This window comes from Couchioplanes azureus, assembly GCF_014648355.1.
Taxonomy (GTDB): Bacteria; Actinomycetota; Actinomycetes; order Mycobacteriales; family Micromonosporaceae; genus Actinoplanes; species Actinoplanes azureus.
In genome coordinates this window covers 1,371,273-1,547,714 of record NZ_BMQY01000001.1, presented here as the reverse complement: position 1 = coordinate 1,547,714, position 176,442 = coordinate 1,371,273, and the positions used below count along the sequence as shown (strand labels likewise).

Annotated in this window: 148 protein-coding genes, 4 tRNA genes and 3 pseudogenes (1 of these 155 cut by a window edge); 76 read left to right on the top strand and 79 right to left on the bottom strand. The window is 71.0% G+C overall.

Annotated features, from left to right (window positions below):
• Window position 1 precedes the first annotated feature (1 nt).
• Window positions 2-1,243, bottom strand: coding sequence for a phosphoribosylamine--glycine ligase (purD, locus tag IEY99_RS07090; protein ID WP_189200357.1), 1,242 nt, complete (start codon window positions 1,241-1,243; stop codon window positions 2-4).
• A gap of 228 nt (window positions 1,244-1,471) precedes the next feature.
• Here purD and IEY99_RS07085 point away from each other — a divergent pair, with 228 nt between their 5' ends.
• Window positions 1,472-2,764, top strand: coding sequence for an adenylosuccinate synthase (locus IEY99_RS07085; RefSeq protein ID WP_189200355.1), 1,293 nt, complete (start codon window positions 1,472-1,474; stop codon window positions 2,762-2,764).
• Window positions 2,765-2,767: 3 nt separating this feature from the next.
• Window positions 2,768-3,757 carry a diacylglycerol kinase family protein gene (locus tag IEY99_RS07080; protein WP_189200353.1) on the top strand — a complete coding sequence of 330 codons (990 nt, stop codon included), beginning with the start codon at window positions 2,768-2,770 and terminating at the stop codon, window positions 3,755-3,757.
• Window positions 3,758-5,030: 1,273 nt separating this feature from the next.
• On the opposite strand, the gene IEY99_RS35360 is transcribed toward IEY99_RS07080, so the two are convergent.
• Entirely contained in the window at window positions 5,031-5,276 is a 246-nt protein-coding gene (locus IEY99_RS35360) for a hypothetical protein (RefSeq protein ID WP_194505959.1), read from the bottom strand.
• Between the two features lie 195 nt (window positions 5,277-5,471).
• Here IEY99_RS35360 and IEY99_RS35355 point away from each other — a divergent pair.
• Window positions 5,472-6,401: pseudogene (locus IEY99_RS35355) on the top strand (MinD/ParA family ATP-binding protein); the annotation flags it as partial.
• 203 nt (window positions 6,402-6,604) lie between these two features.
• On the opposite strand, the gene IEY99_RS07065 reads toward IEY99_RS35355, so the two are convergent.
• A complete protein-coding gene (locus IEY99_RS07065) occupies window positions 6,605-7,027 on the bottom strand; it encodes a DUF3151 domain-containing protein (RefSeq protein ID WP_189200349.1) in 423 nt (140 codons plus the stop codon).
• Between the two features lie 100 nt (window positions 7,028-7,127).
• On the opposite strand from IEY99_RS07065, the gene IEY99_RS07060 reads away from it, so the two are divergent.
• The gene (locus IEY99_RS07060; protein ID WP_189200347.1) at window positions 7,128-8,318 is read left to right on the top strand and encodes an LOG family protein; all 1,191 of its coding nucleotides are present in this window, start codon (window positions 7,128-7,130) and stop codon (window positions 8,316-8,318) included.
• Here IEY99_RS07060 and IEY99_RS07055 read toward each other — a convergent pair.
• On the bottom strand, window positions 8,296-8,856 hold the full coding sequence (locus IEY99_RS07055) for an RNA ligase family protein (RefSeq protein WP_189200345.1): 561 nt from the start codon (window positions 8,854-8,856) through the stop codon (window positions 8,296-8,298). The two genes, IEY99_RS07060 and IEY99_RS07055, sit on opposite strands and share 23 nt — an antisense overlap.
• A gap of 82 nt (window positions 8,857-8,938) precedes the next feature.
• Between IEY99_RS07055 and IEY99_RS07050 the strand changes: the two genes are divergently transcribed.
• Window positions 8,939-9,139: a hypothetical protein gene (locus IEY99_RS07050; protein ID WP_189200343.1), complete on the top strand. Its 201-nt coding sequence runs from the start codon at window positions 8,939-8,941 to the stop codon at window positions 9,137-9,139.
• A 3-nt stretch (window positions 9,140-9,142) separates the two neighbouring features.
• On the opposite strand, the gene IEY99_RS07045 is transcribed toward IEY99_RS07050, so the two are convergent.
• Entirely contained in the window at window positions 9,143-9,673 is a 531-nt protein-coding gene (locus IEY99_RS07045; RefSeq protein WP_229798186.1) for a hypothetical protein, read from the bottom strand.
• Window positions 9,674-9,776: 103 nt separating this feature from the next.
• A complete protein-coding gene (gene fbaA / locus IEY99_RS07040) occupies window positions 9,777-10,925 on the bottom strand; it encodes a class II fructose-bisphosphate aldolase (RefSeq protein WP_268245096.1) in 1,149 nt (382 codons plus the stop codon).
• A gap of 35 nt (window positions 10,926-10,960) precedes the next feature.
• Between fbaA and IEY99_RS07035 the strand changes: the two genes are divergently transcribed.
• The 4 genes from IEY99_RS07035 to IEY99_RS07020 all read left to right on the top strand — a co-directional run bounded on the left by IEY99_RS07035 (window position 10,961) and on the right by IEY99_RS07020 (window position 16,101).
• A complete protein-coding gene (locus IEY99_RS07035) occupies window positions 10,961-11,152 on the top strand; it encodes a hypothetical protein (protein WP_189200339.1) in 192 nt (63 codons plus the stop codon).
• 66 nt (window positions 11,153-11,218) lie between these two features.
• Window positions 11,219-12,631, top strand: a complete 1,413-nt coding sequence (locus IEY99_RS07030) for a 3' terminal RNA ribose 2'-O-methyltransferase Hen1 (RefSeq protein ID WP_189200337.1) — start codon at window positions 11,219-11,221, stop codon at window positions 12,629-12,631.
• Window positions 12,628-15,105: a polynucleotide kinase-phosphatase gene (locus IEY99_RS07025; RefSeq protein WP_189200335.1), complete on the top strand. Its 2,478-nt coding sequence runs from the start codon at window positions 12,628-12,630 to the stop codon at window positions 15,103-15,105. The genes IEY99_RS07030 and IEY99_RS07025 overlap by 4 nt, the downstream gene beginning before the upstream one ends.
• Before the next feature lie 54 nt (window positions 15,106-15,159).
• Window positions 15,160-16,101: a DedA family protein gene (locus IEY99_RS07020; RefSeq protein WP_229798184.1), complete on the top strand. Its 942-nt coding sequence runs from the start codon at window positions 15,160-15,162 to the stop codon at window positions 16,099-16,101.
• A gap of 137 nt (window positions 16,102-16,238) precedes the next feature.
• On the opposite strand, the gene IEY99_RS07015 is transcribed toward IEY99_RS07020, so the two are convergent.
• The 4 genes from IEY99_RS07015 to IEY99_RS07000 form a co-directional block, all read right to left on the bottom strand.
• Window positions 16,239-16,910, bottom strand: coding sequence for a class II aldolase/adducin family protein (locus IEY99_RS07015; protein ID WP_229798268.1), 672 nt, complete (start codon window positions 16,908-16,910; stop codon window positions 16,239-16,241).
• Window positions 16,911-17,700: 790 nt separating this feature from the next.
• Window positions 17,701-18,078 (bottom strand): ArsR/SmtB family transcription factor, encoded by a 378-nt coding sequence (locus IEY99_RS07010; RefSeq protein WP_189200331.1) that lies wholly within the window; start codon window positions 18,076-18,078, stop codon window positions 17,701-17,703.
• Between the two features lie 1,195 nt (window positions 18,079-19,273).
• Window positions 19,274-20,485, bottom strand: a complete 1,212-nt coding sequence (locus IEY99_RS07005; protein ID WP_189200329.1) for a hypothetical protein — start codon at window positions 20,483-20,485, stop codon at window positions 19,274-19,276.
• A 91-nt stretch (window positions 20,486-20,576) separates the two neighbouring features.
• The gene (locus IEY99_RS07000) at window positions 20,577-21,758 is read right to left on the bottom strand and encodes a hypothetical protein (RefSeq protein WP_189200326.1); all 1,182 of its coding nucleotides are present in this window, start codon (window positions 21,756-21,758) and stop codon (window positions 20,577-20,579) included.
• A 350-nt stretch (window positions 21,759-22,108) separates the two neighbouring features.
• Between IEY99_RS07000 and IEY99_RS06995 the strand changes: the two genes are divergently transcribed.
• Complete coding sequence (locus IEY99_RS06995; RefSeq protein ID WP_189200324.1) at window positions 22,109-22,288, top strand: hypothetical protein; 180 nt, start codon at window positions 22,109-22,111, stop codon at window positions 22,286-22,288.
• A 48-nt stretch (window positions 22,289-22,336) separates the two neighbouring features.
• Here IEY99_RS06995 and clpB read toward each other — a convergent pair whose 3' ends face one another.
• Window positions 22,337-24,925 carry an ATP-dependent chaperone ClpB gene (gene clpB / locus IEY99_RS06990; RefSeq protein WP_189200322.1) on the bottom strand — a complete coding sequence of 863 codons (2,589 nt, stop codon included), beginning with the start codon at window positions 24,923-24,925 and terminating at the stop codon, window positions 22,337-22,339.
• Window positions 24,926-25,071: 146 nt separating this feature from the next.
• On the opposite strand from clpB, the gene IEY99_RS06985 reads away from it, so the two are divergent.
• The 3 genes from IEY99_RS06985 (at window position 25,072) to IEY99_RS06975 (ending at window position 27,448) form a co-directional block, all read left to right on the top strand.
• Window positions 25,072-25,569 (top strand): cation:proton antiporter regulatory subunit, encoded by a 498-nt coding sequence (locus IEY99_RS06985; protein WP_189200320.1) that lies wholly within the window; start codon window positions 25,072-25,074, stop codon window positions 25,567-25,569.
• A gap of 7 nt (window positions 25,570-25,576) precedes the next feature.
• A complete protein-coding gene (locus IEY99_RS06980; protein WP_189200318.1) occupies window positions 25,577-26,782 on the top strand; it encodes a cation:proton antiporter in 1,206 nt (401 codons plus the stop codon).
• 219 nt (window positions 26,783-27,001) lie between these two features.
• Entirely contained in the window at window positions 27,002-27,448 is a 447-nt protein-coding gene (locus IEY99_RS06975) for a hypothetical protein (RefSeq protein WP_189200316.1), read from the top strand.
• A gap of 88 nt (window positions 27,449-27,536) precedes the next feature.
• Here the strand turns inward: IEY99_RS06975 and IEY99_RS06970 are convergent, their stop codons facing one another.
• The 4 genes from IEY99_RS06970 to dnaK form a co-directional block, all read right to left on the bottom strand.
• Window positions 27,537-27,953 carry a heat shock protein transcriptional repressor HspR gene (locus IEY99_RS06970; protein WP_189200741.1) on the bottom strand — a complete coding sequence of 139 codons (417 nt, stop codon included), beginning with the start codon at window positions 27,951-27,953 and terminating at the stop codon, window positions 27,537-27,539.
• Between the two features lie 56 nt (window positions 27,954-28,009).
• The gene (dnaJ, locus tag IEY99_RS06965) at window positions 28,010-29,197 is read right to left on the bottom strand and encodes a molecular chaperone DnaJ (protein ID WP_189200314.1); all 1,188 of its coding nucleotides are present in this window, start codon (window positions 29,195-29,197) and stop codon (window positions 28,010-28,012) included.
• A gap of 115 nt (window positions 29,198-29,312) precedes the next feature.
• Window positions 29,313-29,939, bottom strand: coding sequence for a nucleotide exchange factor GrpE (gene grpE / locus IEY99_RS06960; protein ID WP_189200312.1), 627 nt, complete (start codon window positions 29,937-29,939; stop codon window positions 29,313-29,315).
• Window positions 29,936-31,819: a molecular chaperone DnaK gene (gene dnaK, locus IEY99_RS06955; protein WP_189200310.1), complete on the bottom strand. Its 1,884-nt coding sequence runs from the start codon at window positions 31,817-31,819 to the stop codon at window positions 29,936-29,938. Before dnaK ends, grpE begins: the two co-directional genes overlap by 4 nt.
• 646 nt (window positions 31,820-32,465) lie before the next feature.
• Between dnaK and IEY99_RS06950 the strand changes: the two genes are divergently transcribed.
• The 3 genes from IEY99_RS06950 to IEY99_RS06940 are packed head-to-tail and all read left to right on the top strand — an operon-like array spanning window position 32,466 to window position 37,059.
• A complete protein-coding gene (locus tag IEY99_RS06950; RefSeq protein WP_229798266.1) occupies window positions 32,466-34,103 on the top strand; it encodes a GTPase family protein in 1,638 nt (545 codons plus the stop codon).
• A complete protein-coding gene (locus IEY99_RS06945; RefSeq protein ID WP_189200308.1) occupies window positions 34,100-35,800 on the top strand; it encodes a GTPase in 1,701 nt (566 codons plus the stop codon). The genes IEY99_RS06950 and IEY99_RS06945 overlap by 4 nt, the downstream gene beginning before the upstream one ends.
• A gap of 35 nt (window positions 35,801-35,835) precedes the next feature.
• Window positions 35,836-37,059 (top strand): hypothetical protein, encoded by a 1,224-nt coding sequence (locus tag IEY99_RS06940; RefSeq protein WP_189200306.1) that lies wholly within the window; start codon window positions 35,836-35,838, stop codon window positions 37,057-37,059.
• Between the two features lies 1 nt (window position 37,060).
• On the opposite strand, the gene IEY99_RS06935 is transcribed toward IEY99_RS06940, so the two are convergent.
• A complete protein-coding gene (locus tag IEY99_RS06935; RefSeq protein ID WP_189200305.1) occupies window positions 37,061-38,488 on the bottom strand; it encodes a hypothetical protein in 1,428 nt (475 codons plus the stop codon).
• 412 nt (window positions 38,489-38,900) lie between these two features.
• Between IEY99_RS06935 and pdhA the strand changes: the two genes are divergently transcribed.
• The 7 genes from pdhA (at window position 38,901) to trhA (ending at window position 49,721) form a co-directional block, all read left to right on the top strand.
• Window positions 38,901-40,040: a pyruvate dehydrogenase (acetyl-transferring) E1 component subunit alpha gene (gene pdhA / locus IEY99_RS06930; protein ID WP_189200303.1), complete on the top strand. Its 1,140-nt coding sequence runs from the start codon at window positions 38,901-38,903 to the stop codon at window positions 40,038-40,040.
• Window positions 40,037-41,026, top strand: coding sequence for an alpha-ketoacid dehydrogenase subunit beta (locus IEY99_RS06925; RefSeq protein WP_189200738.1), 990 nt, complete (start codon window positions 40,037-40,039; stop codon window positions 41,024-41,026). Before pdhA ends, IEY99_RS06925 begins: the two co-directional genes overlap by 4 nt.
• A 5-nt stretch (window positions 41,027-41,031) precedes the next feature.
• Window positions 41,032-42,531, top strand: a complete 1,500-nt coding sequence (locus IEY99_RS06920; RefSeq protein WP_189200301.1) for a dihydrolipoamide acetyltransferase family protein — start codon at window positions 41,032-41,034, stop codon at window positions 42,529-42,531.
• Between the two features lie 163 nt (window positions 42,532-42,694).
• Window positions 42,695-42,832, top strand: a complete 138-nt coding sequence (locus IEY99_RS06915; protein ID WP_189200299.1) for a hypothetical protein — start codon at window positions 42,695-42,697, stop codon at window positions 42,830-42,832.
• A 624-nt stretch (window positions 42,833-43,456) separates the two neighbouring features.
• Window positions 43,457-47,107: an LppU/SCO3897 family protein gene (locus tag IEY99_RS06910; RefSeq protein WP_189200297.1), complete on the top strand. Its 3,651-nt coding sequence runs from the start codon at window positions 43,457-43,459 to the stop codon at window positions 47,105-47,107.
• A gap of 67 nt (window positions 47,108-47,174) precedes the next feature.
• Window positions 47,175-48,953 carry an NHL domain-containing thioredoxin family protein gene (locus IEY99_RS06905; protein WP_189200736.1) on the top strand — a complete coding sequence of 593 codons (1,779 nt, stop codon included), beginning with the start codon at window positions 47,175-47,177 and terminating at the stop codon, window positions 48,951-48,953.
• Between the two features lie 90 nt (window positions 48,954-49,043).
• Window positions 49,044-49,721 (top strand): PAQR family membrane homeostasis protein TrhA, encoded by a 678-nt coding sequence (gene trhA / locus IEY99_RS06900; protein WP_189200295.1) that lies wholly within the window; start codon window positions 49,044-49,046, stop codon window positions 49,719-49,721.
• A gap of 22 nt (window positions 49,722-49,743) precedes the next feature.
• Here trhA and IEY99_RS06895 read toward each other — a convergent pair whose 3' ends face one another.
• Window positions 49,744-50,025 (bottom strand): DUF6458 family protein, encoded by a 282-nt coding sequence (locus IEY99_RS06895; protein WP_189200293.1) that lies wholly within the window; start codon window positions 50,023-50,025, stop codon window positions 49,744-49,746.
• Window positions 50,026-50,126: 101 nt separating this feature from the next.
• On the opposite strand from IEY99_RS06895, the gene IEY99_RS06890 reads away from it, so the two are divergent.
• A complete protein-coding gene (locus IEY99_RS06890) occupies window positions 50,127-50,639 on the top strand; it encodes a SixA phosphatase family protein (protein ID WP_189200290.1) in 513 nt (170 codons plus the stop codon).
• A 91-nt stretch (window positions 50,640-50,730) separates the two neighbouring features.
• On the opposite strand, the gene IEY99_RS06885 is transcribed toward IEY99_RS06890, so the two are convergent.
• Complete coding sequence (locus IEY99_RS06885) at window positions 50,731-52,587, bottom strand: acyl-CoA dehydrogenase (RefSeq protein ID WP_189200288.1); 1,857 nt, start codon at window positions 52,585-52,587, stop codon at window positions 50,731-50,733.
• Between the two features lie 292 nt (window positions 52,588-52,879).
• Between IEY99_RS06885 and IEY99_RS06880 the strand changes: the two genes are divergently transcribed.
• Window positions 52,880-53,182: a hypothetical protein gene (locus tag IEY99_RS06880; protein ID WP_189200286.1), complete on the top strand. Its 303-nt coding sequence runs from the start codon at window positions 52,880-52,882 to the stop codon at window positions 53,180-53,182.
• Between the two features lie 14 nt (window positions 53,183-53,196).
• Here the strand turns inward: IEY99_RS06880 and IEY99_RS06875 are convergent, their stop codons facing one another.
• Window positions 53,197-54,324 (bottom strand): PP2C family protein-serine/threonine phosphatase, encoded by a 1,128-nt coding sequence (locus tag IEY99_RS06875; protein ID WP_189200284.1) that lies wholly within the window; start codon window positions 54,322-54,324, stop codon window positions 53,197-53,199.
• 101 nt (window positions 54,325-54,425) lie between these two features.
• On the opposite strand from IEY99_RS06875, the gene IEY99_RS06870 reads away from it, so the two are divergent.
• Window positions 54,426-54,992 (top strand): phosphoribosyltransferase, encoded by a 567-nt coding sequence (locus IEY99_RS06870; protein WP_189200282.1) that lies wholly within the window; start codon window positions 54,426-54,428, stop codon window positions 54,990-54,992.
• A 48-nt stretch (window positions 54,993-55,040) separates the two neighbouring features.
• Window positions 55,041-55,346 carry an SCO4225 family membrane protein gene (locus tag IEY99_RS06865; RefSeq protein ID WP_189200281.1) on the top strand — a complete coding sequence of 102 codons (306 nt, stop codon included), beginning with the start codon at window positions 55,041-55,043 and terminating at the stop codon, window positions 55,344-55,346.
• A gap of 133 nt (window positions 55,347-55,479) precedes the next feature.
• Here IEY99_RS06865 and IEY99_RS06860 read toward each other — a convergent pair whose 3' ends face one another.
• From IEY99_RS06860 to dcd, 3 genes are read right to left on the bottom strand one after another with little or no spacing between them, the layout of a single operon-like run.
• A complete protein-coding gene (locus tag IEY99_RS06860) occupies window positions 55,480-55,644 on the bottom strand; it encodes a hypothetical protein (protein WP_189200279.1) in 165 nt (54 codons plus the stop codon).
• Window positions 55,645-55,700: 56 nt separating this feature from the next.
• Window positions 55,701-55,988, bottom strand: a complete 288-nt coding sequence (locus IEY99_RS06855; protein ID WP_189200277.1) for a YciI family protein — start codon at window positions 55,986-55,988, stop codon at window positions 55,701-55,703.
• A gap of 17 nt (window positions 55,989-56,005) precedes the next feature.
• Window positions 56,006-56,584, bottom strand: a complete 579-nt coding sequence (dcd, locus tag IEY99_RS06850) for a dCTP deaminase (protein WP_189200276.1) — start codon at window positions 56,582-56,584, stop codon at window positions 56,006-56,008.
• A gap of 75 nt (window positions 56,585-56,659) precedes the next feature.
• Between dcd and IEY99_RS06845 the strand changes: the two are divergent.
• The 10 genes and pseudogenes from IEY99_RS06845 to IEY99_RS06800 all read left to right on the top strand — a co-directional run.
• Window positions 56,660-57,208 (top strand): annotated as a pseudogene (locus tag IEY99_RS06845) (pyridoxamine 5'-phosphate oxidase family protein); the annotation flags it as partial.
• Window positions 57,209-57,739: 531 nt separating this feature from the next.
• A tRNA-Gly gene (locus tag IEY99_RS06840) sits at window positions 57,740-57,813 on the top strand.
• 85 nt (window positions 57,814-57,898) lie between these two features.
• Window positions 57,899-58,177 (top strand): annotated as a pseudogene (locus tag IEY99_RS35235) (transposase); the annotation flags it as partial.
• Window positions 58,178-58,691: 514 nt separating this feature from the next.
• Window positions 58,692-59,381: a hypothetical protein gene (locus IEY99_RS34050; RefSeq protein ID WP_229798182.1), complete on the top strand. Its 690-nt coding sequence runs from the start codon at window positions 58,692-58,694 to the stop codon at window positions 59,379-59,381.
• Window positions 59,382-59,410: 29 nt separating this feature from the next.
• Window positions 59,411-59,875 carry a peptidase inhibitor family I36 protein gene (locus IEY99_RS06825; protein WP_189200270.1) on the top strand — a complete coding sequence of 155 codons (465 nt, stop codon included), beginning with the start codon at window positions 59,411-59,413 and terminating at the stop codon, window positions 59,873-59,875.
• Window positions 59,876-60,140: 265 nt separating this feature from the next.
• Entirely contained in the window at window positions 60,141-62,543 is a 2,403-nt protein-coding gene (locus tag IEY99_RS06820) for a response regulator (RefSeq protein ID WP_189200268.1), read from the top strand.
• 306 nt (window positions 62,544-62,849) lie between these two features.
• Window positions 62,850-64,010, top strand: a complete 1,161-nt coding sequence (locus IEY99_RS06815) for a glutathione-independent formaldehyde dehydrogenase (protein ID WP_189200266.1) — start codon at window positions 62,850-62,852, stop codon at window positions 64,008-64,010.
• 9 nt (window positions 64,011-64,019) lie between these two features.
• A complete protein-coding gene (locus tag IEY99_RS06810; protein ID WP_189200734.1) occupies window positions 64,020-64,520 on the top strand; it encodes an inositol monophosphatase family protein in 501 nt (166 codons plus the stop codon).
• A gap of 242 nt (window positions 64,521-64,762) precedes the next feature.
• Entirely contained in the window at window positions 64,763-65,158 is a 396-nt protein-coding gene (locus IEY99_RS06805) for a VOC family protein (protein ID WP_189200264.1), read from the top strand.
• 735 nt (window positions 65,159-65,893) lie between these two features.
• Window positions 65,894-67,186, top strand: coding sequence for a polysaccharide deacetylase family protein (locus tag IEY99_RS06800; RefSeq protein WP_229798178.1), 1,293 nt, complete (start codon window positions 65,894-65,896; stop codon window positions 67,184-67,186).
• 76 nt (window positions 67,187-67,262) lie between these two features.
• On the opposite strand, the gene IEY99_RS06795 is transcribed toward IEY99_RS06800, so the two are convergent.
• Window positions 67,263-68,288 carry an aldo/keto reductase gene (locus tag IEY99_RS06795; protein WP_189200261.1) on the bottom strand — a complete coding sequence of 342 codons (1,026 nt, stop codon included), beginning with the start codon at window positions 68,286-68,288 and terminating at the stop codon, window positions 67,263-67,265.
• A 239-nt stretch (window positions 68,289-68,527) separates the two neighbouring features.
• Here IEY99_RS06795 and IEY99_RS06790 point away from each other — a divergent pair, with 239 nt between their 5' ends.
• Complete coding sequence (locus tag IEY99_RS06790) at window positions 68,528-69,265, top strand: hypothetical protein (protein ID WP_189200259.1); 738 nt, start codon at window positions 68,528-68,530, stop codon at window positions 69,263-69,265.
• A 62-nt stretch (window positions 69,266-69,327) separates the two neighbouring features.
• On the opposite strand, the gene IEY99_RS06785 is transcribed toward IEY99_RS06790, so the two are convergent.
• The 5 genes from IEY99_RS06785 to IEY99_RS06765 form a co-directional block, all read right to left on the bottom strand.
• On the bottom strand, window positions 69,328-70,188 hold the full coding sequence (locus IEY99_RS06785; protein ID WP_189200257.1) for a LamG-like jellyroll fold domain-containing protein: 861 nt from the start codon (window positions 70,186-70,188) through the stop codon (window positions 69,328-69,330).
• A 118-nt stretch (window positions 70,189-70,306) separates the two neighbouring features.
• The gene (locus IEY99_RS06780; RefSeq protein ID WP_189200255.1) at window positions 70,307-71,332 is read right to left on the bottom strand and encodes a CNNM domain-containing protein; all 1,026 of its coding nucleotides are present in this window, start codon (window positions 71,330-71,332) and stop codon (window positions 70,307-70,309) included.
• The gene (locus tag IEY99_RS06775; RefSeq protein WP_189200253.1) at window positions 71,325-72,659 is read right to left on the bottom strand and encodes a hemolysin family protein; all 1,335 of its coding nucleotides are present in this window, start codon (window positions 72,657-72,659) and stop codon (window positions 71,325-71,327) included. The genes IEY99_RS06780 and IEY99_RS06775 overlap by 8 nt, the downstream gene beginning before the upstream one ends.
• A gap of 143 nt (window positions 72,660-72,802) precedes the next feature.
• Window positions 72,803-74,944, bottom strand: coding sequence for a (Fe-S)-binding protein (locus IEY99_RS06770; RefSeq protein ID WP_189200251.1), 2,142 nt, complete (start codon window positions 74,942-74,944; stop codon window positions 72,803-72,805).
• 195 nt (window positions 74,945-75,139) lie between these two features.
• Entirely contained in the window at window positions 75,140-75,403 is a 264-nt protein-coding gene (locus IEY99_RS06765; RefSeq protein WP_189200249.1) for a cell division protein CrgA, read from the bottom strand.
• A 168-nt stretch (window positions 75,404-75,571) separates the two neighbouring features.
• Here IEY99_RS06765 and IEY99_RS06760 point away from each other — a divergent pair, with 168 nt between their 5' ends.
• From IEY99_RS06760 to IEY99_RS06745, 4 genes are read left to right on the top strand one after another with little or no spacing between them, the layout of a single operon-like run.
• Entirely contained in the window at window positions 75,572-76,381 is an 810-nt protein-coding gene (locus IEY99_RS06760; RefSeq protein WP_189200247.1) for a DUF881 domain-containing protein, read from the top strand.
• Entirely contained in the window at window positions 76,381-77,724 is a 1,344-nt protein-coding gene (locus IEY99_RS06755; RefSeq protein WP_229798263.1) for a class E sortase, read from the top strand. The genes IEY99_RS06760 and IEY99_RS06755 overlap by 1 nt, the downstream gene beginning before the upstream one ends.
• Before the next feature lie 9 nt (window positions 77,725-77,733).
• The gene (locus IEY99_RS06750) at window positions 77,734-77,994 is read left to right on the top strand and encodes a hypothetical protein (RefSeq protein WP_189200245.1); all 261 of its coding nucleotides are present in this window, start codon (window positions 77,734-77,736) and stop codon (window positions 77,992-77,994) included.
• 8 nt (window positions 77,995-78,002) lie between these two features.
• The gene (locus IEY99_RS06745) at window positions 78,003-78,653 is read left to right on the top strand and encodes an aminodeoxychorismate/anthranilate synthase component II (protein WP_189200243.1); all 651 of its coding nucleotides are present in this window, start codon (window positions 78,003-78,005) and stop codon (window positions 78,651-78,653) included.
• Window positions 78,654-78,708: 55 nt separating this feature from the next.
• Here IEY99_RS06745 and pknB read toward each other — a convergent pair whose 3' ends face one another.
• From pknB to IEY99_RS06710, 7 genes are all read right to left on the bottom strand, one after another.
• Window positions 78,709-80,511, bottom strand: coding sequence for a Stk1 family PASTA domain-containing Ser/Thr kinase (gene pknB / locus IEY99_RS06740; RefSeq protein ID WP_189200241.1), 1,803 nt, complete (start codon window positions 80,509-80,511; stop codon window positions 78,709-78,711).
• The gene (locus IEY99_RS06735; protein WP_189200239.1) at window positions 80,508-81,896 is read right to left on the bottom strand and encodes a serine/threonine-protein kinase; all 1,389 of its coding nucleotides are present in this window, start codon (window positions 81,894-81,896) and stop codon (window positions 80,508-80,510) included. Before IEY99_RS06735 ends, pknB begins: the two co-directional genes overlap by 4 nt.
• A 1-nt stretch (window position 81,897) precedes the next feature.
• Window positions 81,898-83,400 carry a peptidoglycan D,D-transpeptidase FtsI family protein gene (locus IEY99_RS06730; RefSeq protein ID WP_189200237.1) on the bottom strand — a complete coding sequence of 501 codons (1,503 nt, stop codon included), beginning with the start codon at window positions 83,398-83,400 and terminating at the stop codon, window positions 81,898-81,900.
• Window positions 83,397-84,854 (bottom strand): FtsW/RodA/SpoVE family cell cycle protein, encoded by a 1,458-nt coding sequence (locus IEY99_RS06725; RefSeq protein ID WP_189200236.1) that lies wholly within the window; start codon window positions 84,852-84,854, stop codon window positions 83,397-83,399. Before IEY99_RS06725 ends, IEY99_RS06730 begins: the two co-directional genes overlap by 4 nt.
• 81 nt (window positions 84,855-84,935) lie before the next feature.
• Window positions 84,936-86,360, bottom strand: coding sequence for a PP2C family protein-serine/threonine phosphatase (locus tag IEY99_RS06720; protein ID WP_189200235.1), 1,425 nt, complete (start codon window positions 86,358-86,360; stop codon window positions 84,936-84,938).
• Window positions 86,357-86,839: an FHA domain-containing protein FhaB/FipA gene (locus IEY99_RS06715; RefSeq protein WP_071804040.1), complete on the bottom strand. Its 483-nt coding sequence runs from the start codon at window positions 86,837-86,839 to the stop codon at window positions 86,357-86,359. The genes IEY99_RS06720 and IEY99_RS06715 overlap by 4 nt, the downstream gene beginning before the upstream one ends.
• A 5-nt stretch (window positions 86,840-86,844) precedes the next feature.
• A complete protein-coding gene (locus IEY99_RS06710) occupies window positions 86,845-87,624 on the bottom strand; it encodes an FHA domain-containing protein (protein WP_189200730.1) in 780 nt (259 codons plus the stop codon).
• A gap of 168 nt (window positions 87,625-87,792) precedes the next feature.
• Between IEY99_RS06710 and IEY99_RS06705 the strand changes: the two genes are divergently transcribed.
• The 4 genes from IEY99_RS06705 (at window position 87,793) to IEY99_RS06690 (ending at window position 91,152) form a co-directional block, all read left to right on the top strand.
• Window positions 87,793-87,875 (top strand) — tRNA-Leu (locus tag IEY99_RS06705).
• A gap of 431 nt (window positions 87,876-88,306) precedes the next feature.
• Window positions 88,307-89,380: an NAD-dependent epimerase/dehydratase family protein gene (locus IEY99_RS06700; RefSeq protein WP_189200233.1), complete on the top strand. Its 1,074-nt coding sequence runs from the start codon at window positions 88,307-88,309 to the stop codon at window positions 89,378-89,380.
• Window positions 89,377-90,183, top strand: a complete 807-nt coding sequence (locus tag IEY99_RS06695; protein ID WP_189200728.1) for a WecB/TagA/CpsF family glycosyltransferase — start codon at window positions 89,377-89,379, stop codon at window positions 90,181-90,183. Before IEY99_RS06700 ends, IEY99_RS06695 begins: the two co-directional genes overlap by 4 nt.
• A 297-nt stretch (window positions 90,184-90,480) precedes the next feature.
• Window positions 90,481-91,152 carry a hypothetical protein gene (locus IEY99_RS06690; protein ID WP_189200231.1) on the top strand — a complete coding sequence of 224 codons (672 nt, stop codon included), beginning with the start codon at window positions 90,481-90,483 and terminating at the stop codon, window positions 91,150-91,152.
• A gap of 15 nt (window positions 91,153-91,167) precedes the next feature.
• On the opposite strand, the gene IEY99_RS06685 is transcribed toward IEY99_RS06690, so the two are convergent.
• The 3 genes from IEY99_RS06685 to IEY99_RS06675 all read right to left on the bottom strand — a co-directional run bounded on the left by IEY99_RS06685 (window position 91,168) and on the right by IEY99_RS06675 (window position 93,107).
• A complete protein-coding gene (locus IEY99_RS06685) occupies window positions 91,168-91,620 on the bottom strand; it encodes a hypothetical protein (protein WP_189200229.1) in 453 nt (150 codons plus the stop codon).
• A 417-nt stretch (window positions 91,621-92,037) separates the two neighbouring features.
• Window positions 92,038-92,262, bottom strand: coding sequence for a DUF397 domain-containing protein (locus tag IEY99_RS06680; RefSeq protein ID WP_071804030.1), 225 nt, complete (start codon window positions 92,260-92,262; stop codon window positions 92,038-92,040).
• Window positions 92,226-93,107, bottom strand: coding sequence for a helix-turn-helix domain-containing protein (locus IEY99_RS06675; protein WP_189200227.1), 882 nt, complete (start codon window positions 93,105-93,107; stop codon window positions 92,226-92,228). Before IEY99_RS06675 ends, IEY99_RS06680 begins: the two co-directional genes overlap by 37 nt.
• A gap of 434 nt (window positions 93,108-93,541) precedes the next feature.
• Between IEY99_RS06675 and IEY99_RS06670 the strand changes: the two genes are divergently transcribed.
• Window positions 93,542-93,841, top strand: a complete 300-nt coding sequence (locus tag IEY99_RS06670; RefSeq protein WP_189200225.1) for a hypothetical protein — start codon at window positions 93,542-93,544, stop codon at window positions 93,839-93,841.
• A 33-nt stretch (window positions 93,842-93,874) separates the two neighbouring features.
• Here the strand turns inward: IEY99_RS06670 and IEY99_RS06665 are convergent, their stop codons facing one another.
• Window positions 93,875-94,627, bottom strand: coding sequence for a PASTA domain-containing protein (locus IEY99_RS06665; RefSeq protein ID WP_189200223.1), 753 nt, complete (start codon window positions 94,625-94,627; stop codon window positions 93,875-93,877).
• A gap of 250 nt (window positions 94,628-94,877) precedes the next feature.
• Here IEY99_RS06665 and IEY99_RS06660 point away from each other — a divergent pair, with 250 nt between their 5' ends.
• The gene (locus IEY99_RS06660) at window positions 94,878-96,524 is read left to right on the top strand and encodes a Hansenula MRAKII killer toxin-resistant protein 1 (protein WP_189200221.1); all 1,647 of its coding nucleotides are present in this window, start codon (window positions 94,878-94,880) and stop codon (window positions 96,522-96,524) included.
• 110 nt (window positions 96,525-96,634) lie between these two features.
• Here the strand turns inward: IEY99_RS06660 and IEY99_RS06655 are convergent, their stop codons facing one another.
• Together IEY99_RS06655 and IEY99_RS06650 are read right to left on the bottom strand one after the other, a co-directional pair.
• The gene (locus IEY99_RS06655) at window positions 96,635-98,206 is read right to left on the bottom strand and encodes a glutamate-cysteine ligase family protein (protein WP_308427016.1); all 1,572 of its coding nucleotides are present in this window, start codon (window positions 98,204-98,206) and stop codon (window positions 96,635-96,637) included.
• Window positions 98,207-98,775: 569 nt separating this feature from the next.
• A complete protein-coding gene (locus tag IEY99_RS06650; RefSeq protein ID WP_189200219.1) occupies window positions 98,776-99,357 on the bottom strand; it encodes a YceI family protein in 582 nt (193 codons plus the stop codon).
• A 99-nt stretch (window positions 99,358-99,456) separates the two neighbouring features.
• Between IEY99_RS06650 and IEY99_RS06645 the strand changes: the two genes are divergently transcribed.
• Window positions 99,457-99,951 (top strand): MarR family winged helix-turn-helix transcriptional regulator, encoded by a 495-nt coding sequence (locus IEY99_RS06645; protein ID WP_189200217.1) that lies wholly within the window; start codon window positions 99,457-99,459, stop codon window positions 99,949-99,951.
• Window positions 99,952-100,341: 390 nt separating this feature from the next.
• On the opposite strand, the gene IEY99_RS06640 is transcribed toward IEY99_RS06645, so the two are convergent.
• The 10 genes from IEY99_RS06640 to IEY99_RS06595 form a co-directional block, all read right to left on the bottom strand.
• Window positions 100,342-102,822 (bottom strand): ATP-binding protein, encoded by a 2,481-nt coding sequence (locus tag IEY99_RS06640; RefSeq protein ID WP_189200215.1) that lies wholly within the window; start codon window positions 102,820-102,822, stop codon window positions 100,342-100,344.
• Window positions 102,823-102,946: 124 nt separating this feature from the next.
• The gene (locus tag IEY99_RS06635; protein WP_189200213.1) at window positions 102,947-104,104 is read right to left on the bottom strand and encodes an acyl-CoA dehydrogenase family protein; all 1,158 of its coding nucleotides are present in this window, start codon (window positions 104,102-104,104) and stop codon (window positions 102,947-102,949) included.
• A gap of 25 nt (window positions 104,105-104,129) precedes the next feature.
• Window positions 104,130-105,656: an acyl-CoA carboxylase subunit beta gene (locus tag IEY99_RS06630; protein WP_189200211.1), complete on the bottom strand. Its 1,527-nt coding sequence runs from the start codon at window positions 105,654-105,656 to the stop codon at window positions 104,130-104,132.
• 248 nt (window positions 105,657-105,904) lie between these two features.
• Entirely contained in the window at window positions 105,905-107,071 is a 1,167-nt protein-coding gene (locus tag IEY99_RS06625) for a chaplin family protein (protein WP_189200209.1), read from the bottom strand.
• A 261-nt stretch (window positions 107,072-107,332) separates the two neighbouring features.
• Window positions 107,333-108,328: a hypothetical protein gene (locus IEY99_RS06620; protein ID WP_189200207.1), complete on the bottom strand. Its 996-nt coding sequence runs from the start codon at window positions 108,326-108,328 to the stop codon at window positions 107,333-107,335.
• Between the two features lie 208 nt (window positions 108,329-108,536).
• Complete coding sequence (locus tag IEY99_RS06615) at window positions 108,537-109,418, bottom strand: hydroxymethylglutaryl-CoA lyase (RefSeq protein ID WP_189200206.1); 882 nt, start codon at window positions 109,416-109,418, stop codon at window positions 108,537-108,539.
• Window positions 109,419-109,446: 28 nt separating this feature from the next.
• Window positions 109,447-110,784: an acetyl-CoA carboxylase biotin carboxylase subunit gene (locus tag IEY99_RS06610; RefSeq protein WP_189200204.1), complete on the bottom strand. Its 1,338-nt coding sequence runs from the start codon at window positions 110,782-110,784 to the stop codon at window positions 109,447-109,449.
• A gap of 344 nt (window positions 110,785-111,128) precedes the next feature.
• Window positions 111,129-111,731, bottom strand: a complete 603-nt coding sequence (locus IEY99_RS06605; RefSeq protein ID WP_189200202.1) for a TetR/AcrR family transcriptional regulator — start codon at window positions 111,729-111,731, stop codon at window positions 111,129-111,131.
• A 708-nt stretch (window positions 111,732-112,439) separates the two neighbouring features.
• Window positions 112,440-113,339 (bottom strand): sulfurtransferase, encoded by a 900-nt coding sequence (locus tag IEY99_RS06600; protein WP_189200200.1) that lies wholly within the window; start codon window positions 113,337-113,339, stop codon window positions 112,440-112,442.
• Window positions 113,340-113,344: 5 nt separating this feature from the next.
• Window positions 113,345-114,118 (bottom strand): SGNH/GDSL hydrolase family protein, encoded by a 774-nt coding sequence (locus tag IEY99_RS06595; RefSeq protein ID WP_189200198.1) that lies wholly within the window; start codon window positions 114,116-114,118, stop codon window positions 113,345-113,347.
• Window positions 114,119-114,260: 142 nt separating this feature from the next.
• Between IEY99_RS06595 and IEY99_RS06590 the strand changes: the two genes are divergently transcribed.
• From IEY99_RS06590 to IEY99_RS06575, 4 genes are all read left to right on the top strand, one after another.
• Window positions 114,261-115,988, top strand: a complete 1,728-nt coding sequence (locus tag IEY99_RS06590; RefSeq protein ID WP_189200196.1) for a proline--tRNA ligase — start codon at window positions 114,261-114,263, stop codon at window positions 115,986-115,988.
• Window positions 115,989-116,316: 328 nt separating this feature from the next.
• A complete protein-coding gene (locus tag IEY99_RS06585) occupies window positions 116,317-116,709 on the top strand; it encodes a CBS domain-containing protein (RefSeq protein ID WP_189200194.1) in 393 nt (130 codons plus the stop codon).
• 490 nt (window positions 116,710-117,199) lie between these two features.
• Window positions 117,200-117,628 (top strand): SufE family protein, encoded by a 429-nt coding sequence (locus tag IEY99_RS06580; RefSeq protein WP_373293292.1) that lies wholly within the window; start codon window positions 117,200-117,202, stop codon window positions 117,626-117,628.
• Window positions 117,625-118,266, top strand: a complete 642-nt coding sequence (locus IEY99_RS06575; protein ID WP_189200190.1) for a DsbA family oxidoreductase — start codon at window positions 117,625-117,627, stop codon at window positions 118,264-118,266. The genes IEY99_RS06580 and IEY99_RS06575 overlap by 4 nt, the downstream gene beginning before the upstream one ends.
• A gap of 41 nt (window positions 118,267-118,307) precedes the next feature.
• Here IEY99_RS06575 and IEY99_RS06570 read toward each other — a convergent pair whose 3' ends face one another.
• Window positions 118,308-118,799, bottom strand: a complete 492-nt coding sequence (locus tag IEY99_RS06570) for a GNAT family N-acetyltransferase (protein WP_189200188.1) — start codon at window positions 118,797-118,799, stop codon at window positions 118,308-118,310.
• 185 nt (window positions 118,800-118,984) lie between these two features.
• Entirely contained in the window at window positions 118,985-119,533 is a 549-nt protein-coding gene (locus tag IEY99_RS06565) for a YbaK/EbsC family protein (RefSeq protein WP_189200724.1), read from the bottom strand.
• A gap of 241 nt (window positions 119,534-119,774) precedes the next feature.
• Here IEY99_RS06565 and IEY99_RS06560 point away from each other — a divergent pair, with 241 nt between their 5' ends.
• Complete coding sequence (locus tag IEY99_RS06560) at window positions 119,775-120,197, top strand: hypothetical protein (protein ID WP_189200186.1); 423 nt, start codon at window positions 119,775-119,777, stop codon at window positions 120,195-120,197.
• 336 nt (window positions 120,198-120,533) lie between these two features.
• On the opposite strand, the gene IEY99_RS06555 is transcribed toward IEY99_RS06560, so the two are convergent.
• Window positions 120,534-120,932 (bottom strand): NUDIX domain-containing protein, encoded by a 399-nt coding sequence (locus tag IEY99_RS06555; RefSeq protein ID WP_189200184.1) that lies wholly within the window; start codon window positions 120,930-120,932, stop codon window positions 120,534-120,536.
• Window positions 120,933-121,058: 126 nt separating this feature from the next.
• Between IEY99_RS06555 and IEY99_RS34045 the strand changes: the two genes are divergently transcribed.
• From IEY99_RS34045 to IEY99_RS06525, 5 genes are all read left to right on the top strand, one after another.
• Window positions 121,059-122,216: a sulfotransferase domain-containing protein gene (locus tag IEY99_RS34045; RefSeq protein WP_229798176.1), complete on the top strand. Its 1,158-nt coding sequence runs from the start codon at window positions 121,059-121,061 to the stop codon at window positions 122,214-122,216.
• A gap of 622 nt (window positions 122,217-122,838) precedes the next feature.
• Window positions 122,839-123,225, top strand: a complete 387-nt coding sequence (locus IEY99_RS06540; RefSeq protein WP_189200182.1) for a hypothetical protein — start codon at window positions 122,839-122,841, stop codon at window positions 123,223-123,225.
• A gap of 296 nt (window positions 123,226-123,521) precedes the next feature.
• Window positions 123,522-123,683: a hypothetical protein gene (locus IEY99_RS06535; protein ID WP_189200180.1), complete on the top strand. Its 162-nt coding sequence runs from the start codon at window positions 123,522-123,524 to the stop codon at window positions 123,681-123,683.
• A gap of 140 nt (window positions 123,684-123,823) precedes the next feature.
• A complete protein-coding gene (locus IEY99_RS06530) occupies window positions 123,824-124,069 on the top strand; it encodes a hypothetical protein (protein WP_189200178.1) in 246 nt (81 codons plus the stop codon).
• Window positions 124,070-124,322: 253 nt separating this feature from the next.
• A complete protein-coding gene (locus tag IEY99_RS06525) occupies window positions 124,323-125,105 on the top strand; it encodes a tyrosine-type recombinase/integrase (RefSeq protein ID WP_229798174.1) in 783 nt (260 codons plus the stop codon).
• A 67-nt stretch (window positions 125,106-125,172) separates the two neighbouring features.
• Here the strand turns inward: IEY99_RS06525 and IEY99_RS06520 are convergent.
• The 6 genes from IEY99_RS06520 to gyrB all read right to left on the bottom strand — a co-directional run bounded on the left by IEY99_RS06520 (window position 125,173) and on the right by gyrB (window position 131,663).
• Window positions 125,173-125,245 (bottom strand) — tRNA-Ala (locus tag IEY99_RS06520).
• 14 nt (window positions 125,246-125,259) lie between these two features.
• Window positions 125,260-125,388, bottom strand: coding sequence for a DLW-39 family protein (locus IEY99_RS34040; protein ID WP_211277715.1), 129 nt, complete (start codon window positions 125,386-125,388; stop codon window positions 125,260-125,262).
• Window positions 125,389-125,428: 40 nt separating this feature from the next.
• Window positions 125,429-125,502 (bottom strand) — tRNA-Ile (locus IEY99_RS06515).
• Window positions 125,503-126,131: 629 nt separating this feature from the next.
• Window positions 126,132-127,058, bottom strand: coding sequence for a DUF3566 domain-containing protein (locus tag IEY99_RS06510; RefSeq protein ID WP_189200176.1), 927 nt, complete (start codon window positions 127,056-127,058; stop codon window positions 126,132-126,134).
• Between the two features lie 3 nt (window positions 127,059-127,061).
• Complete coding sequence (gyrA, locus tag IEY99_RS06505; protein ID WP_189200174.1) at window positions 127,062-129,572, bottom strand: DNA gyrase subunit A; 2,511 nt, start codon at window positions 129,570-129,572, stop codon at window positions 127,062-127,064.
• 138 nt (window positions 129,573-129,710) lie between these two features.
• Entirely contained in the window at window positions 129,711-131,663 is a 1,953-nt protein-coding gene (gene gyrB, locus IEY99_RS06500; RefSeq protein ID WP_189200172.1) for a DNA topoisomerase (ATP-hydrolyzing) subunit B, read from the bottom strand.
• Window positions 131,664-132,231: 568 nt separating this feature from the next.
• Here gyrB and IEY99_RS06495 point away from each other — a divergent pair.
• Window positions 132,232-132,798, top strand: a complete 567-nt coding sequence (locus IEY99_RS06495; protein ID WP_189200170.1) for a hypothetical protein — start codon at window positions 132,232-132,234, stop codon at window positions 132,796-132,798.
• A gap of 58 nt (window positions 132,799-132,856) precedes the next feature.
• On the opposite strand, the gene IEY99_RS06490 is transcribed toward IEY99_RS06495, so the two are convergent.
• The 5 genes from IEY99_RS06490 to dnaA all read right to left on the bottom strand — a co-directional run bounded on the left by IEY99_RS06490 (window position 132,857) and on the right by dnaA (window position 139,760).
• Window positions 132,857-133,414, bottom strand: a complete 558-nt coding sequence (locus tag IEY99_RS06490) for a DciA family protein (RefSeq protein WP_189200167.1) — start codon at window positions 133,412-133,414, stop codon at window positions 132,857-132,859.
• Window positions 133,407-134,534, bottom strand: a complete 1,128-nt coding sequence (gene recF, locus IEY99_RS06485; protein WP_189200165.1) for a DNA replication/repair protein RecF — start codon at window positions 134,532-134,534, stop codon at window positions 133,407-133,409. Before recF ends, IEY99_RS06490 begins: the two co-directional genes overlap by 8 nt.
• A 3-nt stretch (window positions 134,535-134,537) precedes the next feature.
• Window positions 134,538-135,410: a phosphogluconate dehydrogenase (NAD(+)-dependent, decarboxylating) gene (gnd, locus tag IEY99_RS06480; protein WP_189200164.1), complete on the bottom strand. Its 873-nt coding sequence runs from the start codon at window positions 135,408-135,410 to the stop codon at window positions 134,538-134,540.
• Window positions 135,411-135,444: 34 nt separating this feature from the next.
• Window positions 135,445-136,578: a DNA polymerase III subunit beta gene (gene dnaN, locus IEY99_RS06475; protein WP_189200162.1), complete on the bottom strand. Its 1,134-nt coding sequence runs from the start codon at window positions 136,576-136,578 to the stop codon at window positions 135,445-135,447.
• A gap of 1,349 nt (window positions 136,579-137,927) precedes the next feature.
• The gene (gene dnaA / locus IEY99_RS06470; RefSeq protein ID WP_189200160.1) at window positions 137,928-139,760 is read right to left on the bottom strand and encodes a chromosomal replication initiator protein DnaA; all 1,833 of its coding nucleotides are present in this window, start codon (window positions 139,758-139,760) and stop codon (window positions 137,928-137,930) included.
• A 588-nt stretch (window positions 139,761-140,348) separates the two neighbouring features.
• Here dnaA and rpmH point away from each other — a divergent pair.
• The 10 genes from rpmH (at window position 140,349) to IEY99_RS34035 (ending at window position 151,399) form a co-directional block, all read left to right on the top strand.
• On the top strand, window positions 140,349-140,486 hold the full coding sequence (gene rpmH / locus IEY99_RS06465) for a 50S ribosomal protein L34 (RefSeq protein ID WP_071803970.1): 138 nt from the start codon (window positions 140,349-140,351) through the stop codon (window positions 140,484-140,486).
• Between the two features lie 33 nt (window positions 140,487-140,519).
• Complete coding sequence (gene rnpA, locus IEY99_RS06460; RefSeq protein WP_189200158.1) at window positions 140,520-140,876, top strand: ribonuclease P protein component; 357 nt, start codon at window positions 140,520-140,522, stop codon at window positions 140,874-140,876.
• Entirely contained in the window at window positions 140,873-141,133 is a 261-nt protein-coding gene (gene yidD / locus IEY99_RS06455) for a membrane protein insertion efficiency factor YidD (protein ID WP_189200157.1), read from the top strand. Before rnpA ends, yidD begins: the two co-directional genes overlap by 4 nt.
• A complete protein-coding gene (gene yidC, locus IEY99_RS06450) occupies window positions 141,130-142,152 on the top strand; it encodes a membrane protein insertase YidC (protein WP_189200155.1) in 1,023 nt (340 codons plus the stop codon). Before yidD ends, yidC begins: the two co-directional genes overlap by 4 nt.
• Window positions 142,153-142,321: 169 nt before the next feature.
• Window positions 142,322-142,882: a Jag family protein gene (locus IEY99_RS06445; RefSeq protein WP_189200153.1), complete on the top strand. Its 561-nt coding sequence runs from the start codon at window positions 142,322-142,324 to the stop codon at window positions 142,880-142,882.
• 9 nt (window positions 142,883-142,891) lie between these two features.
• The gene (gene rsmG, locus IEY99_RS06440; protein ID WP_229798173.1) at window positions 142,892-143,824 is read left to right on the top strand and encodes a 16S rRNA (guanine(527)-N(7))-methyltransferase RsmG; all 933 of its coding nucleotides are present in this window, start codon (window positions 142,892-142,894) and stop codon (window positions 143,822-143,824) included.
• A 1,467-nt stretch (window positions 143,825-145,291) separates the two neighbouring features.
• Complete coding sequence (locus tag IEY99_RS06435; protein WP_308427015.1) at window positions 145,292-146,422, top strand: ParA family protein; 1,131 nt, start codon at window positions 145,292-145,294, stop codon at window positions 146,420-146,422.
• Window positions 146,419-147,474, top strand: a complete 1,056-nt coding sequence (locus IEY99_RS06430) for a ParB/RepB/Spo0J family partition protein (protein WP_189200151.1) — start codon at window positions 146,419-146,421, stop codon at window positions 147,472-147,474. Before IEY99_RS06435 ends, IEY99_RS06430 begins: the two co-directional genes overlap by 4 nt.
• 1,762 nt (window positions 147,475-149,236) lie before the next feature.
• Window positions 149,237-149,422: a hypothetical protein gene (locus tag IEY99_RS06425; protein ID WP_189200149.1), complete on the top strand. Its 186-nt coding sequence runs from the start codon at window positions 149,237-149,239 to the stop codon at window positions 149,420-149,422.
• 927 nt (window positions 149,423-150,349) lie between these two features.
• Window positions 150,350-151,399, top strand: a complete 1,050-nt coding sequence (locus tag IEY99_RS34035) for a hypothetical protein (RefSeq protein WP_229798259.1) — start codon at window positions 150,350-150,352, stop codon at window positions 151,397-151,399.
• A 410-nt stretch (window positions 151,400-151,809) separates the two neighbouring features.
• Here the strand turns inward: IEY99_RS34035 and IEY99_RS06415 are convergent, their stop codons facing one another.
• Both IEY99_RS06415 and IEY99_RS06410 read right to left on the bottom strand, forming a co-directional pair.
• Entirely contained in the window at window positions 151,810-152,772 is a 963-nt protein-coding gene (locus tag IEY99_RS06415; protein WP_189200147.1) for a D-alanine--D-alanine ligase family protein, read from the bottom strand.
• 8 nt (window positions 152,773-152,780) lie between these two features.
• Window positions 152,781-154,082, bottom strand: a complete 1,302-nt coding sequence (locus IEY99_RS06410; protein ID WP_189200145.1) for an aminotransferase-like domain-containing protein — start codon at window positions 154,080-154,082, stop codon at window positions 152,781-152,783.
• A gap of 167 nt (window positions 154,083-154,249) precedes the next feature.
• On the opposite strand from IEY99_RS06410, the gene IEY99_RS06405 reads away from it, so the two are divergent.
• Window positions 154,250-154,915, top strand: coding sequence for a GNAT family N-acetyltransferase (locus tag IEY99_RS06405; protein ID WP_071810095.1), 666 nt, complete (start codon window positions 154,250-154,252; stop codon window positions 154,913-154,915).
• Here IEY99_RS06405 and IEY99_RS06400 read toward each other — a convergent pair.
• The 8 genes from IEY99_RS06400 to IEY99_RS06365 all read right to left on the bottom strand — a co-directional run bounded on the left by IEY99_RS06400 (window position 154,912) and on the right by IEY99_RS06365 (window position 164,439).
• Entirely contained in the window at window positions 154,912-156,066 is a 1,155-nt protein-coding gene (locus tag IEY99_RS06400; RefSeq protein WP_189200143.1) for an N-acetylmuramoyl-L-alanine amidase, read from the bottom strand. The two genes, IEY99_RS06405 and IEY99_RS06400, sit on opposite strands and share 4 nt — an antisense overlap.
• Window positions 156,067-156,224: 158 nt before the next feature.
• Window positions 156,225-156,548 carry a thioredoxin gene (gene trxA, locus IEY99_RS06395; protein WP_189200141.1) on the bottom strand — a complete coding sequence of 108 codons (324 nt, stop codon included), beginning with the start codon at window positions 156,546-156,548 and terminating at the stop codon, window positions 156,225-156,227.
• A 29-nt stretch (window positions 156,549-156,577) separates the two neighbouring features.
• The gene (gene trxB, locus IEY99_RS06390; RefSeq protein WP_189200139.1) at window positions 156,578-157,537 is read right to left on the bottom strand and encodes a thioredoxin-disulfide reductase; all 960 of its coding nucleotides are present in this window, start codon (window positions 157,535-157,537) and stop codon (window positions 156,578-156,580) included.
• 142 nt (window positions 157,538-157,679) lie between these two features.
• Window positions 157,680-158,879, bottom strand: coding sequence for an RsmA family anti-sigma factor (locus tag IEY99_RS06385; protein ID WP_189200137.1), 1,200 nt, complete (start codon window positions 158,877-158,879; stop codon window positions 157,680-157,682).
• A complete protein-coding gene (gene sigM, locus IEY99_RS06380) occupies window positions 158,876-159,673 on the bottom strand; it encodes an RNA polymerase sigma factor SigM (RefSeq protein WP_189200135.1) in 798 nt (265 codons plus the stop codon). The genes IEY99_RS06385 and sigM overlap by 4 nt, the downstream gene beginning before the upstream one ends.
• Before the next feature lie 140 nt (window positions 159,674-159,813).
• Window positions 159,814-161,364, bottom strand: coding sequence for a protein kinase family protein (locus IEY99_RS06375; RefSeq protein WP_229798172.1), 1,551 nt, complete (start codon window positions 161,362-161,364; stop codon window positions 159,814-159,816).
• 179 nt (window positions 161,365-161,543) lie between these two features.
• Window positions 161,544-163,469, bottom strand: coding sequence for a murein biosynthesis integral membrane protein MurJ (murJ, locus tag IEY99_RS06370; RefSeq protein WP_189200134.1), 1,926 nt, complete (start codon window positions 163,467-163,469; stop codon window positions 161,544-161,546).
• A 70-nt stretch (window positions 163,470-163,539) separates the two neighbouring features.
• Window positions 163,540-164,439, bottom strand: coding sequence for a hypothetical protein (locus IEY99_RS06365; RefSeq protein ID WP_189200132.1), 900 nt, complete (start codon window positions 164,437-164,439; stop codon window positions 163,540-163,542).
• Window positions 164,440-164,488: 49 nt separating this feature from the next.
• Between IEY99_RS06365 and IEY99_RS06360 the strand changes: the two genes are divergently transcribed.
• Entirely contained in the window at window positions 164,489-165,919 is a 1,431-nt protein-coding gene (locus tag IEY99_RS06360; RefSeq protein ID WP_189200130.1) for a CCA tRNA nucleotidyltransferase, read from the top strand.
• Between the two features lie 6 nt (window positions 165,920-165,925).
• Here IEY99_RS06360 and IEY99_RS06355 read toward each other — a convergent pair whose 3' ends face one another.
• Window positions 165,926-166,828, bottom strand: a complete 903-nt coding sequence (locus IEY99_RS06355; protein WP_189200128.1) for an Ig-like domain-containing protein — start codon at window positions 166,826-166,828, stop codon at window positions 165,926-165,928.
• Between the two features lie 7 nt (window positions 166,829-166,835).
• Here IEY99_RS06355 and IEY99_RS06350 point away from each other — a divergent pair, with 7 nt between their 5' ends.
• The gene (locus IEY99_RS06350; protein ID WP_373293306.1) at window positions 166,836-167,336 is read left to right on the top strand and encodes a methylated-DNA--[protein]-cysteine S-methyltransferase; all 501 of its coding nucleotides are present in this window, start codon (window positions 166,836-166,838) and stop codon (window positions 167,334-167,336) included.
• A gap of 43 nt (window positions 167,337-167,379) precedes the next feature.
• Here the strand turns inward: IEY99_RS06350 and IEY99_RS06345 are convergent, their stop codons facing one another.
• Together IEY99_RS06345 and IEY99_RS06340 are read right to left on the bottom strand one after the other, a co-directional pair.
• A complete protein-coding gene (locus IEY99_RS06345; protein WP_189200710.1) occupies window positions 167,380-168,459 on the bottom strand; it encodes an inositol-3-phosphate synthase in 1,080 nt (359 codons plus the stop codon).
• 20 nt (window positions 168,460-168,479) lie between these two features.
• Window positions 168,480-169,088: a PadR family transcriptional regulator gene (locus tag IEY99_RS06340; protein WP_189200126.1), complete on the bottom strand. Its 609-nt coding sequence runs from the start codon at window positions 169,086-169,088 to the stop codon at window positions 168,480-168,482.
• 156 nt (window positions 169,089-169,244) lie between these two features.
• Here IEY99_RS06340 and IEY99_RS06335 point away from each other — a divergent pair, with 156 nt between their 5' ends.
• From IEY99_RS06335 to IEY99_RS06325, 3 genes are all read left to right on the top strand, one after another.
• Complete coding sequence (locus tag IEY99_RS06335; RefSeq protein ID WP_189200124.1) at window positions 169,245-169,712, top strand: DUF5318 domain-containing protein; 468 nt, start codon at window positions 169,245-169,247, stop codon at window positions 169,710-169,712.
• Window positions 169,713-169,901: 189 nt separating this feature from the next.
• Window positions 169,902-172,646: a transglycosylase domain-containing protein gene (locus IEY99_RS06330; protein WP_189200122.1), complete on the top strand. Its 2,745-nt coding sequence runs from the start codon at window positions 169,902-169,904 to the stop codon at window positions 172,644-172,646.
• A gap of 178 nt (window positions 172,647-172,824) precedes the next feature.
• The gene (locus tag IEY99_RS06325) at window positions 172,825-174,306 is read left to right on the top strand and encodes a glycosyltransferase family 87 protein (protein ID WP_189200120.1); all 1,482 of its coding nucleotides are present in this window, start codon (window positions 172,825-172,827) and stop codon (window positions 174,304-174,306) included.
• Window positions 174,307-174,336: 30 nt separating this feature from the next.
• Here the strand turns inward: IEY99_RS06325 and IEY99_RS34025 are convergent, their stop codons facing one another.
• A protein-coding gene (locus IEY99_RS34025; protein ID WP_229798170.1) for a hypothetical protein crosses the window boundary here: on the bottom strand, window positions 174,337-176,442 show its 3' portion. 873 nt of this gene lie beyond the right edge of the window; 2,106 of the gene's 2,979 nt are visible here — the last part of the coding sequence; its start codon lies beyond the right edge, outside the window — the gene reads right to left on this strand; the stop codon is at window positions 174,337-174,339.

The following is a 176,442-nucleotide window of genomic DNA, read 5'->3' as shown; positions in this document are numbered from 1 at the left end:
TTCACACCTTGATGCGGCCTTCCACCGCGGCGAGCGCGATGTCGGTCCGGTGGTGGGAGCCCTCGAGCGCGATGCCGTCCACCAGCTCGTAGGCCGCCGCGCGGGCCGCAGCCAGGTCGGCGCCCGTCGCCGTCGCGCTGAGGACCCGGCCGCCCGACGACACCAGAGCGCCGTCCTCCCGGCGGGCCGTGCCCGCGTGGATCACACCGGGGCGCTCCCCGCCCTCGATCACGTCGCCGGTGCGCGGCGTGCCCGGATAGTTGTGGCCGGCCACGACGACCGTCACCGCGGCACCCTCGTGCCAGCGCAGCGCCGGGAAGCCGGCCAGAGTGCCGGTCGCCGCAGCGTGCAGCAGCTCACCCAGCGGCGACGCCAGCAACGCCAGCACCACCTGGGTCTCCGGGTCGCCGAAGCGCGCGTTGAACTCGATGACCTTCGGGCCCTTGCTCGTCAGCGCCAGCCCCACGTAGAGCAGGCCGGTGAACGGCGTGCCGCGCTTGCGCATCTCGGCGAGCGTCGGGGTCACCGTCTCGGCCATCACCCGCTCGACCAGGTCGGCCGGGGCCCAGGGCAGCGGTGCATATGCCCCCATGCCGCCCGTGTTGGGCCCGGTGTCGCCGTCGCCCACCCGCTTGAAGTCCTGCGCGGGCATCAGCGGCACCGCCGCCGTCCCGTCGGTGACCACGAACAGCGAGACCTCGGGCCCGTCCAGGAACTCTTCGATGACCACCCGGCCGCAGTCCCGCGCGTGCTGCCGCGCCGCGTCGAGCGAGTCGGTGACCACGACGCCCTTGCCGGCGGCGAGCCCGTCGTTCTTCACCACATAGGGCGGACCCAACTCCGCGAGCGCGGCGTCGACCTCCTCGGCGGTGACGCAGGTGGAGGAGCGCCCGGTCGGCACCCCGGCCGCGGTCATGACGTCCTTGGCGAACGCCTTCGAGCCCTCCAGCCGGGCCGCGGCCGCGCTCGGGCCGAAGCAGGCGACGCCCTTGGCCCGCACGGCGTCGGCCACGCCGGCGACCAGCGGCGCCTCCGGGCCGATCACGACCAGGTCGGCGGCGATCTCGACGGCAAGCTCGGCGACCGCCACCGGATCGGTAGCCACGACGTCACGCACTGTTGCCACCGAGGCGATGCCCGGGTTGCCCGGGGCCGCGACGAGCTGCTCCACCGAGGGGTCGGCGGCCAGGCCGACGGCGAGGGCGTGCTCGCGCCCGCCGGATCCGATCAGAAGTACACGCACGCCGCAGATCCTACGGGCCGCCGTGGATCACCCTCGCGGTCGTCCACGGCTCCACAATGCACGCGCTGCAACGTGCCCCTAACCCCCTGTGGATAACTTCTCCAGGCTGTGGATAACCGGCCCGACCTGTGGACAACCCGCCCGCGATGCGCGGCGGGGTCGCGTAAACTTCGGCAGTACCCGGGCCTCTCCGTGTACGACGTGTTTCAACGGGAAGGCGTCAGTCAAGTGCCGGTGATCGTGTTGGTCGGCGCCCAGTGGGGCGACGAGGGCAAGGGCAAGGCGACGGACCTGCTGGGCGACCGGCTGGACTACGTGGTCAAGTTCAACGGCGGCAACAACGCGGGGCACACCGTGGTGATCAAGGGCGAGAAGTACGCCCTGCACCTGCTCCCCAGCGGCATCCTCACTCCGGACGTGATCCCGGTGATCGGCAACGGCGTGGTGGTCGACCTTGCCGTGCTCTTCCAGGAGATCGACGGGCTCGAGGCGCGCGGCATCGACACGTCCCGGCTGCGGATCAGCGCCAACGCCCACGTCATCGCGTCGTACAACCGGTCCCTCGACAAGGTCAGCGAGCGTTTCCTCGGCGCGCGGCGGATCGGCACGACCGGACGCGGCATCGGCCCGACCTACGCCGACAAGATGAACCGGCTGGGCGTGCGCATCCAGGACCTCTTCGACGAGTCGATCCTGCGGCAGAAGGTCGAGGCGGCCCTGTCGTTCAAGAACCAGGTGCTGTCGAAGATCTACAACCGCAGCGCCATCAAGCCGGAGGAGGTCATCGCCGAGCTGCTGTCGTACACCGAGCGGCTGCGGCCGATGGTCGGTGACACCGCGCTGGAGCTTTCCCAGGCCCTCGACGCCGGCAAGGTCGTGCTCTGCGAGGCGGGCCAGGCGACGCTGCTCGACGTCGACCACGGGACGTACCCGTTCGTGACCAGCTCCAACGCCACGGCCGGCGGCGCCTGCACGGGTTCCGGCATTCCGCCCACCCGGGTGGACCGGGTCGTCGCGGTGCTCAAGGCCTTCACCAGCCGGGTCGGCGAGGGCCCGTTCCCCACCGAGCTCCACGACGCGACCGGCGACTATCTGCGTGACGTCGGCCACGAGTACGGCACCACCACCGGGCGGCCGCGCCGGATCGGCTGGCTCGACCTGGTGATGGGCCGGTATGCGCAACGCATCAACGGCGTCACGGACTTCGTGCTGACCAAGTTGGACAATTACGACGGACTGGACGAGATCCCGGTCTGTGTCGCGTACGACGTCAACGGCGTGCGCCACGACGAGATGCCGGTGAGCCAGTCCGACTTCCACCACGCCGTACCGATCTACGAGACCCTGCCGGGCTGGAAGAAGGACATCAGCGGCTGCCGCCACTTCGACGAGCTGCCGGAGAACGCCCAGCGTTTCGTGGAGTTCGTGGAGAGCCGGATCGGCGCGCGCATCTCCGTCGTCGGCGTCGGCCCGGGCCGCGAAGAGGTCATCGAGCGGCACTCGGTGCTGAGCGAGGCCTGACCCGTGTACGACGTGATCCTGCTCAGCCTGGCCGAGAACGGCGGCACCAGCGCCGGCGCCTGCGGTGCGGCCTGCGGCGGCTGCGGCTCGGCCGACCCGGGCACCGGCCCCGCCGGAGCGGGGTCGTGCGAGACCCCCCGGGTGCCGGTGCTCAAGTGCGCGGACGCGCTCACCGAGGCCGGGGCACGGGTCGAGATCGTCGTCGCCGCCTCGGATGCCGACATCGACGCCGTCATCTCGCGGTTCGACGCCGCGCCGCGGGCCGACGGCCTCGCCTGGCCGGATCCGGACAGCAAGGTCCGGCTCGTCGTCGCCGCGGCCACCGACGGCCAGCTCCGGGCCGTCGTGCGCCGGCTGGTCCGGCGGTACGCCCCGCCGCCCAGCAAGCGCCCCGGTGACCTGGCGGACAACCGTACGGTGCCGGACCTGCCGCCCGTGGCGATCCTGCCGCTCGACCCCCGCCACACCGGCGACCTGGCCGCCCAGCTGGGCCTTCCCCGGGAGCCCGCGGAGGTGGCGGCGGCGGTGCTCGGCGGCCGCGTGCGCCGCCTCGACCTGCTGCGCAACGACGGTGGATCGGTCACTGTGGACGGTGCCCTGGTCGGCGGGGTCGACGACGCAGGCCGGGCGGTCCCGTGGCGCGGGCGCGTGGAGGTCGACGACGCCGTCCTCACCGACGGCGGCGAGGGCGTCCTCGCGTGTGCGATCGGTAACGGTGGGGCCTACGCAGAGTTCGACGGCCTCCGGCTGCTCGCCGACGGAGACCCGACCGACGGCCGGGTCGAGGTCGCGGTAGCGGTCCCGGTTGTCGTCAAGAAGCGCTTCCGGAAGCCGAAGGTACGGGTCGAAGTGCGTCGCGCCCGGGGCCGGGCAGTCGCCGTCCTCCCCCGCGACGGCGAACTCCAGTTCCTCGACGACGGTGTGGCCGGAACCATGAGCCGCAAACGCTCGTGGTGGACCGAGCCCGGAGCCTGGGCAGTGTACGCGGCATGACCGTCTGTGCGAGTCTGGAATAGCACGCAGGTACGAAACCGCATTACGGAAGGACGCATCCGTGGAGGACGAGAACGCCGACCGCGTCTACGTCCCGGGCACGAACGGCTCACCGCCCGACCGGGACGTCGAGCCGTTCTGGCCGCCGGAGGAGCTGAGCGCCCCGGTGCACGGCGGCAAGCCGGTGCCGCACGAGGCGACGCCGGCTTTCCCGCTCCCGCCGGCCCAGCAATCGGCCTTCCCGCTCCCACCGGCCCGGCCTTTCCCCCCGCCGCCGGATTTCGCTCCGCCGTCAGCCCAGGCGCCGGCTTTCCCCCAGCCGCCGGCCCAGGCGCCGGATTTCGCTCCGCCGTCAGCCCACGCGCCGGATTTCCCTCCGCCGTCACCTCAGTTCTCGGCCCCGGCGACAGCCCCGGCACCGACTCCGGCCCAGCCCACGGCCCGGGCTACGGCTCCGGCGTCCGCTCCAACCTCGGCACCGACCTCCGCTCCAACCTCGGCACCGACCTCCGCTCCGACCTCGGCACCGGCGGGTGACCCGGGTATCTACCGGCCGTTGGATCGCGCCGTGCCTGTTCGTCCGGTTTCGCCGACCCTCCCGCCGGCACCTCCTATCGAGCCAAAAACGCTTGAGAACGGTGCAAACCAGGCCTCCACCGAGCAGGCTCACTCCGCCGACTCTCCGTGGGCCCATCCGCCGCAGCGCCCCTTCTCCCAGGCCATGCCGGGCACAACCGCTCCGGTGTCCGGAGCCGGCAATCCCTTGCCGGGAATGAACAAACCCGTGTCCGGGCCGAGCGCTCCCGTCTCCGGGCCGAGCGCTCCCGTCTCCGGGCCGAGCGCTCCCGTCTCCGGGCCGAGCGCTCCCGTCTCCGGGCCGAGCGCCCCCGTGTCCGGGCCGAGCACTCCCGTCTCCGGCCCGAGCACTCCTGTGTCGGGGCCGAGCGCTCCCGTGTCCGAGGAACGGATCTTCTACCCGACGACCTCGCCACGGCAGGGCGACGAAGACGGCAGCGACGGCGAGCCGAAGAGCACCGGAGCGGTGTACCGTCCCGGCCCGATCTCTCCCGAACCCCGGGCCGCCGTGGCGCCGCCGCGGATTCCTCACCAGCCCACGCCCTCGCATCTGGCGCCCGTGACCCCGGCGGTCCCCATGCCGCCGAGCTCCGCATCTCCCCGGCCAGGCGGCACTCCGCACGGCCAGCTCGGCATGCCTTACGGTCAGCCGGTCGACCACCCCGCCCAGCCCGGCCAACCGGGCGCCCAGCCCGGCCTACACCCCGGCCAGCCGGGCGCACAGCCAGCCCAGCCGGGCGCACACCCCGGCCAGCCCGGCCCACACCCGGGCCAGCCCGGCCCACACCCGGGCCAGCCGGGCGCACCGCTCGGCCAGCCCGTCGCACACCCCGGCCAGCCGGGTACACACCCCGGCCAGCCCGTCGCACACCCCGGCCAGCCGGGTACACACCCCGGCCAGCCCGTCGCACACCCCGGCCAGCCCGTCGCACACCCCGGCCAACCCGGCATGCAGCAGGGACGGCCGGAATCGTCGCAGCCCGGCTCGGGCGTGTCCTGGCCGGCCGAGGCGCAGCCGCCCATGCCCGGTCCCTATCCACCGGCCGTCGTGCCCCCGCAGCGTGGCGTCCCGCAGCAGCCCGGGCAGAATCCGCCGCCGGTGGATCCGTACCAGCAGCTGCCGTGGGTCTCCGACGGCACGCCGACCGCCGAGGAGTTCGCGCGGCGGCGGCTGGCGAAGCCGGCCGAGCCGGTGGCCACCATGGGTGCGCGCGCGATGTTGCAGAAGGGCACGATGGGCCTGGTCCGGCTCGCGCCCGGCAAGCGCGAGCAGGAATACAAGCAGGACGTCGAGATGGTCCGGCGCAACTTCGGCGGACTGCGGCAGGTCACCGTGGTCAATCCGAAGGGCGGCGCCGGCAAGACCGTCGCCGTGCTGCTGCTCGCGATGACCTTCGGGCAGAAGCGCGGCGGGTACGTGCTGGCCTGGGACAACAACGAGACCCAGGGCACGCTCGGCATGCGGGCACAGCAGGACTTCCACGCCCGTACGGTGCGCGACATGATGCGGGACCTGCACCTGTTCCGCGGGTCGCACGGGCGGGTCGGCGACCTGTCGCAGTATGTGCGGGCGCAGGGCGAGGGCATGTTCGACGTGCTGGCGTCCGACGAGTCAGCGACCGCGGGCGAGATGCTCACGGCCAGCGCGTTCGCCGAGATCCGGGAGATCGTCAGCCGGTTCTACAAGCTGATCTTCGTGGACACCGGGAACAACGTGCGCGCGCAGAACTGGCAGGCGGCCATGGACGCCACCGACCAGCTGGTGATCACGATGTCGGCCCGTAACGACTCCGCGGAGACCGCCGCGCGCATGCTCGACCATCTGGAGCAGAGCGGGCGGCAGCGGCTGGTGCGGCAGGCGGTGAGCGTGGTCACCATGCCGCCGACCCGCAAGGACATCGACCTGCCGGCGATCCAGCGGCACTTCGCCGCCCGGACGCGGGCCGTGCTGCTGGCGCCGTACGAAAAGCTGATCGACTCGGGTGAGCCGATCCGCTACGGGCAGTTGTCGAACGGCACCCGCGACTCGTGGCTGAAGATCGCCGCCGCGGTCGCGGAGGGCCTGTAACGGCCACCGCCCCGCGCCTGGACATCAAACGCGACCGCCCGAGCCAGCAAGGAAGGCGGCCGCCAAGACAGGGCACAAGGACAGGCGGCCGCCAAGAGCACGCCAGAGGATAGGCGGCCGCCAGGAGCCGCCAGAAGGACAGGCGGCCGCCCAAGAGCACGCCGCAAGGACAGGCGGCCGCCAGGGAAAGCGAGAAGAGGCGGTCAGGTGAGGGCGTCGGCGGCGGCCGGGTCGCTGTCGCGCAGGAACTGGGCGCACCGGGCGGCCTCGTCGGCCTCGCCGATCTCCGCCGCGGCCAGCGACAGGCTGTGCAGGCAACGCAGGAAGCCCTGGTTGGGCCCGTGCGCCCAGGGCACCGGACCGTGGCCCTTCCAGCCGCTGCGGCGCAGCGCGTCGAGGCCCCGGTGGTAGCCGGTACGGGCGTACGCGTACGCCGTCACGGGCTGCTTGTCGGCCAGCGCGCGGTGTGCCAGCGCCGCCCATCCCCCGCTGTACGCCGGGAACCGGGCCGCCACCTCCTTGTACGCCTCGTCGGTGCCGGTCTTCGCCGCCTCGGCCAGCGCCGCGTCGGCCGCCTCGTCCGCGGGCAGGTGCGTCGCCGGTGGCTCGGGAAGGAGATTCTGCATGCCCCTATTCAACCCGCACCGCCACACCTGATTCCCCGGACCCACCGACATCCGGACGGAACCGCCCTGGGGCGTTTCGCGCGGTGGATACCTTAGGGAGATGTTCGGGGATCCCACTCATCCGTTCGACGCCACCGAGTGCGAGGTGGAGTCGCGTGCCGAGCTCGAGGTGCATCTCGCCAAGCGGTCGCTGGCCGGGCTGATCGTGCTCGGGTTGCGGCTCGACCTCGACCCACCCGACCTCACCGACGTCGACGTGTCCGGCACGCTGTTCGTCGGGTGCAAGGTGGCGTCGGCCGAGGTGGAGGTCGACCTGATCCGGCGGGGCGCGCACCTGATCCCGCCGTTCGACGCCCGGCCGTACCCGACGCATCCGGCCCTGCTCTACACGCCGGAGGATCTCTCCTTCGGGTTCGCCCAGGACGGCTTCGCCGGGATGTTCGACACCCGGGTCTACCAGCACTTTCTCGATCACGGTGGGGCGGCGCCGGACCTGCGGGAGGCGATCTCGCAGCGGTTGCACGACGCCGGGATCGACAACGCGCTCGGCAAGGCGCTGGCCGCGTGGATCGGTGCGCACGGCACCCAGGGCGCGGTCGGCATCATGGGCGGGCACGCCGAGCCGCGCGGCTCCACGGCGTACCGGATGGCCGCGACCCTGTCCCATCGCCTGGCCGCGGCCGGCCGCCTGATCGTGACCGGCGGCGGGCCGGGCGTGATGGAGGCGGCCAACCTGGGCGCGTACTTCGCGACCCGCAGCGAGGCCGAGCTCTCCCTCGCGATCGACCGGCTCGCCCCCACCCCGGATTTCCGGGACCACGACCCGTACACCGCGGCCGCGCTCGCCGTGCGCGCCGAGTTCCCCGCGCCGGCCGCCGGTGCGGGCGATGTGGTCGGGCATCTCACACACGGCGGCCTGGCCCTGCCGACCTGGCTGTACGGCCACGAGCCGGCCAACCTCTTCGCGGGCCAGATCGGCAAGTACTTCTCCAACGCGGTCCGCGAGGACTCGATCCTGCGGCTGTCCCGCGGCGGGATCGTGTTCGCGCCGGGCTGGGCCGGCACCGTGCAGGAGGTGTTCCAGGCCGCGACGAAGACCTTCTACCGTACGGACGGCCCGTCCGGCGCCTTCGTCTTCCTCGGCGTGGCGCACTGGGCGGACCTGCCGGTGGAGGCCCTGCTCCGGCCCCTGCTGGCGCGGTCGCCGTACGGCGACCAGTCGCACCTGCTGGTGGTGACGGACTCCCTGGACGAGGCGATGGCGGCGCTCAGCGCTTCGCCCGCCGCTTGAGCGTCCGCGCGTAGTCCGGGAAGCGAGCCTTGGCGATCATCCCGCGGTCGGGGCTGCGCAGCACGATGCCCTCCGCGCCGCGGCCCGCCCTGTCGTCGAGCGGTACGCGGGTGTGCGGCAGCAGCTCGCGCAGGAAGGCTTCCGTCTTCTCGATGCCGGCCGGAAGCTCGGCGGCATCCGCGGTGAAGAGCCGGGGCGGGAGCTCGAGGCCGGCCTCCTCCGCGGCGGCGACCAGGGCGTCCTCGGCCAGGAACGGCTGCCCGCCCGCCTCCCGCCAGGCCGCGATGCGCTCGGCCGGCCAGCCCAGCGGCTCGGCGGGATCCGGCTGCACCAGCACGGCGAAGAGGCGCCAGCCCACCTTCGCCGGGTCGCTCGTGTACTGCTTCGCCGCGGCACCGATCTTGCCGCCGTACAGCTCGACGTAGAAGACCCGGATCTCGCCGGTCACCGGGGTGAGGCGTTCGGCGACGGATTTCAGCGCGGCGACGATGCCCTGCGCCGGGTTGGCGATGCGGTCGCCCCGGGCGCGGAGATCCATGCCTGGCAATGAAGCGTGGCGCCGCCACCAGCACAAAGCCTTTACCGGCCACGATGTGGCACCGGTGGGTCACACTGCGGCCATGGACATCTTCTGGATCTTCCTGGTGGTCGTGCTGGTGGTGGCCGTGGCGGCCAAGAGCTCGCGGCGGAGCGGGTCGCGGCGGTCCTCGGACGGCGGTTTCTGGGCCATGGGCAGCGACGGCGGCGGCTCGTGGGGTGACGGCGGCGGCAGCTGCGACAGCGGTGGCGGTGGCGGTGGCGGCGGAGGCGGCTGCGACTGACGGTCAGGCGACGCGGACCCGGCGCCAGCTGGCCACCGGAAGATCCATTTCGGGTACGCCCGTCAGCCCGTTCTCGTCCATCGCGTTGTAGACCGCGAGCCGCGCCCCCTCGAAGAGGAACTCGACCGCGTGCAGGACGCGGGGCCGCCACTCCGCGACGGTGGTGCGCTCGACGATGTTGACCTCGCGCAGGATCCGGCCCCGGGCCTGCCGCAGGGCCGCATGCGGATCGGCGCGCCAGTCGAGCTGGATGCCGGTCGCGTACCAGTCGATGGGGGCGCTCATGTCCACCTGGTCCCAGGTGATGGCGCACTCGTCGAACTTGCGGTGGGTGATCTCGACGTTGGTGCCGCCGAAGCCGAGGATGACCGGGCCGTCGGCGAACCAGCCGCGCGCGGACATGTCCCACATCAGCCAGCCGTGCAGCAGCTTGCGGCCGATCAGCTGCGCGAACCGTCCACGGTGGACGGCGGCGAGGGCACCGGCGTCGTAATGCCACTCCGGTTCGTACCCCTCGATGCCGAGCAAGATCACCGCCTCCGTGAGCCGAAGAGGACGATCGTACCCACGCCTCGGCGGGGCCTGGCAACACAGCGGTGGCCGGCCCCACGTACGGGGACCGGCCACCGGCGAGGTGTTACTTCGCGAGGGTGGTGCCCGTCGAGCGCAGGTGCTCGCACGCCTCGACGACGCGCTTGGCCAGGCCGTTCTCGGCCAGCTTTCCCCAGGCGCGCGGGTCGTACATCTTCTTGTTGCCGACCTCGCCGTCGACCTTGAGGACGCCCTCGTAGTTGCGGAACATGTGGTCGGCCACCGGGCGGGTGAACGCGTACTGCGTGTCGGTGTCGATGTTCATCTTCACCACGCCGTAGTCCAGGGCGCCGTGGATCTCCGAGAGCAGCGAGCCGGAGCCGCCGTGGAAGACCAGGTCGAATGGCTTCTCCTTGCCGTACTTGGCGCCGACCGCCTCCTGGATCTCCTTGAGGATCTCCGGGCGCAGCTTGACGTTGCCCGGCTTGTAGACGCCGTGCACGTTGCCGAAGGTCAGGGCCGTCATGTAGCGGCCCTTCTCGCCCAGGCCCAGGGCGGCGGCGGTGGCCAGGCCGTCCTCGACGGTGGAGTAGAGCTTGTCGTCGATCGCGGCCGAGACGCCGTCCTCCTCGCCGCCGACGACGCCGACCTCGATCTCGAGGATGATGTGAGCGTCGGCCGCCAGGCTCAGCAGCTCCTCGGCGATCTGCAGGTTCTCGTCGAGCGGCACCGCGGAGCCGTCCCACATGTGCGACTGGAAGAGCGGCGCCCGGCCGTTGGCGACGCGCTCCTTGCTGATGGCCAGCAGCGGGCGTACGTACCCGTCGAGCTTGTCCTTCGGGCAGTGGTCGGTGTGCAGCGCGATGTTGATCGGGTAGTTCTTGGCCACCTCGGTGGCGAACTCGGCGAGGGCGACCGCACCCGTGACCATGTTCTTCACCGTCGGGCCCGAGACGTACTCGGCGCCGCCGGTGGAGATCTGGATGATGCCGTCGCTGCCGGCCTCCGCGAAGCCCTGGAGGGCGGCGTTGAGGGTCTGCGAGGACGTGACGTTGATCGCGGGGTACGCGAACGCGCCGGCCTTGGCGCGGTCGAGCATCTCGGCGTAGACCTCAGGGGAAGCGATGGGCATCGGTGTGCGCTCCTTGATCTTGCAGACGGGAGAGGGCTCCAGCAGGCAGTATCGCGCAGCGGGGAGGGTGGAGGAAATCGCGTGCCGGTTTACGTACCGTGACGGCCGGGGACCGGGCACCATTGATGGTGCCCGCGACTGCGGAAAGGGAGTCGACCATGACGTACCCGAGTAACGAGCACGACCTGGAGACGCCGGAGGTGGACGCGGCCGAACAGGCCACCGAGGCGGCACCCGGCTGGCTCGACGCCGATCGAGACGACACGGAGGTGCCCACCGTGACCGAGGCGTCCGCCTGGGCCGCGAGTGAGGAGAACCGGATAGTCGAGCTGGAGGACGACTACCGCTGAGCCGGGCGGCGATCACGCCGCGCAAATCGGTCGCCCGGGCGGAACCGGCGCTGCGATCATCGGTCGGTGCTGCTCACCCTGACGACCACGCACCGGCCGGCGACCGACCTCGGTTACCTGCTGGTCAAGCACCCCGGCAAGGTGCACTCCTTCGACGTGCCCACCGGCACGGCGCACGTCCTGTTCCCGGACGCCGCCGACGACCGGTGCACGGCCGCACTCCTGCTCGACGTCGACCCCGAGCGGCTCAGCGCCGCTCGTGGCGGCCGGCGACAGCAGACGGCGCCGGAGTCGTTCACGCTCGGTCAGTACGTCAACGACCGTCCGTACGCCGCTTCCAGCCTGCTGGCGAGCGCGCTCGCGAAGGTCTTCCGCAGCGCCCTGCGCGGCGAGTCGAAGGACCGCCCGGAGCTCGTCGGCGTGCCTCTGCCGCTGGAGATCGACGTCCCCGTGTTGCGGGGCACGACCGAGCTGGCCACCCGCCTGTTCGCGCCGCTCGGCTGGGCCGTGACGGCGACGCCGGTCCCGCTCGAGCCCGAGCTCGGCGGCCACAGCCGCTACGTCGGCCTGCGGCTGGTCGGTGAGCTCACGGTCGCGGCCGCGCTCAACCATCTGTACGTGCTCCTGCCCGTCCTCGACGACGCCAAGCACTACTGGGTCGCGCCCGACGAGATCGACAAGCTGCTCCGGGCCGGGGAGGGCTGGCTGGCGGGGCATCCGGAGAAGGTGCTGATCGCCCGCCGCTACCTGGCGCACCGCCGGTCGCTGGCCGCGAGCGCGCTGGAGCGGCTCGACCACGACGACGCGGACACCGTCGACGCCCCCGAGGACACGGCCGCCGACGAGGACGCCGAGCTGCCGGTGGCCCGCCGGCAGTCGCTCGCCGAGCAGCGCCGGGACGCCGTCCTGGCCGCGCTCGCCGACGCCGGCGCGGCCCGCGTGCTCGACCTCGGCTGCGGCGGCGGCGCGCTGCTCGGCGCCCTGGTCAAGGACAAGCGCTACACCGAGATCGTCGGTACGGACGTCTCCGCGCGCGCCCTCGACCTGGCCCACCGCCGGCTGCGCCTGGACCGCGTCCCGGAGCGGCAGCGCGGCCGGGTCACCCTGTGGCAGTCGGCTCTCACCTATCGCGACGACCGGCTGAAGGGGTACGACGCCGCGGTGCTGATGGAGGTGATCGAGCACCTCGACCCGCCGCGGCTGCCCGCGCTGGAGGCGTCGGTCTTCGGCCACGCCCGGCCCGCCACGGTGGTCGTGACCACGCCGAACGCCGAGTACAACGTCCTCTACGAGGGCCTGAGCGGCATGCGGCACAGCGATCACCGCTTCGAGTGGACGCGCGCCGAGTTCGCCGGCTGGACGGCCCGCACGGCGAGCGCGCACGGCTACGAGGTCGCCCTGCACGGCGTCGGAGAGACCGACGAACGGTACGGCACCCCCACCCAGCTGGCGATCTTCACCCGGAAGGAGGCGGCATGACCGAGATCGACATCCCCGAGCTGGCGCTCGTGGCGCTCGTCGGCGTCTCCGGATCCGGCAAGTCCACCTTCGCCCGGCAGCACTTCGCGCCGACGCAGGTGCTCTCCTCGGACTTCTTCCGCGGCCTGGTCGCCGACGACGAGAACGACCAGTCGGCGTCCGCCGACGCGTTCGACGTGCTGCACTACGTGGCGGCCAAGCGGCTCAAGGCGGGCCGGCTCACCGTCGTGGACGCCACCAACCTCCAGCCGCACGCCCGGGCCGGGCTGGTCAAGGTGGCCCGGGAGCACGACGTACTGCCGGTCGCGGTGGTGCTGGACGTGCCGGAAGCGCTGGCGTGGGAGCGCACGCAGGCTCGCGAGGACCGTACCTTCGGCCGCCAGGTGCTCACCCGGATGCACCGTGACCTGCGCCGCTCCCTGGGCCAGCTGGCCCGCGAGGGCTTCCGCAAGGTGCACGTGCTGCGCGGCGCCGAGGAGATCGCGGCCGCCACGATCCGCTACGAGAAGCTGTTCAACGACAAGCGGGAGCTCACCGGCCCGTTCGACATCATCGGCGACGTGCACGGCTGCCGGGCCGAGCTGGACGCCCTGCTCACCACGCTCGGTTACGCGGTGACCCGCGACAACGCGGTGCATCCGGAGGGGCGTACGGCGGTCTTCGTCGGCGACCTGGTGGACCGCGGCCCGGACTCCCCGGGGGTCCTGCGCCTGGTGATGGGCATGGTCGAGGCCGGCACGGCGATCTGCGTGCCGGGCAACCACGAGCAGAAGCTCGCGCGCAAGCTCGACGGCCGCAACGTGCAGCTCACCCACGGCCTGCCGGAGACGCTGGCCCAGCTCGAGGCCGAGACCCCCGAGTTCGTGGCCAGGGTGCGTACCTTCATCGACGGCCTGGTCAGCCACTACGTGCTCGACGGCGGCAAGCTCGTCGTCGCGCACGCCGGCCTCAAGGAGGCCTACCACGGCCGCGCGTCCGGCCGGGTGCGCTCCTTCGCCCTGTACGGCGAGACGACCGGCGAGACCGACGAGTACGGCCTGCCGGTCCGCTACCCGTGGGCCCGCGACTACCGCGGCTCGGCGGCGGTCGTGTACGGCCACACCCCGACGCCCGAGCCGGAGTGGATCAACAACACGATCTGCCTCGACACCGGTTGCGTCTTCGGCGGCAAGCTCACCGCCCTGCGCTGGCCGTCCCGCGAGATCGTCTCGGTGCCGGCGGCGCGCGAGTACTACGCCCCGGCCCGGCCGCTGGTCGCCGAGCCCGCCCGCCCGGACGAGGGCCTGGACCTCGCGGACGTGACCGGCCGCCGGCACCTCGACTACGGGTACGGCCGGACCACCGTCGCCGCCGAGAACGCCGCCGCGGCGCTCGAGGTGATGAGCCGCTTCGCGCTGGCACCCGAGACGCTGGTGTGGCTGCCGCCGACGATGGCGCCCTGCTCCACCGCGACGGTGGAGGGTTACCTCGAACACCCGTCGACGGCGTTCGCCGATCTGCGGTCGGCCGGCGTCGGCACGGTGGTGTGCGAGGAGAAGCACATGGGCTCGCGGGCCGTCGTACGCATCTCGAAGGACGGATCGGGCGACGCGATCTGGACCCGCACCGGGCGGCCGTTCTTCGACGCCGGCCGCAACGAGGCGCTGCTGGCCCGGGTACGCGCCGCCGCGACCGGGGCGGGGCTGCTGGACGACGGCTGGCTGCTGCTCGACACGGAGCTGCTGCCGTGGTCGGCGAAGGCGGAGGGCCTGATCCGCGAGCGCTACGCCGGCGTGGGCGCGGCCGGCCGGACCGCACTGCCGGCGGCCCTGTCGGTGCTCGACCGGGTCGCCGCCCGGGGGCTCGACGTGAGCGCGCTGCGCGAGCGGATCGAGCTGCGAGCGGCGGAGATCGCCGGCTACTCGGCGGCCTACCGGGCGTACGTGCGGCCTGTCGACGGTCTGACCGGAGTCACCCTCGCGCCCTTCGCGGTCCTGGCGGGTCCCGGTGTCAGCCACAAGGACAAGGACCACGGGTGGCACCTGGGCATCGCGGACCAGCTGGTCGCGGCGGATCCGGAGCTGTTCACGCCGACCCGCCGGATGGTGGTGGACCTCGGCGATCCGGAGGCGGAACGGGCGGCGACCGACTGGTGGCTCGCGCTGACCGCGGCCGGCGGCGAGGGCATGGTCGTCAAGCCGTACGCCGGGCTGGGCGCGACCGACGCCCGGGGACGCCTGGTGCAGCCCGGGGTGAAATGCCGCGGAAGGGAGTATTTGCGGATCATCTACGGACCCGAGTACACCCGTCCCGACCAGCTCGCCCGGCTTCGGCAGCGGCGGCTCGGCCGCAAGCGGAGCCTGGCTCTGCGTGAGCACGGCCTGGGCCTGGCGGCGCTGGACCGGCTGGCCGAGGGCGCCCCGCTGTGGCGCGTCCACGAGCTGGTCTTCGCCATCCTGGCTGCGGAATCGGAACCGGTCGATCCCCGGCTGTAATCCACAGCGTTCACACAGGTGCCGGCATGGCAGCGGCCGGTACCCTTCCTTCTCGTGACTTACCGTGCGCTCACCGAGCAGCTCGCTCTGAACCCGATGGACCCGAAGGACCTGCTGCAGACCTTCGGGTTGATCGGCGTGTGGGTGATCCTCTTCGCGGAGACCGGCCTGCTGGTCGGCTTCTTCTTCCCCGGGGATTCGCTGCTGTTCCTGGCGGGCGTGGCCGCGTCGCCGGTGGCCGACTCCATCTTCGGCGACGGCACCCGGATGTCGCTGACCGGCCTGTTGATCGGCGCGCCGCTCTGCGCGATCGTCGGCGCCCAGCTCGGCCACGTGCTCGGCGCCAAGTACGGCCGGCGCATGTTCGACCGCCCGGACAGCAAGCTGTTCAAGCGGGAGTACGTGGAGAAGGCCGAGTACTACTTCGAGAAGTTCGGCCCGGCGAAGGCAGTGGTCCTGGCCCGGTTCATCCCGATCGTCCGTACGTTTCTCAACCCGGTCGCCGGCACGCTCGGCATGCCGGCCCGGCAGTTCCTGCTCTGGAACATCGTCGGCGCGATCCTGTGGTGCGACGGCATCGTCCTGATCGGCTACCTGCTGGCCGACCGGATCTACAAGGCCATCGGGCCCAAGATCGACCGCTACATCCTGCCGGTCGTGGCGCTGATCATCCTGATCTCCGTGCTGCCGATCCTCATCGAGGTGATCCGCGAGCGCAGGGCGAAGAAGCGCGCCGGGGACGCGGGCCTGGCCGAGGAGGTCGGCCCGGCGACCGCGATCGGCGTGGTGGCGGCGGCCACCGTGGCCGGCATCGCCGACGAGGTGGCCCACCACCACGAGCACCACGGCGAGGAAGCCGGTCACGGCCGAGACGCCTACGGGCAAGGCCCCGACTACGGACAGGGCGGGGGCTACGGTCAGGGCGGCGGCTACGGACACGCGGGCGGCTACGGCACCGGTCAGGACGACCCGGGTAGCCACCGGCCGCGTCACTGAAGCGGACGGGCCTCACTGCAGCCGAGACGCCACACGAGGCGGTGCCGGCTCGCCCGGCTGGCCCGTCCTGGCTGGCCGCCCCCGGCTAGTCTGCCCGGGCCGGGCCGCCCCGCGGCCGGCGCGGCCTTCGCCGTCGCTCAGACGGTGACGGGCTGGCTGCCGGCCAGGCGGTCCAGGAACTCCTCCGGAACCTCGCGGAGGTTGTCCAGCCGACCGAGGGTGAGCGCCCGATAGGTGAGCTGGGCGGCCTCCTCGAGGTTGCGCGCCCGCTTGTGGGCGAGCTCCACGCTGTCCGCCATGACCACGCAGCCGTGCTGGCTCAGGACCAGGCAGTTGGTGCCGTCGGCGGCCATCGCCGCGGTCAACGCCGCCACCTCGGCACTGCCGGGCAGCCGGAACGGCACGGTCGACACCCGCGTCAGGTAGTACGCATGATCGGTGGTCACGATCCTGATGTGCTCACCCAGGGCATCCAGCAGCAGCGCCGTCTGGGGATGCAGGTGGACGATGGCGTTGACGTCCGGGCGCGCCCGGTAGAGCGCGAGATGGAGCGCCAGCTCCGTCGTCGGCGTCAGGCGCGGCACCGGCACGCCGCCGGTGCCCAGGGCGGCGGGCGCACCGTCGGCGATGCGCACCGGCGCGAACGACGACCGGCTCAGCCGATCCAGCCAGGCACCGCTCGCGGTCACCCAGCAGGCTTCCTCGTCGGGAATGCGGGCGGACAGATTCCCGCCCGATCCACAGACCAATCCGGCCTGGACCACGTCGTAGCCCACGTGCGCGAGCTGGTCACGCAGGTCACCGGGCACGTAGTTCAACCGTCGACTCCTCGGGTCCTCGGGGGTGGATCCTGATGGAGGTGTCCCGCCTGGCGTCACGCTCGACGATCCGGGTGACGCCAGGCACCTGTCCGCCGCTGTCCCGGCGGTCTTGCCACTTCTGTCGTTGTACCAAAGCCGCCCTGCCGACCGGTGTGCCTTTCCACAGGCCTGGACCGGCTTGGCACGCTTCCTGCCGGTTGCCGGGTTACTTCTGCCGGTCGGCCCGCTGCGGTAGGCCCGCATCCGGTCGGCCCACTGCGGTCGGCCGACTGCAGTGGGCCCGCAATCGGTCGGCCCGCTGCGGTAGGCCCGCATCCCGTCGGCCCGCTGTGGTCGGCCCGCTACGGTCGGCCCGCTGCGGTAGGCCCGCATCCCGTCGGCCCGCTGTGGTCGGCCCGCTACGGTCGGCCCGCTGCGGTAAGCCCGCATCCCGTCGGCCCGGTCCGGTCGGCCCGCTTCCAGGTGGGCTGGAAGCCGGTGGGTCGTCACCCTGGCCTGCCGGTTCGACTCCGCGAGCTGCCCGAAGGATGCACCGCCCTCCCTGAGCGGGCCTGCCCGTGGCCCGTCAGGTCGGAGCGGGCATCTCCCGCGATGGTCCGGCGCCGGCACGACCGCTTCCCGGTCCGTCCTGAAGGAACGAACCCTCTCGCGATCCGGCCGACCCCGGTCAAGTCCCTTGAAGACCGCCGTACGAGCCTGGTGGGCAGGCTTCCCCGTCAGCGGTTCTCTCGCGGAGCCCGCCCGGTGACAACGGGCTTGCCCCACAACCGGCCCAGCGTCAGCGGGCCTTCTTCGTGGCCCGCTTGCGCGGCGGGGTGAGCAGGTCCGCGATCGTGGCGATCGCGGTCGGGACCAGGCGGTAGTAGGCCCACACGCCGCGCTTCTCGCGCTCGAGCAGGCCCGCCTCGGTCAGGATCCGCAGGTGGTGGCTCACGGTCGGCTGCGACAACCCCAACGGCGCGGTGAGGTCGCAAACGCACGCTTCTCCATCCGAAGCGGACTGGATGAGGCTGAGCAGCCGGAGCCGGGCGGGGTCCGCGAGTGCCTTGAGCACCCCGGCCAGCCGCTCCGCATCGGCACGTTCAATAGGCTCGCCGGCCAGCGGCGAGATCTGAGGCATTGTCATTTCCGCCAACGCAGTTCCCACGATCTCCATCCTTCCACCAACTGCATCGATTCTCCTGCATGTGCGCAGGAACGAACCGGCTGACTTTCAGGCCGTAAGGCCGAAGTCGATCAAACGGTAGGGCGATCGACACGCCGGTCCGGCACCCCGCACGGCGGCGCCCGCACCCCGATCCACCATTCCCGCGACACCGACTTCGGTCTCTGCCTCCTGCAACGCCTCAGTCGCCGTCTGGTCGCTGTCCAACACCGTCGAGCTCCTCGATCCCCACCCCGGGAGTGAGGGACCCCACATTTCGATTTCGCGATCAGTACGCCGACCGACCAGCGGCCGCCCGCTCACTGAACCCACCGTGTATGGCACGGTCACACGGCGAGGTTGTGCGCCACAGTCGCCTTCACGACCCGATGAAAGCACGGCACAACGCTGCGCGACGGGCAATTCAGTGATGAATTTACGCAGGTCGTGGTGGGCTTCCATGACATCGAGCGTACTGGCTGTCCGGAAACCGGAACGATCTGCCCTGGCGGGGCGGAAAGGAACGATTGACGCACGTAGTTAACTTGCCGGTAACAGGAAATATTGTTAACTGTACCCCCTCCAGCCACTCCGCGACTATCGGCATAGATGCAGCTCAAAGCGCTTTTGGCAGCCCCGGCTCCCGAGGACCGAGACAACGACGGTCATCGACCGAGTACGGACTGACACCGATGTCATCCACACACATCTGTCCGTCCTCGGCGAAAGCCCGTCCGGACAGCGTCAGCAAAGAGACCCTTGTCGCACAACGCTACCCGTTCGGGTGACGTACAACCGTCGATATCATGTCCCTCTTCAGCTGGACCGGTAGTCCGGAGAGGACCCTCCCGGGCTATTGACGGTAGATCCGCACCCAGCGGCACCCGTGGATTGGTCCGGCGACGGTGAATCCCGCCACTGCCCGCAACCATCGACGCCCTCCGAACACCGGCAACCGCCATCCGACACAGCACTCGTCACCCGGCGCTCGGCACCCGACATCGGCGTCCGGCACCCGGACCCACCGCCCGGCACCCGACATCGGCGTCCGGCACCCGGACCCACCGCCCGGCACCCGACATCGGCGTCCGGCACCCGGACCCACCGCCCGGCACCCGACATCGGCGTCCGTTACCCGCCGCCCGGCACTCGACACTCGGGACCCGGCGCTCGCCGCGCCGGTGCTCGGGCGAAGGAGCGTGCGCGTCTAGGAAGGGTCGTGCGCGCTTGGAGAATGATCGTCCGCAGCCGACGAAAGACCGGGCGCCGCCGGAGGAGGTGACACCGACGAAGGATGGGGCCCGCCCGGAGAAGGGGACGCCGACGAAGGTTCGTGGGGCTCCGGCGAAGGGTGCGCGGGGTTAGGCGACGGCAGGGGCGCGGTGGGCGTCATGGGTTGCGGGGGTGCCCACGGGCTCGGCCCCTCGGATTCCTGCGCCGAGGGTCCGGGCATCGCCGACGCCGGGCCTCCCGGATACGGCCCAGGACCCGCGGAATACGGCCCCGGCCCGCCCGGGTGCGGCGCTGGACCCGCTGGCTGCGGCGCTGGACCCGCTGGCTGCGGCGCTGGACCCGCTGGCTGCGGCGCTGGACCCGCTGGCTGCGGCGCTGGACCTGCGGAGGACGGCGCCGGACCTGCAGGATGCCACGCCGGACCCGCGGAGAACGGCGCCGGACCCGCGGAGAACGATGCCGGACCCGTGGGATGCGGCGCCGGACCTCCCGCATGCGGTGCCTGGCCTCCCGGATAGGGCGCGCCGTACACCGGTGCCGGCGGGTATCCACCCTGCACAGTCCCGTAGCCCGCCGGCGCTCCGCCGGTCGCGGCGAACGGATCCGCCGGCGCGGGCTTCGGCGGTCGCCCGAAGAACTCCCGGGGCGCGGCCAGCAGCAGTACGCCCACCAGCACATAGCCGACCATCTGGGCGATAGCCAGCCCGACGTTGAGGCCGATCCAGGAGTCCGGGTACGCCTCGGCCAGCGCCTGTCCCAGGGATCCCGGCGCCGAGTCGCCGTCGCGCTGGAGCCCCACCGTCACCGTGGAGGCGCAGCCCGCGAGGAGCCCGAGCGCGCACACCACCAGGGTCGCGATGCGGAAGCCGTTGCTGCCCCGGCGCAAGCCCATCGCGAGCACGATGTAGAGCGCGAACAGGATGACCGCCAGGACCGCGCCCATGGCCGCGCCGATCCACAGCACGGTGACGAAGCCGTCGACGTCCTCGCTGTTGCCGGCGGTGTCGCGGAACCGCTCGACCGTGCCGGGGGCGGTCGCGAGGGTCGCCACCGCGTACGCCAGGCCCACCACCGCCATGACGATCAGCAGGACCGACGCGATGCCGATCGATGCCGGCCGGCGGGGCGCCGCGGCGGGCGTGGGTGGCGGGGCGGCCTCGGCCGGAGGCGGCGCTGCGTACGTCATGGAGGTCTCCCGGGTGATCCGTTGCGGACGAACCTACCCGGACGCGACACGCGCCGCCGGGCTTACCCGGCGGCGCGCGAGGGAACGGCCGTCAGGCCGGATCGGTGGGCTGACGACCCGGCTGATCCGGCGGCGAGTCCGGCGCCGACCCCGGCTCCGACGACCCGGCGGACGAGCCGGCCTCGGGGGACGACCCGGCCCCGGCAGACGAGCCCGCCCCGGCAGACGACCCTGCTCCGGCAGACGAGTCAGCCCCGCCCACGACCCCGGCGGACGAGCCAGGCCCGGCGGACGAGCCAGGCCCGCCCGGGGCACCGGCTGACGAATGCGAAGTCCCGGCGGCCGATTCCGAGGACCCGGTGGGAGGGGCAGGCGGCGGCGAGGCGTCGGAAGACGACGCGGGCGCACCCCAGGGATCCGTCGCCGGGACAGTGCCGGTGTGCGGCGGGTTGCCACCGGCCGGAGACGGCGGTGGGGTCGGCTGCTCGGGGCTTCCCGGATAGGCCGGGAAGCCGCCCGACGCCGGGTACGCGGGCTGCTGCCCGGGTCCCGCCTGGGGATAACCGCCGCCCTGTGGATATCCGGTCTGCGGGTGACCGGCCTGTGGATAACCCGGCTGGGGATAGCCCGGCTGGGGGTAGCCCGCCTGCTGCGGGTAGCCCGGCTGCCCGGGGTAGGGATACGGGTACGGATACGGCATGGACGGGTCCCAGGTCGCCTGCGGCTTGCGGAAGTACGCGTTCGCCGCCGGCAGCATCAGCAGGATCAGGGCTGCGAGCATCGCCACCACGAGCAGCACGGTCAGCGTCACCGTGATCGGCGCGTACCAGCTCGGTAGCTCCTCGGCGAGCCGCTGATCGATCTCGCTCTGGCTCGGCCCGCCGGTGTTGCCGGTGTCGAGGTTCATGCCGCTGGTCGCGGCGTTGCCGAGCAGGCCGAAGCCGTTGCAGCAGAGGAAGATGCCGCCGATGACCCAGGTGGTGACGCGGGAGCCCTGGCGTCCCCGGTTGTTGAAGATGGCAAGGATCGCCAGGCCGGCGCCGATCAGGATGTTGACGACCACCCCGACGACGATCGCGATGACGACCACGACCTCGAGGCCCTCCTCGTCGGCGCTCGCGTACAGGTCGCGGTAGACGTCCGAGATCGTGGAGACCGTGAACAGCGCGAGCACCGCGCTGAGGATGGACACGGCGGCGCTGAAGTACAGCAGGTACGACGAGACGGTGACGACCGTGGGACGTGACTTCGGTGCCGGTGCTGCCGGATACATCGGCGCTCCCTCCTAGATCCACTCACGGTATCGGGTTGACGCCAGATCCACGGACCCGAGGACGCGACGCCGGATGTGTGGCAACATCGCCCAACGTAGGACGAAATCGGATGAAATAGGTCGCTCGTTTGAGGGGCGACAGGAGTCGATCCCGCCCCATACACTTCCATCTCGTGGCGCGCCGCAGGCAGCAAAGTCCCTCGGCGTCGTCCCGTGCCCGACCGAGTCGCCGCCCCCGCTCACCCATCGCCGGGGCCGAGACGGACCGGATCAGGGCACCGTAGATCGCGCGGGCCGTGTGTCCAATGCCGCGGCCGCCCAGAACTCTTCCCAAAGGACCGGTGAGTCCCATGCCCCACGCAGACACCCTGACCGTCGTCCACCATGACGACACGAGCACCCGCTACACGGACGTCCGGTATCAGCTCCACCGCGACGGGATCAGGATCTGGTCCGAGGAGGGCGAGCACGCCCTCACGGACATTCTCATGACCCACGCCTACCGGCAGCGGGAGGCGAAGGCCAGCTAGCGAAGACGGCGAAGGGCCCCGAGTCGGACTCGGGGCCCTTCGTCGTTCTCAGGCGCGCGTGACGCGCAACCCGTCCTTCTGATCGTTCAGGTCGACCAGGACCGTGTCCCCGTCCGCGATCTCCCCGGCGAGCAGCGCCTTAGCGAGCGAGTCACCGATCGCCGACTGCACCAGCCGGCGCAGCGGCCGGGCGCCGTAGATCGGGTCGTACCCGTGCTCCCCCAGCCACTGCACGGCCGCCTCGGTGACGTCGAGGCTGAGCCGCCGGTCGGCGAGCCGGCTGCGCAGCCGGCCGAGCTGGATGTCGACGATGGCCGCCAGGTCCTGCGCGGTCAGCGCGTGGAACACCACGATGTCGTCCAGCCGGTTGAGGAACTCCGGCTTGAAGTGCGCGCGCACGCTCGCCATGACCTCCTCGCGCCGCTCCTCCTCGCCCAGGGTGAAGTCGGAGATGACCGACGAGCCCAGGTTGGAGGTGAGCACCAGGATCGCGTTGCGGAAGTCCACCGTACGGCCCTGCCCGTCGGTGAGCCGCCCGTCGTCCAGCACCTGCAGCAGCACGTCGAAGACGTCCGGGTGGGCCTTCTCCACCTCGTCCAGCAGCACCACGCTGTACGGGCGCCGCCGCACCGCCTCGGTGAGCTGGCCACCCTCCTCGTAGCCGACGTACCCGGGCGGGGCGCCGACGAGGCGGGCGACGGAGTGCTTCTCGCCGTACTCGCTCATGTCGATGCGGACCATGGCCCGCTCGTCGTCGAAGAGGAAGCCCGCCAGGGCCTTGGCCAGCTCGGTCTTGCCGACGCCGGTGGGGCCGAGGAAGAGGAAGCTGCCGGTGGGGCGGTCCGGGTCGGCCACGCCCGCACGGGCCCGGCGTACGGCGCCGGAGACGGCCGCCACGGCCTCGGCCTGGCCGACCACCTTGGCCTGCAGCGACTCCTCCATGCGCAGCAGCTTGGCGGTCTCGCCCTCCATCATCCGGCCGGCCGGGATGCCGGTCCACGAGGCGATGACCTCGGCGATGTCGTCGGCGCCGACCTCCTCCTTGACCATCGGCGGCTCGGTCTTCTCGTCCTCCGCCGCGGAGGCGCTCTCGATCTCCCGCTCGAGCGCGGGGATCTCCTGGTACTGCAGGCGGGACGCCCGTTCCCAGTCGGCCTCACGCTGGGCCCGTTCCAGCTCGGCGCGGGTCTGGTCGAGCTGCTTCTTGAGCTCGCCCACGCGGTTGAGGCCGCCGCGCTCGCGTTCCCAGCGGGCGTTGAGTGCGGTCAGCTCCTCCTCGCGGTCGGCAAGGTCGCGCTCGAGCCGCTCCAGCCGGGCGAGCGAGGCCGGGTCGGTCTCCTTCTCCAGGGCCAGCTTCTCGACCCGCATCCGGTCGACCTGCCGCTGGAGCTGGTCCAGCTCGACCGGGCGCGAGTCGATCTCCATGCGCAGCCGGGAGGCGGCCTCGTCGATCAGGTCGATGGCCTTGTCCGGCAGGAACCGGTCGCTGATGTAGCGGTCGGAGAGCGCCGCGGCGGCGACCAGGGCGGCGTCGGTGATCTGCACCCGGTGGTGGGCCTCGTAGCGGCCCTTGAGGCCACGCAGGATGCCGATGGTGTCCTCGACGGTGGGCTCGCCCACGACGACCGGCTGGAAGCGGCGCTCCAGCGCCGGGTCCTTCTCGATGTGCTCGCGGTACTCGTCGAGCGTGGTCGCGCCGACCATGCGCAGCTCACCGCGGGCGAGCATGGGCTTGAGCATGTTGCCGGCGTCCATCGAGCCCTCGCCCTTGCCGGCGCCGACGACGGTGTGCAGCTCGTCGAGGAAGGTGACGACCTGGCCGTTGGAGTTGCGGATCTCCTCCAGGACGCTCTTGAGGCGCTCCTCGAACTGGCCGCGGTACTGCGCGCCGGCGACCATCGCGCCCAGGTCGAGCGAGACGAGCTTCTTGTCGCGCAGCGTCTCGGGCACGTCGCCGGCGACGATGCGCTGGGCCAGGCCCTCGACGATCGCGGTCTTGCCGACGCCGGGCTCACCGATCAGGACCGGGTTGTTCTTCGTACGCCGGGACAGCACCTGCACCACCCGGCGGATCTCCGCGTCCCGCCCGATGACCGGGTCGATCTTGCCCTCGCGGGCCTGCGCGGTCAGGTCGACGCTGTACTTCTCCAGCGCCTTGTAGGTCTGCTCGGGGTCCTGGTTGGTGACCCGGCGATCGCCGCCGCGCACCGAGGGGAACGCGGCGACCAGGGCCTCCTCGGTGGCGCCGACGTCGCGCAGGGCCTTGCCGACCGCGCCGCCGACCCGGGCCAGGCCGGCGAGCAGGTGCTCGGTGGAGACGTACTCGTCACCGAGCGGCTTGGCGATCAGCTCGGCCTCGCCGATGGCGTTGACGAACTCGCGCGACAGGCTGGGCTCGGCGGTGCTGGCACCCCGCGCGGAGGGCTGCTGCTCGACCGCCCGGGCCGCGGCGCGCCGCACGTCGGCGGGGTTCGCACCGGCCGCGCGCAGCAGTGCCGGGGCGGTGGATCCGCCGGTGTCCAGCAGCGAGAGAAGCAGGTGCCACGGCTCGACGGTGGCGTGCCCCCGCTGGCTGGCGTCGGCGACCGCACCCGTGATGACGTCGCGGCTCTTGGTGGTTAGACGTTCGGCGTTCATGAGCTCCCCTGATCGGATCTTCCAAGAGATGCAGCATCCGCGTGGTACAGCAATCTGAGACTTGAGCGTATTCCACTCAACTCTAGGTCGGCGAGTCCATGCCGCGTCACACCTCTTCCGAGCCCGCACCCATTACCGTTGACTTCGTGCGCGTACGGGTAGAGCAGACACCCCTTCCTGGCATCGGCGTCCGCCACGACCTGGTGACGTCGTCGGGACGTACGGTCGGCGTGGTCTCGCACCGCAACGGCCGCCGCGACCTGGTCCTCTACGACGTGGACGACCCCGACTCGTGCCTCGCCTCGATACCGCTGACCGACGACGAGGCGGAGGCGCTGGCCGACGTCCTCGGCGCGTCGCTCATGCTGGGCCAGCTCTCCGGCCTGCGCGAGCAGGCGGCGGGCCTGCTCACCGAGCAGATCGCCCTGCCCGCCGGCTCCCCCTTCGTCGGCCGCCGGCTGGGCGACACCCGCGCCCGCACCCGCACCGGCGTGTCGATCGTGGCGGTGCTGCGCGACCGCGAGGTGATCCCCTCGCCCGGGCCGTCGATCGTCTTCGAGGCGAACGACGTGGTCGTCGCCGTCGGCACCCGCGACGGCCTGGGTGGCCTCACCGCCATCCTCGCCGGCGAACACGGCGACTGAGGCGCCGGTGCACAGCACGACGATCCTTCTCATCGAGGTCGGCGCGCTTCTCTTCGCGCTCGGCATGCTCGGGCGGCTCGGCCGTCGCATCGGGCTGTCGCCGATCCCGCTCTACCTGCTCGCCGGGCTCGCCTTCGGCCACGGCGGCCTCGTCCCGCTCTCGGCCAGCGAGCAGTTCATCGAGGTCGGCGCCGAGATCGGCGTCATCCTGCTGCTGGTGATGCTGGGCCTGGAGTATTCGGCGAGCGAGCTCGTCGGCAACCTGCGTGCGGCGGCCCCCGCCGGCCTCATCGACGCGCTGCTCAACGCCCTGCCCGGGGCGGCGTTCGCGCTGCTGCTGGGCTGGGGCTGGGAGGCGGCGGTGGTGCTGGCCGGCATCACCTGGGTCTCGTCGTCCGGCGTGATCGCCAAGGTGCTCGCCGACCTCGGCCGGCTGGGCAACCGCGAGACGCCGGTGATCCTCTCGGTGCTGGTCATCGAGGACCTGGCGATGGCGTTCTACCTGCCCCTGGTGACCGCCGTCCTGGCCGGGGCCGGGCTGCTGGGCGGGGCGAAGGCCCTGGCGGTCGCGGTCCTCACCGTGGTCGCGGTCCTCGTGGTGGCGATCCGCTACGGCAACGCCATCTCGAACTTCGTCTCGGTGAAGGACGCCGAGGCGCTGCTGCTCAGCGTGCTGGGACTGACCCTGTTCGTCGCCGGGGTCGCCGCGGAGCTGCACGTGTCCGCCGCCGTGGGCGCGTTCCTCGTCGGCATCGCGCTCTCCGGCCAGGTCGCGCACAGCGCGGTGCAGATGCTGTCGCCGCTGCGTGACCTCTTCGCCGCGGTGTTCTTCGTGTTCTTCGGCCTCTCCACCGACCCCGCCGCCATGCCGCCGGTGCTGCTGCCGGCGCTGGGCCTCGCCGCGCTCACCATGCTGACCAAGATCCTGACCGGCGTCTTCGGGGCCCGGCGCCGCGGCATCGCCCTGCCCGGCCAGGTACGCGCCGGGCTCGCCCTCATGCCCCGGGGCGAGTTCTCCATCGTCATCGCCGGCCTCGCGGTGGCCTCGGGCGTCGAGCCCGAGCTGGCCCCGCTCGCCACGGCATACGTCCTGATCACGGTGGTGACCGGGCCGCTGCTGGCCCGTTTGCCGGATTACGCCTGGTTCAAGACCGCGATCCGCCGGCGGATGGCGGTCCGCCCGCCGGCCGACCCGGTGCCGGCAGCCGACTGACCAGGAGATCTCCGGGCTGCGCAATGCTACTGACCGGTATCCGAAAGTGATACCTCATCACTTCCGCGGGAGCGATCTCACGCGCTAACGTGTCGCCGCGACAACAACGAGTTATCAGGGTGACCAGCGACACGCCGGACTTGACGAAGCTCACGGCGCAGGCGCGGGCCCTGAGCCTTCAGGAGGACGGCGGATGATCGAGCGAGATGGGGCGGCGTCGTGACTGTGCGTGAGTCGACGTTCTTCGGATTCGCCAACCCGGTCGACCCGCGGCCGGAGGAACTGCAAGCATGGGCGTACCACCCGGACGCGGTCCCGCTCGACGCCATGCCGTCGGACTGGGACCTGCTGATCGCGGGTGACGTGCTGGCGCCGACCCTGTTCGAGCTGGCGATGGACCGGCAGTGCCCGGCCCGGCGCTTCGCCCAGCACTGCATGTACATCTACGCGGCGGACGGGGTGCGCCCGAACGCGTCCTCGCAGCGCAAGCGCCGCCTGAAGAAGTACGTGGAGCGCGCGGAGGAGGTCGGCGACGAGCCGATGGCCATCTGGGCGCACAACTGCCGCGTGCTGATGACCCGCCCGGAACTCTTCGACTACCAGGACTGGATCGAGGGCGGCCTGGTGCGCCACCCGCGCCGCCTGGCACTCTTCGGCCGCCGCTGAACCCGGCTCCCGCCCGCCGCTCGATTCGGCTCTCGCCGTCGCTGGACCGGCCTCCCGGCGAGGCTCGGCCCTCCCCGCGAGGCTCGGCTCACCTATCGCCCGAGCGGCGCGGGCGCCACACGACCAGGGCGGTCGACGGGCGCTCCTGCCGCACCAGGTCCCGGCGCGGGTAGGGCCCGACGGACTCCAGCTCCGCGATGCGCCGGTACGCCTCGTCGAGCTGCGACTCCAGCTGGGTGATCCGTTCCTGCAGCTCGCCGGCGAGCTGCTCGAGACCGATGATCCGCTTGATGCCGGCCAGGTTGACGCCGTCCTCCTGGCTCAGCTTCTGCACCTCGCGGAGCAGCGCGACGTCCCGCTCGCTGTAGCGCCGGCCGCCGCCACCGGCCCGGCCCGGCTGCACCAGGCCGAGTCGGTCGTACTGGCGCAGGGTCTGCGGGTGCATCCCGGCCAGCCGCGCGGCGACGGAGATGATCAGGACCTTCGCGTCGGAGGCCTGCTCCATCGAGATGCTGATCTCTTCGTACACGTGCCACCTCCCAGAGGGCCCTGACCGCCCGATTATCCCCGGCGCAGCCGGGCGTCGATACGTCCGCGTTCCGCGTTCGGCGTGAGCTTGGCGAAACGTTCCAGCGCGTCCCGGGCCTCGTCCGAGACGCCGGTGGGCACCTGCACCTCGACGGTGACCAGCAGATCGCCGGTCTGGCCGTCGCGGCGCTGCACGCCCTTGCCCCGGGCCCGCAGCTTGCGTCCGCTCGGCGTGCCCGGGGGCACCCGCAGCGTCACCGAGCCGTCCAGGGTGGGCACCCGCAGGTCGGTGCCGAGCACCGCCTCGGCGAACGTGATCGGCACGGTCATCGTGATGTCGTCGCCGACGCGCCCGAACAGGTCGTCGGGACGCACCCGGACCTGCACGTACAGGTCGCCGGCCGGGCCGCCGCGCTCGCCGGGCTCGCCCCGGCCGCTGAGCCGGATCCGCTGCCCGTCGGCGACGCCGGCCGGGAAGCGGACGTTGATCGTGCGGTTCTTGGTGACCCCGCCCGTGCCGCGGCACTCCGGGCACTTCTGCTCGACGATGGAACCCGCGCCCTGACACTCGCGGCACGGCTCGGAGAAGCTGAACGAGCCCTGGTTGCGGGAGATCAGCCCCGAGCCGTGGCACTGGGGACACGTCCGCGGCACGGTGCCGGGCTTGGCGCCGTTGCCGTGGCAGACGTCGCAGACGCCGGGCGAGCGCAGGGTGAGGGGCAACGTCGTGCCCTGCACCGCGTGCGCGAAGTCCAGCGTCACCTCCGCCTCGACGTCCCGGCCGCGCTGCGGGCCACGGCGGGGGCCACCGCCCGCGCCGCCGCCCGAGAAGATCGAGCTGAAGATGTCGGAGAAGCCGGCACCGCCGAACCGCCGGTCGCCGGCACCGCCGCCCGCACCCGCCCCGCTGAACCCGCCGAACAGGTCGGAGGGATCGAACTGGGCACCGCCGCCGGCCCGCGCGCCCCGGCGGAACGCGCCGGAGCCGAACAACGAGCGCATCTCGTCGTATTCTTTGCGCTTCTTGTCGTCGGACAGCACGTCGTACGCCTCGGAAGCGGCCTTGAACCGTTCCTCGGCGTCGGTGTTGCCGGGGTTGTGGTCCGGATGGTTCTCCCGGGCCAGCTTCCGGTACGCCTTCTTGATCTCGTCGGCGGAGGCGGATTTGCCCACCCCGAGAACGGCGTAGAAGTCCTTCTCCAGCCAGTCCTTCGAACTCATCCGGCCCACCCCCTCCTACAACAGATCCAATGCGTCTCAAGTCCGGTCGTGGGCGGCGGGTGGGGCGGTCGGAAGGGGGTCCCGCCCACCTGTCGGCGGGCGGGACGGGACATCGTCACGCGGGGTCGGCGACCGCGACCATCGCGGGCCGCAGCAGCCGCTCGCCCAGGATGTAGCCGCGGCGCATGACCTCGACGCAGGTCGGCTCCGTGACGTCGGCCGACGTCAGGTGCGCGACCGCCTCATGGCGGGTGGGGTCGAACGGGTCGCCCTTCTCGCCGAAGGCGACCAGGCCGAGCTTGCCGACCACCGCGCCCAGCGACTCGGCCACCGTGGCGAACGGCCCGACCAGGTCGCCGTGCTCACGAGCCCGGTCGAGGTCGTCGAGCACCGGCAGCAGCGCGGTGAGCACCGTGCCGGTGGTCTGCTCCGCCGCCGCGCTGCGATCCCGGTCGACGCGCTTGCGGTAGTTCGCGTACTCGGCGGTCACCCGCTGGAGGTCGCGGGTGCGCTCCTCCAGCTCGGTACGCAGAGCCGCCAGCTCCGCGCCGAGACCGGGCGTGGCGGTCACCTCGTCCTCGGGTTCCTCGGCGGCACGGTGTGCACCACCTCGGGTCTCCGCGGACTCCTCGGCCTCCTTGGTCACCGTGGTGTCCTTACCCTTCACATCGATCTTGCGGCGGTCGCGGATGACGACGCGCTCGGTCGCCTGACCGTCGTTCTCGTCGTCCGCCCGGCTCACTTCTTGTCGTCCTCGACGATCTCGGCGTCCACGACGTCGTCGGCACCGCCCTGCGGACCGGCGCTCGCACCGGCCGCGCCACCGGCGGCACCGGCGGAGGCGCCCTGGGCGCCGTCGGGACCCGGAGCACCCTCCGCGCCCTCCTGCTGCTGCGCGTAGAGCAGGGAACCGGCCTGCTGGGAGACCGTGGCCAGCTTCTCGTGAGCGGCCTTGATCTTCTCGATGTCGCTGCCGCCGAGCGCGCCGCGCAGGTCGCCCAGCGCCTCGCTGATCTGGTTCTTGGCGTCCTCGGGCAGCTTGTCGCCGCTCTCGGCCAGGAACTTCTCGGTCTGCCACTGAAGCTGCTCGGCGAGGTTGCGCGTCTCCGCGTCCTCCTTGCGCTTCTTGTCCTCGTCGGCGTGGTCCTGGGCGTCGCGCATCATGCGCTCGATGTCGTCCTTCGGCAGCGCGGAGCCGCCGGTGATCGTCATCTTCTGCTCCTTGCCGGTGCCCAGGTCCTTCGCGTGGACGTTCACGATGCCGTTGGCGTCGATGTCGAAGGTGACCTCGATCTGCGGCACGTTGCGCGGTGCCGGCGGCAGGCCGGTCAGCTCGAAGGTGCCGAGCTTCTTGTTGTACGCCGCGATCTCCCGCTCGCCCTGGAAGACCTGGATCAGCACGGACGGCTGGTTGTCGTCGGCCGTGGTGAAGACCTCGGAGCGCTTGGTCGGGATCGTGGTGTTGCGCTCGATCAGCTTGGTGAAGATGCCGCCCTTGGTCTCGATGCCCAGGCTCAGCGGGGTCACGTCGAGCAGCAGGACGTCCTTGACCTCGCCCTTGAGCACACCGGCCTGCAGGGCGGCGCCGACGGCGACGACCTCGTCCGGGTTGACGCCCTTGTTGGGCTCCTTGCCGGTCAGCGACTTGACCAGTTCGGTGACGGCGGGCATGCGGGTCGAGCCGCCGACCAGGATGACGTGGTCGACGTCGGAGACCTTGACGCCGGCGTCCTTGATCGCCTGCTCGAACGGGGCCTTGCACCGGTCCAGCAGGTCCTGCGTCATGCGCTGGAACTCGGCCCGGGACAGGTTCATGTCCAGGTGCAGCGGGCCCGACGCACCGGCCGTGATGTACGGCAGGTTGATGCTGGTCGTGGTCGCCGCGGACAGCTCGATCTTGGCCTTCTCGGCGGCCTCGCGGAGCCGCTGCAGCGCCATCTTGTCCTGCGACAGGTCGATGCCGTTCTCGCCGCGGAAGGTCTTGACCAGGTGGTCGATGATCCGCTGGTCCCAGTCGTCGCCGCCGAGGTGGTTGTCGCCGGAGGTCGACTTGACCTCGATGACGCCCTCGCCGAGCTCGAGCAGGGAGACGTCGAAGGTGCCGCCGCCGAGGTCGAAGACCAGGACGGTCTGCTCCTTGGAGCCCTTGTCCAGGCCGTAGGCGAGGGCGGCCGCGGTGGGCTCGTTGACGATGCGCAGGACGTTGAAGCCCGCGATCTCGCCGGCCTCCTTGGTGGCCTGGCGCTGGGCGTCGTTGAAGTAGGCCGGGACGGTGATGACCGCGTCGGTGACGGTCTCGCCGAGGTAGGCCTCGGAGTCACGCTTGAGCTTCATGAGCACCCGCGCGGAGATCTCCTGCGGGGTGTACTTCTTGCCGTCGATGTCGATCGACCAGTTGGTGCCGACCTCGCGCTTGACCGAACGGATGGTCCGGTCGGGGTTGGTCACCGCCTGACGCTTGGCGACCTCGCCCACGAGCACCTCGCCGTTGCGCGCGAAGGCGACGATGGACGGGGTCGTCCGGGCACCCTCCGCGTTGGCGACGACGGTGGGCTCGCCTCCTTCCAGAACGCTGACGCAGGAGTTCGTGGTGCCGAGGTCGATGCCGACCGCTCGTGCCATGTTCGCTTCCTCGCTTCTCACCGGGCGTCTTACTGCTGTCTTACACGATTGCGGGCCCACAAGTTGAGCGGACCGGACTCAATGATGCCACGACATCGCCAGACCGCAAGCGGAAGTTGAGTCAACTCGACGCAACTTCGATGAGGAAGGTCCCTGTCCGGTCACGACGGGTGGGGTACCTGTTGTCTGCGATGCATAGATCGGGCACGCTTTACCCGTGACGACGCACGGTGACGCGGTCGGTCCGTCGGCCACGCCCGCCGTAGCGGACGAGCCGCCGACCCAGTCCATGGCCCGCAACGGCGAGCCCGGGGAGCGGGACACCACCGCGCCCCGGGAGGATGCCGTGCCGCCCGGCGACGCGGAATCTCCGCGCGAGCAGGCGCCGGCCACCCCGGAATGGCCGCCGCCCAAGGCCTCCACGTCCGGCAACGTCGTCACCACCCAGACCAACCCGGCCACGTTCGACGACCTTCCTCCGCGGGAGGAGCAGGCGGAGGAGCCGACGGAGAGCGCTCCCGAGGCCGTCGCGCCCGCCCCGGCCGAGACCGTGGAGCCTGTCGAGCCGCCCCCGGCCCTGGGCCGGCTCGCCACCGCGCTCTCCCAGCTCCGGGCGGCGATCGGCGGTGCGACGTACCCGCTGGTCATGCCCTCGGCGGAGGAGGCACGCCGGATCGGCACCGCGCTGGTGTCGCAGCTCGACGACTATCTCCTGCCGCGCCTCGCCCGGCTCGACGCGCCGCTGCTCGTGGTCGTCGGGGGATCCACCGGCGCCGGCAAGTCGACCCTGGTCAACAGCCTGGTCCGGGCCCCGGTCAGCACCGCCGGCGTGCTGCGCCCGACGACCCGGTCCCCGGTGCTGGTCAGCCACCCCGCCGACTCCTCATGGTTCCGCAAGGGTGAGCTGCTGCCCGGGCTCACGCGCACCACGGAGGCCGGCTCCCACCCGGAGACCCTGCAACTGGTCTCGGCGCCGGCGCTCGGGCCCGGCCTGGCCTTCCTCGACGCCCCCGACATCGACTCGGTGGTGGACCGCAACCGGCAGCTCGCGGCGCAACTGCTGGCGGCGGCGGATCTGTGGCTGTTCGTCACGACCGCCGCACGCTATGCGGACGCCGTACCGTGGGAGTTGCTGAAGACGGCCCGGCTGCGCGGCACCGTGATCGCGCTGGTGCTGGATCGCGTGCCGGAGGAAGCCGCCGGCGAGGTCTCCGCGCACCTGGCCGAGATGCTCACCGAGCACGACATGGGGGCCGCGCCCCTGTTCGTGCTGAAGGAGACCACCCTGGACGGCCAAGGCCTGCTGCCCGAGGAGGAGACCCGGCCGCTGCACGACTGGTTCGCCCAGCTCGCCGCCGACGCCGACGCCCGGGCCGCCGTCGTGCGCCAGACGCTCGACGGCGCCCTCGCCGCGCTCGGCCCGGCCGTCGAGGGCCTGGCCGCCGCCGCCGACGAGCAGGCGGTCGCGGCGAAGGCCCTCGACGAACGGGTGACGGCGGCCTACCGCACCGCGCGCCGGACCTTCCAGGACGGCCTGCGGGACGGCCGCCTGCTCCGCGGCGAGGTGCTCGCCCGCTGGCAGGAGTTCATCGGCACCGGGGAGTTCCTACGGACGCTGGAGTCGCGGATCGGCCAGCTCCGCGACAAGCTGGTCGCGGCGGTCACCGGCCGGCCGGCGCCCGGACGCAACCTCCAGGTGGCGCTGGAGTCCCAGCTCGTCACCCTGGTACGCGGCATCGCCGCGGACGCGGCCGAGCAGGCCTACGCGGCGTGGCAGGCCCATCCCGCCGGCGCCGAGCTGCTGGAGCCGGGCCTGCAGAAGCCCGCGCCGGACCTGCCGGAGCGGGCGGAGCGCGTCGTCCGCGACTGGCAGCAGTGGGTGCTGGAGCTCGTCCGCACGGAAGCCGCGGACAAGCGCTTCGTCGCCCGCGGCGCCGCGTACGCGGTCAACGGCGTCGGCCTCGCGGTGATGATCGCGGTCTTCACCTCCACCGCCTTCATCCCGACCGGCGCCGAGGTGGCGGTCGGGGCGGGCACGACCGTGGCCGCCCAGAAGGTGCTCGAGGCGATCTTCGGCGACCAGGCCATCCGCACCCTGGCGACCCGGGCCCGCGAGGAACTGGTGTCCCGGGTCGACGAGCTGCTCGACGCCGAGGCGGCCCGCTACACGGACCGCACCGCCGCGGCCGGGCTCGAACTCCAACCGGGCACCGCGCTGCGGGAGGCCGCGGCGGACGTCAAGCGGAGCAGGGAGGAACTCGCGTTGACCGGGACGCCGTCATGAGCCTCGCCGAGAAGGTCAAGCGCGCGCTGTCCGGCGACGACCGCGTGGACGCCCAGCAGCTCAGCGAGCGGCTCGACGCCTTGCAGCGGTTCCTGCGGGTCACCGACCCGTACCTGCCGGACCACGACCTCGTCGCCGCGCACACGCTGGTGGAACGCGCGGGCAGCCGGCTCGCGCTGTCGCAGGACCACACGGTGGTCGCGCTGGCCGGCAGCACGGGCAGCGGCAAGTCCAGCCTGTTCAACGCGCTCGCCCGGCTCAAGCTGTCGCCCGTGGGCGTGCGCAGGCCGACCACCGGCGTCGCCCACGCCTGCGTGTGGGGTCCGCTCGAACCGGCCAACCGGCTGCTCGACTGGGTCGGCGTGCTCCCCCGGCAGCGATTCATCCGGGAGAGCGCGCTGGACGGCGACGACGAGGCCGCGCTGCGCGGGCTGGTGCTGCTCGACCTGCCGGACTTCGACTCGGTCGAACGCGGCCACCGGATCGAGGTGGACCGCCTGCTCGGCCTGGTCGACCAGGTGGTGTGGGTGGTGGACCCGCAGAAGTACGGCGACCGCATCCTGCACAACGCCTACCTGCGCCAGTTCCGGTCGCACGGCGACGTCACGATCGTGGTGCTCAACCAGGCCGACCGGCTCACGCCCGCCGACACCGAACTCGTGCTGACCGACCTGAAGCGACTGCTCGACGAGGACGGCCTGACCGGCGTGCCCGCCATGGCCACCTCGGCGAAGCAGCCCGGGATGCTCACCGAGCTGCGCTCGGCGCTGGAGAAGACGGTCGCCGAGCGGCAGGCCGCCCTGCGCCGGCTCGCCGGCGACCTCGACACGGTCGCCGAGCAGCTCAGCGCCACGATCGGGCCGCCGGCCGCCGAGGACGAGATCGACCGGGCCACCGTACGGCAGCTCAGTGACGCCCTCGCCGCCTCGGCAGGGGTGCCGGCGGTGGCCGCGGCGACGGCGGGCGCGTACCGGCACCGGGCGCTCGCGAGCACCGGCTGGCCGCTGCTGCGCGGCGTTCGCAAGCTGCGGCCGGACCCGCTCAAGCGCCTGCACATCTCGTCGGACAAGGCGGCCGCGGACGCCTCGGGGGACACGCCTTCGCAGGAGCTCGTGCCCGTGCCGCGCACCTCACTGCCGGAGGCCGACGCCGCGCAGAAGTCGGCGGTCGGCCTGTCCGTGCGCGCGGTGGCCGCGCGGGCCGCCGCGCCGATCCCCGAGGTCTGGGCGCCGGCGCTCACCGCGGCCGCCCGGTCCCGGCTCGGCGACCTGCCCGACGCACTCGACCGGGCGGTCGCCAGGACCGACCTGGGCATGAGCCGCAAGCCTCTCTGGTGGACGGTGGTCGGCCTGCTCCAATGGCTGTTCACGATCGCCGCCGTGGCCGGCCTCGGCTGGCTGCTGGCCGGATACGCCGTCCGCGCCCTCGGCCTGCCCGAGTTCGACAATCCCCAGGTCGGCGAGGTGCCGCTGCCCACCCTGCTGCTGCTCGGCGGCCTCGTGCTCGGACTGCTGCTGGCGGTGCTGCTGCGGCCGCTCGTCAACGCGGGCGCCAGACGCGCGGGACGCCGGGCCGAGCAGCGGCTGCGGGCGTCGGTCACCGAAGTCGGCCGGGAGTACGTCGTCGCGCCGGTCCGCGAGGTCCTCAACGGGTATGCGCAGGCCCGCGAGGCGCTCACCGTCGTCCGATCGGAATAGGGCCCGGGGCCTGCCGGACCGGTAGGCTCGGCGGCATGGCGGCACCTCAGAATCCGTACGACGCGGTCCTGCACGCGGCCCGCGACGTGGCGAAGCTCGACTGTGCCCTGGACGCCGAGATGCTGGGCACCGCCCTGCTGGGCAGCGTCTATTCCGTGGCCACGACGGACCGCGGAGCGGCGGTCCGGGAGTTCGTGGGCCAGTTCCTCGCCGCCACGATCCGCCGGCGCAGCGCCTCGGCGACGACGATCCGCGAGGTCTTCGCGAGCCTCGTGCCGGACGCCGACGGCGCGGCCGAGGTCCGCCGCGGCGCCCAGGCCCCACCCTGGACGGGCCAGCTCGGCCGGGTGCGGGTGACCGGTTGCTACGCGTACGGCGACGTCTACGGCGACCAGACGTCCTATCTGGTCACGTTCGCCTACGACGACCCGGAGGAGGGCGGGCCGGAGCACGCGGTCGTCGCCCTCGTGGACCACAACATCGGCATCACCAAGGACGTCTTCGTGGGCGGTCCCGCGAACCGCATCCTCGGCCAGGTCCGCGAGATGTGCGCGACCGACGAGCTGACCTGGTTCCGCGAGGAGGACCCGGGCCGGCTGCGCAGCGAGGTCGCCCGCCACCTCGAGATGACCGACGAGCTGAGCGACCTGCCCCAGGACGGCAACCTGGCGACCGACCGCGCGCTCGCCGCCGCGCGCCTGGCCCTGCTGCCCACGTCGACGGTCCCCCCGCTGCCCGAACCGCCCGAGCTGAGCGGGCCGGACCGCGAGCGGATGCTCCGCGACTTCCTGGCATCCCCGGAGGCCGCGCGGTTCGGGCTCGACGCCGTCGCGGCCGACGACGAGCTCGCTTCCCTGCACTTCTGCCTGAGCCTGCTGCTCGACCACGCGGGCAGCCTGCCGGACGGGGATCCGCTGCGCTGGAGCCCGGCGGTGGCGGGCCTCTTCCTGCTGGACTGGGTCCACCGCCGCGCGGTCCTCGACATGGACGACGCCGCGATGCTGCCCCGGGTGACCCGGGCGTGGTCGGCCTACGCGATGCGCAGGAAGGGGCTGCCGGCGGCCGCCACGGAGCAGACCGACTCGGTGGTCGAGGAGATGATCCCCGAGTTCGCCCGCCTCTACGCCACGGGTGAGAAGCGCAGCCCGGCCACGGCGGCGGTGGCGCAGCTGATCTCGGAGGGCGTCGACCCCAACGACGCCGAGGCGATCGACGCCTGGATCGAGACCAACCGGCATCGCCTCACCGACGACTCCTGAATCACCAGCGGTTGGTGCGGTCGGGGTCGGCGTGGTGCCGGCCCATCCGGGAGATGCGGTTCAGGGCCGCCGTGCGGTTGTCCTCCGCGCGGTGCATGCGCTCCGCGCGATGACTGCCCCGGTAGGAGCGGGCGGCGAACTGGGTGCCGTCGGCCTGCTCCGCCACGAACTGGTGGCGGTGGCCGTTGTGGGTGCGGCCCGGGGCACGGTCCGTTCTGAGGTTCTGCGGGCGCTCGGACATTGCCGACCTCCGGCTGCTGTCGGTGCGGGCGGTCTCGGCCCGGCGATGGCTGACGATCTTCCTGCTGTCTGTACGGGCGACACGCGCCCAGCGATGAGTGACGACCTTTTTGAGGCGTTTCGGCGGCTCGGCGCGCCGGTGTTCGCCGACGGTCGCCCCGCGGCCGTGGCGTCCGGCCGGCTCGATGTGGACGGTGATCAGGCGGCGGCTGCCGGCCCGGTGATGGGACCAGTGGGCGCGATGGTTGACGTCCTCGCAGTGCTTGTGCGGCGAACGGTCGGGGCGGTGGTGGTGCGACGGCCGGGACGAGCAGTGGGTCCGGTCCGCGCACCACGGCGGGTAGACCGGCTTCGCCGGCGGCCGGGCCGGGGACGGCGAGCCACCCGGGCCATCCTGATCGGAGCCCTGGTCGTCGCCATCACCGTGGCCGGGGCGATCGCCGGGTCCGGCGGCACCGTCGGCGTCGGCGTCATCCGGCGTGCTGTCGTCTGTCTCGTCGGGCGGGACCGGCTCGTCCCCGTGCGGCGGGGCCGGCTCGTCCCCGTGCGGCGGGGTCGGCTCGTCCCCATTCGGCGGGGCCGGCTCGTCCCCGTGCGGCGGGGTCGGCTCGTCCGGCCAGGTCAGCTCGGGCCACGGCGGGCGGTCCCATCCGGTCGGCCCTTCCGGCCGGCCGGGGTGGCCCGAGCCGGTGGGCGCCTGCGGCCGGGCCGGCTTCCCGGGGCGGGCCGGCTTCTCCGGCCGGTGCGGTCCTTCCGGCCGGATGATGCGCTGGGCACCGCTCGGAATGCCTGATTTGTTCGATGTGGTGGTGCGGTCGGGGGCGCTGTGGCCGTACCCGCGTGGTCTGGTCTTCTTGTTCTGGGCCTGACCACGGATGGGGGCCGAGCCGATCGGGGTGGGCGGGCCCGCGCCGGCCGAGGCCGGCGGCGACGTGCGGACCGGGCCGGCCGAGGGCAGCGGGATGAACGGTACGTCGGTGACGGTCGTCCGGCCGTCGGCCAGCTCGCTGGAGCCGGCGGTGATCGCCGCCAGGGTCGGCAGCGAGGCGAGACCCACCAGCATCGCCACGAGGAGCACGTAGCGCCGGGTCGGCCCGGTCAGGCCTTCCGCGCTGTAGACACCGTTGAGGCGCTTGCGCAGGACCTTGATCGGTGGCACGAGCCCGTCGTCGTTCGGCTGCTCCGGCACGGCCGGCACCCTCCCCAGAGTCGAAGATCCACGTGGATCTCTCAGCTGCTGGGGAGAACGACGGATGCGCCGTTGGGCAGCGGCGAGAATCGTCCGTTCAGACGGAAGTGACGGTACGAAAACCACTTATTTGGACAAATTTGGGCAACGATTACTCGGCGAGGTTTTTCGGATCTGTGATCGACCTGACGTGTGGCGCCACTCACGTTCTCTGCGAGGATGGGGGCGACGGCGCCGCCGTCGCCCCCCGCCGACCGGCGGGGCGCGGTCGGGGCCGTCACTCCCCGGCCGGGTCGAGACCCGCCGACCAAACCGCGCGGAACCTCACCCGGCCAGGCGCGGCGTACCAGCGGTCAGCCGCGCGGACGGGCAACACCCGCCGTGGGCGCAGAGATGAAACAGGGAGACACGGATGGCGAACGGCGAAAGCGAAGTCGGGGTAGACGCCCCGGCCGGCGGTTTCGTTCAACTGCTCACCCCCGACGGGGAGCGGATCGACAGCGTCACCACGGCGGACGGCGCCACGTACTCCGTCGACTTCACCGACGACGAGTACCGCGAGCTCTACAAGGACCTCGTCACGGTGCGGCGCCTCGACGCCGAGGCCACCGCCCTGCAGCGGCAGGGCGAGCTGGGCATCTGGGCCAGCCTGCTGGGCCAGGAGGCCGCGCAGGTGGGCTCCGGGCGCGCGCTGCGCCCGCAGGACATGGCCTTCCCGACCTACCGGGAGCACGGCGTCCTCTACACCCGGGGCATCGACCCGATCATGCCGTTCGGCCTGTTCCGCGGTGTCGACCAGGGCGGCTGGGACGCGAACAAGTACAAGTTCAACGGCTACACGATCGTCATCGGCTCGCAGACCCTGCACGCGACCGGCTACGCCATGGGCGTGACCATGGACGGCAAGACCGGCGGCCCCGACGGCGAGGCGGTCATCGCGTACTTCGGTGACGGCGCCACCAGCCAGGGCGAGGTCAACGAGTCGTTCGTCTGGTCCGGCGTGTTCAACGCGCCGATCGTCTTCTTCTGCCAGAACAACCAGTACGCGATCTCGGAGCCGCTCGAACGGCAGACGCGCATCCCGCTCTACCGGCGGGCCGACGGCTTCGGCTTCCCCGGCATCCGGATCGACGGCAACGACGTGCTGGCCACCTTCGCGGTGACCCGGGCGGCGCTGGACAACGCCCGCAACGGTCAGGGCCCGACGCTGATCGAGGCCTACACCTACCGGATGGGCGCGCACACCAGCTCCGACGACCCGACCCGCTACCGCATCGCCAGCGAGGTCGAGTCCTGGAAGGCGAAGGACCCGATCAGCCGCATGAAGGCGTTCCTGACCAAGCAGCAGCTGGCCGACGACGCGTTCTTCGGCGAGGTCGACGAGGCCGCCCGCACGCTGGCCCTCGACCTGCGCGAGCGGGTGCTCGCCATGCCGGACCCGCAGCCGGTCACCATGTTCGACCACGTCTACCCGAACGGTTCGCCCGAGGTCGACGCGCAGCGCAAGCAGTTCGCCGAGTACCAGGCGTCGTTCGAGGGGAGCGCCCACTGATGGCCGAGACGATCACTCTGGGCAAGGCCCTCAACCACGGCTTGCGCCGTGCTCTGGAGAACGACTCCAAGGTCGTCATCATGGGCGAGGACGTCGGCAAGCTGGGCGGCGTCTTCCGGATCACCGACGGCCTGCAGAAGGACTTCGGCGAGGACCGGGTCATCGACAGCCCGCTGGCCGAGGCCGGCATCGTCGGCACGGCGGTCGGCCTCGCCATCCGCGGCTACCGGCCGGTGTGCGAGATCCAGTTCGACGGTTTCGTCTTCCCGGCGTACAACCAGATCGTCGCCCAGGTCGCGAAGATGTACTACCGCTCGATGGGCAAGGTGCGCATCCCGATCGTCATCCGCATCCCGTACGGCGGTGGCATCGGCGCGGTCGAGCACCACTCCGAGTCGCCCGAGGCGTACTTCGCGCACACCGCCGGCCTCAAGGTCGTCACCTGCGCGAACCCCGCGGACGCGTACGTGATGATCCAGCAGGCGATCGCCTCCGACGACCCGGTCGTGTTCTTCGAGCCGAAGCGCCGCTACTGGGAGAAGGGCGAGGTCGACCTCGACATCGACCTGGCCGGCGCGTACCCGCTGCACGCCTCCCGGGTGGCCCGCGAGGGCACCGACGCGACGCTGATCGCCTACGGCCCGATGGTCCGGGTGGCGCTCGACGCCGCCACGGCCGCCGCGGAGGACGGCCGCAACCTCGAGGTCATCGACCTGCGCACGCTCTCCCCGCTGGACCTCGACCCGGTCTACGCGTCGATCCGCAAGACGGGCCGTGCCGTGGTGGTCCACGAGGCGCCGGGCAACGTCGGCCTGGGTGCGGAGATCGCCGCCCGGATCACCGAGGAGTGCTTCTACTCCCTCGAGGCGCCGGTCCTGCGCGTGACGGGCTACGACACGCCGTACCCGGCGGCCCGCGTCGAGGAGGAGTACCTCCCCGATCTGGACCGCGTCCTGGACGCCGTCGACCGTTCCTTCGGCTGGTGACGGCGATGTCGCGAATCAAGGAATTCACCCTGCCCGACCTCGGCGAGGGCCTGACCGAGGGCGAGATCCTCGCCTGGCTGGTCAAGGTCGGCGACACGATCGAGCTGAACCAGCCGATCGTCGAGGTCGAGACGGCCAAGGCCGCGGTCGAGATCCCGGCCAAGTGGGGCGGGGTCGTGACCCGCATCTTCCACGAGGCGGGAACGACCGTGGAGGTCGGCGCGCCGATCGTCGCGATCGACACCGATCCCTCCGCGGGCCCGCTGCCCGAGGACGCGTCCGGGTCCGGCCCGGCCGCCGGGCCGACCATGCCGGAGCCGTCGGCCGAGTCGCTGGCCGCGGTGGAGGTCGCGCCCGAGGAGGGCGCGGTCGAGCCCGGTCTCATCGGTGGTCCGGCTCCGGGCGGTCGCACGGCGGTGCTGGTCGGGTACGGCCCGCGCACGGTGACCGCCAAGCGCCGGGCCCGCACGGGTACGGCCGCTTCCGCTGCCGTCACACCGGCTCCGGTGGCGCCCGCTCCGGTGGCTCCGGCTCCCGTGGCTCCGGCTCCGGTGGCTCCGGCTCCCGTGGCTCCGGCTCCGATGGGCGCTGGGCGCGCCGGTGGGCCTGTGCTCGCCAAGCCGCCCGTGCGCAAGCTCGCCAAGGACCTCGGGGTCGACCTGTTCTCGCTGGTCGGAACCGGTCCGCTGGGGTCGGTCACGCGCGATGACGTGCACGCCGCGGCCGCTTCTTCCGCGGCTGCCGCGCCCGTCAACGGTGCGGCGGCGACGGTGACGGCGGCGCCGGCGGTGTTCGACGCCTCGCGCGAACAGCGGATCCCGATCAAGGGCGTCCGGAAGCTCACGGCCGAGAACATGGTGGCGTCGGCGTTCACCGCACCGCACGTCACGGAGTTCCTCACCGTCGACGTGACCCGGTCGATGAAGTCGCTGGAGCGGCTCAAGAGCCGGCCCGAGTTCCGCGACGTGCGGGTCTCTCCGCTGCTCTTCGTGGCCAAGGCCGTGCTGCTGGCCATCAAGCGTCACCCGATGATCAACTCGACCTGGTCGGGCCAGACCAACGAGATCGTCGTCAAGGACTACGTCAACCTCGGGATCGCCGCCGCGACGCCCCGCGGGCTGATCGTGCCGAACGTCAAGGACGCCGGCCGGCTCACCCTGCGGGAACTGGCCGAGGAGCTGAACGGCCTGGTGCAGGTGGCCAAGTCGGGCAAGACGCCGCCTGCCGACATGTCCGGTGGCACCTTCTCCATCACCAATGTCGGGGTCTTCGGCGTCGACACGGGCACGCCGATCCTGCCGCCCGGCGAGTCGGCGATCCTCTGCTTCGGGGCGATCCGCCCGATGCCGTGGGTGCACAAGGGGAAGATCAAGATCCGTCAGGTCACCACGCTGGGTCTCTCGTTCGACCACCGAATCGTGGACGGCGAGCTCGGCTCCAAGTTCCTGCGCGACATCGGCAGCTTCCTGGAGGACCCGGAGGGCGCGCTTCTCTCCTGGACGTAGTTATTCGGCAGGGCGACCACCCCACCTTAGATTCTTAGGTGGGTAAGCGGGATCACCCCATGATTCGTTGGCAGCCTGCGGTCCGGCGCGGTTAAATGGATTCAGCGCCGGACCACAGGCGACCACCGACGAGGCCCACAAGGCCAGGGGAGATGAAACCGTCATGAGCACCCTCGACCGCATTCGTAGCCGCCGGCTCGCCAAGCGCGAGGCCCGTGCCATCGACCGGGCGTGGCGGGCGGCCCCGACGCAGTCCATGCGTAACGAGATCGCCATCTTCGCGCAGCAGCGCGTCTTCTGATCCCGTCGGGCGTCGACGCCCGGTCTCCGTCCGCTCGCGTCCGGGACCGCCCGTCCGCCCGGCTCCGGGCCGTCCGCTCGTCGCTCGCTCGACCGGACGACCCGACCGCCCGACTCCGGGCCGCCTTCCCGCCCGCCAGCGGGAGGTGCGCCCTCAGTGGGACAACCTCCGTCCCAACCCACAGCGTCTCCGATCGCCTCGCAGATCGGAGACGCGCACAAAGCCCCGACCGGCTTGCCGGTCGGGGCTTTGTCGCATCCCGGCTCGTGGACGGGCGATAACGGTCAAGGCCCGACCGCCGGCAGCGCACGTGCCTCCTGATAGGACGCCGGCGGTGAGCCACATTCCCCCAGGATGAATCCGACTCTTAGGACAATCCTCCGAACCCGCGGCGCCGCCGCCGATCGGCGTGTGCATGATCACGTTCGGTGGTCTCCCGGCACGTGACGCGCTCCGGACGGCGTACACCGGGATTCCGGCAGTCGTCCGCGACCGGTACGGTTGGGCACGGTCATCCGCCCGGGCTCGGCCGGCCGGGGCGACGGCCGGGGTCACGCCCAGCTCTACAAGTCGGCCGCGTCCGTGCGTAGGGTGGCACGGCCGACAGTCATGGAGGAGGCGGATATGACGTCCGAGGGCCAGCAAGCCGGTCGCCAGCCGGGGGCCACGTCGGGCGGCGGCACCGAGCCGTTCGGCACCGACGGCCTCCCCGCGGGAGCCTTCCCGCCGGATGCCTCCCTGCCCGCCGGCTTCCCGCCGGACGTGTCCCCGCCGGGCACGTTCCCGCCGGCAGCTTCCCAGCCCGGCACGTTCCCGCCGGCAGCTTCCCAGCCCGGCGCATTCCCGCCGGCCGGCGCGCAACCCGGCGCGCCCGAAGCCGGGCCGTCGTATCCGCACGCCCAGGACTCGTTGCCCAGTGCGTACGCGCCGCCGCCGCACGCCACGCCGAACGGCGGCTCACCGTTCGTGGTTCCCGCGGTGCCCCCGGCCGGGCAGCCCCCGGCGGCACAGGGTCCGGTGTTCGGCCCCGGAGCCGCCCAGTTCGCTTCCCCGCCGGGATCCGCGCGGGACATGCCGCAGGCGTCCGACCCGGCCCTGCCCACCCGCAACTCCCAGGCGCCGCGCGGCTCCGGCCAGCAGCCGCCCGCCCCGCAGCCGCCCGGCGTGTTCCCGCCGGCCGCCCCGCAGCCGCCCGGCGCGTTCCCGCCGGCCGCCCCGCAGAGCCCGTCCGGCCAGGCCGAGCAGCACTCGGCATGGGCGCCGCCGCCATCCGCACAGCCGTCCCGCGAGGCCAATCCGTTCGAGCCGCACCCGTACCGTCAGGCACAGGGCGGTCAGCTTCCCCAGCGCTCCCCCGGCGTCGCGGGAGGTCCGCTCGCCGGCCCGGTCGGCGAGTTCAACGGCTTCACCCCCGTGCGGTCCGCGGCGAACCCGCCCGCCGACGCGCCCCGGCGCTTCCCCCCGGCGACCGACGATCAGCAGTCGTCCGGGCGGCCGCCGGGCGTCTCCGCCTTCGGTGATCAGCGCGTCCGCGTCCCCGGCGCCACGCTGACCGACCTTCCGGAGGGCACGCCGCCCCAGAGCAACGGTCCAGGCCGCGCCGGGTCACCCGAGAGCGCCGGTTTTCCCGTACGCGGCCAAGCGCCCGAAGGCGCAAGCTTCCCGCTGCGAGGCAGTTCCTCGGGCGACACAGGAAGCTTCGGCCGCCGAGAGGAACGTGCTCCGTCGTTCTCGTCGCCCCCGGAAGCCGCACGCCAGCCGTTCGACACCCCCGGGGAGGACACGTCTCTCCGCCGGACCGACCGGCCGGAGAACGGGAGCGGATTCCCCCAGCGCGTTCCCGGGGCTTCCTTCGAGTCACCGGACGCGGGCCGCCCCGACACCCCCAGCTACCCGCAACGCGTACGCGGCGCGTCCTTGACCCCCGGCGCCGGCCCGGTCGCGACCGAGCCCCGCGACTCCGCATCGGCTTTGGAGTCCCGCACCTCCGCACCGGCACCCGAACCGCGCAACTCCGCGTTCATGCCGCAGCCCCGCGAGTCGGCCCTGCCGCCGCAGCCCCGCGAGTCGGCCCTGCCGCCGCAAACCCGCGAGTCAGCCCTGCCGCCGCAAACCCGCGAGTCAGCCCTGCCGCCGCAAACCCGCGACTCGGCCCTGCCGCCGCAGGGCCGCGAGGCCGCGCCGGTGCCGCAGCCCCGCGACTCCGCCGAGCGTCCTGGCGGCGCCGCCGAGGCTGGCGCGGAACGCACCACTCCGGCCAAGGGTTCGGCACGTCCGGTGTCCGCGAGCGCATCCGTGCCGGTAGCCAGCCGTGTCGCACCGGTGGAGCCGGACGAGATTCCGCCGGCGCCCGTGGCACAGTCGCGCGTCTACGGACGGCCCGCACCGGCACCCGAGCAGGACAACCCGGGCGACCGCGACGACGCATCCCCGGCAAGCGACAGCTTCGGCACCGCACCCGCCTCGGGCAGCGCCGGCTCGGACGATCCCGAGGGTCAACACCTCTACGGCACTCGCCCGGCGTCCGGCGCGGATGACGGTGCGGCCTCGCCGAGCACGTTCGGCACGCCACCCACGGAGGGGCCCTTCGGCCCCCGGCCCGCCACGGCCGGCGAGGGCCTCTTCGGCCCCCGGCCCGCGACCGGCTCCCCGGCAGACGACGGCCCCTTCGGCGCCCGACCTGCCACCGGTTCCCCGGCCACAGACAATCCCTTCGGCCCCCGACCCACCTCCGGCTCCCCGGCGGACGAGGGCCCCTTCGGCGCCCGGCCCACCTCCGGCTCACCTGCCGCACGGGAGTTCGGCACCCCGCCGGCGTCCGGATCCGGCTTCGACCCGGCCGGCGGCCCCCGCCCGGTCGGCGGCGACTTCGGCAAGACCCCCGAGGGCGGCCCCTTCGGCACGAGCGACGACCGCCCGTTCCACAGCGGGGACCGGCCGTTCGGCAACACCAGCGACGACCGCCCCTTCGGCAGCAGCGGCGACGGTCCCGCCTCGGGTGGCTTCGAAGAGCCGGCGCCGGACCGCTTCAGCCCTCCACCGGCCCAGCCCGGCACCTACGGCACCCCGTCGTCGGGAATGCCGGAGCACACTTCGCCCGCCGACGGCCCGTTCGGCGCGGCTCCCGTCTCCGGCGCGGACGCGTCCGGCCGGGTAGCGGGACGCGCCTCGGCCAGTGCCCGGGTTTCGCCCCCGGGCCAGCCGTTCCCGCCGGCTCCGGGATCGCCGGCCCCCGGTTCACCAGTGGGCGGCGCTCAGGATGTCCCCAGCGCCACGGCGTTCAGCGAGTTCACGACGGACATCGCGGGCCGCGGCCGGCCCGGACAGTCCGATCGGCCCGGACAGTCCGATCGGCCCGGGCAGCCGGATCGGCCCGGACACTCCGATCAGCCCGGACAGTCCGAAAGGCCCGGAGCCGTAGCGGGAATGCCGGGAAGTCCCGCCGCCGGCATCACTTCGCAGGACTACAGCGAGCACACGACCGATGTCGCGGGCCGTGGACACGGGCCGGAACAGCCCTACTCCGCTCGGCCTCAGAATCCCACGCAGCCCTTCGGCGAACGGCCGCAGGCGGCCTACGCCGCGCCGAGTCCCGTCCAGCCCTTCGGGGAACGCCCGGCATCCGACGCCACGCACCCCTTCGGGGAACGCCCCGCGGCCGACGCCACGCAGCTTTTCGGCGAGCGGCCGGGGACAGATTCGATGCAGCCCTTCGGGGAACGGCCGGGGTCGGGCCCGGCGCAGCCCTTCGGGGAACGGCCGGGGGCGGATCCGACGCAGCCTTTCGGGGACCGGCAGCAGCCGGGCAGCGCTTTCCCGAGCGCGGCCAGCCGGGCCACGGTCATGCCGCCCGACCCCGAGTCGACGGCCAGCTGGCCGGGCACCGGGGAGAACGAGGCCGACCAGGACCGGTTCAACTCGTTCCAGCCGGATGTGCCGGCCACCGAGGCGGCCAAGCCCGAGACGACGCACGTACGGATGCTGCCGGTCCTTCTCGGTGTCATTCTCGGCGCCGGTCTGCTGGTCGGGCTGACGTTCGGCATCACGTGGCTGATCGCCCGGGGTTCGGACACCGGCGGTTTCTCCGTGAGCACCGGCGACTGCGTCAAGCGGGACGGTGCCGAGGCCGTGACCGCCAAGTGCAGTGACGCCGAGGCGTACGAGGTGACGGCCATCGTCGACGCGAAGGAGAAGTGCTCGGACCCGGGCCAGCCCTACGTGCTGAACCCGACCGGCGACAAGACCCAGGTCCTCTGCCTGAAGCGCCGGGGCTGACCGCGGCCGTGTGCCGAGCCCCACTGTGTTCGGGGCCGGCCGGGCGGCCGCCGTCAGGCACGATGGGATCATGACTGCGCGCGTGCGGGCGCCCGAGTTTCGGGGCCGAGGCTGGCTGAACACCGGTGGCAAGGAGTTGACGCTCGCCGACCTTCGGGGGCGGGTCGTCGTGCTCGACTTCTGGACCTTCTGCTGCATCAACTGCCTGCACGTGCTCGACGAGCTGCGGCCCCTGGAGGACAGGTACGGCGACGCTCTCGTCGTCATCGGGGTGCACTCGCCGAAGTTCGAGCACGAGCGCGACCCGGCCGCCCTCGCCGCTGCCGTGGAGCGGTACGGCGTGCACCACCCCGTCCTCGACGACGCCGACATGGTGATGTGGCAGCAGTACGCCGCGAAGGCCTGGCCCACCCTGAGCGTCATCGATCCGGAGGGGTACGTCGTCGCCTCGATGGCCGGCGAAGGCCACGCCGAGGGGCTGAGCCGGCTGCTCGACGAGCTGATCGCCACCCACGAGGCCAAGGGCACCCTGCGCCGCGGCGACGGTCCGTACGTCGCCCCGCCCGCGGACGACACGCTGCTGCGGTTCCCCGGCAAGGTCATCGAGCTGCCCAGCGGCAACCTGCTGGTCTCCGACTCGGCCCGGCACTCGCTCGCCGAGCTCACGCCGGACGGCGACGCCCTGGTGCGCCGGATCGGCACCGGCGAACGCGGCCGCGCCGACGGCCCGGCCGACCGGGCGAGCTTCTCCGAACCCCAGGGGCTCTGCCTGCTGCCCGACGGCCGGACCGTGGTCGTCGCGGACACCGTCAACCATCTGCTCCGCGGCTTGGACCTGGAGACCGGCGAGGTACGGACGCTCGCCGGCACCGGCCGTCAGTGGCGGTCCGCCGACGACGACGGGGTCTCGCTCTCCTCGCCGTGGGACGTCGCCTGGTTCTCCGGCCGGGTCGTCATCGCGATGGCCGGCATCCACCAGCTCTGGTGGTTCGACCCGGAGACCGGCACCACGGGCGTCTACGCCGGCACGACGGTCGAGTCGCTGCGCGACGGCCCGATCCCGGACGTGTGGATGGCGCAACCGTCCGGCTTGTCCGCGTACGGGGAGAAGCTCTGGATCGCCGACAGCGAGACGTCGGCGCTGCGCTGGGTCGAGGCCGGCGAGCTGCACACCGCGGTCGGTCAGGGCCTCTTCGATTTCGGTCACGTCGACGGCGTCGGCAAGGAGGCGCTGTTGCAGCACCCGCTGGGTGTCGGCGCGCTCCCGGACGGGTCGGTGCTGGTCGCGGACACCTACAACGGTGCCGTACGCCGCTACGACCCGGCGACCGATGAGATGTCCACAGTTGATTCCGGACTGGCCGAGCCGAGCGACGTCCTCGTCACCCGCGCCGGGGACGTGTTCGTGGTCGAGTCGGGGGCGCACCGCCTCGTCCGCCTGGCGCCGGGCACGGTCAGGACCGTCGAGGGTGAGCGTCACCGCACCGAGCGGCCGCCGTCGCCGCTCGCGCCGGGTGAGGTCACGCTGGACGTGGTCTTCACACCGGCGCCGGGTCAGAAGCTCGACACCACCTACGGGCCGTCGACGCGGCTGGTCGTCTCGGCGGCGCCGCCGGAACTGCTGCTGGAGGGCGAGGGCACCGGCACCGACCTCTCCCGGCGGCTGGTGCTGAACCCGGCCGTACCCAAGGGGATCCTGCAGGTTGTCGCGCAGGCCGCCACGTGCGATGCCGATGTCGAGCACGCCGCCTGCCATCTCACCCGCCAGGACTGGGGCGTGCCGATCGTCCTCGACCCGGCCGGCCCCGGTCGCCTGCCGCTGATCCTGCGCGGCCTGGACGCCTGAGCCTCGGCCCGGCGCTGGTAGGGCGGCCGCAAGCCGCCCGCCATGCGACGCCTACTTGCCAGTAACCTACGGTGCCGTAGCCTGGATGGCGTGACGACTTCGACTCCGTTCCGGATGAAGCCGGCCGACCTCGGCAAGCCGCGGATGCGCGGCCGGTTGCACCAGTACGCGTTCTACGTCGCACTCGTCTGCGGCGTCGTGCTGTGCTCGATCGCCGCCTCGCGGCCGGGGCTGTCGCCCTTCCTGAGCTGCCTCGTCTACAGCCTGACCGTGTGCGGGCTGTTCGGCATCAGCGCGCTGTACCACCGCCGGATCTGGAGCGAGCGCGGCTACCAGATCATGCGGCGGCTGGACCACTCGATGATCTTCATTTTCATCGCGGGGACCTACACGCCGTTCTGCATCCTGCTGCTCAACGGCGGGAAGGACACGGTGATGCTGAGCCTGATCTGGGCCGGCGCCGTCGGAGGCGTCGCTCTCAAGAGCATCTGGCCGCACCTGCCCCGCTGGGTGGGTGCGCCGCTTTATCTGGCCCTCGGCTGGGGCGCGGTGGCGATCCTGCCGGACATCGCCCGCAACGGGGGCATCGCCGATCTGGTCCTGCTCGCCACCGGCGGCCTCATCTACAGCGCCGGCGCGGTGTTCTACGCACTACGCAGGCCGAACCCGTGGCCGGCCGTCTTCGGCCACCACGAGTTCTTCCACGCCTGCACGCTGGTCGCGGCGATCTGCCACCACATCGCCATCTACTTCGCCCTCTACGCGTAAACGCGGTCAGGCTCAGGGGCGATCACGCACCGTACGACGGCGGCGGCGGGGGCTGGTGCCGCGTGGTCTGGTGGTACTCCTCGACCACCTGGCCGTCGCCGCGCACCACCGGACGCTGTTCGACCACGGTGGTGGGCCGGCGCCGGCTGTTCCAGTACCAGATCGTGACGGCCAGACCGATCAGACCGGCCAGCATCAGCACATAGCCGACCACGTTGATGTCGAGACCGCTGACCTCGGCGTTGACGGCGAACGCGAGGATCGCCCCCAGCGCCAGGAGAAAGAGGCTTCCGCCGATGCCCATCTGGACCTCCCTGGCTCGTGCTGCCGCTCCGAGCCGCGGCAATTTGTCGATCAGGGTGTCTACCCAAACGGCGCGGCGCTCAATCAGTCATGCTCTTCCCCATGACCGCACGCACTCTCGTCCTGATGCGCCACGCCAAGGCGGAACCGCCCGGTGAGCTGACCGACTTCGCACGCCAACTGACCGGTCGCGGCCGGGCGGACGCCGGTGCGGCGGGCGCGTGGCTGGCCGCGGAGGGCCTGCGCCCCGGGCTCGTGTTGTGCTCCTCGGCGACGCGTACCCGGCAGACGTGGCACTGCGTGGCGGTGGCCCTGGGCCAGGCCGACCCGGAAGCGCCGGCGCCGGAGGTCCGCTACGAGGACGGCCTCTACGCGGGCGGGCGCACCGAGGTGATCGACCTGCTGCGGGCCGTTCCGGACTCGATCGGCACCGTGCTGGTGGTGGGGCACAACCCCACGGTGTCCGATGTGTCCATCCTGCTCGCGGACGGCGCGACGTCGCTGCGCGAGGGCCTGTCGACCTCCGGACTCGCCGTGCACCGGGCGGAGGGCTCGTGGTCGGCCACCGAGCCGGGCTCGATGCCGCTGGTGACGACGCACACCGCCCGCGGCTGAGCAGACGAAAAACCGGCGGACATCCTTGTCCGCCGGTTTTCCGTCTTCAGGAGAGAGCGAAGCGTCGGTCGCCCTCAGGGGAGAGCGAAGCTCAGAAGGCCTCTTCCGGGAGGTCCATCAGGTCGAGCGTCGTGTTCTCGATGATCCGGCGGTCGGCGCCGATCCGGGGCAGGATCTCCCGGGTGAAGAACCGGGCCGCGGCGACCTTGCCCTCGTAGAAGGACTTGTCCGACGCGCTCAGCTCGGTGCCGAGCTTCTGCAGCGCCACGTCGGCGCCGCGCAGCAGCAGCCAGGAGACGATCACGTCGCCGAGCGCCAGCAGCACCCGCCGCGAGGTCAGGCCGACCTTGTACAGCTCGCGGGTCTCGCCGCCCTGGACCGCCTGCAGCCAGCCCATCTGCACGCCGAGGATCGCCTGGAGCTCGCCGAGCGCCTTGCCCAGCGCCAGCCGCTCCTCCTTGAGCTGACCGTTGCCGGCCTCGCTCTCGATGAACTCCTGCATCTCGGAGGCGACCGTGGCGAGCGCCCGGCCGTTGTCCTTCACGATCTTGCGGAAGATCAGGTCGAGGCTCTGGATCGCGGTGGTGCCCTCGTACAGAGTGTCGATCTTGGCGTCGCGGACGTACTGCTCGAGCGGGTAGTCCTGCAGGAAGCCGGAGCCACCGAAGGTCTGCAGCGACTCGTGGCCGAGCAGCTCGTACGCCCGCTCCGAGCCCACGCCCTTGACCAGCGGGAGCAGGAAGTCGTTGACCCGGGCCGCCGCCTTGGCGGCCTTCTCGTCGCCCGCCGCCTGCGCGATGGCGACCTTGTCCTGCCAGGTGGCGGTGTAGATCACCAGGGAGCGCAGGCCCTCCGCGTACGACTTCTGCAGCATCAGCGAGCGGCGTACGTCGGGGTGGTGGGTGATCGTGACGCGCGGGGCGGCCTTGTTCGAGTTCTCGGTCAGGTCGGCGCCCTGGACGCGGTTCTTCGCGTACTCCAGCGCGTTCAGGTAACCCGTCGAGAGCGTGGCGATGGCCTTCGTGCCGACCATCATCCGGGCGTACTCGATGATCATGAACATCTGGCGGATGCCGTCGTGCACCTCGCCGAGCAGCCAGCCCTTGGCCGGGGTGCCGTGCTCGCCCATCGTGATCTCGCACGTGTTCGAGACCTTGAGGCCCATCTTGTGCTCGACGTTCGTGGCGTAGATGCCGTTGCGCTCGCCCAGCTCGCCGGTCTCCGGGTCGAAGTGGTACTTCGGCACGATGAACAGCGACAGCCCCTTGGTGCCCGGGCCGCCGACGCCCTCGACGCCCACGGGACGGGCGAGCACGTAGTGGATGATGTTGTCGCTGAGGTCGTGCTCACCCGAGGTGATGAAGCGCTTGACACCCTCGAGGTGCCACGAGCCGTCGGGCTGCGGGATGGCCCGGGCCCGGCCGGCGCCGACGTCGGAGCCCGCGTCGGGCTCGGTCAGCACCATCGTCGAGCCCCACTGCTTGTCGACGAAGATCTTCGCCCACTTCTTCTGCTCCTCGGTGCCCTCGACCTCGACGACGTGCGCGAAGGAGGGACCGGAGGAGTACATCCAGATGGGGGCGTTGGCGCCGAGAATCTGCTCGGCGATGGCCCACCAGAGCGTCCGCGGGGCGAAGGTGCCGCCGAGGTGCTCGGGGAGGTCGAGGCGCCAGAACTCGGACGCCATGAAAGCGGCGTACGACTTCTTGAACGACTCGGGCAGCGGCGCGGTGTGAGTCGCCGGGTCGAACTTCGGGGGGTTGCGGTCCGCGTCGGTGTAGCTGGCCGCGAGGTCCTCGCGGGCGAGCCGGTTCACCTCCGCCAGCACGTCGCGTGCGGTGTCGGCGTCGATGCCGTCGAACGGCGCCTGACCGAAGGCACGATCCGCCCCGAAGACCTCGAAGAGGTTGAACTCCAGGTCGCGCAGATTGCTCTTGTAGTGAGTCATGTGTTCTTGGCCCCGCTCTCCGGACGCGAGTTACCCGTCAGTAACCACCACTGTATTACCCATCGGTAGCTCCGACAAGTCACTGCCGATCAATCGGGTGACGAGGGCCCGGAATGAGCTGACCGGCTCCCTGTCCGTCGACTTGGGGGTCAAACGTCTCCGATCGGGTGGCAGGGCTGACAGCCGTTCGGGCATTTGGCAGGCCGTGGCATCACAGGGACGTATCGACGCCTGCGCCGCGTCGTTGCTCCCGGTGTACGCGCAGGACGTACACAGACCCGGGGAGGTCTTAATGTTCACCACGATCAAGAGCCTTATTCCCGAGCCGCGCCAGGCCGACCAGCCCCGCCACTACGTCGGACGGCACCGGCAGCCCGAGCCGGTCCCCGCCCGCGCGGCGGTCGCGGTCATTCCCGGCCCGCTGCGCCCGGCGACTCCCGGCCCCGCGGCTCCCGGCCAGGTCAGCCCGGCGATTCCCGGCCCGGTGAGCCCGGTGGTTCCCGGCCCGGTGAGCCCGGCGAGCCCCGCGAGCGACGCCGACGCGAAGCCGGCCGCCACGCCGCCGGCACGCGTCGAGGAAACCTCCGGCAAGTAGGCGTCGCGGGCCGGCTAGCTGCCGGCCGCGCCCACCTCCCAGCTGGGCATCGGTACGGCCGGCCCGCCGTCGGAACCGGCGTACTCGAGCAGCACCAGGGCGATGTCGTCGTCCAGCTGCCCGTGCACCCAGTCGACGAGGGCGGTCTCCAGCGAGGCCAGGCCGTCGCCGACCGTACCGTGCCCCAGCAGCCGCCAGGCCCGGTCGGCCGTCGGGAAGAACTCACCGTCGCGGCGGGCCTCGCCCAGGCCGTCGGTGAAAAGCAGCAACCGGTCACCCGGCTCCAGGCGCTCCACCCGGGGCTGAGCGACCGGCATGAAACCCAGCGGGGGTGCGGGCGCCGGCGGCTCGAGGGCGATGACCTGCCCGCGGCGCAGGAGCAACGGGGCCGGGTGTCCACAGTTGACGATGGTCAGCGTGCCGCCGCGCTCCTCGACCAGGGCGGCGGTCACGAAGTCCTCGTCGCCGACGCTGCGGGCCACCGCCCGGTCCAGGTCGGTGACGATGGCACGCAGGTCGGCCCGCTCGTACGCGACGTGCCGGTACGAACCCAGGACGATGCTGGCGAGCCGTACCGCGTCGAGGCCCTTGCCCCGGACGTCGCCGATGATGATGCGGACCCCGTACGGTGTGTCGAGGGCCTCGTAGAGATCTCCACCGATGTCCGCGGCGGCCGACGCCGAGATGTAGCGGCCCGCGACCGCCAGCGCGCCGACCTTCGGACCCAGTGGGCGCAGCACCGCCTGCTGGGCCACCGCGGCCAGCCGCAGCAGCTCGGCGATCCGGGCGGCCTGCCGCTGCCGGATGGTCGCCACCGTGGCGGCGATGCCGGTGGCCAGCACCAGCCCGAGCACGTTGATCATGCCGACCGAGCCGAACGAGCCGTTCGCGGTCGCGAAGATCAGGCCGGCGACGGTGGCGAGGCCGCCCACCGCGAGCACCGCCCGCCAGTACGCGAAGACGGCCGCGAGGAACGGCACCGCCGCGAAGAGTCCGACGAAATTGGCCTCCTTGCCGTCCGCCAGTTCCAACCCCGACACCGCGGCGAGCAGCACGAGGGCCGCGCCGAGACCGGCGCGGGATCCGGGACTGAGCGGGCGACGGCCCGACGGCAACTTAGGCATGGGTACGCCGAACAGCATGCCTGATCCAGACCGGCGGCTGCATCAAGTTGACCCCTAGTCTGACCGGGTTCTGTCCACTCGGTGGTCCGGCCGGCGCACCGCGGTGACACCATGTCCGCGTGGCATCGGACCTGCGTGATCTTCTGCGTGCCGGATTCCGCTGGACGGAGCCCGAGCCGGGCAGCGGCCTGCTCGTCAGCGACCGCTCGGGCTGGTGGCGCGACGCCCGCATCCTCGACGGCCTCGGCGCGGGCCTGGCGGGCCTCTTCCCGGACGCCCGGCCGACCGTCGTGGTGTCGCCCGAGGTGACCGGCTTCCTGCTCGGCCCGCTCGTCGCACGCGCGCTCGGGGTCGGCTTCGTCGAGGCGTACCGCGCCGGCGCCCGCCGGCCCATCGCCGAGCCCATGACCTGGGCCCAGGTGTCGGCCGACCACCGCGGCGACGCCCAGCACCTCGGCGTACGCACCCGCCTGATCGGCCCGGGCGACCGGGTCCTCGTGGTCGACGACTGGGCCGTGACCGGATCCCAGGCGCGGGGACTGCACGCCCTCGCGTCCACCCTGGGCGCGACCGTGGTCGGCACGGCCGTGATCGTGGACGAGTGCCCGCCGCCGGTCGCCGCCGAGCTCGGCATCCGCGGTCTGCTCACCGGCGTCGATCTGAGCAGCTCACCGGGTGGAGGCTAGGTAGCGCTACTCAGGAACGGGCGTACGCGGCTCACCAGGATGGTCCGCATGACCAGATTCTTCTTCGGCAACTGGGTCACCCGGGGCTATCTGTTCGCCGTCGCGACGGCCGCGGTCGTCCTGCTCGGCGCCAACCTCGCCACCGGCGGCCACGAACCGTCCTTCGCGGCGGTGTACCTCATCGGACTGACCGCTCCGGTCTCCGTGATCTTCGCGCCGATCGCCCTGCTCGGCGAGGGCTGGCTCGCCGTCGCGATGCTGTGGCTGAGCGTGGCGGCCGGCGTCCTGCTCAACACACTGCTGATCAACACCATCGTCGGCGAGGTGGGCAAGTTCCACTCCCGCCGCGCCTGAGCTGCGCTCAGACGGTGTCGTCGCAGTGCTTCAGGCCCACCATCCGGCTGTCCAGGCCGGGGACGCGCCCGCTGCGCCGCTGCACGAGCGAGGCAATCAACATGAGCCTCAGCATGGGCCTGGTCAGTGCACCTCAGTAGGTGCCGTTCGTCCCGCCGTCGTAGTGCCCGAACCCGGCCGTGCGGCTGTCCGGACCGGCGCCTCCGCGCACCTGGCTGGGGGCGGAGCTGCGGCGCCGCACGACCATCAACAATGCCGCGCTGAGAACCACGACTGCGACGACCAGGGCGATCAACATTTCGTCATCGTACGAGGTCAGCGCACGGCTCACCCTCGGCCGACCGGGCAGGAGGATCAGGCGGGACGACGCCAGTCGGCCAGGACCCCGCGGGCGGGCGTCCATCCCTCCGCGGCGTACTCGGCCAGGCCGCGCTGCACGTACGGGTCGTCGGCCATCAGCTCGCGGGCCTCGGCCTCGGTGTCCACGGCGAGCAGCACGATGCCGCCGACCGGGGGATTCCGCCGGCCCGCCGACACCGCCAGGCCCCGACCCTCCAGGCCCGCCAGGAACGCCAGATGGTCGTCGCGGGCCCGGTCCACCTCGTCGAGCGGGGCGAGGTACGTGGAGATCATCAGGTACATCACGGTCTCCCTCGGCGTCAGGTGGTCGGCCAGATGCGGAAGTTGTACGAACTGCGGCTGGGCGTGGGCCCGCGCTGGCCCTGGTAGCGGGAGCCGTAGACCGCGGAGCCGTACGGGTGCTCCGCCGGGCTGGACAGGCGGAAGATGCAGAGCTGACCGATCTTCATGCCCGGCCACAGCTTGATCGGCAGGTTGGCCACATTGGACAGCTCCAGGGTGACGTGCCCCGAGAACCCCGGGTCGATGAAGCCGGCCGTCGAATGCGTCAGCAGGCCGAGCCGTCCCAGGCTGCTCTTGCCCTCCAGCCGGCCCGCGAGCTGGTCGCCGAGGGTGATCACCTCGAGCGTCGACGCGAGCACGAACTCGCCGGGGTGCAGCACGAACGGCTCGCCGTCGCCGACCTCGACCTCGGCGGTGAGGTCGTCCTGCCGCTCGGCCGGGTCGATGTGGGTGTAGAGGTGGTTGTTGAACACCCGGAAGTAGCGGTCCAGCCGCACGTCGATGCTGGACGGCTGCATCAGCTCCGGCTCGAAGGGCTCGAGTGCGAGGTTGCCCGACTTGATCTCGGACACCAGGTCACGGTCGGAGAGCAGCATCGGCACACCATACCGACCTGCACTCTCCGGCGCGGCGAGTGGTCGTCTCGTACATATGTTCTATATGATGTTGCCATGGCTTCCTGGTCCGAATTCGCCGCCGCCGAGCCCGACCTCGCCGCGGCCATCCGTGCGCTGTTCCAGCAGTACGGCCCGGGCATGGGCTACCTCGCCACCGTCCGCCCCGACGGCGGCCCCCGCGTGCACCCGGTCTCGCCGGTGCTCACCGACGAGGGCCTCTACTGCTTCATCGTCGACTCGCCGAAACGCCACGACCTGGAACGCGACGGCCGATACGCCCTCCACTCCTACCCACCGGAGGACAGCGACGACGAGGCGTACCTGACCGGTCGCGCCCACCTCGTCACCGACCAGGCCACGGTCAACCACCTCGCCGACGCCCTGCGCGCCTCACCCCGCGTCGACTGGCGCCTGTTCGAGCTCTCCATCGAGACAGCGATGCTCCGCCGCCACGGTCCCGCCGGCGCGCTACCCCTGGCGACAACTCTTCGATACCCGCCAATCACCCTCAAGTGGCTGGCCGCGGGCCCGGCGACCTCCGGCACCTCGACCACGAGGGCGACGCTGACGACACCCACGATCGACCCGGCGAAGCCGGCACCCACCCCGCCGCCAGTCGACGCCGATATCGCACCCTGCCCGCCCGCGGCCACCGCCCACCGTGCCCAACCGACGGCAGGGAGCCCGCCCGCGGCCGCCGCACGCCACGCCGAACCGGCAAGACTCCACCTCCGCGCCGGTGTCCCGACCGTGCCGGCCGGCCTCGGCCGCCCGGCGCACCCGGCCCCGCACAGCAGCGGCCGGCCCCACACACCCGACAAGGGCCTGACCCGCGCGTCCGAGTCCGAGGAGGATCGCCCCGCTCTATCCGACCTATCCGACAAGGACCAGGCTCGCACCGGCGAGGACCGGACCCGCACTCACGAGAAGGGCGGCACTCTGCAGACTGCCGGCGTCTTCCTCCAGGATCTTGCCCACGCCACCACCAGTGCGTAGGCGCCGGCCGGACACCGCGATCTGCGTTCGCGGGGCGCTGCCGGGCCTGGAGGGAGCCGGGCCGCGCCACGTCCGGCCGGCGCCTACCCAGGGCGGCTACGCCACAACGCCCGCGAATCGGGTACAGTGGGGCCGCTCGCGGGTGTAGTTCAATGGCAGAACATCAGCTTCCCAAGCTGACAGTGCGGGTTCGATTCCCGTCACCCGCTCCACGCACGGAAGCCCTGGTCAGGACCGATGGTCCGGCCAGGGCTTCCGTCGTTCTAGAGGGCTGAAACAGGCTGGCATGCCACTAGCGTGCCTTTAGCTCGCCTCGGCGGCCGGCTGCTCGCCCTCGACTACCCGCCTGGTCTTGCGCTTGCTCGACCGCAGCACCGGCGCATCCTGACTGCGCTGGGCCGGCACCGCTACCGGCTCTGGCGCACCTGGGAACTCAAGGAACAGCTGCGCGACCTCTACCGCACCACGGATACGGCAAACGCCCGTGCCTATCCGAAGCGCTGGTGCACCGCCGTCAGGCGCAGCCGCATCCCCGCCTTCGGCAACCTGATGCGGCGGATCGAGAAGCACTTCGACGCGATCGCGACCGGGGCATCGCCGCCGTGTCCACTTCGTGCACCGATCGAGTCGGCCGCAGTCGCCGCCCCGGCTGCGCGACATCCCGCGAAGCGTCCCACGTTTCGCACGACTTCCCAGCTCAGGGGCCGCTTCGCATCCCAGCATCCCTGCCGCCCGGCGATCACTTGTCCCGCTGTGGAGGCGACCAGCACTGTCTCGGCGTACCGGCAGAGCGGTCGGCCCGCGACAGCGGGGGAGGGGTGTTTCACAGATGCGTCGGCAGAAAAGTTGGTGGCCTGTATCGGTAATCGCGGCGTCGCTTCAGCTGGTGATGTCGGCGTGCACCGGATCCGACGGGGGGCCGCCACCGAAGCCTGCCGCCATCCCGGCGCCAGAGACGGTCGAGTTGACCCGCGACACGACCCAGGAGGAGACGGAGGTCCTCTACCGGGCGGAACAGATGCGGATCCGGGACTGCATGCGAGGGCAGGGATTCGATTATTTCCTGGTACCTCGGAAGCCTGTGCCGGAAATGCGGGACTTTCCCTACGTCGTGGACGACGTCAGCTGGGCCGCGAAGTACGGCTACGGAAGCACGCTGTACCGCCTGAACGAACTCGCTCTGGAGAAGGACCCCAACGAGCGCTACTTCGAGTCGCTGCCGGCGACCCGGCGGGCCCAGGCACAGCTGGCGCGCAACGGAGACGCCCGCAACGGCGACCTGCTGGTCGATGTCCCGGGCATCCCGACCACGGTGACCAGCAGCAGGGGTTGTCGGGCGGCCGCTCAGCGGGAGCTCTACGGCGACCTGCCGGCCTGGGTCCGCGCCAACGCGGTGATGACCGCGCTCGTCCCGCTGCGGCAGGGCGCGGTGACGGCCGACCCCCGTTTCGTCAAGGCGGTGCAGCGGTGGAGCCGCTGTATGCGTGAGCGGGGTCACCCGTACGCCTCGCCGGCCCAGGCACGCGACAACGTCCCACGGCTGGTGCGCCACGTCGGTCCGGAGCAGTCCGGACCGGCGGACGCCCCAGCCGCGGAAACCGCACTGGCCGTCGCGGAGGCGACCTGTGCGAACCGGACCGGCCTGGCGGCCACGGCGCGTCAGGTGGACCAGGAGCACGCCGCCCGGCTCCGTGCGCAGTACCGGGCGGACGTCGCAGCCGGACAACGGCTGCAACAACAAGCACTACCCGGGGCCCGGGTCATCGTGGCCGCGGGCTGACCCAGCACCACACCAACGAAGGGAAAAATATGAAAGGCATCGCCAAGAAGGCCGTGACCCGGCTCGGCAGCACCCTGGCCGCAGCAGCCGTGGCCACCACCGCCCTGGTCGCCGTGTCCAGCTCGCCGGCAATGGCCGCGCCCGACGGCTACCTGTACGCCTGGGAGCAAGACAACCGTGGCGGCCAGGTCTGCATGTGGCAGGGCAACGATGGCGACTGGTCCACCTGCGGAGTGCACGGCGCAACCACCGGCCGCAACATGCGCAACAAGGCGTCGTCGATCCACAACAACGGCTACAGCCACGCCGTACGGCTCTTCTACACCACGTCCAACACGTCGGCCTACGCCTGCCTGCACGTCGGGACGGCATGGTTCGAGATGGCCCGCGGCGGAGAGAACGGTCCGCGATTCAACCTGGGCGGCACGAACGGCCGAGGCGCCCTCGTGAACAACAACGTCGCCCGACACAGCTGGCACCAGACCTGCAGCTGAGCCTGACCGCGGGCCGTGTCCACAGTGCCCCCGTGGGCACGGCCCGCCCCAGCCGGCACGCAACGCGCACCGCCGCACCGCCCTACCCACTCCCGGTGCAGGAGCCCCACGGGCGTACTGGCCGAACCGGCGAGCGACCTTCTCATAACCCGGTGACGGACGGCGCAGCTCAAAGACCATTGAGCCGCCCACCCCATCCGCAGGCCCGAGTTCAGCCGCTGCCCAGCCGACGGGGTGGGCGTGCCCGCGCACCGGCATTCTCTGAGTGGGATCCTCCTGCCGGGCGCCGAAACAAAAGGCGACGGGGATACCCGTCACCGCTGCACTCCCACTCTCTGGCACAGCAAAACCACGATGCTTCGACAGCGCTTGGAGCGTTTGGGGCTACTTTGTCCTAATGGCGTTGGTGGTAGTGGCCGAGGACAACCTGGAGCATCAGCGCATCCTCGTCGAGATTCTTCGTCGTCTGCGCCACGAGCCGGTGGTGGTCGGTGACGGGCGTGCCGCGCTGGCCGCGATCGCGGCTCGCCGGCCCGACCTGGTGATCGCCGACGTCGAGATGCCTGAGCTCGACGGCGTGCAGCTGTGCCGGACGATCCGCGACAACCCCGAGCTGGCAGAGATTCCGGTCATCCTGGTCACCGCCTACCTGCCGTCGCGCGACCCCCAGCTGCACACGGCCGGCGCCGCCGTGACGGTACCCAAGCCGTTCAGCGTGCAGCAGCTGACCGAGGCGGTACACCACTGCCTCGACCCGGATCGGGCTTCCGCGGACACCCCGGCCGACCGGCTCGCCGCGGCCGACGATGACGCCCCGTCCGGCCTGACCCATACCCCGGGATTTGTGACCGCCCTGCTGGAGAGCCTGGACATCGGGGTCGCCGTCTGCGACCGGCACGGGGGCGGGCTGCTGCTCAACCAACCGCTGCGTGCCCTCTTCGGCGCCGACAACACCACGGTGGCGCAATCCGACTGGTCGCATCGGTTCCAGCTGCGCCATCACGACGGCACACCCTTGACCGCCGAAGAGTTTCCGCTGACGCGGGCCCTGGCCGGTGAACACGTCAAGCGCGCCGAAACGATGGCCTACGACCCGCGCGACCAGCCCCGCTGGCTGCTGGTCAACGCCCGGCCGATCCGCGACGGCACCGGACAGATCATCGGCGCGGTCGCCGCGGGCCACGACGTAAGCGCCGAGCATCAGGCCCGCCGCTACCAACAGTGCAAGAACGCCGTACTCGAAGCCCTGGCCGGCGCCCCGGACGCCGCCGCCGCCACCACCGCGGCGCTGCACGCGATCGGCACCTGGCTGGACTGGCCGTATGTGCGGCTGTGGCTGATCGACCCGGTCAGCGACAGGCTGACGTCGGCCACCACCTTCACCGCGCCCGGCGCCGAGCCCTTGCCGATCCCTGGGAGCATCCCGCCGGGGCACGGCCTGGCCGGCCTGTGCTGGCAGCGCGGCGAACCGATCTGGGTGCCCGACATCCACGCCCCCGGGCTGCCGCTGCCCGAGGTCACCCGCGGCGTACCCTACCGCGCCGCCGGCGCCGTCCCGGTACGCAGCGGCACCACCGTCGTTGGAGTCCTGACCTACTTCTCCCACCACCGGCAGGAATCCGAACCGGCCCTGACCGTCCTGCTGACCGGCATCACCGGACACCTCGGCGCCCACCTGGAACGCCGGCGCGCCGACGAACTAGCGCAGCAGCTGGCCGCCAGCATCGAAGAGTACGTCGCGCTGGTCGGCCACGAGCTGCGCACCCCGCTGACCTCCATCACCGCCTACATCGACCTGATCCGCCAGGAACCCGACGACACCCGGCTCGCCGACCTGCGCGAGCTGCTCGACGTGGTCGTCCGCAACAGCACCCGGCTGCTCAACCTGGTCGACCAGCTGCTCGACCTGGTCGCGCTGGAATCCGGTAACGCCCGCCTCCAGTCCACATCAGTCGATGTGGCCGCGATTGTGCGCGACGCCGTCGCCGCCGCGCACCCGAAGGCCGAAGCTCACCAGCTCACGCTGCACAGCGACCTGCCGGCGCAGGTGAACGTGTCCGGCGACCTCGACCGGCTGCGTCAGGTCGTCGACTGCCTGCTCGACAACGCCATCAAATACAGCCCCGAGCAGGCGACCATCACCGTCACCCTCACCCATCCCGACGACGTCGCAGTGCTCGAAGTCACCAACCCAGGCGCCGACGTGACCGCCGACGAGTACCCCCAGCTGACACGCCGGCTGTACCGCGGCCGCAACGTCCGCCATCACGGCATCCCCGGCGCCGGCCTCGGCCTGACTCTCAGCCGCGCCATCATCGAGCGCCACCACGGCACGCTACCCTCAGCCCGCATCCTCCCACCGACCTCACTGTCACCGTCCGTCTGCCCGCAGAGTGAGCCGCGTGCGGACACGCACCCGCCGAAGGCGGGGTCAACCTCGCCACCTTCGACCCCGGCAAACAGGTCGGGGAGACTCCCACCAGGCTGCTTCGCAACCGGTTGCGGCCTACCCGGACACCACCCACTCACCGTCAGTGACGGCCGGTGCAACCCGACGGCAAGGCCGAGTGGCCTTGGCCGATGGCGCCCAGCTTCGCGACGGCCGCCGAGAGCGAGCTTGTGGCTATCCCCGCAAGGTGTCGCGAGGGGAAGTGCTCCGCACCGGTAGCCGCGCGAATCCCGGGCGGCTTACCCAGATGCGGGCGAAGCATGCCCTGTGATCCGAGTCCTGCACCTGTAGCCACCCAGCGGTCGTGAATCGGGATTCTCGACATGGTGCAGAGTCGGGCGGCTACTCGATCGCGACTACCCGGGTCGGTCTTCGAGTCGGCGCATCGCGGACTCCAGGGCTGTCCACTGCGGCCGATGTTGGCGCGAATGCCGATACCGGCCCGGGGCGGTCCGTCGCGTGTATGTAATGAAGACCCCGGCCCGAGCCCGGACGGAGGGAGGTGTCTGCGACGAGGAGTCAGTAATGAAGGCAGTGGTGTATGAGGGGCCGCGGCAAATCAAAGTCAAGGATGTGCCGGATGCGCGGATCGAGCGGCCGACCGACGTCCTGGTACGGATCACGTCGGCGAATATCTGCGGCTCGGACCTGCACATGTACGAGGGCCGGACCGACTTCGAGCCCGGCCGCTGGTTCGGGCACGAGAACCTGGGCCAGGTGGTCGAGATCGGCACCGGGGTCGACAAGGTCCGGGTGGGCGACTGGGTCGTCCTGCCGTTCAACATCTCTTGTGGGCATTGCAAGAACTGCGAGCGTCAGCTGACGAACTACTGCCTGACCGCCCAGCCCGAACCGAAGATGGCCGGCGCCGCGTACGGCTTCGCCGACATGGGCCCGTACGGCGGCGGACAAGCCGAGCTGTTGCGGGTGCCCTGGGGTGATTTCAACTGCCTGCGGCTGGGCGAGGACGCCGAGCAGCGCCAGACCGACTACGTGATGCTGGCCGACATCTTCCCGACCGGTTACCACGCCACCGAGATGGCCGGCGTGCGGCCCGGCGACCAGACGGTCATCTACGGCGCGGGTCCGGTCGGGCTGATGGCCGCGCTCTCGGCGACCATCCGGGGGGCAAGCAAGGTGATGGTTGTCGACCGGCACCCCGACCGGCTGCGCCTGGCCGAGTCGATCGGCGCGATCCCGATCGACGACTCGAAGGTCGATCCGGTGCAGGCCGTTCTCGAGCAGACGATGGGACTGGGCGCGGACAACGGCTGCGAGTGCGTCGGCTATCAGGCACACGAGCCCGACGGCCAGGAGCAGGCCAACCTGACGATGAACCGGCTGGTCGCCTCGGTGCGCTTCACCGGGAAGATCGGCTGTGTCGGCGTCTTCGTGCCCCAGGACCCCGGCGCCGGCGACGAGCTGGCCAAGCAGGGCAGACTCGCCTTCGACTACGGCATGTTCTGGTTCAAGGGCCAGCACATCGGCAGCGGCCAGGCCCCGGTCAAGAAGTACAACCGGCAGCTACGCGACCTGATCGCCGGCGGCAAGGCCGAACCGTCGTTCATCGTCAGCCACGAGCTGCCCCTGGACCGGGCGCCGGAGGCCTACGAGCACTTCGACAACCGCGACGACGGCTGGACGAAGGTCGTCCTGCACCCGGCGATGGCCGGGACGGGTGCCTGACACAGCTGTATAACTGGACGGCGCGCGATCGCGATCCTCGCGCGCCGTCGGCACTCTCGAGTCATCGATCTTCCGTTCCTGGGTGAACGCTACTCCGCCGTCGAAGGTAGCGGGGCCGAGCTGAATGGTCGGCGGATCACCGTCAACCCGGTGTCGAAGGTCTCCGAGGCTGTTGTGGCCATCGGGGATTATGCCGTCGGCGAGAAGGCGGCACAGAAGAACAGCGAGCGATTCGCCATGACCGAACGTCTAGCGGCGAAAGTCCAGCGGATCCGCATGCACGGATCCGCTGCCATCGACCTGGCTTGGCTGGCCGCTGGCCGGGTGGACGCCGTCGCCATGTTGTCCAACAAGCCGTGGGATACCGCAGCAGGAGTGATCATCGCCCGCGCGGCTGGAGCTCGGATAGTCGATCGCGATGGCCTTTCCCACGACACGAGCGTCAACTCGACCGTCGCCGCGCACCCCGCTCTGTTACCAACGATCCTCGCCCTCGTCTCCGGCGCATGAGCTGCCAGGTGTCAGCGGTTGTCGCTTAGCTTGTGCTTTAACCTCCAGCTCCGACCTAGCGTCGTTGCGGACCAGCCCGCTGCGTCAGCAACGGCGACTACAGCGAGTGTCGGCCGGTGCGCCGGTGCGCCGGTGCGTGGGCAGAGACGAGACCAAACGCGCGTTCTCTGCGGGATGAGCGGTCGCTCGCTTCGTCGTCAAACGACTCGCAGTTCGATCCTCGTTTCTGAGATCATCCGGCGGTGACTTCCTACGTGTCCCACACCACCGTGGACTGCGCCGATGCGTACGCCCTGTCCCGTTGGTGGCAAGCCATCCTGGACTACACCGAAGACCCCGACGATCCCAACGAGCCTGGCCACGAGGAATGCATGATTTCCTCCGCTGACGGGCGGCACCGTCTGCTCTTTGTCGAGGTGCCGGAATCGAAGCAGGTCAAGAACAGGGTCCATCTCGATCTGCGTCCAACGCAGGGCACACGTGACGCGGAGTTGGCTCGGCTGACCGGACTTGGTGCGGCCGTTGTGGCCGATCATCGCAACCCCGACGGAACGGGGTGGGTCCTGCTCGCCGATCCCGAAGGCAACGAGTTCTGCATTCTCCGCAGCGAAGCTGAGGTTGCAGCCCAGAGGTCGTGACGGGCGGCCGGCGCTTACGCAGCCAGTCGCCACGCTCGCTCCTCGGCTAAATCCGTGTATTCGTCGGACGGGCCCGCGCCCTGGCGGCTGTCACGCAGCGTAACCCGGTCCAGGTGTGGCGGTGACCGGGGCTGCGCCAGCCGCGTCCACACCGGATCGATGCGACCGCTCATCCCGCAGAGAACGCGCGTTTGGTCTCGTCTCTGCCCACGCACCGGCGCACCGGCGCACCGGCGCACCGGCCGACACTCGCTGTAGTCGCCGTTGCTGACGCAGCGGGCTGGTCCGCAACGACGCTAGGTCGGAGCTGGAGGTTAAAGCACAAGCTTGGACCGCGTCATCCAGGTGACTCAGCGTCTGAGGTCCAGCAGTCTGCGGTACCAAGGACCCGGATGAGGTGCGAACGCAAGAGCCGCGGGTGGCGGCCCTGCTTCGGAGCACGCCGGCGCCGTGAACGGCTTGCGGTGGCCACTGTGAGTGCTTGGACGGTCGCAGCGGGTTCCCGGTTGTGGCTACGCCCGGAGTGCAGGCGGGGGCTGGGCCTTGAGGCGGCAAGGGGAGCGCTTCGGCCGGTGCCCTTAACGAAGATCGTCGGGTAGCGTGACGCCGTTCGCTGAAGGTGTTCGTTGATGACGTCCGATTTGTGGATTATCGGCGTCTTGGTGTTGGCGCTCGGGACGTGACAGACCTTCGGTGAGCGGCTGGGATCGACTGAACGTGGAGGACTGTTTCTCAATGCCGATCATTGCACCTCGATCAGTGCCCCGATGGGCTCCGGCGAAGTGGACGCAGAACTTCCAGCGTTCTCACGGCTGGACCGTCACGGGCGGCAATGTCGGGTCGTCGAACCTGAACGACACCACCGAGTTCGTTCGGGGGACGCAGTCCATCTCGCTCGTCACGGCCGGGCGCGCCACCGCGACCGGGGGCACGGCGGACCAGGCCAACTTCCAGAAGTTCGGTGGCCAGGCGCTCAACATGAACGGCAAGGCGATCCGCCTGATGTTCAAGGTGTCCGACGTCACCAAGCTGCGGTGGATCACCTTCTACGTCGGTACGGCCGGACTGGCGAACTTCTTCCGGTGGCGGGTGCACACGCACACGAACACCCAGAACTGGGTGCAGTCCGGCGAGTGGGTGTTCATCACCCTGCAGTGGGGAGACGTGCAGGGCGCCGGCGGCAACCTGAGCCTCTCGCCCGCGCGCGTCCCGTCGACGAAGTCCGGGTTCACCGACCTCCGGTTCCAGGTGGTCGACGCCGGCACCGGGCCGTGCACCGTACGGCTGCAGTCGGTCGAGCTCATCGACGACACATCGGCGACGTACCCGAAGGGCCTGGTGTCGATCACCTTCGACGACTCGTGGTCGGACGTCTTCGACAACGCCCGCCCGGCGATGGACGCCTACGGGTTCCGCGGGACCACGTACACGATCGCCGACCAGATCGGTACGCCGGGACGGTACAACCTGGCCCAGTTGAAGGCGGCGCAGAACCTGTCCGGGTGGGAGATCGCCGGGCATGCGTACCAGGGCGCCATTCACGGGGCGCGGTACGACGGCGTGACGGCCGAGAAGGTCGACGCCGACGCGGGGAACCTCCGGGCCTGGATGGTCAACAACGGGTTCAACAGCGACTCGTTCGCCTACCCGGGTGGGCGGTTCGGCAAGACGACGGACGGGGTGAGCGTCGAGGAGATCGTGGCGCGCTACTTCTCCACCGGCCGGTCGATCATCTCCGCCGACAACCGTGAGTCCACCCCGCCGCCGATGCCCCACCGGCTCCGGTCCCTCACGGGTATCAGCTCGATCGCCCCCGGCACGGCGAACCCCGCGAACCTGACCGGTCCCGGTGGTTTGCTCGACCGCGCGCAGTTGTCCGGCGGCTGGCTCATCCTGTGCTTCCACAGTGTCATCACCACGGCGCCGACGAACGACGCCCAGATCCACAAGGACGACTTCGAGTCGATCATGCGAGCCATCAACTCGCGGGGAATGCCGGTGCTGACGGTCGGCGAGGTCATGCAGTGAGCTGATTCGCCGGAAACCAGAAAGCCCTGCGAGGACCACCTCGCAGGGCTTTCTCATTTCCTGAGCCCGTGCCGGGTCACGCGGTGAGCTGACCCGCCGCGTCTTCCTCGAGCTGAGCGAAGCCGGGGAACGCCGCGAGGTGCGCCACCATCCGCGCCCGCTGGTCGTCGTCGGGAAGCGGTCCGCGCAGGGCCTTCATGTTGTCCTGCACGTGTGCCGGGTTGGCGGCGGACGGCAGGACGACCGTGACGGCCGGCTGCGCCAGGACGTACTTCAGGAAGAACTGGGACCAGGTGGTGGCGCCGAAGTCGGCCGCCCAGCCCGGTACCTGGTGGCCCTCGACCAGCCTGTGCAGGCGGCCCGCCTCGAACGGCATGGTGACGGTGACGGGGATGTCCCGCTCCGCGGCGAGCGGCAGGATGTGCTCCTCGGCCAGCCGGGTGGCGATCGAGTAGCGGACCTGGACGGCGTCGACGTCGAAGTTGCGCATCAGGATTTCCATCGCCGGGTAGTACCGGGTCTCGTGGTGGCTGACGCCGACGTACCGCACCTCTCCGGCGCTCTTCCACCGGCCCAGCATCGGCACGACGGCCTCGGGCTCGGCCAGGTCGCCCACCTGCACCACGTCGATCTGGTGGCGCCGCAGCCGCGCCTTGGCGGCCTGCAACTGGCGCGACATGCGGCTCTCGCTGAGGTCTCCGTCGGCCGACCGGAAGTTGCGGGTCAGGAACATGCCGCCGGTGATGCCGAGGGCGGTGGCGACCTCACTGAACATCAGCTCGGAGTCGGCATCCAGCCGCGAGGTGTCGACCACCCGGCCGCCGGCCTTCCAGTACGCCTTCAGGACGTCCCGCAGGTGCGCCCGCTGCACCGCGGGGTGCTTGTCGGCGTTCACCGTGGCGCCGAGCCCGATCGCGGGAAGCCGTTCGCCGGTGCGCCCGAGGGTACGGAAGGCGAGGTTCCGGTGGGCCGAGGCCGCGTGCGCGGCCTGTCCCCGGCCGGCAGCCCCGGTGGCGAGCAGCACGCCCGCTCCCGCCACGCCGGCGGTGAGCACGTTGCGCCTCGTCGGTCGGCCGAGCCGGGATGCCGAAGGCTCATTCATCGAAGTCACGTCGCCCCTTCAGGTTCCAGACCCGGGACACTAATCGAGAAGGGCACCCGGGGACACCCCGGCCCGTCCACCGGAGACGCGGGATGACACTGCGTGAGCGTCACGCTCTGTTGAGTGGTTTGCGGCCCGATCGGCGCGGCATTGCGGGAACGCTCAGACGGTCTTGCGGGTGGCTTGAGAGTCCGGTGTCAAGGTTCTCTAGTCACCGACGCACGTGGAGGAACGCAGACATGAAGCTGGCACGCCTGGTTGCCGCCCTGGGTATGGCGATGATCGCCACCACCCTCGCGGTTCCGCAAGCGGCTTCCGCGGCGACGCACGTGCCGGGTCCGCCGATGGGCCTGACGAACGTGCGGTCGTACCAGAAGGCCATCGAGACGTGGGTCTACTGGAAGCCGGTCGCGGGCGCCTCGAACTACCTCGTTACGGTCAGCGATGGAATCGTCACTCGGCAGTACGTCGTCGCGGCCACCCAGAAGCTGAACGCGGGCGGGCAGCACCAGCTGACGGTCTCGACGCCGAACAAGTGCTCGCGGTACCGGATCACCGTCGCCTCCCGCGACGCGCAGGGCCAGGGGACCAGCCGGTACGTGATCGAGAAGTCGCTGGCACCCACCTCGGTGATCAAGGCGAAGGCGGTCCGCTCGGCCGACCCCACCAGGGCGACCTTCACGTACTCCGCGCCGCAGTGGATGGGTTACCTGGGCGGCCCGACCGGCGGGGCGACGCAGGACGACAAGAACAACCCCACGATGAGCTTCACCAGCACGGCCCAGCTGGTCCGGGTCTCGGACAACAAGGTGATCTCCACGACCACGGACAACTCGAACAGCTGGACCGCCGCCCGGTCGCAGACCTTCACCGGCCTCGACCCGCAGCGGGCCTACGTCCTGAAGATCACGAACAGCAACAAGTGGGGCAACTGCGCCAACCAGCTCGGCCGGATCCTGCTCAACCCGCAGGCCTGACGGCACCGACGGATCCCGCCCCGCCCCTTGCCGCCGGGCGGGTTCCGTGTGCGCGTCCCGGGTCAATGGATCGACAGGAAGACGTTGTCGATCAGGCCGGCGTACTGGTCGTTGCCCTTGTTGGCGCCCTTGCCGCCGACCCGCAGCGGTTCGGCGTTGGCGATCGACAGGCGCGGCGGCACGGGCACCGACGCCCGGCGCACGCCGTCGACCGCGAGTTCCAGACGGTTCGCCGTACGGGTGCACACCAGCTGGTGCCAGGTCCCGTCGGCCACGTCGACCAGCGGTTCCGCCCGGTAGATGCGGTTGCGGCCGGCGATCACGCAGCTGGGGTGGCCCGCCCGGTGGTCGACCTGAAGCTTGAACTGGCTGATGCCGCCGACCGAATACCCCTTCTGGAGGACGTTGGCGCCGTCCGCGAGGTCGCTGTGGGTCATCAGGACCGACGCGCCGTACTGCATCGGACGGGTGCCGGGGTTGAGGCTGTCGTCGCGGAAGCCTTCCAGGATCGCGCGGGGGCATTCGCGTTCCCGAAGGAGGGTGCAGCGGTCCGGATACTGCACCGCCAGGCCCGCGCCCTGCGGGACCAGGCTGAGCGTGCCGCCGTTCTGGCCCAGGGGGCGCAGCTCGAAGCCGCCGCGTACGTCGGTGATCGGTGCCGTCACGCCGCCGTCGAAGGTGTAGCGGACGGTGACCGGGGCCGCCGCGACGGCGACCTTGCCCGGCGGCGCGGGTGCCGCGAAGCCGAAGGCCGCGGGGGTCAGGACGCCCGCCGACGGGCGGGGCATGATCAGCGGCGTGAGCCGGGGCGCGGCGTCGCTGCGCTGGGCGAAGTGGGCGACGGCCAGCAGGCCCGCGCCGAAGACGGCGGTGGCCGTGAGCGCGCCGAGCGGGCTGAACCATGACCGGCGAGTGTCGAACATACGTTTATTGTCCGAAAATCGGGCAAAAGTGGTGGGCCCAAACTCCGGGCCGGCGCAAAAGTGGCCTAAACCACCCCAAAGGGGGTAAGCCGAACGGCCCACCGGGACGGTCGGTACGTCACCCGCTCCGCGGTGCCGCGGGCTCACCGATCACCGCGTGCAGCACGTCGTCCAGGGAGATCACACCGAGCGGCCGACGCCCGTCGCTCACCAGCACGATGTGGCGCCGGTCCCGGCGCATCGTCAGCAGCAGATCGGCCAGGTTGCGGTCCGGCGGCACCACGGCCAGCGGCCGGATGATCTCCCCCGGGATGGGCAGCCGGCGCTGCGCGCCCGTATAGCCCAGGACATCCTTGACGTGCACGAAGCCGAGCACCCGCCGCGACTCGCGCTGCACGACCGGAAAGCGGGACCGCCCGCTGCGGGTCGCCACCGCCTCGATCGTGGCCGGTGACGCGTCGTCCGCCACCGTGGTCACCCCGGACCAGGGCCGCAGGGTGTCGGCCGCCGTCCGCTCGCCGAGGCCCAGCGCCGCGTGGATGCGCTCGTACTGTTCCGTGCCGAGCAGCCCCTCCGACCTGGCCTGGGTCACCATGCCCGCCAGCTCCTCGGCGGTGAACACCGTCTTGACCGCGTCCGTCGCCTCGATCTTCCACAGGGCCAGCACCATGCGCGACGCCCAGCGCATCGCGGTCAGGACCGGGCGGGTCGCCGTACAGAAGGCGAGCATGAACGGGCCGAGGATCAGCGCCGAGCGTTCCGGGCCGGCCAGCGTGATGTTCTTGGGCACCATCTCGCCGACGACGGTGTGCAGGAAGACCACGACGACGAGGGCGAGGACGAACGCGACCGGGTGGATCGCGCTCTCCGGCAGGCCCGCCGCCGCGAACGGGCCCTCCAGCAGGTGCGCGAGCGCCGGCTCGGCGATCGCGCCCAGGCCCAGCGAGCAGACCGTGATGCCGAGCTGCGCACCCGCGATCATCAACGGGATCTGGTTCATCGCCGACAGCGCCCAGCGCGCCGGGCGGGACGTCTCCGCCAGCGGCTCCAGGGCCGTACGCCGGGACGCGATCAGCGCGAACTCGCCGCCCACGAAGAGGGCGTTGCCCAGTAGCAGCAGGACGGTGACGACCAGCTCAGTCATCGGCGGGCTCCGGCGGCGTGACGACGCGGACCTGTTCGATGCGGTGCCGGTCCACCTGCATCACGGTGAACTCCCAGCCTTCCTCCTCGAGCGACTCCCCCGCCGTGGGAATGTGACCGAGACGGGCGAGCAGAAAGCCGGCGAGCGTCTCGTACGGCCCCTCGGGCAGCCGGAACCCCGTCTGCTCGGCGAGCTCGTCCTCGCGCAGCAGGCCGTCGACGAGGATCGTCCGCCCGCCGTCGGGCGCGGTCAGCTCCTCGCTGCCGGTCTCCACCACGTCCACGTCGTGCTCGTCGGCGATCTCACCCACCAGCTCCTCGATGAGGTCCTCGACGGTCACCACGCCGTCGGTGCCGCCGTACTCGTCGACCACGATCGCCAGGTCGGCGTCGGCGGCCCGCAGCGCCGCCAGCACCCGGTCCAGCCCGAGGCTCTCCGGGACGTAGACCGGCTCCCGGGCCACGGCCGACACCGGCGTGGCGGCCCGGCGGTCGGGTGCGACACCGAGCGCGTCCGACACGCCGACGACACCCATGACGAGGTCGAGCGTCGACTCGTACACGGGAAAGCGGGTGTGCCCGGTCTCCCGCGCCACCGTGATGAGGTCCGCGAGGCTGGCAGTGGTCTTGAGGCCGACCACGTCGACGCGCGGCGTCATCGCCTCGGCCGCGCGCTTCTCGCCGAAGCGGATGGTGCGGCGCAGCAGCGTCGCGGTCTCGTCCGGCAGCGCCCCGGCGCGGGCGCTGATCGCGGCGAGCAGCCCCAGCTCCTCGGGGGAACGGGCGCTGGCGAGCTCCTCCTGCGGCTCGATCCCCATCCGCCGGACCAGCCAGTTGGCGGAGCCGTTCAGCGCGCTGATCAGCCATTTGAAGAGCTTCGAGAAGGTACGCAGCGGCGCCGCCGTCAGCAGGGCGACCTTCATCGGGCGGGCCAGTGCGGCGTTCTTCGGTACGAGCTCGCCGAAGAGCATCGACACCAGCGTGGCCAGCACCAGGGCGAGCAGGTGGGTGATGGCGGCGGTGTGCCGGCCGCCGATCGGCGCGATGGCCGGGGTGAACAGCCGGGACAGCGCGGGCTCGGCCAGATAGCCGGTGAGCAGCGCGGTCAGCGTGATGCCGAGTTGCGTGCCGGAGAGCTGGAAGGAGAGCTCGTGCAGGGCGTCGCGTACGGTGCGGGCCCGGCGCTCGCCCGCGTCGGCACGCTTGTCGATCTCCACCCGGTCGACGGTGACCAGCCCGAACTCGGCGGCGACGAAGAACGCGTTGCCCACGGTCAGCAACGCGAAGGCAGCCAGCGGAAGCACCGCCGTCAGGATCAGGCCGTCCATGATCGGTTCACCTCGGCCCTCATTGTGCCGGAACCGCCGGTCTCATCGGCGTCCGCGGTGCCCGGATCCGGGCCGCCGCGGCGCTGGCCACCACGACGGCGGACGTCGCCGCCGCCGTGGTGGTGGTGTCCTGGTGAGACGGCCTAGGCCTGCGCCTTGTCGCCCTTGATGCTGCGCAGCAGCACGCTGGCCACGTCGACGACCTCGACGTTCTCCTGCTCGCCCTTGCCGGTGACCCCGTCGCCGATCATCGTGTAGCAGAACGGGCAGCCGACCGCGATGGTCTTCGCGCCCGTGGCCAGCGCCTCTTCGGTGCGCTCGACGTTGATCCGCTTGCCGATCTTCTCTTCCATCCACATGCGCGCGCCGCCGGCGCCGCAGCAGAAGGAGCGCTCCGAGTTGCGCGGCATCTCCTGGATGCCGCCGGCGATCGCCGAGCCGAGGACCTCGCGAGGCGCCTCGAAGACCCGGTTGTGCCGGCCCAGGTAGCACGGGTCGTGGTAGGTGACGCCGCCGTCCACCGGCTGCACCGGGGTGAGCTTGCCCTCGGCGACCAGGTGGGCCAGCAGCTGCGTGTGGTGCACGACCTCGACCTTGAGGCCGAGCTGCTCGTACTCGTTGCCCAGGGTGTTGAAGCAGTGCGGGCAGGTCGCGACGATCTTCTTGACCTCGGCCTCCTGCAGCGTCTCGACGTTCTGCTGGGCCAGCATCTGGAAGATGAACTCGTTGCCGATGCGGCGGGCCGGGTCGCCGGAGCAGGTCTCGCCCTCGCCGAGGATCGCGAAGTCGACGCCGGCCTCGTGCAGCAGCGTGGCGACCGCCCGGGTCGTCTTCTTGGCGCGGTCCTCGAAGGCTCCGGCGCAGCCGACCCAGAAGAGGTACTCGAAGTCGGCCTCGCCGACCCGCTTGATCTCGAAGTCGAGGCCCTTGGTCCAGTCCTCGCGGGTGTTCTGCGGCGCGCCCCAGGGGTTGCCCTTGTTCTCCAGGTTGCGCAGCATGACGCCGGCCTCGGCCGGGAAGTTGGACTCGATCAGCACCTGGTAGCGGCGCATGTCGACGATGTGGTCGACGTGCTCGATGTCCACCGGGCACTGCTCGACGCAGGCACCGCAGGTGGTGCAGCTCCACAGCACGTCGGGGTCGATGACGCCGTTCTCGTCGACGCCGCCGATCAGCGGCCGGTCCGCCTCCGCGAGCGCCAGCACGTCGACGCCCTTGAGCTGCTCCTCGGTGCCCTTCTCCTCGCCCGTGAGGTCCTTGCCACCGCCGGCGAGGAGGTAGGGCGCCTTCGCGTACGCGTGGTCGCGCAGCGACAGCACCAGCAGCTTGGGCGAGAGCGGCTTCGCCGTGTTCCAGGCCGGGCACTGCGACTGGCAGCGGCCGCACTCGGTGCACGTGGAGAAGTCCAGCAGGCCCTTCCAGGTGAACTGCTCGACCTGGGCGACACCGAACTGGTCCTTCTCCGGGTCCGCCTCCTCGAAGTCGAGGGGCTTGCCGTCGCTCATCATGGGCTTCAGCGCGCCCAGGCCGGAGCCGGCCGGCTTCTCCGGGCTGCGCTTGAAGAAGATGTTGAAGAAGGCCAGGAACCGGTGCCAGGCGACACCCATCGTCACGTTGAGCGAGATGGTGATCAGCCAGCCCATGGAGATGCAGATCTTGACCAGGCCGACCCAGGTCGGGCCGTTGGGCGCGGCCGGCAGCAGCGCGCCGACGCCGTGGCTGACCGGCGTCGCCCAGGCCGGGTACTCGAAGGTGTCGTTGGCGACCTTGAAGCCGCGGATCAGGAAGCCGCAGATGAGGACGCCGACGATGATCGCCTCGACGAAGTAGCCCTGCCACGCCGTGGAGCCGGTGAAGCGGGACAGCTTGCGCCGCATGTCCCGCTGGCGGCGGTAGATGAGGTACAGGATGCCGAGCAGGCCGAGCACGCCGATCCACTCGGTGACCAGGCCGTAGCCGACCCAGTGGCCGATCAGCGGCAGGCCGCCCTTGGGGTTCGCGATCTCGAAGTAGGCCTCGACGACCAGCAGGAACAAGATCATAAACGAGACCATGACCAGCCAGTGCGCCGCGCCGACCGCGGTCCACTTGAGCATCCGGGTGTGCCCGAGCGTCTCGACCAGCATGGTCCTGGTCCGGGTGCCCTTGTTGTCGAACCGCGACGGGTCGGGCTGACCCTGACGGATCACCGCGGTCATGGAGATGACCGCCCGCACCGCCAGGACGACCGCCACGAGGGTGACGGCGCCCGCCAGGACGGTGGCGACGATCTGCGCGATGCCCATCTGCCTTGTGCCTCCTCGGTCGGGGGTGCCGACCTATGTTACCCGCGGGTAATCAATCTGCATGCCGGCATGACGGTTGAGTTCGTCTCACCCGGCGCCCGGCGACTGTTCGGTGCCGCTCCAGCCGAAAGCGCACCCCGCAGGCAGAACGGCCCTGGGGGGTGCGCGGTCGGACTGAAGCAGACTTTACGGCGGTTATCGCCAGCGAGAGAGGATTCCCAGAGAGGCCACCATGCAACCGAAGCCGATGGCCAGGTTCCAGAAGCGCCAGGCCTCGACCGGATACCGCTGCTCCGAGAGGTAGTAGACCACCAGCCAGGCGATGCCGAACACGATCAAGAAGACCGCCGAGAAAGGCACCCAGAACGGGCTCGGCTTCTTGGACGCGGCCGCCACGGCGGGGCGGACATCCGTCGGCGGCGTGTAGACCTTCTTCTTGCGAACCTGTGACTTCGGCACGGCGCTCTCCTGAGGGCAACAAGTGGTGAACAACCCACCCCTGAGCGGCTCCGGGGACCCCGAACGCTGCCCGTGGCGAATACTGTTCGACAGCTAGCGTAGTCAAACCGGCGCGCACGCAAGCACCCGCCGGTGGGTTTTTCGGACCAGCACGAGAGGAAGACCGACGTGGAGTACACCACGGGGACGCCCTCGTGGCGACTTGTCCTGCGCCGGGCCCTCGGCGGGCTCCGGCCGCGGCGGCGGGGCCAGCGGCAGCGCGGCTGGTCGGTGGGCGTACCGCTGATCGCGCTCGCGGCGGGTCTGCTCTTCACCACGTCCGCCACCACCGCCGACGGAACCGCCCTGCGCGACGACCGCCGGCCGCAGCTCGCCCAGCTCATCACGGACAAGCGGGTACGTCTGGAGGCCCGCGAGCGGCAGGCCGCCACGCTGCGGGCGGCCGTGGACGAGGACGCCGCCCGGCTCGCCGACGTCGACGAACCGGTCAAGGAGGCCCGCCAGCGCGCCGACGGCATGCGCGAGCCGGCGGGGTTCACGGGGCTGCGCGGTCCCGGCGTCACGGTGACGCTCAACGACTCGTCGCGGCGGACCACCGACGGCGGCCCGGACGCGCCGCAGAACGACGATCTGGTCGTCCACCAGGGTGACGTCCAGGCGGTGGTGAACGCCCTCTGGGCTGGTGGGGCCGAGGCGATGACGATCATGGATGTCCGCGTCATCTCCACGAGCGCGGTACGCTGTGTGGGCAACACGCTGTTACTACACGGCCAGGTCTTCTCGCCACCCTTCAAGATCACGGCGATCGGCGAACCCACGGCGCTGCGTCGGGCGTTGGAGTCCGCAGAGGGAGTCCAGCAATTCCGCGACGCTGTCGCCGACTACGGCCTCGGCTACACGGAAACCGTCGAGAGGAACGTGACTGTGGGGGCTTACGACGGGTCGAGTGACCTCCGATCCGCCGAGGTCACCGAGTGATGGTGCCGCCGGACAACCCCGAGGGCAGGACGAACTCGGGCCGGCACCGCGCACCGGACGGCGACGCACAGACGGCATTCATCCCCCGCATCACGGACGCGTCCCCGGACGGCGTGCCGGGCGGCCCGCTGGAGCCGCCGATCGGCCTGGGCGGTCCGGCAGCTTCCGACACCGGCACCGACCCCGTCGTGGTCCGGGCCGCGGTCCGCCCGCAGACCCCTCCGGTACGCGCGAGCCGCCGGCGCCGGCCCCCCGAGGCCGGCGCGGCGCCGGTCGACGGGCTCCGGCCGGAGCCTGGCGTCCGGCCGGGGCCCCAGGACGACCCGGGCCAGGCCGCCTCCCGGCCGCGCAACAAGGCCCCGCACCGGCCGGTCGGCGATCGGAACGCCGCCCGGCAGCGACCGGTCCCCGCCCAGGCGGACGGCGCCCAGGGCATCGCCCCGGCAGGCATGCAGGACGTCGGCGGCGTGCCGGACCCCGCCGCGACCGCGGTGCTCCGGGCTCCCGAGATACCGCGCTCCGCGCGAGAAGAGGCGCCGGAGGTCGCAGCGCCGGTGGAGGAGGCCAAGCCGAAGCGCGGCGAGCGGGTCGTCAAGCTCCGGCCCGAGCAGACCGGCGACGGCTACAAGAGCGTGTATTCCGAGCTGACCCGGCCGACGCTCGGTTCCCGGATCCGCACCGGCATCCGGGTCACCGGCGAGCTGATGATCACCTTCGGCCTGATCGTCCTGCTGTTCGCCGGGTACGAGGTGTTCGGCAACTCCGCCAAGGTCGAGAACGAGCAGGACACCCTCGCCACCCAGCTGGACGAGGAGTGGAACGACCCCACGGTGGCGCCGAGCGCCGGGCCGACCGCGAAGGCTCCCGCGGCGCCGGGCAAGGGACTGGTGGGACGTCTCTACATCCCCAAGTTCGACATGAAATGGGTCGTCGTCGACGGCGTACGCCCCCAGGACATCCGGTACGCCCCGGGCCACTACCCGGACACGGCCCAGCCCGGGAAGATCGGCAACTTCTCCGTCGCCGGGCACCGCATCCGCAAGATCTTCTGGCGGCTGGACGAGCTGAAGACGGGCGACGTGATCGGCGTCGAGACGCGCGACAACTGGTACGTGTACAAGGTCATCGGCAGCGAGGTCGTCAAGCCGAACCAGGTCGAGGTGGTCGCGCCGGTGCCCGGCCAGCCCGGCAAGAAGGCCACCAAGGCGCTGCTGACGCTCACCACGTGCAACCCGAAGTACAACAACTATCAGCGGCTCATCGTGCACGCGGAGCTGGTGGACACGCAGAAGCGGGATCCCACGCTGCCCGAGGCCGGCAAGCCCGCCGAGATGAAGGCGTAGGGAGGGCCCGTGTACGCCTGGATCTGGCGCAAACTCCCCTTCGGCCTGTGGGGCAAGCTGACCGGCTCGCTCGTGCTGGTCCTGGCCGTCGGCGCACTGCTCTGGTACGTCGTCTTCCCCTGGGCGACGCCGCTGCTGCCCTTCGACGACGTGCAGGTCGGCACGGGCACGGAGCAGCAGGGTCCGGTGCCGGGCGGCGGCGCCGACCCCGGACCGGACGAGATTCCGTACGACCAGCACACGAACAACCCCGAACCGTCGGCGAGTTAGGTGTCCCCGTGCGCATCCTGGTGATCGACAACTACGACTCGTTCGTCTTCAACCTCGTGCAGTATCTCGGCCAGCTCGGCGCCGAATGCGAGGTACGCCGCAACGACGAGATCTCGGTCGCCGACGTCGGCGGCTTCGGCGCCGCGGGGATCCTGCTCTCCCCCGGACCGGGCACGCCCGAGCGAGCCGGCATCACCCTGGACGTGATCCGCGAGTACGCCGGCAAGCTGCCCATGTTCGGCGTCTGCCTCGGCCACCAGGCGATCGGCGCGGCGTTCGGCGCCACCGTGACCCGCGCCCCCGAGCTGTTGCACGGCAAGACCTCGTCGGTGACGCACAAGGGCGAGGGCGTGCTGGCCGGGCTGCCCGACCCGTTCACGGCGACCCGCTACCACTCGCTGGCGGTGGTGCCGGAAACGCTGCCCGACGAGCTCGAGGCGACCGGCTGGACGGAATCCGGCGTGGTGATGGCGATGCGCCACCGCTCGCTGCCGATCGAGGGCGTCCAGTTCCATCCCGAGTCCGTGCTGACCGAGGGCGGCCACACGATGCTGGCCAACTGGCTGGCGGCGTGCGGCCTGCCGGAGGCCCTGCAGCGGGCGCCCGAGCTGGCGGCCGAGGTGGAAGTCCGCCGCCGGGCGGCCTTCGCCTCGGCCTGAGGCGCAACCGAAAGGCCCGGATCCTCCGGGGAGGATCCGGGCCATTCGCCTGGCTCTAGTTGCGGATGAGGCCGCCGAGGCCGGTGCCCGGCCCGCCGCCGTCGGAACCGCCCGGACCGTCCGGGCCGGTCGACTGCGAGCCGCTCGGGTCGGGCGCGTCCGGGGCGCCGATGAAGAGGGTGACCGTCGTCGACGTGGGCCGCTTCTCCTTGCCGGCCGGCGTCTGCTTGAACACCTTGCCCGGCTCGGCACCGCTCTCGTTGGTCAGCTCCACGTTGACGTTGGTGAAGCCGCGGTCCTCGAGCAGCGCACGGGCCGCCGACTCGTCCCTGCCCAGCACGTCCGGGACCTCGACCAGGTTGCCCTTGGACACCTGCACCGTGATCTCCGTTCCGGGAGCCACCTGCTTGCCCTGGGACTCGACGGAGATCACCACTCCCCTGGGGGCGTCGTCGTCGACGTAGTCGATGACCGGCACCAGCTTCTTGTCCTTCAGGGCCGCCTCGGCGGCATCCTGCTGGGCCCCCACCAGGTTGTCCGGGACGGTGACCTTCTTCGGATCCTGGCACAGGATCAGGGTGACCGGCTGATCGAGCCGCAGCGAGCTCTTCGCCGGTGGTCTCTGCTCCTCCACCTTCTCCTTGCAGTCGTCGGTCGTCTTCGGCGGGCCGATGACGATGTTGGTGAACCCGGCCCCGGTGAGAACGTCGCGCGCCTCGCCCTCCGACATGCCGGTCACGGTCGGCACGGACGCCTGCGCGGGCGGCGCGTCCGTCCCCTTGTCTCGGTTGGACAGGGCCAGGCCGATGCCGAGCGCAACCACCGCGAGGACGCCGAGGGCGGCCAGCACGGCCATCACCCAGGACGACGTCTTGCGCTCCGGCGGCTGCGGGCCGCGCGGGCCGGCCGCCGCGGCCGGGATCGGGCGGGTCATCGCGGTCGGTGCCTGGCCCATCGGGCCGGCCATGGCCATGGTCTCGGCCTCGCTCATCACCGGGGTCGCCATGACGGGACGGCCGGAGACGGCGCGCAGGGCGTCCGCGCGCATCTCCTGCGCGCTCTGGTAACGGTTGAGCGGGTTCTTGGCCAGGGCCTTCAGCACGATCGCGTCGATGTCCGGGGACACCTCGCGGTTGATGTCGCTGGGTGCCTTGGGATCCTCGCGGACGTGCTGGTACGCCACGCTGACCGGGCTGTCGCCGACGAAGGGCGGGTGGCCCACGAGCAGCTCGAAGAGGACGCAGCCGGCCGCGTACACGTCGGAGCGGGCGTCGACCGACTCGCCGCGGGCCTGCTCCGGGGACAGGTACTGGGCCGTACCGATGACGGCGCTGGTCTGCGTCATGGTGGTGGCGCCGCTGGCCAGGGCCCGGGCGATGCCGAAGTCCATGACCTTGACCTGCCCGTTCTGCGTGATCATCACGTTGCCGGGCTTGATGTCGCGGTGGATGATGCCGTGCCGGTGGCTGAACTCCAGCGCGGCGCAGATGTCGGCGATCATCTCGAGGGCGCGGCGCGGCTGGATGCGCTGCTCGGCCGCCAGCACCTCCTTGAGGGTGCGCCCGTTGACGAACTCCATGACGATGAACGGCTGCCGTTCACCGGTGGACGACGTCTCCTCGCCGGTGTCGTAGACCGCGACGATCGCGGGGTGGTTCAGCGCCGCGGAGTTCTGCGCCTCCCGGCGGAACCGCTCCTGGAAGGTGGCGTCGCGAGCGAGGTCGGACCGCAGCATCTTGATCGCCACGTCGCGACCGAGCCGAAGGTCACGGCCGCGGTGCACCTCGGCCATGCCGCCGTAACCGAGCAGCTCGCCGACCTGATACCTGCCACCCAGCAGGCGGGCCTGCGCCGTCATAGCGTCTGTCGTCCTTCGGTCGCCGGATACGGGCTGTGCGGAACACAAACCTGCTTCGTAAGACGGTACGACGGTGCCGCCGCGTATGGTTCGACGGCGCCGAGAGTGGTGGTGTTCCCCTCCTTCAGCAGGAAGGAAATCACCCCGGCGCAGAGCAGAACAAGCAGCGCCAGCACGACGGCCAGCACGATCAGGACCTGCCGTCCGCCCGAGTTGTCCGACTGCTTGCCGGGCGCCGCCTGCGGATGCTGCATCGGCGGCGCCGACGGATGCCGGTACGGCGGTTGCGCCGACGGCACGGAAGCCGCTCCCCGCGCGCCCTGCCCGCCCGACACCGGCCGGGGCACGGGCGGATACGGCGGCCGCGCCTGTCCCGCGTTCGGGTGCGCGGGCGAGCCGGGCGCCGGCGCACCCGAGTGCGGCCGGTTGGGCACCGGCGCGCCGCCGGACTGCGGCCGGTTCGGCACCGGCGCACCGCCGGAGTGCGGCCGGTTCGGCGCCGGACCGCCCGACATCGGGCGACTGACCGGCGCGGAGCCGTTGACGGCCGGCTGATGCACCTGAGTGGTCAACGAGGACGCCGCCTGCCGCGCCACCGAGGCCATCGCGGACGCCGTGGGCCAGCGGGCGCCCGGATCCTTGGCCATCGCCCGGTCGACGATCGCGCGCACGGCGGGCGGGATGTCGGCCGGCAGCGGGCGCGGATTGTCCCGGACATGCTTCATCGCGATCTCGATCGGCGTGGCGCCGTCGAACGGCCGGTGCCCGGAGAGGCACTGGTACGCGACCACGCCGAGCGCGTACACGTCGGACGCCGCCGTGGCGACCGCGCCGGAGGCCTGCTCGGGAGAGATGTAGGAGGCGGTGCCCAGGACCGACCCGGCCACGGTCAGCTGCCCGACGAGCGCCGACCGGGCGATGCCGAAGTCGGTGAGCACGAGCGTGCCGTTCGGGCGTACCAGCAGGTTGCCGGGCTTCACGTCGCGGTGCACGATCCCGTTGGCGTGCGCGGCCTGCAAGGCGTCCGCCGCCTGCGCGACGAGCGCCATGGTGCGTGCCGGGGTGAGACGGCCGACCCGGCTGAGGGTCCGCGACAGCGCGTCGCCCTCGACGTACTCCATCACCAGGAAGGCGAGCTGCTGGTCGCTGCCGTAGTCGTAGACGTCGACCACGCCCGGGTGGTTGATGGTGGCCATGGTCCGGGCCTCGCCGCGGAAGCGCTCGGCGAAGCCGGGCTCGTCCAGCAGGGCGGGCAGCAGGATCTTCACGGCGACCGTACGGCCGAGCACCTCGTCGGTGCCCCGCCACACGTCGCCCATGCCGCCGCCGGCGATCCGCTCGTCCAGGCGGTACCGGCCACCGAGGGTCACCCCAGGGCTGATCATCTCAGTCCCCTCCCCCGCCGGCAGCGGCCTTCATGATGAGCCCGCCGATCCGGGCGGCTTCGGAGCTGCCGTGGGCTGCGGGAACCCGCTCCATCATGACGCAGACCGCGGAGACCGGCTGACCCTTGCCGTCGAAGGCGAAGCCGATGAACCAGCCGTGCGGGTCCTCACCCTCGCCGTTCTCCGCCGTACCCGTCTTGCCGCCGACCTCGTACCCCTCGATCTGCGCCTGCGTGCCGGTGCCGTTCTCGACGACACTGACCATCATGTCCTTGAGCCGGCCGGCGACGTCGTCGTTGATCGGCGTCCGCAGCGTCTCGGGGTTGGCGTTGTAGATCGGGCGCCGGTCGGCGCTCAGCAGCTGCTGCACGAGGTACGGCCGCATCTGCTGGCCGCCGTTGGCGACGGTGGCCGCCATCAGCGCCCCCTGGACGCTGGTCATCCGGACCTCGTTCTGCCCGATCGACGACTGGGCCAGGGCCGCCTGGTCGATGCTGCCGTCCGGGTTCTGCATCTCGCCGGTGTGGCTGGTCACTACCGGCAGCCCGCCGCCCTTGAGGTTGCCGATGGTCAGGTCGTCCTGCTCGAAGCCCCAGTCCCGGGCCTCCTGCTTGACCGTGTCGCCGCCGAGCTTGACGCCGAGGCGGGCGAAGCCGGTGTTGCAGCTCTCGGTGAGCGCCTGCTTGAGGGTCACCTGGGCCTCGGGGCACACGCTGGGCGCGGCGTTCCTGATCTCCTTGCCCGCCCCCGGCGCGGTGTACGACGGACCGGCCTCGATCTCGGTGTCCGGCTCGTAGCCGTTCTTCAGCGCCGCCGAGGACATGATGACCTTCATGACGGAGCCGGGCGGGTAGATCTCGGACGTCGCCCGGTTGAGCAGGGGCTTGTCCTTGTCCTTGTTGAGCTCGTTGTACGCCGCCGTCGCCGCCTTGTTGTCGTGCGAGGCCAGCGGGTTGGGGTCGAAGCTCGGCATCGACACCATCGCCTGGATGGCGCCCGTACGCGGGTCGATCGCGACCGCCGAACCCTTGGTCGCCCCGGACTGGTTCCTGGTGAGCTGCTTCCAGGCGACTTCCTGCGCCTTCGGCTTGATCGACAGCACGACGTTGCCGCCGCCCGGCTGCTCACCGGTGAACATGGCGCTGATCCGGTCGGCGAGCAGCTTGTCGCTGGCGCCGGAGAGGAAGTCGTTCTCGCTGCGCTCGATGCCGACCTTCTCGAGGTTGACCGGCTTGTAGCCGATGACCGGCGCGTACACCTGCTTCTCCGGATAGACCCGCAGGTACTTGAGGGTGCCGTCGGTCGGCTTGCTCTCGGCCAGCGGCCGGCCGCCGGCCTCGATCACGCCGCGGGGCACCTCGTACTCGGCGACCTGCACCCGGCCGTTGTAGTCGCTGGTGCGGTAGTCGTCTGCTTTGTAGGCCTGGACCCAGTTGAGGTTGGCGAAGAGCAGGCCGAAGAGGACGAGAATGACCACGCCGGCCTTGCGCAGGGGGGCGTTCACGGCTTGATCACCTCCGTCATGGCGCCGTGCAACTGCACGGGCGGTTGCTTCGGCCCGGTGGGCTGCGCCGCGGGTCCGCCCGTCGCGGGCCTGCGCGCGGCGTCGGAGATCCGCAGCAGCATCGCGACGAGCAGCCAGTTCGCCATCAGCGAGGAGCCTCCGGCGGACAGGAACGGCGTGGTCTGACCGGTCAGCGGGATCAAACCGGTGATACCACCCACGATGACGAAGACCTGCAACCCGAGCGTGAACGCCAGGCCGCCGGCCACCAGCTTGCCGAAGGAGTCGCGGACGCCCAGAGCCGCCCGCAGGCCGCGCTCGACGATCAGCAGGTAGCAGATGAGCAGCGCGGAGAGGCCGAAGAGGCCGATCTCCTCGCCCAGCCCGGCGAAGATGAAGTCGGTGCGCACCTCGGGGACCAGGCCCGGCGATCCGGAGCCCGGCCCGGTGCCGAACATCCCGCCCGTGCCGAGGCCGAGCAGCCCCTGGACGAGCTGGAAACTGCTGCCGAACTCGCGGTAGTAGAAATCCGAGTTGAACGGGTCCAGCCACACCGACGCGCGGTCGTAGAAGTTGGCGAAGGGCCCACCCACCGACGCGCCCAGCAGGTACGCCACGTAGACGCCGCCGAAGAACATCACCAGGCCGATGATCAGCCAGCTCGCGCGCTCGGTGGCGACGTACAGGGTCACCACGAACAGCCCGAAGTACAGCAGCGCCGTGCCGAGGTCCTTCTCGAAGACGAGGACCAGCAGCGAGAGCAGCCAGACGGTGACGACCGGGCCGAGGTCGCGGCCGCGGGGGAAGTCGATGCCGAGGAACCGGCGGCTGGCCAGCGAGAGCACCTCGCGCTTGCGGACCAGGTAGTAGGCGAAGAAGGAGACCAGCGCCAGCTTGGCGAACTCACCCGGCTGGATCGAGACGCCGCCCAGCTTGATCCAGAGGCGGGCGCCGTTGATCTCGGAGATGGACGCCGGCAGGACCGCCGGCAGCATCACCAGGACGATACCGATCAGGCCCAGGGTGTACGCGTACCGCGAGACGACCTTGTGATCACGCACGACGAGCAGCAGCACCGACGCCAGGATCAGCGCCAGCAGCGTCCACATGAGCTGCTTGCCGCCCGTGCCACCGAAGACGCCGGGGATCGGCTCCTTCAGGACGATCGCCCGGCCGAGGTCGAGGCGGCGCAGGAACGCGACCCCGATGCCGTTGATCAGCGCCACCGCGGGGATCAGGATCGGGTCCGCGTGCGCCGCGGTGAAGCGCACGACGAAGTGCAACCCGACGAAAAGCACGCACAGCAGCGCCGGCGGGACCCAGAATGAGGAGGTGAGCGTGTCCAGCTGACTGGCCTCGACGGTCGCGGCGAAGATCGTCACGATCACCATCGCGAACAGCAGCAGACCCAGCTCCGCGTTGCGCCCCGTGGCCGAGCCCGGGATACGCGGCATCTCACCCGTGGGCGCGGGTGTGGGAGCCGGGTGTGCGGGCGCGGTCAAGAGGAGGTCCCCAGACTTCGGTCGGGCGGTCGCTCAGTCCACGGGCCGGCACCCGACCGGGTCGCTGGTGACCGGCGGGGTCGAGGCCGAGGGCTGGGCGTCCGGCGTGGTGGCGGGCGCGAGAGCGGGTACCGACCGGGTGGTGCCACGGGCGGGAGCCGAGGGTTTGGCGGACGGCGCGACCGTGGGGTTCGCCGACGGCGTGAGGACAGGCGGCGCGCTGGTCGGCGCGCACACCGGCTTGAGGTTGGGGTTGGACGCGTCCTCGCTGGTCAGCTCGAGCAGCCGGCGCTGGGCGTCGGGCTTGCTGTCGGCGTGGATGCCCTGCTTGACCCGATCCTGAGCGACCGTGGTGAGGTCGTCCAGCCGGGCGGTGCTGGTCTCGTCGACGCTGGAGAGGTCGAGGCCGGCGATCTGCCCGGGCACGCCCTGGAAGATCGCGAGTTGTCCCTCCTCCGTGGCGCCGACGTAGTACTGCTCCTGGGTGTATTTCCAGCCCGTCCAGAGGCCGCCGCCCAGGAAGGCGAGCAGCAGCAGGACGAGGACGGCCGTGCGGACCGGGTGCCGGTTGGGCGGCTCCGGCTCGTCCCGCTCGTACGCCTGGTTCTCCGGCTGCGCCGGCCGGGGTGGCGCCTGCAGCGCGGCCGCACGCGCCGCCGCGCTGGAACTGTCGGCCACGGTCGCGTTGCCGCGGTCCCGGGCCGCCGCGCCGCCGACGATCGGCGCCTGCTCGACGATGTCCGCGTCGGTCGCGTCGGCGACCACCACGGTGATGTTGTCGGGACCGCCGCCGCGCAGCGCGAGCTGCACCAGCCGCTCCACGCACAGCTGCGGGTCCGCGATGTCCCGCATGCTCTCGCCGATCGTCTCCGCGCTCACCACGCCGGAGAGACCGTCGCTGCAGATCAGGTAACGGTCGCCCTTGAGCACCTGGCGGACCGAATACTCCGGGTCGATGTCGCGGCCGTCCAGGGCCCGGGTGAGCAGGGAGCGCTGCGGATGGCTGCTCGCCTCCTCCGGGCTGATCCGGCCCTCGTCGACGAGCATCTGCACGTACGTGTCGTCCTTGGTGATCTGCGAGAACTCACCCTGGCGCAGCAGGTAGGCACGGGAGTCCCCGATGTGCACCATGCCGATCTTGCTGCCGGAGAACAACACGGCGGTCAGCGTCGTGCCCATCCCCTCCAGGTGGGGGTTGGCGTCGACGGTGTCCCGCAGCTGCTGGTTGGCCGCCCCGACCGCGTGCCGCAGGGCGTCGACGAGGGCATCGCCCGGCACGTCCTCGTCCAGCGGGGCCATGGCGGCGATCACGATGTTGCTGGCGACGTCACCGGCGGCCATGCCGCCCATGCCGTCGGCGACGGCGAGCAGCCGCGGTCCGGCGTAGACGGAATCCTGGTTTCCGTCTCGGATCAGACCGCGGTCACTCTGGGCGGCGTAGCGCAGGGTCAGGGTCATGGCCGTAACTCGAGAGAAGTGCGGCCGATCCGGATCGGCACGCCAAGGGGGACGGGAGTAGGTCCGGAGACCTTACCGCGATCGAGATAGGTCCCGTTCGTCGAGCCGAGATCCTCGACGAACCACTGCCCGTCGCGCGGTACGAGCCGGGCGTGCCGGGCGGACGCGAAGTCGTCGGTGATGACGAGCGTCGAGTCCTCGGCACGCCCGATCGTGATCTGTGCCTCACCGAGCGTGATCCGTGTGCCGGCCAGCTGCCCGGCGGTCACGACGAGCTGCCGCGCCGCCTTACCCCGCTTCGCCTTCGCCGGCCGGCCAGGACTCATCACCCCGCCGACCCCGCGCGGCGAGGCGACGATGCTCTTGGACCGGACACCGGCGAAGAGATCCTTCCGGATGACCCCGACCACCGTGAACACGAAGATCCACAGCAGGATGAGGAACCCGAAACGGGCGACGGTGAGGACGAATTCGGGCAAGGTGGCTAGCCGTCCACTCGGAACGTCAGCGTCGTCGTGCCCAGCTGGATCATGTCGCCCGGGTTGAGCGCCACGGCGGACACCCGCTGGCCGTTGACCATGGTGCCGTTGGTCGAGCCCAGATCGGTCAGCACCACCTGGCTGCCGTCATAGTCCAGACGGGCGTGCCGGCGCGAGATGCCGACATCCGGCAGCCGCAGGTTCGCCTGGTCACCGCGGCCGATGACGGTCGAACCCATCTGCAGCGGATAGGTACGCCCGTCGCCCGAGACCAGGCCGACGTTACGGCCGTTGGGCCCGTGCTGATATCCGCCCGGCTGCTGGTCGTACGGCGAATAGGCGGGCTGGGCGTCGTACGCCGGCTGCTGCACCGGGGCGACCTCGCCGCCGGTGTACACCTCCGCCGTCACCCGGAACATGCCCGTGTCCAGCCCGTCGCCGCGCTCGATCTCCACGATGACGTCGCCGTACACCGTCCAGGCCTGCTCGCCGATGAACTCGGCCTGCGACTGCGCCAGCTCCTGCGCCAGCGCGGCGGCATAGGGCGCCAGCCTGCTGTGGTCGTAGGGCGAGAGATCGATCACGTAACGGTTCGGCACGAGAGTCCGGCCACCGGCGAGGATAGCCTTGTGTGCCTCGGCCTCCCGCTGCATGGCATTCAGAATCTCCACCGGGTGCACGACACCCTTGAACACCTTCGCGAAGGCCCCCTCGACCAGGCCTTCCAACCGCTTCTCAAAGCGCTGCAGCACGCTCACCGGCTCCTCCTCGGGTTCCGAGGACATGATGGTATCCGGCCGCCGCTTGCGCATCTTCGCGACGAGCGACCGGTCGCTCCTGACCCTCGTATAGCGGCCCCCGACGCCGTGCTAATCTTCCCTGGCGTCACGGGCAGTACCTGCTCGCGATGTAACGAGGGACAGCGTAATCTGTTCCGGCTGATGCAGTGCCACGGGGATGTGGCGGAATGGCAGACGCGCACGGTTCAGGTCCGTGTGTCCGAAAGGACGTGGGGGTTCAACTCCCCCCATCCCCACGAGTGTCCGGGTGGCCTCTGTCCGCGGAAAGCGCGGACCGGGGCCACTCGTCATATCTGCTCCGGGGGCCGAGCCCCCGGAGACCCCACGGTGCGGTGGGCGCTGTGGGTGGGTTTGCTCACTCTGGGTGACTCGTGCGGCTGCGCCGCCCTTGATTCGGGCTGTGCGGCTTCGCGGCTTCGCCGCTTCGCCGCTTGCTGCCGCGGGCCTTGGTCACCGGTTTGGTTCGTTCAGCGTCTGTTCCTGTCCTGGTTCTGTCCTGGTTCTGTCCTGTTCCTGTCCTGCCTGGGGTGGGTTTACTCCTTCGGTGGCCTGGGCTGTGGCTTTGGTGGGGGGTGGGGGTGGGCGGGTTATGCTCTCGTCTGGTTTTTTGGTGTTGAGTTCTTGGTGTTGAGTTTCCTGGTGTCGAGACCCTCGGGAGAGTTCACTCGTGGCCGTTGCTCTGGTGACTGGATCAGGTGGGCTCATCGGGTCCGAGGCGGTGCGGCACTTCGCCGGGTTGGGGCTCGAGGTTGTCGGGATCGACAACGACATGCGGCAGGAGTTCTTCGGGGCCGAGGCTTCGACCGCGTGGAACGTGCAGCGGCTGACGGCTGAGCTGGGGTCGGCGTACGAGCACCATGGGGTGGACATCCGGGACCGGGATGCGGTGGCCCGGATCTTCCAGCGGTACGGCAAGAACATCGCGGTGGTGATCCATGCCGCGGCGCAGCCGTCGCACGACTGGGCGGTGCGGGATCCGTACACGGACTTCGACGTCAATGCCGGCGGCACGCTGACGATGCTGCAGAACACGCGGGAGTACTGCATCGAGGCGCCGTTCATCCACTGCTCCACCAACAAGGTGTACGGGGACACCCCGAACCGGCTGCCCCTGGTGGAGCAGGAGACGCGGTGGGAACTCGACCCGGCGCATCCGTACTACGACGGTATTACCGAGGACATGTCGATCGACGGGTGTTTGCACTCGATCTTCGGCGCCTCCAAGGTCGCGGCCGACGTGATGGCTCAGGAGTACGGGCGCTACTTCGGGATGAAGACGGCGATCTTCCGGGGCGGGACGCTGACCGGGCCGGCGCACTCGGCGACCGAGCTGCACGGCTTCCTGGGGTACGTCATGCGGGCGAACATGGAGCGGCGCACGTACCGGATCTTCGGGTACAAGGGCAAGCAGGTGCGGGACGCGATCCACAGTCACGATGTGTTGAGCGCGTTCGAGGCGTTCTTCCGCAACCCCGGCTCCGCGAAGGTGTACAACCTCGGCGGCGGGCGGCACTCGAACTGCTCGAACCTCGAGGCGTTCGCCCTGGCGGAGAAGATCAGTGGCACCCCGATGATCACTGAGTACGTGGACGACAACCGCATCGGCGACCACCAGTGGTGGATCGGCTCGATGGCCGCGTTCCAGGCCGACTACCCGCAGTGGAAGCAGGTCTACGACGTACCGATGATCCTGCAGGAGATCTACGAGGCCAACGTCGACAAGTGGGTCCCGGCTTCATGATCGATCGGGGCAAGCGCAACGTCCTCGGCGTCCTGGTCGACGCCGTCGACTACGAGGCCGCCACCGCCCGGATCATCGAGGCGGCCCGGGAGCGCCGGCACTACGCGGTCACCGCGCTCGCCGTGCACGGCGTGATGACCGGCGTACAGGACAAAGCGCACAACGCCCGCCTCAACTCCTTCGACCTCGTGACGCCCGACGGCCAGCCCGTCCGCGGCGCGCTCAACCTCCTGCACCGGGCCGCCCTCGCCGACCGCGTCTACGGCCCGGAACTCACCCTGCGGGTGCTGCGCCAGGCGGCGGACGAGGGCCTGCCGGTCTACCTGTACGGGTCGACCGACTCCACCCTGGACAAGCTGGTCCCGGCGCTGGAGAAGATGTTCCCGGCGCTGAAGATCGCCGGCATCGAGCCCTCCAAGTTCCGCAGCAACCGCCCCGGCGAAGAGGTCGAGATCGCCGACCGGATCAAGGCGTCCGGGGCGCGGATCGTCCTGGTCGGCCTCGGCTGCCCCCGGCAGGAGATCTGGGCGCACGCGATGCGTCCGCTGCTGGACATGCCCCTGCTCGCGGTGGGCGCGGCCTTCGACTATCACGCGGGTCTGCTCAAGAACCCGCCGCCGTGGATGCAGAAGTACTCACTCGAGTGGCTGTGGCGGCTCGGGCTCGAGCCGAGGCGGCTGTGGAAGCGCTACCTCCTGCTCAACCCGGCGTACCTGTCGCGGCTCGCCGTGCAGAAGGCCGGCGTGTGGAAGGCCGCACCACCGGCCGGGACGACCGAGCCGGTCCGGACCTTCGCCGTCTAGGGCACACCGGTCGCGGTGCCGGGATCCCCGCCGCGTCGCGGAAGGGATCCCGGCCGACCTCCCCAGGTCGTGTCCGTCGCCTCCGGCGCGCGGCCCCCGATCGGTCCCGAAGCCTCCGCGTCGCCGGGTTTCTGGCACCCGACACTAGGACACGCGTCACGGTCGCAACAGGGGGCATTGTCCGCTTCGCCCATTGGAATGAGTACGCGGCGTAATAGCTCAACCACACCTTGTCACGACGGCGCCCCTAGGGGGAGCCGATCCGGTGATATCCCGGTTTTGCAGGTTGCGCGGCTGGTGAAGTCTGTCGATGTGAACACCACGACGGACCTCATCCTGGCCGGCGCCCTCGCCGCGGTCTGGCTCGCCGCCGGGCTGCTCGCCGACGCGCTCCCCGGCGCCCACACGGCCCGCGCGCTCCGGCAGCGGGCCCGCGCGTTGTCCACGATGGCCGGTGCCGGGATCGCGGTGTTCGGCGTCGTGCTCCTGGTGACGGTACTGGCGCCCGGTGGGTCCGCGGCGCCGGCGGCCGCGCTGCTCCCCGCCGTACCCGCGCTTCTGGTGGTGACCGTGACCGCGCGTCGCCTCACCCACATCCGGCGCGGCGTCAATGCGTTCGCCACGGCGCCGCTGGCGCCGGCGCCGCCGGCATTGCTGGCGGCGGCCGCCCATCCGCTGGTCGCCGCGCCTCTGCAGGTGACCGGCCTGGCGGCGGCGATCGGCGTCGCGACCGTGGCCGGCGTCGTCGACGTGCCGGGGGCCGACGTCACCGGCGGGGCGCTCACCACGGCCGCCCTGGTCGTGATCGTGCTCGCGGCGCGCCACGCCGTGCGGCACAGCCGGCTCAGCGTGGCCGCGCTCGCGCCGCTCTCCCACGGCCGGCTGGACGCCCGCCCGTCCGCGCAGCCGAAGGCCGAGGTGGACGCCTCCCCGACGGTGCCGGCCACACCCGAGATGGTCGTCGGTTAGGTTCCGGCCGGCGGCCTACTGGCGCTTGGCTTCCTGCACGTACAGCAGCTCCAGGATCGAGCGGGCCGCCTCGAACCAGCGGTCCAGCCACTCCGCCGGCGGCAGCGTGCCCCGGGCGGGAAGCTCGAACAGCAGGCCACGCAGCAGCGGATGGTCCGCCATCGACTGCGAGGGCGCCGCGTCGACCCAGCCACCCGGCGAGAACACCGGTTCGGTGAGGCCCTGCATGTCCAGCGAGGGCAGCTTCGCGGCCCGGTCCAGCGCGCTGGTCGGCTCGATCGGGGTGCGGGTCGGCAGGCCCGACGAGGACAGGCTCGGCCCGCTGCCGCGCGACACCAGTTCGCCGTCGCCGTTCTCGGCCGCGAGCGCGGCCTCGCGCCGGTTCTGCCGGTACGCGCTCACGCCGCCGCTGAAGCGGTCCTGCGCGGTCGACGTCCCGTTGCTCAGATTGTCGGAACCCATCGTCATTGTCTTCGCCTTGCCTCGCTCGTTGAGTTGACCCTGCCCGCACCGTCACGCGAGGGGGACGGTCAGCCGTACGGGCAAAGCAGCGTTACGCCGGCGCGGTCCGGTCCGCGCTTACGGCGTTCAACGAGGAGACTCCCCGCGGGCGACGGTACAAATACGGCAAAATCCGGCAGTACGAGCGCGGAACGTGCCTGGTTTACCGAGCGGCGGGAGCGGGTAGGAGGCCCCGCTTACCCGGTGGCGCCGGCGATCGGAACGGCCGGCTCACTCGGTGGCGCCGGCGATCGGAACGGCCGGTGTGCCCGGTGATGGGGGGCCGGAACCGGTCGGCGACCACGCTCCGTCGGCGGAGCGACAGCGGCCGCCGAGCCGGTCCGGCACCGTCCCCCGCAGGGTCCACGCCCGGTGATCCGCGACCTACAGGTCGAACTCGCCGTCCTTGGCACCGCCCACGAAGGCGTCCCATTCCTCGGCGGTGAAGATCAATGCGGGTCCCGTCGGGTTCTTCGAGTCGCGTACCGCGATGGCCTCGTCCACGAACGCCACCTCGACGCAGTTGTCGCAGTTGGGGCCACTGCGCGTGCTCTTGAACCACTCCGCGCGGCTCAGATCGATCCGGAAACCCTTGGTCTCGACTTCCACAATGGCTCCTCTGCCAGCATTACGATCATGTTCTTGGACTCCTCGGGTGAGAGGGCCGTCGCCTGGATGGTGTCGAAGATGGAGTTGTACTTGCGGAGTTCGTCGGTCTTCTCCAGGAACAGACCGCCCGTCGCATTCTCGGCGAACACCACGTTCGGGTCCTCGGCATCGGGAAAGTCGAGGATCGCGAAGGTGCCGTCCATGCCGGCGTGGGCACCCACCGCGAACGGCAGGATCTGGAGAGTCACGTTCGGCAGCTCGGCCATCTCGGCCAATCGCAGCAATTGATCTCGCATGACCTCGTCGCCGCCGACCGGCCGGCTCAGCACCGCCTCATCGAGCACCACCCAAAGATCGATCGGATCGTCCTGAATCAATAACGCTTGGCGAGCCATTCGGACTCGTACCCGCTGCTCTAATTCTTGCTCCGTGTCACCCAATCGGGCGGATCGAATCATGGCAATTGCATACCTGTCGGTCTGCAGAAGCCCGGGCACCACCTGCTGCTCGTACGCCCGGATCGACTTGGCCGCCGCCTCGAGCCCCACATAAGCGCCGGTCAGAACCGTGCTGAAGGGGTGCCACCAACCCTTTTGGCGCGCCTCCCGGGCGATCTGCACCAATTCGTCGGACTCCGCGCCATTGATTCCGTAAATGTCCAACATGTCTTTTACGTCGCGCGGGGTGGCGCTGGTGTGCCCGGTCTCGATGCGGGACACTTTGGACGGAGAGCAGCCCAGCCGATCGGCCACCACTTCGATCGTCACGCCCGCCGCGTCGCGGTATCTGCGCAGTTCAGCACCGAGTCGGCGACGACGGATGGTAGGGCTGCGGCGGGGATTCACGCTTACCTCCGAGGGTGCGGCGCAACGACGACGCGCTCCGCCGTACGGTGCTTGTCGGTCTCAGTCTCTCTGTTGATCTCTTGATCCTTCAAGCGTCGATAGTGATCACTTGGTCACGGACGGCTGACATGCAACTTGCATCGATCCCAGGCGTGGTGCAATCTTTCGGTATGGCGGAAGTCACTCAATGCCCCTCGGTGGCGACGCCTGGCCCGACGGTCCGCGCGCGCGGAGTCGGCTCCGACCAAGGTCCTACATGGACTCCATGAAGTCGCGGTTCCTGGCGGAGACCGACGGCGGCGCCCGGCACGGTGGTGGAATTGGCATCCCCACGACGTTGCCAAGGCGTACGAGCCGGGCACACTGGAACATCTGTGTTCGCTGTACGGCAAAACGGTGTTTGCCTCGAAACTGGTTTCAGGACAGGAGTTGACGTGCTTCCTCGGTCCGGCGATGTCATACACGTGACGAAGGCGGCGAGCGTCCAATTCTCATCGCCGATGCTTTTCCGGGTCATCCGCGTTCACGACTGGCCCACGTACGAGGGTTGGATCTGGCTGGACGGCTACGAGCTCAACTCCTCGGGCGACGCGGTGGAGCGCCGATCGATCTTCGTGCAGCTGAGTGGCCTGCGCCAGGTCGGCAAGGCGCCCGATCCTCGTACCCGCAACGGCCGTCAGCCGGGCCTGAGCTCGGGCGTCGTCCCGGCCCGGGCGATGCGCGCCAACCGCTGAGCCCGGCCGCCGCCGACTGCCCGAAACCCCTGGTCAGTCCTCGTCGGCGTCCGCGCCGTCGGGCACGGTCGACGGCGCTCCCGACGCGGTGGGTGCCGCCGCGACGATCAGGTTGACGATGGTGTCGTCGGGCACCTGCCGGCCCTCGCTCGGATCGCTGTCGATCACCGTCCCGGGCGGCGCGTCCGTGGTGGGCACGTAGCGCAGGCGGTAGTTCAGGCCGCTCCGGTTGAGGGCGTTCCTGGCCTCGTCCAGCGACCGCCCGCGCAGCGCCGGGATCGCGACATCGCGGGGTGAGCTCGGCGGGGGGCTCGACGGCTGCGTGGTCGTCGGTGCCGTCGACGGCGGCAGGGAGGTCGGCTCGGTCGTCGGCGCGGGCGACGCCGACTTCGTCGGGACGGTGACCGGAAGGTCTTCCGAGTCGTCCCGGGTGGACTGCGCGATCAGCCAGACGCCCCAGCTCAGCACGCCGAGCAGCAGCAGCGCCACCAGGCCGACGACGATCGGCATCCACCACTTTCCCGGCGGCTCGTCGCCGGGCGCCGCGGCCCAGTCCCGGGTGGCGTCCACGTCCGGCCCGGGCCGGCGCACCCCGGCGCGACCCGCCCAGATCTGGTCGTCGTCCGCCCAGTCCCCACCCGCAGGCGCTCGATAGACGGCCGTCGCGTCGTCGGGACCGGCAGGATAGACGGCCGTCGCGTCATCGGGACCGGGCCGATAGACGCTGGTCACATCATGGGCGCCACCGGGATCGACGGTCGTCTCGTCGCCGACGGCCGGAAACATCGCCGTGCGGTCCGAGCCCGCCGCCGGACGCGGCATCCGATGTGTGGAATCGTCCCCCTTTCGGGGGCCCTCGTCCGGGTGTTTTTCTCCGTCACGGGAAGCTTCGTCGCGGAAAGGGAAGAACTCGCCGGTGTCGTCGGACATCGCCGTACCTCTCCTTTCGCCCGGTTCCCCGGAATCAACTTAACCAATCCTGAAGCATCGGCTCATCGATTCGCAGGCATCGTCCTCGACCGCTACAGTGCCCCGCATGGCCGCTAGGGGCTGGACAGCGCAGGTGGGAGCCGCGGCCGGGGTGGCCGCGGGGACCGGCGCCGCCCAGCTCGGTCTGGGCTACGGCCTGGGCGTGGTGGTCTGGCCGACGGGCGTCACCACCGACCCGAGCGTGTGGCAGAGCAGCCTCGGCTGGGCGACCTGGACGGCGGCGAGCGCCACCGTGTTCGGCGCGGTCGTCGCGGGACGGCTCGGCCGGGCGGCCGGAGGGCCATGGCGCTTCGCGCTGGCGGCCTCGGCGGCGGTCGGCGCCCTGCTGACGGTCGCGCTGATCGCGCTCCCGGCACGAGGTTCCGTACGAGTGGACACGTTCTCCCCCGAGACGGTCGCCGGAGGGTACGCGGTCATCGGCGTCCTCCTGGGACTCGTCCTGGCCTACTGGGCGGTGGTCTCCTATCCGGCGGCCACCAACCTGATAGCCACGGCGTGCTGGCTCTGGGCCCTGGCCGTCGCGGCGGTCGTGGTGGACGTCTTCTGGCACCGGCCGACGGCGACCTATCTGTCCAGCTGGCAGTTCGTGACGGCGGACGGCGGCGGCACCATCCACTGGCGCGAGGCGCTGCTCACGCTGCTGGCGGCGTTCGTCCTCGGCGTGGTCGGGGCCTGGCCCGCCGCGCGGCGCGGAAACCTCGGCGTCGGCGCGGCCGCCTCGGGCGCGGTCGGGCCGCTGCTGGTCGCGGCGGCCTTCTTCGGCCTGGCGCCACAGTTCACGACCGCTCTCGGTCCGCTCGGCTCGGCCTATCTGACGGCACCGTACGCCGTCCTGGCCGGACTCGCGGGCTCCGCGGCGACGATCGCCCTGGCCCAGCAGCGGGCCACCCGGCGCGCGACCCGTGCGGCGGCGGCAGGTACCGCCGGAATCCCGGCTCAGCGTCCGTCCCTCACGGCCGGCCGCAGTACGGCCCGTCCCGCGAAGGCGGGGACGTCGGCGGGATCCGCGCAGACGGCAGCGTCGCCGCAATCCGAGCGAGTGGACTCGTCTTCGCAATCCAGGCGACCGGGGGCTGCGCCGCAATCCGGGCGGACGGGAGCGTCGCCGCAATCCGGGCGGACGGAAGAGAACCAGAAAGTCACCGCTACGGAGGTAGCCGGACCACCTGCGGAGCGGGAGAAGCCGTCTCTGCTGCGTCGACTGCGCCGTGGAGGGAACGACGCCAAGCGAGACCCCCAGCGACCGGCCGGCGATTCGACCTCGGTGGCGACCGGGCGCGCACAAGCGCCGGCGGCCGCTCGATCGTCCCCCCAGGCCTCCCCGCCTTCTCCTGTGCCGTCCTCAGCGGCAGCGCCCTCTGCCGCGCAGACCTCAGCGGCAGCGCCTTCACCTGCGCAGAGATCGGCGGCGGCCGGGCGTGAGACGGTCGCACGGCCGCCGGCCAGCCCGGACATCGCGAGGATCAACCCGCCGACGGCGGACGGGGCCACCCCTAGCGCGTCCGGCACCGCGCCCTCGGCCGCGGAGGACACGCCTCCGCCGGCTGCCGGTGCAAAACAGACCGCTGCGTCCCCGGCCAAGTCGGCCCCGGCGGCCAAGAAGGCGCCCGCCAAGAGGGCGAGCGCGCCCAAGCCGGCGTCGCGGTCCAAGCCCGCGCCGAAGGACACTCCCGCCAGCGACGATCCGGCTTAGCACCAGCTCGCCGAATCCCGCCGGGCGTGGCCGGATCGGCGGCTCGGCGGCTGGCCGGAAATGACCGGATCGGCGGCTCGGCGGAGCGGTGGACGGGGAGCGGGCCGGCGCTAGTCGGACGGCCAGGTGTGGACCGGCTCGTTGGTCTGCTGGTGGGCGCTGTATCGCAGCAACATGTCGTGGAGCGCGGCGTCGCGGTCGAGGCCCTTGTGGTGCTCGGCGTGCCACACCGCCGCCGTCTGCCAGGTTGCCCCGTTGCGGCCGGTGCGGCAGCGGCCCTCGATGATGCCGAGCAGGCGGTCGCGGTGCGCGGCGCCGACGCCGAACTTCGCCAGGCCCTGGTGTGCCCTGGGGAGGAGGACGTCGCGGACCAGGTCGGATACCGGGCGTTCTCCCGTACCCGGCCAATGGATCGTGGTTTCCATGCCTCGGCGGGCCGCCGCGTGGAAGTTGTCCTCGGCCGCCGGGAAGGGGAGCCGGCTCCAGATCGGCCTCTCCTCCTCGGCGAGCTGGCGGGTCAGGCCGTAGTAGAAGGCCGCGTTGGCCAGCATGTCCGCGACGGTCGGTCCGGCGGGCAGCACCCTGTTCTCCACGCGGAGGTGCGGGCGGCCGTTCATGACGTCGTAGACCGGGCGGTTCCAGCGATAGACCGTGCCGTTGTGCAGCCGCAGTTCGCCGAGGCTCGGCACCTGACCGCGCTGCAGGACCGCGATGGGGTCCTCCTCGTCCAGGATCGGCAGGAGCGGCGGGAAATAGCGGACGTTCTCCTCGAAGAGGTCGAACACCGAGGTGATCCATCGCTCGCCGAACCAGACGCGCGGGCGTACCCCCTGGGCCTTGAGCTCCTCCGGCCTGGTGTCGGTGGCCTGCTCGAACAGCGCGATCCGCGTCTCGGCCCAGAGCCGGCGACCGTGCAGGTACGGGGAGTTGGCACCGATCGCCACCTGGATCGCCGCCACCGCCTGGGAGGCGTTCCAGTACGCGGCGAACTTGTCCGGCGGCACCTGCATGTGGAACTGCACGCTCGTGCACGCCGCCTCGGGGGCGATCGAGTCGTTCGCCGTCTGCAGCCGTTCCACGCCGCGGATGTCCACACTGAACTGTTCGCCGCGGGCGCCGGCGATCTGGTCGTTGAGGGCGCGGTACCGCTCGTTGGCCGAGAGGTTCGCCAGGACGAGATGGTCCGGCTTGAGGGTCGGCAGGCTGCCGATGAGCACGATCGTGGCGTCGGACTTGCGGGCCCGCTCCTCGGCGCGGGCCAGGCTGTCGAGCAGGTCCCGCTCGTAGTCGGCGAAGCCGTCGCCGCAGATCATCCGGGGACGGGCGTTGAGCTCGAGGTTGAACTGGCCGAGCTCCGTCTGGAACATCGGGTCCGCGAGGTCGGCGAGGATCTCGGCGTTGCGCATCGCCGGTTCCGCGTCGGCGTCCATGAGGTTGAGCTCGATCTCCAGGCCGGTCATCCGGCTGTCGGTGTCGAACGGGATGCGACCCGATGGTTCGTCGGCAGCCAGGCGCTGTCGCGCGCCGGGTCGTTCCTCGACGAGGAGGCGTGACCGGTCGCCGGCGGGGGCGTCGCGCCGGTCCAGCATCAGAGCGAGGACGTCCAGGCAGCGCCGGACCTTCTGCCGATAGTGGACCCGGTCCTCGTTGGAGAAGACGGAGCCGGAGAGGTCCTTACCCATCGATCCTCCTGGCACGTTCGCGTGACGCTCTCACGTTATGTGGGCCCAGTAACCGTGGCCAGGGACGAAACGGACACTCATCAGCTCTGGGTGAGCGTGCGGACGCGCTCGGTCCACCATCGCATCCCCCGCGGCCTACCGCCACCGGTGTGCCACAAGGTGGTGCGGTAAGGGCTAAGACGCTGGTCGCAGGGGGTGCCTGGGGATCGGGAAACCCGTGCGGCACGGGACCGGGCGGGGGTGATCGAGGTACCGAAACCGGTTACGGCGCGCATCGCCGGGGATCGCCGCAAAGCGGGTGATCGCCCACTTGGCGGGACAGGCGGGACCGGCGGGACTTGCGGGACCGGCGGGACCTGCGAGGCGGGGATCGAGGCTCAGGCGGGCGCGGACGCGCGAAAGGCGCCGCCCGCATCGGGTGGCGCCTTTCGTCAGCGACTCCGCGTAGCTCATCGCCGGGGCATTCACTTGACCGGCGCGGGTTCGGGACTGGCGGAGATCCGGGGCGTTGCGCCCCGGCGTGCCGTCGGGGCCGGCGGAGATCCGGGGCGTTCCGCCCCGGCATGGGCTCAGGCCTGCCGGATGGCCTCGCCCTCGATCTCGATCTTGACCTTCTTGCCGATCATGACGCCGCCGGACTCCAGCGCCATGTTGTAGGTCAGGCCCCAGTCCTCGCGGTCGATCTCGGTGGTGGCGCTGAAGCCGAAGACCTGCTGACCGTACGGGCTGACGGTCGCACCCTCGAACTCCACGAGGAGCTCGACCGGCCTGGTGACGTCCTTGATGGTGAGCTCGCCGTCGAGGACGATCTCGTTGCCCTCGAACGACTTGATGCCGGTGCTGCGGAACTCCATGGTCGGGTACTTCTCCGCCTCGAAGAAGTCGCCCGTGCGCAGGTGGTTGTCGCGGTCGGCCTGGCCGGTCTGCACGCTGGCGGTCTGGATGGTCGCGGTGACCGAGGACTCGAGCGGGTTCTCGGCGATGGTGATGGTGGCGGCGGCCTCGGCGAAGTTGCCGCGAACCTTGCTGACCATCAGGTGGCGCACCATGAAGCCGACCCGCTTGTGCGCGGCGTCGAGCTCGTAGGTGCCGGCGGCCGGGATCTGGAGACCCTGGAACTCGCGGGTACCCGTGGCGGCGGTGTCGGTCATGACGTGTCCTCTCGGAGGCTGAGCAAGTATTTGTCTGACGTAGCAACTATATGCCAAGCAATATTCCTCCTGTCAAGCGAACGCTGCTACGATGATGGTGTGGGAACCAACTTCGACGACCCCCGATTCACGGCCTTCGGTCTCTTCGCCGAGGCCTTCACCGGCCTGACCAACCGCTTCGCCGCCCAGTTCGAGCAGCACCGGCTCTCGTCGGTCGAGTTCGAGGTGCTGCTGCGGCTCGCACGGTCCCCGGAGAACCGGCTGCGGATGACCGACCTGGCCGGGCAGACCTCCCTGTCCACGAGCGGCGTCACCCGCGTCGTGGACCGCATGGACCGCGAGGGCCTGGTCCGCCGGGAGGCCTGCCCCAGCGACCGCCGCAGCTCGTACGCGGTGATCACCGACGCCGGCCTCGCCCGCCTGGACGACGTCCTCCCCGGCCACCTCGAGCTCATGCAGCGGTGGTTCATCGGGCAGCTCTCTCCGGAGCAACTCGCCGCGTTCACCGAGTCGCTGCGCATCATCCGCGACGCGGTCAACCCGTGCGCGACGGCGGGCACCACCGACCCCGAACCGACTCCGGCCGGGCGCTGACGGACGAACTACGCGACGGAGGGTGAGCCGTCGACTACCTGCACGTCAACACCGGATCGGGAACCGGCAGAAGTACCGGCAGAACCGTCACCACCCGGGGTCGAATCCCGCCTATCTACGCATTTCCCCAGGTCTACCCCGCTAGGGTGATCTCCGCAGGGGGACGCGGCGCGGCCGAGGCCGGGGCGTGATCAACGGGGGAGTCATCGTCCTCGCCGCGTTACCGGGGCGTTGCGACGGCCGGCGTTGTGGGGGGCACGGAAAGCGCCGGTCGTCCACGCCACCCGCGCGCCTCCATCGCTGCCGGCACAGCATCGCTGCCGGCAGAGGCATCGCTGCCGGCAGTGGCATCGCTGCCGGCAGTGGCATCGCTGCCGGCAGTGGCATCGCTCACTCCCCCGGCGCGCCGATCAGCTTGAGGTCTCGGGGCAACAGGGCAATTCCGCTCGTACGGCACATCTCGCGCAGCCGGTGCACCATCTTGGCCCGCTGCTCGGCCTCCCGCGTGCACCGGATGAGACCCACCATCGCCTCCACCGTGTCGCGGGGGTCGTGGCCTCCCTCGTACGCCGCCGCCGCGACCTCGAAGAGCTCGGCCGCCTTCCGGTCGTCTCCCCGCAGCAGAGCCAGCGAGCCTTCCACCACGGCCGCCGGGCCGTCCGCCGGCCCACCCGCGTCCGCCGGCCGCAGCTCCGCCAGGACGCCCTCGGCCTCCCGGGTGCGGCCGGCCTCCGCCAGCGCCAGCCCGATGGTGGCCAGCACGCGGCGGCGGTGACCCGGGTCGCCGACGTCCTCCAGCTCCGCGATCGCGTGCCGGCCCAGCCGGGCGGCCTCCTCGCACCGGCCGTCGAGGCGCTCCACCTCGGCGAGGTTGGCCACGGCGACGGCCCGGAGCCGGTGCTCGCCGCAGCGGCTGGCCAGCTTGTCGACCTCGGCCAGCCGGGCGCGGGCCGCCGGCAGGTCGCCCTCGCGGATCTCGTGCCAGGTGAGGTTGTTCTCGGCGACCGCCATGTCCCGGATCCGGCCGCTGCGCCGGGCCAGCTCCAGTGCCGCCTCGCCGTGGGCGCGGGCCCGGTCGTAGCCGTGCGCCGTCATCCACAGCGCCGCCAGCTGGGTGTGGGCCATCAACTGGCCGGCCACGTCGTCGAGCGCGGTGAACTCGGCGAGGGCCGCCTGCGCCGAGCCGATCTCCTCGGCGCCCGAGCCGTGTTCCAGCGCGAGCTGGGCCAGCCCGACCTTGGCCCAGGCCCGGACGGCCGGGTCGGCATCCGCCGTACGCGGGTCGGCCAGCAGCCGCCGCAGCCACTGCCGGCCCGTCACGTCGCGGCCGCGGAACCGCCACCAGCGCGGCAGGCAGGCCGCCAGCCGCAGCGCCGTGTGCGGATCCTCCTTGGCCGCGTACGAGAGCGCCGCACCGAGGTCGCCCGACACGTCGTCGAGGCGGGCGGAGGCCTCCGCGAGATGCGGTCCCTTGAGGTCCGGTGCGATGGAGAGTGCCAGGTCGGCCATCACCTCGGCGTGGCGCCGGCGCGCCGCCGGCAGGTCGCCCAGGGCCGCCGCCTGCTCGCAGGCGTAGTCCCCCACCACGTCGAGCAGCCGGAACCGGAAGGCCCGGGCACCGCGGGCGCTGAGCAGGCCGAGCTCGAGGAAGCGGTCCAGCAGGTGCACCACGTCGACCGACGGGTCGCGGTCGATGATCTTCTCGGCCAGGTCCAGCGACCACCGGTGGCGGAACGTCGCGAGGCGGTGCAGCGCCTTGCGCTCGGCGATGGAGAGCAGGCGGTAGCTGGCCGCCACGGCGTCGCGGACCGAGACCACGCCGGTGTCCGCCGGGCGGCCCTGCAGGTCCCGGGCCGCCACCACGCCGCCGGCCGGGCGGCCGGAGAGGTCGAGCACGCGGTCGCCGTACCGATCGAGGATCTCCGCGACGGTGAGCACGCGGCCGCGGGCCGCCGCCAGCTCGAGGGCGATGGGCAGGCCGCCGAGGCGGCGGACGAGCGCGACCAGCGGGCCCACCTCGTGCGGCTCGACGGGTGTGCCGCGGACCTGGGCGAGCCGGTGGAGGAAGAGCGCCACGGCCGGGTAGCCGGCCGCCTCGGCGAGGGTCGTCCCGGCGCCCGCCGGCGGGGCGACCAGCGGCGCCACCGGCTGGACGCGTTCGGAGGGCAGGCCGATGGGATGCCGCCCGGTGGCCAGGAAGCGCAGCGTCGGGTGCTGGGTCAGGAGCCGGCCGAGGGCCTCGGCGAGCGCCTCGGGCGCACGGTCGACCGCGTCGATGAGCAGCAGTGCCGAGCGGCCGGCGAAACGCGGGCCGAGATCGTCGGGGCGGCCGACCCCGAAGACCGCGGCGACGCCGCCGAGCACCTCACCCGCGGTCGATCCGTCGGTGACCACGACGCCGGCCACGCCGCCCGGATAGGCCTCGGTCAGCCGGTGCGCGACGGTCAGCGCCAGGCTGGTCTTGCCGACCCCGGCCAGGCCGACGAGCGTGATGCCGCGGGACCCCTCGCCGTGCGGCCGGGACAGCCGGGTGACCAGCTGGGCCACGTCGTCGTCCCGGCCGATCAGGTCGCTCGCCGGCGGCAGCCGTACGTAGCGCGGCGGGGCCTGCAGCTGTGAGGAGTGCCCGCGGGCGGCGGCGAGAAAGGCCAGCCGGTCGGCCCCGGCCAGCCCCAGCGCGGCGGCGAGCAACTCCGCCGTGGTGCGCTGCGGCCGGGAGGCCCGGCCCCGCTCCAGATCGCGGACCGTCCGCACACCGACCGCCGCACGCGCCGCGAGCTCTTCCTGGGTCAGCTTCGCCCGCAGCCGGTAGCTGCGCAGCACGGCGTCGAATCCCGGACCTTCGTGGCCCGCCCCGTGATCGGACGTCATGAAGACGAACCTAGGCAGACATGGCGATGAATGCCGAGTTCATGCGCCCGATTGTCGACTAACCGACGCAACCGCCGCCGGTTCGGCGGCGGACCGGCCGAGTCCAGGCCCTACAGTCCAAGCCCTACAGTCCCAGCCCCCGGGCGATCAGCATGCGCTGCACCTCGGAGGTGCCCTCGCCGACCTCGAGGATCTTGGCGTCGCGGTAGAAGCGTCCGACCGCGGACTCGTTCATGAAGCCGTAGCCGCCGTGCACCTGGGTGGCCCACCGGCTGTTCTCCATGGCCGCGTTGCTGGCGTTCAGCTTGGCGGCGGCCGCGTACCGCTTGAAGTCCTCGCCGGCGAGCATGCGCGCCGCCGCGTCGTAGTAGCCGAGCCGCGCGGTGTACGCCCGCATCTCCATGTCCGCGATCATGAACTGGACGGCCTGGTAGTTGCCGATCGGCTGGCCGAACGCGTGGCGCTCCCTGGCGTACTTCACCGACTCGTCGACGCAGCCCTGGGCCAGCCCGGTCGAGAGGGCGGCGATCGCGATCCGGCCCTCGTCGAGGATGCGCAGGAACTGGGCGAAGCCCCGGCCCCGCTCGCCGAGCAGGTTCGCCGCCGGCACGCGGACGTCGTCGAACGCGAGCTCGTGCGTGTCGGACGCGCACCACCCGACCTTGGAGTAGCCGGGGGCGACCGTGAAGCCTGGGGTGCCCGACGGCACGATGATGGTGGACAGTTCCTTGGAGCCGTCCGGCCGCGTCCCGGTCACCGCCATGACGGTCACCAGGCTGGTGATGTCGGTGCCCGAGTTGGTGATGAACGCCTTCGAGCCGTTGATGACCCACTCGCCGGTCGACTCGTCCAGCACGGCCCGGGTGGTCGTCCCGGCGGCGTCCGAGCCCGTGCCCGGCTCGGTGAGGCCGAACGCGGCCAGGGCCTCGCCGCTGCAGAGTTGCGGGAGCCAGCGGGCCTTCTGCTCGTCCGTACCGAAGCGGTAGATCGGCATGGCACCCAGCGAGACGGCCGCCTCCAGGGTGATCGCGACGCTGCTGTCGACCCGGGCCAGCTCCTCGAGGGCCAGGCAGAGCGCGAAGTAGTCGCCGCCCATGCCGCCGTGCTCCTCGGGGAAAGGCAGGCCGAAGAGGCCCATCTTGCCCATCTGCCGGATCACGTCGTACGGGAAGGTCTTGTGCTCGTAGTGCTCGGCGATCACCGGCGCGACCTGCTCGCGGGCGAAATCCCGGACGCTGTCGCGCAGTGCCTCCTGCTCCTCGCTGAGCCGGAAGTCGACCATGGCGTGTCCCTTCGAGACGGTGGAACTAGACAGGCGTGACGCCGTGGCGGCGACGGGAGAAGGTGCGGTCCTTGCCGCGGGCGGCGCTGAACCGCCGCACGAGCTCGGCGCGCAGGTCACCCGGCTCGACGATGGCGTCGATCACGAGCTCGCTGGCGAGGCGCAGGATGTCGATGTCGCGCTCGTACTCGGCGCGGCGCTCGGCGATGAAGGCGGCGCGGTCCTCCTCGGGCAGCGCCGCGATCTTGTTGGCGTAGACGGCGTTCACGGCCGCCTCGGCGCCCATCACCGCGATCTTGGCGGTGGGCAGGGCGATCGTCGCGTCCGGCTCGAAGCCGGGGCCGGCCATCGCGTACAGGCCGGCGCCGTACGCCTTGCGGACCACGACGCAGATCTTGGGCACGGTGGCCTCGGAGATGGCGGTGATCATCTTGGCGCCGTGCCGGATGATGCCCTGCTTCTCCACCGCCGAGCCGACCATGAAGCCGGGCACGTCGGAGAGGAAGAGCAGCGGCACGTTGAAGGCGTCGCAGAGCTGCACGAAGCGGCTGGCCTTGTCGGCCGAGTCGACGAAGAGCACGCCGCCCTTGAACATCGAGTTGTTGCCGACGACGCCGATGACCTCGCCGTCCAGCCGGGCGAAGCCGACCGTCAGCTCCTTGGCCCACAGCGCCTGGATCTCGAAGAACGAGTCCTTGTCGACGATGCCCTTGATGTAGCGGCGCATGTCGAACGCCTGCCGCTCGCTCTCCGGGACCAGCGCGCCGAGATCCACTTTGGCCGGTGCGCCCGCCTCCGCGGCCGGGGGCTGCTGCGTGTAGTTCGACGGCAGATACGACAGGTACGAGCGGACGGCCTCCAGGGCCTCCTGCTCGGTCTTGCAGAGGAAGTGGCCGACGCCCGACTCGGCGCAGTGCACCCGCGCGCCGCCCATCGCCTCGAGGGTCGTCTTCTCCCCCGTGACCATCTCGACCATGCGGTCGGAGCCCAGGTACATGCTGGCGTTGCCCTCGACCATGGCGACCACGTCGCAGAAGGCCGGGATGTAGGCGCCGCCGGCGGCGGACGGCCCGAAGAGCGCGCAGACCTGCGGGATCGACCCGGACGCCTTGACCTGGTTGTGGAAGATCTTGCCGGCTCCGCGCCGGCCCGGGAAGAGGTCGACCTGGTCGGTGATGCGCGCACCCGCGGAGTCGACGAGATAGACCATGGGTACGCCGGTCGCGTACGCGCGCTCGATGATGCGGATGATCTTTTCGACCGTACGGGCGCCCCACGACCCCGCCTTCACGGTCGAGTCGTTCGCCATGATGCACACGTCGCGCCCGTCGATCCGGGCGTTTCCGGTGATCACGCCGTCCGCGGGGAGTCCCTCGGCCAGGCTGTTGGCGAAGAGCCCGTCCTCGACGAAGGAGCCGTCGTCGACGAGCAGGGCGATCCGCTCCCGGGCGAACAGCTTGCCCTTCGCGGCGTTCGCGGCGTGGTACTTCTCCGCGCCGCCCGCGGCCGCCCGCTTGCGCGCCTGCGCCAGCGCTTCGGTGTCGAATGCCACGTAGCCCCCTCGTTCCGTCCTGAACGATCGTTAGGCTAGCGCATTCCAGACTCTGGGACCAGGGCGTGACCCGTCGCCATGATCGGCAGGTCAGGCCCGCGAACGCGAACGGGAGCCCCCGCGGCTGCGAGGACTCCCGTCCGATGGTGCCGGTGCTGTGGAGGAGCACCGGTTTCTTCCCTGCTCGGCGCCGGATGGCGCCGCTCGGGCCACGCCCGGGACCGGCGTGACCCGGGTCATGCGGGGTCTTACTTGAGCAGCTTCGAGACCTCGAGGCCGCCCAGGTTGACGCCACCGGCGTTGCTCAGGCTCTGGGTGAGGCCGTCGACGGCCGTGGTCTCGGCTTTGTGGGCCTTGCGCGGCGCGTCGCCGTAGGCGTCGTCGTCGTTGCCCATCGAGCCGCCGTCGCCCGCGACGTCGTCGTCGTCGCCGGGGTAGCCGCCGTCGTTGTCGCCGTCGTTGTCCCCGTCGTTGCCGCCGTCACCGTCGTTGTCGTCGCCGCCGTTGTTGCCGCCGTTGCCGCCGGTGCCGTTCGAGCAGGCGGCCGCCGCGTCGGCCGCACCGAGCACGGCGAGCGCGTTGCCGCAGATGTTGATCGGGACGGTGATCGGGGCGGCGATCTGCGTGCCGTTCAGCAGGCCGACGTTGCCGCTGCTGTCCTGCTTGATGCCGCCACCCTGGTGGCCCGACTCGTTCTGCGACGCGCCGGCCGCGTTCGCCACGCCCAGCACCGAGACCGCGTTGCCGGTCACGTTCAGCGGCACGTGGACCGGGAGCGCGACCTGCGTGCCGTTCAGGGCACCGATGTTGCCCGAGCTGTCCTGCCGGATGCCCTCGGTGTGCCGGCCGCCGTTCATGCAGGCCGCCTGCGAGTTGGCCAGGCCCAGGACCGCCAGCGAGTTGCCGCAGACGTTGATCGGCACGTCGATCGGCGCGGCGATCTGGGTGCCGTTGGCGATGCCGACGTTGCCGGACGAGTCCTGGTCGATCTTGGTGTGCTCGGTCCTGGTGCTCTCGGTCTTGTTGACGCCGGTGCCGGCCGCGTTCGCCACGCCCAGGACGGAGACCGCGTTGCCCACCACGTTCACCGGCACGGTGACCGGGACGAGGATCTGCGTACCGTTCAGCACACCCACGTTGCCGTGGCTGTTCTGCGAGTACTTGCCGCCCTTGCCGTGCTTGCCGCTCTCGACAAAGTTGATGCCCTGACCCGCGGCGTTCGACTCACCGGCGACGCCGATCGAGTTGCCCACCACGTTCAGCGGCACGGCCACCCGGGTGAGCACCTGCGTGCCGTTGGCGATGCCGACGTTGCCCGAGCTGTTCTGGTCGGCGTGCGCAGCGGCCGGGGCCAGCAGCAGGGCGCCCGCGGCCAGGACACCGACGCTCAGAGTCTTACGAACCCAAGTCTTCATGGAGAGAAGAGCCTTTCGAAAATTGTCAGAAATGGTGAGTCGCGTATTCAATTGAATGGTGCTTCCGGGCGCAGCGGTGCCCTGGCTGTTTATCGGCTGCCCTGACCCCGCTCGTCGACGTGCGCCCATTCACAGGGACCGACGCTTTCGCTCGCGGTTGTGTGACGGCCCGGGCCTGGTGATGATTCGCCGCTTGTTCGCAAACGGTTCCAGGAATCGGGCCTCATCGCCTGGGGCGCTACCGCGCCCGGCGTGCCGCCACTAGTCAGGTGAGACGGTCGGTGCCTCGGCGTCGTGGCGCCGGACCTCGACATCGGTCGTGATCGACAGCCGGCGGCACGCCGTCGTGCTGTCCGCGACCGCTGACGGAAGGACGGCCGCTGAGGGACCACCGTCCGTCACGGTTCCCGATCCGGAGTTCGGGATCCCGTTCGCTGCCCCGAGGTGAACCCGCAGCGGTGCGGGTCCGTCACCATCGGGTGTTTCGCGTACCGTCGCCGGCGCACCGGCCGTGACGGTCTTTCCCACCTTGTGCCGCACCAGATCCACCGGGTGGACCGGCGCGGACTTCTTCTCGCTCGTGGCCACGTCCGGGCCGGGCACGCCGGCTGCCGGTGCCGTGACGACCGGATCCGAGAGCGCGGAGCCGGGCGTCGTGGCGCCCGCGTCCGGCTCCGGACGGTCCCGCTGTGGTGCCGCCGGCTCCGGTTCCGCCACGTCGCGCAGCAGATCGGTCACCGGAGCGGTCACCGGGGCGAGCGGACCGGTGTCCACCGCCTCGCCGGTGAGGCGAACGGGGGCGGTGATGCCCCGGACGACACGGTCGACCCCGCCCAGGGCGGTGCCCGTGTCCTTGCCGACCTGCGTGACCTCGCCGACCGTACCCACGAGCCGGTGGATCACGGTCGCCGTGCCGAGGTCGCGCGCCGGCTGCGTGAGCAGCCCGCCGGGGCGGGACCCGGTGCGTCCGCCGCCGGATTCGAACGGCTTCGCGGCCGCCTTCAGGACCCGGTCGGCCACCGGCGCGTCCGCACCGCCGCCGTGAACCACGGCGCCGAGCAGCGACGAACCGGTCGAGAGCACGTCGGTCGCCGGGTCACGGTCGGCGGCGTGGGCGGCGGCTCCGGAGAGCAGCCAGGCCGCACCGGCGAGACCGCCGACGACCAGTGCGCGCAGACCCCACCGGGATCCGGACCGTCCCCGTCGCCGCTCCGCCCCCTGGCTGTGGGGCGGCATGAGCGCGGGGCCGGTGGACAAGACGGCCGACGGACGGCGTGCCGGGCGCGGACTGCGCTCGACCCCCCACCCCGTCATTGGTCCCGCCCCTCGTCGTCGACTCGTGACCGGCGGCCGATTGATCGGCCACTCGGTATTGGTAACGAAGCGACACAGTCAGGGTCACGCGGACGAATGGAGAAAATCGATCGGACGTTTTCCGGTGGATTTGCAGAAAGGCGTCCGGTGATCAGACCAATCTGGTACGCGGCCCGGCCCGGAGAACGCCGGACGGCAGGGTGCGACCCAGCAGACCCTCGGCCATCTCCGCCACGTTGATCAGGGATTCCAGGTCGATACCGGTGGCGATGCCCATGTCCTCCAGCATGTGCACGACCTCCTCGGTCGCGATGTTCCCGGAGGCGCCGGGCGCGTACGGGCAGCCACCGATCCCGCCGACGCTCGCGTCGAACTCGGTCACGCCGAGCTCCAGGGCGGTCAGGACGTTCGCCAGCCCCGTACCCCGGGTGTCGTGGAAGTGGAGCAGCTCCGGGCGTACGGCCGAAAGCAGGTCACGGACCCGGCGCGGAGTCGCCATGCCGGTGGTGTCGCCGAACGCGACGCGGTCCGCGCCGTCGGCGCGGACCCGCTCCACCATGGCCGCCACCCGGTCGGGGTCGATGTCGCCCTCGAACGGGCAGCCGAAGCTCGTCGCGACGATCACCTCGAGCGTCGCCCCGGCCTCATGGACCAGCGGGATGAGCGCGGCGATGTCGTCGAGCGACTCCTCGGTCGAGCGGTTGAGATTGCGGCGGTTGTGCGTGTCGCTGGCGGAGACCACGACCTCGATCTCCGCGAAGCCGGCCTTGATCGCCCGCTCGGCGCCGCGGGTGTTGGGGATGAGCGCGGAGTACCGGATGTCCGGGTTGTGCCAGGCCCGCGCCCACACCTCGTCGGCGTCCGCCATCTGCGGGATGGCCTTGGGATGGACGAACGAGACGGCCTCGATCCGCTTCACTCCCGTCCGGGACAGGGCGTCGATCAGCCGCACCTTGTCGTCGGTCGGGATGGGCTCCTCGTTCTGGAGCCCGTCGCGGGGAGCCACTTCCCGGATCGAGACCGCCGTCGTCATCTCTGTATCCCCTCTTCCGTCTCCCGGGTCAGCGCATCCGCGACACGATGCCCGTGTCGTAGTCGCCGGACAGGAACTCGTCGTTCTCCAGCAGCTCGGCGAAGAACGGCAGGTTGTTCTTGGGACCGGCGATCTCGAAGCCGGCCACCGCGGTCCGCGCCTTGGCGATCGCGTCCGCCCGGTCGGCGCCGAAGACGATCAGCTTCGCCATCAGCGAGTCGTAGAACGGCGTCACGGTGGTGTCGGCCGCATAGCCGGAGTCCACCCGGACGCCCTCGCCGGTCGGCTCCACCCACGTGCTGACCTTGCCGGGACCCGGCAGGAACCGCTTGGGGTCCTCGGCGTTGACCCGCAGCTCGATCGCGTGCCCGGTCGTCGTGAGGTCGTCCACGTCGAAGGTGGGTGCCTCGCCGGACGCGATCCGCAGCTGCTGCTCGACCAGGTCGATGCCGTGGATGAGCTCGGTGATCGGGTGCTCGACCTGCAGGCGCGTGTTCATCTCCAGGAAGAAGAACTCGCCGGTCGTCGGGTCGAGCAGGCACTCGACCGTGCCGGCGTTGCGGTAGTTCACGGCCTCGCCCGCCTTCACCGCCGCGGCCAGGAAACGCGCGCGCAGTTCGGGGCTGACCGCCGGGCTCGGCGCCTCCTCGACCAGCTTCTGGTTGCGCCGCTGCACCGAGCACTCGCGCTCGCTGAGGGCGATCACGCGGCCGTCCGCCAGGCCAAGAATCTGCACCTCGACGTGGCGTACCCGCGGGAAGTAGCGCTCGATGAGCACCGAGCCGTCGCCGAACATGCGCTCGGCGAAACCGCGGACCTTGTCGTACTCGGTGCGCAGGCCGGCCTCGTCGTTCGCGACGGCCATGCCCATGCCGCCGCCGCCCGCGGCCGCCTTGACCATCACCGGGAAGCCGATCGCGGTCGCCGCCTCGATCGCCGCCTCCGCGGAGGCCGCCGGGTCCTGGGTGCCGGGCGCGACCGGCACGCCGGCCGCCGCCATCAGGTTCCGGGCATTGATCTTGTCGCCCATCGCGGTGATCGCGTCGGCGGACGGTCCGACCCACACCAGGCCGTTGGCTTCGACCGTACGGGCGAAGTCGGCGTTCTCGCTCAGGAAGCCGTAGCCGGGGTGGATGGCCTGCGCACCCGTCGACTTGGCGGCGGCGAGGATGGCCTCGGTGTTGCGGTAGCTCTCGGCGGGGTTGGCCGGCCCGACGCACACCGCCTCGTCCGCCTCGGTGACGAACGGCATGCCCGCGTCCGCCTCGGAGTAGACCGCGATCGACCGGATCCCCAGCCGCTTGGCGGTACGGATGATCCGGCGGGCAATCTCGCCCCGGTTGGCGATGAGCAGCGACTCGATCATTTCGCTCTTTCTCTTGTTCTCTACCTGAAGGGATCTTGCGACGGCTGGGGGTGGTTCGGGCCTTCCGTGGCCTTGCCCGCCCTCGGCCTTTCCCCGGCGGTGCTCGGGGTCTTCCTGGCTTTCCCGGCTTCCTCTGCCTTGCTCGGGGTCTTGTTGGCCTTCCCGGGTTCCTCCGCGTCTTCCCGACCTTCCCCGGCCTCTTCGCCTTGCGGGTGTTCGCCTTCTCGGTCCGCTCGGCCTTTTCGGGTTTGTCCGGCTTTTCGGGGGCTTTCGGCTTGCTCGGCCGTGTCTTGCCGTCCGAACCCTCGCCGTGATCTCACCCCGGCCACACCGGCCGGGCCCGGTCAGCGGCCGATCAGGGCATGCATGGTGGCCTCGCGCAGCAGTACCGCCCGCCGGCGCCGGTCCACCTCGCCGCCGAGGAAAGGCGTCGAGTTCATCAGGCCGAAGGCGGAGTGGGCGAGCACGCGAGCCTCGCCCGCGTCCAGCTCGGGACGCAGCTTGGCCAGCACGGCGACCCACTCCTCGACATAGAGACGCTGCAGGCGGCGGATCTGCCGGCGCGGCTCCTCGGGCAGCCGGTCGAGCTCGTGCAGGTGCAGGGCGATCACCGCCGGATGCGCCAACGCGAACTCGACATGGAACTCGATCAGGTCGGCGAGCGCGGCGCGCGCGTCATCGGGATGACGGGCGACCCGGTCCTTGCCGCCGTGCAGCAGGCTCTCGCTCACCGGGATGAGGGCGGCCACGAGCATGGCTTCCTTGCCGGCGAAGTGGTGGTAGAGCGCCGGGCCGGTGACACCCGCCGCCGAGCCGATGTCGTCCATCGACACGCCGTGATATCCCCGGGCAGCGAAGAGGCCGACCGCGATCTCGAGGATCTCGTCCCGGCGAGAACGCCGGCGCGGAGCCGGTGGTCCAGGACGCTGCTGCTGATCTACCGTCACCTCGCAACTCTAACCCGCTGTCAAGCCCGGCCCTTAACGGCCGTTCAGGCACTTCCGTATGCGAGGCGCCTTCCTCGAGGGTGTCGAGGCGCCTGCCGGCCGGCGGTAAGGCGCACCCAGCAGGGCATTGAGGCGCCTCCCGGGCGGGTGTCGAGGCACCTCTCCGCAGGGCGCCACACGGCAAAGCGTGGAGGCGCATTGTCGAGGCGACCTTCCGCAAGACGCCACACGACAGAGCGTGGAGGCACCGCGCGCAGAGCGTTGTGGCGCCTTCCTGCACGGCGTTTGAGGCGCCTCGGCCGGGCGTTTGAGGGCGCCATTGGGCACGGGCGTTGAGGCGACCTTCCCGCACGGCGTCGTAGGGTCCCCGGCACGACGCCGAGGCCGAAGGCCCCATCCCCGGGTGCGCGACGTGGTCAATTCCGGCCGCGACCTCGCCACCCTCCCCCGCACCCTCGGCCCACCCCGACGGCCCCAGAAACCCTCGGCCTACCCGACCGCCCATCGAACCCTCGGGACTGCCCCCCGGAGGGCCCATGGAGCTTTCGGCCTACGCCCCACCGCCCATAGAACCCTCGGAACCGCCCCGACGGCCCCTGCACCCTCGGGCCTGCCGCGGAGGTCCCGGGAACTCTCGGCCTACCCCGGAGGCAGCGGGTGCGCCCCGTCCCCTCTGCTCGGCCGGGTCGGGTTGAGCGGATCGGCGGATCAGGTGAGGCCGCCGGGCTCCGATCCCTTGGCGATCGGCGCGCGCACCAGGTTGCCCCACTCCGTCCACGAACCGTCGTAGTTGCGGACCTGGGGATAGCCGAGCAGATGGTGGAGTACGAACCAGGTGTGGCTCGACCGCTCGCCGATCCGGCAGTAGGCGATGATGTCGTCGCCGCTCTCCAGTCCCAGCTCGTCGCGGTAGATCTTGGCGAGCTCGTCGGCGGGCTTGAAGGTGCCGTCCTCGTTGGCCGCCGACTTCCACGGCTTGCTGACGGCGCCCGGGATGTGGCCCCCGCGGAGCGCGCCCTCCTGCGGGTAGGCCTCCATGTGGGTCAGCTCACCCGTGTATTCCTGCGGGGAGCGGACGTCGACCAGGGGACGCCCGGCCGAGATGTGTCCCATGACCTGGTCGCGGAAGGCGCGGATCGGACCGTCCTCCCGGACCGGCACCGGGTACGTCGCGGGCGGCCGTACCGTCTTCTCCCGGGTGATCTCACGGCCCTCGGCCACCCACTTCTGCCGGCCGCCGTCGAGCAGCCGGATGTCGCGGTGCCCGAAGAGGCTGAAGACCCAGAGGGCGTACGCGGCCCACCAGTTGAAGTTGTCGCCGTAGAACACGATCGTGTCGTCCCGGCCGATGCCCTTGGCCTCGCAGAGCGCCGCGAAGGCCGCCGGATCGAGGTAGTCGCGGGTCAGCTGGTCGTTCAGCTCGAGATGCCAGTCGACCTTCACCGCGCCCGGGATGTGCCCGGTGTCGTAGAGCAGCACGTCCTCGTCCGACTCGACGATCACCAGGCCCGGGGTGTCGAGGTGCGCGGCGAGCCACTCGGTGGTGACCAGCTTGTCGGGATGGGCGTACGCCTGCAGGGACGGCGCCGGGTCGTTCGCAACGGACATGGCGCTCACGCTATCGCCTCGACGGGGGCGAGCTCGGGACGCTTCGCCGTGACGGTGTCGCCCGACGAGGCACCGGCCAGCCGCCGCTTGATCCAGGGCGCCAGGTGCTGCCCGGCCCAGCGCAGGTCGGCGCCGCGGGCCAGCAGCCACGGGGTGGGCGCCGGCATCGGCGGCACGAGCAGCCACTCCTCCTTGACGCCCACGCCGAGCGTCTTCAGGACGTGCCCGGCGACGCGGCGATGCCCGGCGGCCGACATGTGCAGGCGGTCGGCGCTCCACATGACCGGGTTGTGGAAGGTCTTGTCCGCGTACAGATCGATGAGGTGGGCGCCGTGGCGCTCGGCGACCTGCCCGACGCCGTCGTTGAGCACGGCGGCGCGGGGGCCGACGATGCGCTGCCCGGGAAGGGTCGCGGTGACGTCGGCGAACCGGAAGAGGATCACGTCGGCGCCGGTCGCGCGCACCCGGGCGACCACAGAGTCGATCTTCTCCACCAGCGCCCAGGGATCCACCTTGCGGCGCAGCACGTCGTTGCCGCCCGCGGCGAGGCTGACGAGGCTCGGTCGCATCGCGAGGGCGGGCTCGAGTTGCTCACCGACGATCTGGTCGAGGAGCTTGCCGCGCACGGCGAGGTTCGCGTACCCGAAATCGGGGCCGGCCTCGACGGCCAGGCGCGCGGCCACCAGGTCGGCCCACCCGCGATAGGTGCCGTCGGGGTAGCTGTCATCCATGCCCTCGGTGAAGCTGTCACCCATCGCGACGAAGTTCTTCCAGGTCATGGGGCCTCCTCACGCCTGCTTCCTGGCCGGACCCACCGAGTTTTCCATTGCGGGCCGTCGGATGGGACGTGACGATGGCGACATCGACGCGCCTGTGGATAACCGGGTGTTTCGGTCGGACCGGCTCCCTACCATCACCGGCATGGTCCTGCGAATGTCCACGATGCTGCTCAAGACCCTCCGCGAGGAGCCGGTCGAGGCCGAGGTGCCGAGTCATCGGCTCCTCCTGCGTGCCGGTTACATCCGGCGCGCCGCGCCGGGCGGTTACACGTGGCTGCCGCTCGGCAAGATGGTGCTCGACCAGGTGACGCGAGTCATCCGCGAGGAGATGTCCGCCATCGGCGGGCAGGAGGTCGGCTTCCCGTCGCTCCTGCCGCGCGAGGCATACGACCTCAGCGGCCGCTGGGCCGAATACGGCGACGGCATCTTCACGCTGAAGGACCGGCGCGGCGCGGACCACCTGCTCGCACCCACGCACGAAGAGATGTTCACGCTGCTCGTGCAGGACATGACCAGCTCCTATCGCGACTTCCCGCTGATCCTCTTCCAGGTGCAGACGAAGTTCCGCGACGAGGCGCGGCCGCGCGCCGGGCTGCTGCGGGGGCGGGAGTTCCTGATGAAGGACGCCTACTCGTTCGACCTCTCCGACCAGGGACTGATCGAGGCGTACGGGAAGCATCGCGCGGCCTACCAGCGCATCTTCGAACGCCTCGGGCTGGAGCACACCGTCGTCTCCGCCATGTCGGGCGCCATGGGCGGCTCCGTCTCGGAGGAGTTCCTGGCCGCGGCCGAGGTCGGCGAGGACACCTTCGTCGGCTGCACCGCGTGCGACTACGCGGCGAACACGGAGGCCGTGGTCACCCCGGCGCCTCCCGCCGACGACCGCGAGCACGGCCCGCTGACCGTGCACGACACGCCCGACACCCCGACGATCGCCTCGCTGGTCGACCTCGCCAACGCCCGTGCCCTCGACGGCCGCACGGATTGGACGGCCGCCGACGCCCTCAAGAACGTCGTGGTGACGGTCCACCACCCGGGCAAGGAGGACGAGCTCCTCGTCATCGGCATCCCCGGCGACCGCGAGGTGGACCTCAAGCGGCTGGAGGCGGTGCTGAGCCCGGCCACCGTCACCATGTTCGACGACTTCGCCGCGCGCCCCGACCTGGTCCGCGGCTACATCGGCCCCCAGGGCATCAAGGCCCGCTACCTCGCCGACCCCCGCGTCGCGCCCGGCACGGCCTGGCTGACCGGCGCCAACGAGCGCGGCCGCCACGCCACCTCGGTGGTCGCCGGCCGCGACTTCACCCCCGACGGCACGATCGAGGCGGCCGAGGTCCGGGCCGGCGACCCGTGCCCCCAGTGCGGCAGTGGCGAGCTCACCATGCGCCGCGGCATCGAGATCGCGCACATCTTCCAGCTCGGCCGCCGCTACACCGACGTCTTCAAGGTCGACGTCCTCGGCGCCGACGGCAAGCCGGTGCGCCCGACCATGGGCTCCTACGGCATCGGCGTCTCCCGCGCCGTGGCCGCGATCGCCGAGCAGCACCACGACGACCGCGGAATCGTCTGGCCCGACGAGGTGGCCCCGGCGGACGTGCACATCGTCGGCGCGGGCAAGGAGGGCCAGATCGAGGCGGCCCTGACCCTCGCCGCAGAGCTGGCCGCAGCGGGCCTGCGGGTGCTGGCCGACGACCGCCGCAACGTCTCGGCCGGCGTGAAGTTCACCGACGCCGAGCTGATCGGCATCCCCCGCTGCGTCGTGGTCGGCCGCCGCCTATCCGACGGGTACGCGGAACTGCGCGACCGCCGCACGGGCGAACGCCGCGACCTCCCGCTCGCGGAAGTAGCCGACGCTCTCTCGCGGAGGTGACCAACGGATCGTCGACCGCCACGGCCCCGCGGCCGGCGACCGCCGCAAGGCTGTCGCCGCCGACGGGCCGGCGACCGCGACGGCGCTCAGCCGGCACGTTGGCGGCCGCCTGGACGTTCCCTGCAGTGGTGAGAAGCGCACTCGATCGCATCGCACGCCGGCGGGAGGCGAGCGTGGGGCGGCCGATACCGCTTCAGTGAGGATCGGCCGGCGCGACTTTCAGGGTGAGATCAGGGTGTTCGGGCGCAGGCCCGCGGGGGTGTAATCGGTGCGACGGCCGGGTACCCGCCTGCGTGACGGGCGGGGAGGAACGCGGGGAGGTACAGCCATGGCTAGGACGGCAGTGGCGGACGTGATGACCAGGAAGGTCGTCTACCTGCCGGGCGACACGACGCTCGACGAGGCGGCGCAGGTCATGCGGGACCAGGGCATCGGCGACGTGGTGGTGACCAACGGACCGACGATGGCCGGCCTGGTCACGGATCGCGACATCGTGGTGCGGGCCATCGCGGAGGGTCTCCCGCCTCGCACGACGACCTTGGCGTCGATCGCGTCGCTCGAGCTCATCATGGTGGAGCAGTCGGCCACTGTGGAGGACGCGGTCCAGGCGATGAGGGAACGAGGAGTGCGGCGGCTTCTGGTCTGCGACGCCGACCGCAAGGTGGTCGGCATCATCAGCCTCAGCGACGCCGCCCTCATGCCCACCTCGACCCCGGCCTGAGCCGACCCCGCGACCCGGCACCGCCCCACTGCGGCCCCGGAGCGCCCGGACCGCAGCGACTCCGCCGCTCCCGCGCGGCTTCCTGGTTGCCTCGCCGGCAGATCGTCCGGGCCGGTCACTGTTGCCCCGCGGCTTCCCGGTTGCCCCGCCCACAGGTCGCCCGGCAGCCCCGCGTCCCGGGCACCCCCTGCCGCCCGCAACCTCGGCCGCTCCGCCACCCCGGCGGCATCGCGACCACGGGCGCCCCGCAACCTCGGCCGCACCGCAACCCCAGCGGCCCCGCCCGGCGGCGCCGCGATCCCCCGGATCGCTCCGGCCAGGTCCCCGTTTGCGCCGCCCGCATATCGCCTACCTGCCTCTGGACGACAACCTCCGCACGTCCGGCGATGACCGCTCAGGCTTCCAGCACCGGCCCTCGCGCGTCGCGGGGATGAGTCGGCCGGACCGGCAGGAGCGGTTCCCGGCGCGTAGGGTCGCAACCGTGAGTGACATGCCTGCGAAGCTGGCCGACATCGTCGACGAGTTCGCCTCCGCGCCGCGTGAGGTCGTACTCGAAATGCTGTTGGAGTTTTCCGATGCTGTGCCGCCGCTGCCCGAAGAGCTCAAGGCGCACGAGGGCATGGAGCAGGTGCCGGAGTGCCAGACCCCGTTCTTCCTGCGTGCCGAGGTGCAGCCGGACGACACCGTGCGGGTCTGGTTCGACTGTCCGCCCGAGGCGCCGACGACGCGGGCGTTCGCCGGCATCCTGGCGGAAGGACTGGAAGGCGCCTCGGCCTCGGAGATCCTGGCCGTTCCGGACGATCTCTACAGCCGGATGGGGCTCGCGACGGCGATCAGCCCGTTGCGGATCCGCGGTGGTACCGCGATCCTCGCCAGGCTCAAGCGCCAGATCCGCGAGCAGGAGGGAACCCGCGCGTGAACATCGAGGTGTGGTCCGACGTCATCTGCCCGTGGTGCTACCTGGGCAAGCACCGGCTCGAGGCGGCGATGCGGGGCTTCGGGGGTGAAGTGACCGTCGCTTTCCGTGCGTACCAGCTGGATCCGTCCCCGGTTCCCGAGCCGGTGCCGCTCAAGCAGGCCCTCGCCGCCAAGTTCGGCGGGGTGCAGCGGGCCGAGGAGATGTTCGCCCACGTGACCGCGGTGGCCGCGGGTGACGGCCTGACCCTCGACTTCGACCGGGCGATCAACGCCAATACCTTCGACGCGCATCGGCTCATCGCGTGGGCCGCCGGGCAGGACCTGCAGCTCATGATGATCGAGACGCTGCAGCGGGCGCACTTCGCCGAGGGGGAGGACATCGGTTCGCACGCGACCCTCGCGCGCCTGGCGGGGTCCGTCGGGCTGGACGAGCGGGCCGCACTCGACTACCTGGCGTCTCCGGCGGGTACGGATGCGGTCAACGCCGACCTCGCGGAGGCGCGCGACCTCGGCATCACCAGCGTGCCGACGTTCGTGATCGACCGGAAGTACGTGGTGCAGGGAGCCCAGGAGGCGCCGGTCCTCCAGTCAGCTCTGGAGGAGATCGCCCGCCGCGAGGGCGTCGACGCCACTCGATGACGTTCCACGTGAAACAAGAGCCCCACGCGGCCCGGACGCTCTCACACGGGCCGGCACATGGAGATCCGTTCCACCGGATCCAGCCCGTGCTCGGCCTCCCGAGCCATCAAGCGCGCCAGCTCCGGCCCCCGCTCCTGCGCGGCCACCTCCACGAAGCCCAGCCGTGAGTAGTACGGCCCGTTCCACGGCACGGCGCGAAACGTCGTCAGGGTCAGGGCCGGAAGACCGTCAGCCGCCGCCCAACGAGCCACGTGGTCGATCAAGTCGCGACCCAGACCTTTCCTGGCGTACGGAGGGTCGACGCTGACCTGCTCGATGTGTGCAAGCCCGTCCACCAGCTCGACAAGCACGTAGGCGACCGGCACGTCGGCGTCCCCGGCCACCACCCAGCCCCTGCCGGCGTGCACGAACCGCGCCAGGACGTCCGCGGACGGCGCCGGATGGGCCGCGATGTCCGACATGCCGACGTCGTGGAAGAGGGCCCCGGCCCGGGACTCGATGCCCCGCACGGTCTCTAGATCGTCGACACGCATGGCCCGAATCTGCACCCGCCGAGGCAATCACCCGCGCCCGCGACCGTCCAGCCAATAACACCCCGGGAGCGACCAGACCACCGGGCGAGGCCCTCCACCACCTAGGAAGCGCGCCTGGCTCGTCGCGGTGCGCCCACCCGGCACGAGATCTCCCGCACGAGAGTCCCTCACCACCCCGGCAGCGACTAGACCTCCCGCGCAAGCCCTTCCATCACCTCAGCCCCGGGCAGCGCGCCCAGCGCCGGCCCCGCGATGGCGATCTTGCTGTGCCGCACCCCCGACCCGACGATGACGTGGGGCATGGCGACCACCCGGGCATCCACCAGCACCGGCCAGTCCTTCGGCAACCCGATCGGGGTGATGCCGCCGTACTCCATGCCGGTCAGCCGCACCGCCTCCTCCATGGGCGCGAAGCTGGCCTTGCGGACGTCCAACTGCCGCCGCACGAGCCCGTTGACGTCGGCCCGGGTCGTGGCCAGCACGACACACGCCGCGTAGCGGGTCACGTCGCCGCGCCGGCCGGCCACGATCACACAGTTGGCCGACTGCTCGAGCCCGACCCCGTACGCCTCGCAGAACGCGGCGGTGTCCGCCAGTTCCGCATCGATCGGCGCGACCAGCACGTGGTCACCGTCGATGGGCGCCTCCGCGGGCCACACCTCGAGCGCCGCCGCGACCGGCGGGGCGAGCAGGTCGAGCCGGGAGATCGCGGGTTCCAGCTTCAGAGTTCCCATCACGCCTGTCATCCTGCCCGGAAGCCGGCGGCCTAACCACCAGCGTCACCGGGACATGCAGCCGCGCCGCAAACCCCGTGGACACCATCCGTCGCGTTCCGGACACCTCCCACGCCGCCGGCGACACCATCGCGGCAGCGACCATTTCGGGGCCAGCCTCCGGCGTACCCGAGGGTTCCGCAGATCCGGAAAGTCCCCGTCCGGCTCAGCGATTGCGTGATCTTGCCGACCGTCAGGGGGTGTGAGGGAGAGACGCGGCGCACGGGTGGGCACCGTCAGCGGCCTCGCCGTACTCGTCGGAGGCACAGCCATCGCCGCCGTAGCCGGCGGCGCGCATTCGATCTTCTCCACCATCCTGCTCGGCCTGCTGGCCGCCGGCCTGGGCCACGCACTCCTGACCGAGATCCAGCGTCAGGCGCGCCGGCTCACCGTGAGCTGGACCGCCCCGGACACGGTCAACGCCATCCTGCTGATGGCCTGGTCGGTGGTCGCCCTGGCCGGCACGGTCCTGGCCGCGATGCCACTTTCGGTCCGAGCCGTCGGCCTGCTGCTTTCCCTCGGGTACGCCCTCAGCGCCGCGTACTTCGTCACGGAACGCCGCCGCACGATCACCCGTATGGCCACACCGGCCGCCGAGGTTCGGGCGGCGGCCGAACACGGCTGAGCTCCCCCACGTCGGCCCTGGTCCCACCATGGGCGTTCTCCGCAGCTGGCGATGCTGCCACCGCGTCCAGCTCCCAGACCGACGTCACGTGGCTACCGCGCTCCGGCTCCCTCGGTGATACCGCCCGTGGTTCCCAGGCCAACGGCGCAGCTCCCGACCAACGACTCCCGGCCAACGGGCACAACCTCGACCAACGGCTCCCGCGGTCAAGGGCCCAGCCCCGACCAACGACTCCCGGCCAACGGGCACAACCTCGACCAACGGCTCTCCGGCCAACGGCCCAGCCCCGACCAACGACTCCCCGGGCCAAGGGCGCAATCGGGACCAGCGGCTTGTCTACTCCAGCCGTACAGCCACGATCATCGGGAAGACGGGGACGAGAGCGGCATCGCCGGGACCGACATCCGGCAGCGGTATCCAGTCCAGCCCGACCGGCTCCGGCCCGGTCACGTGCGGCCCCAGCTCCGGCTCCCCGTCGCCGACGGTGCAGGCGAATACCGAGGTCATCCCCGAGGGATAGGGGAAGTCCTGCAGGTAGCGGGCCTCCTTCACCACGAGGCCCACTTCCTCGAGCACCTCGCGGCGTACCGCATCCTCCGCCGTCTCCCCGGGGTCGATCCCACCCCCGGGCAGCGTCCACCACTCCCGGCCCCCGTCGCGCCGACTCCGCTCATGCACCATCAGTACGCGCCCATCCCGGACGATGATGGCCGCGGCCCGTCTCCGTCCACTCACGAATGAAGGCTACTCACGCCAACACGATCCCACTCGGAAAGGACGGCTGGCCCGACGGATCCCGCACGACCTCGACGCGCCGATTTTCGCTGGCAACGCGGTGCCGGTTCTTCTAAGTTGACCGGAATGCGCTACCGCTCCCCCGACGAGGACAGCGCCCGCTGGGACGGTTTCCCGTTCCGCGAGGGCGACATCGTGATCAGCACCAGATCGAAGAGCGGCACCACGTGGGCACAGATGATCTGCGCCCTGCTGATCTTCCAGGACCCCGACCTGCCTGCCCCGCTGTCGGAGCTGTCCCCCTGGCTGGACTGGCTCGTCCTGCCCCGCGACGAGGTGTACGCCCGCCTGGAAGCCCAGCGTCACCGCCGCTTCATCAAGACCCACACCCCGCTCGACGGCATCCCGCTCGACCCCCGCGCCACGTACGTCGTGGTGGCCAGGCACCCGCTCGACATGGCGGTGTCCCTCTTCCACCAGGGCGACAACCTCGACCGGGCCCGCATTGCGGAGCTCCTGGGCCAACCCGCCCCGGCCGCTAGCACCGCACCGCCCCGCTCCCTCCGCGACGCCCTGATCGCGTGGATCAACCGTGACGTCCCACCGGCAGACGCCCTCGACTCCCTCCCCGGCGTGATGTGGCACCTCACCGACGCCTGGCACCGCACCAACGGCGCCGCCACGGGCGCGCGGGCCGCGACGGGCGGCCACGGCGCGGAAGCGGGGACGGGCGGCCACGGGAACGGCGCCGCGGGCGTGGGCGCCGGCACGGGCACGGGGACCGGTGCGGGCACAGGCAGTCCGGGCAACGACACGGGGACAGGCGCGGAGATGGAGACGGGCGGCCACGGCAACGGCGCTGGCAACGGCAACGGCAACGGCGGACTGACCCGCGGTGTCCTCAGCGACAACGTCCTCGGTGATGACAACAACGGTGGTGGCGGCGGCCGCATCGGCGTGCCGGACGTCGTCCTGGTGCACTACGCGGACCTGATGAACGACCTCGAGGGCGAGATGCGCCGGCTCGCGAACCGGCTCGGCATCGAGGTGCCGGAGGAGCGCTGGCCCCTTCTGGTCGAGGCCGCCGGGTTCGCTCAGATGCGGGCCCGGGCGGACCGGCTGGCCCCCGATCCGGTCGGCATCATGAAGGACCGCACTGCGTTCTTCCGTCGCGGCGGCTCGGGCGGCGGACGCGAGTTGCTGACCGACGAGGAGTTCGCTCACTACGAGCAGCGAGCGGCCGAACTGGCACCGAGGGACCTGCTTGCCTGGCTTCATCGCTAGGGCAGCGGCCGGTCGGGCCGCCGACCAGTCTCCCGCCACGCCAAGCACCGCAGAAGGAGGCAGGAAGTCGTCGCCGCCCAACACCGGCGTCAGACACCGCGCGGCACTCGGCTTGTCACTTGCGCTGGCGAAGTGCGTGAACGAGTAGGCCCGCGACGACCAGCACGGCGGCGAAGGCGACGAGCAGCAACATGATGTGCCACGGCTTGATAGCTCCCACGCGCGGACCCTAACAAGCCTGGGAGGCGTGCCGTCGACGGCGTCGGCGAGGCGGGCTGAATGGGGGTCGTGGACGTGGTGGGCCCACGCCTCGGCTTCTTTGTCTCGGTGCAAAGGATCAAGCGAAGACAACTATTCCGAGCAGGCGCAACGCCAGCTTCCATCACGCAGGGTCCCCACCCAGTAGCTGCGGCTGGCAGCTTCTTGCGCTTTCCCTCGCTCTGTAGGGCAAAGGAAAGGGCATCGACCATGCCCGCTATGGTTACGACGCCCTCCTCGTTGCGGCCGATCACTTGCTGCAGCAGCGTGGCGGGCACACCGCCGCCGGTTGTCACGGCACCCGCGACGGTCGAACCGAAGGACCATTATGCGGGCACTCGGCCCGCAGGGACGGAGTCACAGGATGCGTTTGTCTGTTATCGGAGCCATGCGCGCAGGGATTGCTGCGGTATTGCTTACCGCTGGAGTCGGCGTCGCCATGGCCCAGCCTGCATCCGCGGCCGGACCGACCCACTGCATCGGAACTCCGAAGGCGAACGGCGAGGGGTGGGGGCTCATGAAGCCGGGCACCTGGAATCTCAAGGGTGGCTACTTCTCGGAATGCCAGAATGTCGGTGTCGTCCGCGGCGGCGAAAAGGTCTGGTTCCAGTGCTCCAAAAGGAACAACTACGGCAACAATTGGTGGTACGTGAGAGTGGCCGGCACTGACAAGAAGGGCTGGATCTCGGAGTCGAACCTTGCCTACTTGCAATATTCGGATATGCCCGGAGGCAGCTCTGCATATTGCTGATTCCACCTCTCTGCGCTCGGACGCCCGGACGGAGCGGCCGTCGCCGCGGCACCGCGCCGATTCAGCACGACCGCGCAGACGCCCACAACGACGGCCGCGTAGGCAGCAGGACCGCGGCGGCGCGGACAACGCGCGAAGCCGGGTTCCGCCGCGTGCGCCGTCCACGACAACCGGGCAGGGCGACAGGCCCGCGCCGGGGATCCTTGCTTTCCGCGGGACAGGGGCGGTTCTGTGCCGATGGGATTTGCGGAAAGGCCGTCGGGCTGCCCTGCCGGGGCAGAGCGGCCTGGAGACGGTTGCGCCGCAGGATCTCGTCGGCGGAATGGCACGCCTCCGCGACGGCGAGCCGCACCAATGCGGGTCAAGTGGTCGACGAGACCATCGACAAGGTAAAGATCCACTGGACTCTTGGTGGTTACGACTGGCTGCACAAGCGCGACATCTACTTCATGGGATGATCTAGGAGAACGGCTGGTTGCATCCTGCCGATAAAGTCCCCTACCACCTATGCAGGACGGGGACACGCATGGATGACGGGCTTAGCGGGTGGGCACGGTGGATACGCCCGGTGCCGGTGGCGGCGTTCGGTGCAGTCGTAGTGGCGCTGCTACTGATCTGGCCGATCAGCAGCGGGGTCGGTGGAGGCGACCATCCCACCCCCCGCTTCTGCGGCAACGCCTTCGTCGTGGACGTGAGCCGATGGAGCAACCCCCCGGGCGAGCCTCCGTACCAATTCCTGGCGTACCAGGATTGCGCGGCCAAACAGGTCACGCATGTCGCGCTGGCCGTCGGCGTACTGGCCGGGACCCTGCTCGGAGTCACGGTGCTACGAAGACGGAAGTAGCGGCGGAGAGGTCGCATCGGCCCCCGCTCTAAGCAGAGCAAGTGCGCGGTTGGAAGACAGCTTCTCTGCGGAGAGAGCCACTTCGCCTCGCTGCCATCCCGTCCACCGTCGACCCACACACCGTGGAGCGGGCTTGCCCCTGGGCGCCAAGGTGGAGCGCCCTACCGGACGTACGACCTTGGCGCCCAGGGGCAGGTCTGCTCGGCTTCGCCTGGGTCGTCTCCGGCTGTACTTCGAGCTGTTCGACGCCATCATGGCCGCGGCGGTCCGGGACAAGGTGATCGAGGACAACCCGTGTGACGGGATCAAGCTGTCCCAGGTCTTCCGCGGGCTGAGCCGTGCCCCGAAGTGGGTACCTCAGCGGGACGACGTGCTCCGGCTCTTCGACAAGGTGCCCGAGCGCTACCACGGCCTGCTGTGGCTGGGCGCCGGCCAAGGGCTGCGGATCAGTGAAGCGCTCGGTGTCGAGCAGGGCACGCGGTGCCTCGACGCCGAGAACGAGGAGCTGCATGTCGTTCAGCAACTGCGGTACGCACCGCGCGAGTACGGCGGGTTCTACCTGAGCCTGCCCAAGGGCGTACGCACGTTCGACTCCGCCGCGAGCACCGTGGACCTGGACCCGATGGTCGCCGCCGGCCTGGCGTATCACGTGGCGAACTATCCGCCGGTCGAGATCGAGATGTTGGACATCACGTCCGGTAGCCCGGTCCGCCGCAAGGTGCCGCTGCTGTTTACCACCGTGCATGGCAACCCGTTCACGGACCGTACGTGGTCGGCGGAGTGGATCAAGTGGCGTCGCGCGGCGGGGTGGCCGGAGGACGCGCAGCACAGCGGCTTCCACGCGCTGCGGCACTTCTTCGCCACCACGCTGATCACGAATCACGCGGATCCGAAGGAGGTTCAGCGGGCGCTGCGGCACTCGACCTTGCAGATCACCTTGGAGACCTACGTGCACTTCTGGCCGCGCCGGGAACGCCGTGGGGGGATCGTCGGTGACGCGCTAAAGTCGGCTGCGGCAGGCCGGTGGGACATCTGATGATGTGTCCCGGATGTGTCGCCGATGACCTTGGAGATGCGTTTCACCTGGTCACAGGCTTGAAAAGTGGAGCCCAGGGGACTTGAACCCCTAACCCCCGCCTTGCAAAGGCGGTGCTCTGCCAGTTGAGCTAGGGCCCCCGGAACTGCAGGGGTCAGCGCAGGTCGGGCGCCGTGGTGGCCTCGTGCCAGAGGGCACGCTCGTCGCTGGAGGCCTTGACCCTCTTGACGACCAGTGCGGCTGCGCCGACGATGCCGGCGACGATCAGGAGCTTCTTCAGCATTGCCGGGTCCCCTTTGATCTGCGGCGGAGGACGTGCACGGTGGGGCTAGCTGGAATCGAACCAGCGACCTCAGAGTTATCAGCTCTGCGCTCTAACCGACTGAGCTATAGCCCCGTGACAGCGACACGAAGGTTACCGTACCCGCCTCCGGTCGCCCAAATCGGGGGCGTCCGCCGCGCCGATTCCGGTGTTTCGATCACCGAGGGCCAGCGATCCCTGCGCCACGCGGCGCCGGGACGAGGCTCAGCAGGGCAGGCACGGCAAGGCCGGGCGGTGCAGGGCGGGGCACTGTAGGGCCGGGCGCGGCAAGGCCATGCGCGGCAAGGCGGGGCGCCACGATGCGGGACACGGCAAGGCGGGCAGCGCAGGACCGGGGAAGTCGCAGCAAGGGCGGGGCGCGGTTCGGCGACGCAGCACGGCAGGACGTAAGGCAGCACAGCGAAACGCGGTGAGGTAATCAGCACCCGGCTGGGGCCGCTGTCCGGACCCGGCACAGCAGAGCACGGCGCGGCACAGCAGAGCACGGCGCGGCACGGCACAGCACGGCACGGCACGGCAGAGCACGGCACGGCACGGCACAGCAGAGCACGGCGCGCCGGAGCAGAGCACGGCGCGGCACAGCAGAGCACGGCACGGCACGGCGCGGCACAGCAGAGCGCGGCAGGGCACGGCGGAGCGCTCCGGAGCAATGCGAACGGCCGCCTCCCCGGAGGGTGGCGGCCGTTGCGTGCGTACGTGTCCGGTCAGTCCCGTTCGGCGAGTGTCAGCTCGACGCCGCCCACCAGGTCGGCGCAGACGTTGTAGATGAACGCTCCCAGGGTGGCCAGTGCGGTGAAGAGCACCACGTTGACCGCGCCGATGAGCATCGACGTGCCGATGACGCCCCAGGCCGTGATGCGGAAGCCGCCGCTGCTGGCGCCGGTGCCGCCGCTGGCGTTCACCAGGCTCTGCAGGCTGGTGTTCACCTCTTTCCACACGCCCATGGCGTCGAGGGCCAGGTAGAGCACCGAGGTGGCCACCACCACGACGATGAACAGCACTATGGAGACGGCGAAGGCGAACTTCATCACGGACCACGGGTCGATCCGCTTGAGGTTCAGCCGGGCCCGGCGCGGGCCGCGGGCGGCCGACGTGACGGGCGAGCGTGCCGTGCGGACCGCCTCGGAGACCCGGGCCGCGCCGACCGCGGCGGCGCCGGCGGCGGGCGCGGTGCCGGCGGCGGCGCCGGCGCCCGTCGTGGGGGCGGTCGTGCCCTTGGCGGCCGTGCCGGCGGGGCGCTGCGGGACCGTGGCGGGCTTGGCCGGGGGCGGAGTCACTCCCGCGCGGCCGGACTGGGCCGGCTGTGCCGGAGCGCCGCCGCCCTTGCCCTTGGTGACGATGGGCACGGTGGCCGAGCCCTTCGCCGAGCCCTTCGCCGAGCCCTTTGCCACGGCGGGTGCGGCCGGCCGGTTGCCGTCGGCCTGGCCGTCGCCGTCGGCGCTCGGTTCGCCCGGCGGCGGGGGCATGCCCGGGGCGCGGGTGAACTTCGGCGGGGACGGGGATTCCGCGGGGACCGCGGCGCGGCCTGCGGCGTCCCGCCCGTTCGATGCGGCGCCGTCCTTCTTCGGCTCCTCATCGACGGGAGTCGCCGAGGCCCCCGAACCTCCCGACTTCGCCTGTGTCTCCGGCATCAACTAGTCCTGTTCGTCAGGCTCGTCGGCATTACGAGCAAGCGCCACGATGGTTACACCTTCTGGGAGGTCCATCAGCTTGACCCCCATTGTGTTCCGATCCCGCGTGCGCCGTACAGGCTTCACGGGAGTCCGGATCACACCACCATTGCTGGTGATGGCAAACAGCTCATCCTCAGGGCTGATCACCAGCGCTCCGACCAGACCACCACGACGCTCCGTGATCTTCGCGGTCAGTACGCCCTTACCGCCCCGCCCCTGTACGGGGTACTCCTCGATCGGCGTCCGCTTGGCATACCCGCCGTCGGTGGCGACCAAAACGTCCATGCCCTCGCGTACCACCTCCATCGCGAGCAGCTCGTCGTTGTCGCCGAAGCGCATGCCGATCACGCCGGAGGTGGCCCGGCCCATCGGCCGCAGCGCCTCGTCGGTCGCGTTGAACCGGATCGCCTGGGCCTTCTTCGAGACCAGGAGCAGGTCGTTCTCCGGCGCGGCCAGCGCGGCACCCACCAACTCGTCATCCTCCCGCAGGTTGATGGCGATGATGCCACCGCTGCGGTTGGAGTCAAATTCCTCGAGGCGGGTCTTCTTCACGAGACCATTCTTGGTGGCGAGCACAAGGTACGGCTCCACCTGATAGTTCGGAATCTGGATGACCTGGGCGATGTGCTCGTCGGGCTGGAAGGCGAGCAGGTTGGCGACGTGCTGGCCCTTGGCCACGCGGTTGGCCTCGGGCAGCTCGTACGCCTTCGCGCGGTAGACCCGGCCCTTGTTCGTGAAGAACAGGATCCACGAGTGGGTCGAGATGACGAAGAAGTGGCTGACGATGTCGTCCTGACGCAGGGATGCGCCGCTCACGCCCTTGCCGCCACGCTTCTGCGAGCGGTAGAGGTCGACCTTGGTGCGCTTGGCGTACCCGGTCCTTGTGATCGTCACCACAACGTCCTCGCGCGCGATGAGGTCCTCCATCGAGACCTCGCCGTCGAACGGGATGATCTGGGTGCGCCGGTCGTCGCCGAAGCGGCTGACGATCTCGGCGAGCTCCTCGGAGACGATCGCCCGCTGCCGCTCCGGCTTGGCGAGGATGTCCTTGAGGTCGGCGATCTCGACCTCGATGCTCGCGAGCTCGTCGATGATCTTCTGCCGCTCGAGGGCGGCGAGGCGCCGCAGCTGCATGTCGAGGATCGCCTGGGACTGCACCTGGTCGATCTCGAGCAGCTGGATGAGGCCCTGCCGGGCGTCCTCGACGGTCGGCGAGCGCCGGATCAGGGCGATGACCTCGTCCAGCATGTCGAGGGCCTTGACCAGGCCGCGCAGGATGTGCGCGCGCTCCTCGGCCTTGCGCAGGCGGAACGCGGTCCGCCGGCGGATGACCTCGATCTGGTGCTCGACGTAGTAACGGATGAACTGCGCCAGGTTGAGCGTGCGGGGCACGCCGTCGACCAGCGCCAGCATGTTGGCGCCGAACGTCTCCTGGAGCTGGGTGTGCTTGTAGAGGTTGTTCAGCACGACCTTCGCGACCGCGTCGCGCTTGAGGACCAAGATCAAGCGCATGCCCGTACGCCCGGACGACTCGTCCCGGATGTCGGCGATCCCGGTGAGCTTGCCCTCCTTGACCAGCTCCGCGACGCGCTCGGCGAGGTTGTCGGGGTTGACCTGGTACGGCAGCTCGGTCACGACGAGGCAGGGCCGGCCGCGCTGGTCCTCCTCGACCTCGACCACGGCCCGCATCCGGATCGAGCCCCGGCCGGTGCGGTAGGCGTCCTGAATCGCCGACTGGCCGACGATCAGGCCCTTGGTCGGGAAGTCGGGACCCTTGACGATCTCCAGCAGCGCGTCGAGCGTCGTGGCCTCGTCGGCCTCCGGGTTGTCGAGGCACCACTGCACGGCCGCGGCGATCTCGCGCAGGTTGTGCGGCGGGATCTTGGTGGCCATGCCGACCGCGATGCCCTCGGAGCCGTTGACGAGCAGGTTGGGGAACCGCGCCGGCAGGATCGTGGGCTCCTTGGCCCGGCCGTCGTAGTTGTCCTGCATGTCGACGGTGTCCTCGTCGATGTCCCGCAGCATCTCCATGGCGAGCGGCGAGAGCTTCGACTCGGTGTACCGCATGGCGGCCGGCGGGTCGTTGCCCGGCGAGCCGAAGTTGCCGTTGCCGTCGATCAGCGGGTAGCGCAGCGACCACGGCTGCCCCATCCGGACGAGGGCGTCGTAGATCGACGAGTCGCCGTGCGGGTGGTAGTTGCCCATGACGTCGCCGACGACCCGGGCGCACTTGACGTAGCCCCGGTCCGGGCGGAAGCCCGAGTCGTACATCGCGTAGAGGATCTTGCGGTGCACCGGCTTGAGGCCGTCGCGGACGTCCGGCAGCGCGCGGCCGACGATCACGCTCATCGCGTAGTCGAGGTACGAGCGCTGCATCTCGACCTCGAGGCCGACCGGCTCGACGCGCTGGCCCACGCCGCCGCCGGTGTCGTGCTGCGGCTCCTCGGCGGGGTTCTCGGGAGTATCCGTCACAGTTAACCCTTACTTACGGTCGAACCCGACAAACGGGTCCGAGCTACGCATTTCGCTGTGGATAACGCTGTGGAAAGCAGTGGAACGCTGTGCATAACCCGAGGTGAGCGGCCCTGTGGAGCGCCGCCGACCCTCGGGTCAGATGTCCAGGAAGCGCACGTCCTTGGCGTTGCGCTGGATGAACGAGCGGCGGGCCTCCACGTCCTCACCCATGAGCACGCTGAACAGCTCGTCCGCCGTGGCGGCGTCGTCCAGGGTCACCTGGCGCAGCGTGCGGGTGGCCGGGTCCATGGTCGTGTCCCACAGCTCGCGGAAGTTCATCTCGCCGAGACCCTTGAAGCGCTGGATGTCGTCCGGCTTGGCGTTCGGCTTCTTCTGCTGACGCAGCGCGATCAGGCCGTCACGCTCACGGTCGGAGTACGCGTACTGCGCATCGTCACCGCGCTTGTTCCACTTGATCTTGTAGAGCGGCGGGGCGGCCAGGTAGACGTGACCCACCTCGACCAGCGGCCGCATGAAGCGGAACAGCAGGGTCAGCAGCAGCGTCTGGATGTGCTGGCCGTCCACGTCCGCGTCGGCCATCAGCACGATCTTGTGATAGCGCAGCTTGGCGATGTCGAAGTCGTCGTGGATGCCGGTGCCCAGCGCCGTGATCAGCGACTGGACCTCGTTGTTCTTCAGCACCCGGTCGATCCGGGCCTTCTCCACGTTGAGGATCTTGCCGCGGATCGGCAGGATCGCCTGGATCTGGCTGTCGCGGCCCTGCTTGGCCGAGCCGCCGGCCGAGTCGCCCTCGACGATGAACAGCTCCGAGACCCGCGGGTCGGTGGACTGGCAGTCGGCCAGCTTGCCGGGCATCGACCCGGACTCCAGCAGCGACTTGCGCCGGGCCAGCTTGCGGGCCTGCTGCGCGGCGATGCGGGCCCGGGCCGCCTGGGAGGCCTTCGTGATGATCATCTTGGCCTCGGCGGGGTTGCGGTCGAACCAGTCCGCGATCCGCTCGTTGGCGATCTTCTGCACGAAGCTCTTCATGTCGGTGTTGCCGAGCTTGGTCTTGGTCTGGCCCTCGAACTGCGGGTTCGCCAGCTTCACCGAGATGATCGCGGCGAGACCCTCGCGGATGTCCTCGCCGGAGAGCTTCTCGTCGCTCTTGAGCAGCTTCTTCTCGGCGCCGTACCGGTTGACGGTGTTCGTCAGCGCGGCCCGGAAGCCCTCCTCGTGGGTGCCGCCCTCGTGGGTGTTGATCGTATTGGCGAAGGTGTAGACCGACTCGCCGTACGACTCGTTCCACTGCATCGCGATCTCGAGGGCCATGCCGTCCTCCGGCGCCTCGGCGTCGAACTCGATCACGGACTTGTGGATCGGCGACTTGGTGTGGTTCAGGTGCCGGACGAAGTCCGCGATGCCGTGCTCGTACATGAAGGTGACCCGGCGGGGTTCGCCCTGCTCGTCGAGCGATTCGGGGCGCTCGTCGACGAGGTTGATGGTCAGTCCCTTGTTGAGGAAGGCCATCTCCTGGATCCGGCGGTAGATCGTCTGGAAGTCGAACTCGACCGTCTCGAAGATCGTCGGGTCGGGCCAGAACTGGACGGTCGAACCGGTGGTGTCGGTCGGCTCGCCCTTCTCCAGCGGGCCCGGCTTGGAGGCGGTGTACTTCTGCCGGTAGACGTTGCCCGACTTGTGGATCTCCACGGCCATCCGGGTGGACAGCGCGTTCACCACGGAGACGCCGACGCCGTGCAGACCGCCGGAGACCGCGTACGCCTTGCCGTCGAACTTGCCGCCCGCGTGCAGGACGGTCAGCGCGACCTCGACGCCCGGCTTCTTCAGCTTCGGGTGCAGGTCGACCGGGAAGCCACGGCCGTTGTCGGTGACCGAGACGCCGCCGTCGGCCAGCAGGACCACGTCGATGGTGTCGCAGTGCCCCGCGAGTGCCTCGTCGACCGCGTTGTCCACAACCTCCCAGACCAGGTGGTGCAAACCCCGCTCGCCGGTCGAACCGATGTACATACCGGGACGCTTGCGAACCGCCTCGAGGCCTTCGAGCACGGTGATGGACTCGGCACCGTATTCCTGCTTCTTCTCTGCCACCCTCGGCCACTTTCTCGCACCGGTCCCGGACGGGCCCGGTCACGGGGTTGGCGGGAACGTACGGGCAGCCGGCGGGCAGGGCGGACCACGGACGAGCGAGCCGCGAGAACGAGGCGGACCACCGGTGGAGCCGAGCGCGCCGGTCGCCGCGGTCGTCCCGCGGATCGTGATCGGCTGGAAAAAACGCGTAGCGTGACGAGGGCTCGCCGCGGTGGGGAGTTCGGCACGTGTCGCACTTTCCCGGTCTCCAGCGATTCTACTCCGTCCGAGCGAGTTATCGAGGGTCCGGCACCCCCGTACGGGCGCCTCAGATTGCCGTAGCGCCCCGGAGGGCCATCCCCACGAGTCCCCCTACACGGCTAGAGCCCTCCGCGCAATGGTGCACCATCCGGCGGACACCCACGGGAGCGCGCCGGCTCCCCCGCGGCGCCACGCGCTGCGACACTGCCTCACACCGCGCCGCGACACTGCCTCACGCCCGCGGAGGAGAGTGTCGTAACCTCGCCCGCGCGGGCCGGTGCAAGGCCGGGCGTTCCGCACCCGGCAGTCGAGGAGAGGTGGGAGCCCCATGGCGCACGACAAGGGGCTGGACAACGTCGCCGTGCACTGGCCACGGACGAACCGGTTCTACGACCCGGTCGCCCCGGCGGAGTTCGTCGACTTCGGCGCCGTCGCGGACGCGCCGGACATCGCCGCGCCCACCGGCGCGCTAGCCCTGCACATCGCCAAGACCGGCACGGTACGGGCGACCGCGTACACCGAGCTCGTGGACCTGCTCCTCGGGCTGGAGGGCGTCCTCTACGCCACCGACGCCGCGGCCGAGGACGAGGACCCGGTCATCGACCCGGACGGCTGCGCCTGGATCGCCGGCGGCCTGGAGCGCTTCGTGGAGGGCCATCAGGCGTACGGGGACCTGGTGACCTTCGACAGCGTGGCCGAGGTGATGCGCGCGGCGGTGGCCGCGGGACGCCTCGCCGAGCAGCAGCTGCGCTGGCTGGAGCAGCGCCTGGCGGCCCTGCGCGACGACGCGGGCAACGCGCCGCACTGGAGCTTCGCCCGCACCGAACTGGCGATCCTGGCCGGCTTCTACCGCCGCTGCGCCGACCGCGGCTACGCCGTCTTCGCCGACTACTGATGGAGACAGCGAGGAGCGAACTGCCGCTTCCCGCGGCGCATGAGCGATCGAGCTCGGCTCAACCGTAGGTGTCGCGGGGGCCGCGACCCTGGACCCGGCGGGGTCCGCGGTTCCACGACGGTGCCGCGGGGCCGTGGATGTTGAGCCTGGTGACGACGTTGTGGCCGACCTCGGCGGCGATGTTGCGCAGCAGGGTCGCGGCCAGCAGGCGCAGCTGCGTGGCCCAGGCCGTGGACTCCGCCTCGACCGTCAGGACGCCGCCGTCGAGCTTGACCGGGTTGCTGTGCTTGGCGATCTCCGGGCCGACGACCTTCTCCCAGGCGCCGAAGACCGTGGCCTCCGCCTTCGGCTTCTGCCAGCCGCGCTGCTTCATGATCCGTTCGAGGACCGCGCCGAAGAGCTGCGGATCGCGCGGGTCCGGGCCGGGGCCCGAATAGCCGCGCAGGCGCCGGCCCTCCCCCTCCGAAGCGACCGTACGGCGGCGCGGCGCCTGTTGCGCGGCGCGGCGCTTCGCCAGGGCCGCGTCGAGCACCGCCCGGGCCAGCTGCGGACCCGTCTGGCCCTGCGCCGGTCCTGAGGCGGCCGCTGCGCCCTTCTCGGCGGGTTCCTCAGACACGGGTCACCGTTCCAGCTCCGACGTCGTAGCGGGCGCCCTGCAGGGCCGCCGGGACATCCTCCGGCACCGCGCAGGTGACCAGCAACTGGGTGGCGTCCGAGACCAGGGTCGCGAGGCGCTCGCGGCGGCCCGCGTCGAGCTCGGCGAAGACGTCGTCGAGGACCAGGACGGGCTCGATGCCGTCGGTGCGGAGCAGGTCGTACGCCGCCAGCCGCAGCGCCAGCGCGAACGACCAGGACTCTCCGTGGCTCGCGTACCCCTTGGCCGGAAGGTCGCCGAGCATCAGCGTGAGGTCGTCGCGGTGCGGGCCGACCAGGGTCACGCCGCGCTCGATCTCCGCCGGACGCCGGTCGGCGAGCGAGGCGAGCAGGGCCGCCTCCAGCGCCGGGCGGTCCGGCGCCAGGCCGTCGCCGAGGCGGGACGCGTACGCGATGGTCGCCGACGTCCGCCCGGCCGCCACCGCGTCGTACGCCTTCGTCAGGTGCGGGCCGAGCGCCGCGACCAGCTCCAGCCGGCCGGCCAGCAGTTCCGCGCCGTGATGCGCCAGGTGCTGGTCCCAGACCGCCAGCGTGGACAGGTCCTGCCCTCGGGTGCCACCGACCTTGCGCGTCAGGTACGCCGTCCGCAGCAGGGCGTTGCGCTGCTTGACCACCCGGTCGTAGTCGGCACGGACCCCGGCGTACCGCGGCTGGCGCGCCACGAGCAGCTCGTCGAGGTAGCGGCGCCGCTCGGACGGGTCGCCGCGGACCAGCTCGAGATCCTCCGGCGCGAAGAGCACCATGCGCAGAGCGCCCAGGACCTCCCGGGCCCGGCGTACGGGGGAACGGTTGAGCCGCGCCCGGTTCGCCTTGCCGGGGACGATCTCCAGCTCGACCAGCAGCTCGCGTCCTTCGTGGACGATCGCGCACCGGATCACCGCCGCGGTGGCGCCGGCGCGGACCAGCGGCGCGTCGGTGGCGACCCGGTGACTGTCCAGAGTGGCCACGTAACCCAGGGCCTCGACGAGGTTGGTCTTGCCCATGCCGTTCGGGCCGACGAGCACCGCGACGCCCGGGTCGAGGTCGACCGCCACCCGCTCGTACGAACGGAAATCGGTCAGCTCGACCCGGCGCACGTACATGGATCAGCGCTTGACGGCGTGGCCGCCGAACTGGTTGCGCAGCGCGGCGACGGCCTTCATGGCCGGCGAGTCCTCCTGGCGGGAGGCGAAGCGGGCGAAGAGCGACGCCGCGATCACGTTGGCGGGCACGGCCAGACGCACGGCCTCGTCGACCGTCCAGCGGCCCTCGCCGGTGTCCTCGGCGTAGCCCCTGAGGTTGGCCAGCTGCGGGTCCTCGTCGAGCGCGCGGTCCAGCAGGTCGAGCAGCCAGGACTTGACGACCGAGCCCTCGCGCCAGCTCTTGATCACGGCCGGGACGTTCTGGACCAGCTCCGAGGCCTCGAGGATCTCGTAGCCCTCGGCGTACGCGTGCATCAGGCCGTACTCGATGCCGTTGTGGACCATCTTGGCGTAGTGGCCCGCGCCGTGCGGACCGGCGTGCGCGAAGCCGAACTGGCCGGCCGGCTTCAGCGCGTCGAAGATCGGCTGGCAGTGCGCCACGATCTCGGCGTCGCCGCCGACCATGAGCGCATAGCCGTTGGTGTTGCCCCAGATACCGCCGGAGACGCCGACGTCGAGGTAGTGGATGCCCTTGGTCTTGAGCCGCTCGGCCCGCGGCGCGTCGTCGGTGAACTTGGAGTTGCCGCCGTCGATGACGATGTCGCCCTCGGAGAGCAGCTCGGCCAGCTCGTCGATCGTGTTCTCGGTGATCTGGCCGGCGGGGACCATGGTCCACACCACCCGGGGCGCGGCGAGCTTCTCGACCAGCTCGGTGAGGCTGGCGACGTCGGTGGTCTCCTTGTGGTGGTCGTAGCCGACGACTTCCTGACCGGCGGCGCGCAGGCGGTCGCGCATGTTGCCGCCCATCCGGCCTAGACCGATGAGGCCGAGCTGCATGATTCCCCCTAAGTGTGTGTCTCTTGGCCCAGTATCAGCGCGTTACCCGGATAGGCATGATCAGATAGCGGTATCCGGGCACGATTTCGCCCTCTTCCGTCGCGGGGGAGATCACGGCGGGCTTGAAGGCGTCGACGAACGACAGCACCGCGGTCGGGGCACCGAGATTCTGCAGGCCGTCGATGAGGTACTGCGGGTTGAAGCCGATGGTCAGCGGCTCGCCGGTGAAGGTGGCCTCCATGGCCTCGCTGGCGCGCGCCTCCTCGGTGCCGCCGGCCTCGACCACCAGGCCGTCCTCGCCGAAGCTGAGCAGCACGGGGGTGGTGCGCTCGGCGACCAGGGCGACGCGGCGGACCACCTCGACCAGCGCGGCCACCCCGACCCGGGCCTCGGCGTTGTGGCTCGCCGGGAACAGGGAGCGGACCGGCGGGTAGTTGGCGCCGTCGAGCAGGCGGCTGGTCGTGCGCCGGGTCCCGCCCGCGAAGCCGATCATTCCCTCGCCGGCGTTGCCCTGGGCGAGCGCGAGAGTGACCGCGCCACCGATCGGGCCGAGGGCCTTGGCCGTGTCGTTGAGGGTCTTCGCCGGCACCAGCGCGTTGAGGCTGATCTCCGGGTCGTCCGGGTTCCACTCCAGCTCCCGCATGGCCAGCCGGTAGCGGTCGGTCGCCAGCATCGCCATCGTCGAGCCGTTCAGCTCGATCCGGACGCCGGTCATCATCGGCAGCGTCTCGTCACGGCCGGCCGCAACCGCGACCTGGGCCACGGCGACGGCGAAGGCCTGCGCGTCGACGGTGCCGGCGCTCGACGGCATCTCCGGCAGCGTCGGATAGTCCTCCACGGGCATCACCGGGAGGGTGAAACGGGCGCTGCCGCACACCAGCTCCAGGTGCGAGCCGACGGCGGCGATGTCGACCGGCTTGGCCGGCAGCGCCTTGGTGATCTCGGCGAGCAGGCGGCCGGAGACCAGCGCGGCACCGTCGGCGTCGGCCTGCACCTCCACGCTCACCTGGCTGGAGACCTCGTAGTCGAAACCGGAGACGTGCAGCCTGCCGTCGGTCACGCGCAGCATGACGCCGGCAAGAACCGGCACCGACGGACGGCTGGGGAGGCTCTTGGCCGTCCACGCCACCGCGTCGGCGAGTGCGTCTCGCTCCACCCGGAACTTCATGCCATGCCCTCCGCGTCACTTTCCTCGACGAACCAGCTAGGGAAACTTCGGATGTGCTGATGAGCCCACTGAACTCTATGGCGCGGGTGGGTGCCCCGTCCGCCCGGCCCCCGGTGCGGGTCTGATCAAGCCAGGGGTGGATCGGGCCGCGAGCGGCTCGTCCACACCTTCCCCAACGCTGGTGATTGCCTTTTGGATTTTCCGAGAGAGATATCAGTCGTAATCATCGGGCCTGTGCACAGTGTGGAGAACTCGCGTCTGTGCAGGTCAGAGGGTTATCCACCGGTGATTCACATGTGGGCAACCGGGGTATAACCCGGGGTCCGTGTCCACAGTCGCCGAGACGGCGGAGGTTGTCCACCGTCGTCCACCGGTTATCCACCGGATATCCACGGGGTTTGTCCCCCGGCCTGGGGATAACGCCGGGACGCCGTCGACTCGTCGTCCCCAGAACCTTCAACAGGAAATCCACACCCGTCCACAGGGTGTGGGGACAGATGTGACGCTCCGTGTCTGTCCACATCGATTTCCCCAGGACTTCTCCACATCTGTGAGGAGCGGCCTCGGCCGTTGTCCACTGTTGGGGATGGAGCCTGTGAAGAGCTGTGGATTAGTGTGGAAAACGTTGGCACGAAACAGTCACGTCCCGACGTTGACAAACCGCCCCTGTGCATGAGCCGGTCCCCCGATTGCTACCGAGGTGGGCGGCGTGGCGGAGGCGAGATCATTCCTGCTTCGCGCTCGCCTTCGGCGCGACGTCCTGTGGACAAGTCGCGGCGCGTGCGGGCTCAGAGCGCGCTGACCAGGACAAAGAGCCGTCGTGGGATGGGGTTGGGGACCTGCCGCCTGTGGAGAACCCACGCAGGCGAGCCCGGCTCCCGGTGAGCCCATCCCGTTGGTCTCACGGCGGGCCGCGTCACGGCCCTTCGCGGTCCACCACCGGCTTGTCGATCACGAAGTCCGGCTGTCACGGTCCGCTGGTGGCTAGCGGGTCGATGGGCGCGAGCGGCCCGGCGGCCTGGAGCGGCTCCCCCGCCGGAGTGGCCCGGCGGTCGCCAGCGGTTCGGCGGCCCGGGGTGGCTCGGCGTCCGGCAGCGGCTCGGCGGGGACGCGTTCAGCTGAGCCGCCTGGACAGACAGTGGGAACCCCGAGTGGTCGGGTGGCCCGGAGTGGCTCGGCGGCCGGTAAGGGGCGGACGGCCCGGGGACGACCTGGCTGACTATGGCCGGCGGCAGGGGACGGCCTGGAGTGGCTCGGTCCGGCGGACGTGAGGCGCCCTGCCACGCTGCTGCGGTTGGGTTCGGGTGCGGCCGTACCGAAGAAGCGGTTTAGGTGTTGTTGATGCCGTTTCAGGTGTTCTGTTTGATGCGGTTGGTGAGTTCCGCGATCTGGTTGTAGAGGGAGCGCCGTTCCGCCATGTGCTGGCGGATCTTGCGGTCGGCGTGCATGACCGTGGTGTGGTCGCGGCCGCCGAAGGCCTGGCCGATGCGGGGCAGGGACAGGTCGGTCAGTTCGCGGCACAGGTACATCGCCACCTGGCGGGCGTTGACCAGGACGCGGGAGCGGGAGTGTCCGCGCAGATCCTCGAGGCTGACGCCGAAGTAGTCGGCGGTCGAGACCATGATCTGGTCGGCGGTGATCTCCGGGCCGGCGCCGTCGGGCATGAAGTCGCGCAGCACTTCCTCGGCGAGGGAGAGCTGGACCGAGCTGCGGGTGAGGCTGGCGAACGCGGTCACCCGGATGAGTGCGCCCTCCAGTTCGCGGATGGAGTTGGAGACGCGGCTCGCGATGAACTCCAGGACGTCGTCCGGGGCGTACATGCGCTCCTGGGCGGCCTTCTTCTGCAGGATCGCGATGCGTGTTTCCAGGTCGGGCGGCTGGATGTCGGCGAGCAGGCCCCACTCGAATCGGGTGCGCATGCGGTCTTCGAGGGTCGCCAGCTGGCGCGGGGAGCGGTCCGAGCTGATCACGATCTGCTTGTTGGCGTTGTGCAGCGTATTGAAGGTGTGGAAGAACTCCTCCTGGGTCCGCTCGCGGTTCTCCAGGAACTGGATGTCGTCGATCAGCAGGATGTCGACGTCGCGGTAGCGGCGCTGGAAGGCCTGGGTCTTGTCGTCGCGCAGGCTGTTGATGAAGTCGTTGGTGAATTCCTCGGTGGAGACGTAGCGCACACTGCGCGCGTGGCCGAGCGTCGTCGCGTAGTGGCCGATCGCGTGCAGCAGGTGGGTCTTGCCGAGCCCGGAGCTGCCGTAGATGAACAGCGGGTTGTACGCCTTCGCCGGCGACTCGGCGACCGCGACCGCCGCCGCGTGGGCGAAGCGGTTGGACGAGCCGATGACGAACGTCTCGAACATGTACTTCGGGTTGAGCCGGTTGCCGTCGTTGCCGCCGGGGCGGGCGCCGGCCGGCGCGCCGCGCATGTCGAGCGGGGTGCGGCCCGGGCCGTTGTCGCCGCCGTGGCGCATCTGCAGCGTGTCGTCGCGGCGGTCCTGGCCGACCAGGGCGGGGCGGTCGTCCGGATGGCGCTGGTTCTCGCGCAGCTGGGCCGGCTCGGTCGCCATCCGGTGCCCGCCGGGCTCGTTCGGGGCGTCACCGAAGTGCGGGAGCTGCCGCGGCGGCTCGGCCTTCGCCTTCTTTTCCTCGGCGAGGGCGGATTTGGCCGGCTCGGGCTGGCCCATCGGCAGCGGCGCGGCGAAGAGCGCGTCCTGGCCGTCGCGCGCCGCCGGCACGCCGCGGGTGAACGGCGCCTGCGCCGACCCGGTCGGCGCTTCCTCCTGCTCGTACGGGTCGCTGTAGGCGGTGGGCTGTGGATAACGATCCGGGTACGGCGGGGGCGGGGCCTCGGAGTAGTGGGCCGGCGGGGGCGCCGACGGCTCGGGCGGCGGGTTGCCGTAGACGGTGCCGGGGCGGCCGGAGCCGTCCTCGGGCGGGCGGACGGTCACGGCGACCTGGATCGGGCGGCCGAGCCGGCGGGAGAGAGCCTCGGTGATCGCGAGCCGGAGCCGGGACTCGATCACGTCCCGGGTGTAGGTGTCCGGCACGGAGAGCAGCGCAGTGTCCTCGACGATGGCGCGCAGGCGGGTCAGGCGCAGGTACGCACGCTGCTGCGCGGACGCGATCTCGTCCGCCAGCTCGTCCGTCGCCGCAGCCCAGACCCCGCCCAGGTCGACCGTATCGGCCACCGCCGCGCCACCCCCATCGCCACCGGCCCCGGTGGCCTTGTTCGGCTTCCGCCCTTGCCTGCCGTCACCCGTACGGGTGACGGACCGGCTCCCCCCAACCCAGCACATTCAACGTGCTGAACATGCACGGCGCCACCGGCTGTCCACAGGTTATCCACAACCTGTGCACTCGTCGGCGGTCGCTCCCCGGCCGGATGGTCGGCAGACTTCCCGGAGCCTGTGCTGGCGCGGGAAAACAGGCTCACCGTGCCGAACGATTCACCGCCGCGTCGGTTCCTCTCGGGACCGGGCCAAGACGGTTGGCGAACAGCGCTGAAGACCAGCAAACGGGCACGCTAACAGCGTGGCTGGGTCCGCATCAACCGGCGGTACCCACCCCGGACCGCTCCTGGCACGAAAAGATTCATTCCGTACGCGCAACGACCGGCGTGAGTGACGGACGACATCCCCCGTCGGCGCGCCGCCGGTCGGGTGGTTGACCACCGCTGGACCCCTGCGTAGGGTCGAGCGGTTGCTCCGCCGCGCTCTGCTAAAGTGGCGTCTTGCAGCTGATGCCCCCTGGCCGTAGTACGAAGACGGAGTTCTGACGTGAGCAAGCGCACCTACCAGCCGAACAACCGCCGGCGCGCCAAGACCCACGGTTTCCGGCTGCGCATGCGCACCCGGGCCGGCCGCGCCATCCTCGCTTCCCGCCGTTCCAAGGGCCGCGGCAAGCTGTCGGCCTGAGCCGACGCGGGCCGGGTCGGATGCCAGGTAGTCGTGCTGGCCGCTGCGCAACGACTGCGGCGTAGCTCCGACTTCGCCGCAGCGGTTCGCGGCGGCCGCCGCGCCGGCCGCGGCACCGTGGTCGTCCATCTGCTCGTCGATGAGCCGGCGCAAGCCTCCGAGGCGCGCGCCGGCTTTGTCGTGTCCAAGGCGGTGGGCAACGCGGTGGTGCGCAACAAGGTCCGCCGCAGGCTGCGTCACCTGGTCCGCCCGCGGCTGAGCACGCTGCCCCCGGGCGCGTCGCTCGTCGTGCGCGCGCTGCCGGCCGCCGCGGCCGCGTCGTCCGAGACCCTCGGCGCCGACCTCGACTCCGCTCTGGCCGCCGCGCGCTCACCCCGGCGGCGGCGATGACACCGCTCGCCCGGCTGCTGACGGCGGCGGTCGTCGCGTACCGTCGTTATTTGAGCCCGGCTCTGCCGGCTCGCTGCCGGTTCTACCCCACGTGCAGCGCGTACGCCCAGGAGGCGCTCGCGAAGCACGGCGCGCTCCACGGGACCGGCCTGGCGATCTGGCGGCTGCTGCGCTGCCACCCTTTCCACCCTGGCGGGTTCGACCCGGTGCCCGACCCGATCCGTCACCGTTCTGCCGATGACTGGAGCATGAATTGAGTCTCGACTGGATCTACTACGCCATTTCGTGGATCCTCCTGCGCTGGCATGCCCTGTGGGACAGCATCGGCATTCCGGAAACTCCGGTGCTCGGCACCAACTGGTCGTGGATCCTCGCGATCGTCTTCCTCGTGGTGACGCTGCGCGTCATCCTCTTCCCGGTCTTCGTCAAGCAGATCAAGTCCCAGCGGGCGATGCAGGCGCTGCAGCCCAAGGTCAAGGAGCTGCAGGAGAAGCACAAGGGTGACCGCGAGACGCTCCAGAAGGAAATGATGGAGCTGTACCGGACGGAGAAGGCGAACCCGCTCATGGGCTGCCTTCCGATGTTCCTGCAGATCCCCGTCTTCCTGGGCCTCTTCCACGTGCTGCGCCGGCTCAGCCCGGACAAGACCAACACCACCCTGTACGGCTGGACCGCCGAGCAGTTCCACTCGGCGACCGCCGCCAAGCTTTTCACCGCCCCCCTGCCCGCCCAGTTCGGTTCCTCGGGCGCCGACCTGCAGCAGCTGGGCGCCAGCAGCGGCGCGACGGTGAAGATCATCGCCGGGGTCCTGGTCCTGATCATGATGGCGACCACGTACCTCACCAGCCGCCAGATGATCCTCAAGACCGGCTGGGCCGAGGACCCGCAGCAGAAGATGATCCAGCGCCTGATGCTGTACGGCATCCCCGCGTCGCTGCTCATCTCCGGCGCGCTGTTCCCCATCGGCGTGGTCATCTACTGGGTCACCAACAACCTGTTCAGCCTGGCCCAGCAGCAGTGGGTGCTCCGCAAGTTCCCGCCGCCGCAGATGGCGAACGCCAAGTCCGGCTCCGCCGCGCGCCCCGCGAGCGGCGCGGCGGCCAAGGGCGGCGCCAACCCGGTGCAGCCCGCCTCCCGCGGCCTGTTCGGTCGTAAGCAGGCCGAGCCGGAGCCGCAGAGCCCGGTCGTGGACACCAAGGCGCTCGCACCCAAGCCCGGCGCCAAGCCGGTGAACCCGAAGAAGGGCGCCAGGCCCGCCAACAAACCCAAGGGATGACGCGCCGTTGCGCCCTCCGGCGGAACGCAGCAGCGGCCCCGGCCACCGGCCCGGGCCGCGCGCGGCCCGGAGGGCGGCGGCAAAGACCTCCCCGTGCCGGTGACGGACGACGCAGGCACGGGAAACAGCGGACCGCGCAGGTCCGGCACGAGAGTACGGAGATGAGACCGTGACCGACACCAGCACTCCCAGCGCCGAGGAGTCGACCGCCGCGACCCCGGAGCCGACCGGTACGGAGGAGACCAAGAAGTCGGAGAGCGTGACCTCCGACTCCGACCTGTTCCGGCAGAGCGAGATCGCCGCCGACTACGTGGAGGGTCTGCTCGACATCCTCGACTACGACGGCGACATCGACGAGCTCGTGTCGGGCGGCCGGCCGATGGTCGAGGTCGTCGGCGGCCGGCTGCAGCCGCTCGTGGGCCAGCGCGGCGCGACGCTGGAGGCGCTGCAGGAGCTGACCCGCCTGGCCATCTTCCGCGCGACCGGCTCACCCAGCCGGCTGCTGCTGGACATCGGCGGCTACCGCGCGACCCGTCGCAAGGAGCTCACGGCGGTCGCCCGGAACGCGGTCGAGAAGGTCAAGGAGCACGGCGACACCGTACGCCTGGAGCCGATGTCGGCCTTCGAGCGCAAGTGCGTGCACGACGTGGTGAACGCGATCGCCGGCGTGGAGAGCGAGTCGGAGGGCGTGGAGCCGAACCGGCGCATCGTCGTCCGGCCGGCTGAGTGAATCGGCGTCATGACTGAGTCCCGCCTCGGTGCGGGGGACGGCGGCTCGGGTACTTCGGTGCCCGGGCCGTCTTCGTCTCCCGCTCCTGCGTCTTCTTCTCTCGTTCCCGAGGTTGCTTCTTCTCTTGAGCCCGGGGTTGCCTCTTCGCTCGAGCCCGGGACTGCTTCTCCGGAGCCCGGCGTTGCCTCTTCTTCCGAGCCCGCCGTCGAGCATCGCGCCGCCGCCGAGGCCGTCTTCGGCGAGCGGCTGGCGCTGGCGGGACGCTATGCCGAGCTCCTCGCCACCGACGGCGTCGTGCGGGGTCTGATCGGCCCCCGCGAGGCGCCACGCCTGTGGGAACGGCACCTGATCAACTGCGGTGTTATGTCCGAGATCATCCCTATAGGCGCTTCGGTGATTGACGTGGGGTCTGGTGCCGGTTTGCCCGGTATCGTGCTGGCAGTGGCCCGACCCGATCTCACGATCACGCTGGTCGAGCCGCTGGCACGACGTACCGCTTTCCTGTCCGAAGCGGTGACAGCGCTCGGCCTCGACGCGACCGTCACGGTCGTCCGGGGACGAGCGGAAGACCTCGCCGGTGGACCCCCCGCCCCCGCCGATGTCGTCACCGCCCGCGCTGTGGCGCCGCTGGACCGGCTCGCCGGTTGGTGCCTGCCCCTCGCCGCCGTCGGCGGCCGGCTGCTCGCGCTCAAGGGCGCCTCGGCCGACGAAGAGGTGGCGGAGCACCGCGCTGCGGTCGCCCGTCTCGGCGGAGGTGAGCCGGTCGTCCGGACCTGCGGGGCCGGTCTGATCGACCCGCCGTCCACGGTCGTGGAGATCGTGCGGGAACGCGATGTCGTGTCGTCACGGCCGAGGTCGTCCAAGCGGGCGGCCGCCCCGGGGCGCTCCGCCGGCGACGCCGGTGGGCGCGGGTCCGGGAAGAGGAGATCGCGGAGGGGATAGATGGCCAGGCGGGGCGCGCGGAAACGATCCGGGAAACTCCCACGGCCGTCGCCGCGGCCCGGGGCCTGGGAACCGGAGCGCCGGCCCGCCGAGAGCGTCGGTTCCGCTTCCGCTGCGGAGGTATCGCCTGGTGGTGCCTCGGCTGTTGCTGCGTCGCCTGGTGGTGCCTCGGCTGGTGCCGTGCCTTCCGTCATCGACTGGCCTGTTCCCGCTGCTTCACGTGGTGAGCTGGCTCGATCTGCGCCGCCGTCTGTGCGTCAGGCCTGGGGTGGCGAGCTGGCTCCGGCGTCTGTGCGTCAGGCTTCGCGTGGTGAGCTGGCTCCGGCGTCTGTGCTTCAGACCTCACATGCCGAGCTGGCTCCACCGTCTGTGCCTCAGGCCGCACCCGGCGAGCGGGGTCGGTCTGCACCGCCGTCCGTTGCCCAGCCTGCGCGTGGTGAGTTCGCTCGTTCGGCGCCGCGGTCGATGTCTCACTCTGCGGGTGGTGAGGTTGTTGGGTCGGAGCCGCGGAACGTGCCGCACGGTGTGGGTGGTGACGTCCATGGCGCGGCGCCGCGGAGTGTGGGCGAAATCGGTCCCTGCTCCTCCCCCGGACTGGCGGCTTCGCGCAGCGATCAACAGCATGCGGAGCTGGTCCTGTCCCCCGCTCGGCGGTCGGCTTCCGGACTCGGTTGGCCCGATCGAGTCCGGGAGTACGGCGCCACGCTGCGTCTCGTACCCGGATTCATGACCTTCGAGGCGTCCCCAATCCTGTCGGTCTCGACTCAAGTGGCGGACAACCGTGGCAACGCTCGCCCGGCGGCCGTAGGCTGGCCGCGCGTCGATAGTGTGGACCGGACGGTGAGCGCGGCTGCGCCACCGTTTCCTGCCGGACCGCACGCTCGCGGTGCCGACTCCATCCAACCAGGCAGGGATAAAACGGTGCATGAGTATGGCAGGGGCCCTGACGGCGATCCCGGCTGGGACGGTGTTTCACGTGAAACCGATCCGCAAGCCGGGCCTGAACGGAGCGGAAGCCTGAGTGTGAGCTTCAACAGTGGGGATCAGGGCGTACCTCAGCCGCGGACCGGCAACGGCGGGCAGGTGTACGGAACCCCCGTGAACAATCCGGAAGCCGGTTCCTCCGAGCCGCGGCACCCCGCCCCCGTGCCTCGCTCCGGCCCACCCGCTGCTCCTATCTCGGGGTCTGCCCCCGTACCGTCGGCTGCGGCGATGTCGCTGCGGACCGGTGAGGATTACGCAGGGCGCCCCACCTCTCCGTCGGCGAATCCGGGGTCTGTGTCGGGTGCGCCGGTGTCTGGGTCTACCGCGGTGTCCGCCGTGTCGGGTGCGCCGGTGTCGGGGTCGGCGGGGGTATCGGATGCGCCGGTGTCGGGGTCGCCTGGAGTGTCGGCGGTGTCGGCTGCGTCGGCCTCTGGTTCCTATGCGGCCTCTGCGGTTTCGGGTGCGCGGGGGTCGACATCTTCAGTGACCGGTGTGCCGGTCAGCTCGGCGTCCGACTTGGGTGGCGCCTCCCCCACCGCGCCTGGCTTGGATGGCTCTTCACCCTCGAACTCGACGCCCGGATCGGGTGCTCCGCCTGCCTCCGGCCCGGCGGCCGGCGGTGCTCCTCCGACCTCGGGTTCGGCACCCGGCGTGGGCGCCGCGGCCGACGTGGCGACGGAGCAGCAGACGGGCGGCCCTTCGGCAGGCGAGCATGTTTCACGTGAAACGCCGGGCCGGGATGAGGACGATCCGCCGCTCGCCATGGAAGCGTTGCGAGCTGTGCAGATCCTCAATCCGAGCGGCGAGATCACCATGCCGCGTCCGGACCAACCGCGCGTCCTCTGCGTAGCGAACCAGAAGGGTGGCGTCGGCAAGACGACCACGACGGTGAATCTGGCCGTGGCCCTCGCGCTGCACGGAAACCGGGTACTCGTCGTCGACCTCGATCCCCAGGGCAACGCGTCCACCGGTCTGAACGTGCCGCACCACGCCGGTGTGCCCGACGTCTACGACTGCTTGATCGACAACGTGCCGCTCGCCGAGGTGGCGCAGCCGGTCGAAGGTATCCCGAACCTGTTCTGCGTACCCGCCACCATCGACCTGGCGGGCGCGGAGATCGAGCTCGTGTCGGTCGTCGCGCGTGAGTCGCGGCTGGCCCGGGCGATCGCCGCGCACCCGGAGAAGTTCGACTACGTCTTCATCGACTGCCCGCCGTCCCTGGGCCTGCTCACGGTCAACGCCCTCTGCGCGGCGCAGGAGGTCCTGATCCCCATCCAGTGTGAGTACTACGCGCTGGAAGGCCTGAACCAACTCATCAACAACATCAACCTGGTCCGGCAGCACCTCAACCCGGTGCTCGACGTTTCCACGATCCTGCTGACCATGTACGACCGTCGTACCCGCCTGGCGGACGCCGTCGAGCAGGACGTGCGCAACCACTTCGGCGCCAAGGTGCTCGAGGCGGTGATTCCCCGCAACGTACGGGTGTCGGAGGCGCCGAGCTATGGCCAGTCCGTGATGACCTACGATCCGGGTTCGCGGGGCGCCACGAGCTACTTCGAGGCTGCTCTGGAGATCGCTATGCGCGGGGTCAACACGGGAGGCACGGCATGAAGAACCGTCCACGGGGTGGCCTCGGCCGCGGCCTGGGGGCACTGATCCCCACCGCGCCGCCGGCCAGTACGACGGTTGTCGACGACACGCCGCCACCAGCCGCCGCGCCGGCCCCGGCGCAGTTCTCGGCATCCGCGGAGCCGGCTCCGCCAATCGAGCCGACGCCGGCCTCGGCTCCCGTTGTGCCCGAGCCGGAGCCCGTCGACGACGGCTTGGCACCGGTGCCGGGAGCCCGATTCGCCGAGCTCGCGGTCACCGCGATCGTGCCGAACCCGAAGCAACCGCGGCACGTCTTCGACGAGGAGGCGCTGGAGGAGCTGAAGACCTCGATCCAAGAGGTCGGTTTCCTGCAGCCGATCGTCGTCCGCGACATCGGCGACGGCACGTACGAGTTGGTCATGGGCGAGCGCCGCTGGCGCGCCGCCCAAGCGGTGGGCAAGGAAACGATCCCCGCGATCGTCCGCGAGACCCGCGACGACGCGATGCTCCGCGACGCGCTCCTGGAGAACATCCACCGCGCCAACCTCAACCCGCTGGAAGAGGCGGCGGCGTACCAACAGCTCCTCGACGAGTTCGGCGCGACCCACGAGGAACTGGCCCGCCGGATCGGCCGCAGCCGCCCGCAGATCTCGAACACCATACGGCTCCTCAACCTCCCCGCGCCCGTGCAGCGTCGCGTCGCCGCCGGCGTATTGTCGGCCGGCCACGCCCGCGCCCTGCTGGGCTTGGAGGACAGCGACGCGCAGGAGCAACTCGCGCTCCGCATCGTGGCCGAGGGTCTTTCCGTACGCGCCACGGAAGAGCTCGTGTCGCTCGCCATCGCGGACGGGCCGGTCAAGAAGTCCGCGCCGACTCGCCGGGCCAAGGTCCACGCGCCGGCGCTGAACGATCTCGCGGATCGCCTCTCGGATCGCTTCGACACCCGGGTGAAGGTCGACATCGGCCGGAACAAGGGCAAGATCACGATCGAGTTCGCGACGGTGGACGATCTGGAGCGCATCGTCGGAATGATCGGTGTGGAGGACGAGGGCGGCGCGGGATCTGCAGATTGAGGTAGTCCGGCCGGATCGGCAGTCCAGCTGCGGGCCGGGACTGGTCTCTATCGGCCCGGGTTACTGATTCATTCGCGGCGCGTTCTCGTTGTCCGAGGATGAGCATCTTCGGAGCGTCTCACCCGGTTTACGGCCGGCGGCTGCACCATGACGGACAGGCACGTGATTCGGCGGATCACGTGCCTTCTTCATATTCAGGGGCGGTCCGGTAGCCGTCGTCGGAAGGTGGAGTGGACGGCCAGACCCGGCCAGACCCCGCGAACCGGTTCTGTCAGAACGATTCTCCTGGGATTTTGGTCCGCCAGGATTTCCGGCGCTGCCGGAAACCGAACGCCAACATTGGCCGAATTTGGCGCGATCACCGCCGTTTGAGGGCCTTTCATGGAGCAACATGAGTAATGATCATATTTGCTGTGCCCAAGGAACTCGGGTCTGAATTCCCTTTGCGGACGCATCGCATCGTGGAAGTGCACAAGCCGGAAGTGTGTTAACAGTGCCGAGCAACGGCTACCGCGACCCGCACGCCGTCGTGTCGCCGGTCCCTTCGCCACCTCGGCTCTGGCACGGGGTGGTCGCGGGTTCGCTCGGACGGTGCAGAACGAAGACTTCGTGCGGGGTCCCCGACGTTAGGCCCCTCCGGACACCAGGGGCCAGATCGCTGCCACCTCATCGGCGCCGAGCCGTAGAGTGCGAACCGGGCGTCGTCTAGGCGTCCAGCAGCGCCCACCCGCCCCTCCAGCAGTTGCGAGCGGACAGAGAGCGTCATGGAGGCTTTCCTCCTGCAAAGCCAACTCCGCCTCCACGGCCCGTCCGGACACCACGGTCAGCCCTCCTGCTCCTCAAGTGTGCTGCCGATCCTGATCTCCTGCCGTGCCGCTCAGAACGAGCTGTTGTGCGTGAGTGCCATGGCGCCGCGTATTGCGGTTCGACGAGTCGGTCGAGGTTGGAATGCCGTTCCGAGAGACGGACTGGCCATCACTTGCATCCCGGCATGTTTTCTTCGCCGGTGGCTGAGCGAGGGTTTCAACTGAAACGCCGGCCGGGCAGACTCTGCCGGAGCCCGGAGCCCGGAGCCCGGAGCCCGGAGCCCGGAGCCCGGAGCCCGGAGCCCGGAGCCCGGAGCCCGGAGCCCGGAGCCCGGAGCCCGGAGCCCGGAGCCCGGAGCCCGGAGCCCGCGTTTCACGTGAAACCGATCCGCCTCGAATGGCTCGATTGACGGCACCCTTAGCCGTCGTCGGGCCGTCACCCCGGCTCTACGGGGCAGGGATGCGAGAGCGAGGGCGAGCGCGGGCGGGGTACTGGGCCGGTCACGGGGCAAGGCACGGGCAGCAGGCACGGGACACGGTGCGGCGGCCGCCTCGGGCATCCCGTGACGTGTCCGCAGTTTGTCCTGCGGCAGGCGGGGATGGCCGGTGCGGTGGCGCACCGTGGCGCTGCACCGAGGCACGACACGGGCGACGGCACGGGCAGGGGCATCGGGGCGGAGCAGGGCCGCGGACAGGGGCGCAGGCAGAGCACAGGATCCGAAAAGCGTGGCGCGGTTGCCACGGCTGTGCCCTGGTGCACCTGCGGCAAGTCCCAAGGCGCCTAGCGCCGGGTGTGGTTCGTCGAGAGCGCGGCTGGCGCTCGTGCGCCGGGTGCCAGTCCGGCGAACGCGGTTGTAGATAGCGCCCATTGGGCGGAGCGCGAGCGCCAGCCCCATTCCGGCTTCCGGTGGTCAGGGCCTGCCCAAGAGGTCACCTTGACCGGCCAAGATGCCGGCATGGGCCTCGATGCCGAGCTGGGTTTCGGGGGAACGGGCAAGGTTGTCGAGCCATGCGCCCGTGCGCTTCCCCACTCGGTTTTTGTGCTGAGGGTGTTCCACGTGAAACAGCGCCGGCACGCTTGGCGCAGCGGCAGTGGTGTGACTATCCGACCAGCCACTTTCGCGATCGAGACCAAGGAGTGAAACTCCTCGGTGCCGGGTGCCGGGTGCCGGGTGCCGGGTGCCGGGTGCCGGGTGCCGGGTGCCGGGTGCCGGGTGCCGGGTGCCGGGTGCCGGGTGCCGGGTGCCGGGTGCCGGGTGCCGGGTGCCGGGTTTCACGTGAAACAGCGCGTCAGTTCGACCGAGAGCTCGCGGGTATTCGAACGCCGCATTGGTCGGCACGGGCCCGCCTCCGGAGACAGGAGGCGGGCGCGGCGGTCCGCCGTCACTAGCGCGGCGCCCTCGGATCGCTCGCCGGCTCAGCCAAGGCGCGGTCCCGCACAGGCAATGACCTTGCCCCCATTGCTGGATGGCATGCTCCTTGTCTGGCGACACCGCGGTCCATGACGACATCGCGGCGGTGGCGGCCCGTGTCGAGAGTGCCGCAGTGCGGTGCGTGGCAGTGCGTTGCGCGGGGGTGCCTTGCGCGGGGGTGCGTTGTGCGGGGGGTGCGTTGCGCGGCAGAACCTCGCACCGGCCGGCAAGGGATCGGTCGGCGGCAGTATCCACAAGGTGTGTGTTGGGCCTGTTGATGATGGGAGGCCGCTCGTTTCACGTGAAACACCGCCGATGTGGCGGACGTTTTCCACGGCAGTATCCACAGGGCTGGCACGGCTGTCACGTGGTGTTTCACGTGAAACGAGGCGGGCTGTGGATAACTTCTGTGGATAACTTTGGTGAAGGTGTTCAGCTCCGTTGCGGTGACCGGTGTCTACGTCCGGAACTCGCCTAGTTGGCAAACAGCGGCGGTGTGGTCGACGCCTCCGGGGAGCTGCACCGCGGAACGGCGGTCGGCGAGAAATTGACCCGGGACAGTGCGTCGTCTCCTGCACTAGGGTCGGCGTCGTGTCTGAGAACCCCTCCCCGCTTCCGGACCTCGCCCGCTGGACCTCCTTCCCCTTTGAGGGCGACATGCGGGTCAGGCAGCTCGATCCCCCCGTTGATGTCGAGCCCCCGCGCGACGGCGAAGACGCCGCAGAATGCACAGCCTGCAACACCGCCGACGAGTCGTGCGTCTGGGTCAGTGAGCGCTGGCGGGTACGGGCGATGGATCGGCCGGCCGGCCTGCCCATGGTTCTCGTCCTCGAATGCCGGTCACACCTCGACCTCGGCGACCTCCCCAACCTCCTCGCCGCCGAGCTTGGCGTCATGACCGTCCGCCTGGAGCGGGCGATCCGCTCTCTCGATGGAGTCGCTCGCGTGCACCTCGATTGGTCCGGCGACCGATCGGCGCACCTCCACGTGCGGTTCTCGTCCCGCCCCTACGGGCGCCTTCAACTTCGGGGCGGCTTCCTTCCGCTCTGGGACGACATCCTGCCTGCCGTCCCGGAGGAGAAATGGCGGGAGGACCTCGCTCTCGTCGCGGCCTGGCTCGCAGAGTTCGGCGGTCGCGCGATTGCCGAGCCACCGCACATTCATTGGCAGGCGCCGGCCACGTTCGGCGAGACCGTCAACGCCTCTCCCCGCACAGAGTCCGACGGCGAGTCGACGGCCGATCCGGCGGAGGACACCGCCAACCGAGAGTGGACGGTCGGCCCAGACGGAACGGTCGTCGGGACGGCCCCAGAGGTCGGCGCAGAAGATGAGGCCGGTCCGAACGCGGGTCGGGCCGGGGACGTCGGGGCAACGGTCGGGACATCCCACGGGGGTGGCCGGGACGGGGAGCCCGAAGCAACGATCGGACCGGGCGGTCAGGGCGGCCGTGCCGGGGACGTCGAGGCAACGGTCGGGACATCCCGCGGCGGTGGCCGGGACGGGGAGCCCGAAGCGACGATCGGGACTGGCAGTCGGGGCGACTGTGCCGGGGAAGATGCGGCAAAGTTTGGGACAGGCGGCGAGGTCGGCCGGGACGGGGAGCCCGAAGCAACGATCGAGCCGGGCAGTCACGGCGGCCGTGCTGCGGAAGATGAAGCGACGGTCACCACGACCGGAAGGATGGCTGGCGACAACGGCCGGTCGTGATTCGCGGAGATAAGAAAACGAGACGGCGCGACGGCTGCCGGACAGAACAACGCTCTGGGCGGCGGCGCCGTCTAGAGGGATGGAGCCCACCGCGCGGCAGGGAAAGACGGCAGAGGCATCACGCCAAGGGGCGGAGGCGGCCTAGGACTGAAGACAGGCCCTGGGGCGGGGACAGGTAGGGGCGCCGCGGCGCCGGCAGAAAGCGCCGGAACACCACGACGCCCGCCGGAACACCACGACGCCCGCCGGAACACCACGACGCCCGCCGGAACACCACGACGCCCGCCGGAACACCACGACGCCCGCCGGAACACCACGACGCCCGCCGGAACACCATGACGCCCGGTGGGGCGGCGCCGGCAGAGAGCGAACACCACGACGCCCGGTGGCGCTGACGAGAGCCGGCAGGGTCAACCGTTTCCGCGGGCGACCGCCCGCCCCACCAAAGTCCCCAGCATCTTGCCGAAGTCCAACCCACCGGCCTGCACCGCCAACGGCAACAGCGACGTCTCCGTCATCCCCGGCGACACATTGACCTCCAGCACATGCGGCACACCCTCCGCATCCACGATGAGATCCACCCGCGAAAGGTCCCGCAGCCCCAGAGCCCGGTGCGCCGCCAACGCCGTCTCCGCCACCGCCGACGCCACCGACGGATCAAGGCGTGCCGGCGTGTGCCAGGTCGTCAGGCCGGCCGTGTACCGGGCCGCGTAGTCGTACACGCCGTTCTTCGGCACGATCTCCACCGGCGGCAGGGCGAACGGCCCCTCCCCCAGATCCAGCACCGACACCGCCACGTCCATCCCCGGCACGTACTTCTCGACCAGCGCGGTCGAGTCGTACGCGAAGCAGCCCACCATGGCCGCGGGCAGATCGGCCGCCTCGCGGACGACGGACGCTCCGAGGCCCGAGCCGCCCTGGGCGGGCTTCACCATCAGCGGCAGGCCGAGGCGGCCGGCGATCCGATCCAGAACCGCGACCGCGCCCAGCTCCGAGAAGCGGTCGTGCGGCAGCGCCACCCAGTCGGGCGTACGGATGCCTTGCTCGCGCAGCATCGACTTGGCCGACGGCTTGTCCCAGGCGAGCCGGGATGCCGCCGCCGTGCAACCGACGTACGGCACCCCGCACAGATCGAGGACCCCGCGCAGCGATCCGTCTTCACCGGTGGCGCCGTGCAGGGCGATGACCACCGCGTCCGGGGGGTCGTCCCGGAGCGTCGGCAGCAGGGTCACGTCGGCGTCGCGCAGTTCCGCCGACATGCCGACGGCTCGGAGCGCGTCCAGGACCCGGCGGCCCGACCGCAGCGACACGTCGCGTTCGTAGGACAGGCCGCCGGCGAGGACGAGGATGTGCGGTTCTGTGGACGTACCCATGGGGGTGATCATGCCAAGTCGGGACCGGGGGTGTCCGCGGCGGCCGGGCCACGACGGCGGTGGGGGGTCGTCGGGCCGAAGACCGCTCGCATCGCGAGTTCCTGCTCCATCACGCCCGCGAGCCGGCGGACGCCCTCGCGGATCCGGGAAGGCGTCGGGAACGAGAAGTTGAGCCGCATGTTGCCGCTGCCGGTGCCGTCCGCATAGAACCCGGTGCCGGGCACGTAGGCCACGCGGGCGGCGATCGCGCGCGGCATCATCGCCTTCGAGTCGAGGCCCTCGGGGAGGGTGGCCCACACGAAGAGGCCGCCGCCGGGGCGCGTCCAGGTGGTGCCGGCCGGCATCAGGTCGGCGAGGGCGTCGAGCAGAGCGTCGCGGCGCTCGCGGTAGATCTCGCGGTACGCCTTGATCTGCTCCCGCCACGGCATGGTCGACAGATACTGCGTGACGGCGCCCTGGGCGAAGGCGCTCGGGCACAGGATGTTCGCCTCGCTGGCCATGACGAGCTTCTCCCGTACGGCGTGCGGAGCCAGGATCCAGCCCACCCGCAGCCCCGGCGCGAAGGTCTTGGAGAACGTGCTGAGGTAGAGGATGCCGTCGCGGCGGCGGGCGCGCAGCGGCCGCGGCGCCTCACCCTCGAAGCTCAGCATCCCGTACGGGTCGTCCTCGATCACCAGCAGCCGGTGCCGTTCGCAGATGTCGAGGATCCGCTCGCGGCGCTCGTCGGAGAGGGTGACGCCGGCCGGGTTCTGGAAGGTCGGGATCGTGTAGAGGAACTTGGCGCGACCACCGGCCTCCACGATCGCCGCCTCGAGCGCCTCGGGGACGAGGCCGTCGGCGTCCATGGCCATGTGCCGCACCTGTGCCTGGGCGGCCTGGAACACGCCGAGTGCGCCGACGTAGGTCGGGCCCTCGGCGAGCACCACGTCGCCCGGGTCCAGGAAGAGCCGTGCCACCAGATCGAGCGCCTGCTGGCCGCCGACGGTCACCACCACGTCGTCGGGGGACGCACCCGTGGAGGCGTCGATGCCGGAGAGCGTCATCACCTCGCAGATGCGCTCGCGGAGCTCGATCGTGCCCTGGCCGATGCCGTACTGGAGGCTGGTCGTGCCGAGGTCGGACGCGAGCCGTCCCATCATCTCGCCGACCGCGTCGAGCGGCAGCGCCGCGACGTACGGCGACCCGCCGGCGAGCGAGACCACCTCCGGACGGCTGGCGACGGCGAAGAGGGCGCGGATCTCCGAGGTGGTCATTCCGCGGACGCGGCGCGCATAGCGATCGGTGTAGTCGTCTTGAGTAGTCCCAGTCATGCGTCAATGTTAGGTCTGACGGTTCGAGCGTGGCACACCCGATGGAGTCCGATCCGCTCCCGTTCAAGGCGATTGCGGCGTAGGATCCGACCGGGGGCGCGGACGAGCACGTGATCAGGACCGTGCCGCGAGTCCGGAAAGCTCACCGATCTCAAGGGGTCCCGCCCATGTCGCGACGGCTGGTCAACCTGACCCTCGACACGCTCGAAGATCTGCCCCGGCCGTGCCGGGGCTGTGTCTACTGGGAGCTGGATCCGGTCTCCGCCGAGCGGGCCTGCGCCACCGGCGACCCCGGCCTCGAGAAGGAGGCGTGGGTCTCCCAGACGCTGCTGGAGTGGGGCTCCTGCGGCAAGCTGGCGTACGTCGACGGCATGCCGGCCGGCTTCGTCATGTTCGCCCCGCCGGCGTACGTACCCCGCTCGATGGCCTTCCCCACCTCGCCGGTCAGCGCCGACGCGGCCCTGCTGATGACCGCGCACGTGGTGGCCGCGTTCGCCGGCGGCGGGCTGGGGCGCATGCTGGTGCAGGGCGTGGCGCGCGATCTGACGAAGCGGGGCGTCAAGGCGATCGAGGCCTTCGGCGACGCGAAGTTCGGCGAGGCCGGCGAGGGCGAGGAGGGCTGCGTCGCGCCGGTCGACTTCTTCCTGTCGGTGGGCTTCAAGACCGTACGCCCGCATCCGCGCTATCCGCGGCTGCGGCTGGAGCTGCGCACGGCCCTGTCGTGGAAGTCGGACGTCGAGTACGCGTTGGAGAAGCTGCTCGGCTCGATGAGCCCGGAGACGCTGCTGCGCCCGGTCCGCCCGGTGACCGCCACGACCTCCACGGAGGGCTAGGGAGTGTTGCGGGAGGCCAGGGCGAGCCTGAGCTGCCGCACGTCGATCGAGCCCGTGGGCACGTCCGCCTCGACCGGGTAGTACATCCGCTGCACCGCCGCGAGGATCGCCTCGACGAGCTGGTCTCGGAAGAGCGGGTCCACCAGCCGTTCCCGGTCCACCGGGGAGGTGAGGTAACCCATCTCGACGTGGACGGCCGGCATCTGGGTGAGCCGGAGCAGCTCCCACGTCTTGGCATGGGTGCGGCAGTCCCGCATCCCGGTGCGGACGACGATCTCCCGCTGGACCAGGTTGGCCAGCCGCTCCCCCACCGTCGACGTGGCGCCGGTGCCGGTGCCGAAGTGGTAGGTCGAGACCCCGTCCGCCGACGGCGAGTCCTGCCCCTCCAGGTGCAGGGAGATCAGCAGGTCGGCGCCGAGGCTGTTGGCCAGCGTCGCCCGCTCCTGCCCGGACATGGTCTGGGCGGGCTTGGGGCCGCGGGTGAGGTGCACGCGCATGCCGGCGGCGCCGAGGCGGCCTTCGAGGCGGGCGGCGATGTCGAACACGAGGTCGGCCTCGGTCCAGCGCAGCTGCCCGTCCGGCACGACGATCCCGGGGTCCTTCTCCCCGCCGTGGCCGGGGTCGATGACGATGGTCTTGCCGACGAGGCTGGAGCCGGACTGCCGGAACGCCTCGGCCTCGCGCAGCCAGTTGGGGCGGCCGCCGACGACCTTGCGGCCGAGCCGGCGCAGCGCCTTCATGGTCTGCGGGCCGCAGGAGCCGTCCGGGGTCAGGCCGACCTCCCGCTGGAACTGGGCGACCGCCCGGGCCGTGCGCGGACCGTAGATGGCGTCGGCCCGGCCGGTGTCGAAGCCCATCTCGAGCAGCCGCTCCTGCAGGGCCCGGACGTCCTCCCCCACCAGTGACGTCGGCACGGAGTGGAACAGCGTGCGCGCGCCGAGCTTCCAGCGGGCGCCGTCCAGCGCCATCCAGGTCTCGGTGTCGACGACGCCGTCGGCGCTGAGCCCGCGGCTCTGCTGGAAGGCCCGTACGGCGGTTTCGGTCGCGTCGTCGAACTCGGTGTCGCCGATCTCCAGCAGGTCGAGCTCTACGAGGATCGACCGGATCTCCTCGACGGCCGGCCCGGTGTCTCCACGTCGGATCGAGCGCACGCGCGGCTCCCTAGAAGTGGGAAGGTGAAGGGGACAACCCCCGGAGCGTACCCCCAGGTGTCCCGGGCGGCTCGGCCTCGATGCCGGCTCCGTGCGTCGTCCCCCGACGGGCAACGCCCCGCATCCGGGTGGGACGCGGGGCGTTGGAAATCTCCTGCTCAGAGCGCGGATTCGATGAAGCTCACCAGCGCGCCCTTGGGCTTGGCGCCGGCCACGGAGTTCACCGGCTCGCCGCCCTTGAAGAGGGTGAGGGTCGGTACCGACATCACCCGGTAGGCGCGGGCCGTCTCCGGGTTCTCGTCGATGTTCAGCTTGACGATCTCCACCTTGTCACCCATCTCGGTGGCGATCTCGGCGAGCAGCGGATCGACCTTCTTGCACGGTGCGCACCATTCGGCCCAGAAGTCGACAAGCACCACCTTGTCGGACTGCAGCACGTCACTCGCGAAGGTGGCGTCGGTGACGGCCTTGGTTGCTCCCACTAGGACCTCCTGGTCTACAGCTTGACGAACTACAGCTCGATGAACGATGCGATGAAGCGCTCGGCGTCCAGCGCGGCCGCGCAGCCGGTGCCGGACGCCGTGATGGCTTGACGGTAGGTGTGGTCGACGAGGTCGCCGGCGGCGAACACGCCGGGGATGTTCGTCCGGGTGCTCGGGTGGTCGACCTTGACGTAACCCTCGTCGTCCAGCTCGATCTGGCCCTTGAACAGCTCGCTGCGGGGGTCGTGACCGATGGCGACGAACACGCCGGTCACGTCGAGAACCTTGGTGTCACCCGTGTTCACATCGCGAAGGCGGGCGCCGACGACCTTGCCGTCCTCGCCGAGGATCTCCTCGACCACGGAGTTCCACTCGACCTTGATCTTCGGGTTGTCGAGGGCCCGCTTCTGCATGACCTTGCTGGCCCGGAAGGAGTCGCGCCGGTGCACGATCGTGACGCTCTCGGCGAAGCGGGTGAGGAAGGTCGCCTCCTCCATCGCGGAGTCGCCGCCGCCGACCACGATGATGTGCTGGCCGCGGAAGAAGAAGCCGTCACAGGTCGCGCAGGACGAGACGCCGTGGCCGAGCAGCTCCTGCTCGCCGGGCACACCCAGGGGCCGCCACGCCGAACCGGTGGACAGGATCACCGCGCGGGCGAAGAACTGCTTGTCGCCGACCCACACGGTCTTGAGGCCCTCGGTGCCGGGCTCGGTGGGCTTGTCACCCAGCTCGACCCGGGTCGCGTCGTCGGTGATGAACTCGGCGCCGAACCGCTCGGCCTGCTTGCGCATGTTGTCCATGAGCTCCGGGCCCATGATGCCCTCGGGGTGACCGGGGAAGTTCTCCACCTCGGTGGTGGTCATCAGCGCGCCACCCGACTGCACACCCTCGATGACCAACGGCTTGAGGTTGGCCCGGGCCGCATACAGCGCCGCGGTGTAGCCGGAGGGTCCCGAGCCGATGATGATCAGGTTTCGGACCTCGTCCACTGCCGACTCCTCAGTCTGGGGTTCGCCGGGGCACCGGCGACATCGCACGCTAGAACGTCATCGTAGGAGAGCAACATTCCCCCGCGTCATGCTCCTGTGGGCCCCGGCATAGTGGGGGTCCTCACGACGGACGGGCGTCCGGTCAGCCTACCTTCACGGCCCCGAGCCTGTCGGCGCCGGAACCGGGCGTGCCGCAGTCGGCCCCGGCCGCCCAGACCCACGTCCCGTTGCCCGCGGTGAACCGCACGACCAGCGCCGGGACTCCCTCGAAGCGCGCATAGTCGAGGCTCTGCGCGGTGATCGCCCCGGCCCGGTTGGCCTCGGAGATCGCGGCGATGCAGGCGAGCAGCGCCTCCTGCACCCGGAGGCGCTGGAGCGGGTCGTCATTGTCGATCATCGCGCCGGCGCTGGGCTCCGCCATGCCGCGCACCTTGCCCTCACCCTCCGACCCGGCCGGCTGCGGCGCGGCCTGGGTTCCGGGCGGCCGCGGAGCGCCGCTTTCCCCGCCGGCCGCCGCGGGCATCGCCGGCGCGCCCCGCGCGAGCGTCTCGTCGGTGTAGTCGATGCCGCTGGCCAGCACCCGCGCCGGCCCGGCCGGCAACCCGAACAGCTCGGCCTGGGGCGCCGCCTGATCGGCCGCCGAACCCGCCGACGTGGTCGCCTCCTGCGCATCCCCGGCACCGAACTGGGGGATGCCGAACCCCAGGAACGCCACCAGGCCGGCAGCGATCCCGATCGGCGCGGCCCACTTCATCCGCCGGGCCCGCTTCCGGGCCGTCGTGGACCGCTCTTCACCATCTTGTACGGCGACCAGATGCCGGACAGGAGCAACACCATCGCCACCCGGCCCCACGTCCCCGGACCCGGAACCGGCACCGCCGGCCTCGACGCCCCCGGGCCCGGCCGCAGCTCGCACCCGCTCGCCGTCAGCGTTCACCGGCCCGGCGTCAGCGTTCACCGGCCCGGCGTCAGCGTTCACCGGCCCGCCGTCAGCGTTCACCGGCCCGGCGTCAGCGCTTGTGGACCCGGCGTCGGAGCCGACCGTGACCAGTCCGTTGCCTATCGCCGTGGTCGCCTCGGTGCCGCCGCTCGCCATCGCCAGCGCGGCGTCCAGCCGGGCGACCACGTCGGCCGGCATCGGCTCCGGCTCGGCGCCCCACGCCCCCAGGGCGGCGGTCATGGCCGCGGTGGCGTCGGACAGCTCGGCATGCGCCCGGCGCCAGGCGGGATGTCCCACGATGAGGGCGGAGACCACGGCCTCGTCGGGCGTGCCGTCCAGCGCGCCACCGACGTAGTCGGCCAGCAGGTCGAAGTCGACCTCGCTGAACTCTGCCCCGGTCACGACTGCTCTCCTCTGTCACCGGAGGCCGGAAGCGGCCTCGATCCCGGGAGCGGCACGGTCGCACCCGATCCGGATGAGACGCGCCCCGCACCGCCGGGGTTCCCACCGTGACCGTCTTCTCCCCCGGACTTTTCGGCCGCGACGAACGAGCTGTTCATCGGGCCGCTCGCCGACCGCTTCCCGGGCGCCTTGGGCTCGGCACCCGTACGCAGGTGTCCCAGGGCCAGCGCCATGCGGGCCCGGCCGCGGGCGCAGCGGCTCTTGATCGTGCCTTCCGCGACGCCCAGGATCTCGGCCGCCTCGACGACCGCGTAGCCCTGCACGTCGACGAGGACGAGCGCGGCGCGCTGCTCCGGCGGGAGCGCGGCCAGCGCGTCCCGGACCACGAGGGCGGTGTCGTGGTCCGGTGCCGGTGCCGCCGGCTCCGGACGGCTGCCCGGCCCGCCGTCGTCGGTGTGCGTACCGTCCGGCAGGGGCACGGTCGGGTGGGCCTGGCGCCGGCGCATCCGGTCGAGGCAGGCGTTGACCACGATGCGGTGCAGCCACGTCGTGACGGCGGACTCGCCTCGGAAGCGGGCCGCGCTGCGGTGCGCGGACAACAGCGCGTCCTGGACGGCGTCGGCGGCCTCCTCGCGGTCGCCGATCGTGCGCAGGGCGACGGCCCAGAGCCGGTCCCGGTGGCGGCGCACCAGCTCGGTGAAGGCGTGGGGATCGCCGTCGACGTGGGCGCGCAGCAGCTCGGCGTCGGCCGGGGCGGAGCCGTCCGCGGCAGCGAGTGCGTCGCCGGAAGTCACGCCAGCAATGTAGCCGAGGCGCGGCGTGCTCGCGCCGCCAGCGGGGGCGACACCGCGCCGTGGGCGGGATCCACGGGGGGTGCCGGCACGAGAAAGCCCCCCACCGTGCGTCGGGTGGAGGGCTTGGCGGACGACCGGGATCAGTCGGTGGCGTACACCTCGATGTCGGTCACCTTGACCTTGTAGCCGCCCTCGCCGTCGTCGGCCGGCGGCAGGTCGCTGATGAAGACCAGTATGTACTGATAGGTCTGGCCGGCGTCGAACACCGGGAAGATCGTCTTCGTGCCGTCCGTTCGGGTGTCACCGTCGCCGAGCTTCTTGAACAGGGTCTTGACGATCTGCTCGTCGCCCTCCGAGGTGTCGCCCGGGTCGTTGAGGCCCGTACGGATGTCCATGGCGATGCCCGGCGCGGAGGCCTCGACCCGGACGTCGCTCACGTGGCGTGGCGTGCCGAGGTTGATCAGCACTCCCATGCCGCGCTTGAGGTTGCCGAAGTCGGAGGTGTTGAAGCGCTGGGTCTCCCAGCCCGTTTCCTTGCTGTCGTCGACCGCGAACTTGGCCTCGCCCGAGTCGTTGCGCTCGCCCTTGGGCGGGTCGACGATGCGGACCATGTTCTCGTTCAGCGGGATCTTCCGGACCTGCCCGCCGGTGCCGGTGTTGCCCTGACCGGAGCCGTTGCCCTGGGTGCCGTTCTGCGGCGCGGTGTTGGCCTGCGTGCTTTCCGGCGCCTGCTCCTTGGCCGAGTTGCTGATCGCTCGGATCCCGAAGACCAGGCCGATCAGCGCGATGACGACGAGCGCCGCGACGCCCACCACGATCTTGCGGGTGCTGCGGACCGGCTCGGCGGCGGTGCCCTGGGTGAAGCGCAGCGGACCGGCGTCGTCGTATTCCTCGTCGGCGGCGTCCAGGCGGGCCAGCTCGGCGGTGAGCGCATCGGCCTCGGGCGCCGCGACGCCCTTGTCGAGCAGGTCCATGGTCAGATCGTCGAGATAGGCCGGGACGCCGGCGCGGATCTGCCGCGGGGTGGAGGCCGCGCCGGCGCCGTCGCGCATGGCGTCGGGCAGCGCGGAGGCGCCGGCCTCCGCGTGCGGCCAGCGCCCGGTCAGCGAGTAGTAGAGAATGCCGCCGACCGCGCGGATGTCGGACTCGATGCTGTCGGCGGAGTCGGCCCGGGCGTCGGCGAGCACCACCCGGCCGTCGTCGGCGATCAGGGTCGTGCCGGGGTGCACGTTGCCGTGGACCATGCCGGTGGCGTGCACGGCGGCGAGGGCGTCGACGATGGAGTGCGCGATCGCCGTGGCGCGCGCCGGGTCGAGCGGGCCTTCCCGCGAGACGAGCTCGCGCAGCGCCTCGCCGTCGACCCACTCGCGGACCACGTAGGCCCGGGTGCCCTCGTCGATGGCGTCGTAGACGCCGACCAGATTGGGGTGGATCACGCGGCTCGCGTCGACCGCCGCCTGGAGCATCTCGGCGGCGGACTCGCCGCCCGGATGCCGGAGCACGACCGCGACGGGCCGCCGGAGGATGACGTCGATGCCCCGCCAGACCTGGCGTCCCGCACTGTCGTTGTTGACGTGCTCCTCGAGCTGGTAACGCTCGGCCAGGATCTCGCCGACGGTGGGCGCACCGAAGGTCATGACCGGTCCGGCCTCGTCGGCCGCGGTCTCGTGGCCTTCGCCGACCTGGGTCACCCGACCTCCCTCGGTGGGTCCGCACGTGTTGCCCCCGACCTTACCCGCCCACGCCCACGGTCCCACAGGTCATCCCCGCGCGCGGCACCCGTCCGAGGCCGTACGCGGGCGTTCTCCGAGCCGCCCGGCGTGGCGGATTCGGCTGTTCAGTGGGTTATCCACAGCGTTGTCCACAGCGATCAACGCCCGATTTTGCGCCGCACCATCCCGATGACCTGATGGACCTCCTCGACCTTGAGCAGCGCGGCCGTCACGAGGTAGGTCAGCATGATCACCCCGCCCCCGACCGCGACCTGGGCCGCCGCCGCGAGACGCCCGGGCGTGTCGCCCCCGGGCAGCAGATGCACCACCACCAGCCCGGCCACCGTGGCGACCGCCGCCGCGGCCACCACCTTCAGCAAAGCGCCCGCGACCGACCCGAGGTTCAGCCGGCCGATCCGGCGGCGCAGCACGGCCAGCGAGATCACCGCCGAGACCAGGTAGGAGACCGCGTTGGCGGCGGTCATGCCGGCCGCCGTGAGCGCCTGACCGAGCACCGTGGCGACGAAGAGGTAGCCGGCGATCCGCAGGGCGACCACCGGCACGTTGATCAGCGCGACGGTGCGGTTGCCCTGCAGCGCATAGAAGGCATAGGTGCACAGGTAGCTGACGGACAGCGGGATGACCGTGAACGCGGCGACGGCGAGCACCCCACCGGTGGCGAAGGCCTGGTCGTAACTGAACGCGCCGCCCTGGAAGAGCGTGACCGCGATCGGTACGCCGAGGACGCCGTACCCGACGCAGACCGGGGCGAGGGCCGTCGTGGTGAGCCGGATCCCGCGGCTGAGGTCGGCGCTGACGTCGGCGAACCGGCCCTCGGCGGCGGCCGCGCTCATCTTGGGCAGCATGGCGGTCATCACGGACACCCCGATGATCCCGTGCGCCATCATCGTGAGCAGGAAGACGTTGTTGTACGCCACGAGGCTCGCGTTGTTCTCGCCGGCGACGCCGCTCAGTATCCGGGCGACCAGGAAGACCGAGACCTGGTTGACGCCGACGTACACCAGCATCCACCCGGCCAGCCCGCCGATCTCGCCGAGGCCGAGCGCCCCGGGGTTCCAGCGCCAGCGCCAGCGGAAGCCCACCTTGCGCAGGGCCGGCAGCAGGCCGGCCGCCTGCACGACCATGCCGAGCAGGGTGCCGCCGCCGATCAGGGCGATCCGGCCGGGCGTCATGTCCTGCGGGGTCAGCCCCTTCGCCGTGCCGTAGAACAGGACGAACGCCCCGCAGCTCGCGATGACCACGAGGTTGTTGAGGATCGGCGCCCACATCGGCGCGGCGAAGTGCCCCCGGACGTTGAGGACCGCGCCGATCAGCGCCGACAGGCCGGTGAAGAAGATGATCGGCAGCATCAGGTAGGACAGGGACGTGACCAGATCCTGGTAGCCGGCCGTCGCCCGGGAGCTGGACTGGATGGCGGTGATCACCGGCGCGCCCACGGTCACCAGCACCGTCGCGGCGCCCAGCGCCACCACCGCCAGGGTCAGCAGCCGCTGGGTGAAGAGCTCGCCGCCGTCGGGGTCGGCCTTGCGGCGGCGTACCAGCAGGGGGATCAGGACGCTGGACAGGATGCCGCCGAGCAGCATCTCGTAGACCTGCATCGGCAGGAACTGGGCGCTGGTGTACGGGTCACCGATCGCCTTGCCGAGCGTCATGCCGATGAGCATGTTGCGGACGAAGCCGATGAGGCGGCTGACCAGGCTGCCGGCCGCCATGATGGCGCTGTTGCCGGCCGTGCTGCGGCTCTCCTCGGCGCTTCGTTCGCCGTCCGCCGCGCCGGCCGGGTCCGCTCCGGGTTCCGTGCCCTCGACCCGCCCGGCCGCGCTGCTGCCGTAAACAGTGCCGCTGCCGCTGCTGGTGCTGCCGTAGACGGTGCTGCCGTAGACGGTGCCGGCGGCCGGTCCGCTGGTTGCCGGCGGGATGACCTCGGGGGGCAGTGCCTGGTCGGCGGCCGCGGTGGGAAGGGCGGTGCCCGTGCCGTCGACGGAGATCAGCATGGCGCCGTCGGACGGCTCCGGCTCACCGTCGGGCGCGGCGTGCGCGCTGCGGTACAGGCCGCCGCTCACCAAGACCTCCCCAGGGGTACGGACACAGAAGCCACCCTAGCCAGGCCGGTCCCGCCGCGAAGGGCGCCGGTCACACGTGGTGGCGTACCAGCGTGCCCGGCGCCGCCCCGGCCAGTGTCTCGACCATCCAGCAGGCCTCGAGCGGGACGAGGGGCTCGCTCAGCGCGTCCAGCACGGTGGGGTGGTCGCAGCCGGCCTCGGTCAGCTCCCCGAGCAGCGCGCCGACCGGACGCAGGTCGCCGGTGTCGGCCATGTGGCGGGCGAGCGGGCGGACTCCGGCGTACCACTGCTCCTCGGGCAGCCGGGACAGCCGGCCTGCCGCGCGGCGTACCAGCTCGGCAAGCCCTTCGTGCGGGAAGCGGGCGCCGCCGCGGACCTGGAGCTGCACGGGCGCCGGGAGGGTGTAGGCCGCGATCGCGGCCTCGTCGAGCACCTGCGGGGAGGGCGTGGCCGGGCGGGGCCACCAGGCGTCGCCCGCGAAGAGCGGCAGTGGGGTCTGCTCGGGGCCGGTCGGCGTGGGTGGCGGCACGTCGCGGCGCAGCGACCGGTACGCCGCCTCGCGCACCGCCGCCACCGTGGTCTCGTCGTCCTCCGCGGTGACCGGCGCGAACGGCCCCAGCAGCGCCACGACCAGGCCGGGGTGCGGCAGCGTCGGGTCCTCCAGGGCGATCACCCGGGCGCAGAGCTCGAGCTCGTGCCAGCGCAGCGCCGCGGGCCAGGGCCGGCCCGGCGCCGCCCAGCCGAGCTGCACCGGTTCGCTGGTCGCGGGTTCGCGCAGGCCCAGCGTCTGCTCGCCGGTGGCCAGGTCGAGATCGAGCACGAGGCCGTACCCGCCGGTGACCGGCAGCGAGACGCGCAGCTCGGCGGGATCGGGGTCTTCGGCCGCGCCGGCATCGGCCCGCAGGAGGGACCAGAATCCGGGGTCCTCGCTGAGGCGGCGCAGCGCCTCGGGAACGGGCACGAGCCCCATCCTGCCCGCTTCGCTCGGTTACCGCCACGACGGTTACCCTGGTCGCCTGATGTCAGTCTTGAATACGGCCCAGCGCAACGCCGTCCAGGAGTTGCTCCGGGTCTCCCCGGTCGCCGACGAGCTGGGGCGCCGCTTCGGCGCCGCCGGCCATGAGCTGCACCTCGTGGGCGGGTCGGTGCGTGACGCGCTGCTCGGCCGGCTCGGCGACGACCTCGACTTCTGCACCGACGCGCGCCCCGAGCAGACGCTCGAGCTGGTCAAGGGCTGGGCCGACGCGATCTGGGAGACCGGCCGCGAGTTCGGCACGATCGGCGTCCAGAAGAACGGCCTGCGGCTGGAGATCACCACCTTCCGCGCCGAGGCGTACGACGGCGTCACCCGCAACCCGGTCGTGGAGTACGGCGACAACCTCCTCGACGACCTGCGCCGCCGCGACTTCACGATCAACGCGATGGCGGTGAGCCTGCCGGGGCACGTCTTCACCGACCCGCACGGCGGCCTGGAGGACCTGGCCGCCGGCGTGATCAGGACGCCCGCGCGCCCCGAGGAGTCGTTCGGCGACGATCCACTTCGGATGCTGCGCGCCGCCCGGTTCGCCGCGAAGCTGAAGTTCACGGTGGATCCGGGTGTTTTGTCCGCTATGCGGGCTATGGCGGCGGATCTGGACCGGATCACCGCCGAGCGCATCCGCGACGAGTTCACCAAGCTGCTGTCCGGCCAGGATCCCGTGGGCGGCCTGCGCCTGCTGGTCGACACCGGGCTCGCCGACCGCTTCATCCCCGAGATCTCCGGCCTGAAACTGGAGATCGACGAGCACGCCCAGCACAAGGACGTCTACGAGCACACGCTGATCGTGGTCTCCAACGCCGTACGCCTCGAGGGCGACGCGGGCCCGGACTTCATCCTGCGTATGGCGGCGCTCATGCACGACGTCGGCAAGCCCGCGACCAAGGCGGTCGGCCGCGACGGCCGGGTCAGCTTCCACCACCACGAGGTGGTCGGCGCGCGCCTGACCAAGCAGCGGATGAAGGCCATGAAGTACCCCAAGGACGTGATCTCCGCGGTGGTCGGGCTGGTCGCGCTGCACCTGCGTTTCTACGGGTACGGCCGGGGCGAGTGGACCGATTCGGCCGTCCGGCGCTACGTGACCGACGCCGGCGATCTGCTCCCCCGCCTGCACAAGCTGACCCGCTCGGACTGCACCACCCGCAACCGGCGCAAGGCGGCGGCGCTCGCGGCGGACTACGACGCGCTCGAGGAGCGGATCGCCCGCATCCAGGCCGAGGAGGACCTGGCCCGGGTCCGGCCGGACCTCGACGGCAACGCGATCATGGAGCTGCTCGGCGTGCCGCCCGGCCCGATCGTGGGTCAGGCCTGGCGGCACCTCAAGGAGCTGCGGCTGGACCGCGGCCCGCTCGACCGCGACGAGGCCGAGGCGGAGCTGCTGCGCTGGGCTCGCGACCACGGCCACATCTCGTAGCGGACGTCAGCGCCGGTAAGTGCGCTTCGCCGTGGTCTTGACGTTGCCCGCCTTGTCGTAGGCGCGCAGCTGCACGGTGAACTTCTTGCCGTACTTCTTCGGGTTGACGGTGAAGCGGTAGGCCGCCTTGCCGTCGGTGGCCACCACCTTGCCGTTGACCAGCAGCTGCACCCGGGCGATGCCGAACCGGTCGGTGGCCTTGGCGGCGACGGTGAACTTCTTCGTGACCCGGGCCTTGTTCCGCGGCGCCTGGGTGAGCGAGACCGACGGTGCCGTGTTGTCGACGGTCACGGCGCGCTCCACGTACGTCCCGTTGCCGGCCTTGTCGGTGACCGCGAAGAAGATCGCCTGCTTGCCGTCGCGCACCCGCCGGGTGTTCAGCGGGATCGACCAGGGCGCCTTGCGGATGGTCACGTTCGGCGTGCCGGCGGCGACGATCGCGGAGGCCAGCTCGCCGATGCCGCTGTAGTCGCGGACCGCCGTCACCGAGGCCTTCAGGGTGCCGCGGACGAATGCGTTCTTCGCCGGCGAGAGTGTGACGACCGGCGCATCGCTGTCCACGATGACCCGCCGGGTGTACTCGCTGACGTTCCCCCACATGTCGAACGCCTTGATGGTCATGGTGACCGGCCCGTTCTTCGCGTCCATGTCCCAGAGCGGGCCGCCGCTGAGGTCGGCGAAGGTGTCGACGAGCACGCCGTCGATCCACAGCTCGCCCTTGCGGACACCGTCGGGATCGGACATGTAGACGTGGGGCGCCCGATACTTGCTGACGTAGCCGTCGACGGCGTCGTAGAAGACGCTCAAGGTGGGGTCGCTGTTCTCGGCGGCACGGGCGGGCGTGCCGGCCACTCCGGTGAGGAGGATCGCGGCCGTCGCGGCGCCGAGCAGAGAGCGCATCTTGATCATCGAGGCAATGTACTGGTTGTCGTACCCCGGGCGCACAATCGTTTCTGTGCGGCTCCTCACGGACTCTCCCATCGGCCCGCTCGGCGTCCAGCTCGACGGCGACACGGTGATCGGCGTCCGCTTCGGCGCGTCTTCCACCTGGGCGCGCGTCCCGCATCCGGTCCTGACCGAGCTCGCCGGCTATTTCGCCGGGACGCTGACGGCGTTCACCGTGCCGGTGGAGCTGCGCGGCGGTTCGGAGTTCGAGCGCGCGGTGTGGCGCGAGATCGCCGGTATCCCCTACGGCGAGATGCGCACCTATGGGTCGATCGCCGCCGCGCTCGGTGACCCCGGTGCCGCGCGTGCGGTGGGAACGGCCTGCAACCGCAACCCGGTGCCCGTGCTCGTGCCGTGCCACCGGGTGGTCGGGGCGGGCGGCAAGCTGGTCGGCTTCGGGGGCGGTCTGCCGCGCAAGCGGCACCTACTGGAGCTGGAGGCCCGCGTGGCGCTGGAACGGGCCTGGAGCTGACGAGGGGCCGGACCGTCGCGCGGTCCGGCCCCTCGGCGTGCGATCAGCGCTCGGTCTCGCCCTTGATGAAGGCCTCGACGGCCGCGTGGGCGTCGTGGTCGTTGTACTGCACCGGCGGGCTCTTCATGAAGTAGGAGCTGGCCGACAGGATCGGGCCACCGATGCCGCGGTCCTTGGCGATCTTCGCCGCGCGCACCGCGTCGATGATCACACCGGCCGAGTTCGGCGAGTCCCACACCTCGAGCTTGAGCTCGGCGTTCAGCGGGGTGTCACCGAAGCTGCGGCCCTCGAGCCGGATGTACGCCCACTTGCGGTCGTCGAGCCACGGCACGTGGTCCGACGGGCCGATGTGCACGTCGCTCTTGGACATCTCGTGCGGGATCTGGCTGGTGACCGACTGGGTCTTCGAGATCTTCTTGGAGACCAGGCGGTTGCGCTCCAGCATGTTCATGAAGTCCATGTTGCCGCCGAAGTTGAGCTGGTACGTACGCAGCAGCTCGACGCCGCGGTCCTCGAACAGCTTGGCGAGCGCGCGGTGCACGATCGTCGCGCCCACCTGGCTCTTGATGTCGTCACCGACGATCGGCAGGCCCGCGTCGGTGAACTTCTTCGCCCACACCGGGTCGGAGGCGATGAAGACCGGCAGGGCGTTGACGAACGCGCAGCCGGCGTCGATCGCGGCCTGCGCGTAGAACTTGTCGGCCTCCTCGGAGCCCACCGGCAGGTAGGACACCACGACGTCGACCTGGGCGTCCTTGAGCGCCTGGACCACGTCGACGGGCTCGGCCGACGACTCCTCGATGATCTCCCGGTAGTACGTGCCGAGGCCGTCGAACGTCGGTCCACGCAGGACGGTGACGCCGGTCGGCGGCACGTCGGTCAGCTTGATCGTGTTGTTCTCGCTGGCGACGATCGCCTCGGACAGGTCCATGCCGACCTTCTTGGCGTCCACATCGAACGCCGCGACGAACTTCACGTCGGAGACGTGGTAGTCGCCGAAGGTCACGTGCATGAGACCCGGAACGCGGTCGTTGGGGTCGGCGTTCCGGTAGTACTCCACGCCCTGTACGAGGGACGAGGCGCAGTTACCCACACCGACGATGGCGACGCGGACGGAGCCCATCGCGTTTGCCTCCTTGTTCATCACGGCCGGTCCTGGTGCGGAGCCGGTATTACGGGGGGTGCATCCGCCGCCTGATCGGCGGCGGAGGGTGTGCGGCCGGAGCGCTCGTTGGTGATGAGCTCCTCCAGCCACCGAACCTCGCGCTCGCAGGCGTCCAGTCCGTGTCGCTGCAGTTCCAGCGTGTACGCGTCGAGCCGGTCCCCGGCGCGCGACAGCATGTCCCGCAGGCCCTCCCGGCGCTCCTCGATCCGGCGCCTGCGGCCCTCGAGGATGCGCAGCCGGGTGGCCCGGTCGGTCCGGGAGAAGAAGGTGAAGTGCACGCCGAAGCCCGCGTCGTCGTACGTCTCGGGACCCGCCTGGGCGAGCAGGTCGGCGAACCGCTCCTTGCCCTCGGCAGTGATCTTGTAGACAACCCGGCCCCGTTTGCTCGTCATCGGCGGCACGATGTCGGTTTCGGTGGCCTGTTCGCTGATCCAGCCGGCGGCGTGCAGGCGCTTCAGCGTGGGGTACAGAGTGCCGTAGCTGATGGCCGCGCGGATGGTGCCGAGCTTGGTGGCGAGCTCTTTGCGCAGCTCGTACCCGTGCATCGGGGCCTCCTGGAGGAGGCCGAGGATCGCCAGTTCGAGCAACGCGGGCCACCTCCTTCGGTTCGATGTATCGGGCCGATACATCGTCACCGTAGATCGGGGCGCGGAGGATGGCAACTCGGTGATGGGTCGCGGTCGGCGCGCCACGCTGCGTAGTGGCGGTCGCCGTTCGGGTGCCGACCGCGTACTCTCTTCGCCATGCGCACGCAGCGGCAGGTCGTCGACTACTCGCTACAGAGGCGAGCGCTGCTGCGTGACCTGCACAACGGCAAGATCGGGACGCTCGAGGTCTGCGACGCGTCGCCGTACCTCAAAAACGCAGCTAGGTTCCACGGCGAGCCCACCGACGAGCGCTGCCCCGTGTGCCGCCGCGACAACCTCACCCTGGTGCACTACATCTACGGTGACGAGCTGAAGCAGTCCGCCGGCCAGGCCCGCAAGCTCGCCGAGCTGCCGGTCCTGGCGATGACACTGCGTGAGTTCCAGGTCTTCGTGGTCGAGGTGTGCCAGACCTGCGCGTGGAACCACCTGACCGAGCAGTTCCTGCTCGGCAGGGACGCGCTCACCCCCGACGAACGCCCGGGCGGGGCGCTTGCCGCCTCGTCCGCCTCGGGCCGCCACCGCGAGACAGGGTCGTCGTCGCTTCGCCGGGAGGGCCGACAGTGATCACCCTCAACGTCGATAACGTGGAGACGACCCCGACCGACACGGGCACCCAGCGCCGCGGTCGGTCATTTTTGACATCCGTCAGGGCGGCTGCGGGGATGCAGCCCAGAATGTCCGCTCGTGGCGCAGCCGGCGGGAGCCCCTCCAGGGCTCCCCGGGCGCGCCACCGCGACCGGTAGGTGTAACCGAATGAACTCGTACGGCGACTCGCAGTCTGCACGCGCCCGGGCCAGAGTGCCCGGGCCGTCCGCTGCTTCCACGCCTGACGACGACCCGTCCGGCTACGACGAACGCCCCGCGCCCGACGCGTACCGGCGCCAGGCAGGACGCGCCACCGTGAGCGGCGCCGCATCCGTCGGCTCCGCCCCGGCGGGCGGCCGTGCCTCCGTGGGCGCCGGCCGCGCCTCCGTGGGCGGGCGCGCCTCCGTGGGTGCCGCCTCGGTGGGTGCCGCCCGGGTGGGCGCCTCGGCATCCGCCCCGCCCGGCCGGGCCTCCGTCGCCCGGGCCGCGGTCCGGCCGGTGTCCCCCTCCCCGATCGGCGCGGGCCCGGAAGAGCCGCACGGCCGCCGGGGCGAGGCCCAGAAGATCCTCACCAAGGTCGCCAAGCGGCGCCGCCGGACGAACATCCTGACCGCCGCGGCCGCCGTGGTGGTCATCCTGCTCGGCATCGGCGTCGTCGGCGGGACGTGGTTCTTCGACGACGTCGAGCTGCCCGCGGACCGCCAGGAGGCGCAGACCAACGTCATCCTCAACGCCAAGGGCGAGACTCTGGCGAAGCTGGGTGACCAGAACCGCACGGTCGTGCCCGAGGGCAAGATCAACCCGATCGTCAAGAAGGCCGTGGTCGCCGCCGAGGACAAGAACTTCTACGAGCACCACGGCATCGACATGAAGGGCATCGTCCGCGCCGCCTGGAACAACTTCGTCAGCGACGACCTGCAGGGCGCGTCCACGATCACCCAGCAGTACGCCCGCTACGCCGCGGACCTCAAGGGCATCAACGTCAACCGCAAGCTCCGCGAGGCCGTCATCGCCCGCAAGCTCGAGGACAAGTACGAGAAGGACGAGATCCTCGGCAAGTATCTGAACTACATCTACCTCGGTGAGGGCCGGTACGGCATCGAGGCGGCGGCGCTGGGCTACTTCAACAAGTCCGTGCTGACGCCCGAGGGCAGCAAGAACGCCATCACGCCGTACGAGGCCGCGGTGCTGGCGTCGATCATCAAGCAGCCGGAGCCGGACCCCAACACGGGTCACAAGGGGTACAACCCGCGGCTGAACCCCCAGGCTGCCAAGGAGCGCTGGGACTACACGCTGAACAACATGCTCGAGGAGGGGTGGATCACTCCCGAGGTGTCCGCGGCGCGTAAGTACCCGAAGATCCAGCCCCTGAAGGCCAGCCAGTGCAAGACCTGCGCCGCGGACAAGCCGGTCGGCATGATCATGCGGCACATCAACGCCGAGCTGCGCGAGATGGGCATCTCCGAGGCCGAGTTCCAGCGCGGCGGCTACACGGTCACCACGACGATCGACCCCGAGGTGCAGAAGGCGGCGGAGGAGGCCGGCTCGCGCAAGAGCGAGACGTCCCCGATGCGCCTGCAGAGCAAGAAGGTCCAGGCCGCGGTCATCGGCATCGACCCGAAGACCGGGCGGGTGCTCGGCTACTACGGCGGCGACGACCCCCTGGGCACCGACTACGGCAGCTACCTGAACGGCGACGGCACCGACTTCAGCGGTCGCGGGCAGTCGCCCGGCTCGACGATGAAGATCTACACCCTGGCCGCGGCGCTCCGGGAGGACATCTCCTTCCGGACCACCTGGGACGGCACGAAGAAGCGCGAGAACGGTAAGGAGATCAACAACGCCGGCCGGAAGCCGGGCTTGATCTGCGGCGGGAGGATCGAGGCCTGCGACCTCGAGACCGCGACCATCAACTCGTACAACTTCCCGTTCTACTGGATCGCCGACGGCATCGGCCGGGAAAAGGTGATCGAGGCGGCCCGGGACGCCGGTCTCGAGCACCTGTGGCCGGACGAGGGCCCGCCCGTCGACCTGACCAAGACCGACGCCTCGACCTGGAAGAAGAAGGGCTACTTCGACAACGAGGTCGCCTTCGGCCAGTACCACGTCTCACCGCTGGAGCACGCCCAGGGCGTGGCGACGATCGTCAACCAGGGTGCGCGCAACGACGCCCACTTCATCAGGAAGGTGGAGGCCGTCGACCAGACGACGGGGAAGAAGAAGATCGTCGCGGCGGAGAAGACCAAGCCGAAGCAGGTCTTCCCCCAGGACCAGATGTCGAACCTCGAGGCGGTCATGGCGAAGATCCCCGGTCAGTCGGGGAACAACCTGCGCAACGGCCGTCAGTCCATCGCCAAGAGCGGCACCTGGGAGTTCGACGGAGGCAGCGGTGACTGCTGGTTCGTCGGCGGCATCCCCCAGCTCGCCGCCACCGTGTGGGTCGGCGGCGCCGGCAACAAGGTGAAGCTCAAGGAGCCCAACGGCGGCGAGATGTTCGGCTCCGGCACCCCGGCGGACATCTGGGAGAACTTCATCAACGCCGTGACCAAGGCCAAGGACATGGAGCAGGAGCGGTTCCCGCCCCGCGTCGAGACCGGCAACCCGGACAGCGAGTACGCCAACGGCAAGAAGCCGGTGGCGCCGCCGGTGGTCAACCTCCCGCCCAACCCCGGCCAGGGCCAGAACCCGGCCTGTGACTTCCTGCCCGCGCTGTGCCCGGACAACGGTGGCCAGAACAACGGCGGGGGCCAGAACGGCGGGGGCCAGAACGGCGGCGGCCAGAACGACGGCGACGGCCAGGACAACGGCGGACCGGGCAACGGTGGGACCATCACCTTCCCCGGCGGCGACGGAAACGACACCGGCACCGGCGGAGGCCAGTTCGGCACGGACCGGCTGGACGGCGGAGGCTGACCCGTCGCTCGTGACATGGTGGAAAGGCCCGTCGCTCGGAGCGACGGGCCTTTTCCGTTCCCGTCTCGCCCCGCTGGTTCCCGCCTGTGCCGCTGCGCAGCTCGCCGCGCCGGATGCCCCACGTGTGTCGCTGTGCTGAGAGACCACGGGAGGGGTGGATGCGGCATGATGCGAAGTCATGAGCGCGCCCACGCCTGCGACCGACCGGACCGATCTGCCCGCCCAATCCGACGGGTTCGTCCGCGGCCTCTCGCAGGCGATCGGCGGGCCGGTCGGCGAGCACGCCGTCCCGCCCACGGCCCGGCGCGGCCGCTTCTGGACGGCGCAGCGCATCATCCTCGCGCTGGTCTGCCTGACCCTGGCCGCCAGCTGGGTGCAGAAGTCGCCCTGCCAGGACGGTGACTGGCAGAAGAACGTCCAGTACACGCGCTTCTGCTACACCGACGTGCTGGCGCTCTACTACGCGGAAGGGCTGAACGAGGGCAAGGTCCCGTACCGCGACCACCCGGTCGAGTATCCGGTCGTCACGGGCTACTTCATGGGCGCGCTCGGCCTGCCGGTGCACGCTCTCGGCGACCGGTACCCGGAGATCAACCAGGGCCGGTGGTTCTACAACGCCAACGCGCTGGTCCTCTCGATCCTCGCCGTGGCGTCCGCCGCGGTGCTGCTCGCGCTGCGCCGCCGCCGGCCCTGGGACGCCGCGATCTTCGCGCTCTCCCCGGTCCTGCTGGTCACCGCCACGGTCAACTGGGACCTGCTCGCCATCGCGCTGGCCATGTTCGGCCTCTACGCCTGGGCCCGGCGCAAACCGCTGATCGCCGGACTCCTGCTCGGGCTCGGCGGCGCCGCCAAGCTCTGGCCCCTGTTCATCCTCGGGCCGCTGTTCGTCCTCGCCCTGCGCTCGCGGCGGATGCGAGCCTTCCTGCTCGCCCTCGGCACGGCGGTGTTCGCCTGGCTGGCCACCAACCTGCCCATCGCCATCCTCTACCCCACCGGCTGGAAACGCTTCTTCGAGCTCAACGAGACCCGGCCGATCGACTGGGGCACGCTCTGGTACATCGGCCGCTACTTCGACGGCAAATGGAACACCGGCGCGGACGATCAGGGCCCGTTCCAGTGGCTCAGCGACAACATCCCGGCCCTCAACAACCTCTCGTACGCCCTGACGATCCTCGCGTGCGCCGCCATCGGGATGCTCTGCCTGCTCGCGCCGCGCCGGCCCCGCCTGGCCCAGCTCGCCTTCCTGGTGGTCGCCGCCTTCCTCATCTTCAGCAAGGTGTGGTCCCAGCAGTACGTCCTCTGGCTCCTGCCGTTGATCGTGCTGGCCCGCCCGCGCTGGGGTGCGATCATCGCCTGGACGGTGGCGGAGATCGGCTACTTCGCCGCCTTCTACGCCGAACTGCTCGGAGCGGGCGGCAAGCCGGTGATCCCCGAGGGCACGTTCGTGCTGGCCTCGGGCCTGCGGCTGATCACCGTCGCGATCCTGTGCGCACTGGTGATCCGCGAGATCTGGCGGCCCGAGCTCGACGTGGTCCGCCACACCTACCGGGACGACCCGGACGGCGGCGTCCTCGACGATGCCCCGGACGCCCCGTGGATCGCGGTGCTGCGCCAGAGGCTGCAGGCGAAGCCCCGCGAGACGTCCACGGCGGAGCTGTAGCCGCCGGCTTCGCCGCGGGCCGGCTTCCCGTCAGTTCAGGCGGAACAGCACCGAGTTGTCGTCGAGGTCCTCGCGGGTGATGCCGAGCGCGTCCACGGTCCGGTCGCCCGCGCGATCCCACGGCGTACCGGCGGATTCGACCCGGAGCAGCAGCACCGTGCCGATGCCCAGCGAGCGGAGGTACTGCACGCTGGTCGCGTCCGGGAAGCTCGCCACCGAGCGGCGCAGTTCCGCCTGGCGCCCCGGCGCGAAACCGCCGCCACCGTTGGCGATCTCCTGGAAGCGGCTGGTCGACCACAGCATGACGGTGTGGTCGCTCAACGCCGCGGTGGGCAGGACGAGCATCGGGCCGGTCACCGTACGCATCGCCGCGGGCTGGGCCGGGACCACCGGATGGGCGGTCGCGTTCCAGCCCTCGACCAGCACGAGCAGCAACGGCACGAGCGTCGCCAGCCGCAGCCACGGCCCCGGCCGGGGCGGCACCCGGGACGCCGCCAGGTTCTCGGCGCGGCGGACGAACTCGGCCACCGCGCCCGCGGCCAGGATCGCCAGGAACAGGGTGACCCAGAGCATGAGGCGCCCGGGGATCCGCACGCCGAAGGAGGCGGGCAGATGGCCGAAGAGCGGCAGATAGCTCCAGCGCCCGTCGAAAAAGGTCGTGCCGAGGGTGAGCGCGGCGCTGACGAGGACGGCGAGGAGTAGAAGCAGCCGTTGCCACAGGCGCCAGACCGAGAAGAAGAGCCCCACCAGCGCGAGGGCGTACAGCACGAAGCCCGGCAAAAGCGTCATCTCAGCGGGCCAGCGCAGGGCTTCCCGGGCCACGGCGTGCGGCGCTCCCCAGATCCGCGACTCCGCCGGGCCGATCAGCAGACTCTGCACCGGCGGCGAGAAGAACGAGATCTCGCTACCCGCCGGCGCGGCGTCACCCACTCGCAGGTAGGGCACCGCGATGAGCGCCCCGACGCCCGCAAGGATCAGCGCGCCGAGCAGATCGGTGACGAGCAACCGCCACCCGAGCCCACGTACGGCCGCCGGCTTGGCTGCGGCTCCCACAGTGGGCGCGGCCGGCTCGGGCGCGGCTTGCACGGTGGGCGCGGCCGGCTCGGGTGCGGCTTGCACGGTGGGCGCGGCCGGCTCGGGTGCGGCTTGCACGGTGGGCGCGGCCGGCTCGGGTGCGGCTTGCACGGTGGGCGCCGCCGGTGACGCTGGTGATGGCACCGCCGCGGGCTGCGCTGGTGAGGAGTCGTTGGGCGCTTGTGTGGTCGATGGCCCGGTGGAGTCTTGTGCTGAGGCCCCTCCGGTCGAGGTTGGCAGCGCTCCTGGGGCTGTGGCCGCTTCGGGCTTCGGCTTTCGGTGGAGTCGGGGCAGCAGGCGGCGGAGGCGTCGGCCCAGGTGGCGCAGGAGGGTGCTGCACGCGACGACCACGATGAGGCAGGCGAGCACGTAGGCGAACGGCAGGCCGAGGGAGAACCCGAGGCTGATCTGCCACGTCGCGACGAGCCACCCGGCCGCCGCCCATCCGGCGTGCCGCCGGGCGGGGCGGAAGCCGTACCGCAGGGACCAGCCGTGTCCCCGTGCCAGCATCGCCAGGGCCAGCGGGATCCCGCCGGCGGACACGATGTCGAGGTGTCCCTCCTGGGCGAGCCGCCACGGTGCGTAGGCGAAGGCGACCGCCCCGACCACCGCGCCCGTCCGCCCGGCGCCGAGCTGGCGGACGAGCGCGTATCCGCCGATGACCAGCAGCGCATGGGCGAGCACGAAGAGGATGTTGTACCGCAGGACGGCGGCCAGCGGACCGCTGCCGAGCATGCCGGCGGGCGCGTAGCCGAGCAGACTGTCGCCGAACGCGAAGCTGTAACGCTCCGGGAAGAAGGCGTTGGCCTGCCACAGGCGCGCCGGTTCGTGGAGCAGCACGTGCCCGGCCCAGGAGACCTGCCACGCCTGCCGTGACGGATCCCAGACGTCCTGCGGGACGGTGTGCATGGGGTAGCGCAACGTCGGCCAGGTCAGCACCACGGCGAGCAGCAGGGAACCGTAGACGACCAGGGCGTACTCGTGGACGAGCGCCCGTCCGACGGCGCGGAAGGCCCGACGGATGCGGCCGGGCCGGCGCTCGGGCGTCTCGACGAAGGCGGT

Bases quoted from the DNA above. Each gene is read 5' to 3' on its own strand.
- IEY99_RS07065 (WP_189200349.1), bottom strand. From the start codon at position 7,027: ATGCAGAATCTCCTTCCCGAGCCACCGGCGACGCACCTGCCCGCGGAC.
- IEY99_RS07060 (WP_189200347.1), top strand. From the start codon at position 7,128: ATGTTCGGGGATCCCACTCATCCGTTCGACGCCACCGAGTGCGAGGTG.
- IEY99_RS07055 (WP_189200345.1), bottom strand. From the start codon at position 8,856: ATGGATCTCCGCGCCCGGGGCGACCGCATCGCCAACCCGGCGCAGGGC.
- IEY99_RS07050 (WP_189200343.1), top strand. From the start codon at position 8,939: ATGGACATCTTCTGGATCTTCCTGGTGGTCGTGCTGGTGGTGGCCGTG.
- fbaA (WP_268245096.1), bottom strand. From the start codon at position 10,925: ATGGTGCCCGGTCCCCGGCCGTCACGGTACGTAAACCGGCACGCGATT.
- IEY99_RS07035 (WP_189200339.1), top strand. From the start codon at position 10,961: ATGACGTACCCGAGTAACGAGCACGACCTGGAGACGCCGGAGGTGGAC.
- IEY99_RS07025 (WP_189200335.1), top strand. From the start codon at position 12,628: ATGACCGAGATCGACATCCCCGAGCTGGCGCTCGTGGCGCTCGTCGGC.
- IEY99_RS07010 (WP_189200331.1), bottom strand. From the start codon at position 18,078: ATGGAGATCGTGGGAACTGCGTTGGCGGAAATGACAATGCCTCAGATC.
- IEY99_RS07005 (WP_189200329.1), bottom strand. From the start codon at position 20,485: ATGACGTACGCAGCGCCGCCTCCGGCCGAGGCCGCCCCGCCACCCACG.
- IEY99_RS07000 (WP_189200326.1), bottom strand. From the start codon at position 21,758: ATGTATCCGGCAGCACCGGCACCGAAGTCACGTCCCACGGTCGTCACC.
- IEY99_RS06995 (WP_189200324.1), top strand. From the start codon at position 22,109: ATGCCCCACGCAGACACCCTGACCGTCGTCCACCATGACGACACGAGC.
- clpB (WP_189200322.1), bottom strand. From the start codon at position 24,925: ATGAACGCCGAACGTCTAACCACCAAGAGCCGCGACGTCATCACGGGT.
- IEY99_RS06970 (WP_189200741.1), bottom strand. From the start codon at position 27,953: ATGGAGCAGGCCTCCGACGCGAAGGTCCTGATCATCTCCGTCGCCGCG.
- dnaJ (WP_189200314.1), bottom strand. From the start codon at position 29,197: ATGAGTTCGAAGGACTGGCTGGAGAAGGACTTCTACGCCGTTCTCGGG.
- dnaK (WP_189200310.1), bottom strand. From the start codon at position 31,819: ATGGCACGAGCGGTCGGCATCGACCTCGGCACCACGAACTCCTGCGTC.
- IEY99_RS06950 (WP_229798266.1), top strand. From the start codon at position 32,466: ATGCCCTCGGCGGAGGAGGCACGCCGGATCGGCACCGCGCTGGTGTCG.
- IEY99_RS06945 (WP_189200308.1), top strand. From the start codon at position 34,100: ATGAGCCTCGCCGAGAAGGTCAAGCGCGCGCTGTCCGGCGACGACCGC.
- IEY99_RS06940 (WP_189200306.1), top strand. From the start codon at position 35,836: ATGGCGGCACCTCAGAATCCGTACGACGCGGTCCTGCACGCGGCCCGC.
- pdhA (WP_189200303.1), top strand. From the start codon at position 38,901: ATGGCGAACGGCGAAAGCGAAGTCGGGGTAGACGCCCCGGCCGGCGGT.
- IEY99_RS06920 (WP_189200301.1), top strand. From the start codon at position 41,032: ATGTCGCGAATCAAGGAATTCACCCTGCCCGACCTCGGCGAGGGCCTG.
- IEY99_RS06915 (WP_189200299.1), top strand. From the start codon at position 42,695: ATGAGCACCCTCGACCGCATTCGTAGCCGCCGGCTCGCCAAGCGCGAG.
- IEY99_RS06910 (WP_189200297.1), top strand. From the start codon at position 43,457: ATGACGTCCGAGGGCCAGCAAGCCGGTCGCCAGCCGGGGGCCACGTCG.
- IEY99_RS06895 (WP_189200293.1), bottom strand. From the start codon at position 50,025: ATGGGCATCGGCGGAAGCCTCTTTCTCCTGGCGCTGGGGGCGATCCTC.
- IEY99_RS06890 (WP_189200290.1), top strand. From the start codon at position 50,127: ATGACCGCACGCACTCTCGTCCTGATGCGCCACGCCAAGGCGGAACCG.
- IEY99_RS06885 (WP_189200288.1), bottom strand. From the start codon at position 52,587: ATGACTCACTACAAGAGCAATCTGCGCGACCTGGAGTTCAACCTCTTC.
- IEY99_RS06880 (WP_189200286.1), top strand. From the start codon at position 52,880: ATGTTCACCACGATCAAGAGCCTTATTCCCGAGCCGCGCCAGGCCGAC.
- IEY99_RS06875 (WP_189200284.1), bottom strand. From the start codon at position 54,324: ATGCTGTTCGGCGTACCCATGCCTAAGTTGCCGTCGGGCCGTCGCCCG.
- IEY99_RS06865 (WP_189200281.1), top strand. From the start codon at position 55,041: ATGACCAGATTCTTCTTCGGCAACTGGGTCACCCGGGGCTATCTGTTC.
- IEY99_RS06860 (WP_189200279.1), bottom strand. From the start codon at position 55,644: ATGTTGATCGCCCTGGTCGTCGCAGTCGTGGTTCTCAGCGCGGCATTG.
- IEY99_RS06855 (WP_189200277.1), bottom strand. From the start codon at position 55,988: ATGTACCTGATGATCTCCACGTACCTCGCCCCGCTCGACGAGGTGGAC.
- dcd (WP_189200276.1), bottom strand. From the start codon at position 56,584: ATGCTGCTCTCCGACCGTGACCTGGTGTCCGAGATCAAGTCGGGCAAC.
- IEY99_RS34050 (WP_229798182.1), top strand. From the start codon at position 58,692: ATGCGGGACTTTCCCTACGTCGTGGACGACGTCAGCTGGGCCGCGAAG.
- IEY99_RS06825 (WP_189200270.1), top strand. From the start codon at position 59,411: ATGAAAGGCATCGCCAAGAAGGCCGTGACCCGGCTCGGCAGCACCCTG.
- IEY99_RS06815 (WP_189200266.1), top strand. From the start codon at position 62,850: ATGAAGGCAGTGGTGTATGAGGGGCCGCGGCAAATCAAAGTCAAGGAT.
- IEY99_RS06800 (WP_229798178.1), top strand. From the start codon at position 65,894: ATGCCGATCATTGCACCTCGATCAGTGCCCCGATGGGCTCCGGCGAAG.
- IEY99_RS06795 (WP_189200261.1), bottom strand. From the start codon at position 68,288: ATGAATGAGCCTTCGGCATCCCGGCTCGGCCGACCGACGAGGCGCAAC.
- IEY99_RS06790 (WP_189200259.1), top strand. From the start codon at position 68,528: ATGAAGCTGGCACGCCTGGTTGCCGCCCTGGGTATGGCGATGATCGCC.
- IEY99_RS06785 (WP_189200257.1), bottom strand. From the start codon at position 70,188: ATGTTCGACACTCGCCGGTCATGGTTCAGCCCGCTCGGCGCGCTCACG.
- IEY99_RS06780 (WP_189200255.1), bottom strand. From the start codon at position 71,332: ATGACTGAGCTGGTCGTCACCGTCCTGCTGCTACTGGGCAACGCCCTC.
- IEY99_RS06775 (WP_189200253.1), bottom strand. From the start codon at position 72,659: ATGGACGGCCTGATCCTGACGGCGGTGCTTCCGCTGGCTGCCTTCGCG.
- IEY99_RS06770 (WP_189200251.1), bottom strand. From the start codon at position 74,944: ATGGGCATCGCGCAGATCGTCGCCACCGTCCTGGCGGGCGCCGTCACC.
- IEY99_RS06755 (WP_229798263.1), top strand. From the start codon at position 76,381: ATGGTGCCGCCGGACAACCCCGAGGGCAGGACGAACTCGGGCCGGCAC.
- pknB (WP_189200241.1), bottom strand. From the start codon at position 80,511: ATGACGGCGCAGGCCCGCCTGCTGGGTGGCAGGTATCAGGTCGGCGAG.
- IEY99_RS06735 (WP_189200239.1), bottom strand. From the start codon at position 81,896: ATGATCAGCCCTGGGGTGACCCTCGGTGGCCGGTACCGCCTGGACGAG.
- IEY99_RS06725 (WP_189200236.1), bottom strand. From the start codon at position 84,854: ATGCCGCGTATCCCGGGCTCGGCCACGGGGCGCAACGCGGAGCTGGGT.
- IEY99_RS06720 (WP_189200235.1), bottom strand. From the start codon at position 86,360: ATGACCCTGACCCTGCGCTACGCCGCCCAGAGTGACCGCGGTCTGATC.
- IEY99_RS06710 (WP_189200730.1), bottom strand. From the start codon at position 87,624: ATGTCCTCGGAACCCGAGGAGGAGCCGGTGAGCGTGCTGCAGCGCTTT.
- IEY99_RS06695 (WP_189200728.1), top strand. From the start codon at position 89,377: ATGATCGATCGGGGCAAGCGCAACGTCCTCGGCGTCCTGGTCGACGCC.
- IEY99_RS06685 (WP_189200229.1), bottom strand. From the start codon at position 91,620: ATGACGATGGGTTCCGACAATCTGAGCAACGGGACGTCGACCGCGCAG.
- IEY99_RS06665 (WP_189200223.1), bottom strand. From the start codon at position 94,627: ATGTTTCCGGCCGTCGGCGACGAGACGACCGTCGATCCCGGTGGCGCC.
- IEY99_RS06660 (WP_189200221.1), top strand. From the start codon at position 94,878: ATGGCCGCTAGGGGCTGGACAGCGCAGGTGGGAGCCGCGGCCGGGGTG.
- IEY99_RS06655 (WP_308427016.1), bottom strand. From the start codon at position 98,206: ATGGGTAAGGACCTCTCCGGCTCCGTCTTCTCCAACGAGGACCGGGTC.
- IEY99_RS06650 (WP_189200219.1), bottom strand. From the start codon at position 99,357: ATGACCGACACCGCCGCCACGGGTACCCGCGAGTTCCAGGGTCTCCAG.
- IEY99_RS06640 (WP_189200215.1), bottom strand. From the start codon at position 102,822: ATGACGTCCGATCACGGGGCGGGCCACGAAGGTCCGGGATTCGACGCC.
- IEY99_RS06635 (WP_189200213.1), bottom strand. From the start codon at position 104,104: ATGGTCGACTTCCGGCTCAGCGAGGAGCAGGAGGCACTGCGCGACAGC.
- IEY99_RS06625 (WP_189200209.1), bottom strand. From the start codon at position 107,071: ATGAAGACTTGGGTTCGTAAGACTCTGAGCGTCGGTGTCCTGGCCGCG.
- IEY99_RS06615 (WP_189200206.1), bottom strand. From the start codon at position 109,418: ATGACGACGGCGGTCTCGATCCGGGAAGTGGCTCCCCGCGACGGGCTC.
- IEY99_RS06610 (WP_189200204.1), bottom strand. From the start codon at position 110,784: ATGATCGAGTCGCTGCTCATCGCCAACCGGGGCGAGATTGCCCGCCGG.
- IEY99_RS06600 (WP_189200200.1), bottom strand. From the start codon at position 113,339: ATGTCCGTTGCGAACGACCCGGCGCCGTCCCTGCAGGCGTACGCCCAT.
- IEY99_RS06595 (WP_189200198.1), bottom strand. From the start codon at position 114,118: ATGACCTGGAAGAACTTCGTCGCGATGGGTGACAGCTTCACCGAGGGC.
- IEY99_RS06590 (WP_189200196.1), top strand. From the start codon at position 114,261: ATGGTCCTGCGAATGTCCACGATGCTGCTCAAGACCCTCCGCGAGGAG.
- IEY99_RS06585 (WP_189200194.1), top strand. From the start codon at position 116,317: ATGGCTAGGACGGCAGTGGCGGACGTGATGACCAGGAAGGTCGTCTAC.
- IEY99_RS06580 (WP_373293292.1), top strand. From the start codon at position 117,200: ATGCCTGCGAAGCTGGCCGACATCGTCGACGAGTTCGCCTCCGCGCCG.
- IEY99_RS06570 (WP_189200188.1), bottom strand. From the start codon at position 118,799: ATGCGTGTCGACGATCTAGAGACCGTGCGGGGCATCGAGTCCCGGGCC.
- IEY99_RS06565 (WP_189200724.1), bottom strand. From the start codon at position 119,533: ATGGGAACTCTGAAGCTGGAACCCGCGATCTCCCGGCTCGACCTGCTC.
- IEY99_RS34045 (WP_229798176.1), top strand. From the start codon at position 121,059: ATGCGCTACCGCTCCCCCGACGAGGACAGCGCCCGCTGGGACGGTTTC.
- IEY99_RS06540 (WP_189200182.1), top strand. From the start codon at position 122,839: ATGCGTTTGTCTGTTATCGGAGCCATGCGCGCAGGGATTGCTGCGGTA.
- IEY99_RS06525 (WP_229798174.1), top strand. From the start codon at position 124,323: ATGGCCGCGGCGGTCCGGGACAAGGTGATCGAGGACAACCCGTGTGAC.
- IEY99_RS34040 (WP_211277715.1), bottom strand. From the start codon at position 125,388: ATGCTGAAGAAGCTCCTGATCGTCGCCGGCATCGTCGGCGCAGCCGCA.
- IEY99_RS06510 (WP_189200176.1), bottom strand. From the start codon at position 127,058: ATGCCGGAGACACAGGCGAAGTCGGGAGGTTCGGGGGCCTCGGCGACT.
- IEY99_RS06495 (WP_189200170.1), top strand. From the start codon at position 132,232: ATGGCGCACGACAAGGGGCTGGACAACGTCGCCGTGCACTGGCCACGG.
- recF (WP_189200165.1), bottom strand. From the start codon at position 134,534: ATGTACGTGCGCCGGGTCGAGCTGACCGATTTCCGTTCGTACGAGCGG.
- gnd (WP_189200164.1), bottom strand. From the start codon at position 135,410: ATGCAGCTCGGCCTCATCGGTCTAGGCCGGATGGGCGGCAACATGCGC.
- dnaN (WP_189200162.1), bottom strand. From the start codon at position 136,578: ATGAAGTTCCGGGTGGAGCGAGACGCACTCGCCGACGCGGTGGCGTGG.
- yidD (WP_189200157.1), top strand. From the start codon at position 140,873: ATGACACCGCTCGCCCGGCTGCTGACGGCGGCGGTCGTCGCGTACCGT.
- rsmG (WP_229798173.1), top strand. From the start codon at position 142,892: ATGACTGAGTCCCGCCTCGGTGCGGGGGACGGCGGCTCGGGTACTTCG.
- IEY99_RS06430 (WP_189200151.1), top strand. From the start codon at position 146,419: ATGAAGAACCGTCCACGGGGTGGCCTCGGCCGCGGCCTGGGGGCACTG.
- IEY99_RS06425 (WP_189200149.1), top strand. From the start codon at position 149,237: ATGGGCCTCGATGCCGAGCTGGGTTTCGGGGGAACGGGCAAGGTTGTC.
- IEY99_RS34035 (WP_229798259.1), top strand. From the start codon at position 150,350: ATGCGGGTCAGGCAGCTCGATCCCCCCGTTGATGTCGAGCCCCCGCGC.
- IEY99_RS06415 (WP_189200147.1), bottom strand. From the start codon at position 152,772: ATGGGTACGTCCACAGAACCGCACATCCTCGTCCTCGCCGGCGGCCTG.
- IEY99_RS06410 (WP_189200145.1), bottom strand. From the start codon at position 154,082: ATGACTGGGACTACTCAAGACGACTACACCGATCGCTATGCGCGCCGC.
- IEY99_RS06405 (WP_071810095.1), top strand. From the start codon at position 154,250: ATGTCGCGACGGCTGGTCAACCTGACCCTCGACACGCTCGAAGATCTG.
- IEY99_RS06365 (WP_189200132.1), bottom strand. From the start codon at position 164,439: ATGGGGCTCGTGCCCGTTCCCGAGGCGCTGCGCCGCCTCAGCGAGGAC.
- IEY99_RS06360 (WP_189200130.1), top strand. From the start codon at position 164,489: ATGTCAGTCTTGAATACGGCCCAGCGCAACGCCGTCCAGGAGTTGCTC.
- IEY99_RS06355 (WP_189200128.1), bottom strand. From the start codon at position 166,828: ATGATCAAGATGCGCTCTCTGCTCGGCGCCGCGACGGCCGCGATCCTC.
- IEY99_RS06350 (WP_373293306.1), top strand. From the start codon at position 166,836: ATGTACTGGTTGTCGTACCCCGGGCGCACAATCGTTTCTGTGCGGCTC.
- IEY99_RS06345 (WP_189200710.1), bottom strand. From the start codon at position 168,459: ATGGGCTCCGTCCGCGTCGCCATCGTCGGTGTGGGTAACTGCGCCTCG.
- IEY99_RS06335 (WP_189200124.1), top strand. From the start codon at position 169,245: ATGCGCACGCAGCGGCAGGTCGTCGACTACTCGCTACAGAGGCGAGCG.
- IEY99_RS06330 (WP_189200122.1), top strand. From the start codon at position 169,902: ATGAACTCGTACGGCGACTCGCAGTCTGCACGCGCCCGGGCCAGAGTG.
- IEY99_RS06325 (WP_189200120.1), top strand. From the start codon at position 172,825: ATGAGCGCGCCCACGCCTGCGACCGACCGGACCGATCTGCCCGCCCAA.